The following is a 230686-nucleotide window of genomic DNA, read 5'->3' as shown; positions in this document are numbered from 1 at the left end:
GGCAACTCGCCCTGGAACAACTCACGTAGCAGGCTCACCTGCGGGCCTGAGCCAGCTCGGCGCGCATGGCGTCGATCACGGCCTTGTAGTCCGGCTGATTGAAGATCGCCGAGCCCGCGACAAAGGTGTCGGCGCCAGCGGCAGCGATTTCGCGGATGTTCTGCACGTTCACGCCACCATCGATTTCCAAACGGATTTCACGGCCGGATGCGTCGATCAGCGCACGGGCTTCTTTGAGCTTTTCCAGGGTGTGGGGAATAAACTTCTGCCCGCCAAACCCTGGGTTAACGCTCATCAGCAGGATCATATCGACCTTGTCCATCACGTGCTTCAGCGCTTCCAGCGATGTCGCCGGGTTGAACACCAGGCCGCACTTGGCGCCGCCATCCTTGATCAGCTGCAGGGAGCGGTCGATGTGCAGGGTGGCCTCAGGATGGAAGGTGATGTAACTGGCACCCGCCTCGAGGAAATCACCAATGATGCGATCCACCGGGCTGACCATCAGGTGCACGTCGATGGGCGCGGTGATGCCGTATTTGCGTAGCGCCGTACACACCATCGGGCCAATCGTCAGGTTCGGCACATAGTGGTTGTCCATCACATCGAAATGCACGATGTCAGCGCCGGCAGCGAGCACCTTATCCACTTCCTCACCCAGGCGAGCGAAGTCAGCGGAAAGAATCGACGGAGCAATGGCGAAGGGTTGCATAACGCACCTCTATGGGCTTGGGTCACGGTGGCGCGCATTGTACCAGCCCGGCCCAAGGCCTGGCGCGCGTGACGACACCTGACAAAGTCGTGCGGAAAAGGCTAGGCTGCTGAAACCCGATGCCCGCTGGAGAGCCCCATGTTTTCGCGCCCCGCCGCCCTTGCCCTGAGCCTGCTGCTCGCAACCAGCCCACTGCTGGCGGAAGAAGAAACGCCTGCAGCAGAAGCACCCGCGACCACCGATAGCTCAACCGCACCGGCAGAAGAAGTGCGCGTGCCCTTAGCCGAACGTAGCGAGGTGGAAGCCACGGCGCTGGAACAGCAGCTGGAACAAAAGGAACAGCAGCAACTGCAGGCGGGCGATGAACGTTTTCTTGCGCTCTGGCTGCCGGCCAACGTCGGAGAGCCCAGCGGGGTGGTGATTATCCTGCCGGGCGACGATGAAACGGCCGATTGGCCGCTAAGCGTCGGCCCCTTGCGCAGCAAGCTGCCCAACGCGGGCTGGCACAGCCTCAGCCTGACCCTGCCCGACCCCAACAGCGATGCGCCGCCACTGCGCAGCGCCGAGCCTGTGACTACAGCAACAGATGAAACGGCAACCGACACCACGCAGGCACCCCCTGAGGGTGCCGAGAACACCCCCACGACAGATGAAGCCGCCACACAAACCCGCAATAGCCAGCTCGACAGCGCCGAAACGGCGGCGAGCAAAGTGAAAACCATCGAAGAACAACAGAAAGCCCATGCCGAACGGGTGTTGGCACGCATCGAGTCGACCATTGGCTTTGCCGAGCAGCAGCAAGCCAAGACCATCGTGCTCCTCGGCCATGGCACCGGCGCTTACTGGGCCGCGCGCTACCTGGCCGAACGCAAACCCGCCACGATCCAGAATTTGTTGCTGGTAGCGGCACAATTGCCCGCTGGTTACACACCGCCACTCGATGAGCTAATTCCGCAACTACAGTTGGCCACCGGCGACTTCTACTACAAGGACCTGGTCGCCGATCGGCAGGCCGCGCTCAAACGCTCGCAAGCCAGCAAGCGGCAGAAGCACCCCACCTATATACAGATCGCCATGAAGGCCCTGCCGGGCAACCGCGAAGCCGAACAAGAGCAGCTCTACCGCCGCATTCGTGGCTGGCTGACGCTGAAGTTGCAGGCGAAATAAGCCTAACGAAAGCCGTGGCGCTGGCGAATCAGATCATAAGCCTGGTGCAGTTCACGGGTGCGTTCAGTCGCCTCGCGCATACGCTCCGGCGAGGCACCGCTGCCCGCCAGCTTGTCCGGATGATGGCGACTCAATAAACGCCGATAGGCCTGTTTGATCTGCGCAGGCTCGGCATCGGCATTTACATTCAACAGATTCAGGGCTCGCTGATAGGCGTTGCTGGCCGTCGAAACCAGTGGCCCTTGCTGCGGCGCATAGGTGTCACTCAACTTCGCCTGGGTAGCCGACGAAACCTGCAGCCACTTGCCCCAGAGCATGATCAGCTCACGCTCCGCCTGCCCGACCTGACCATCCACCCAAGCCATCCGCCAGCAGGCGCGCAGTAGCGTTTCACTGCGCTCACGCTGTCGGTGCAACGGCGCACGCAAACTGTCGCGCCCGGTCTTACCCCGAGCAAAAGCCGCTATCGCCTGACGCTGCCCCTCAACATCCAGCCCCAGGCGCTGCATTTCTGCCTGCGCCTGCTGGATATGCGCCGGCAGCACGCGGCCGCCGCTCTTGGCCAAACGGCCTAAGAGCACGAATAGCAGCCACTCATCACGCACCTCGGCGCGGCCACCCAGGCGTTCACGCAAGGCTGCCCAGGACTGCAGGCGCAAGCGCCGATCCAGCACCTGACCCAGCAGCCCGCCGAGCATGGCGCCCGGAATACTGGCCACCGCCAGCCCCGTAACAGCCCCCAGCAGGGTCGCCGGCCAGAGCATCTTAGCCGCGAGCCTCAAGCAAATACTCGACCTGAGCCAGGCGCTCATGGGTGCCGACATCCACCCAGCAACCTTCAAAGCGCTCACCCGTAACCTGCCCAGCCGCCATGGCCGCGCGCAATAACGGCGCAAGTGAGAACACGCCTGGCTGACAACCAGTGAACAGGACAGGCGATAACACCGCCATGCCGCTGTAGGTCAGACTGTCCTGCCCCGCTTGCGCATCCGTGACCTGCCCCTCCCGCAAACAGAAGTCGCCCTTGACGTGATGGCCAGGGTTTTCAATCAGCACCAAATGCGCCAGGCCGGATAACGAACGGCGCAGCTCGGCAAAGGGGTAGTCGGTGAAGATATCGCCATTGATCAACACAAAGGGCTGATCGCCCAGCAAAGGCAGGGCCTGGAAGATCCCGCCGCCGGTTTCCAATGGCTCACCTTCAGCGGAATAGGCAATGCTGACGCCGAAACGCGAGCCATCGCCCAGGTAATCCTCAATCTGCTGGCCTAGCCAGGCATGATTGATCACCAGTTCGGTAAACCCGGCCGCCGCCAACGCGCGCACGTGATATTCAATCAAGGGCACGCCGGCCGCACGCACCAAGGGTTTGGGGGTATGCAGGGTCAGCGGGCGCAGCCGCTCACCTTTGCCGGCGGCCAGAATCATCGCCTTCATACAGGCTCCTGCGGCAGGCTGCCGAGCAATTCAGCCAACTCGGCCAGTTCCGGCCGCCGCGCCAATACCGCTTCTATATAAGAGAAGAACCGTGGCACATCACCCAGGTATTTGGGTTTGCCGTCACGATGGCAAATGCGCGCGAAGATGCCGATCACCTTGAGGTGGCGTTGCACGCCCATCAAGTCGCTGGCACGCAAGAATTCCTCCAATACCGGCTGCACCGGCACACCCGCCTCACGCGCCTGCTGCCAATACTGCTCCAGCCAGCTGCGTACACGCGCCTCAGGCCAACTGAGGAAGGCGTCCTTGAATAGGCAGGTGACGTCATAGGTCACCGGACCATAAACCGCATCCTGAAAATCCAGCACGCCTGGGTTCGGCTCACTGAGCATCAAATTGCGCGGCATATAGTCACGGTGCACCAGCACCTTGGGCTGCGCCAGGGCGCTGTCGATCAACCGCTGACTGGCGCGCTGCCACAGGGCTTGTTGCTGCTCGCTGAACTCGATACCCAAGTGACGCCGCACATACCACTCAGGGAATAGCTGCAGCTCACGACGCAGCAGTGCGTCATCGTAGCTGGGCAATGGCGTGGTCATCGGCAGTTGCTGAAAAGCCAACAGCGCCTGTAGCGCATCGGCAAACAGCGCGTCGGCGTTGTCTTCGCTGATCACATCCAGATAGGTCTGCCGGCCTAAATCGTTGAGCAATAAAAAGCCTCGCTCAAGGTCGGCGGCAAGAATCTGCGGCACATTGAGCCGCGCTTCAGCGAGCAAATGCGCCACTTTGACGAAGGGCGCGCAGTCTTCCTGCGGCGGCGGTGCATCCATCACGATCAGAGTGCGGCCAGCCCCTTGCCAGCGAAAATAACGCCGAAAACTGGCATCACTGCTGGCAGAGGTATGCGTGGCGGCCGGTACAGCGCCCCAACCCTGCTCGGCAAACAGCCCAGGCAGCTGCTGATCCAGCCAGTTTTCGAGAAGTTTTAAGCGTACATCTTCATCAGGCATTACAAGGTCTCCGACGGCGCTAGCCGTTGCGCGGGTCATGCTTTATTATCCAGCATCTTTTCAAGCCCATCGAGAGGCGTGCGGCCTCAGGGCCAATGGCGCGCAGGAAGCCCGGAAAAAATAAGATGGCAGTAAAATACCCCGCGTTTCGTACAAAATTCCCTCTACTGGTCACTGGCAGCCTTCTGGCGCTACAACCTTTAGCCGTTCCTTTTGCTATCGCTGCTGAGCAGTACGATTGCCAGGTTTCCGCCACTGGCGGCTGGGCATGCGCCCCGAAGACCAGCAATGCTGCACTGCCAGCACGGCCAGTACAACGTGATTCGTTCGCCAGCAACAAAGCTGGTGAAAGCGCTACCGAATCACGCCAGGATAAAGCCGCGCAGGCGACCCTGGTGACTGAGAGCCGTGGCAAAGGCCTCGCCTCGCGCAGCGCCGACTACAGCCACCTGGACTGGGTGCCGAGAGAAAATCTCAGCGCCGCCCAGCTTGCTGAGGCTGGCCCCTACTGCGCAGGCGCTTATATAGAGCCGACGCGTCCGGGCATGGACGACAAGACGCCGATGAACGAGGCGCCGATGTTCGTATCGGCCAAAGCCTCGCGCTATGAGCAGGAAGAGCAAGTCGCCACCCTCGCCGGTGATGTAGTCCTGCGCCAAGCTGGCATGCAGGTCGAAGCGGATGAAGCCAACCTACGTCAGGCGGAAAACCGTGGCGAACTGATTGGCAATGTGCGCCTGCGTGATCAGGGCATGCTGGTGGTGGGTGACCGCGCCGAGCTGCAACTGGATAACGGTGAAGCCAAGGTCGAGAACGCCGAATATGTGCTGCACAAGAGCCATATTCGCGGTAATGCGCTCTACGCCAAGCGTGAAGAAAGCGCGATTATCCGCCTAAAAGACGGCACCTATACCAGCTGTGAACCGGGCAGCAACGCCTGGCACCTGAAGGGCAACAACATCACCCTGAACCCGGCCACCGGTTTCGGCACCGCGACCAACGTCACCTTGCGGGTGAAGAATATTCCGGTGTTCTACACACCTTATATCTACTTCCCGATTGATGATCGCCGCCAGTCCGGCTTCCTGCCGCCAAGCATCGGCAGCTCAAGCGATAACGGCCTGACCCTGCAAACGCCTTACTATTTCAACCTGGCGCCGAACTACGATGCCACGTTGTACCCGACCTATATGGCCGATCGCGGCTTGCTGATGGAAGGCGAATTCCGCTACCTGACCAAGAACAGCGAAGGCCAGTTCGGCGCGGCATATCTAGACGACAGCAATGATGACCGCAAGCTGATGTCCGAGTATGAAGATCAGCGCTGGATGTACAGCTGGCAACACAAGACCGGCTTGACCTCGCGCTTATTGGCTGAAGTGGACTACACGGATATCAGCGATCCGTATTATTTTCAGGACCTGAACACCGATCTGGGCGTCGGCTCCACCAGTTATGTCAATCAGCGCGGCACGTTAACCTACCGTGGCGACAGCTATACCGCACGCTTGAATGCACATGCATACGAGCTGGCGAACATCACCGATATCACCCCGTATAACCGCCTGCCACAGATCACCCTCGACGGTAAACTGCCGTTCCAGCCGGGCGGCCTGAACTTCGCCTACGGTACCGAACTAGTGCGCTTCGACCGCGACCTGCGCTCAGGCCTGTTCTCTGACGAAGATGGCAATACAAGCCCCTGGTACGACAACAACCTGCGTGGCATGGCCCGTGCCAATGGCACGCGTATGCATGTCGAGCCCTCGGTCAGCCTGCCGCTTAACTGGAGCTGGGGCTTTATCACGCCCAAGGTCAAGTACCTGCAAACCAACTACGACCTGGACCTGGATCAGCGCGGCCAAGACAGCCTGCTCGCAGAGCAGAGCTACAGCAGTAGCCAAAACCGTGGCGTAGGTATGTTCAGTCTGGACAGCGGTCTGTACTTCGACCGCGATACCCAGTGGTTCGGTAAGAACTACCGCCAGACGCTAGAGCCGCGCCTGTTCTACCTCTATGTACCCGAGGAAGACCAGACCGATATACCCGTGTTCGACACTGGCGAAAGCACCTTCAGCTACTCCTCGCTGTTCCGGGAGAACCGCTTCTCCGGCAAGGATCGTATCGGCGACGAAAACAAACTTTCGCTCGGGGTAACCAACCGCTGGATCGAACCGAATGGCTTTGAGCGTCAGCGCTTTAGCATCGGTCAGGCCTTCTATTTTGAAGACCGTCAGGTCACCATGCCTGACTCCTACAGAGGCCTACCGAATACGACCCGACTCAGGGATCGTAGCGACTACACCTCCAACGTCTCACCTTACGCGCTTGAATACCTCTATCGCTTTAATCGTGACTGGCGCTTCAGCTCGGACTTCAACTGGGACCCGGACACTCACCGCACCCGCTCGGGTAGCGCGATGTTCCACTACCAGCCAGAAGACAACCCGAACAAGGTGGTCAATGCGGGCTACCGCTACCGCAATGACACAATTCGTTACGACCAAGACAGCGGTGACTGGGTTGTGGGTGGTGGCGACTACGGCAAGCCCGGTAGTCAGAACTACATCAAGGACTACTACAAGGTCAGCCAGCATGACTTCTCGGTTATCTGGCCAATCGTGCCGCAGTGGAGTGTGATTTCGCGCTGGCAGTATGACTACGGCCGCGACCGCACTCTGGAAGCCTTTGGTGGCTTCGAGTACGACAGTTGCTGCTGGAAACTGCGCCTGATCAATCGTTACTGGATCGACTACGACGAAGTCAGCCTGAACCCATCGCTGAACGACCAGGCAGATCGCGGCATCTTCCTACAGATCGTACTCAAGGGTCTGGGCGGTGTAGTCGGTAATAAAGTTGAGACTTTCCTCGACCAAGGCATTCAAGGTTATCGTGAACGTGAAGATCAAGCTTTCTGATTGCGTGCGCCCCCTGCTGTTGGGCGCGCTGTTTCTGGGTACTGCGGCGCATGCCGAGGTACAACCACTCAACCGCGTTGTAGCGATTGTCGATAACGATGTGGTGATGCAAAGCCAGCTCGACTCACGCTTGCGTGAAGTGCAGCAAACCATCACCCAGCGCGGTGCAGCCCTGCCGCCTGAGCATGTGCTGAGCCAACAAGTGCTTGAGCGCCTGATCATCGAGAACATCCAGCTGCAGATTGCTGAACGTTCGGGCATTCGGATTACCGACGAAGAGCTGAACCAGGCCATCGGCACCATTGCCCAGCGCAACGGCATGAGCATCGAGCAGTTCCGCGACGCGCTGGCGAAAGACGGCCTGTCGTACACCGATGCGCGTGACCAAGTGCGCCGCGAAATGATCATCAGCCGCGTGCGCCAACGCCGCGTGGCGGAGCGCATTCAAGTCACCGATCAGGAAGTGCAGAACTTCCTGGCCTCGGACATGGGCAAGATGCAGCTGTCGGAAGAATTCCGCCTGGCCAACATCCTGATCCCAGTACCCGAAGGTGCTTCCCCTCAAGACATTCAGGCTGCTGACCGTCAGGCGCGCGATTTGTACCAGCAACTGCAGCAAGGTGCTGACTTCGCCCAGCTGGCTATAGCTCGCTCGGCCAGTGAAACCGCGCTGGAAGGCGGCGAAATGGGCTGGCGTAAAGCCGGACAACTGCCTCCGCCCTTCGACAGCATGCTTAGTGCGATGTCGGTTGGCCAGGTGACTGAACCAATGCGCACGCCCGGCGGCTTTATCATGCTCAAGCTGTTGGAAAAGCGCGGTGGTGACAGCCAGGTGCGTGACGAAGTGAATGTTCGTCACATCCTGATCAAGCCTAGCGAAATCCGCAGCGAAGACGAAACCAAGCGCCTGGTCGAACGCCTGTACCAGCGCATTCTGGCCGGCGAAGATTTCAGTGAGCTGGCGAAGAACTTCTCTGAAGACCCAGGCTCTGCGCTGAACGGCGGCACCCTGAGCTGGATCGACCCGAATGTACTGGTGCCAGAGTTCCGCGAAGTGATGAACAACACGCCAGCTGGCGAGCTGTCCAAACCCTTCAAGAGCCCTTACGGCTGGCATGTGCTGGAAGTCATGGGCCGCCGCGCCACTGACAGCAGCGCGCAGTACCGCGAGCAGCAGGCCATGACCGTGCTGCGTAACCGCAAGTACGATGAAGAACTGCAGTCCTGGCTGCGCCAGATCCGCGACGAAGCCTACGTCGAGAGCAAACTCTGACAGGTAACCCGCGCGACTGATCAAGCCCGGCTTTATGCACATGCAGAGCCGGGCTTTTTTTCGCCTGCAAACCGCTCGCCCCTTTACTAACCGCAGCCACCGCAACAGAGTTGGCGCATCGCTAACGAGAGCCCGCCGATGACCACGCCACGCCTTTTTGCACTCACCCCCGGAGAACCCGCCGGCATAGGCCCCGACCTGTGCCTGCTGCTGGCGCGTGAAGCCCAGCCGCACGCCCTGATTGCCATCGCCAGCCGCGACCTGCTGGCCGAGCGCGCCCGACTGCTGGGGCTAAACATTCAACTAATCAGCGTTACCCCTGACAGCTGGCCAAGCCAGGCAGCAGCGGCAGGCAGCCTGTATGTTTGGGACACGCCACTCGCCGCAGTCGTAACACCCGGCCAACTGAACACGAGCAACGCGCACTATGTGCTAGAAACCCTGACCCGCGCTGGCCAGGGCTGCCTCGACGGCAACTTTGCAGGGATGATTACCGCCCCCGTGCACAAGGGCGTGATCAACGAAGGCGGAATTGCCTTCTCCGGACACACCGAGTTTCTCGCCGAGCTGACGCATACCGAGCAAGTGGTGATGATGCTCGCCACCCACGGCCTGCGCGTCGCACTTGTCACTACGCACTTACCGCTTAAGGATGTAGCCGCCGCCATCACCCCTGAGCGGCTGAGCAGGGTTACACGTATTCTCGACCATGATCTGCGCACAAAATTCGGCATCGCCCAGCCGCGCATCCTGGTCTGTGGCCTCAACCCGCATGCCGGCGAAGGCGGCCACCTGGGCATGGAAGAAATAGAGGTAATCGAGCCAGCACTGCAGCAGTTGCGCCGCGAAGGCATCAACCTGATCGGCCCGCTGCCAGCCGACACCCTGTTCACCCCCAAGCACCTCGACCACTGCGATGCGGTGCTGGCCATGTACCACGACCAGGGCTTGCCGGTGCTCAAGTACAAGGGCTTTGGCGCAGCGGTGAACATCACCCTGGGCCTGCCAATCATCCGCACCTCGGTCGACCACGGCACCGCGCTGGACCTGGCCGGCAGCGGCAAAATCGACAGTGGCAGCCTACAGGTGGCCCTGCAAACCGCCTATGAAATGGCCGCCAGCCAGGTGAAAAGCCGCTGACTGCCACGCCCGGCACGGGGCGCACGCCGCCAATGCTGTTAAACTGCCGGGCTTTCTACCCGCGTTACATTCGCTTCAAGCCGATGCTTTGAAGACTGGAGCTGCTGCATGTCCGACTATCAACACCGCGCGCGCAAGCGCTTCGGCCAGAACTTCCTGCATGACGCCGGGGTGATCCACCGCATTCTGCGCGCCATCCACGCCCGCGAAGGCGAGCACATGCTGGAAATCGGCCCAGGCCAGGGTGCACTCACCGAAGGCCTACTGGACAGCGGCGCGCAGCTCGACGTGATTGAACTCGACCGTGACCTGATACCCATCCTGCAACACCAGTTCGGCGATAACCCGCGCTTTCGCCTGAACCAGGGCGATGCGCTCAAGTTCGATTTCAACCAGCTGCAGGCCGCGCCAAACAACCTGCGCGTGGTCGGCAACCTGCCGTACAACATCTCCACGCCGCTGATCTTCCACCTGCTGAGCAATGCCGCGCTGATTCGCGACATGCACTTTATGCTGCAGAAGGAAGTGGTCGAGCGGCTGGCCGCCGAGCCCGGCGGTGGCGATTGGGGTCGCCTGTCGATCATGGTGCAGTACCACTGCCGCGTGGAGCATCTGTTCAATGTTGGCCCCGGCGCGTTCAACCCGCCGCCCAAAGTCGACTCGGCCATCGTCCGCCTGGTACCGCACGAGGTGCTGCCGCATCCGGCCAAGGACCATCACCTGCTTGAGCGCGTGGTACGTGAAGCCTTCAATCAACGGCGCAAGACACTGCGCAATACCTTGAAGAACTTACTGCCCGCAGCGGCAATCGAAGCCGCCGGCGTCGATGGCAGCCTGCGCCCTGAACAACTGGACCTGGCGGCGTTTGTACGCCTGGCCGACAAACTGGCCGAACAACCCAACGTCGACTGACAGCGACTAGACTGGTTTTCCGCCTACCGAGCTAATTACGCATGAGCGATTCGCGCTACAACATCGACGTCAGCGTCGTCACCCGCTACCTGCCGGAGCAATCGCAGCCGGAGCAAAACCGCTTTGCCTTCGCCTACACCGTCACGGTGAGCAACAAGGGCGAACTGCCGGCCAAACTGCTCTCGCGGCATTGGGTGATCACCGACGGCGATGGCCGCGTGCAGGAAGTGCGCGGTGCCGGCGTGATCGGCCAACAACCGCTGATTGAAGCGGGCGCCAGCCACACCTACAGCAGCGGTACAGTGATGACCACCCGCGTCGGCATCATGCAGGGCAGCTATCAGATGCTTGCCGAAGACGGTAAACGCTTTGACGCCCTGATCGCGCCCTTCCGCCTGGCCGTTCCCGGATCACTGCACTGATGGCGGTGTACGCCGTCGGCGACCTACAAGGTTGCCTGAAGCCTCTGCAATGCCTGCTTGAGCACGTGGCCTTTGACCCTGCGCGGGACAAGCTGTGGCTGGTCGGTGATCTGGTCAATCGCGGCCCCGAGTCCCTGGCCACCTTGCGCTTTCTCTACAACATCCGCGATGCGCTGACCTGCGTGCTGGGCAATCACGACCTGCACCTGCTAGCAGTGGCGCACAATATCGAGCGGTTAAAAAAAGGCGATACCCTGCGCGAGATCATCGACGCGCCGGACGCTGCCGACCTGCTCGACTGGCTGCGCCGGCAAAAACTCCTGCATTACGATGAAGCCCGCACTACCGCCTTGGTGCATGCTGGCATCCCGCCGCAGTGGAGCATGGATAAAGCGCTCAAGCGCGCCGCCGAAGTGGAATCAGCCCTGCGTGACGACGCACGCATGCCGCTGTTTCTCGACGGCATGTATGGCAACGAGCCCGCCAAGTGGGACGGCGACCTGCACGGCGTAGCCCGTTTGCGGGTGATCACCAACTACTTCACCCGCATGCGCTTCTGCAAAGCCGACGGCACCCTCGACCTGAAAAGCAAGGAAGGCGTCGGCAGCGCGCCACCGGGCTATGCGCCCTGGTTCAGCTACAAGCAGCGCAAAACTCGCGGCCAGCGGATCATCTTCGGCCACTGGGCCGCCCTCGAAGGACAATCCACTGAGCCCGACGTGATAGCCCTGGATACCGGCTGCGTGTGGGGCGCGAGCATGACCCTGATGAATATCGATAGCGGCGAGAAATACAGCTGCGACTGTAAGGAGCAAGCATGAGCGAATTCAAACGCATCCCCCCCGAGCAGGCTCAGGCCCTCCGTCAGCAAGGGGCAGTGGTGGTCGATATCCGCGACTCGCAGAGCTTCGCCGCCGGCCATATCAGCGGCTCACAGCACCTCGACAACCACTCGCTGCACGCCTTTATCACTCAGGCCGATCTCGACGCGCCGCTGATTGTCGCCTGCTATCACGGCAACTCTAGCCAGAGTGCGGCGGCTTACCTGGTCGGCCAGGGTTTCAGTGATGTCTACAGCCTCGACGGTGGTTTCGAGCAGTGGCGCGCCACCTTCCCCGACGACACTGCACACGCACCCGAAGAATAAATTTTTCAAGGCCCAGGCCGCACCAGCAGCGGCCTGCCGGCCTCTCCCGACCAACGGCAATATCCTGTTATCGTTGCGCGCCCCTTGACCCCGCTGATTCCGAACTATCCTCTAGCTCAGGCCATCCAAAACAAGGTAGAGCCGGCCAAACGGTATCGGGCCATCGGTAAGAACCTGTTCAAGGTTTCGCGAGCTAGAGTCATGCAAGGCAAGAATAGGCGAGGAAGCGGAGTTTACTGATGTAAATGAGCATTCCGAGCCTGTTCTTAACGCAGCAGGGCCGACGCGCAGCAGACGTTGGACAAGTTCTAAGATTATTTGGTGTTCTGGGGGTTGTATCCCGTCTGCATCCGCACCGGGGCAGCCAAGCACCTGACCGACCCCGCACCGGCTCTGCGCATCGAGCGAGGTGAAGTCATGAGCATTTTCAGCCACTTCCAACAACGTTTCGAAGCGACTCGCCAGGAGGAACTCACCCTCCAGGAGTACCTCGAACTGTGCAAGCAAGATCGCAGCGCCTACGCCTCAGCGGCCGAGCGTTTGTTGCTGGCCATTGGCGAGCCGGAACTGCTCGACACCTCGACCGACCCACGGCTGTCGCGCATTTTCTCCAATAAGGTGATCCGCCGTTACCCGGCCTTTGCCGACTTCCATGGCATGGAAGAGTGCATCGACCAGATCGTCTCCTACTTCCGCCACGCGGCCCAGGGCCTGGAAGAGAAGAAACAAATCCTCTACCTACTCGGCCCGGTGGGCGGCGGTAAATCCTCGCTGGCAGAGAAGCTCAAGCACCTGATCGAGAAAGTACCGTTCTATGCGATCAAGGGCTCGCCGGTATTCGAGTCACCGCTGGGGCTGTTCAGCGATGCCGAGGACGGCGCCATCCTCGAAGAGGATTACGGTATCCCGCGGCGTTACCTGAACAGCATCATGTCGCCCTGGGCCACCAAACGCCTGCAGGAGTTTGGCGGTGATATCAGCCAGTTCCGCGTGGTCAAACTCTACCCCTCGATCCTCAACCAGATCGCCGTGGCCAAAACCGAGCCGGGCGATGAAAACAACCAGGACATCTCCGCTTTGGTCGGCAAGGTGGATATCCGCAAGCTCGAAGAATTCCCACAGAACGACGCCGATGCCTACAGCTACTCGGGCGCACTGTGCCGAGCCAACCAGGGCCTGATGGAATTCGTCGAAATGTTCAAGGCACCGATCAAGGTGCTGCACCCACTGCTCACCGCCACCCAGGAAGGCAACTACAACAGCACCGAAGGGCTCGGCGCGATTCCTTACAGCGGCATCCTGCTGGCCCACTCCAACGAATCGGAATGGCACAGCTTCCGCAACAACAAGAACAATGAGGCCTTCATCGACCGCATCTATATCGTCAAGGTGCCCTACTGCCTGCGCGTAACCGATGAGATCAAGATCTACGACAAGCTGCTGTTCAACAGCTCGCTGGCCAAAGCCCATTGCGCGCCGGACACGCTGAAAATGCTCGCGCAGTTCTCCACCCTCAGCCGCCTGAAAGAGCCGGAAAACTCCAACGTCTACTCGAAGATGCGCGTGTACGACGGCGAAAACCTCAAGGACACCGACCCCAAGGCCAAGTCGATTCAGGAGTACCGCGACACGGCTGGCGTGGATGAAGGCATGAACGGCCTGTCGACTCGTTTCGCCTTCAAGATCCTCTCCAAGGTGTTCAACTTCGACCCCCACGAGATCGCCGCCAACCCAGTGCACCTGCTCTATGTGCTGGAGCAGCAGATCGAGCAGGAGCAGTTCCCCGCCGAGGTGCGTGAGCGCTACCTGCGCTTTATCAAGGAATACCTGGCGCCGCGCTATATCGAGTTTATCGGCAAGGAAATCCAGACCGCCTACCTGGAGTCCTACAGCGAGTATGGGCAAAACATCTTCGACCGCTACGTGCTGTACGCCGATTTCTGGATTCAGGATCAGGAATACCGCGACCCGGAAACCGGCGAAATCCTTAACCGCGTGGCCCTCAACGAAGAGTTGGAAAAGATCGAGAAGCCGGCCGGCATCAGCAACCCGAAGGATTTTCGCAACGAGATCGTCAACTTCGTGCTGCGCGCCCGCGCCAACAACAATGGCAAGAACCCGACCTGGCTCAGCTACGAGAAACTGCGCGTAGTGATCGAGAAGAAAATGTTCTCCAACACCGAAGACCTGCTGCCGGTCATCAGCTTCAATGCCAAAGCGAGCAAGGAGGATCAACAGAAACACAACGACTTCGTCACTCGCATGGTCGAGCGCGGTTACACCGACAAGCAGGTGCGCCTGCTGTCCGAGTGGTATCTGCGGGTTCGTAAATCGCAATAAAGCGGCCTGACGCAACAGGCCACGCAGCAGCGCAGAGCGCGGGAAAGCGCTCTGCCAGCGTTTGCGCCTGATGCCTGCAGTGCACGGAGGGCAGTTATGAGCCATGTGATCGACCGCCGCCTGAACGGCAAGAACAAGAGCACGGTAAACCGTCAGCGCTTCCTGCGGCGTTACCGCGACCACATCAAGAAGGCTGTCGAAGAAGCGGTCAGCCGCCGCTCCATCACCGACATGGAACACGGCGAACAGATCAGCATCCCCGGCCGCGATATTGACGAGCCGGTGCTGCACCACGGTCGCGGTGGCCGCCAGACCACCGTGCACCCCGGTAACCGTGAATTCACCACCGGCGAGAAGATTGCCCGCCCGCAGGGTGGTGGCAGCGGCCAGGGAGCCGGCAAGGCGAGCAACTCCGGCGAAGGCATGGATGAGTTCGTCTTCCAGATCACCCAGGAAGAATTTCTCGACTTTATGTTCGAGGACCTTGAGCTACCCAATCTGATCAAACGCCACCTGACCGGCAGCGACACCTTCAAGAGCGTGCGCGCCGGCATCAGCAATGAGGGCAATCCGTCACGCATCAATATCGTCCGCACCCTGCGCTCGGCCCATGCCCGGCGCATTGCCCTGTCCGGCAGCAGCCGCAACAAACTCAAAAGCACTCAGGCCGAACTGGAACGCCTAAAGCTGGAACAGCCGGACAACCTCGGCGATATCCAGGCGCTTGAAGAAGAAGTCAGCAAGCTGCGTGCGCGGATCAAACGCATCCCCTTCCTCGATACCTTCGACCTCAAGTACAACCTGCTGGTCAAACAGCCCAACCCCAGCTCCAAGGCGGTGATGTTCTGCCTGATGGACGTTTCCGGCTCCATGACCCAGTCGACCAAGGACATCGCCAAGCGCTTCTTTATCCTGCTGTACCTGTTCCTTAAGCGGAACTACGACAAGATCGAGGTGGTATTTATCCGCCACCACACCAGCGCCCGCGAGGTGGACGAAGAGGAGTTCTTTTACTCGCGCGAAACCGGCGGCACCATCGTTTCCAGCGCGCTCAAGCTGATGCAGGAGATCATGACCGAGCGTTACCCGATCAACGAATGGAATATCTACGCCGCCCAGGCGTCGGATGGCGACAACTGGAACGACGACTCACCGATCTGCAGGGATATATTGATCAATCAGATCATGCCGTTCGTGCAGTACTTCACTTACGTCGAGATCACCCCACGCGAGCACCAGGCACTGTGGTTCGAGTACGAGCAGGTCAGCGAAGCCTTCGCCGACACCTTCGCTCAGCAGCAGCTGGTATCGGCTGGCGACATCTACCCGGTATTCCGCGACCTGTTCCAGCGGAGGCTAGCCACATGAGTACAAGCAAAGACAAGCGCCGCCAGCCGATCTCCACCGGCTCGGAATGGACCTTCGAACTGATCCGTCAGTACGACCGCGAAATCGGCCGCCTCGCCGAACGCTATGCCCTGGACACCTACCCCAACCAGATCGAGGTGATCACCGCCGAGCAGATGATGGACGCCTACGCCTCAGTCGGCATGCCGCTGGGCTACCACCACTGGTCCTACGGTAAGCATTTTCTCAGCACCGAGAAAGGCTACAAGCGCGGGCAGATGGGCCTGGCCTACGAAATCGTGATCAACTCCGATCCGTGCATCGCCTACCTGATGGAAGAAAACACCATCTGCATGCAGGCCCTGGTGATCGCCCACGCCTGCTACGGTCACAACAGCTTCTTCAAGGGCAACTACCTGTTCCGCACCTGGACCGACGCCAGCTCGATCATCGATTACCTGGTGTTCGCCAAGCAGTACATCATGCAGTGCGAAGAACGCCACGGCATCGACGCGGTGGAAGACCTGCTCGACTCCTGTCACGCCCTGATGAACTACGGCGTCGACCGCTACAAACGTCCCTACCCGATTTCCGCCGAGGAAGAACGGCGGCGCATGAAGGACCGCGAAGAACACCTGCAAAAGCAGATCAACGACCTCTGGCGCACCATCCCGAAAAACGCCAGCAAGGGCGGCGACAAGGACAATAAGCGCTTCCCCGCCGAGCCGCAGGAAAACATCCTGTATTTCCTGGAGAAACACGCGCCGCTGCTGGAGCCCTGGCAGCGCGAGATCATCCGCATCGTGCGCAAGATCGCCCAGTACTTCTACCCGCAGCGCCAGACCCAGGTGATGAACGAGGGCTGGGCCACCTTCTGGCACTACACCCTGATGAACGATCTGTACGACGAAGGCCTGGTCACCGAAGGCTTTATGATGGAGTTCCTGCAGTCGCACACCAGCGTGGTCTACCAGCCGCCGTTCGACAGCCCCTACTACAGCGGCATCAACCCCTATGCCCTGGGTTTTGCCATGTACCGCGACATCCGCCGTATTTGCGAAGCGCCCACCGAAGAAGATCGCCGCTGGTTCCCGGAGATTGCCGGCAGCGACTGGCTGAGCACCCTGAAATTCGCCATGACCAGCTTCAAGGATGAGAGCTTTATCCTGCAATACCTATCGCCCAAGGTCATCCGCGACCTCAAGCTGTTCAGCATTCTCGATGACGATCAGAAAGACGAGCTGTATGTACCGGCGATCCACGACGAACCCGGCTACCAGCAGATTCGTGAAACCCTGGCCGCGCAATACAACCTGGGCAACCGCGAGCCCAACGTACAGATCTGGAGTATCGACCGTCGCGGCGACCGCTCCCTGACCCTGCGCCACCAGCAGCATGACCGCAAACCACTGGGTAACTCGACCGAGGAAGTGCTGAAACACCTGCACCGCCTGTGGGGCTTCAATATCCACCTGGAGATGTACCAGGGCGACCAACTGATCGGCACCCAGCATGTGCCGCCCAAGCATGAAGCCGAACATGACAGCGACTACCCGCGCCTCGACCTGATGATCCCGCCCATTTGATCGATGCGTTCCCCTCACCCAGCAGACCAGCCTGTAGCTCGGATTGCATCCGGGCTACAGCGCTTACCAGACAGCCACGCCATCCAGCCGTTATGCTTTATGCAACGGAGGATTTGGCATGCAAATTTACAAAGTGGGCGGCGCAGTACGTGATCACCTCTTGGGCCGCGAGGTCAGCGAGATCGACTGGGTGGTGGTCGGCGCCAGCGCCGAGCAGATGCTCGAACTAGGTTATCGCCCGGTGGGGGCGGACTTCCCGGTGTTTCTGCACCCGCAGACCGGTGAGGAATACGCCCTGGCCCGCACCGAGCGCAAAAGCGGGCGCGGCTACGGCGGGTTTACCTTCTTTGCCAGCCCGGACGTCACCCTAGAAGAAGACCTGATCCGCCGCGACCTGACCGTCAACGCCATGGCCGAGGACGATCACGGCAAACTGATCGACCCCTATGGCGGCCAACGCGACCTCGACGCCAAGCTGCTACGCCACGTGTCACCCGCCTTCGCCGAAGACCCGCTACGCGTATTGCGCGTCGCCCGTTTCGCCGCCCGCTATGCACCTCTGGGTTTCAGTGTTGCGGCAGAAACCCTGGAGCTGATGCGTGAACTGAGCGAATCCGGCGAGCTAAGCGCACTGACGCCCGAACGCAGCTGGAAGGAAATCTCCCGCGCCCTGATGGAGCCGCGCCCGGATGTATTTATCCAGGTGCTGCGCGACTGCGGCGCACTGCGCGTGTTGCTGCCGGAGGTCGACGCACTGTTCGGCGTGCCGCAGCCCGCCGCCCACCACCCGGAAATCGACACCGGCGAGCATGTGCTCAGCGTGCTGCGCCAATGCGCCGAGCACCAACAACCGCTGACCGTGCGCTGGGCCTGCCTGCTGCACGATGTCGGTAAAGGCCTGACGCCCGAGGCCGAGTGGCCCCGGCATATAGCCCACGAACACACCGGGCTAAAGCTGATCCGTGCGATCAACCAGCGCTGCAAGGTACCCAAGGACTGCCAGGAATTGGCCCTACAGGTCGGCGAATTTCACACCCACGGTCATCGCGCCCTGGAGCTGAAAGCCTCAACCCTGCTCAAGCTGCTGCAAGGCTTCGACGTGTTCCGCCGCCCACAGCGCTTTGAAGAATTTATCGCCGCCTGTGAAATGGACGCCCGTGGCCGCCTCGGCCTGGAACAGCGCGCCTACCCGCAGGCCGACTACCTGCGCGCCGCCATGCACGCAGCTCGCGCAGTGGTCGTGCAACCGCTGCTCGCACGCGGCCTGCAAGGGGCCGAGCTAGGCACAGCTTTGCAGGAGGAACGCTTGCAAGCGTTGCAGCAATTTCGCCAGAGACATCCTGGAACGTAGCGCTTCACGCAGCACACTGATAGGCTGCAGGCCTTGCAGCACTAGGCCTCCAGCCATAAACCGCATAAATTTTGACGCCAAAATCTAAGCACATGAGTTTTACTTAAAAGAGCCTGCCGCGCACCGCGCCATCGCGCGATGCATTGACGCCGAACAGGCCACGCCGGAGACCTTCACCTTGTACTTGAATCGTCCAATGTTTATGCGCGCCAACCGAAAAACGCTCTGCTGCACCCTGCTGGCACTCTTACCGGCGTTGACTCAGGCCGAACCGAGCGACGCGAACAGCGCTACGCTGCGCGCCACTCAGGTTGCTCATGTGGTGCACGGTATCCTCAGCTATGCGCGCTGGCCGCAACCACCACACCCCTTGCGCCTCTGTGTAATTGCACCCACTGAGTACGCCGACTTGCTGTGGCAGAACCACGAGCTGGAGTCCCGCCAACCGGTACAGGCTAAACGCCTGCTGATTGACAGCCCTCTGCTGGAAACCGACTGCGAAGCCGTCTACCTCGGAGTGATCGAGGATAGCCAGCGGATTGCCCTGGTCGGCCGCCTGGTTGGCAAACCCATCCTGACCATTAGCGAAACCAGCCAGGCTTGCAGCGAAGGCAGCCTGTTCTGCCTGAACATCAGCGATGAGCATGTGGGGTTCAAGGTCAACCTCGACGCCGTCGCGCGCAGCGGCATCCGCATTCATCCCAACGTGCTGCAGCTGGGCAAGCGCGCAGGACCGCAACCATGAACCGCAGAAAGCCGGAAGTCGCCCAGCGGCGCCCAAGCCTGCGCCGCCTGCTGCATAACGCCCACCTGCGTGTCGCACTGCTGGCCATGGGTCTGACCAGCCTGTCGCTGACCCTGGTTAGCCTGCTGGCGCTCAGCACCTACGCAAGCCACAACCTGCAACTGATCGCCCGCTCTCTGGCCTACACCCTAGAAGCCGCCGTGGTGTTCAACGATAAGGCAGCAGTGCGCGACGCCCTGGAACAGATCAGCAAGACAGAAGAAATCGCCCAGGTGGCCGTCTTCAATAAAGATGGCCAGCTTCTCGCCAGCCTGGACGCACCCAATAACACCATACTCAATAGTGCCGAACAATCGTTCGCCCGCCTGCTGCTACCGGATGTGGTGATTCAGCCCATCACCTACCAAGGCCAGCAGATCGGCGCGCTGCACCTCAGCGGCCAAGGCACCACCTTGCTACGCTTCCTCCTCGGCGGCCTACTCGGACTGCTAGCCAGCCTGGCGCTTAGTGCACTGGGCGCGACCTATGGTTCCAAGCGCATACAGCGGGCGATCACCCAGCCGCTGCGCAACCTGTCGCAGGTGGCGCACAACATTTCCGTGGAGCGCACCTTCAACCAGCGCGTGCCGGCCACCCATATCGCCGACCTCAACGAGCTGGCCGAGGACTTCAACGCCCTGCTCGACCAACTGGAGGCCTGGCAGCACCAGCTGGAGCGCGAAAATGCCTCGCTGGCGCACCAGGCCAGCCACGACGCCCTTACCGGGCTGCCCAACCGCGCCTTCTTCGAATCGCGCCTGCTCGGCAGCATGCGCGAGGCTCGCGATAGCAAAACGCAGATGGCGGTGCTGTTTCTCGACAGCAACCGCTTCAAGGAAATCAACGATCAGCTCGGCCACGCCGCTGGTGATGCCGTGCTGATCACCATTGCCCAGCGCCTGCGCGCCCAATTGCGTGAAGGCGATACCGTTGCGCGCCTGGGTGGCGACGAGTTTGCCGTGCTGCTCAAACCCATCCACCACGAAGATGATGCGGTACTGATCGCCGACAAGATCATCGACAGCATGCATGCCCCCATCGCTCTGCCCGAAGGCGGCAGCATCACCACCTCCCTGAGCATCGGTATCGCCCTCTACCCGAAGCACGCCGATAACCCCGAGGCACTGGTGCACGAGGCCGACGTTGCCATGTACCACGCCAAGCGCAACCAGGGCGGGCGAACCGTAGCCAAAAGCCAGGACTCACTTACCAACTGAAAAGGAGCCTCAACGTGTGCAGATTTATGCGATTGATCTTTATCGGTGTGCTGGGCACGGCACTTCTCATCAGCGGCTGCCAAAGCACACCCAAAGGCCTCAGCGCCGAACAGGTGGCCCTGCTCAAAAGTCATGGTTTCCAGTGGACCGAAGACGGCTGGGAGCTGGGTCTCTCCGGCAAAGTGCTGTTCGACACCGACTCGGAAGTTGTCTCCAGCGCCAGCAACGCGCAACTGACGCAAATCACCCAAGCGCTGCTTGGCGTCGGCATCCAGCAGGTGCGCCTGGAAGGCCATACCGACAATGTTGGCCAGCCGGCTTACAACCAACAGCTGTCCCTGCGCCGCGCCCAGACGGTGGCAGCGGTGATGCAAGGTGCGGGAATGGATGCGCAATTGATTGCGACGTACGGCATGGGCCAGAGCAAGCCGATTGCCGACAACTACACCGCCGAAGGACGCAGTGAGAACCGCCGCGTGGCGATTATCGTCAGTACACCCTGATCAGGGCTTGGCCGGAAACTCGGCGCCCAGCGCCGGTGGCGTCAGCTGCTGCTCGCGCCAGCTGAACGCCACCGGCCACAGCTGCTGGTCAATCTGCGCCGCCTGCCAAAGCTCGGCAAAGCTGCGCTGCTCACCCGGATGCAGTGCATCGGGCACCAATAAGGCCAGCGGCCAGAGCACAAAAGCGTTCTTGAGGATTTCCGCACGCGGCAGGATCAGCCCGTCGAAGTTGCCGAGCAGATCACCGTACAGCAGCACGTCGATATCCAACGGTAGGCCTTTACGATCCGGTGCGTAGCGGCCGTTGTCGGCCTCGATAAATTTCAGTCGCCGATCCAGCTCATCCAACGGCAGCTCGCTGTAACCAGCCACCACCAGGTTGAAAAACGGCCCGCTTTTGATGCCCACGGCCTGGCTTTCAAACACCGGTGAGCAGCGCATGTCACTGAGCAGACTGGCAAGCGCATCGAGGCCGGCGCACAGGTGCGTTTCGCGGCCAATATTGCTGCCCAGACCGAGTAGAACCGGAGTTAGCGACATCCGCGCTCGATCTCCACACCTACACCACCGCTGGCTGCCGGCACTGCACCGGGCTTGGTCAGTTTTAGCCGCACCCAAGGGATCTGGAATTCATCCATCAACAGCTGCACCAGCCGCTCGGCAAAAGTTTCCACCAGGATAAACTGCGACTCGCTGGCAAACACCTGTATCCGCTGCGAGACCTTGGCGTAATCCAGCGCCTTGTCCAGCTCATCACCGGCGGCGGCGGGACGGTTATCCCAGCCCAGGTACAGGTCCAGACGCAAACACTGGCGAATGGTGCGTTCCCAGTCGTAGGCACCGATCACCGTATCGACTTCCAGACCCTCGATAAAAACTGTGTCCAAGCACGCTCTCCGTGGCACGACAAGGCTGCCGCACCTAGTTAGAATCAGGGCTCCCTTGCCCCGGAATGGATACCATGTTTTGGCTGTTGGCGACCCTCGCCTACCTGCTCGGCTCGCTGTCCTTCGCCATTGTGCTCAGCCGTTTAAGCGGCGGACCAGACCCGCGCGCCAGTGGCTCGGGCAACCCCGGCGCCACCAACATGTTCCGCGTCGCCGGCAAACGCCTGGCCATCCTCACGCTGATCGGCGACCTGCTTAAAGGCCTGCTGCCGGTACTGATCGCCAGCCTGCTCGATTTCAACCTGCAGCAGCAAGCCTGGGTCGGCCTGGCAGCCGTTGTCGGCCACCTGTATCCGCTGTATTTCAACTTCCAGGGTGGCAAAGGTGTCGCCACGGCTGCCGGCATGTTGCTGGGCCTGTATCCACCCGCCGCGCTGCTGGCCCTTACGGCCTGGGCCCTGACCTTCTACCTGACCCGCACCAGCTCGCTGGCCGCGCTGATTGCCACACCGCTGACCCTGCCCTTGCTGGCCTGGCAACAACCCGACGCGTTGCTGCCCGTCTGCGCGCTAACAGGGCTGATCGTCTGGCGCCATCGCGGCAATTTACGCGATCTGTTCGCCGGCCGTGAGCGGCATTTCTAAATCGACCGAGTGAAACCGGCTCATCCCGCTCGCGCCTACAGCGCCGGCAGTTGCTCCATCGGCCAACGCGCCTGCACCTTGATGCTCAAATCCTCATGCTGCCCCGCCAACAAGCGCTGGCAGCCGGCGTAAGCGATCATTGCGCCGTTATCGGTGCAGAACGCCGGGCGCGCGTAGAACACCTCGCCCTTCAGCTCAGCAAGCATCTTCTCCAGCGACTGGCGCAGCGCCTGATTGGCACTCACACCGCCGGCGATCACCAGATTGTTCAGCCCGGTTTGCTTGAGCGCGCGCTTGCACTTGATGGTGAGGGTGTCGACCACCGCCTGCTGGAACGCCAGAGCGATGTCGCAGCGAGTCTGCTCGGAGTTGTCGCCCGCAGCCTGGCACTGCTGCCAGGTATTCAGGGTAAAGGTTTTCAGGCCGCTGAAGCTGAACTCCAGCCCAGGGCGATCAGTCATCGGCCGTGGGAATTTGAAGCGCCCAGGCGTGCCGTTCAGCGCCAGGCGGGCAATTTCCGGCCCGCCTGGGTATTGCAGGCCCATCAGCTTGGCGGTCTTGTCGAACGCCTCGCCCGCAGCATCATCCAGGGACTCGCCGAGCAGCTGGTACTGGCCGATGCCATCAACCCTAACCAGTTGGGTATGCCCACCCGACACCAACAACGCGACGAACGGAAAGGCCGGCGGTTGTTCTTCCAGCATCGGTGCCAGCAAATGGCCTTCCATGTGGTGCACACCAAGCGCCGGAATGTCCCAGGCAAAGGCCAGCGCCTGGGCGCAGGACGCGCCTACCAGCAGAGCGCCGACCAGACCAGGGCCTGCGGTATAAGCAATTGCATCAATATCTGCGTTGCCCTTACCGGCCTCGGTGAGCACCTGGCGGATCAACGGCAACATGCGTTTGACGTGATCACGCGAGGCCAATTCCGGCACCACTCCGCCATACACGCGGTGCAGATCAATCTGGCTAAACAGCGCATCGGCCAGCAAGCCACGCTCGCTGTCGTAGAGCGCGACACCGGTTTCGTCGCAAGAGGTTTCCAATCCCAGAACCAGCATGGGCAGTGCCTTGTAGTAGTGGATGCAGCTTCAAAGGCGCGCATGATAATGGCCGCTGGCGCGAGCCGGCCAGCGCTTTTCGATCAGAGGCTTTGCATTCCTCTCGATGAGGCGGTAACATCCGCAACCCTTAAAAACCTACGTTCTCCAGCGCCATCTGCCAGGAGTAACGTTACCCCCGGTAATAAAGAAGGTAAGCCCTGGATGCCAGCCGTCAAAGTTAAAGAGAACGAACCCTTCGACGTAGCTCTGCGTCGTTTCAAGCGCTCCTGCGAAAAAGCCGGTGTTCTGGCTGAAGTTCGCAGCCGTGAATTTTACGAAAAGCCGACTTCCGAGCGTAAGCGTAAAGCAGCGGCCGCTGTTAAGCGTCACGCCAAGAAAGTGCAGCGCGAGCAGCGCCGCAGCGTTCGCCTGTACTAATCGCCGCAGCTTCGCCTGCACGGTTAGCTACAAGCAACGCCTGACGCCCGGCCTAGCCGGGTTTCGCTTTTAGACTCCGCGCCACCTCCGGGTGACGATCGGAGTCTTTTAGTTTTTGCCCGACCTGTTCTGCCCCAGCGCATGACAGTATTCTGAGCGCCTATGGCTGGCCTGATCCCACAGTCTTTTATCGACGACCTGCTCAACCGCACCGACATCGTCGGCGTGGTCGCCTCGCGCATCCAGCTTAAAAAGGCCGGCAAGAACTACACCGCCTGCTGCCCCTTCCATAAAGAAAAAACCCCTTCGTTCAGCGTCAGCCCGGACAAACAGTTCTATTACTGCTTTGGCTGCGGCGCCGGCGGCAACGCCCTGGGTTTTATCATGGACCACGACCAACTGGACTTCCCCCAGGCAATCGAGGACCTGGCCAAGCGCGCCGGCATGGAAGTGCCCCGCGAGGAAGGCGGACGCAACAACAAGCCGCGCCAACCCACCGATTCGCCGCTTTATCCGCTGCTGACCGCCGCCGCCGAGTTCTACAAACAGGCACTAAAAAGCCACCCGCAGCGCAAGGCCGCCATCGACTACCTGAAAGGCCGTGGCCTGTCCGGCGAGATCGCCCGCGACTTCGGCATGGGCTTCGCCCCGCCCGGCTGGGACAACCTGCACAAGCATCTGGCCAGCGACAGCCTGCAACAGAAGGCAATGATCGACGCCGGCCTGCTGGTGGAAAACGCCGAAACAGGCAAGCGCTACGACCGCTTCCGCGACCGCATCATGTTCCCCATCCGCGACAGCCGTGGCCGGGTGATTGCCTTCGGCGGCCGAGTACTGGGCGATGAGAAGCCGAAATACCTGAACTCCCCGGAAACCCCGGTGTTCCACAAAGGCCAGGAGCTCTACGGCCTGTTCGAGGCGCGCAAGCACAACCGCGACCTCGACGAGATCATGGTGGTTGAAGGCTATATGGACGTGATCGCCCTGGCCCAACAAGGCCTGCGCAACGCCGTGGCCACCCTCGGCACCGCCACCAGCGAAGAGCACCTCAAACGCCTGTTTCGCGTCGTGCCCAGCGTATTGTTCTGCTTCGACGGCGACGCCGCCGGGCGCAATGCCGCCTGGCGCGCCCTGGAAGCCACCCTGTCGAGCCTGCAGGATGGCCGCCGCGCGCGCTTTCTATTCCTGCCCGACGGCGAAGACCCGGACACCCTGGTACGCAGCGAAGGCACCGACGCCTTCCGCGCACGCATCAACCAGCACGCTCAGCCGCTGGCCGATTACTTCTTCCAGCAGCTCAGCGAAGAAGCCGACCCGCGCTCACTGGAAGGCAAGGCGCACCTGATGACCCTGGCCGCGCCGCTGATCGATAAGATCCCCGGCAATAACCTGCGCGCCCTGATGCGCCAGCGCCTGAGCGAAATCACCGGATTGTCCGGCGAAGCCCTGCAGCAGATGGCGCCAACCGCACGCAGCAGCCAATCGAGCCAGCACAGCGCACCGCCCAGCGACTACCCGGATCACCATGAGATTCCCGACAGCGCCTATTACGATGTTGAGCCGAGCCGTAACGAATACGAAAACCCAAGCCCCGCGCCACAATTCGAACGCAGCAACGGCAAGGGCAGCTGGAAGAAAGACGGCGGCAAATGGAATAAAAAGGGCCAGGGAGAGTTCGCCCCACGCGCACCGCGCACTGCGGTCAGCGTCGAATCGCCACACCTGAGCGCACTGCGCACCCTACTGCACCACCCGCAATTGGCGCAGAAGGTCGAAGATGTCAGCCACTTCGCCGCCGAAGATGATACCTACGCCCAACTGCTGGTCGCCTTGCTAGGCGCCCTGCAGAAAAGCCCCAACCTGCGCTCGCTGCAACTGATCGCACGTTGGCACGGCACCGAACAGGGCCGTCTATTACGCGCTCTGGCAGAAAAGGAATGGCTGATTTCAGCCGACAACCTTGAACAACAGTTTTTCGACACTATAACTAGTCTTGTAGCCCGCCAACGCGAGCGCAGCCTGGAACATTTGCTGCGCAAAGCCCGTCAAAGTGAGTTGAGCGCAGAGGAGAAAGATCAGCTGCGCAGCTTGCTGAGCCGTAATGTTTCACCGGTAATTCCGAGCCCAACTGGCGCTTAGGGGTGTTACTCGGGTATAATCCGCGGCTTGTTTTTTGCCCGCCAAGACCTTCAGTGGATAGGGTGTTATGTCCGGAAAAGCGCAACAGCAGTCTCGTATCAAAGAGTTGATCACCCTGGGTCGTGAGCAGAAGTATCTGACTTACGCAGAGGTCAACGACCACCTACCGGAAGATATTTCTGATCCGGAGCAGGTGGAAGACATCATCCGCATGATCAACGACATGGGGATCCCCGTACACGAGAGTGCTCCGGATGCGGACGCCCTTATGTTGGCCGACGCCGATACCGACGAGGCAGCCGCTGAGGAAGCGGCTGCAGCGTTGGCAGCGGTGGAGACAGATATCGGCCGCACGACGGACCCAGTGCGCATGTATATGCGTGAAATGGGCACCGTGGAATTGCTGACCCGCGAAGGCGAGATCGAAATCGCCAAACGCATCGAGGAAGGCATCCGTGAAGTCATGGGCGCTATCGCCCATTTCCCCGGCACTGTCGACAGCATTCTGGCCGAGTACACCCGTGTCACCACCGACGGTGGTCGCCTGGTTGAAGTGCTCAACGGCTATATCGATCCGGATGACGGCATCGTTCCCGCTGAAGCGGCTGCGCCTGTCCCAGTTAAAGACGGCGACGCTGCCGAAGAAACTGACGACGACGATGCCGACAGCAGCGATGACGAGGAAGAAGAAGGCGACGGCGGTCCGGACCCTGAAGAGGCCCTGCGCCGCTTCACCGCGATTGGTGACGCCCTTGCCCTCGCCAAGAAAGCGCTGAAAAAGCATGGCCGTGGCAGTAAGCAAGGCATTGCCGCGCTGAAAGAAATGGCCGAGCTGTTCATGCCGATCAAGCTGGTGCCCAAGCAGTACGACGCGCTGGTTGTACGTGTACGCAGCTCCCTGGAGCGCTTGCGCGCCCAGGAACGCGCCATCATGCAACTGTGCGTACGTGATGCAAGGATGCCGCGCGCCGACTTCCTGCGCCTGTTCCCAGGCAATGAAATCGACGCAGAATGGTCCACCGGCCTGGCCAAAGGCAAAGCCAAATACGCTGAAGCTATTGGCAACCTGCAAGGCGACATCCAGCGCTGCCAGCAAAAGCTGTCTGCCCTGGAAGCCGAGTGCGAGCTGACCCTGGCTGAAATCAAGGACATCAACCGTCGCATGTCGATCGGCGAGGCCAAGGCCCGTCGCGCGAAGAAAGAGATGGTTGAAGCGAACTTGCGCCTGGTGATCTCGATTGCCAAGAAGTACACCAACCGCGGCCTGCAGTTTCTCGACCTGATTCAGGAAGGCAACATCGGCCTGATGAAGGCGGTGGACAAGTTCGAATACCGTCGCGGCTACAAGTTCTCGACCTACGCCACCTGGTGGATTCGCCAGGCGATCACCCGCTCGATTGCCGACCAGGCGCGGACCATCCGTATCCCGGTGCACATGATCGAGACGATCAACAAGCTCAACCGTATTTCCCGGCAGATGTTGCAGGAAATGGGCCGCGAACCGACCCCGGAAGAGCTGGGCGAACGCATGGAAATGCCTGAGGACAAGATCCGCAAGGTATTGAAGATCGCCAAAGAGCCGATCTCCATGGAAACCCCGATCGGTGATGACGAAGACTCCCATCTGGGCGACTTCATCGAAGACTCGACCATGCAGTCGCCAATCGATGTCGCCACCGTTGAGAGCCTTAAAGAAGCGACTCGCGACGTACTCTCCGGCCTCACTGCCCGTGAAGCCAAGGTACTGCGTATGCGCTTCGGCATCGATATGAACACCGACCACACCCTTGAGGAAGTCGGTAAGCAGTTCGATGTAACCCGCGAGCGGATTCGTCAGATCGAAGCCAAGGCGCTGCGCAAGCTGCGCCATCCGACGAGAAGCGAGCACCTACGTTCCTTCCTCGACGAGTAACATCAAAACCCCCGGCCCTGCCGGGGGTTTTGCATTCTGGGCAACTACCAAGGCCAGCCAGGCGGTCTACACTTCCTCCTAATTGCCCAGCGAAAGAGCCAACCCATGCCGCGTGTTGCAGCCACCCTCCTGTTGTGTCTGGCGTGCTGGGCCGTGCCTGCCCTCAGCCTTGAGCTGACGCCCGCCGAGCAAACCTGGCTGGCAGAGCATCCGCAACTGAGCCTGGGCGTTGATCGCGACTGGCCACCCTACGAATTTATCGACAACGACGAGCAGTACCAGGGCCTCGCCGCCGACTATGTGCGCCTGATTGAGCAGCGCCTATCGATCACCCTGCGCCCGGCGCCCGCACAGAACTGGAGCGAAGTGCTGGCCGATGCCAAAACCGGCAAAGTGCACCTGCTACCCAGCCTGATGGCCACCCCCGAACGCGAGCAGTATCTGACCTTCACCCGCCCCTACCTCGACTTCCCGATTGTCATCCTGACCCAGGAACAAGGCCCGCAACCGCGCAAACTGAGTGAGCTGCAAGGGTTGAGAATCGCCGTGGTCGACAGCTACGCCACCCATGAGCTGCTGCGCGACAAGCATCCCGAACTGCGCCTCTGGCCGCGCCCCAGTGTGGCCGCTGCCTTGCAAGCGCTAGCCTCTGGGCAAGCCGACGTCATGGTCGGTGACCTCGCCTCCAGCGTCTGGCACCTACGTCAACTCAAGCTTGATGGCATCATCATCAGCGGTCAGACACCTTATCGCTACCAACTGGCCATGGCCGTGCCCAAGGATCAAGCTATCCTGGCCGGCATCATCGACAAGCTGCTCACTGAACTCACCGCGAAGGAAATCGCCGAAATCCAGCAACGCTGGGTCGGCGACCCGATAGACCAACGCCCGTTCTGGCGTCGCCTGCTGCTATTTGGCCTGCCTGGCCTGCTGGCGGCCTTGCTGATCATCTTCAGCATCCTGCGTATCAACCAACGCCTGCGCAATGAAATGCACAACCGCGCCCTGCTCGAAGGCGAACTGCGCAACAGCGAGCAGCACTACCGTGGCCTGGTGGAAAGCCTCAACGCCATCGCTTGGCAGATGGACCCTAGCAACTTTCACTACACCTATGTCGCGCCCCAGGCAGAAAGACTACTCGGCTACCCAGCCCAGGACTGGCTGCAACCCGGCTTTGTCGAACACATCCTGCACCCCGATGACGCGCGCAACGTCCTCGACTATTGCCGCAGCGAAACCCAGGCAGGCCGCGACCACAGTCTGGATTACCGCATGCTCGCCGCTGACGGCCGCGAAGTCTGGGTGCGCGACATCGTCACACTGTCACCACAAGGTGGCAGCCAGATGCTGCGCGGCCTGCTGATCGACATCACCGAAACCAAGCGCACCGAGCAAGCCCTGGCGCTGTCGGAACAGAAGTTCGCCTCGGTGTTCCACAACTGCCCAGACATTATCGCCCTGCTCAACCTGTACGACGGCCGCCTGCTGGCGGTCAATAACACCTTCGAGCAACAGTTCGGCATCAGCGCCGCCGAAGCCATCGGCCAAACCAGCTCAGAGCTGAACCTATGGATCGAACACGGTATTGGCCCGCGTATTCTGGAAATGCTGCGCAAGGGCAATGCCCACAATATCGAAGGCACCTTCCGCCGACGCGATGGCAGCCAGTTCACCGCACTGATTTCCGCCCAGAAGGTCACCCTAGATGACAGCACCACCCTGGTCGTAGCAGTACGCGATATCAGCGAACTGAAGGATACCCAGCAGCGTCTCAAACTTTCCGAAGACAAATTCGCCAAGGCCTTTCACGCCTCCCCCGACGGCTTGCTGATCACCCGCCTGAGCGACGGCCAACTGCTGGATGTCAACGAAGGCTTCAGCCGCATCACCGGCTACAGCATCAACGAAGCAACGGATAGCTCGACCCTGCAGTTGGGAATCTGGGCCAACGCGGACGACCGCACCCGCATGCTCGAGCAGGTACAACAGCACGGTTCGGTACGCGATTTTCGCGCACTTATCCGCACCCGCGACGGCTCACTGCGCACCTGCGAAATGGCGGTGCAACCGATCCCCATCGAAGGCGACACCTGCATACTAACTATCGCGCGCGACATCACCGAGCGCGAACAGATGCAGGAAAACCTGAAACAGGCCGCCACCGTCTTCGAAAGCACCGCCGAAGGCGTGATGATCACCGACTTGCAGCAGCGCATCACTGCAGTCAACCGTGCCTTCACCAGCATCACCGGCTACAGCGAAGCCGAAGCCCTCGGCCAGTCGCCGCGCCTACTCGCCTCTGGCAACCACGACAGCGCGTTCTTCGTCGCCATGTGGCACAACCTCAGCGCATCCGGGCACTGGCAAGGCGAGATCTGGAATAAACGCAAGAATGGCGAGCTCTACCCCGAGTGGCTGACCATCAGCGCCGTGCGTGATAGCGCTGAGCAAATCACCCACTTTGTTGCGGTGTTCGCCGATATCAGCTCGCTCAAGCACGCTCAAGCCAGACTTGACCATCAAGCTCATCACGACCCGCTTACCGGCTTGCCCAACCGCATGCTGTTCGAAGCCCGCCTGCGCGCCGCCCTCGAAGACGCGCACATCGACAAACGCATGGGCGCCGTACTGTTTATCGACCTGGACCGCTTCAAACACATCAACGACAGCCTCGGCCACCCGGTCGGCGACCAACTGCTCAAGAGCATTGCCGAACGGCTGAAAGCCCACCTGCGCGATATCGATACCGTAGCCCGCCTCGGCGGTGACGAATTCATCATCCTGCTACCCGGCCTGCAGCACGACAGCGATGCCGAACTGGTGGCGCACAAGCTGCTCGACTGCTTCAGCCTGCCCTTCCAGTTCGACGAGCAGGAGCTTTTTATCAGCGCCAGCATCGGCATCAGCCGCTACCCGGAGGACGGTGACGATGTCGCCACCCTGGTAAAAAATGCCGACGCCGCCATGTATCGCTCCAAAGCGCGCGGGCGCAACCGCGTGGAGTTGTACACCCGTGACCTGACTTTCCAAGCCACCGAACGCATGGCCCTGGAGCGCGAACTGCGCCGCGCCATCGAGCTGGAACAACTGCAGCTCTACTACCAGCCCAAACGCAGCCTGAGCAGCAACCGTCTGATCGGCGCCGAAGCGCTGGTACGTTGGCATCACCCGGTATTCGGTGAAATCCCGCCGGATCGCTTTATTCCTCTGGCCGAAGAGACCGGCCTGATCATCGCCCTAGGCGACTGGGTGCTGCGCCAGGCCTGCTGGCAAATGCAGCAATGGCAACAACAGCATGCGCCATTCGGCCCGCTGTCGGTCAACCTGACCGGCGTGCAACTGCGCCAGCCGCACCTGCTGGTACGCATCTCCAGCCTGCTGGAGGACAACCAACTGGCCCCGGAGCTACTGCAACTGGAAATAACCGAAAGCTTCATCATGAACCAGGCCGAAGAAGCCCTGAACCTGCTGCATCAGCTGAAAAACCTGGGCATCCAACTGGCCATCGACGACTTCGGCACCGGCTACTCCTCGCTCAGCTACCTCAAGCGCCTACCTGTCGACACCCTGAAAATCGACCAATCCTTCGTGCGCGGCCTGCCCAATGACAGCAACGATGTCGCCATTGTGCGCGCCATCATCGCCCTGGGCCGCAGCATGCAACTGACCGTGATCGCCGAAGGCGTAGAAACCAAAGCCCAAGAACTGTTCCTCGCCGCCGAAGGCTGCGAACAGATCCAGGGCTTCGTCATCAGCCGCGCCATCCATGCAGACGCCTTCGCACAAAACTTCCTCACCCCACGCCATTCGGTTGGCGCTGCCGAGAAGGCACCGGTATAATCCGCCCGCCTCTGAGGGCCCATAGCTCAGTTGGTTAGAGCAGAGGACTCATAATCCTTTGGTCCACGGTTCGAGTCCGTGTGGGCCCACCAACTCCAAAGCCGCGCACTGCGCGGCTTTTTCATGTTCGCGAGAAAAACAGCTAGACCAGCCCTATAGTCCAAAGGTGCAAATTCAGTACGGTGCCGGTACAGCGCTGAGGCGCAGCTATGGGCCTAGTCATGCCAGCTGGTTTGTGGCCTTGAAGCCACAAATGATAACTAACACGCGCATTTTGTAGCCTGTGAGCCACAGCTCAAGCTTGGCAGCACTTGTATAAATGTAGCCCAAGAGCTGCATTTTCAGGCATTACGTCAATTTTTGATGCCCGAGGGCTACAAATGACCTCTCTCTACGATGTTTCCGAAATGCTGAAACAGGCACGCGGTGACGCGAAGCTGAGCCAAGAAGCGCTGGCCAGCCGTGCGGGTGTCTCACGCACCACGGTGGCCCGCATGGAAACATTGGCCAAAGGCGATATGAGCGTCTCCGTACTTGTTCGGCTATTGGAAGCGGCAGGCTATGACCTGAAGCTGGTTAAGGCAGGTCACCAACGCACGGTTGAAGACATCCTCAACGAGCAGCGCTCAGGGAGCGCTTGAGCATGATCCTCGACGTTCACGTCAGCTCAAAGCTGGTGGCCAAGCTCTATCGGGAGCGCGATGAATATGTGCTGAAGTACCTGCCAGGAACAGCACCGGTAGACTTTGTCAGCCTGGTGCCGAAATGGCACCGCTTGAGATAAGCCATCTGCTCAGAGCGGAAAACACCAGCGAACGGTTCGCCGCACTGGTACGGCAATACGCTCGGGTAGCCGTGTCAGGGGTCGTGCCAAAGTTCATTGCCACCGACGCTGCGGATTCCACGCCATTCGGACACTCAGCCCACGCTGATCCGGACACCTGTTCCACGGTCATCCGGACAGGCAGTCGGAGCGCAGCGACGCAGGATATGCATTGTTAGTCTGAGGTGCCCGGCGTCGTCAATTTCTTCGCCCGCCTGCGCATCGACTCTCCCTTCAGGTTGATCCGGTAGGCGTTGTGCACCAGGCGGTCGAGGATGGCGTCGGCCAGGGTCGGATCGCCGATCAGTTCGTGCCAGTTGTCCACCGGCATCTGACTGGTCACGATGGTTGAGCGTTGGCCGTAGCGGTCGTCCAGCAGCTCCAGCATGTCGCGGCGCTGTTCGGTGGTGAACGGTGCCAGGCCCCAGTCATCGAGGATCAGCAGGTCGGTCTTGGCGTAGCTGCTCATCAGCTTGACGAAGCGGCCGTCGCCATGTGCCAGGCCCAGTTCTTCCAGCAGCCGTGGCAGGCGCAGATAGCGCACGCTGCAGCCGTCCCGGCAGGCCTGGTGGGCCAGGGCGCAGGCCAGCCAGGTTTTGCCGACGCCGGTGGGGCCGCCGATGATCAGGTTGAGGCCGTCGCGCAGCCACTGGCCGCTGCGCAGTTGCAGGATCAGCGCCTTGTCCAGCCCGCGCGGGGCGCGGTAGTCGATGTCTTCGAGGCAGGCGTTGTGCTTGAGCCGGGCCTGGCGTAGGCGGCTGCTCAGGCGCTTGTCGTCGCGCTCGGTCAGCTCGCGATCGACCAACAGGCCGAGGCGTTCTTCGAAGCTCAGGCTGTCGATGTCGGGTGTTTTCAGTTGCTCGGCGAGGGCTTTGAGCATGCCGTGCAGGCGCAGGGTTTGCAGCTTGTCCAGGGTCGGGTGAGGCAGCATGGTGGGATTCCTTTGTTCAGTGGTAGTAGCCGGGGCCGCGCAGGTTGGCGTGGTCGTCCGGTAGTAGGGGTAGGTTCTGTTGAGCCAGCGGCAGGTTTTCCAGGCCTTGGCGCAGAATCGATTCGAGGCTTTTGTAGCTACAGGCACCGAGGCTTAGGGCGCGCTGGCAGGCGGCTTCCAGCCGTTCTTCGCCGTGGTGCTTGCCCAGGCGCAGGATGCCCAGGCAAGCGCGGTAGCCATGCTGCGGATGCACGCGCCGTTCGAGGATGTGGCTGATTACGCCGGCGGTGTTCGGGCCGGTCTGCTCGGCCCAGCGGATAAGCCGTTGAGGCGTCCACTCGGCATGCTCGCGATGGCTCTTGGGCATGTGCTCGGTCTGCGTGCTGTGCCGGCCTTTGTGCAGGGAGCGTACGTGGCTGGCCACCCGCTGGTTGGCGTGGAAGCACTCCACGGTGCGGGCCGTCAGGCGCACCTCCAGCTGCTTCTTCACCAGCTGGTAGGGCACCGAGTAGTAATGCCCATCGACCTCGACGTGGTAGTCGATGTGCACCCGCGCCTTCTTCCACTCGGCATAGACGTAGGGCTGCTCCGGCAACGGGCGCAGAGCCGGGCGATCCAGGCTGGCGAAGGCCGACTGCCGGGAGCCCGGCAGCTTCTTGAACGGCCGTTGGTTGAGCCGCTCCAGCAGCACGGCGATGGCCGTGTTGAGCTCGTCCAGGGAGAAGAACTGGCGATGGCGCAAGGCGGCGAGGATCCAGCGCTCGACCACCTGCACGCCGACCTCGGCCTTGGCCTTGTCGCGGGGCTTACGCGCCCGCGCCGGCACCACCGCCACGCCATAGTGCTCGGCCAAGTCGCGGTAGCTGGGGTTGATGTCCGGTTCGTAGCGATGGGCCTTGCTCACCGCACTGCGCAGGTTGTCCGGCACCACGATCTCCGGCACCCCGCCGAGGAAGGCGAAGCAACGGGCATGGGAGCCCAGCCAGTCCGGCAACTGCTGCGACCAGGTGGCCTCGGCGAAGGTGTAGCTGGAGGCACCGAGTACCGCGACGAATACCTGCGCCTGGCGGATCTCGCCGCTGTGACGGTCGATCACCGGCATCGTCTGACCTGCGTAGTCGACGAACAGCTTTTCGCCGACGCGGTGCTCCTGGCGCATCACCACATCGACCTTGCCGGCCCAGGCCCGGTAGTGCTCGCAGAACCAGCTGTACTGGAAGCCCTGTGGCTGGCCCAGCCGATACTCCTGCCAGAGCAGTGCCAGGGTCACGCCTGGTCGGCGCAGCTCGGCATGCACCCAGGCCCAGTCGGGAGTTGGTCGTTGCTCAGAGGGGATCTCCGGCGGTGGCGGGAACAGGCGCCGCTCCAGCTCGGCGTCGGACAACTCAGTAGGGAGCGGCCAGGAGAGGCCGCAGGCCGTGAATCGGCAAAGGTAATCACCGGCACTGCTGTGACCTATGCCCAGACTGCGGGAGATCTTACGGACAGACAGCCCGCAATCGAACTTGAGGCGCAACACTTCACGGATTTTACGCATGGATAAACGCTCCACGACGACCTCTCTGCTTCGAAAAAGAGGCCAATGGTAGTGAATAAATCCTGCGTAGCTGCCTGCCAGAAAGTGTCCGGATGGCTGTGGAATCAGTGTCCGGATGCTCGTGGAATGGGTGTCCGGATCAGCGTGGAATCACTGTCCGGATGTGCGTGGAATGGGTGTCCGAGTCAGCGCGGAATCCGCACCGACGCCGCCGAACGGGTGTGGAATGCCACACGGGCCTATATCCCCGCTGATCGTCTGCAAGCGCAACGCGAGCACCTAGGCTGGCAGCTGCTGACCAACTACGTGGTGCGCAATGCCGACTGCCACTCGAAGAACATCGCGCTGTTTTACACCTCGCGTACTGACGTGGCCTTTACCCCGGTCTATGACCTGGTGACCACTCAGGCCTACCCGCGCTTCGCCAGCAACCCACCTGGCCTGTCCGTAGGCGGAAGACAAACCTGGACACCGGGCCGTTCGCTGGAAACCTTTTTCAAAGCCGTCCTAGGTATTCCACCGCGCCAGTATGCCGCCATGGTCGAACAGCTCTGCGAATCCGCCGTAGCGGTCGGCAGAGAAGTGATCGAAGCCGCGAAAAACGAGCCCGCCTGGCGCGATGTGGCCAAACAGATGGTGCATGCCTGGAACGATGGCATGGAGACATTGCGCAGCCCCAAAGCCGCCCCGCACTTTCGTGGTTTGGATACCGCCATCGAAGAAGCCGACTTCTCAGGGCCGCGCAAACCTGAACGCAGCCGTGAAGTAATTGGCCGCTCTGAGTTGTTGGCCAAGAAGCGCTGAAGTCCATAGGCAGGTAACCGTGACAACACCAGACAGTCACACCTGCGGCGCACTCGCATAGCCGTCTGGCCAGGCTACAAAACTGAGGATTATTGCTAATCAAGAAAAATTATAACCAACAAGCACCGCCTCATTTTTGCGACGTGAAGGTCTAAATTGGAGGTCACGGGCCGATAACCTCCTACTCTCTGAGAGGGATATATTGAAAGCACCTAGCGAGGAATATCCCCATGAGCAACGAGCTGCTGACACCCTATGACCCTGCCAAGTACCTGACCGATGATGAGGATATGGAGGTGTTTCTGGCCGAAGCAGAAGGAACCGGCGATACCGGCTATATCGCCCGCGCACGGGAAGTGGCTGAGCGAGCCAAGGCGATGAATCAAGCGAAATACCAAGCCAGCAGCGGCAACGTCTATGCCGACCTTAACTTTCCCGAGGCCGAGACCATGCAGGCCAAAGCACAGATAATGGCCTCGATCAGCCAGGTAATCGAGGCGCAGCGGATGCCACTCAATCAGGTGGCCCGAGTGCTCGACCTAGCCCTGAATGATCTGGACAAACTGCTGGCCGGCCACTTCCAGTCTTACTCTCTCGATGAGCTGGAGCGCATGCACAAGGAGATGCAGCAATGCTCAAAGATATGACAACCCGTGCTGGCGAGCAGCCAACCAGAGGCGTTTCCTCTCCTGGGTGGCCCAGAAAGCTCAGAAACGAAGCTGAGCAGCGCGACTATGGCTCAAACTCCGCGATGCCGATTGCGCCTTGCTCGGCAGCCTCACGGGCGGCAGCATCGACCGCATTAACAGCGCATCGTGCTTTCTGGATATAACTAAGCAACGTGCCGGCCATTGCTGCGCTGCATGTTGAGCTACAAACCGCTGAAGCAGCCTAACCAAAGTCAGCACCACCAAGAGCAAAGCTAAACACCATGCTAAAAGAGCCCTGCACTAAACCCAAACTGATCTTGATTGACCAAGACGGCGTGCTTGCCGACTTCGAGCGCGGTTTTTATGCCGCATGGCAGGCCGGCGGTTATCCCCACCCGGCGCTGCCACTGGAGCAGCGCCGCAGCTTCTATGTGCGTGACGACTACCCCACTGAACTGCGCGCTATTGTCGAGTCGATCTACACGGCACCGGGCTTCTACCGCGACCTGCCAACGATTACCGGCGCTGTTGATGCACTGACTGCGCTGCTGGAACAGGGGCACGATGTGCGTATCTGCACGTCGCCGCTAAACCAATACCGCAATTGTGTGCCCGAAAAATACGAGTGGGTAGAGCGTCATCTCGGGCCGGATTTCGTGACGCGCATGATTGTCACCAAGGACAAAACCATTGTGCACGGTGACGTACTGGTGGATGACAAGCCGAACGTGGAAGGGTCTTGCCCGGCAAGCTGGCAGCATGTGCTTTTTGATCAGCCGTATAACCGCCATATCGGCGGGGCGCGTATGACCTGGACTAACTGGCGTGATGTGCTATGTGAGCTGTAAATCAGGGTGACCTGATCAGGGCTTATCAATCTCCAGCGATAGCCTGAACTCAACACATAAATGCATGGCTCATCGGCGCTACAGCACCCCGCCTCGCCCAGCGCACTGATCTGCTCCAGGCTCAGGCTCAGACCACGAGTTAGCACCTGTTCGGTGTGCTCGCCCAGCAGCGCCTGGGCGTTGCGGTAGCTGACCGCCAACCGTCCCCAGTCCATGGACGGTGGACGTACTGCTCCCAGCATGTCACCTGCCGTTCATGCCCGGCCAAAATTGCATCGAAAGCTCACACCACATCGGCGATTTTGGTGGTGGCGAAACCCACTCAAAGGGAGCTCCTTCCCCCGCAAATTCGTTTCGTTTATTGCGATTTTCGTTTATTTCGAATATAAGATTATCTGTGAATGCCAAGCAGCAACCACGACGACAATTGAATACGCCCCTTTTGGAGACAGCCATGACCACCGCCGACCTCACTCGCGCCGTTCTTCCCGATGAGAAAGAAATCGCTGCGGCTGTGGAATCAAGCCGCCAGTTAGCTGCATTCCTCACTACCAAGCATGAGACACAGCGCATCGAGTTGATTGACGAAGCGCAACAGCGCGAAATCGTTGAGTTGCCTACGTTCGCCCTGCGCTTGCTCGGCGAAATCCTGAGCGAACTCGCTCTGGGCAATGCCGTCAGGGTCGTCCCTATTCATGCCGAGCTGACGACCCAGGAAGGTGCGGATATGCTCAACGTTTCGCGGCCTCACCTAGTGAAACTGTTGGATCAAGGTGCGCTGCCACACACCAAAACCGGCCGGCATCGCAGGATCAAGTTCGCTGACCTGATGGCTTACAAGGAACAGCGTGATCAAGCGAGCCGCGCAGCCATGGATGAACTCGCGGCACAAGCCCAGGAGCTAGGGATGGGGTACGAATGAGGCATTCACCGTTCACCGCTTTCTATGACGCGAATGTTCTCTACCCGGCACCGCTGCGCGACTTTTTGATGCACCTGGCACTGACTGGCGTATACAGAGCACGCTGGTCAGCCCAGGTTCATGACGAGTGGAAACGCAATCTTCTGATCAATCGTCCGGAGCTAACAGCCGAACAATTGGACAGAACGTCTCATTGATGGATAGGGCTGTGCCGGATGCCCTGGTGCTTGACTACGAAGTTCTAATTGAGGGGTTGAATCTCCCTGACGCGGATGATCGCCATGTGCTTGCAGCGGCAATTAAATGCAACGCCTCAGTCATCGTGACGTTCAACCTTAAGGACTTCCCCAAAGACGTCCTCGATACGTTCGATATTGAACCTGTGCACCCTGATGACTTTATTGCTGACCTATGGGACCTCGACAAAGCAGCTGTTCTCGAAGCGGCGCAGCGGCAGCGAGCATCGCTGAAAAACCCACCTCATAGTGCGCGGCAATACCTCGACAAGCTACTGCAACAAAAACTCCCCGAAACCGTAAAACTACTCTCCGCGTTTGAGTTCCTGATCTAACAGACTGCCGAGGTAAACAGCGCTTCACGAGACGCGGAAAAGCCATATCGGAAAGCAGCTAACCCTCAGCATAGGCCGAGAATTTCTACCGGCGCCGGGGTAGTCCAGTCATATAGTAGTCACACGCTGGGAGCCCGTGCGATCTGAAACAACCCGGCCCACCTCAGCTCAAAGCATGGGCATCATGCATCTGCGCTACGTTAGGGGACAGACCACGATGTACGGAAAATAATCGCGGCCTGCCCATCTCTGGTCACTCTGCGGCGACTTCAAATATGCATGCACTAGCCAAACGTCGGCATAAAAGGCCCGGCGCACTGTCTTATTGCTGCGACCACATGCGGTGCCTGCTCACCCAACTCAGTCGAACGAGCAAGCACCTGCTCCAATGCCTGCAACTGGTTACGGATCACTTCTTCTGGCCGCGCCACATCACACACCTGAGCGAAGTCCAGCAGTCCCTGTCGCGACGCAAAGAGCGATTTGTTGCCGACTAGATCCAGCGCCAATACGTCCTCGGGAATATAGGCCGTGGTGTTGACGATATCGTAGGCAGGTGCCAGACGCGCATCGCGCTGGACAGGGTCGGAATACAGCAGCCCGAAGTTCTTCAGATGGGCGTCGCCATTACCGACGATGCAGCTTAAGGTCACTATGGCAAATAGCTGCGCCAGTGAGCTCTGCACCTGCTCGGGCGAGCAGAACAAGCGGATAGCCTTGGCGATGGCCGAATAGCTCTTACTGTATTTTTGCTCCGCAGCCAGCCCCATCAATGCCGCCATGTCCTCGAAGCCGATGGGGTTGAGCTGCGTATCCCGGTCAAAGCGGCGCATAACGAACAGCTTGGCGTTGGCGGACAGATAGAACTCCGGCACCGCAATTCCCGCCTCCTTGGCCACGGACATGCAAAGGAATTCGTTGATCGCCAGCCCCGGAAACTCATCCCGACCACTCTTGATGATCAGGTCAGAGGTTTTCGAGGTGAAGCGCTGTGGCGCGGAGTCCTGATGCTCTGGCACCAGTACCTTTGGCTGCACGCCCGATATACCGGCACGCAGAATGTAACGATCCACCAGGCCAGCAAAAATATCTTCTGCACCGTCCCAGGCCAGGATTTCTTCCAGCTTTTCTCCGGGGAACTGCTGCCGGCGTAACAGTGCATCCACCTCAGGCGAGCTGACCGCCACCCGCCCTATAGGCGAACTGCTGCCAGACAGTGCCAGCAGCAACATCGGGTCAACGTGCGCCACCTTGGCCAGGCGGTTGCGCAACTGCTCCAGAACATAGCCTTCCGGCAGGTTCATCTGGAATATTGGGTGCAGCTCGCGGTGGCGGTATTCGTCCAGGCGCACCGGCATCAGCAAACTGATCGCGGCCTTCGCCTCGGCGTCCTCGTGGTAGCGGAACAGATAGTCTCCGGCGCTGGTAAGAACCTTCCCGCTGTCACCCTCTGGCGTTGCAACCTGCAGCACGGCCGTCATCAATCGAATACTCCATGGATTTCGTCCAGAGTGGGCATGGCTGCCGGCACCACATTGAGCTCAGCGTCGAGGGCAGCCAGCACGCGCGCATAGGCCATCATCCCCACCGAGAGGTCGCCCTTCTCGATGGCGATAACCTTTTGCCGGGTGATGCCAGCCAGGGCTGCTAGCTTGGCCTGGGTCAGCCCGCGATTGAGGCGGCGCTGCCGCAGCTGCTCGCCAAGGCGCAGCGTGATAAGGGAATAGTCCATGTTATGCATACGTTACTAAATAGATTAAATGTAACGTATACCTGACTTAGCAAAAAATCAACGCGGCGGCTGATACTCAAGGATGCTGATTGCGCCCTGCTCGGCAGCTTGACTGGCGGCACCGTCGACAGCGTCAACAGTGCCTCGTGCATTCTGGATATGACCAAGCAACGTGCCGATGACCTTGCGGGATTGGCCGAGCCCAGCCTGTGACTGAACGACAGTTATCCGAAAATAAATCCGTCCCCTTTTCGATCTTATAAGCTCGAAGAAACCTCGAAGCACAGCTGCCTAGGAGCCTGTCGGACTTTCTGACTCTTCCTTGCGCTGAAAGTATTCGCGACAATCAAGGCCCTGCAATCGAGAGCCCCGCTGATGAGCCGTTTTGTCCTTGCTGACCGAGACACTGCGTATTTACTACCGCCTTCGGTGAACGAGTGGTTGCCGGCGGATCACTTGGCGCGGTTCGTGGTCGAGGTCATCGAGCAACTCGATTTGAGCGAGCTGACTGGGCAGTATGCGGGGCGGGGTTCAGCTGCCCACCATCCGGCCGTGCTCCTGGGGCTGCTGATATACGGCTACGCCAATGGCGTGCACTCCAGCCGCAAGATCGAACGCGCGACCTATGACTCGGTAGCGTTCCGTTATCTGGCGGCCAACACCCACCCCGATCACGACACCTTGGCTACGTTCCGTCGACGTTTCCGGCAGCAGGTTGAATCGCTGTTCGTCCAGGTGCTGATGCTGGCGCGCGAGATGAAGCTGCTCAAGCTCGGTCATATCGCTCTCGACGGCACCAAGATCGAGGCCAACGCCAGTAAGCACAAGGCCTTGTCCTGGGCGCACGCCAACAAGATCGAGGCGCAGTTACGCCAGGAGGTCCAGCAGTTGCTGGCGCTGGCCGAGAACAGCGACTGCGCCGCCGTACCCGATGGCATGGATGTGCCGGCGGAGATTGCCCGGCGCGAAGATCGGCTCAGCGCGATAGCCCAGGCCAAAGCGAAGATCGAGCAACGTGCAGCTGAGCGACACGCCATTGAGCAACAGCAATTCGAGGCCAAGACGGCCAAGCGTGAGGCCCAGCGCAAGGCTGGAAAGAAACCACGCGGCAAGGATCCAGAACCGCCCGCAGCGGGCCCCAAAGACAGCGATCAAGTCAATCTGACCGATGAAGAGTCACGCATCATGCCCGTCTCCGGTGGCGGCTTCGAGCAGAGCTATAACGCTCAAGCCGGGGTCGACACCGAGACGATGCTGGTGGTCACACAGCATGTAACCCAGGCCTGCAACGACAAGCGCGAAGTGGTTCCCACGCTACAGCGCATAGCCACCTTGCCCGCCGAATTAGGCGAGGTGAAAAGCCTGATTGCGGACAGCGGCTTCTTCAGCCAGGCCAACGTGAGCGCCTGCCACGAAGCCAAGGTCGAACCGCTTCTGGCGCTCAAACGCGAGTCGCACCACACCCCGGTACTGGAGCGCTTTGCCACCGACTCGCCGCTACCACAGACGAGTAACCCAGTCGAACAGATGGCTCACCGACTGAGCACGCAAGAAGGTCGAGCGCTGTACAGGCTACGCAAACAGACGGTCGAACCGGTGTTTGGCATCATCAAGCGAGTGATGGGCTGGCGGCAGATGAGCATGCGCGGCCTGGCCAACGCCCAGGGCGAATGGAGCCTGGTGACCATGGCCTGGAACATCAAGCGTTTGCATGTGCTACGCGCGATGTAACGCGGCCGAAAAGTACGCCCACCCGCGTCCAGGCAGCTGCTCAGGTGCACGAACGGACCGCCTGGGTTCGCGATAGTCAACTCGGATGCTTAGAAAGAACGACCCCGAGCAATCAAAGACCTAAACCCGCGCTGTCATTCCTTTTCGGGTTAAGTCCGACAGGCTCCTAGTGAGCTTGATTAGACAGTGAGCCGAATAGGCGGCATTATCAGCTCATACAATGAGCCGAATAAGCTTGTTAATCGGCTCACCACTGAGTAGCCCTATGAATGACCCCTTCTGGATCTGGCAACAGCCTGACTGGCCGAACTTCAGCTGGCAAGCCGAGCAGCTTGCCCCGCTGCTGCGCGCCTGTACCCAGGCCCAGGGCCGCTTGCTTGGCATGCTCGGTGCTGTCGGTAGTGATACCGAGGCGCAGAGCAGCCTGGATGCCCTGCTACAGAACATAGTCACCTCATCAGCTATCGAGGGTGAGCAGCTGAATGTCGGCTCGGTACGCTCCTCCCTGGCAAGGCGTTTGGGAATCAGCGAAGAAGGCCGAGTCAGCGTGCGCTCCGAAGGCCTGGCGGAGTTGCTGCTCGATGCCACCCGCGCACACCAGCAACCTTTAAATCTGGAGCGCCTGTGCGGCTGGCACTGCTGGCTGTTCCCCAGCGACGAGAACCTGCTGGCACGCCCACTACGCATTGGCACACTGCGCGGCAAAGAGCCCATGCAGGTTGTTTCAGGCCGCGTCGACCGCCCCACCGTACACTTTGAAGCCCCGCCACGCGCCGGACTAGAAGAGCAACTGGCAGACTTCCTCACCTGGCTCGAAAGCAGCCGCAGCGATGCCAGTCTCGACCCATTGCTACGAGCCGGCATCGCCCATTTCTGGTTCGTCACCCTGCACCCCTTTGATGACGGCAACGGTCGTCTTACTCGCGCCATCACAGACTTGGCGCTGGCCCAGGGCGAGCGGCAGAGCATCCGCTTTTACGCCATGTCTGCGAGCATCCTCGATGACCGCGCAGGCTATTACCGCATCCTTGAAGCCAGCCAGAAAGGGACGCTAGATATCACCGCCTGGCTGCAGTGGTTTCTCGGAACCTTGCTCAACAGCCTGGAGAAGGCACTTGCCCGTATCGACCGCGTACTGACCAAGGCACGCTTCTGGCAGACGCACCGTAGCCACGCAATGTCTGCAGAACAAATCAAAGTGCTTAACCGCCTACTCGATGGCGGCGAACGCGGCTTTGAGGACGGCATTAGCGCCGCTCAATACCAGGCCGTAGCCAAGGTTTCCAAAGCCACCGCCACCCGTCATCTGGGCGATCTTCTCGAGAAGGGCTGCATCGTCCGCTTACCGGGAGGCGGTCGTAGCACCCGCTATCAAGTAAATAACGCGGGGAATGCTCCTGCGTGAATCTCACGACGACTGCAGGCATGCGCTTAACGGCCGTAATACTATCGTGCCATTACGCCAAATTTCGGTACTATCCGCTTAACTCAGGATTCCGAAGGTTGAGAAATGGACCTCACCCCTATCATCGCCCAGGTCTGGGGCACGCTCGGTTGGGTTATCCCGCTGATGCTGCTGATCGGGCTGCTCAAGTCGCCCTGGGCCAAGGGTCATATTGGCGAACTGCTGGTACGTCTGTTCGCTCACTTCCAGCTGGATAAGCAGACCTACCGCCGCCTGCACAACGTCACCCTCAACACGCCCGACGGCACCACGCAGATCGACCATGTGTTTCTCTCGCCCTACGGCATCTTCGTGCTGGAAACGAAGAACATGAGCGGCTGGATCTTTGGTAGCGAGAAGCAGGCGCAGTGGACGCAAAAATTCCCCAAGCACAGCTTCAAATTCCAGAACCCGCTGCGGCAGAACTACAAGCACCTCAAAGCCCTGGAAGCGACCCTTGGCGTTAATCCCGAGCACCTGCACTCGGTCATAACCTTTGTCGGCGGCAGCACCTTCAAAACCGAGGTACCGGCGAACGTGACCCAAGGCATCGGCTTTATCCGCTATATCAAGTCATTCCAGCAGCCGGTATTCAGCGAGGCTGAAGTCGACGCCATGCTGCACGCCCTGCAAACCGGCCGCCGCGCCCCAACGCTCGCCACCCACCGCGAGCACGTGCAAAACCTCAAACGCCGTAGTGATCCCACAGCTGAGCGGCAATGTCCGAAGTGTGGCAGTGCGCTGCTGATTCGCACCGTGAAGTCCGGGGCGAAAGCGGGGCAGCAATTCTGGGGATGCTCGGCTTTTCCAAAATGTCGAACCATGCAAAGCCTTTGAGCGCAGAAATCAGCAAGAAAGCTTGATCGGTCACATACAGCCTCATTACAGCTAAAAAAAAACGGAATATAGCAAATGAAAGCAAGCATTATTGAGCTAATCTCCGAGCATGAATCACCTATTCTGGAGTTTAAAAGACAGTGGTATTGGGATGATACTACCCAGGCTTCAGAAATGGCTGATCTGTGGGGCGAGCTGATAAAAGATATTATCTCGCTATCAAACGGATACCTAGGGCATACCGGGAAAACTCGCCACTTAGTGATCGGCTACTCGGAAGCAGAGAAGAAAATTTTTGATATTGAACTATCAAAAATCAAGCAGCTAAGCAATATTCAAGCTTTCAGAAAAGACTTAGTTCGCCGCCTAGAAAAATACACCACCCCGTCGCTAACTGATATAGACATTAATATCGTAAGCCACGATGGATGCTCCCTACTCATAATCGAAATCCCTGCCAGAGGATACATAACGGAGCTTAAGTCCGGATTAAAAACTAAAACCAGACACATTGATGAGGGCGGTGTATTAATAAGAAAAGGGCAAAAAACCGATGAAGTCAGAACCGCCACTCCTGCCGAGTACCAAAGCCTTAAAGAAGAATTTGAAGCGCTAAGACGCTCAGATTTCTTCATAAAAATCAGCCATCCAGAACCAGGGGCACTGCAAACCGAAAGAAGTATTGAAAAAAACGTCCAATTATTTATGGACAAGAACTCCAGTCTTTCTCTCGCAGAGAACTATCCAGTGAGGGTAAAGAACTGGAAAGACAGCATCATTTACGAAGTATACAAGCTCACAGATGGCTTTGATGGCGGGAAAGATTTTATCTATATTCACGACAGCTCAAACCAAGGGAAAACCTTTGGAGAGATAAAGAGCAAAGGTTATATATCTAAGCCCGAATCTTCAATCATACTGATTGACAAGCCAGCACTGAAGGATATAGAAAAGAGAAAAGATAATATATCCAAATTATTTGGCACGAAATTTGTCTATTTTGTAGACGAATTTGGACGCAGCTTTTTATATAAAGACTGCTTGCTTCCATATGAAAAATTCAATCTTCCTATTTATGTCAACGGCCTTTATGATCTAGAGGAAGAGCACGATCTCCCAGCACTTGAAAAACTTAAAGAATGGTATAGAACCGAGGATGAGCCTCTATTCATTGTAAGTGGGCATGGCGGGATAGGAAAAACCACACTCGCCAAGCAATTTCTTGATCAAATATATTCAGAAGAGCGAGACCAAGGAATCTTATTCATTGATTCGAAAGAAATCATTAATGAGCTTTCCAGGAATTCAAAGATCAGCGACGTATTTGATTTCTACCGCGCCCAGATGGACGTAGACGGTAACGAATCCTCTAGATTCAACAAAGACCTTCTTAAGCTGTCCATTGACAACGGAAGCCTAACCGTTGTTCTAGACGGCATTGATGAGGTAATTGCAAAGCTAGGAAGTCGATTTGATGTACAGGCATTTATAACTTCAATATTTCAAGAGTACTCTTCCGACCTGCGAAAAACCAAATTCCTAATCACATGTAGGGATCATTTCTGGAGCGAAGTAGGAAAGAAAATCCTTCTGCCAGAAATCATACTTAAAGCATTTAACAGCACTTTGGCACATGAGTTTTTCAACCAAAAGCTGGCTGGCGACAAGAAGCGCATCGCAAATGCAATGGCTATCGCCGAAGAGTTAGCAATCGAAACCACAACCAAACAAGGCGATGCAGAACTTGTTTATATCCCATTCCTCCTAGACATGATTGGATATTTAATCAACTCTAAGAGCGAAGATTTCACGCTAACAAAACAAATCACCAGCCGGTACTTGTCGTCTGAAAACCATACTGACTTTCTAATTGCGCAGGTATGCGACCGAGAGGTTATAAAGCTCGGCGGATTGAGCGTAGATCAGCAAATCGAATTGTTCATTAGAATTTCCATCAGCAAAGACAGCGGCATCGACCTCTATGATATAAAGCAAGAACTTCAAAAGATTGTCACCGACCCCGATAATGCATTAATCGAAAAAATCAAAGGCCATACGCTACTGGTATGCTCGGATAATAAAATACAGTTCAGATACGATGTTTTTGACGTCTACTTTTCCGCGCTACACCTCGTACATTTTTTCAAACAGAAAGACATAGCTGCACTTGATGAACAAACAGCTAGAGTAATCGTCGGATATTTGAAATATGACAGCAGCTTCACTGAGTCGGTATGCGAAAGAATAGAAATGCATGACGACCTTCTATTATTCTGTATAGAGGTAATAGAGTCCGCAGCAGCCTATGAGGATGGCAACACTTTAATCTCCTCAATTGTCTCCCTTTTACTCTGCCTACTACAGAATTCAGACAGCAGTCAGTCTAACACTGAAACCAGGACAGATCTGATAGAAAAGTTATTCCTGAAAGGAAACGAATTAGTGGGAGTAGCACTAATGGATATATTCGGAAGCTCTTCTGCAAAACCAACATTTGACTTTAGAAATCGAACACTTCGCGACTGCACTTTCGATAACTATGAGTACTTCTGGGATTGCCCAATGAATGAGAGCACCAGATTCGAAAGCTCCCAATTTAACGACATCAACCCCAGAACTGGGGTAACAATAAAAATACATAGCGGCCTCTTCTCGAACACATGCGACCTGACGCAAATTCAACACCTACTGACTGAAAAAGAAGAAGAAGAGTCACAAAACAAAGAAACAGTACTCGCAGAACTACTAAAAGTATTTAAACTATTTTACCAACGCGGAAACTTCTATCCGAGAAAGCAAGAGGAAGTAAGAAAAAACTTTCCGCCGTAAACCTTTTACCAGACTTATTAGAGAAAGGGGTTCTAAAAAACTACAAAGACCCCCAAAAACCAACCATGCGGCAATTTAAAGTTAGCGATGAATATAAGAGCGTGATCGATTATTTTGAGCAAGGCAGTCCATCTATTGAGCTCTTCCGCTTAGCAGAGGAGCTTTCTTGAGACTCATACGCTCCATAATTTCATGAGCCACTCTGATACCCAAGCGCGCGGGTGCCAAAAGGCACCCCTGCGCGCACATGGCAAAGTGGGGAATGCACACCCACCAAAGCATCTGGATGTAGCCAGCCCCCTCTAAAGCTCATTCGATGACTAATGAAATCCGATCTTTAAAGGTACAAATGACAGTACGCTAGCGGGACAGTACTCAGCTTTTACAGATTTCGCCAAATTACGCTTAACCCGCTCTACAACGCTACTTTCAGCTAAGTGCACCTGCGCTAAGCTACGCACGATTTCACTGGGTTTGCAGCGTTTCTAGGCAACTCATAATCCTTTGGTCCACGGTTCGAGTTCGTGTGGGCCCACCACTTTTAAAGCCGCGCACTGCGCGGCTTTCGTCTTTCTGGCGGTTGTTAAAGTCGCTTTTCAATCCGCATCAGCGTCTACATTTTGTCCACGCGGGTACCTACCTGGCAGTAGTCGTAGCGTCCGCCACCACGTTTGCTTCGCAACTAGCACGCCAGGCAGCTAGGCTGATCGGAACACGCGCCGCAACAGCACTGGATATGCGACGCGGAGCCCTTAGGGCTGACAAGGACGAGCGTGGAGAACCAGGGATGGCGAATCTTTATGCCGACAATCAGTGGGCTGCATTCAGGGAACAGGTAATCCAACTCGATGGTGGCGTTTGCGTTGAGTGTGGCCGTGGGCGGCAGGATGGCGTCGTGCTGCAAGTGCACCACAAGCACTACATCAGCGGGCGCAAGCCTTGGCAGTATGACCCCTGTGATTGTGAAACGCTCTGCCGGGGCTGCCATGCGCGCGAGCATGGGGAAATACGGCCCGACTCTGGGTGGGAATACAGTGGCGAGGATGACCTGGGCGACCTCGCCGGGAACTGCGAACTGTGCGGTACCGCGATCCGCCATGTGCACTACGTACTGCATAAGCATTGGGAGCAGATGGCTGTTGGCACTAACTGCTGCGATGCCCTGACCGGCACGCGGGAAGCGACAGAGGCCAGACGACGCCTAGGTCGGCTAAGACGATTCCTCGCCTCCGCCAAATGGAAGCGCAAAAGCGGGCGCCACACGATAAAACACCGAGGCTTTAAATTAGCCGTGGTTATCGAGCCGGCTGGTTGCACACTGGTTATTGATAATGTGCAGGGGAAAAAGCACTACGAAAGCGTTATGCAGGCGAAGGAATTCGTATTCGATTTTATTGATAGCGGGCAAGCGGCCGAATACGCCAAGCGGCGACGGCTGAAAAACTAACGCCACACCCTCGGGTGAACTGATCAGGGCCTATCAATCGCTAGCGCTAGCCTGGATTCAACACATACATGCGTGGCTCATCGGTTCTATAAACAACATATAAATAGCGTCTGTACGCAAACCAGCCTCTGCCTAAGCCCTCTTGTCCTCGTGCCCATTGGGCTTAGGGTCCAGCAGCATAGGCATGACACGCAGTACCAGAAGCGTCATAAAAGTACCGAGCACAGCAGTCGCCTCATGGCCAAGCCCCACGGCTATACCTACGGCCGCAGTGGCCCACAAGCTGGCGGCAGAGGTCAGGCCCTTCACACCGGCAATGTTCTCGCTTTTTAGAATGGTGCCTGCGCAAAGAAAGCCGATACCCGCCACTACGCCCTGAATCACTCGACTCATGGCATCGTGATCCGCACCATCCATTTCCAACAACATGACAACCAGGCAGGCGCCCAGACACACCAGCATGTGCGTGCGTACACCGGCGGCTTTGCCCTTTGCCTCGCGCTCATAGCCCAGCAACCCGCCTAGGAATATGGCCAGGCTCAAACGCAGGGTGGCGCGGGTAAGGTTCTCTACTTCGCCAAGGTCGGAAAATTCGGACAGCACAGTTGCCAGAATACGGTCGGTCAATTCCATCATGCTCTCCAGTTAGGCCTACTGACCTCTGAGTACGCCGCGACGGTGTAGGTTCAGAACAATCGGATAAGCATCTTGGCCTATATTCGCACTCATCCCTACCCCTTCAATTACCGCCAAAGCGCTTCATCAAGGGTTTAACGCTGATCCCATGAGCGAAAATAGAGAGGGTTATGACGATCAAGGTGAGGTGGATCAAGTCCAGGGAAGTTTCTTCCGGAAGCCCGTGTTGAATGGCGTACATCAGGTAGTAGAGCGAGCCAATACCGCGCACGCCAAACCAGCCCGTAAGGCTGCGCACGCGCCATGAGGTGCGGGAAAACGCCAGGCCGACATGCGGATTCCGCGCTGACTCGGACACCCATTCCACGCACATCCGGACAGTGATTCCACGCTGATCCGGACACCCATTCCACGAGCATCCGGACACTGATTCCACAGCCATCCGGACACTTTCTGGCAGGCAGCTACGCAGGATTTATTCACTACCATTGGCCTCTTTTTCGAAGCAGAGAGGTCGTCGTGGAGCGTTTATCCATGCGTAAAATCCGTGAGGTGTTGCGCCTCAAGTTCGATTGCGGGCTGTCTGTCCGTAAGATCTCCCGCAGTCTGGGCATAGGTCACAGCAGTGCCGGTGATTACCTTTGCCGATTCACGGCCTGCGGCCTCTCCTGACCGCTCCCTACTGAGTTGTCCGACGCCGAGCTGGAGCGGCGCCTGTTCCCGCCACCGCCGGAGATCCCCTCTGAGCAACGACCAACTCCCGACTGGGCCTGGGTGCATGCCGAGCTGCGCCGACCAGGCGTGACCCTGGCGCTGCTCTGGCAGGAGTATCGGCTGGGCCAGCCACAGGGCTTCCAGTACAGCTGGTTCTGCGAGCACTACCGGGCCTGGGCCGGCAAGGTCGATGTGGTGATGCGCCAGGAGCACCGCGTCGGCGAAAAGCTGTTCGTCGACTACGCAGGTCAGACGATGCCGGTGATCGACCGTCACAGCGGCGAGATCCGCCAGGCGCAGGTATTCGTCGCGGTACTCGGTGCCTCCAGCTACACCTTCGCCGAGGCCACCTGGTCGCAGTAGTTGCCGGACTGGCTGGGCTCCCATGCCCGTTGCTTCGCCTTCCTCGGCGGGGTGCCGGAGATCGTGGTGCCGGACAACCTGCGCAGTGCGGTGAGCAAGGCCCATCGCTACGAACCGGACATCAACCCCAGCTACCGCGACTTGGCCGAGCACTATGGCGTGGCGGTGGTGCCGGCGCGGGCGCGTAAGCCCCGCGACAAGGCCAAGGCCGAGGTCGGCGTGCAGGTGGTCGAGCGCTGGATCCTCGCCGCCTTGCGCCATCGCCAGTTCTTCTCCCTGGACGAACTCAACCGGGCCATCGCCGTGCTGCTGGAGCGACTCAACCAACGGCCGTTCAAGAAGCTACCGGGCTCCCGCCAGGCGGCTTTCGACAGCCTGGATCGCCCGGCCCTGCGGCCTTTACCGGAGCAGCCCTACGTCTATGCCGAGTGGAAGAAGGCGCGGGTGCACATCGACTACCACGTCGAGGTCGATGGGCATTACTACTCGGTGCCCTACCAGTTGGTGAAGAAGCAGCTGGAGGTGCGTCTGACGGCGCGCACCGTGGAGTGCTTCCACGCCAACCAGCGGGTGGCCAGCCACGTACGCTCCCTGCACAAAGGCCGGCACAGCACGCAGACCGAGCACATGCCCAAGAGCCATCGCGAGCATGCCGAGTGGACGCCGCAACGGCTGATCCGCTGGGCCGAGCAGACCGGCCCGAACACCGCCGGGGTGATCGGCCACATCCTCGAACGGCGCGTGCATCCACAGCATGGCTACCGGGCCTGCCTGGGCATCCTGCGCCTGGGTAAGCACCACGGCGAAGAGCGGCTGGAAGCCGCCTGCCAACGCGCCCTGAGCCTCGGTGCCTGTAGCTACAAGAGCCTCGAATCGATCCTGCGCCAAGGCCTGGAAAACCTGCCGCTGACTCAACAGAACCTGCCCCTGCTACCGGACGACCATGCCAACCTGCGCGGCCCCGGCTACTACCACTGAACCCAAGGAACCCCACCATGCTGCCCCATCCAACCCTAGATAAGCTCCAGACCCTGCGCCTGCACGGCATGCTCAAAGCCCTCGCCGAACAACTGAAAACGCCCGACATCGACAGCCTGAGCTTCGAAGAACGCCTCGGCCTGCTGGTCGACCGCGAGCTGACCGAGCGCGACGACAAGCGCCTGAGCAGCCGCCTGCGCCAGGCCCGGCTCAAGCACAACGCCTGCCTCGAAGACATCGACTACCGCGCCCCGCGCGGGCTGGACAAGGCGCTGATCCTCCAGCTGAGCAGCGGTCTGTGGCTACGCGACGGCCTCAACCTGATCATCAACGGCCCGACCGGCGTCGGTAAGACCTGGCTGGCCTGCGCCCTGGCCCACCAGGCCTGCCGGGACGGCTACAGCGTGCGCTACCTGCGCCTACCGCGGCTGCTGGAAGAACTGGGCCTGGCCCATGGCGACGGCCGCTTCGCCAAGCTGATGAGCGGCTACGCCAAGACCGACCTGCTGATCCTCGACGACTGGGGCCTGGCACCGTTCACCACCGAACAGCGCCGCGACATGCTGGAGCTGCTGGACGACCGCTACGGCCAACGCTCAACCATCGTGACCAGTCAGATGCCGGTGGACAACTGGCACGAACTGATCGGCGATCCGACCCTGGCCGACGCCATCCTCGACCGCCTGGTGCACAACGCCTACCGGATCAACCTGAAGGGAGAGTCGATGCGCAGGCGGGCGAAGAAATTGACGACGCCGGGCACCTCAGACTAACAATGCATATCCTGCGTCGCTGCGCTCCGACTGCCTGTCCGGATGACCGTGGAACAGGTGTCCGGATCAGCGTGGGCTGAGTGTCCGAATGGCGTGGAATCCGCAGCCGACAAGCACGCTGAGGGGCCGCGCCACCAGAAATAGGAACAGGGCCAGGCTCACTGCCCGCCAGCTCCAGGAATCTACAAACAGGGTGCCCCCGACCAGCAGAATAAGGACTAACTCCGACAGACGCTCCAGGTGTTCTTTAAACACTAGCGAGCCTTCACTGACGGTTGGCGGCTGGTCCGGTTGAGTCGCCACGCGGCCCTGCATGTCATCGGGCTGCAATTGATCGGGGGCTGCTCGCGCCGTGCCGCCGAGTTTGCGCTCGGTCTGGCGCAATGCCACGGCAGCAAAAAACACCGCCAAAAATCCCCAGGCAGAGCACAGCTCACTGACGCCATAAACCACAGCAATAAGGCCAAGGCCCAAGAAGTCATCCATCAGGTCATGCCCCCGACGCTGATTGCGCAACTTCCAACTCAGATGCGCCAGGGCGCTGCCAAATACGATGCCGATAACAATGCCCGCTGTCGTGGCCCACAGTACATCGACCATCAACCACTGCAGCCCCGAATCGCCCAGTTCATGAAGGCCGAGCAAGCCCAGGCCCAACATCACAAAGGGAAAGGAAGTGCCGTCATTCAGACCTGCTTCGCACGTCAGGTAGAACCTTAGTCTGTCGCGGTCTTCGGGGTGCCTGATCTGGACATCGGTGGCCAGCACCGGATCGGTAGGGGCGACAATCGCCCCGAGCAGTACCGCTGCCCCCAACGCAAGACCGAGTTGATAGTGGGCGAAAGCCGCAACAAGCCCGACCGTGACCGACATGGAAATAAATGCCAGCAGGATGGGCGTGCGCCAGCGCGGAAACGAAAACGGCACAGGCATTTTGACCCCGGCCGCAAACAGGGAAATCAGTACCGCGACCTCTGTCAGCGTTAGCAGAATTCCTGACTGCTGCAGGGGGTTGAAGTGAAAGGCGTTGAGCAGCGTAGGCCCGGCAATCAGCCCCACAGTCAAATAGACAATGGCCGAGGTAACCGGTAACCGTTTGATAATAGAGGGGGTCAGCCCCATGACCAGCAGCAGGCCACCGACCAGCAAATACCATTGATAGTTGGTCAAAATACGTATCCGCTAATGAATGTTGGAGGCAAATCTACCAGTGAACAGAAACCGCAAGGTGAAGGAAATCTAGCAGGCCGCTGAAAAATGTAGGCGAGGCAGCTGTGGCAAGGCGGAAACAGGCGAGGATGCGGCGTTTACTGGCTGAAAATGAGCATTACTCGTTTCACTCGCCCTCCGGGCCGCGCTGAAGCGCATTAGCCACAAGTGGCTTTCCGAGCCTTTTTTCAAGGCTATGTCTGAGTTAACTGTTGCGTGGCCCTATATCCCAGCGACTCACCCAAGCAAATCAACGGGTTGAGCTGCGTTTTGTAGCGTTCAAGCAGGCGCCGCCAGCCTAAATAATTCGTCAGGTATTTGGTGGCCACACCATGAAAAGGAATCATCCAGCTCTTGAGCCGACTATCGTAGGCGTTCACGTTCTGGATGTGGAAAGCGCCATCAACTCGGCGTTTCTGACTCGGGTTTATCGGTCGATGAGTAATGCCCTCTGCTTTGGCAAAGTGGGCATAGACACCTGCGCTGTCGGTGCAAAGAATCGCGTCCGCGTCTATCAGCGGGCGCAGTCGCTCCCCGACGTGGCGTGCATCAAGCTTTTCCAGCTTGAAGTCAGCCTGCTGGCCACTACGATCTCTCACCACCAACACTGGGATCTGCTCGGCAGACAACCCGCGCCGCTTGGCACTTCCACCGCGCTTACGAGGTGGGCGGGGCAGCTCTCTCTGGCCCTTGAAGGACTCCAGGAAGAAGGTCTCATCCGCCTCGACAATGCCCGATGCATGCCGGGCCTGGTGATCAGCAATTCGAGAGAGAAACCGGTGCCGCCACAGGAAAGCCGTGTTCTTGCTGACGCCACAATGGATTGCGGCCTTGCGTACGCTCAGGCTTTGGGTCAACGCCTCGGCATAGTCTTGCCACAGATGACGCTTTCTCAATCGCGCCATAGGAGTGCCCGTCAGAGCATTACTGGTTTTGCCACACGCTTTGCAGCGATACCGAGGCAGGTCGCCACTGGTGCCCCACGGGCGCAGTTCTTTGGACTGGCAATGTGGGCAGTGGCTGGGGGCTTTGATTACGTCCTGCGTAAGCACGCCGGTATGTGAAAGGCTGGTGCTCAACTGACGACGCTGCTCTGGCGTTAGGGTGGGCAGCTGGGCTACCCACCGTGAAAACTGAATCGCTTTCATGATCAATCCCTCGCATTCGGAGACATCACAACTCAGTTTAGACCATCGCAACAGTTAACTTAGACATAGCCTTTTTCAACGCTGTATCAGCAACGTAGGTAGTTTTTCAACGGCCTGCTCGCCCTCTCCCCGGAGGGGCGAGGGGATGATCGCGGCCAGCCGCTGCTTAAGTGAACAGCATCTGCACACTGCGCGGCCTTTGCCTTTCCCCCCTCACCCATTCTGCCGCTCCACAAGCGCAGTAAACGCCTGCAATGGCAGGGGCTTGCTAAACAGATAGCCCTGAAACTGCATACAGCCGTTGCTCAGCAAAAACTGCTGTTGCTCCGGGGTTTCTACGCCTTCGGCAATCACGTTCATGCCCATGCTTTGGGCCAGGGCGATAACGGTGCGCACGATGGTTTGGCTGCTGCTGTCGGTAAGCAGGTCGCAGACAAATGAGCGGTCGATTTTCAGGGTGTTGAGGGGCAGGCGTTTGAGGTGGCTAAGGGAGGAGAAGCCGGTGCCGAAGTCGTCCAGGGAGAAGCGCACACCGCGCTCGACCAGGGCGGTCATTTTGCGCAGCAGGTCGTCGATGTCTTGCACGATCAGGGTTTCGGTCAGCTCCAGGTCGAGGCGGCGGGCGTCGATGGCGTGTTCGTCGATCAGGCGCAGCATGTCGGCCACAAAGCTGTTCTGGCGAAACTGCTTCTGGCTGATATTCACCGCCAGGCCGATGTCGGCGTAGAGCGGGTCGCCTTTCCAGCAGCGCAGCTGGCGGATGGCTTGCTCCAGCACCCACTGGCCGATGGGGATGATCATGCCGGTGTTTTCTGCGTGGTCAATAAACTCGCCGGGGGCAATTAGCCCGCGTTGTGGGTGTTGCCAGCGGATCAGCACTTCGGCGCCGATCACTTTGCCGGCGCGGTTGAGTTGGGGCTGGTAGTGCAGCACAAACTGCTGCTCGCGCAGCGCCACTTCGAGGTCGCGGTCTAGCATTGAGCGCTCGGCGACGTCGCTTTGCAGAATATGCAGCAGCACAAACAGCATCAGCATGGCGGCAATGCCTTGCACCCAGGAGCCTACCACCCGCACCTCATCCGGCAGGTGGTAGGCGCTGGTGGGGCTCCAGGATGACGAGGCCAGCACAGCAAACAACCCCAGGCAGAGCATGGCCATGCCGTAGCGCAGCTCTATCCGCTCATCACGGAAGGCCATCAGCGCGGCGACGGCAATCGGCAGCAGGTACAGATGGGTCGCGCGCGGCGCGGCGGCGGTGTGCGGGTCCATCAATAAGGTGATGCCGACAATCACCAGGATGATCACGCCGAACAGCAGCAGGTTGGCCAGGCGCACCTGGTTGCGCAGCGTCAGGATAAATACACCAAGGCCGCAGAGGATCATCAGCAGGTCCATCAGGACAATGCCCCACTCGCCGCGCAGGCTGAAGAAGATGCCCCAGAGGCTGCCGACCAGCAGCAATACCAGGCTGGAGAGCATGCGCATACGGCGCTCGCGGCGCTGACCGATCAGAGCCAGATCAGCTGCGTACCAGAGCCGGATAACCTGTTTGATAAAGGCGCAAAGGACGGTCATGGAAAGTCCCTGTGTGACCTGTTGCTTCGCCAGGAAGGTCGCCCACGGGCATGCGGGCGCAGCGGTGGACCGAGTTGAGTGTAGACGCCGCAACAGACGCGCTAAGGCCGATTACCGCGCACGCAGCAGCGCTTAATCGCCGATACGTTCGGGCTCTGCACTGTGCCGCCCGACCAGGCGATTGCGGCCCAGCGCCTTACCGCGATACAGGCGCTGATCGGCGCAGCGGTATAGCTGCTCGGCGGTTTGGCCATCGACGGGCCATTCGGCCAGGCCAAAGGTTGCCGATAGCGCGATGTCCTGATCACCGTAACGCATCGGCTGGCTGCACAGCTGCGCGCGCAGGCCTTCGACCAGCGACTCGGCGCCCTGACCATCGGTGTTGCGCAGCAGCAAGCCGAACTCTTCACCGCCCAGGCGGCCGAGGGTGTCGGTGGCGCGCAGGCGCTGGTTGAGGCTGTTGCAAATATAGCGCAACGCCTGGTCGCCGGCATCGTGGCCGTAGTGGTCATTCACCGCCTTGAAATGGTCGACATCCAATACCACCAGCACCAGCTTTGCCTTGCTGCGCCGCGCCTCGCGGATGCTCTGCTCCAGGCTCTGCTGGAAACTGCCACGGCTGGCCACGCCGGTCAGCGCATCGGTGCGCGCCATATGCTGCAGCTGCTGGTAGGCCGCAGCGCGGCGGGCTTCGTAGAGGTAGACGAAGACCAGAATCATCGCCCCGCAGAACACGGCGTTGCCCAGGTCGATCAGACTTTCGGCATCCCGCTGGATCGGGTAGGTGTACAGGTACAGCAGGCAGGCACTAATCACAAAGGGCAGCGCCAGCAGGCTGCCGCGCTTGCGCCCAAGCAGTAGGTAGGACAGCACGGGAATGCTGTAAATCCAGACGAAGGCGGTTTTCGAGGCGTTGGGAATAACGATGATGTACAGCAGAAAGCTGAAGGTCGGCAGCAGGTAGAGGTAGATCCACGGCAGCAGGTTGCGCACCCTGGCAATGCGCCAGGCGCCCCACAGCAGCGCCCCAGTGGCGACCAGTTCGAAGCTGGCAAGCAGGTAGTTGCCGGCCATAAATTGCAGCGTGCAGAACACCGCGAGGGTCAGCCCGCTGCTAGCAAAAATCATGCGGACCAACGAGCGCTGGCCGACATCCTGCAAGTCGTCGACGGCGGCGCTGTTGTTACTGCCCGGTTTGGTTCGCGGTCGAAAAAACATAGCCCGGCGCTTCATAGATGGCAATTTGCTGGCTTACTGTGCCTCAACTGCTAGGGCCTTGACCAGACGGGCAGCGCACAGCCGCCGACCACAAGCGTGTTGAACCACGTGCCAGCGGGCTGATCATGAACGGCCTGGAGCTGATCGAAGTGGCACAGGGCGTGGGTATCCAGCGCAATATCCTCGAGCGCATGGACTTCGCCCCCATCGTGCGCCAACCGCAGCTGATGGATGCGCGACTGTTTCTGCCGGCATGCATCGGCCTGGGCGAACGGTTGAATGCCGACTAGACGTAGGTTGGCGCTGAGCGCAGCGAAGCCCAACAAAAGCAGACAGGGCTCGTTGGGCTTCGTCGCGTTGCTCCTCAACCTCAACCTACGGTTACGGGGTCGGCTGTAGGGTGGACCACGCTTCACCGGTCCACCATGCGCGACCAAGCCGAACGCCGCTGAAAGATAAAACGCCTGGCGGCCATATGCCGCCAGGCACTGGGCACTGGGCTGCCTAGCGTAACTGCGGCGGTTCAGGTGGCTGCTGCCAGTGCGCAGCCAGTTGGTCGATGGCGGCGATGGTGTGGATGATGTCCGCGTGGATGGTGGCGCAGCGCAGTTCTGCCTCAAGCGCATCAGGCTCAGCTTCAAGCTGTAGATGCGGGTCAAACAGCCCGGCGGTGAAGGGTTGTAACAGGTTCATGGCTCTCTCCTTGCCGCTCAATAACGGCGTGACGGGTAAGGAGGCAGTGCAATGAAGGGGCGAACGCCCTAAAGGTGGTTGTTATTGGCAGCTTCAGCATTGCCCGACTTGATGACCGAGGCATGACAGTGCTGCGCGGTTTTACAGTCTACCGCCTGCGGCGCAGGGTCAAGCCGCACCGCCAGACGGTCAACCCTGCGCGACGAGCAGCGGCGGCATCGGGCAATCGAGGATATCCGCCACCGCGCGCATCAGCTCGGCCTCGGCGGGGCTGATCTGGCCGTCGTGCTCGATGCAACGCGCCATGGCTTTGAGCAGCTGCGGCTTCTGCAACGGCCAGAGCAGGCTCAGGCGCCTCAGCGCAGGCTCCAACGCCGCTAAGCCACTGGCACTGGCTGGCAGCAACTGGCCGAGCGGGAACGGCAACTCGCTGCCGGCATGCTTGAACGCGAGCTGCGCGGCTGATTCATCCACCCCGCCGGCGCGGGCCAGCAACGACAGCACCACGCAGGTTTCAGCGGCCAGTTCCTGCAGCTGGTAGCGGCTGGTCTGCGCGCGCACGCCTCCGACATTGCGCTCAACAATCCGTAGCAGCGTCCATTCCAGCAGCGCAACCCGGCCATCGGCGCGAATCAGCAGTGCCAAATTGGCCTTTAGCGTGGCGAACTGATCGGCCGCCAGCTGCTTGAGGGCCGGAATGGCTAGATCCAAAAGAGACAAACGCATGCCGGGCGCCAGTTGCCGCAGCGGCTCGCGCAACTGTTCAAGCTGCGCGGCAACCTCGGCGGCGATACGCGGCTGCAGCAGCTGTAATTGCTGCGCCGCTTGCGCTTCGGCGGGGTCGAGCAGCAGACCGTAGAGCAACGCCTGGGCGCCACTGCAGCTGTGCGCCGCCTCGCTCAGGGCAAGATCCAGACACGCCAGGGTGCTGCGCGCGGCCAGCAGGTGCGCTGCCTGCGGATCACCAATGGCGCCAATCGCCTCACTCGCCGAAGCTGCGCTCAAGCCCGGAACAAAGGCGCTCAGGTCATACACATTCACAGCCGAATCGCTGGCGGCCGCCACCGGCGTTGCCGCGCTGATTTGCGCTACATGCGGGTAGCGGCCGTCCCAGCCGGGCGTGATGCGGCGAATGCGCTGATCCAGGGGCGGGTGAGTGGCCAGCATGCCTTCCAGCGCCTGGCTAATGCCGGCGGCAAAATACATATGACTGAACTCGGCGGCATGCCCGGCCTGCAGCTGCGAGCCATACAGGTTGCCGCCGATTTTCTTCAAGGCCCCGGCAATGCTCTCCGGGTTGCGGGTGTACTGCACCGCAGAGGCGTCGGCAAGAAACTCGCGCTGGCGGCTTACGGCGGCTTTGATCAGGTTGCCAAAAAAGGTCCCGGCATAGCCCAGCACCCACAGCGTGACGCCAATGGCGAGCACGACCGCTACCGAGTTGTTGCGACTGGAACGACTGCCGCGCCCGCTGCTACGCAGCAGAAATCCACCAATCAGACCGAGCAGCAAAATGCCGTGCAGCACCGACACCAGCCGCGTATTGAGGCGCATATCGCCGTGGAAGATATGGCTGAATTCGTGGGCAATCACACCCTGCAACTCATCGCGGCTGAGCTGGCAGATAGCCCCACGGGTAATCCCGATTACCGCATCCTGTGGCGTCAGACCGGCGGCAAAGGCGTTGATCCCGGCATCATCGAGCACATACACCGGCGGCACCGAAGTGCCCGAGGCCAGGGCCATTTCCTCCACCACATTGAGCAGCCGGCGCTCTTCGAGGTTCTGTGGCGATAGGTTAATCAAGCGGCCGCCCAACCGCTCAGCAATCGCCTGGCCACCACGGCTCAACTGCAGCTGCTTGTACAGACTGCCCAGCAGCACCACGCCAATCACCACCAGCGCCACGCAGCCCACCAGTGGCCAACTGGGCAATACGCTGTTTGGCGTATCACTGGCCAACCACAGCGAGGTGTGGCTCTGGCCAAAGAGCTGCCAGACCAGGCCCAGCACCAGGCTGGTCAGGGTGATCAGGCTAAGCACCGCCAGCGCCATCAGAATCAGCAGGCGCCCGCTGTTACGCCGGGCGCGATCCTGTTGCTCGAAGAAATTCATCGTGCCGGACCCTTAATTCAGAACGACACCTTCGGCGCTTCCTGAATCGCCGCGCTGTCGGCGAATTCCAGCAGGCTGGCGTCCTGGGCGTGGCCGAAACTGGCGGCCAGCAATACCGGCGGGAAGGCCTGTTTGTAGGTGTTGTAGGCCATCACCGCATCGTTAAAGGCCTGGCGGGCGAAGGCCACCTTGTTCTCGGTGCTGCTCAACTCTTCACTGAGCTGCTGCATATTCGCCGAGGCCTTGAGGTCCGGGTAAGCCTCAAGCGTAACGTTCAAGCGGCCCAGGGCGCTGTTCAACAGCCCTTCCGCGCCGCCCAGCTGCGCCATGCTCTGGGCATTGCCCGGCTGCGCCGCAGCGGCTTTGAGCCCAGTTACCGCGTTATTGCGCGCGGCAATCACCGCTTCCAGGGTTTCGCGCTCATGGGCCATGTAGCCCTTGGCGGTTTCCACCAGATTGGGGATCAGGTCATAACGGCGCTTGAGCTGCACCTCGATCTGCGCAAAGGCGTTCTGAAAACGGTTACGCAGGGTCACCAGCTGGTTGTAGATGCCAATCACGTAAAAGATCAGCGCGGCGACAACCGCCAGGAAAATCAGCGTGGAGATGGACATGGGGCAATCCTTATCGCATGCAAGAGAGAAGCAGATGGTAGCGGAAAAGTGCCGCAACGAATGCCCACCGGCGCACTCTGGCTGTATGGCTAGGTCAACACGCCGATTATTGCCGCCTACAGCGCCGCACCCTGCCAAGCGCGGACCATCAACGGCGAATGCCATACAAGATGGCGCTGTCCCTATTACGTGTTGCGAGGCGATAAACCTTAGGTTTGGGTCGGGCGGCGATCCGTTAAGGAGCGCAGCGACGAAGCCCAACGATTTGTGCCATATGCCAACGGCTGTTGGGCTTCGCTGCGCTTAGCGCCAACCTACCGATTGCATGCAACACGCAATGGCATACATAACCAAAAATTTGCCTTGAGCAATTTTTGACATTGCGCAGCGATGCGCCCGAAGGGTGGCTGCCATGGATGGCAGGCCATAAAAAAGAAAACCCCGCGATTGCGGGGCTTGCAGACTGAGTCCTGACATCCTTGATCTGCTTGCCATCCTGGCAGCTGTCCAGCGTATCCCTGTTGCTAAAGTGCGCTTCCTGCGCGACGTCCATGGGCAGCAGATTAGCCATCGCCTGGCATCCGTAACAGTGGCGATCCGCAGCACGCGGTGTAAGCCAAAGCCTACACAGCATCTTTTCGAGTAAAACCGAGCAAACGCTCGGCTTTATTTTGTGACGCAGGTCTTGTTAGACTCGATTTTGTCTTACAAAAACAACAGACCCCGTCAACGGCGGTCACTGGGGCCACATATGCGCTCATTGCTTTTCGTCATCGGCTGCCTGGCAGCCAGCATCAGCCTACCCACCCTGGCCAACGGGCAGAACCAGCTTTCTGACCCCAAAGCCGCCGTGCAACTGTTCTGGAGCCAGCTTTATGGCCAGGGCGGCAGCACGCTGTATTGCGCTAAAGCGTTCACCGAGGAAAGCGGCCAACTCAAAGCCAGCGCGATCTACAGCAGCAAACAGCTAAAAAGCGCGCTGCGCTGCATAACCAACCGCCAGTGCGCAATCATGAACCCGCGCTACGTATTTATGGCGGCCGACCTGCACAACCTCTATCCGGCACTGACCCGCGTCGAGCTGGTACGGCGCAATGCCCAGTTCGGCGAACTGGATGACAGCGTGCCAAGCAAACTCGCTGACATCGGTTGCGAGATGAAAACCAGCTTCCAACTGGTAGAGCCGCGCGATGAGGCCAAGGGCAACATTGCTCGGGCAATTTTCTATATGCATGTCGAATACAACCTGCCCATCGTCGGCCAGGTGCAGGTGTACAAAAAGTGGCATCAGATGGACCCGCCGGATGCCGAAGAGAAGGCGCGTAACGACAAGATTGCCAGCCTGCAGGGCACCCGTAACCGCTTTATCGACAACCCCGAACTGGTCGAGCAGCAGATCAATAACTGATCGGCTTGTGCGATGAACGCAGCTTGTATCGATCGCCCGGATGGATCAGCCGGGCGTAGCTGATCAGGTGCTCATCCGACCAGGTACGGCGAATCACACTCAGGCACGGCGCGGCCACTGCGATAGCCAGCCAGTCGGCCACCTGCTGATCCACCAGCACGGCCTCGACCACATGCTCGACATCGGAAATCGGGCAGCTGCTGACCAGCACCTCGTTGGGCGTCTGCCGAGAGAAATCACTGTTCAGGTAATGCGGCACCCAGCGCGGGTTGACGAAGCGGTCTTCCAGCTGAATCGGCACGCCATCCTCACGGTGCACCAGAATGCTGTGAAACACCTCGGCGCCCAGGCGTAAGCCCAACCGCAGCGCCACCTCATCATCTGCCGCCACCGCCTCACAGCGAATAATGTCGTTGCTATAGGCATGCCCACGGCCGCGCACTTCACTGGCGATATTCAGCACTTCATGCAGCGATGACTCGGCCTTGCGATCGGTGACAAATGTCCCCAGGCCGGCCTGGCGCAGCAGGTAGCCCTTCTGCACCAGGTCGCGAATGGCCTTGTTGGCGGTCATGCGACTCACCCCAAAATCCCGCGCCAGCTGTTCTTCTGCCGGAATCTGATGATTGACCGGGTAAGCGCCGCTGTGGATGCGCTCCAGCAGGAACGCTTCAATCGCCTTGTAGCGCGGGGTTGTACTGCTCACTGCGGCTCCTTGGGGTGGTCCCGATGCGCGGATAATAACGCGCCAACACGCTGCGACGTAGGGTGGGCAAGACATCGCTCGGCAACAACGGGCTTCGTAGGTTGGGTTGAGGAGCGTGCGACGAAGCCCAACGAGCGATGCCAGGCGCAACGGCCAAGCCAGGCCGGACGACATACGCTGTTGGGCTTCGCTGCGCTCAACGCCAACCTACGTCAGCGACGGCAATAAACCGTTGGGTAGCAGTGGGGTCAGCACGCGTTCAGCCAACAATGCGTTGGCCGCCTCGATGTCCGGGGAGAAGAAGCGATCCTCCACGTAGTACGGCACCTGGGCGCGCAGGGCCTGGCGCGCCTGCTCCAGAGCCGGCGAGCTTTTCAGCCCTTCACGGAAGTCCAGGCCCTGGCAGGCACCCAGCCATTCGATGGCCAGCACGCCACGGGTGTTGGCGGCCATTTCCCACAGGCGCTTGCCGGCGGCCGGGGCCATGGATACGTGGTCTTCCTGGTTCGCCGAGGTCGGCAGGCTGTCGACGCTGTGCGGGTGGGACAGCGCCTTATTCTCGCTGGCCAACGCGGCGGCAGTGACCTGGGCGATCATAAAGCCGGAGTTGACCCCGCCATTGGCCACCAGAAACGGCGGCAACTGCGACATATGTTTATCCATCATCAGCGAGGTGCGCCGCTCGCTCAGTGCGCCGATTTCGGCGATGGCCAGGGCGATATTGTCGGCGGCCATGGCCACGGGTTCGGCGTGGAAGTTACCGCCGGAAATCACATCACCCTCGGCGGCGAACACCAGGGGGTTATCCGATACCGCGTTGGCTTCCACCGCCAGCACCTCGGCGGCCTGGCGCAGCTGGGTCAGGCACGCGCCCATCACTTGCGGCTGGCAACGCAGCGAATACGGGTCCTGCACCTTGTCGCAGGCCTCATGGGAGCGACCGACTTCGCTGCTCTCACCGAGCAGGTGGCGATAGATAGCTGCCGCGTCGATCTGCCCACGCTGACCCCGGGCGGCATGGATGCGCGGATCAAACGGCGCACGCGAGCCCAGCGCGGCTTCCACAGTCAGGCCGCCGCAAACGGTAGCCGCAGCGAACAAATCTTCAGCTTCGAACAAGCCGCGCAAGGCATAGGCAGTGGACACCTGAGTGCCGTTGAGCAGCGCCAGGCCTTCCTTGGCGGCCAGGGTCATCGGCTGTAGACCGGCGATGGCCAATGCCTCGGTCGCCGGCAGCCATTCACCGCGATAACGCGCCTGGCTTTCACCCAGCAGCACCAGGGACATATGCGCCAACGGCGCCAGGTCGCCAGAAGCGCCGACCGAACCCTTGAGCGGGATATGCGGGTAGACCTCGGCATTGATCAAGGCGATCAGCGCCTCGATGACTTGCAGGCGGATGCCGGAGAATCCGCGCGCCAGGCTGTTGACCTTGAGCAGCATGATCAGGCGCACCATGGCGTCATCCAGCGGCGCACCGATGCCGGCGGCGTGGGACAGCACCAGCGAGCGCTGCAGTTTTTCCAGGTCTTCATTGGCGATGCGGGTCGAGGCCAGCAGGCCGAAACCGGTGTTGATGCCATAGGCGGTGCGGCCCTCGGCGACGATGCCATTGACGCAGGCGACACTGGCCTCGATGCCGGCGTGGGCGCTGGCATCCAGACGCAGCGTGAGCGGCGCCTGATAGGCGGCGCGCAGCTGGGCCAGGCTCAGTTGGCCGGGAGTCAGGGTAAACAGGCTCATGCGTTGGCTCCTTGGGTAGCGGCGATCATCGGCAAATCAAGACCCTGCTCGCGGGCACACTCTACGGCAATCTCATAACCAGCATCGGCGTGGCGCATCACCCCGGTGCCCGGGTCGTTGCGCAGTACGCGGCCGAGACGGGCGCGGGCTTCGGGCGTGCCGTCGGCGACGATCACCACCCCGGAATGCTGCGAGTAGCCCATACCGACGCCGCCTCCGTGGTGCAACGACACCCAGGTCGCACCGCCTGCGGTATTCAGCAGGGCGTTGAGCAGCGGCCAGTCGGACACCGCATCGGAGCCGTCCATCATCGACTCGGTTTCACGGTTGGGGCTGGCCACCGAACCGGAGTCGAGGTGGTCACGACCGATCACGATAGGCGCCTTCAGCTCGCCGCTGGCAACCATGTCATTGAAGGCCTGGGCCAGACGCGCGCGGTCCTTCAGGCCAACCCAGCAGATACGCGCCGGCAAGCCCTGGAAGCTGATGCGCTCGCGGGCCATGTCCAGCCAGTTGTGCAGGTGGGCGTCGTCCGGGATCAGTTCCTTGACCTTGGCGTCGGTTTTGTAGATGTCCTCGGGGTCGCCGGACAGCGCCACCCAGCGGAACGGGCCAATGCCCTGGCAGAACAGCGGACGGATATAGGCCGGGACGAAACCGGGGAAGTCGAAGGCGTTATCCACACCCTCCTGCAGGGCCATCTGGCGGATATTGTTGCCGTAGTCAAAGGTCGGTACGCCCATCTGCTGGAAGGCCAGCATGGCGCGCACATGCACGGCCATGGACTGCTTGGCGGCCTTGACCACCACGGCTTCCTCGGTCTTGCCGCGAGCCGCATACTCGTCCCAGTTCCAGCCAATTGGCAGGTAGCCGTGGCGCGGGTCGTGGGCGCTGGTCTGGTCGGTGACCATATCCGGGCGTACGCCGCGCTTGACCAGTTCCGGGAGGATCTCGGCGGCGTTGCCACACAGGGCGATGGACACCGCCTGGCCTGCGCGGCAGTACGTGTCGATGCGCGCCAGGGCATCGTCCAGATCCGTGGCCTGCTCGTCGACATAACGGGTCTTTAGACGGAAATCGATGCGGCTCTGCTGACACTCGATATTCAGCGAGCAGGCACCGGCCAGGGTGGCGGCCAGTGGCTGCGCGCCGCCCATACCGCCCAGGCCTGCAGTCAGTACCCACTTACCTTTGAGGTTACCGCCGTAATGCTGACGACCGGCCTCGACGAAGGTTTCATAGGTGCCCTGGACGATGCCCTGGCTGCCGATATAGATCCAGCTGCCAGCGGTCATCTGGCCGTACATGGCCAGACCCTTGGCATCCAGTTCGTTGAAGTGCTCCCAGGTGGCCCAGTGCGGCACCAGGTTGGAGTTGGCCAGCAGCACGCGCGGCGCGTCCTTGTGGGTTTCGAACACGCCCACCGGCTTGCCGGATTGAATCAGCAGGGTCTGGTTGTCTTCAAGGCGGGTCAGCACCTCGACGATCTTGTCATAGCATTCCCAGTTACGCGCGGCGCGGCCGATGCCGCCATACACCACCAGCTCCTTGGGGTTCTCGGCCACTTCCGGGTCGAGGTTGTTCATCAGCATGCGCAACGGCGCTTCGGTCAGCCAGCTCTTGGCGGTCAGCGTGGTGCCACGGGCAGCGCGGATTTCGGTGTCACGGAAGAGGCTCATGGGGGCTCCTGTTGTTGTTAGCTATAAGGTTCAGTTTCAGAGCGTCAGGGTGAGTAGATGGATCAGCCGCGCTGCCACCTTGGCGGTGCGGCTGTCGATGTCGTGTTCGGGGTTGAGTTCGGCCAAGTCGATCAGGCGCAGCTTGCCGCTGTCGCGCACGCTTTCCAGCAGCGGTTCGAGCAGCGCCAGCGGCACGCCGCGCGCGGCCGGGGCACTGACGCCGGGTGCTTCGCAGGCCGGCAGTACGTCGATGTCGATGGTCAGGTAGATCGCGTCGCAGCCGGCGATAAAGGCCGACAGTTCAGCACTGATGGCTGCCAGGCTGGCCTCGCGGATCTCACGGTCTTCGCGCACCAGTACGTTCAGCTCGGCGGCGCGCTGGAACAAGGCGCGGGTGTTGCTCGCCCGGCTGACGCCCAGGCAGGCATAGGCGAACGGCCAGCCACGGGTGGCGCACTGCTCGGCAATCTGTGCGAAGGGCGTGCCGGAGGAATGCACATGGGTCGGGTCGCGCAGGTCGAAATGCGCGTCGAAATTGATAATGCCGATACGCGGAGTACCGCCAGCCAGATGCTCGGCAATACCTTGCCAGCTGCCGAAGGCCACCTCATGGCCACCGCCCAACACAATCGGCAAATGCCCGGCATCCAGCAGCGCGCAAACGTTTGCGCCGAGGCGCGCCTGGGCGCTTTCCAGATCGCCGTCGGCGCACAGCACATCACCGGCGTCATAGGCCACGCCACTACGGTGCCAGGCCAGATTGGCCAGCGCCTTGCGCATGGCCCGAGGGCCATTTACCGCGCCCACGCGGCCATGGTTTCGGCGCACGCCTTCGTCGCTGGCGAAACCGAGCAGGGCCACGCCGGGCTGGCTGTCCGCGCTTAGCGCCTGAATGCGCTGATGCCAGCGCGGGCTGTCGGCTTCCGGGTCGACGCGGCCCTGCCAAATATCCATGGAGTTGCGATCAGCGTGCATGGCTGTTGGCCTCTTTGCGGTAGCTGATAACGCCGTTGAAGATGCGCTGGCGCAACCGACCGGGCTGCACCGCATAGGCCAGCTCGGCGGGTTGCTGCACATCCCACAGGCACAGGTCGGCGGGAGCACCAACTTCGACCCGCCCAAGATCCGGGCGGCCGAGGGCGCGGGCGGCATGGGCGGTCATACCGGCCAGGGCTTCACGCGGGGTCAGGCGGAACAAGGTGCAAGCCAGGTTGAGGGTCAAGGTCGGAAAGCAGATCGGCGAAGTGCCGGGGTTGGCATCGCTGGCCAAGGCCATCGGCACTTTATGCTGGCGCAGCAGCGCGATAGGCGGCAGCTGGGTCTCGCGCAGGGTATAAAAGGCCCCCGGCAGCAGGGTGGCCACGGTGCCAGCGGCGGCCATGTCCTGCACCCCGGCCTCATCAAGAAACTCGATATGGTCGGCCGAGAGGCCCTGATAACGAGCGGCCAGGGCACTGGCACCCTGGTTGGACAGCTGCTCAGCGTGCACCTTGATCGGCAGGCCGTGGCGTTGCGCAGCCTGGAACACCAACTCGCACTGCGCCGGACTAAAGGCGATGTTTTCGCAGAACACATCCACCGCATCGACCAGGCCTTCGGCCACGGCCGCCGGGATCATCTCGTTGCACACCAGGGCGATATAACCGTCGCTGTCGTCGGCAAATTCCGGCGGCAAGGCATGGGCGCCGAGCAGGGTGGTGGTGATGCGCAGCGGCAGCAATTCGCCCAGGCGGCGAGCGACGCGCAGCATCTTCAGCTCATCTTCGACAGTCAAGCCATAGCCGGATTTGATTTCCAGGGTGGTGACGCCGTCGTCCAGCAGCGCCTGCAGGCGTGGCAAGCTCTGCGCCAGCAACTCGTCCTCGCTGGCCGCGCGAGTGGCGCGTACGGTGCTGAGAATGCCGCCGCCAGCTTTGGCGATTTCGGCGTAGCTGACACCTTCGAGGCGCTGCTCGAATTCAGCGGCGCGGTTGCCGGCGTAGACCAGATGGCTGTGGCAATCCACCAAGCCGGGGGTCATTACCCCGCCGCGACCCACCTCAACAGCATCGGCCAGCGCAGGCGCATCGAAATCGGCCTCCGGGCACAACCCGGCGACGCGTCCGTCTTGCACCCACAACGCCATGGGCTGCGGGCATGTCTGCTCGCCATCAAACAGAACAAGATCACGCCATAGCTGGATGGAGACTGACTGGGTCATAGGAAGGGTTCCGCTCTATTTGTATATACAAATAAACCTAAAAACCCATAAATTCAACCTAGACCCATCAAATGACTATACAAATAAGACGAAAGCGCTCGGCGCTCCGCTCTGCTTAACCGCATATTCAGGGCGCCAAAACGCAAAACCCCGGCACAAGGCCGGGGTTTTGTTATTGCCAAACAGCGTTTAGAACTGCGCAGCATCCAGCAGGTACAGCGACTCGCTACCGGCCTTGACCGAAGCAGTCAGCGAGTGGATACGCGGCAGCAGGCGGGCGAAGAAGAAGCGCGCGGTGCCCAGCTTGCTGACGTAGAACTCGTCCTGATCCTGCTTGGCCAGCGCGGTGCGCGCCATCAGGGCCCACATATAGGCGTAGGCGGTGTAACCGAACACCTGCAGGTACTCGACCGAGGCGGCGCCGACTTCGTTCGGGTTGGCCTTGGCGCGTTCCAGCAAATCGGCGGTCATCACTTCCAGATTGGCGATGGCCTCTTTCAGCGGATTAACGAACTCGGAGAGCGAGGCGTCGGCGCTGTCGGTGAAGGTTTTGATCTCTTCGGCGAAGTGCTTGTAGAACGCACCGCCGCTGCCAACCACTTTACGGCCGACCAGATCGAGCGCCTGGATACCGTTAGTGCCTTCGTAGATCTGGGTGATGCGGCAGTCGCGAATCAGCTGCTCCTGGCCCCACTCACGGATAAAGCCGTGGCCGCCAAAGATCTGCTGGCCGTGTACGGTGGTTTCCAGCGCCATATCGGTGAGGAAGGCTTTGGCTACCGGGGTCAGCAGGGCAACCAGCTCTTCCGCGCGCTTGCGCACTGCGGCGTCTTCGCTGAACTTGGCGGTGTCGAGTTGCATAGCCACGTAACTGGAGAAGGCACGGCCGCCTTCGTTCAGCGCTTTCATGGTCAGCAGCATGCGGCGCACGTCCGGGTGCACGATGATCGGGTCGGCGGCCTTATCTTTGGCTACCGGGCCGGTCGGCGCGCGGCTCTGGATACGGTCGCGGGCGTACTCCACGGCGTTCTGGTAGCTGCGTTCCCCCAGGGACAGGCCCTGAATGCCAACGCCCAGGCGCTCGTAGTTCATCATGGTGAACATGGCGGCGAGGCCTTTGTTCGGCGCATCGACGATCCAGCCAGTGGCGCCGTCGAAGTTCATCACGCAGGTGGCCGAGGCCTTGATGCCCATCTTGTGTTCGATAGAGCCGCAGGACAGGCTGTTCTGCTCGCCCAGGGAACCGTCTGTATTGACCATAAACTTCGGCACCAGGAACAGCGAAATACCTTTCGGGCCCGCTGGGGCATCCGGCAGCTTGGCCAGTACCAGGTGGATGATGTTCTCGGTCAGGTCGTGCTCACCACCGGTGATAAAGATCTTGGTGCCAGAGATCTTGAAGCTACCGTCAGCCTGGGGCTCGGCCTTGGTGCGAATGATGCCCAGGTCAGTACCGGCATGGGGCTCGGTCAGGCACATGGAGCCGGCCCAAACGCCGGAATACATGTTCGGCAGGTATTTTTCTTTCAGCTCTTCGCTGGCGTGGGCGTTGATCGACAGGCAGGCGCCGGCGGTCAGCATCGGGTACAGGCCGAACGACAGGTTGGCCGAGTTGACCATTTCCTCGACCTGGGCCGAGATCGCCTTGGGCATACCCATGCCGCCGAACAGCGGATCGCCACCGACGCCCACCCAGCCGCCTTCGGCGTAGGTTTTATAGGCATCCGGGAAGCCCGCTGGGGTTTTCACCGAGCCGTTGCTCCAGCTGCAGCCTTCTTCATCGCCACTGCGATTGAGCGGCGCGATGGTGCCTGCGGTGACCTTGCCGGCCTCTTCAAGAATGGCCGCCGCGGTTTCTTCATCGACCACTTCAGCCAGGGCCGGCAACTGGGCCCACAGCTTGGAAACTTCAAACACTTCATTGAGCACGAAGCGCATATCGCGCAGGGGAGCTTTGTAGTCAGCCATGGGGAAAATCCTCGGTCGATCAGCAGATGTAAAGATGTGCAGGGAGTCTAACCGAACAACTTTTTAGACCCATAGCGTCGCGTACAGACCAGCAGGTCATCATCTATTCAACCTGTCACATACAGTAAAAAATCGCCAAATGACGGGCCTTTACAGGCACGCACCGCCGGCCAGGCCAACATGCTCAGGCGGTATCTGCGTCAGCTAAAAATCGGGGTATTCCTTTACACCAACATTAAGCATGCGAATGCTAAATACACGGCCATTAGCAGGCGGTCTTAACCCCGTGCAGCATCCAGCTTGACCGCCCCGCGCCGCTGACCATAACTGCGCACACAGTTACGCCCGGAGCCCTTGGCGTTATACAGCGCCTGGTCGGCGGCCTTGAGCACCTCTTCCGGGCTGCGTTGCTCCAGCCCGCGCTCGGCCACGCCCATGCTGACCGTCACCGACACCTGATTGGCCGCGCTACCGACCCGCCGCGCCCTGCCCTGCTTATCGTCCCGGGGGCGCTGCTGTTTATCACGCAGCTGGATGCGATAGGTCTCGATGGCCTGGCGTATCAGTTCCAGATGCGGCAGGCATTCCTCAAGCGTCTTGCCGGGGAACACCAGGGTGAATTCCTCGCCGCCATAGCGATAGGCCTTGCCTCCACCGCCGATCTTGCGCAGCTGAGCGGCGACCAGGCGCAGCACCTGATCACCAACATCGTGGCCGTGGGTGTCGTTGAATTTCTTGAAGTGATCAACGTCAGCCATGGCGATCACATAACTGCGGCCCAGACGCTGCAGCCGCTCATTCAAAGCGCGCCGCCCCGGCAGGCCGGTAAGCTCATCGCGAAAGGCCATCTGATAGGCCTCATGCGCCACCGCAGCGACCAGGATCAACATGATCTGGCTGCTCATCACATTCAGTGCATTGGGCAGGATAAAGGTGTTCGGCAGCATCCACAGCAGGCCGCACAACCCCAGCCACTGCGCTGCATGCAACGGCCGTGGCGCGCGCAGGTACTGCACCGCCAGCAGAATCAGGCCAAGGATAAACACCGGATAGGCCAGCTGCACCAACGCCAGCCACTCGACCTGCAGCGCCGGCCAGCGCACCCGCGATAGCCAGTGCAGCAACGCCTCGGGAAAGCGCTGCGCCAAGCCAACCGCCACCGCACCGACCGCGAGCAGCACGGCCGCGCGGGCGATCAAGTCCTGCAGCAGATGGGTACGCTCCTGCCAGGCGGCGTAAAGGCTGTAGAGCAGCGGCAATAACAGGCTGCACAGATGAAAGATCAGCGCCGCATCGCTGCGCACCTGCCCTGTAGCGCGAAAATGATCAACCTGGGTGTCGAGCAGGAAGTAACCGAGGTACAGCGTCAGCAGCAGAAACACTTCGCGCTGGCGACCATACACCAGGCAGAACGCGCCGCCGAGCAACAGCAGCAGAGTGGGCAGTACATTGAACAGCGAGGTGAAAAACTCGCTCAGCTGCGCCAGCTGCGACAACAGCAAGCCGCCGAACAGAAGCAGCAGCGAAGGCAGAAAATGACTGAAGCGCACAGCAGCAAGACGCGACAAGACGGGTTCCACGCAGCGATAAAAAGTAGATAACGCCGCGCAGTTTGCCTGCAACGAGAACATTTCGCACGGAACATGCCAGGCAAATCGACAATTTGCAGGGGACTTTTTATTCGCCTCAAAAAACTGTCTGGAACAGTTTTTAACGTCGCGTAGCGACGGCCCGAAGGGTGGCCGCCAGGGATGGCGGACATAAAAAAACCGCCACCCCAAGGGGCAGCGGTTTTTTTGACCTAAAGGGACTAAGGCTTAGTAGCCCAGAGCGAAGTGTTCTTCGTTCATGTCCATCAGGTTGTTGGCGCCAGACAGCATCGCCTCTACGTGCGTACGGGTACGCGGCAGAATACGGGCGAAGTAGAAGTTGGCGGTCTGCAGCTTGGCTTTGTAGAACGCCTCGTCTTCAGCACCGGCAGCAATCTTCTCGGCAGCCAGGCGAGCCATGTCGGCCCAGAAGTAAGCCAGGCAGGCATAACCGGAATACATCAGGTAGTCCACCGAAGCGGCACCGACTTCTTCACGGTCCTTCATCGCGGCCATGCCCACTTTCATGGTGATGTCGCCCCACTCTTTGTTCAGCTTGGCCAGCGGCTCAACGAGACCTTTGATGGCTTCGTTGGATTCGTTGGTCTGGCAGAACTTGTGCACGATCTTGGTGAAGTTCTTCAGCGCGCCGCCCTGGGTCATCAGAATCTTACGACCCAGCAGGTCGAGGGCCTGAATACCGGTGGTGCCTTCGTACATCATGGAGATACGGCAGTCACGAACGTTCTGCTCCATGCCCCACTCGGCGATAAAGCCATGGCCACCATAGATCTGCATGCCGTGGTTGGCCGCTTCGAAGCCGACTTCGGTCATGAACGCTTTGGCGATTGGGGTGAGGAAGGCCAGCAGTTCGTCTGCAGCTTTCTTCTCGGCTTCGTCCTGGCTGTACTTAACGATGTCGACCTGCTTGGCAGTGAAGTACACCATCGCACGGTTGCCTTCAGCGAAAGCTTTCATGGTCAGCAGCATGCGACGTACGTCCGGATGGACGATGATCGGGTCAGCAGCTTTATCCGGCGCTTTCGGGCCAGTCAAAGAACGCATCTGCAGACGCTCACGGGCGTACTTCAGGCCACCCTGGAAGCCGGCTTCAGCGTGAGCCAGACCTTGCAGAGCAGTACCCAGACGAGCCGTGTTCATAAAGGTGAACATGCAGTTCAGACCTTTGTTGGCTGGGCCGATCAGGTAACCGGTGGCGCCATCAAAGTTCATCACGCAGGTGGCGTTACCGTGGATACCCATCTTGTGCTCGATCGAGCCACAGGAAACGGCGTTACGCGAACCTGTGCTGCCGTCAGCACCGACCGAGAATTTCGGCACGATAAACAGCGAGATGCCTTTGGTGCCTTGCGGCGCGTCGGGCAGGCGTGCCAGTACGATATGGACGATGTTATCGGCCATGTCGTGTTCACCAGCCGAGATAAAGATCTTAGTGCCGGACACTTTGTAGGTGCCATCGGCCTGCGGCTCAGCTTTGGTGCGCAGCATGCCCAGGTCGGTACCGCAATGCGGCTCGGTCAGGCACATGGTGCCAGTCCACTCGCCGGATACCAGCTTGGTCAGGTAGGTGTGCTTCTGGTCGTCGGTGCCGTGCTCAGCAATGGTGTTCATCGCGCCGTGCGACAGGCCTGGGTACATGCCCCATGACCAGTTCGAGGTACCGACCATTTCGCTCAGCACCAGACCCAGCGACTCAGGCAGGCCTTGGCCGCCATGGTCAGCGTCGTGCGCCAGGCTCGGCCAGCCGCCTTCAACATACTGCTGATAGGCTTCTTTAAAACCTGTAGGGGTTTTCACGCCTTCTGGCGACCAGGTGCAACCTTCGGTGTCACCTACACGATTCAGTGGCGAAAGCACTTGCTCACAGAACTTGGCGCCTTCTTCAAGGATGGCGCTGACCATGTCCGGAGTAGCGTCCTGGCAGCCAGGCAGGCTCTGATAATGCGCTTCGTAGCCGAGCAGTTCGTCGCGTACGAAACGGATATCACGCAAGGGGGCCTTGTAATCAGGCATAGCGGTTAACCTCTGCGGTGGATTCTTAGTGTGTAGGTGACCGGATATTCGGTCAGTTTCGGGAGCAATCCCGGCGCTCGCCTGCCCCTTGGCAACCGAGCTAATCAAACAAGCGTTTGAAACATACGTTTATGCCTATTTAATGTCAAGCACCCCAAGCGCCGCTCAGGCCACCAGATCGATAACCGGGGCTGGCGCCTGCAAACCACTGAGCTGCTTGTACAGATCAAGACTAGGTGGTGGCGGCAGGTCCTGCTGAACGGGCGCGGTGGATTTCTCCTTTTCAGCCGCCTCCTCTTCCTCCGCCTTTTTTCGCTGCTCGGTACGCGCTTCACTGGCGGCCTGCGCCTCACTGCTCTGTTGCTGCGCCAACTGGGCGCGTGCCTCGGCCATTTGCGCCTGGGCTTGCGCTGCCACCTGACGGTCCTGCGCCGATGGCTCGGCGGGCGCCAGGGCTGCGCGGATCACCACCTCCATCTTGCGCAGGGTGGCTTCGGGGTCGCTCGGGATCGGGCTGGCGTCGATGCCCACCTCACCGCCTACCGCATAGCGTTTGCCATCCGGGCCGCGCTCGTAGGTGTAACTCGGCGCACCGGCATAGCGCCCACCGACAGCAGCATGCGCCTGCTCGTGGGTACGCACTTCCTGATCACGGCTGACCAGCTTGGCGATTTCCAGTTGCTCGAGGCGTTGCTGCTGCGGATTGGGTTCGCCTTCGCGACTTTTGGCTTTATCGGGATTGGCCGAGGCGTCGGCAGGTTTATCAGCTTCTTCACGCGAGGAAGCTGATTGCTCATCGGCCAGCGGCTGAGCAGCGGTTATCGGAGCCTGGGCAGCGCGGGTGATATCGGGGGACACGTCAGGGGAAACATTGGCCGCAAGAAGCCGAGCCGGCAGTAGAGTTGCTGCAGGCGCAGGATAAAACGTTGCGCCGCCAATCTGCATGCAATGACTCCTCGCCCCTGACTGCTAATACTCCGCAACAGGGCCGGATTACGCTCGGGGCAAGCGTATCAAGCTGTTGTATCGATCAGAGTACCGAGCACTTCATCGGCAGTTTTCACCACCTTGGCACCCGCTTCTGCCTCATTCTGACCTTGGCGCAGGGCAACCAGACTTTCCGCCAGATCGGGGCGAGCTTGCTCGGCTGAGCTTGGCGCAGGGTTGACCTGATTGGCCGGCGGCGCAGAAGCTGGCTGCGGTTGCGGACCCAGCGCGTTGCTGGCGATATCCGCCGCAGCCTGATCGACCCGACGCTGGCCGGACTGAATGGTGCTGATGCCCGAGTTGAAGGCACTTCCAGAAATTTCCATGCTCAAGCTCCCGCTATGGCAACCACTAACATTTCAATTGAAGCAGAAATTGCTCGAAAAACGTACAAGCAAAAGGCTATGGCACTTGGCCTGCTTATAGCGCGCGGTGTAATAAACCGAGATTGAGATAGCCAGAAACCGCAGCCGGCGTGGCTTCGGCCAGGCGCGGCACATAGCCCAGGCAAGGCGCAGGCAGGCGCTCGGCCAGAGTGGCCAAATTGTCTTCAAGGCGCGAGGTCTGCGGATCGACCAGATTGGCCACCCAGCCGGCCAGCGGCAGGCCGTCGCGCAGGATCGCCTCGGCCGTGAGCACAGCCTGATTGATGCAGCCTAGACGCACGCCGACCACCAGAATCACCGGCAACTGCAGGGCAATCGCAAGGTCCGACAACGTCGCTTGCCCGGCCAGTGGCACGCGCCAACCGCCCGCGCCTTCGACCAAGGTCAGGTCCGCCTGCTTGTTCAGAATGGCCTGCACCGGCCCCTGCAGCGCGGCAACATCCAGCAATACACCCACCTCGCGCGCGGCCAGATGCGGGGCAATCGCCGGCTCAAAGGCCAGTGGATTGACCTCCTCATAATGCAGCGCCAGGGTGCATTCGCCGAGCAGCGCGAGGGCGTCGTCGTTACGCAGGCCGTCCGCTGTGCGCGCACAGCCAGAAGCCACCGGTTTGGCCGCAGCAGTCGACAAGCCCGCCATTCGTGCGGCGTGCAGCAAACCCGCAGCAACGGTGGTTTTACCGATTTCTGTATCGGTTCCGGTAACGAAAAAAGCAGCGCTCATCTAGGACATATCCTTACGCAATACGCCGTAAACCACCTGATAGGTCGCCGGCAGACCTTGCGGTTGGCGAAACTGTTCATAGGCCTTGAGCAGCGCCAGCATGCGCGCACGCCCGGTCAGGCCGCCGGGCCGGCCAGGGTTGAGGTTGTGGGCGCCGAGAGCCTTCAACTCATGGGTCAGGCTGCGCACATCCGGGTAATAAAGCGTTTCAGGCGTGGTTTGCAGGCTGAGCAGCGCTAGCCCACTGTCGCCGCACAGGCGCTGGTAATCCTCAAAACGGCGGAAGCGGTTGACGTGGACAAAGCCATCCACCGCCTGCCAGCTATCGCGCAGCTCCTGCAGGGTGCCGACACATAGACTGCTAAAGGCCAGCACGCCGCCGGGCCTAAGCACGCGAGCGGCTTCGCTAAGCACGGCGGAAAAATCCGCACACCACTGCAACGCCAAGCTGGAAAAAACCAGGTCGCAGGACGCGCCTTGCAGCGGCAAGCGCTCGGCATCGCCGGCAATAAACTGCTGCGCACCGCCCAGTGGCCGAGCGTGGCGCAACATGCCTTCGGCGATATCCAGGGCCAATCCCTGGCTCGCCGGAAAACGCTCGCCCAGGGCGCGGCTGAAGTAGCCGGTGCCGCAACCTAGATCCAACCAGCGCTCAGGCGTAATGGCTGCGGGCAACTGACCTAGCAACTGCTGGCCGACATTGCGCTGCAGGGCTGCGACGCTGTCGTAGCTTTCAGCGGCGCGGGAAAACGACGCAGCCACCTGACGTTTATCCGGCAGGCCGCTTAACGGGTCAAAGGCAAGATCAGTCATCGCCGGCCTCATGCAGAAAGGCCTGAATCGCTGCGGCAATCTCATGGGGCCGTTCTAGGGCAAAGGCGTGGCTAGCGTTGTCGATCAAACCGATCTCGACATCCGGCAACAGCGCCAGCAAGGCCTGCGCGGCGCTCGCCGGAACCAGAGCATCGTGACCGGCGAACAGGTGCAATTGCGGGCCGACAAAGGCCTGCAGCGCCGCCCGCGTATCCAGGGTCGCAAGTAAGCCCAGCCCAGCCAGCAAAGCAGCGGTTTGCTGCTGCGGTGCAGCCGCCAACAACTGCCGCGACAGGCCACGGGCATCCACCGCCCCCTGGGAGCAGAGCAGAGCAAACCGCTTGAGGGTGGTGGCCGCATCGGCGACGCAGCCCTGACGGAAGGCATTAAACGTCTCGGCAGGCATAGCCGCTGGCCAGCTTGGCTCGGCGACAAAGCGCAGGTTGCTGGCCAATGTCAGCAGGCCACTGCAACGCTCACCACGGCGCGCCGCCAGTTCAGCGGCAAACATGCCGCCGAGGGACCAGCCGCCGAGCCAGGCGTCCTGTGGCAGGTTGGCGTCCAATTCATCCAGCCAGTCGGCCGGGTCGCTGGAGTTCAATAAAGGCAGCGGCTCGATTTCCACATGTAGGCGTGGATCGAGACCGCGCAAGGCCGCAGCCAGAGGCTCAAGCGGCTCAGTGCCAAGGCCCCAGCCGGGCAACAGAATCAGCCGATCACGCATGGGCAGCAGTCTCACCAGTGAGCAACGGCCAGCACTCGGCCAGGGCTTCCAGCAACAGCTCCAGCTGCTCCAGGCTATGGGCGGCGGACAGGGTCACGCGCAGACGGGCGCTACCAGCCGGCACAGTCGGCGGGCGAATGGCGGTGACCAGCAAGCCGCGTTCACGCAGCATCTGTGACAGCTGCATAGCGCGGCCGCTGTCGCCGATCAGGATCGGCTGAATCGGCGTGGCGCTGTCCATCAGCTCCAGGCCGATAGCCTGGGCACCTTCGCGGAAACGCTTGATCAGCGTATTTAAGTGCTCACGCCGCCAGTGCTCACTGCGCAGCAATTCCAGGCTTTTCAGGGTGGCGCAGGCCAGGGCCGGTGGCTGGCTCGTGGTGTAGATATAGGGCCGGGCGAACTGCACCAGGGTTTCGATCAGCTCTTCACTGCCAGCAACAAAGGCGCCGGCCGTACCAAAAGCCTTGCCTAGGGTGCCGACCAGCACCTGCACATCGTCGACGCCTAGACCGAAGTGCTCGACGATACCGCCGCCAGTTGCGCCCAGTGGGCCGAAGCCATGGGCATCATCGACCATCACCCAGGCATTGGCGCGGCGCGCTTCGGCGCACAGTGATGGCAAGTCGGCCAGGTCACCGTCCATGCTGAATACACCGTCGGTAACAATCAGGGTATTGCCCATGACCTTGCGCAAGCGGTTGGCCAGACTCACCGGGTCGTTATGCAGATAACGAGAAAACCGCGCGCCACTGAGCAGGCCAGCATCCAGCAAGGATGCATGGTTAAGGCGATCCTCCAGCACGCTATCGCCCTGCCCCACCAGCGCGGTGACTGCGCCGAGATTGGCCATATAGCCGGTGGAAAACAGCAGTGCCCGTGCCCGCCCGGTGAATTCGGCGAGTGCTTCTTCCAGCTCATGGTGCGGCGCGCTGTGGCCGATCACCAGGTGTGATGCGCCGCCACCCACGCCCCATTTCTCAGCACCGGCGCGCCAGGCTTCGATCACCTGCGGGTGATTGGCCAGGCCCAGGTAGTCATTGGAACAAAAGGCCAGCAGCTGATGACCATCAACAGTCACCAGCGGCCCCTGCGGTGATTCAAGTAGGGGCCGCTGGCGATAGAGATTGGCGGCACGGCGCTCGGCGAGGCGAGTGGATAGATCGAAAGGCATATGCATACCCTGTAGGAGCCAGCTTGCTGGCGATCAGCGGAAAACGAGATCGCCAGCAAGCTGGCTCCTACATAAACAGCGGTTTAGGCCGAAGCGGCGTTATAGAACAGCTTGGAATCGCGCTGTTCGACCAATGCCTGCTCAATGGCCGCCTGGTGCACTTCGTCGGCATGCTCCTGACGTTCTTCCGGCTTGATGCCGAGGCGGGCGAACAGCTGCATATCCTTGCCGGCTTGTGGGTTGGCGGTGGTCAGCAGTTTTTCGCCGTAGAAGATTGAGTTGGCACCGGCGAAGAACGCCAGGGCCTGCATCTGCTCATTCATTGCCTCGCGGCCGGCGGACAGGCGCACATGCGACTGCGGCATCATGATCCGCGCGACGGCGAGCATGCGGATAAAGTCGAAGGGATCGACGTCCTGCTCGTCGGCCAGGGGCGTGCCTTTGACCTTGACCAGCATATTGATCGGCACGCTCTCCGGGTGTTCCGGCAGGTTGGCCAGCTGAATCAACAGCCCAGCGCGGTCGTCCAGCGACTCGCCCATACCAAGGATGCCGCCGGAACAGATCTTCATCCCCGAATCACGCACATGGGCCAGGGTTTCCAGGCGCTCCCCGTAAGTGCGGGTGGTGATGATATTGCCGTAGAACTCCGGCGAGGTGTCCAGGTTGTGGTTGTAGTAGTCCAGGCCCGCGGCGGCCAGGGCCTGGGTCTGCTCCTTGTCCAGCTTGCCCAGGGTCATGCAGGTTTCCAGGCCCAGGGCCTTGACGCCCTCGACCATCTTCAGCACGTAAGGCATGTCCTTGGCCGACGGGTGTTTCCAGGCCGCGCCCATGCAGAAGCGGGTGGAGCCGATGGCCTTGGCTTCGGCGGCCGCTTCCAGCACTTTCTGCACTTCCATCAGCTTCTGCTTGTCCAGGCCGGTGTTGTAGTGGCCGGACTGTGGGCAGTATTTGCAGTCTTCCGGGCAGGCGCCGGTCTTGATCGACAGCAGGGTCGAGACTTGCACGCGATTCTGGTCGAAGTGCGCGCGGTGCAAGGTCTGCGCCTGGAATAGCAGGTCGTTGAACGGTTGCTCGAAGAGCGCCTTGACCTCAGTAAGAGTCCAGTCGTGACGCAGGTTGGCGGCGGTGGTTGCGCTCATCGGTAATTCCTTGTTATTGGCAGTTGCTAGCTAGAATCAGCAAGCACGACACGGATGTTCGGCATAGTTATGGAAGGCGTATGCGCTGTCAACCCAACTCACAAAACCTGGTTTACAACTGGTTAAAAAGCAAGCAAATCTGTTTGCTCTGCGATGAAGCCGCAGACGCCGCACTGGCCATCTGCACCAGCTGCGAAGCTGAGCTGCCCTGGCTCGGCGGGCATTGCCAGGTTTGCGCCCTGCCGCTGCCCAGCCACGGCCTGGTGTGCGGGGCCTGCCTGAAAAAGCCGCCGAGCTTTAGCAAGGTCGAAGTGCCCTGGCGCTACGCCTTCCCCATCGACAGCCTGATCACTCGGTTTAAGCATCAGGCCAAGTGGCCAATGGGACGTCTGCTCGGCGAGCTTTTGTCACAGCATCTGCAACATGCTTTTGATGAAGGGCTGCCGCGCCCCGATCTGCTGCTACCCGTGCCCTTGGCCGACAGACGCCAACGTCAGCGCGGCTTCAACCAAGCCGGCATGCTGAGCGAATGGTTAAGCACCTTGCTCCAGGTGCCACAGCAGGCGCATTGGCTGCTGCGGGTTATCGACACGCCAGCGCAGCAACAACTCGATGCAGCCACACGTAAACGCAACCTGCGCAAGGCCTTCGCCCTAGCACCAGGCAGTGCAGTGAGCGGCCTGCATGTGGCCCTGGTCGATGATGTGCTGACCACCGGTGCCACCGCCGAAAGCCTGGCGCGGCTATTAAAGAAGGCCGGCGCAGCGCGGGTTGATGTGTATTGCCTGGCACGCACGCCAAAACCAGGCGATTAGCCAGCCGTTGTAGCCCGAATAAGCCTTGGCGCAATCCGGGAGCGCTATCCCGGATTGCGCTGCGCTTATCCAGACTACGGACTGACACCCCGATTCGCGGTGATGGGTATCGCTGCGCTCAACCACATCCTACGGAACGCTGACACGCCCAAATCCCGCCCGCCGATGCATAAGCGCTACACTCTGCGGCCAATTGTTTCGGAGTCGCCCATGTCCCATCCATTTGCCGCACTCACACCCGATCTGGTGCTGGATGCTGTGGAGAGCATCGGCTACCTCAGCGATGCCCGCGTACTGGCGCTCAACAGCTATGAAAACCGCGTCTACCAGGTGGGCATCGAGGACGAAACGCCGCTGATCGCCAAGTTCTATCGCCCCGATCGCTGGACCGATGAGGCGATTCGCGAAGAGCACAGCTTCACCTTCGAACTGGCCGAGTGCGAAGTGCCGGTGGTGGCGCCACTGGTGCGCGATGGCGAAACCCTGTTCAGCTATTCCGGCTTTCGCTTCGCCCTGTTCCCGCGCCGTGGTGGCCGCGCACCGGAGCCCGGCAACCTCGAGCAACTGTACCGCCTCGGCCAGTTGCTCGGCCGCCTGCACGCGGTCGGCTCACTCAAGCCGTTCGCCCACCGCGAAGCCTTGCAGGTGAGCAACTTCGGCCATGCCTCACTGGCCACCCTGCTGGATGGCAATTTTATTCCGCGCAGCCTGCTGCCGGCCTACGAGTCGGTGGCCCGCGACCTGCTCAAGCGCCTGGATGTGCTGTTCGCCGCCAACCCGGTGCAGGCGATCCGACTACATGGTGATTGCCACCCCGGCAACCTGCTGTGCCGCGATGACACCTTCCATATGGTCGACCTCGACGACTGCCGCATGGGCCCAGCCGTGCAGGATTTGTGGATGATGCTCGCCGGCGAACGCCACGAGCGACTCGGCCAACTCTCCGAGCTGATGGATGGCTATCAGGAGTTTCACGACTTCAACCCGCGCGAACTGCCACTGATCGAAGGCCTGCGCGCTCTGCGCCTGATGCATTACAGCGCCTGGCTAGCGCGCCGCTGGGACGACCCGGCCTTCCCCATGAGCTTCCCCTGGTTTGGCAGCGAGCGTTACTGGGGCGATCAGATTCTGATCCTGCGTGAGCAGCTATCGGCGCTGGATGAAGAGCCGCTGCGACTGTTTTAAGGACCAATTCCGCAGGTCTTATGTTTCACATGTAGGAGCCAGCTTGCTGGCGATCAGCGGATTAAAAGCATCGCCAGCAAGCTGGCTCCTACAGAGCGACCACTACAGTTACCCAGCCCTATGTAACGTCTTTGTTACAGCCAGGTAGCCTAGAACGCCGAAGAAAATCCTGCCCATCCAGACAAGCCCGCGCCACGCCGACTAGAATCGCAAGCCTCCCGTTAGCCGTCTAAGCAAGGACCCAGCATGGCCACCGCCAACCCGCGTCGCGGGTATATTCTCGGCCTGACCGCCTACATCATCTGGGGCCTGTTCCCGCTCTATTTCAAAGCCATCCAGAGCGTGCCGGCGCTGGAGATCATCGTCCATCGCGCACTCTGGTCGGCGCTGTTTGGCGCACTACTGCTGATGGTGTGGAAGCACCCCGGCTGGCTGCGCGAACTGCTGGATAACCCCAAGCGCTTTGCCGTACTGACCCTAAGTGGCGTGCTGATCGCCAGTAACTGGCTGGTCTATGTGTGGGCGGTGAACAACGAGCGCATGCTCGAAGCCGCGTTGGGCTACTACATCAACCCGCTGGTCAATGTGCTGCTGGGCATGCTGCTGCTCGGCGAGCGCCTGCGTCGCCTGCAATGGCTGGCGGTCGGCCTGGCCGCCTTAGGCGTGGCGCAGCAGGTTTGGCAGGTTGGCAGCATTCCTTGGGTATCACTGGTGCTGGCACTGACCTTTGGTTTCTACGGGCTGATCCGCAAGCAGGCACCGGTAGCCGCGTTGCCCGGCCTGGTGGTGGAAACCTGGCTATTACTGCCACTGGCGCTTGGCTGGTTAATGCTGCACCCGGCAGCAATGAGCACTCAGACTGAATTCTGGAGCACGCCCGAAGCACTCTGGCTGATCGCCGCTGGGCCTATCACCCTGATCCCCTTGGTGTGCTTCAACGCCGCCGCGCGCCACCTGCCGTATACCACCCTGGGCTTTCTGCAATATATCGCTCCGACCTTGGTGCTGGTCCTGGCGGTAGCAGTGTTCGGTGAGCGTTTCGACCCAAGCAAACTGCTGGCCTTTATCTGCATCTGGGCCGGCTTGGCGATTTACAGCGTTGATGCCTGGCTAAGCCTGCGCAAACGCCAAGCGGCATAGCCTGCCGCTGCAAACCACCTGCTAGTCCTCGACCTGCAGCGTCAGCTCCACCATCAAATCATCGGCTAGGCTTTCCAGCAGCGTCTGCAACTGTTCGAGCAGCAGGCTCTGCGGCACGCCCAACACGGCCTGGGCCTGGAACAGCAGCTCGCCACTCATTGGCGCTGGCACCACTTCGGTGTTCAGGCTTTCCAGGTTGACGCCCTGGCTGCTGAGCAGGCGGGTGATATCGCGCACGATGCCCGGACGGTCATTGCCTACCAGTTCCAGGCGAATAGCCTGCCAAACGTCGCTCGGCTCGGTGCCGCCTGCGGCGATCTGCACTCGGATGCCCTGCGCTTGCAATTGCTCCAGTGCGGTGACCAGACCGGAGTGCGCATCCAACGGCACATCGACCCGCAGAATTCCGGCGAACTGCCCGGCCATGCGCGACATGCGGCTCTCCATCCAGTTACCGCCGTGCTCGCTGATGCACTGAGCGATGCGCTCGACCAGCCCCGGCTGATCCTGGGCAATAACCGTCAATACCAGATGATCCATACACAACTCCTTATACGCGTCTTATTTGAGCGCCAGCCAATAGGTAAAAAACACCTCATCACGCACATAACCCAGGCGTTCGTAGAGGGCTTGTCCTGGCAGATTGCTCTTTGCCGTCTCCAACTGCAAACCGCATGCACCAGTGGCTTCAGCATGGGCGCGAGCGGCGTTCATCAGCGCCTCGCCAACGCCCTGGCGGCGCGCCTGCTCGCAGACATACAGATCACTCAGCAACCAGGCCGGCTGCAGCGCCAGCGAGGAGAAAAAGGCATAGAGCTGGACGAAGCCTTGCGCCACACCTTGCTTATCGCGCGCCAGCAGAATGGTCGAATCACTGTTGCGCAGGCGCGCAGCGAGAAAGTCCCGTACCTGCGCCGACAGTTTGGCCACCTCATAGAAGCGCAGATACGCGCCAAACAGCTCGGCCAGCTCGTCCAGATCTGCCGCAGTGGCTGCCTGTATATGCATGGTGATCACACTCCATAAACCGGTGGAGCAGCAGTATAGGCAGGTGCGACCTGAACCAGCAGGCAGAGAGACACACTCAATAAACTGTGTACTGTTTTTTAACTTTTATGAAACAATATTCAAGCATTAAAACGACAATACGCTACACGCAGTGACTGCAAAGCACTTCTTGGTCGCAGAGCGACGCGCACCCACTGATTTTCCCCGGATCTTGATGTAGTATGCCGCGCCTCGGACTACAAGACGTATTTCCCAGGTCCGACGCGGCTATTGAGTAGAGCTGAGCAGAGTGAGGCAAGTGATGACTGAACGCGTTCAAGTAGGCAGCCTGCAGGTTGCCAAAGTGCTGTTCGACTTCGTGAATAACGAAGCCATCCCCGGGACCGGCATTGCTGCCGAGACGTTCTGGGCGGGTGCCGAAGCGGTCATCAATGACCTGGCCCCGAAAAACCGTGCGCTGCTCGCCAAACGCGATGCGATTCAGGCGCAGATCGACGGCTGGCACCAGGCCCGCGCAGGTCAGGCCCATGACGCCGCTGCCTACAAAGCCTTCCTCCAGGAAATCGGTTACCTGCTGCCAGAGCCGGCTGACTTCCAGGCCACCACGCAGAACGTCGACGAAGAAATCGCTCGTCTGGCCGGCCCGCAGCTGGTCGTACCGGTGATGAACGCGCGCTTCGCCCTCAACGCCTCCAACGCCCGCTGGGGCTCGCTGTACGATGCCCTGTACGGCACCGACGTGATCAGCGAAGAAGGCGGTGCCGAGAAAGGCCGTGGCTACAACAAGGTCCGTGGCGACAAGGTGATTGCCTTTGCCCGCGCCTTCCTCGACGAAGCCGCGCCGCTGGCTGCTGGCTCTCACATCGATTCCACCGGTTACCGCATCGAAGCCGGCAAGCTGGTTGTCAGCCTCAAGGGCGGCAGCAACAGCGGTTTGCAAGACGACGCGCAACTGGTCGGCTTCCAGGGCGCTAGCGACGCGCCTATCGCCGTACTGCTCAAGCACAACGGCCTGCATTTCGAAATTCAGATCGACGTCAACACCCCGGTCGGCCAGACCGACGCCGCCGGCGTTAAAGACGTGCTGATGGAAGCTGCGCTGACCACCATCATGGACTGCGAAGACTCCGTAGCCGCCGTCGATGCTGACGACAAAGTGGTGATCTACAAAAACTGGCTGGGCCTGATGAAGGGCGACCTCTGCGAGGAAGTCAGCAAGGGCGGCCAGACCTTTACCCGCACCATGAACCCGGATCGCGTCTACACCACCACCGACGGTAGCGAGCTGACCCTGCACGGTCGCAGCCTGCTGTTCGTGCGTAACGTCGGCCACCTGATGACCAACCCGGCAATCCTCGACGCCGCCGGCAACGAAATTCCGGAAGGCATCCAGGACGCCCTGTTCACCAGCCTGATCGCGGTGCACAACCTGAATGGCAACACCAGCCGCAAGAACACCCGCACCGGCTCGGTCTACATCGTTAAGCCGAAGATGCACGGCCCGGAAGAAGTCGCCTTCACCACCGAGATCTTCGGTCGCGTTGAAGACGTATTGGGCCTGGCGCGTAACACCCTGAAAGTCGGCATCATGGACGAAGAGCGCCGCACCACCGTCAACCTCAAGGCGTGCATCAAGGCCGCCAGCGAGCGCGTGGTGTTTATCAACACCGGCTTCCTCGACCGCACCGGTGACGAAATCCACACCTCCATGGAAGCTGGCGCCGTGGTGCGCAAAGCCGCCATGAAGTCCGAGAAGTGGATCAGCGCTTACGAGAACTGGAACGTCGACATCGGCCTGGCCACCGGCCTACAAGGTCGCGCGCAGATCGGCAAAGGCATGTGGGCCATGCCCGACCTAATGGCCGGCATGCTTGAGCAGAAAATCGCTCACCCACTGGCTGGCGCCAACACCGCCTGGGTGCCGTCGCCGACCGCCGCCGCACTGCACGCGTTGCACTACCACAAGGTTGACGTGTTCGCCCGTCAGGCCGAACTGGCTAAGCGCGAGCGCGCCTCCATCGACGATATCCTCAGCATCCCGCTGGCCAAAGACACCAACTGGTCGGCTGACGAGATCCAGAACGAACTGGACAACAACGCCCAGGGCATTCTCGGTTACGTGGTGCGCTGGATCGATCAGGGCGTCGGCTGCTCCAAGGTGCCGGATATCAATGACGTTGGCCTGATGGAAGACCGAGCCACCCTGCGCATTTCCAGCCAACTGCTGGCCAACTGGCTGCGTCATGGCATCGCCAGCGAAGAGCAGATCGTGGCCAGCCTCAAGCGCATGGCGCCAGTGGTTGACCGGCAGAACGCCAGCGATCCGCTGTACCGTCCGCTGGCACCGAACTTCGACAGCAACATCGCCTTCCAGGCTGCCCTGGAACTGGTTGTCGAAGGCGCCAAACAGCCCAACGGTTACACCGAGCCAGTCCTGCACCGCCGTCGTCGCGAATTCAAGGTGAAGAGCAAGGCTGCAAACGGCCTGTAACCCGCAGCCACGCGGTGTTGCAACCCTAAAATGCCCCGCCTAGTGCGGGGCATTGTCGTTTATGTGCGGCAGCCGCCGCCTAATGAACTAGTCTCTGATTGAGCACTGCAACATCCAGTTGATCCCCCCCCTCAACAATAAACCGCACAGTCACAGAACGCCTTGCAAATACTGGCTATAGCCAGTGCCCCTCTCGCTAGGCAGACAGCGCCACACCCTAGAAAAAACCTATCGTTTTATTTTTCGAGGAGTTGCCATCAATGAACAACAGCCCAAAAACCGGCTCACATTCGATTCAATTCCTTATGGCCATTCTGGCCGCCACTCTAGCCGCGCTGCTGTATGCCTTCTTCGCCATGAAACAGGCTTCGAATGATCTGCGAGACATAAGCGAGCAACGCTACAACTCTTATCTGCTGGCCGACGAGCTGCGACAAAGCTCGGACGACTTGACCCGCCTAGGCCGCACCTATGTGGTCAGCGCCGACCCGGAATATGAACGCCAGTACATGCAGGTGCTCGCTATACGCACCGGCAAGGCCCCGCGCCCACAGGCTTACCAGCGCATCTACTGGGACTTCGTAGCAGCCGGTAACGCCAAGCCCCGCCCGGACACTACGGCCATCGCACTTGATGATCTGATGAAACAAGCAGGCTTCAGCGAAGCCGAATTTGCCAAGCTGCAACAGGCTCAGGCCAACTCCAATAGCCTCGTGCAGCTTGAAGTCAAAGCAATGAATGCGGTCAAAGGCCTATTTGCCGATAGCCAAGGCGGCTACACCATTAAGGGTGAGCCGGACCTGGCCATGGCCCGCGAACTGGTGCACAGCAAGGACTATCACCGTTTCAAAGGCCAGATCATGCAACCGGTGGACGAGTTCTTTGTCCTGCTTGATCAGCGCACCGCCAACGCGATTACAGTCGCAGATGCAAACCTGACCCAAGCCCAGTATCTATTTCTCCTACTGATCTTCGCGCTATTCGCCGAAATCGCTCTGCTGATCTACCTCAATCACCGCAAGATGCTCGGCCAACTCGGTGCCGCACCAGCCGAAGTGGATCGGGTCGTCAATGAGCTGGCCAGTGGCAACCTGGCCGTACACATACCTCAGGCCAGCGCCGACAGTGTGATGGGCAACCTGCGCATGATGAATGACAAGCTCAGGAGCCTAATTGGCGCGGCCTTGAATACCAGCCAGCAACTGATGACTGCCATCAATGAGGTAGCCGAGATGGTCGATAACACCACCGGGCGTACTCACCAGCAAAATGAAATGACCGACCTAGTGGCTACGGCCGTACACGAGATGGGCCTTACCGTTCAAGAAATCGCCCGCAATGCTAACAGCGCGGCCCATGCCACCCGCGACGCCCTGCAAGAATCTCAACTGGCCAACCAGAATGTACGCAACTCCTGCAGCCATATCGAAAGCATGGCCAGCGATATCAGCCGTGCCGCCACTTCCGTCGGCCAGCTGGCCGAGCAGGTGGCCTCCATCGACCAGGTGCTGGCGGTGATTCGCGGTATTTCCGAACAAACCAACCTGCTTGCCCTGAATGCCGCCATCGAGGCGGCTCGCGCTGGCGAAATGGGCCGTGGCTTTGCCGTGGTTGCTGACGAAGTTCGTACCCTGGCCGGTCGTACCCAAGGCTCGACCGATGAAATCCAACAGATGATCGCGCGCCTCAAGAAAGGCGCCGAAGACGCCGTGGCCTCCATGCGCACCGGGCAAACCGCCACCGCCACAGGCGTCGAAGCCAGCCATCAGACCAGTCAGTCGCTGCAGACTATTGCGGCACGAATCGAGGAAATCAGCGACATGAACCAACAGGCCGCCACGGCAACAGAGGAGCAGTCGTCAGTGACCGAGGAGATCAATCGTAACGTGCAGGGTATTTCCGACCTGGCCTGCTCCACCAGCAGCGATATTCAGCGCTGCGTCGCAAGCTGCCATACCCTGCGCCAACTGTCAGAAGACCTGGCGCGGAAGATGGGCAGCTTCAGCCTCTGATCGGCGTCAGCAGATGAATGTGGGCGGCTAACCTGCCAGGACTAAGGCCCGCAGCAGGCCAGGCCGCGCAAAGGCGTATGCCGCCCGCCGCTGCTCTGCACAGTCACACCAGCAAAGGCGCCTGTACAGCCGGCGCATGTAACAGCGCCTTGTCAGCCAGCACCGACAAGCGCAAAGCGGTACCGGGAAACTCGATGGCGGCCAGCGCGCCGTGTTCGTGGTTATGCAGGATCAGCACCTGCTGATTCTGCAGGCAGTCGAGGATCGGCAGGGACACCTGGAAATTCTCCGACAGCCCCGCTTCACTGACATCTGGCATACGCTCGCGGCGCTCATAGCCGTCGGCGCGCTGCTCGTTGTACTTGGCCCAAACCAGCAGAACGGCACCGATCAGCAGCGCCACTACCAGGTAGATCAGCAAGGTATCCAGGGTCAGCAGGAACTCGCTGCCCAGCGACAAGCGCGGCCCCTGTTGGCCATTGGCGATCACCGCCGCCACGCCCTGCACCAGCAGATAGACCAGACCCAGCCAAGCCATCACGGTCAGCAGCGTGTCGATGCTGCGCGGCAGCCAATGTTGTTGCGTACGAATAAGCAGACTCATGAGGTACTCCGTTTAATGCCGCGATCCGGGCTGACCCAGCGCGCTCGTTGCTGACGACGCTTGAGCATGACCTTGGGAAAGCTGACCAGGGTGGTAAACAGGGTGAGCATCCAGAACGCCAACGGGTACCAGATGATCCAGAACAGCGCGCGCGCCAGCCCTTGTTCATAACGCCGTTCGATCAGCAGACTGAGGCTGAACTGCACCAGGCAGACGCAGGCCAGCACCAGGCCGGTAAAGGCCGGCGGCAGCATGCTGGTGACTTGTAGATTGGCGGGCAGCTCGACTATTTGGCCGAGCAACCAGAGCAGAATCGACAGGGCAAAGGTGAACGCCCAGATGGCCGACAGGCAGAACTCGATCAGCAGCGGCCACATGTAACGAAAGCGCCAGACCCAGATGCTGCCGACGTTTTTCAGCAGCACTTCGGCGCCACCCTGAGCCCAGCGCAGACGCTGCTTCCATAGACCGCGCAAGGTTTCCGGCATCAGAATCCAGCACAGCGCGCGTGGCTCATAGAAAATCGACCAATGATCGAGCTGCAGCTTCCAGCTGACGTCGATGTCCTCGGTGATCATGTCAGCGCTCCAGTAGCCGATGCGGTCCAGCGCGCTGCGGCGGAACGCAGCGATCACCCCGGACACGGTAAACACCCGGCCATAAACGCGCTGGGTACGCTTGATCAGGCCGATGATCGAGGAGAACTCGCCGACCTGAATGCGCCCGACCAGAGTCGAGCGCGTACGAATACGCGGGTTGCCGGTTACCGCGCCAACTCGGGGGTTGTCGATCAGCGGCGCCACCAGGTAGGCCGCAGCGTCCTGGTCGAGCAAGGCATCACCATCGATGCACACCAGGTATTCGCTGCGCGCCGCCAGCGCGCCCATGCGCAGGGCCACAGCCTTGCCCTGGTTCTGCGCCAGGTGCAGCACACGCAGGCGCGGCTCGCTGGCCGCCAGTTGGTCGAGCACTGCACCGGTGTTGTCGCTGGAACCGTCGTTGATGGCGATCACTTCAATCGCCGGGTAGCGCTGGGCCAGGGCCGCGCTGATGGTTTCCACCGCGTGCTCGCCCTCGTTGAAGCAGGGCACCAGAATCGACACCAGCGGTGTACCGACCAGTTCCGGCGGCATGATTTCGCCGGTATTGGACCAGGGCCAGTGGCGCTCCCAGTGCAGCCAGAAGTAGCAGCCGCCGGCGATCCACAGCGCCGACATAAATAATGGGTAGAAGAACACGAAGTCCAGTAGCACATCACCGGTCAGGATCAGCGCCACACCAACCGGCGCGCCGAGCACCAGCAGCAGAATCAGCAGGGCATAGATACGGTCAATCATGGCAAGGGATACCAGGCATTGGAGAGCGCCGGACGAATGCTCTGCACACGCGGCTGGTCATTGATGAAGTCGTCGGGGTAATAGCCGTAGTTGCGCACGCCATTCCATTGCAGGCGGCGCATCCACTGAGCAAGCAGTTGCGTATCAATCGGCCCAGCACTGCCGCTGCGCCAATCGCGCGCTTGCAGCTCGAACACCGTGCGCTGCAACGCCCCGGGGCGTTGGGCAATCTGCTGCACCAGGTTGTCCAGCCAGGCATTGGCCTGCGCTTGCCCCACGCCTTCCATAAAGGGCATGGCCATCGGCGCGGTCCAGTCGTAGCTGGCGAGGAAGTCGTCGAGGTTCTGCGCGAACCAGGTTTCGCTGTACGGGTTGATGATCGGCTGGGCATAGAGGTTGCGCGCGGTCTTCACCTGCGGACCACGGATGGCGCGCACCCTGGCCGTCAGTTCGGCGGTGAAATCGATCAGGTAGCGGCTCTTAAAGCGCGTCCAACGCTGCAGGGTGTCCTCATCGCCGCGCAGCTGAGCGATATCACCGGGCAGACCGGCGGCGCGGTAGGCCGCCAACGCCGCCGGGCTGGCATCTTCGAAGTCCGACAGCAGCGCATCGTCGTGGTACAGCACGCCGTAGAAGTTGGCATGTCGCGCCAGGTCTTCGTAGATCTCACCAATCTGCTGACGCACCTTGGGGTCGAACGGCGACAGGCGGCGATACTGCTCGGCATCCACCACCGGCGCGCCATCCGCCGACCAACGCTGCACCCGTGGCAGGCTGGCATCCAGGTCGAAGCTGAGCACCGGCATCCAGGCAAACACCTCGACCTTGGCGCGGGTACGCAGTTGCCAGGCAACGCGGTTGAACAGGTCGGCGCGCACCGGCAGGTGACGGTTGGGGAAGTACAGCGCCTTCACCAAGCCATTGCCCTCGGGATCAGCATAGGCCTGCAGAAACACCGTGGTGATGCGCAGGTCGGCAATGCGCTGCACCAGCTTGTCGAGGTTGGCATCCATCTGCTGCGGGTCGGCGTCGTAGACATAGTCGAGGTCGACGTGCGCTACACGCATCAACTCCGCTTCTTCCACTGAGCTAATAGCGGCGGCAAAGCGGCTAGTTTCCGGGTCACCATTGAGCAGAAAACGCGGCCCCTCTTGCAGACTGGCAAAAGCGCTCAGGCCATCCTCCAGGGTCAGCGCCAGCTCGTAGCCGTTGTCCCCGACGATCTTCAATGCAGTGCCGCTGGCCGCGCCATATGGCCAGACCCAAACGCGCGGCGCACGGCCGCTGGCGGCCTTGATCTTGGCACTGATGCGCGCCACATCCCGGCCGATGCGCGCGCTGTAGTCGGCTTCACTCTCGTAGCGTTTTTGCTGCGGGTCATACAGCCGGGTGACTGCCGCCGGCTGCGCGTTGCCCTGAGGGTTGGCCAGGGCGCCGTAGTGCAAGGCGTTGCTGTGCGCGGCAATTTCCACCAGGCCGCTGGCGGCGATTTCATGGACTTGCTGCCAGGTCACGAAACGCTCACGCGGCACCGGCAAGCCGCCGAAATCCACCGGGCGACCAGCTGGCGTGTCCATCCAGACACCCACCGGGGCCAGCACCGCTGGCCACTGATAAGCCTTGAGAATTGGCAACACGCGACTGTAGAAGCTGCTGTAGCCATCATCAAAGCTCAGCAGCACGGCCTTCTGCGGCAACGCCGGACCGCCCTGGCGCGCAGCCAGCAGTTGATCCACCGACACCGCTTGGTAGCCGTTGGCCTTGAGCCAGGCCAGTTGCTCGATCAGGTTAGCGGTGCGCACCGTCATATAGGCCTGGTTGGCATCGGCATCGTCAACATCGTGGTAAGCCAACGCCAGCACCTTGCCCTGCGGCCACGGGCTTTCGCCAGCAGCCTGCAGGCGCTGTTGCGGTGGGGTGAATGGCGGCGCCTGCACGGCGCACGCACTGAGTAACACAGCGACCAGCCCGAGCAGGCTGCAGCGGTAGAAAAAGCCCATGGGGGAAATCCTTAAAAGCGGTAATTGACGTCCAACTGTTGGCGCTGATGGAAAATTGACCCACCCTGCCGATTGAAATTTGACCCAGGGCGGATTGCTGATTTCTGCATCAGCAACTGTGGATAAGTCTATCAGCGCAGCTGCTCTTAATCCCCCCTCCGTCGATAGCCCAGTTCAGTTGTTTAAGACCTGCCACATGCAGTCATGCAGCAGGTCACCCTCTCGACATGCTCAGAACGGCTCGTCGTCCTCCGGCCGCTGGTCGCCCTTAGGTTTTCGTTCGCGTGCTTTGATCTTCGCCTGGGCCGCCAAGCTGCTGTGTTGCAAGCGGTAGGACTCGTTGCCCGTTTCGACGATGTGGCAGTGGTGGGTCAGCCGATCCAGCAGGGCTGTGGTCATCTTGGCGTCGCCGAACACACTCGACCATTCGGCGAAGCTCAGGTTGGTGGTGATCACCACGCTGGTGTGTTCGTACAGCTTGGACAGCAGGTGAAACAGCAGAGCACCACCGGCCTGGCTGAAGGGCAGATACCCTAGCTCGTCGAGGATGATCAGATCCATGCGCAGCAGTGCCTGGGCGATGCGCCCGGCCTTGCCGTCGTGCTTCTCGCGCTCCAGCAGATTGACTAGGTCAACCGTGGAGTAGAAGCGCACGCGCTTGCCGTGCAGGGTGATGCCGGACACGGCCAGCGCGGTGGCCAGGTGGGTCTTGCCGGTGCCCGGTCCGCCGATCAGCACCAGGTTCTGGGCGGTGTCGGTAAAGGCCAGGCTGGCCAGCTCTTTGATCAGGCGTGCGTCGGCGCTGGAGGAGCTGAAGTCGAAGCCGGCCAGATCGCGGTGCATCGGCAGCTTGGCCATGTTCATCTGGTGGCTCACCGAGCGCATGGCGCGATCTGTGTGCTCCTGTTGCAGCAGGTGTTCGAGCAACCATCTGGAGGACGCCGTTGCCGACTCGCCCTGGGCGATCAACTCCGCCCAGGCAGTGGCCATGCCGTGCAGGCGCAGTTCCTTGAGTTCAGCCATAAGATCACGCATGACCGATTTCCTCGGCATGGCTACGCAGGAGGTCGTAGCGCGCCGTGTTGGCGACGGGGGCTTCCTTGAGCGGCAAGTGGGTTTCGACGGTGGGCGGCGGTTCGCTCGATGTCAGCCGCGCCACGACATTGAGGATGTGTTCGGCGCTCAGGCTGCCGCTCTCAAGCACCAGCTCAACAGCCACCAGCACCGCATCGAGCCCGGCGACCGGTACGGCGGCCAGGACTTGCGCCATGATCCGGTCACCGCCGGCATGCCGCCCCAGGCCGTGCCTGAGCCGACGCAGCGGCGCTGGCAGATCGGCAAAGGGCGCGCCGTTGCGCAGCGCGCCGGGCTTGCGCTCAATCAGCGGGATGTAGTGCTGCCAGTCATAGCTGACCTGGTCGCGATCCAGTAAACGCGCATGGCTGGCAATCAACAGGTCATCGGCCACCACCTCAATCCGGGTCGGATACAGGCGGCTGCTGACCCACCGGCCGGCGCGCTCACAGGGCACCGAGTAGCGGTTGCGCCCCACGCTGACCAGGCAGGTACTGGAAACCCGCGCCGCACGCTCGACGTAACCGTCGAAGGCCGTGGGCATGGGCATCATTTCGGCCCGCTCCAACTCCAGCACCTCGGCCACACTGAGCCCGCCGTACTGCGGGTGCGCCAGCTCGCTCCAGAGTGCGCGGCAGCGCTGGCCGAGCCAGGCATTGAGTTCTTCGAAGGAGTGAAATTGGCCGTCCTGGGCGTCGAGCCAGATGCGTCGCCGGCTGTCTTGCACGTTCTTCTCGACGATGCCCTTTTCCCAGCCCGAGGCGACGTTGCAGAAGTCCGGGTCGAACAGGTAGTGCGCACACATCACCGCGAAACGCGCATTCACCGTGCGGCCTTTGCCCTTATTGACCTTGTCGACGGCCGTCTTCATGTTGTCGTAAATACCCCGGCGCGGCACGCCGCCCAAGGCGCTGAACGAGCGCGTATGCGCGTCGAACAACATCTCGTGGCCTTGGCTCGGATAAGCCACCAGCCAGAATGCACGGCTGGCGCAGAGCTTCAGGTGCGCCACCTGCATACGCCGGTAAATGCCGCCGATCAGCAAACCCTCTTCGCTCCAGTCGAACTGAAACGCCTCGCCCAGCGCAAAGGTCAGCGGCACAAAGGCGTGCAACGCCTTGCCCTGCTCCCCGCGCCAGGCACGGATAAACGCGGTGAGCTGGCTGTAGCCACCGTCGTACCCCTCGGCCTTGATTTGCGCCAACAGCGCCTTGGCACTGCGCCGCTGTTGCTTGGAACGCAGCGAGTCGGCCTTCAGCGCCTGCTCCAGCGTGGCGTGAAAAGCACTGAGCTTGTTGAATACCGCCCGGCGCTGGTACGCCGGCTGCTTCGCCTCGGGTGCTCTGACCCATTTGCGAATGGTGTTGCGCGCCAACCCGGTGCGCTTGGTTATCTCATGCAGCGACAGCTTGTCGCGAAAATACATCCGGCGAATTTTGCCCATCATTTCCATACTGATCACCCTGTGTTCTCCTGCTCAGAAATTGAGCAGAAGCAGTTGAACACCTGGGTCAGTTTTCAGTCGGCAGAACAGCCTCTACTGGGTCAGTTTTCGGTCAGCGGCAACAGTCCAACAGCACGCGCACTTCCTGCTCGCGCTCACCGTCGTAGGCGCGGCTCAGGGCCGAGACGGCCAGGCCGCCATCGAAGCGGTCATCGAAGCGCAGGCGCTGGCCGTAACTGATCAGGCCAACAGCATCCGTGCCGTAGCTGCGCTGGCTGTTGCTGCCGACGCCCAGTTCGGCCTGTTGGCTCCAGACCGTCTGATAGCGCCGGTACAGGGTGTGCGACAGCTTCACGCTGGGCAGCACGCTGAATTCGGCCTCGGGGTTGAAGTACGGCACCTCATCCGAGCCGCTGTTGCGGCTGGTACCAACTTCCAGGCCCAGGTCGGCCTGCCAGGTCGGCGCGGTGTAGAAACGCTGACTGCCATCGAGCAGCAGCGCGAAGCGGTTGTTGCCATCACTGAAATCTGCGGCATTGGCCGACAGCCGCCACACACGCCGCTCATCACCACGCCAGCGCAAGTAGCCACCAAGGCTGTCGGACGTGATGTCGGCATTCAACGCGCGCAGCGGTGTATCGCTGCCTAGGTGCTGAGCCGACCAGCCATATTGCCAGTGGTCGTCCACATCATGGCTGCCGCTGAGGCGCAGCCCCATCGGCTTGCCATGACCGAAGTCATGGCGTGATAGCTCGGCTTCCAGGGTGTGATTGCGCACCCGCCATTCGGCGCCAGTACGCAGCCAGCGGTGCTGACCGCGACCTTCCTCAAACTCACCAGTGGCATAACCGCCACCGACGAACAGCCGCCAGTCATCCTGCAATGGCGCGCTGTAAAGCGCGGTGTCGATGCCCAGGTCATTACCGCCGGACACACTGCTGCCCGAGCCCAGGCCGCGATAGCCGGACACCTGCAGCTCAGCCATGTGATGCACCTTGCGCAAGCGCTGCAAACGCTGCGCCTGCAGGCTTTCCGGGTAACGCTGGATCACGTCATCGGCGAGCAGGTCAAGCTGTCGCCACTCCTGCAGCGCCAGTGCGGCCAGACCCTGTTCGACTTCCAGGGCGGGGTTGCGCGGCGCGATGCTCTCCACCACCTTCAGCTCATCCTCGGCACGGCGTGGCCAGCCACGCGCCAGGTACAGGCCGGCGCGGGCAGTACGCAGCGCGCTATTGTTCGGCGCATTGTCGGCCAGTTGCGCATAGGCCTGCTGGGCGGCGGGGGTGTCATTTACTTGCAGGTAGGCAGTGGCCCGCAGCTCCTGGGCTTCTAACCAGCGTGCATTGGGCTCCGGCTCGGGGCTGCCGAGCAGGTACAGGCGTGGTGACTGACGGCTGGCCAGTTGCTCGGCCTGCTGCTGCGCGGCCTCCAACTGCTCGCTTTCAACCAGGGCGTAGAACAGGCTGCGCTGATCCTCCAGCCACTCTGGGTGCTTGTCGTCTTCCTCGGCCAGTACCTGGCGGTACAGCTCGGCGGCTTGCTCAGGCTGGCGCAGATAAAGAAAAGCCGACGCCACCCAGCGCAGCGCATAACCAGGCAGGTTGACCTGCTCGGCCTGCAGTTGCTGGTACTGCGCCAGTACCTCACTCATCCGTACCCGTGCGTGCAAAGCACCTAGACGGTCGATGCGCACGCGAGTGCTGTCCGCCTGGGCTTCTATCTGCCCGGCCCAGGCTTGCAGCAGGTGCTCGGCACCCGCCAGGGCACGGTCAGCGAGCTGGAAACGCTGACCTTCGCCGCGCGTGGCCATATCCGCCATGCGCACCTGTTCGGCGAGAATATCGCCTTGCAGTCGGCGCAGCTGCGCGGCATCCAACAAGCCCGGATAGCGCTGGCTCAGGGTCAGCGCCTGCTGTGGCAAGCCAGCGCGCTGCAGGCTCAGCAGGTACTCACGCGCCACGTCAGCGCGCCCTGGGGCCAGGTCATGGGCGCGGTCGATTTCATGCAACGCAGCAAAGCGCTGGCCGTCGCGCAGGTAGGCATAACCGAGTACCAGACGCCGCTCGGCATCCTGCGGAGCCTGTGCCACCAGCGCTTGCCCTTGAGCAATCGCCGCCGCCATCTGCCCAGCATCCGCCAGGGTCATCACCTGACCCAGCAACAGGCCCTGATGCTCGGCAAACCGAGCCAATCCCTGACGGTATACCGCCAACGCCGCTGGCCACTGCCGCAGGTTGCGATAGGCACGTGCCACGCCAGCCAGAGCATCGGCCGGCAGTTTCTGGGCCGCCGTATGCTGCTCATACAAGGCAACCACTTCTGCATCTTCACCGGCCCAACCGGCAATCAGCAGGTGATCCGTCAGGTAACGTGGCGATTGCCAGCTGGCCTGCTGCGCGCGCAAAAAACCCAGAGCCGGGCCGTAGTCACCCCCACGGGCGCGCTCAAGCAAGGCGTCATAAGCCGGCTGGCCCTGCACCCAGGCGCTGAACAATAAGGCGGAACACAACAGGCTGGTTTTCTCACGCATCAAGCGGCGAGTCGCGCGTACAACCACGCGGCTGGTCTTTACATCTGAGGTCACGGACAACGTCCCAGTATTTTTCGGTTTTGATGGCAGTAAGGTGCAGGCTTAACCCCACACAAAAGGCATTTTTTTGACAGCGGCGCGCATTCTGCCACACAAAAAGCATTTTTCTGACGCTTACCGACGAAGCGTTTGACCTTTACCCTACTAATTTCCTAAGTGACTGATCCGCATAGGGAAGTTTTTTTGACGGAATGTGCATAAGTGGCATCTAGACTTACGTCCAATGGCGCAAGCGGCAACGCCGACCGATTATGTTGATCTAGACAACTGTGAGGCCACCCATGAGCAGCGCAGACGCAATCGCCCAGGCAGGCAAGACGGCGGTGCTGCAGAACATCCATGGCACCATGGCCTTTCTGCAGAAATTCCCGCCGTTCAACCAGATGGAGTCCGCCCACCTGGCGTATCTGGTGGAGAACTGCCAGCTACGTTTCTATGGCGAAGGCGAAACCATCATCAAGCCGACCGACGGCCCGGTTGAGCACTTCTTTATCGTCAAACAGGGCCGCGTGCATGGCGAGCGCCCGCATTCGGCTCGGCGCGGCACGGAAACCACCTTCGAGATCACCACCGGCGAGTGCTTCCCGCTGGCCGCGCTGATCGGCGAACGCGCCACCCGCACCGAGCACCTGGCCGCCGAAGACACCTTCTGCCTGCTGCTGAACAAGCCAGCGTTTATCAAGCTGTTCTCGCTGTCCAACCCGCTGCGCGACTTTGCCCTGCGCGGGGTCAGCAGCCTGCTCGACCAGGTCAATCAGCAGGTACAGATGCGCGCGGTGGAAACCCTCGGCGCGCAGTACTCCCTCGACACCCGCCTTGGCCAGCTGGCCATGCGTAACCCGATCAGCTGCGGCCCAGACATGCCGCTGCGCGATGCGGTCAAGCTGATGCACGAGCAGCAGGTCGGCAGCATCGTCATCGTCGACCCAGCGCTGAAACCGCTGGGTATTTTCACCCTGCGTGACCTGCGCCGGGTGGTGGCCGATGGCGTCGATCTGACCCAGCCCATCGACCGCCTGATGACGCAAGCGCCCTTCCACCTGCCGCCGGATGCCAGCGCCTTCGATGCGGCGATGGCCATGACCGAGCGGCATATCGCCCACGTTTGCCTGGTCGAGCACGGCCGGCTGTGCGGGGTGATTTCCGAGCGGGATCTGTTCAGCTTGCAGCGCGTCGACCTGGTGCACCTGGCGCGCACCATTCGCCATGCCGGCCGGGTGGAAACCCTGGCGGCGCTGCGCAGCGATGTGCGCCAGTTGGTCGACAGCATGCTCGCCCACGGCGCCAGCGGAGCGCAGATCACCCAGCTGATCACCCTGCTCAACGACCACACCGTGTGCCGAGTGATCGAGCTGACTTTGGAAGATTTGGGCGACCCTGGCGTGCCATTTACCTGGCTGGTGTTCGGCAGCGAGGGTCGTAGCGAGCAGACCCTGTACACCGACCAGGACAACGGCATTCTCTTCGAAGCCAATGATGCCGCTGAGGCCGCCGCCATTCGCGGGCGCCTGCTGCCGCTAGCCCATGAGATCAACCTGCGCCTGGCGCAGTGCGACTTTACCCTGTGCAAGGGCAATATCATGGCCGGCAACCCCGAGCTGTGCCTGTCGCGCCAGGAATGGTCACGGCGCTTTAGCTGCTTTGTGCAGGAGGCCACCCCGGAGAATCTGCTGGCCTCGAGCATCTATTTCGACCTGCGCGCCGTGTGGGGTGAGACCGAGAGCTGCGAGCAACTGCGCCAGGGCCTGCTGCAGCAGGTGGCCGGCAATAGCCTGTTTCAGCGCATGATGGCGGAGAACGCCCTGCGCCAGCGGCCGCCGGTTGGCATGTTTCGCGATTTCGTGGTGGCCCGCAAAGGTGCCGAGAAGGACACCCTGGACCTCAAGGTGCAGGGCCTCACACCCTTTGTCGACGGCGCCCGCCTGCTCGCCCTGGCCCATGGCGTGGCGGCCTGCAACACCCTGGAGCGCCTGCGCGCGCTGATTCAGCAGGGCGTGATCGAAGCCCAGGATGGCGCGGCCTATGAAGAGGCCTATCACTACATTCAGCAGGCGCGGATGCAGCAGCATCAGCTGCAGGCGCGCGACGGCCTGCCCTACTCCAACCGCGTCGATCCCGATAACCTCAATCACCTCGACCGGCGCATTTTGCGTGAATCTTTCCGTCAGGCGCAGCGGCTACAAAGCAGCCTGGCTGTGAGGTACCAACTATGAGCAAGTTCACCTGGTTTAGCGGCCGTGGCCCGGCGCTGACCCAACAGCAACTGCAGCGGCGCGATAACCTGGCCGAGCCCTGCGCCTTCGATGAACGTCCGCTGCAGCAGCAGCGCTTTGTGATCCTCGACCTGGAAACCAGCGGCCTGAATATGCGCCGCGACCAGGTGCTGTCGATTGGCGCGGTGGTGATCGACAACGGCGCCATCGACCTCAGCCAGCAGTTCGAATGCACCTTGCAGCGTTTGGACCATCAGGCCAGCGCCAGCACCCTGATCCACGGCATCGCGCCCAGCGAAATCGCCAATGGCGAGGACCCGGCCGAGGCGCTGCTGAGTTTTATGGCGTTTGTCGGCGACAGCCCGTTGCTGGCCTTCCACGCCGAGTTCGACCAACGCATGCTCGCCCGCGCGCTCAAGCAGAGCCTGGGCTACCGCTTGCGCCATGCCTTCTTCGATGTCGCCGAAATCGCCCCATTGGTCTGCCCCAAAGCCAATCTGCCCCACGCCGGGCTGGACGACTGGACCACGCATTTCGGCCTGCAAGTACAGCAGCGTCACCACGCCAGCGCCGACGCCTTGGTCACCGCCGAGCTGGCCCTGATTCTATTTAGCAAGGCGCGCCAGCAGGGCCTCGACAACCTGCAGACGCTGCTGCAGCAGCTCAACAGCCGCCGCCGTCAGCGGGCGCATTCGATGTAACAGCAGCGCCCCGTAGGAGCGGGCCATGCCCGCGAATCGCACGCATGGCGTGCTCCTACAGGTCTCTCATCAACAAACCATATTCCAACTGCACATCCGCCGGTACCGGCAGATAGACGATATGGCCGTCGCCGGGGGCTACTGCCACGGTCTGACCCTGGCGGTTTTCCAGCTGCTCGAGGCTAAAACGCAGATTGCCTTGAGGCGTCATCAGCTCCAGGCCATCGCCGACGCCAAAGCGGTTTTTCACACGCACTTCGGCCAATTCGCCACGACGCTCACCGGTCAGCTCACCGACAAACTGCTGCTGTTCGGACACCGAGCTGCCGCGCTCATAGTTCTGATATTCATCGTGCACATGACGACGCAGAAAGCCCTCGGTGTAGCCGCGATGGGCCAGTGACTCCAGGGTATCCATCAAGCTTTTATCGAAGGGTTTGCCCGCCATCGCATCATCGATGGCCTTGCGATACACCTGGGCGGTGCGCGCCACGTAATAGTGGGATTTGGTGCGCCCTTCGATCTTCAGCGAATGCACGCCCATCTGCACCAAGCGCTCGACATGCTGCACCGCGCGCAGGTCCTTGGAGTTCATGATGTAGGTGCCGTGCTCGTCCTCATAAGCGGCCATCTGCTCGCCGGGGCGGCTGGCATCTTCCAGCAGAAACAGCTGCTCGGTGGGAGCGCCTACGCCCAGGGTCGGTTCGACAATCTGTACAACCTCGCCCAACTCGTTCTCGCCAGCCGCAGTGGCCTGGTACTGCCAGCGACAGGCATTGGTGCAGCTGCCCTGATTAGGGTCGCGCTTGTTGATATAGCCCGACAGCAGGCAGCGCCCGGAGTAGGCCATGCACAGAGCGCCATGAACGAACACTTCCAGCTCCATGCCCGGCACTTCGTTACGAATCTCGGCGATTTCCTCCAGCGACAGCTCGCGCGACAGAATCACTCGGCTCAAGCCCTGCTGCTGCCAGAACTTCACACTGGCCCAGTTCACCGCATTGGCCTGCACCGACAGATGAATCGGCATCTGTGGGAAATGCTCGCGAACCAGCATGATCAGACCCGGATCGGACATGATCAGCGCATCCGGACCCATCGCAATCACCGGTTCAAGATCCTTGAGAAAGGTCTTCAGCTTGGCGTTATGCGGGGCGATGTTGACCACCACGTAGAACTGCTTGCCCTGGGCCTGGGCCTCGGCAATGCCCAGAGCCAGGTTGGCGTGGTCAAACTCGTTGTTGCGCACCCGCAGGCTGTAGCGCGGCTGCCCGGCGTACACCGCATCCGCACCATAGGCGAAGGCGTAACGCATATTTTTCAGGGTGCCGGCCGGAGACAGCAGTTCGGGGTAACGAGGGGGCATGGCCATAAATCGCAAGCTCGGCAATCCAAGGGGGCGCGATTTTAGGCAAGCGCCCGAGCGAGCGCATTGATCTAGGTCTATTCCAGCGCCTGCGATTCCCAATGGAGACAGGCGTATAAAGCACAAGCAGTTACTGCAGCAAACCTGGCCGCAGTGCGGATCAGCTGTTGTCAGCAGCAATCAACACAGGCCCTACTGGCAGACCTGCCAGTAGAGTTCATCATCCTTGGCAATCCGCTTCATCTGATCCAGCAGCGGTTTTTTCTGCGCATCAAGCGGCAACAGTTCCGCCGTGGCGCAATTGAGCAGGTGGGGCTGATGACTGACGCGGTCGACGTGCTGTTTTTCAAAGCGATACAGGTTGAAGGCCACCACGTCGCTACCTGAGGCATCCTCACGCAGCAGGCTTTTGCTATCGAGCACGGTAAAGGCCGTGGTCATCGGCCAGTAAAACGTCCATGGCCGCCAGAACACCTCACCGGTTTCACTGGCCACCAGCACGGACTCAGCCGGCTGACGCTTCAGCTGGTGGTCGAACCAGGAGTACTCGTAGTAAATCTGGTAGCTGAGCATGCCCAGGCCGCCAAACGCGGGAATGATCCACTTCGGCAAGCGGTTGCCCGTCAGCTTGCGCAGCAGCATGGCAATACCAGCCGCCCCCAGCCCCGAAACCACGATGGCAAGTATTGTCCACAACATTGACTGACTCCCGAAAATAAAGGCTATGTACTCATTACCTGTTGCTCCGCGCTGTAGGCCTTTGTAGGCGCGGGCTTGCCCGCGAAAGCCGGCAACGCAAAAGCATCGCGGGCAAGCCCGCTCCTACAGGTTCGGCGCTCTTTCTTAAGATTTCCTGCAACAGCTAACGCAGACATAGCCAAATAAAACGGGCCTCCCAAGGAGGCCCGCTGGCAAAAGCCTGATCAAAAATGATCGGGGGTGATTATGCTCAGTGGCTCAACGCGCCACCAGCACCTTTGGGGGTACGCACGCTTTCCACCAAGTCCTGAATTGCCTGGGGTGGCGCAACGGTCGCAAGCGACACGGTGTAGGCGACCGCGAAGTTGATGACAGCACCGACGGTACCGATGGACAGCGGCGAGATGCCGAACAGCCAGTTATCCGGGGTGTTGGCGAAGGTCGCGGTGCCAGGGATGAAGAACCAGCCCAGGTACAGGAAAATGTAGACGACGGTGAACACCAGGCCGACCAGCATGCCGGCAATAGCGCCCTTGTCGTTTACCCGCTTGGAGAAGATGCCCATCATCAGCGCCGGGAACAGCGTGGCCGCAGCAATACCGAAGGCCAACGCCACCACCTGCGCGGCAAAACCTGGTGGATTGAGCCCCAGCCAGGTGGCCAGCAGGATCGCAACCGCCATGGAGATCCGCGCTGCGCGCATTTCCCCCTTCTCGCTGATCTTAGGATTGATCATGTTCTTGATCAGGTCATGACTCACCGCCGAGGAAATGGCCAGCAGCAAACCGGCAGCCGTCGACAAAGCCGCAGCAATGGCACCCGCTGCAATCAGGCCAATCACCCAGCCCGGCAGGTTGGCAATTTCCGGGTTAGCCAGTACCAGAATGTCGTTGTTCACAGTCAGCTCGTTGCCCTTCCAGCCGCGCGTTTCAGCAGTCGGGGTGAAGGCTGGAGCGGCATCGTTGTACAGCTGAATGCGACCATCAGCGTTCTTGTCTTCCCACTTGATTAGACCGGTAGTTTCCCAGGTCTTCACCCACTCCGGACGCTCTTCATAGGCCAGGGCTGGAGCTTCGGCACCCTGCGGATAGACAGTGGTCAGCAGGTTCAGACGCGCCATGGACGCCACCGCAGGCGCGGTGAGATAGAGCAGGGAGATAAACACCAGGGTCCAACCAGCCGACCAGCGCGCATCAGCGACTTTCGGCACGGTGAAGAAGCGAATGATTACGTGCGGCAGACCGGCCGTACCAATCATCAGCGACAGGGTGAACAACACCATGTTCAGCTTGTTGCTGACATCGGCGGTGTAGTCGGTAAAGCCCAGCCCCGCCACGACTTCATTGAGCTTCTGCAGCAGCGGCATACCTGACTCAGTGTGTTCGCTGAACATGCCGAACATCGGAATCGGATTGCCCGTCAGTTGCAGGGAGATAAACACCGCCGGGATGGTGTAGGCGATGATCAGCACCACGTACTGGGCAACCTGGGTGTAGGTAATGCCCTTCATCCCGCCGAACACCGCGTAGCAGAACACCACGCCGGCTGCGATCCAGATACCGGTGGAGTTGCTCACTTCGAGGAAGCGCGAGAACGCCACGCCAGCACCGGCCATCTGGCCGATCACGTAGGTGACGCAGATGATGATCAAGCAGACCACTGCAGCCAGGCGCGCACCGTTGCTGTAGAAGCGATCACCGATAAAGTCCGGCACAGTGAACTTGCCGAATTTGCGCAGATACGGCGCCAGCAGCATGGCCAGCAGCACATAGCCACCGGTCCACCCCATCAGGAAGGTTGAGTTGGCATAACCACCGGCAGCGATCAGACCGGCCATGGAAATAAAAGAAGCCGCCGACATCCAGTCGGCTGCTGTTGCCATGCCGTTGGTGACCGGGTGAACACCACCGCCGGCGACATAGAACTCTTTGGTCGAGCCGGCACGTGCCCAGATGGCGATGCCGAAGTAGAGCGCGAAGGAGGCGCCCACAAACAGCATATTGATTACAAACTGGCTCATGGATTATTCCTCGACACCGAATTGTTTATCGAGTTTGTTCATTTTCCAGGCGTAAAAGAAAATGATCACGACAAAGGTAATGATCGAACCTTGCTGGGCGAACCAGAAGCCAAGGTCAGTACCACCGACAGAGATACCTGCCAGCATCGGTCGAAGAAGTATGGCGAAGCCGTAAGACACCAGGGCCCAGACAATCAGGCTCCAGGTAATCAACCGAACATTCGCCTTCCAGTACGCTGCAGCGTTAGCTTGATCAGAAGTCATAAACTCCTCCGGTTATTGTTATTCTCATGCCCCCTCAAGCTAGCAGCAGGCCACTAGGGCCGACAGATAGACATTGGTATTAGCTGCCTGAAAACCCCCGGAATAAAATATTTATTTATATATAACAACTAGTTAGCTAGCAGCACGGCAAAAACGACGTCAGCGATTGGACGTTAGTCGAATGACATAACAGCTGCGCGACGGCCTTCAAACCCACCTTTATTCAGACCGCACAAGCGCATCGCCAACCCCTGCCGGCTTGCCAGTTGTACGCTTCACCTGCTGGCCCGCTGCAGAGGCAAACAACCGCGCAATCCGCCACGCCAGCAGATGCCCAGCGCGCGACTCTTCGCGCAAGCCGATATGCCCGCTCATTGCACATACCACAGGCGGAAGAAGCCAAACGCCAGCAGCAGGCCAAACTGGCCAAGCGCCGTGCACAAACTGAGGAAGGACTGCACTTCGCTGTTCTGCGCGGCATTGGCCAGGCCGGTCAGGCTCTCCCAGAAGGATTCTGGCAACAGCACCAGGCTCAGCTGCGCCAGAGGTTGACCGGTCAGTTGCAGGCCTTTGATCAGGTCAAATTGGCCGCAGAACATCAGGCCCAGCAACACCATAAAGGCCACCGCCAGCCCTAAAGCAGAACAGGCGGAGAACTGCATCAGTAAACGCATCATGCTCAACTCCCACACAGATAAAAAAGCGGCGCAGGCTGGCCTGCGCCGCGCGCTATTAACGGTCGCTGGCTGGGCTGGCCAGTGGCAGGCGGCCGACGCCGTACCAGTCGAGTTTGCGGGTCAGCACCATCACCCCGGCGAGCACGCCAAACACCAGCACCGAGCCCATCAGCAGGGCGTAGTCCTCAGCGCCGAGCAGGCCGAACAACATGCCGTAGAGCAGCGCCAGCAAAGCACCGAAACCCGCGCCGCGCAGGGCGCTGTGCAGCACGTAACTGACGTAGAAGCCGATCAACAGCACGCAGGCAGTCGCGGCAATGCCATAGGCCAGGGCAAAACTCAGGTGCTCGGACAGCGACAGCAACAACAGGTAAAACAGCGCCAGCGACATGCCCACCAGGGCGTATTGCACCGGGTGCACGGCCATGCGCTTGAGCACTTCAAAGAGGAAGAACACGGCGAAGGTCAGGCCGATAAACAGCAGGGCATACTTGATCGCCCGCTCGGTCTTCAGGTACTGGTCCACCGGGTCGACAAAGCTCACGCCGAAGTTGCGCGCGGTCATTGCATTGCAGCTGTCTTCACGCACGCAATCGGCCAGCGCTTCCTCCAGGTTGGTGGCGAAGAAGCTGGTTTGCCAATGTGCCTTGAAGCCCTTGTCCGACACCTCACGGCTGCTCGGCAGGTATTCGCCGACAAAGCTCGGATGCGGCCAGCCGGACGTCAGCTCGACCCGACTGTCACGGCCCACCGGGGTGATGCTCAGTTGCTCGGTGCCCTGCAGTTTGAGGTCGAAGGCGAACTCCAGAGTCTGCCCGCCCTGGCTATCCAGCGCCGGCAGCGGTGCATGCACACCCGCGCCGAAACGCTCCTCGGCGCTGCCGGGTGCAAAGCTCAGGTTCATGCCGTTAAAGCGCAGTTGCAGGTCATTGCTGATGCCACGAATATCGCTGATACCGACCGAGAGGAAGGGCCGATCAAACTGATACAGCCCCAACTCATCACCCAGCCCGAGGCGCGCCGGCAGCTTGAAGGCGCCGCTGATCTGGTTGTCGCTGCGGTACAGCAGCGCCTTGTAGATGCCGCGCGCACGCTCCTCGGTGGCGACGTGGCCATTGAGCACAAAGCGCTCCGGCAGAAAGTACAGACGGCCTCGGCTCTTCTGCTCTTCCATATAGCGCTCGCCGGTCTTGGCGTGGGTTTTCCACACGTGCCAGACCTTGGTGTAGGGCATCACCAGAATCGGCCCGGTGAGCTGCTGGCGGTAGCTGGAACTGCGCGCGATGTCTTGCAGCACCTCGGCGCGCTGATACTGCCGCTCGCTCACCAACCCGCCGATCATCGACAGCGGGACCAGCAATAACAAAATCAGCAAGGCAATAGCGCCCAGCTTGAAACCCAGAATGCGGCTCATGGTGCAACTCTCCGATACGGTTTAGGTAGGCAGAGTCTGGGCGGCGCAAGTGGTGGCTTTATGGAGGGCAGATGGAGACTGTGTGGAGATCAATCCACAGTAAGCACCCGTGATAGAGCACTCACAGCAGCACGACCGTTCGTCCATTCCACTGGAAGCCGGATTTTTCTGCACTAGAGTGCTAACTCACTTGTTGCTCACAAGGCGGCCGGTAAGCGGTGTCACCAAGATTTATCCAATCTGATAAGGGACAGTCATGAACGAACGTCAATGGATTTGCGCGGCCAGCGCATTATTAATGCTGGGCAGCGGTAACGTATTCGCCCACGGCTATATCAAACAACCTGAAGCGCGCGGCTATCTATGCAAGCTGGGGGAAAACAGCCAATGCGGGGCCGTGCAATGGGAACCGCAAAGTCTGGAAGGTTACTCCGGCTTCCCGCAAAGCGGCCCAGCCGATGGCCAGATCGCCAGCGCCGGGCTGGCGCAATTCTCTCCGCTCAATGAACAAACAGTCAGTCGCTGGGCCAAGCGCCCCATGCAGGCAGGCCCGGCGAATTTCACCTGGCGCTTTACCGCCAACCACGCCACGCGCAATTGGCGCTACTACATCACCCGCCCTGACTGGCTGGCCAATCAGCCGTTAAACCGTGCCGCGTTTGAGACGGTGCCGTTCTGCGTGGTCGACGGCGGCATGCAACAGCCGCCGCAAGAGGTCACCCACAACTGTGATGTGCCGCCGCGCGAGGGCTACCAGATAATCCTCGGGGTCTGGGAGGTGGGCGATACGCCGATGAGCTTCTACAACGTGATGGATGTGATGTTCGGCGATGTGACCACACCGCCGGACCCGTCAGCCTGGCAAGCCAAGGGCATGCTCTACCCCTCGGTTGATTTGCAGGTCGGCGACCAAGCGATGACTCGGGTCTTCGATGCCAGCGGCGAGCGCAGCGACTTGCAGACTCAGTTACAGGTTGAAACCAGCGAACAGGGCCAGCGCAACCAGTGGACCTACCTACTCGCCAGCCGTATCAACCAGCAACAAAGCCTGCTCAAGGCCGGCCAACGCGGCAGTGATGGCACGATCCAACCGGTCTACGGCCAGAACAGCCTGTTTGCCCGTGCCGACAGCGGCATCCAGCGCATTGAGGTGCAGATCGACAAGGCCAGTGCGCCGGACCACGACCTGCTGGTCGATGGCCTGCAGCCCAACTACCGCATTCAGAGCGGTCAGCTGCAGCTCGCGTTCAACGTCACCGCCGTGGGCGCGCTGCAGATCAGCAGCTACGTCTACGACCACAGCGGCAACACCAAGGGTTTTGCCGCAGCCGAGCTGACCAATAGCAGCCAGCCCCTGAGCATCAATGTCGACAGCCCCGCACCCGGCCATCATCAACTGGTGGTCAGCGCCAAGGTGATCGGCAGCGAGCAGGTGTTGCAGAAAACCTTCGACATGATGTTCGTCGCAGGCGACGACAACGCCAGCTATGACTTCACCTTCCCGGACAGCCTGCGCAGTTACACGGCCGGCACCCGGGTGCTGCAGCCTAAGACGGGACGACTGTATCAGTGTCGTCCATTTCCGCAGAGTGGCTATTGCACACAGTGGTCAGCCGCCTCGACCCAGTTCGAGCCCGGTATCGGTAGCCATTGGCAAGAGGCCTGGATAGCTGACTGAGAAAGCGCCGCGCCCGCCAAGCTGTTAGGCCGGCGCGGACACTCTCCCCCGAACATGCATACGACACAGGCGCACGAGTGCGCCTTGGCGTATGCCTTTGCGGAGCCACAGGTATGTCCCCGTACTAACGTCCAGGCGCAGCCCTACCACTGGTAATCCCGCGCTGCAGCAGCCTGGGGATAGGTGCCAAGCCTTAGCGAATCGCTCCCCTTTAAAACCGCTAAAGGGGCGGCATGATATCGACTTTGAAAAACACATAAGCAATTGATTTAATTAGACATTTTTAATTGAAAAGCGACGAATGACCTTGGTTTTTCGACACAGTCTCCTAGGGTTCTGACAGCTGCACTACGCGGCACTCAATTGGGAGATAACCATGCAAGGATTCCAACGCACCACCGCCTTACTGTTATTACTCAGCGCCGGCTGGGCGAACGCCCAGGCCGACGAAAAACCAAGCTTCACAGCCCAGGCGCAGATCCCTGTGGATGAGCAGCAATCACCGCGCTACATCATCAAATACAAGGAGCTGACACCTTCACCAATGAGTCAGGCCAACCAGCCGCAACCCCTAAGCGCCGGCCAGTTCGAAACCTTGGCCGCCCAGCGCCTGCTCAGCCAGGCCCAGGTACAGCCCTTGATGCACCTGGACAGCCAAGCCGCCAGCGTGGCGCACCTGAACCCTGCGCAACTCAAGCAGTTGCAGGCCAACCCGGCGGTCGACTATATCGAACTCGACCCGCGCCGCTACCTAATGGCCGAACAAGTCCCCTATGGCATCCCCATGGTGCAGGCCAACCTGTTACCCGATAACGCTATTTCCAATATGAAGGTGTGCATCGTCGACTCCGGTTACGACCTTGGCCATCAGGATTTACCGTCGGCCGGCATCACCGGTAATGACGGCTATGGCAGCGTCAACAGTGGCAACTGGTACGAGGATGGCAATGGCCACGGCACCCACGTCGCCGGCACCATCGCGGCCCTGGGTGGCAACGACCTTGGCGTGGTTGGCGTCAGCCCGTCGGGCAACCTCGGCCTGCATATCGTCAAGGTGTTCAACAACAGCGGTAGTTGGGCTTATGGCTCAGACCTGGTGATGGCCATCCAGCAGTGCCGCGCAGCCGGGTCAACGGTGATCAGCATGAGCCTGGGCGGTGGCGCCTCGTCGGTAACCGAGCGCAATGCCATGGATGCGGCCTACCAGAATGGCGTGCTGGTTGTCGCAGCTGCAGGCAACAGTGGTAACAGCACCCTCTCCTACCCCGCCTCCTACGACTCTGTCGTATCGGTCGCGGCAGTAGACAGCAGCGGTAATCGCGCGTCGTTCTCGCAGTACAACAACCAGGTCGAAGTCGCCGCTCCTGGGGTTGGCGTGCGCTCCACCCTGCCTGGCAACCGCTATGCGAACTACAACGGCACCTCGATGGCCACACCGCATGTGTCAGCGGTTTACGCCCTGGTGTGGAGTCAGCACCGGCAGTGCACCGCCGCGCAGATTCGCAAAGTGGTCAATAACACCGCAGAAGACCGTGGCACTGCTGGCCGCGATGCTTACTACGGCTACGGCATCGTCAAGGCCAAGCGGGCCAGCGACCTGATCGCCCAGCGCGGCTGCGATGCCAGCAGTGGCGGTAATGGCGAGGAGCAAACCTACCCTAACCTTTCCGGCGCGCGGGACGCTTGGGTACGTTACAACGTGGTGGTGCCAAGCGGCACCCAGCGCCTGACCGTACGAATCAGCGGCGGCACGGGCGATGCTGACCTGTACACACGCCTGGGCAGCCAACCCACCACCAGCCAATGGACCTGCCGGCCCTACCTCGACGGCAATCAGGAAACCTGCACCCAGGAAAACCCTGCTGCCGGTACCTGGCATATCGGCCTACGGGGCTATTCCAGCTTCTCTGGCGTAACCCTCTACTGGCGCTACGAGTAACCCACCCAGCCCCGAGACAGGCAACTGTCCGGGGCTGTTCGCCCATAACCACATCAAATACTGAGTAAGCGCGCGAAACCACGCAGAAAGGATCGCAAAACTGCACAAACCATTAAGGCGTAAATGGACAGTATTTTCAGAAATGCGTAGCGTGTGTGCGGATTCCACGCCATTCGGACACTCAGCCCACGCTGATCCGGACACCTGTTCCACGGTCATCCGGACAGGCAGTCGGAGCGCAGCGACGCAGGATATGCATTGTTAGTCTGAGGTGCCCGGCGTCGTCAATTTCTTCGCCCGCCTGCGCATCGACTCTCCCTTCAGGTTGATCCGGTAGGCGTTGTGCACCAGGCGGTCGAGGATGGCGTCGGCCAGGGTCGGATCGCCGATCAGTTCGTGCCAGTTGTCCACCGGCATCTGACTGGTCACGATGGTTGAGCGTTGGCCGTAGCGGTCGTCCAGCAGCTCCAGCATGTCGCGGCGCTGTTCGGTGGTGAACGGTGCCAGGCCCCAGTCGTCGAGGATCAGCAGGTCGGTCTTGGCGTAGCCGCTCATCAGCTTGGCGAAGCGGCCGTCGCCATGGGCCAGGCCCAGTTCTTCCAGCAGCCGCGGTAGGCGCAGGTAGCGCACGCTGTAGCCGTCCCGGCAGGCCTGGTGGGCCAGGGCGCAGGCCAGCCAGGTTTTGCCGACGCCGGTGGGGCCGCCGATGATCAGGTTGAGGCCGTCGCGCAGCCACTGGCCGCTGCGCAGTTGCAGGATCAGCGCCTTGTCCAGCCCGCGCGGGGCGCGGTAGTCGATGTCTTCGAGGCAGGCGTTGTGCTTGAGCCGGGCCTGGCGTAGGCGGTTGCTCAGGCGCTTGTCGTCGCGCTCGGTCAGCTCGCGATCGACCAACAGGCCGAGGCGTTCTTCGAAGCTCAGGCTGTCGATGTCGGGTGTTTTCAGTTGCTCGGCGAGGGCTTTGAGCATGCCGTGCAGGCGCAGGGTTTGCAGCTTGTCTAGGGTCGGGTGAGGCAGCATGGTGGGATTCCTTTGTTCAGTGGTAGTAGCCGGGGCCGCGCAGGTTGGCGTGGTCGTCCGGTAGTAGGGGTAGGTTCTGTTGAGCCAGCGGCAGGTTTTCCAGGCCTTGGCGCAGAATCGATTCGAGGCTTTTGTAGCTACAGGCACCGAGGCTTAGGGCGCGCTGGCAGGCGGCTTCCAGCCGTTCTTCGCCGTGGTGCTTGCCCAGGCGCAGGATGCCCAGGCAAGCGCGGTAGCCATGCTGCGGATGCACGCGCCGTTCGAGGATGTGGCCGATCACCCCGGCGGTGTTCGGGCCGGTCTGCTCGGCCCAGCGGATCAGCCGTTGCGGCGTCCACTCGGCATGCTCGCGATGGCTCTTGGGCATGTGCTCGGTCTGCGTGCTGTGCCGGCCTTTGTGCAGGGAGCGTACGTGGCTGGCCACCCGCTGGTTGGCGTGGAAGCACTCCACGGTGCGCGCCGTCAGACGCACCTCCAGCTGCTTCTTCACCAACTGGTAGGGCACCGAGTAGTAATGCCCATCGACCTCGACGTGGTAGTCGATGTGCACCCGCGCCTTCTTCCACTCGGCATAGACGTAGGGCTGCTCCGGTAAAGGCCGCAGGGCCGGGCGATCCAGGCTGTCGAAAGCCGCCTGGCGGGAGCCCGGTAGCTTCTTGAACGGCCGTTGGTTGAGTCGCTCCAGCAGCACGGCGATGGCCCGGTTGAGTTCGTCCAGGGAGAAGAACTGGCGATGGCGCAAGGCGGCGAGGATCCAGCGCTCGACCACCTGCACGCCGACCTCGGCCTTGGCCTTGTCGCGGGGCTTACGCGCCCGCGCCGGCACCACCGCCACGCCATAGTGCTCGGCCAAGTCGCGGTAGCTGGGGTTGATGTCCGGTTCGTAGCGATGGGCCTTGCTCACCGCACTGCGCAGGTTGTCCGGCACCACGATCTCCGGCACCCCGCCGAGGAAGGCGAAGCAACGGGCATGGGAGCCCAGCCAGTCCGGCAACTGCTGCGACCAGGTGGCCTCGGCGAAGGTGTAGCTGGAGGCACCGAGTACCGCGACGAATACCTGCGCCTGGCGGATCTCGCCGCTGTGACGGTCGATCACCGGCATCGTCTGACCTGCGTAGTCGACGAACAGCTTTTCGCCGACGCGGTGCTCCTGGCGCATCACCACATCGACCTTGCCGGCCCAGGCCCGGTAGTGCTCGCAGAACCAGCTGTACTGGAAGCCCTGTGGCTGGCCCAGCCGATACTCCTGCCAGAGCAGCGCCAGGGTCACGCCTGGTCGGCGCAGCTCGGCATGCACCCAGGCCCAGTCGGGAGTTGGTCGTTGCTCAGAGGGGATCTCCGGCGGTGGCGGGAACAGGCGCCGCTCCAGCTCGGCGTCGGACAACTCAGCAGGGAGCGGCCAGGAGAGGCCGCAGGCCGTGAATCGGCAAAGGTAATCACCGGCACTGCTGTGACCTATGCCCAGACTGCGGGAGATCTTACGGACAGACAGCCCGCAATCGAACTTGAGGCGCAACACTTCACGGATTTTACGCATGGATAAACGCTCCACGACGACCTCTCTGCTTCGAAAAAGAGGCCAATGGTAGTGAATAAATCCTGCGTAGCTGCCTGCCAGAAAGTGTCCGGATGGCTGTGGAATCAGTGTCCGGATGCTCGTGGAATGGGTGTCCGGATCAGCGTGGAATCACTGTCCGGATGTGCGTGGAATGGGTGTCCGAGTCAGCGCGGAATCCGCAGCGTGTGCTGATCGCCAATTTAAGGATGAACGGCCATGACCCCGCACAACCCCTACGCCACCCCGCAAGCCAGCGTCGCCGACGCAGAATCACTGGTGTCCGACGAACAGATCGCTGCACTCCCCATCTCGGACAAATGGAAGCAACGCTTTAGCGCAATTCACCATGCCGGCGGCATCAAGATGCCCAAGTTCAAGGAGCTGCCTGCGGCAGAACGGCGCAAGGCCTTCAGCTTCAACTTCCTGGCATTCTTCTTCGGGCCGATCTACTACGCCATCAAGGGCATGTGGAAAAAGGGCCTGGCGCTGTTTCTGCTCTGCGCCGCCGTGGTGATCACCCTCGGTATCGGCCTGGAGTATCTGGGCTACGGCAAGATCGCCAACGCCTTGGGCTATGGCGTTAGCGCGGTATTCGCGGCACGCGCCAATATTGATTACTACAAGAAGATGCTGCTTGACGATAACGGCTGGTGGTAGTCACCCAACCCAACTGCAACAGGAAAATACCCATGACTGAGCATGTCGCCGAAGTAATCTGGCAACGTGGCGAGCAGGACTTTCTCGGCAACCGCTATAGCCGCAAGCATTTGCTGCGTTTTGATGGCGGGCTGGAGGTTGCCGGCTCATCCTCGCCGCATGTAGTACCGCTGCCGATGTCGGATGAAACAGCCGTTGATCCCGAAGAGGCCTTTATCGCCTCCCTCGCCAGCTGCCACATGCTGTGGTTTCTCTCCATCGCCGCCAAACGCCGCTTCTGCGTCGATGACTACCGTGACAGTGCCAGCGGACTGATGCAGGAGAATGCTGCCGGCAAGCTGTTTATCGCTCAGATTATCTTGCGCCCAGCGGTCCGTTTCTCCGGTGAGCGCCTGCCCAGCCGCGAACAGATCGAACACATGCACCACCAGGCCCATGAAGAGTGCTTTATCGCCAACTCGGTAAAGTCCGAGGTGCGCTGCGAACCGCGTTTTACCGCGTAACGCCACAAAGGCCAGCCCCTAGGCGGCCATGCATGAATCCAATTACACACGGTCGTGCCGATGGGCAGCCCTTGTTTTATTTCCATGGCGTACCAAGCGCGGCAGTTGAAGCGGCGATGCTGCGCACCGCCAACACCGTGACCCGCTGCACCGAACAAGCGCATGACTCCTGCTTGCTGGAAAACGCTGAAGCCATGATGAAGGCGGTGCAGCTCAACACTTAAAAACGCAGATTGAAATTGCCAGTACCGAAGATGCCGACCAGGCCAATTACGATTAGATAAATTGCCACGATGTAGTTGAGCAAACGTGGCACCACCAGAATCAGAATGCCGGCGATTAGCGAAATCAGTGGAGTCAGAGCAAGGGTCATAATCGTTACCTTAGGGTTATTGAAGCGCCAGTATGCGCTCCACACCAAAGCCGCACCACTACCCACCTGCAGAGCCAAAACCCTTTTAAACAACCCGCGTATTCAGGATCATTCGCGAAGCAAGCTAAGCCGGCGGTTTGGCGATAAAAGCCTGCTTGTCATGCCGGTCAAAGCCTGCTGATTCGTAGAAACGCAGGGTTGCTGGGTCCTTGCTGCTGGTCATCAGCATCACCTTGTAGCAGCCCTGGCCCCAGGCAAACGCCAGGGCGTACGCCAGTAACGCCTGGCCATAGCCACGCCCGCGATGCTCGCTGTGGGCCACCACGTTTTCGATCAGGGCAAAGGGGCGGCAGCCGCGCGTCAGGTTGGCCACCAGGCTGATGCTGCAGCTGGCCACCAACTGTGCATCGCGGTACAGACCAAAACACTGGTGCGCAGGGTTGGCGATGATTGCCTGCCACACCGCATCAACTTGATCACGCGCGGGCAACGGTTGGTCGTCAGGGTGCAAATGCTCATACAGGGCGAGCAGCGCATCCAGCTCGCCAGCCCCGACACTGCGGATATCCATCAACCTATCCCTATTACACGCGCTGCTACTCGCCGCGAATGTACTGCTCCAGTTGTTGGATCAAGCTGGCCTGATCGGCGATGGTGTGTTTAACCAGGTCACCAATCGACAGCAAACCGATCAATTCGCCTTCAGCCAACACCGGCAAGTGACGCAAATGGCGGTCGGTCATCAGCTGCATGCAGTGCTGTGAGGTGTCGCGCAGGCCTATGGTCAGGACATCTGCCGTCATGATTTCGCTGATCGGCACGCTGAATGACGGGCGTTCCAGCAGCGCTACTTTGCGCGCGTAGTCACGCTCGCTGACGATGCCGGCCAAACGCCCCTTGTCATCCAACACCACCAGCGCCCCAATACCTTTCTCGGCCATCACCTTCATTGCATCCAGCACAGTAGCGCTGAGATTGACGCTGTATACGGCGGCCTGAGGCTTACTGCGGAGAATTTCGGCAACTGTTTTCATACAGCGGCTCCTGCTCTGTTTCTTATTGGCATTAGAGGATAGTGCTCAGGAAGGCCATTGCTGGCCAACCCGATAGCCCGATCAGAGCACCTGTGCGGGCTTAGTGCAACCATTGCGAGCCAAGCGCCCCGTTAACTTCAAGTGCCTATGTGCTTACTTATTTCGACCAATTTTGGCTCAACACCTCAGCCTGTTTAAGCACCAACTCGATAGCCTCATCGGCCTTATCCGGCGGGTACTTATAACGACGCAGGGTGATACGCACCAAGTTGCGCAGCTTGGCCCGCACGCTATCGCGCACCTGCCAATCCACCGTGGTGCTGCTGCGCAGTTTGCCGGTCAGTTCAGTGGCGATCTTCTTCAGCTCTTCATCGCCCAGCTCGCGCACCGCGCTTTCGTTATTGGCCAGGGCATCGTAAAAAGCCAATTCGTCGGGGTTCAGGCCCAGCGCTTCATGCCGCTTGAGGGCCTCCTGAAACTCTTTGGCCATGGCGATCAGCTCTTCAATCACCTGGGCGGTTTCGATGGCGCGGTTGCGGTACTTGCGCAGGCTTTCCAGCAGGCGGTCGCTGTACTTCTTCTCCTGCACCACGTTGTTGCGGGTGTGGGCGCGGATTTCATCGCGCAGCAGTTTTTCCAGCAGTTCCACCGCCAGGTTTTTGCTCTTCATGTTGCGCACATCGGCCATAAAGTCATCGTCGAGCAAACCGATATTGGGCTTGTCCAACCCGGCGAGGGCGAAGATATCCGCCACGCCATCGGCGATCACGGCGTTGTCGAGAATCTGCTTGAGGGCGGAATTCTTTTCTTCCTCGGTGAGCTTTTTATCGACCGTGGTGTATTTAGTGATCACCGCCTTCACCGCCGCATAAAAGGCGATTTCTTTACGGTATTCGTCCGCTTCATCCAGGGTGCCGCACAAGGCGAAGGCCTTGCTGATGGCCAGCACCAGATCAAGGAAGCGCTTTTTGCCGTCATCCAGCCCCAGCACATGGTTGGCCGCTGGCACCAGCAACAGCGTGGCTTGAGTGGCGTAGGCACTGATATCCAGTTTTGCGCCGTCCACCTCGCTGGCGAACAAGCCACGCACGATGTCGACTTTCTCCACCAGCACCGCGAAGGCCTCTTGCGCCAGGTTGGCCGGCTGGCCTTTGCCGTTGGCGTCGGTGTAGGTCTTGAGCGCACTTTTCAGCTCGTTAGCGATGCCGATGTAGTCCACCACCAGGCCACCCGGTTTGTTCTTAAACACCCGGTTAACCCGCGCAATGGCCTGCATCAGGTTGTGGCCCTTCATCGGTTTATCCACGTACATGGTGTGTACACAGGGGGCATCGAAACCGGTTAGCCACATGTCGCGCACAATCACCAAGCGCAGCGGATCATTGGCATCCTTGAAGCGTTTCTCCAGGGTCTTCTTCTGCAGCTTGTTGTAGATGTGCGGCTGCAGCAGCTCGCGGTCGGCGGCCGAGCCGGTCATCACCACCTTGATCGCGCCGCTGTTGAGGTCTGTGCTGTGCCACTCGGGGCGCAACGCGACGATGGCGTTGTAAAGGTGCACGCAGATTTCCCGGCTCATGCCGACGACCATGCCCTTGCCTTCCAGCGTGGCGCTGCGGGTCTCGAAGTGCTGCACCAGGTCGGCAGCCACCTGCTGGATACGCGGCGCGGCACCCACCAGTTTTTCCAGGGCGGCCCACTGGCTTTTGGTCTTTTCGCGGTAGGAGATGTCCTCCTCGTCCTCGATAACTTCCTCGACCTCATCGTTAAGCTGCTCGATCTCGGCCTGGTTGATGTCCAGTTTGGCCAGGCGGCTTTCGTAGTAGATCGGCACGGTGGCACCGTCATCCACGGCATCCTGAATGTCGTAGATGCTGATGTAGTCGCCAAACACCGCACGGGTGTCTTTGTCTTCGCTGGCAATCGGGGTGCCGGTAAAGCCGATAAAGGTCGCGGCTGGCATGGCGTCGTGCAGGTGCTTGGCGTAGCCGCTCACGTACTTGTGCCCGGTTACTGCGCCGCTGGCTTTGTCCTTCACGGCCACCAGGCGGGTTTGCAAGCCGTAGTGGCTGCGGTGCGCCTCATCGGAAATCACCACCACATTGCTGCGCTGGGTTAGCGCTGGGTGATGTTCCTCGCCTTCGAACAACGAGAACTTCTGCACCGTGGTGAAGATAATCCCGCCGGACTGGCGCGCCGCCAGCATCTCGCGCAGCTCATCGCGGCTAGTAGCCTGCTCCGGCAACTGCTTGAGCAGCATCTTGGCGCTGGTGAAGTTCTCGAACAGCTGCCCGTCGAGGTCGTTACGGTCGGTCACCACCACCAGTGTGGGGTTGTGCATTTGCGGCTGCTGCAACAGCTTGCCGGCATAGCAAACCATGGAGATGCTCTTGCCCGAGCCTTGGGTGTGCCACACCACCCCGGCTTTGCGCGGCTCGATGCGCTTGCCGTAGGTGGCCCGTTCCTCACGCAGCGTGCCGTCGAGCGTGGCGGCCACCAGGGTGACGCGCACCGCCTCACGCACCGCATGGAACTGGTGATAACCGGCAATTTTCTTGATCAGCCGCTCGCCGTCCTGCTCGAACAAGACAAAGTGGCGGATGTAATCAAGGAACAGCTCGCGCTGGAAAAAACCACGCACCACCGCCTCCAGCTCGTAAGACAACAGCGGCTTGTCGTGCTCATCGTGAATGGTACGCCACGGCAAAAAGCGCTCCTTGTTGGCAGTCAACGAACCAACCCGCGCGGTGATGCCATCGGAAATCACCAGCGCCTGGTTAAACACAAACAGCTCGGGGATTTCCTCTTTATAGGTCTGCAACTGGTTGCAGGCATCCCAGATATCGGCGCTTTCATCACCGGGGTTTTTCAGCTCGATCACCGCCATCGGCAGGCCGTTGATAAACACCAGTAAATCCGGGCGACGGTTGCCTTTACTGCCCAGCAAGGTGAATTGGTTAACCAGCAAAAACTGGTTGTTGTGCACCTGCTGAAAATCCACCAGTTGCACATGTTCATGCTGCATCTCGTCCGCCACGCGGTACTGCACCGGCACACCCTCCAGCAGCCAGCGCTGAAACTGCCGGTTGTTGTGGATCAGCACCGGGCTTTGCGCCTTGCCGAGCACCTCCACCACCTGCTCCTGCAATACTGCTGGCGGAATGCGTGGGTTGATGCGCACAAGCGCGGCCAGCAAACGGCCGGGCAATATCACCTGGCGGTAATCCTCACGCTCGGCGGCATGGCCTTCCGGGGCCAGATCCGGCCCATAGGCGATCTCATAACCCCCCTCGCGGAACCACGCCTGGCACAGCTGTTCCAGCCCGTCTTCGCTAATCAGCTTCACTGCATAACCTCCCAATGGCCACCCTTGGCCGGGCCAATACGGCGCAAGCGCCCGTGTTCGCGCAGCTTGGCAATTTGTTTCTCCACCGCCCGTGGGCTAATGCCCAAGCGCTCGGCCAGCACACGGGCCGGCAAGCGCGGCTCGCTGCGCAGCAGGGCGAGTATCTTCTCCGAACTTTCTTCCGAACCTTTCTCCGAACCTGCTGCCAGGGTTTCGCCCATGGCATCGAGCAAGGCCTGCAGCATAAATTCGATAAAAGGCGTGGCCTCGGCGCGCTGATCGGCCTCGCTCAAGGCTTGGTAATAATCTGCCTGGCGCGCATGCACCAGGGTTTCCACCGGCAGATAGGCCAACAGCGGCTGCCACTGGCTGAGAATCAACGTCTGCCACAAGCGCCCCATACGGCCATTGCCGTCATCAAAGGGGTGAATAAATTCAAACTCGTAATGGAATACGCAACTGGCAATCAGCGGATGCGCCTCGGTGGCGTGCAACCAGCTCAGCAGATCGCCGAGCAACTGCGCCACCCGGTTGGCCGGCGGTGCCATATGCACCAGCGCATCACCACGATAGATACCCACCCCGCCCTGGCGATACTGGCCGGGGCCGTCTACCAAGCCCAGCATCAGGGTTTTATGCGCCGACAGCAGGTCGGCAGTACGGTCGGGCTGCCAGTGGGGCAGTTGCTCATAGGCGGCAAAGGCATTGCGCACCTCCTGAATCTCCCGTGGCTGGCCCAGCACGCGCTTGCCATCCAGCACCGCCGTCATCTGCTGCAACGACAGGCTGTTGTGCTCAATGGCCAGGGAGGCATGGATGGTGCGGATACGGTTATCGCGGCGCAGATGGGGCGACGATGAAGCTGCGCCCGAAGCCGACCAACGCCCGAGCAGCTCGCAGATGGAGGCGACCTGCTGGAGGATGCGAGGGGTGAGCTGGTAGGGGGGCTGATAAGAGGACATTTGCAGCTAGCGCACAGAAAACAGTGGAGGCGGATATCTGCGACTCATTAGCTCTCCCCCATCCGGCTTGGATACAGTTCAGCGGCTTTTTCTAGAGAGGAGTCAACTGCTGCATCTAAAAAAGCTTCAGAAAAGGCAACTTTTATTAGACGACGCCTAATTTTATTCTTAAAGGTAGCACGGCGTGATTCATGAGCCTGCCAATCAATACCCGCATCATTTATGGCGAAGCCAATAACAAACTCAGCAATACTCCTTATATCCTCTGCAGACACTGACTGTTGAGCTTCATCACTTACAAGTAGAGCGGCAATTATTGAATCAATTCCATCCTGATAAGGGATATGCATATTTTTATACGATAGCTCGTCCTCCGGCGGCTCAACAACAAGCACCACCCCTTCTTGCACCCCAACAACTAAAGACTCCTCCCCCTCCCCCTCAGAAGACATAAACTGAAGCAACATTTCACGATAAGCGAAGGAGCTTTCATCAGCCATGAAAAGCAATTTGCTTGGCAGAATCTCAAGGTGTTTTTTTCCATCCATTTCAAATTTATAGCCACTATACTGACCATCAAGAAAGTCATTGAAATCAGGATAATCCTGATAGTAAATCCTGACCGCCAGAGAAGGATCACCATTAGCCTTGTGTTTATGGAAAACAAACCCGGCAACACTATCCACCAGCCTGGCTACCAGCTCGGCCTCCGGCATCTCAATCGGGCTTACATAATGACCATCTTTACCATGAGACGCCGCACCATACCTATTGCGAAGCTCCCCAACATTATGAACAACACTACTCGAAAGCTTCCCAATTAAAGCATTTACATCCTTATCTCTATTAAAGGATAAAGCGTCACGCACAGACTTAAAAAGCGGTTTTAGATCCTGCTCAAGATCGCAACCCACCACCCTATCCGAAAGAATGGTCTTAAACACGCTTTCTAAAAAGGCTTTAGATGTATCTAGAGTGAGCGCTGGGTCGCCAGTCACAACCGCCTGTTCAATGCGCTCCTTCTGCTCAATCAGATGAACTGCATCTTCTGACCCAGCAATAGCATATGTACTACTACTTAATAAAAAGGCAGAGCTACTCATCCGTCATCCCTCACACCTTCATCTGACCAGAAAATAGCTTCGGGAGCAGCGCAGTTCGCGCAACTGCTAAAGAACGAGACTCCTCCGCTAACAGCGCAATCTTCTCGTACAAAGGCGCGACAATCCGACAAAACTCACTGAGAACCTCGCCCCCTGGCACAAGAACCGGTATCGGTCGAAAAGTTTTCTTACTTATTTCAGCAAATGTAGTACCACTCGCCCGAAGTTTAATGTCATTTATTGAAAAGCTTGTCCATTGAAGAACATATTCAGGGGGCAAAATCTTTTCACATCGCATAGCAATGAAACCTTGATTAATCGCGACTGGCACCTTGGCAATAGCAAGATAGCCGACAGGAGCTCGCGAAGACATAAGCACGACATTTATGGGCAAGAGGCCAGAGCTGATTTTGTCTAGCCCAGCCTGGGTGACTCTCCTCTCCGTACCAAGTAACACCTTATCATTCAGGCCTGAGAGATCTTTTGGCGTCGCCCAGTTGAACTGCCCCCCCGCCCAAAATTTCTCTTCCTGTGTACTTGGGGTTCCACCGCCTAGAACCTCCACCTCTTCCCCGATAGTGCTCCATGCCCACCCCTTCGGGATAAAACCCAATTCCGACGCCATCAATTCTTCCGGAAAGATGACAGCGGTGGTGGCACTCATGCCTTCTGGCTGGCGGCCAGCGATTTTGGCGCGAACGGGATCAAAATCGATAAACCAGGACTTGAAGATAGCTTGGGCCATTTGTTCGAGGGATTGGTTTATTTGACGGTTGACTTCTACTTTTTTGTCTAAAGCTTTTAAATGCTTCGCTATTTCAACCTGTTCGTCTTCAGGGGGAATAGGTAGCAAAATCTTTCTGAGTTCGCTTTGCTTAATTCCCTTAACTGTTGAACCAGACGCACGCGATTCAAGTTGATCCTGCACATAGCTTGACTGCATTAAATAAAGAAGATAGTCATTATTCAATACCCCTTCTTTCCCTCGAAGGGTCACTATCCTTTGGGCCAAAGCAACATTGGAATCATCAAGCTGAGCAATCTCTCCGAGTGGAGCCTCAGTAGTCACCACAACGTCGCCCGCTCTCGGCAAGCCTCGAACCATCCAACTGCTATATTGGCTTTCAGCAATAAACTCTTCAGGCGTTTCGATTCGCCCGTTCTTTACGATTTTTGCCGTAATTAATGGAATTCCACAATCTGTCTTCTGAGGCGTTTTTCCTCGATAGTCAATAATGGCTTCCATAACTTCATCTAGCGGCTTTATTAACCAATGCACTGGATAATCAGCACTCATAACCCAACCCCGCCAGATTCTTCCTGATCTGCTCTTCCAGCTTGGCACTTTCCTCAAACTGGCTTTTAAGCTGGGCACTTAACCGCTGCATCTTCTCGGCAAAGGGCTCGCCATCCTCTTCGACCTCGGCAGCGCCAACATAACGACCCGGCGTTAGCACGAAGTCGTGTTTGGCAATTTCGTCCAGGGTCACGGACTTGCAGAAGGCCAACATATCTTCATAGCCCGCGCCGGTCTGCCAAGCCTGGTAGGTGCTGACGACCTTGTGGATATCCTCGCGGGTAAAGTCGCGCAGTACGCGATCCTTCATAAAGCCGAGGTTGCGCGCGTCAATAAACAGCACCTCGCCGCTGCGCTCGCGCAGGTTGAGGCCGGTGGCGGTTGTGCGCGGGTGTTTGTTTTTGCTTAAAAACCAGATGCAGGCGGGTATCTGGGTGTTGGTAAATAACTGCCCCGGCAGGGCGACCATGCATTCCACTTGGTCGGCCAGCAGCAGGTTTTTGCGGATTTCACCTTCGTTATTGGTGTTGGAACTCATGGAGCCGTTGGCCAGCAGCAGGCCCAGGCTGCCGTTGGGTGCCAGGTGGTGGAGCATGTGTTGCAACCAGGCGAAGTTGGCGTTGCCATCCGGTGGGATGCCATAGGCCCAGCGCGGGTCGTCGTCCTTCACCCCGCTCTTCCATTCCTTCATGTTGAACGGCGGGTTGGCCATCACGAAGTCGGCGCGTAGGTCGGGGTGCAGGTCTTCGCTGTAGGTGCTGGCCCAACGGCCACCAAAGTTAAAGTCGATGCCGCGCAGGGCCATGTTCATCGCGGCCAAGCGCCAGGTGGTGGGGTTGGACTCCTGGCCGTACACCGAGATGTTATTCAGCTTGCCCTGGTGCTCCTCAATAAAGCGTTCGCTCTGCACAAAGAAGCCGCCCGAGCCCATGGCCGGATCGTACACACGCCCCTTGAACGGTTGGAGCATTTCCACCATCAGGCTGACGATGGCTTTGGGCGTGTAGTACTGCCCGCCCTTTTTGCCTTCGGCGAGGGCGAATTGGCCGAGGAAGTATTCGTAGACGTGGCCGAGAATGTCCTTGGCGTGCAGGCTGGCGTGTTTGAAGGGGATGCTGCCGATCAGGTCGATCAAGCCGCTGAGCTTGTCGGCCTCGATGCTGAGCTGGGTGTAGGTTTTGTTGAGCACGCCTTTGAGGATGGCGTTTTCTTTTTCCACATGATCGAGGGCGGTGTCGATCAGCCAGCCGATGGTGCGCATCTCCACGGCCTGCTCGGTTTTGCCGCTCTTGAGCATAAAGTGGGTGCCGATGGGCAGCTTGGCGTTGCTTTGCAGGGTGTCCCAGCGGGCGATCTCGGGCACCCAGAAGACGTTTTTCTCGGTGTAGAAGTCGCGCACTTCCAGCTCTTCTTTAATCAGCGCTTCGTCGCCGCCTAGGTAGTACTCGTGGGCGGGGTCGCGAAACTGCGCCTCCAGCTCGGCGCGGCGCTCGGCAAAGGTGTCGCTGACGTACTTAAGGAAGATCAGGCCAAGCACGGCATGCTTGTACACGGCGGCGTCCAGGCTGGAGCGCAGCCTGTCGGCGGCGTTCCAGAGTTTTTTCTCCAGATCGTTGAGAAATTGCTGTTCTTCGCTACTGGTCATGCCATTCGTACCTTGTATGCAGAACTGCGCCGGATGAGGCGCAGCTGTAGAAAATGCTGCGCGGATTTTGCCAGAGCGGGCGCGCTTGGCGGGATTATTCGTTTTAACCGTGGTGAATCTATACGCGCCGAGGTGATGCGGATCGCCAGCAAGCTGGCTCCTACAGGGCAAGCCGCATCAGGCGCAGCTCGGCTCAACCTTCAACATTACCGATGTGCGACCTGGTAGCCCGGATGTAATCCGGGAACGGACTACCCAATGACACACGGCCCCGGATTGCATCCGGGCTACGGACTCTTCGCGGGCATGGCCCGCTCCTACGGATTTCAGCGGGTAGCTCGGATGTAATCCGGGAAGGGGCCGCCCGATGACACACGGCCCCAGATTGCATCCAGGCTACGGACTGCCATCCCGTAGGGTGGGTTAGGCGCGCCCTGCCGATAGCGATGCACCCGCGCTACCCGGTGCGCCGTAACCCACCACCTGCGCAACGCCGCGATAGTGGCTGGTGGGTTACGCGGTGCACCACCATGGCGGTGCCTGAGCGTTTGTCGCTTGGCACCGCTAACCCACCCTACGGTGATCCGACATTTCAACAGCGGGTAGCTCGAATGTAAGCCGGGAATGGACTACCCAATGACACACGGCCCCGGATTGCATCCGGGATACGGACTCTTCGCGGGCATGGCCCGCTCCTACGGTTTTCAGCCCCTCGGCAGCCGCAATATCACCTCGACACCGCCCGCGACATTGCCGATGTGCAGTGCGCCGCCGTGCAACTGCATCACCTCCTCAACAAAATTCAGACCCAAACCGGTGCTTTTGCGCCCGCTGCCGGGGCGTGGCAGGGAGTAGAAGCGCTCGCACAAGCGCGCCAGGGCGTAGTCGGGAATGGCCTCGCCCTGGTTGAACAGGCGCAGCTCGATCTGCCCGGCGCGGATCTCAGCGTTAAAGCGCAGTAGCCCACCGGGCGGGGTGAAGTCCAGGGCGTTGTCCAGCAGATTGGCCAGGGCCTGACGCAGCAAAAATGCCTCGCCGCGCGCGCTTAGTTCAGTGCCGATCTGGTTTTCAACCTGCAGGCCCGCCGCTTGAATACGCGCTATCTGTGCCTGCAACAGCGACTCCACCAATGCGTGCAGCGGCACCGCCACCTGTTCTTCCAGGCCCTGGCGTTGTTCGACCTGAGCCAGGTGCAGCAGGCGCTCAATCAGCTGCTGCATGCGCGCGCTTTCCTGCTCGATATTGGCGACAAAGCGCTGCCGTTGTGCTGCCGGCATCTCGCTGTCGAGCAGCTCCGCCGCGCCGCGAATCGCCGCCAGAGGGCTTTTCAGTTCATGGGTCAGGGTGTGCACATAGCGCTCGACATAGGCTTTGCCTTCCAGCTCGGTGCGCATGCGCTCGATGGCCTCGGCCAGTTGCGCCAGCTCGCCACCACGTACGCTGGGCAGTTCAGCGCGCTGCCCGGCGCTGACTGCCTGGGCATAGCGGGTTAGCTTGCGCAGCGCGGCGCTAAGCCACCAGGACAGCAGCGCGCCGATCAACAGGCCGAGCACGATCAACCCACCACCGAGCCAGGCCAGGCGCTGTTCGGAGCGTTCGATATAGGGCTGTAGGGTGCGATTAGGCTTGGCCACCGAGACCACGCCGATAATCTGCGTGCCGTCCATGATCGGCGCGGCGACGTACATCACCGAGGAATCGGGATCGTTCGGGTCTTCCTTGGTAGAACGCGCACCGTATTCACCGCGCAAGGTGCGCAGCACATCGTTCCAGCGCGAATAATCCTGCCCCACCGCTACGCCCGTGGAGTCGAGCAGGACGATGCCCTTGGCATCGGTGACATAGATGCGGTGGTTGACCTGGGTTTTTTCCACGCCCCAGATCTGCGCCTGGGGCTGGCGCTGGCCGTAGGCTTGCAGCAGCGCGGGCAGGCGGCTCTGTTGCAGGCGGCCGGCCTTGACCTCGTCACGCAGAATCTCGGCCAGCAGGTTGGCGGTGTCGACCAGGGTTTCTTCGGTGCTTTGGCGCACGCCGGGGCGGACTTCGTCCATCACCGTGCTCAGCACAAACCAGCCGGCCAGCCCAACAAAGAGGAAGTACACCAGAAAGATGCGAACGCCTAAGGGCATCAGGCGTGCCTCGGCGAGTAGCTGTAACCCAGGCCGCGATGGGTCTGGATCGGCTCCGCCGCAGCGGCCACCTGGCGCAGCTTGGCGCGCAGGCTTTTGATGTGGCTGTCGATGGTGCGCTCGTAGCCAACATCGGCGGCCACGCCAAGGCCGTCGAGTAATTGCTCACGGGAGAACACGCGCTCGGGTTGTGCCAGCAAACTGTTAAGCAGGCGAAATTCATGACGCGTAAGGCTGAGCAGTTGGCCGTGGTAGTGGATTTGCACCCGCTCGTTGTCCACCTGAAACGGGCCTTGAGCTGGGAGCACAGCGGCTGCTTCCCGTGGTGCCATGCGCTTGAGAATGGCCTTGACCCGCGCCGCCACTTCACGCGGGCTGAAGGGTTTGACCACGTAATCGTCAGCACCGATCTCAAGGCCCACCACGCGGTCGATTTCCTCGCTGCGGGCGGTGAGGAAAATCACCGGCACCTCGGAGAAGCGCCGCAGTCGCTTGCAGGCCTCAAAGCCACTGATATCCGGCAGGCCGACATCGAGGATCAGCAGATCCGCCGGGTTGCGCTGTTGTTCGGCCAGGGCCGGCTCGGCCAGGCTGAGCCAGGTGGTGGTAAAGCCTTCACTTTGCAGGGCAAAGATCAAGGTGTCGGCGATGGCGGCTTCGTCTTCGACAATCAGAATATGCGGCATGGGCGTCCTGCTCGTGGCAACTCGGCGAGGAGCCTGCGGCAGGCCGCTGCCAGCGTCAAGCATGGTCAGTCACCCAGCACGTAGCCGTTGTAGCCCGGATGTAATCCGGGAATGGCGACGGCAGATAAATCGCCCCGGATTACATTCGGGCTACGCACCAGATCGTAGGTTGGCGTTGAGCGCAGCAAAGCCCAACAGGTGGTGGCCGTATCGTTGGGCTTCGCCGCTGCGCGCCTCAACCCAACCTACAAATAGCAACGAGCCCTCAGTCGAGTTTGAAGCGCGCTGTGTTCTGCTCCAGCGCCTGACTGCCCTGGCGCAGCTGTTCGGCGGCATTACTCACCGCCTGGGCGCCTTCAAGCAGGGCACTGGCTGCGTGATCGACCTGCTGAATATTGCCGCTGACTTCATCGGCGGTGGCCGCCTGTTGCTCGGCGGCAGTGGCGATCTGCGCCAGACGGTCGGTCACCAACTGCACCGATTCGACAATGGCACTCAGGTCCTCCCCCATGGCCAGCACGCTGCCGACATCATCTTCAGCCTGGCGCACGGCGTCTTCCATCTGGGTCACCGACTGGCCGACCACGCGGTGCAAGTTGGCCACAGTCTCGGCGATTTCCGCCGTGGAGTTCTGCGTGCGCTGCGACAAACTACGCACCTCATCGGCGACCACGGCAAAACCTCGGCCTTGCTCGCCAGCGCGCGCGGCCTCAATGGCGGCATTGAGCGCCAGTAGGTTGGTTTGCTCGGCGATGCCCTTGATCACATCCACTACGCGGGTGATCTGCTCGGTCTGCGTGCGCAGTTGCTGCAAGGTGGTGGCGCTGTCGCCCAGGCTGCTGCTGAGCTGACGCATGCTATCGCTGGTACGCGCGCTGCGCTGGTTGCTCTGGTTAGCAATTTCTCGGGTTTGGCGGGCTTCCACTGCAGCCTGCTCGCAGCTCTGTGCCACGCTTTGTGCGGTGGCGGCCATTTGTGTGGCGGCGGCGGCAATCTGGCTCATCTGGTCCTGTTGCTGCTCCACCGACGCCAAAGCATTGCGCGCCTCGCCGTTAAGCATCTGCACGGTGCCGCCCAGCTGTAGGCTCTGCTGGTTGACGCCCTGCATGGAATCACGCAGCTGGCCAACCGCCGTATTCAGCGCCATGGCAATACTCGCCAGATCGTCCTGACCATGTACCTGCATGCGTACACGCAAGTCGCCATCGCGCAGGCCTTCGGCGGCCAGGATGATCCCGGCAGTGCTGCGCCGGATTGAGGCGTTGAGGCAGAACAACACATACAACGCCAGAAGAGTCAGCAGGCTGAACACGCCGATCACTTCGACCATCGCGGTCAGGGCCTTGTGCCGATACTCGCCAAGACTGATAGCAAACTGCTGATACAGCGCCGCCTGCAAGCCGAGCAGCTGGCCCTGCAGGACCTCGGTGCGTTGCACGAACTGCTCCGGCGTCAAGGCCATGGGGCTGGCCTCGAACATGTCGCGGTCGATGTCCGCGAGGAAGGTTTCGTAACCTTGCAGCGCCTTATCATAGGGCCCTTGCAGCTGGCGCATGGCACGCGGCGATTCGAGTTTGAGCGTGGCGTGGGCCTTGAGCAACTGGCTGCGCGACTCGTCCAAGCTGCTGCGCAGATCGCGGATCAGCACCCGGCTCTGTAGAGTGAAATGCTGTGATACCACCGCGCCATAACCCTGACTGGTAAAGCTGCCCAACTGCTCAAGCAGGCGCGGCAGGATGTAGGTCAGTTGCTCCATCATCAGGTAGGTGTCGAGCTGCGGATCGAGGATCAGGCCGCTGTCGGTGGCCGCCTGTTCGCGCAGGGCGAGCAGGCCCAACAGGTTCTTTTGGTAACGTTCGAGGGCATCGGGCAAGGCCAGCTTACCCAACACGTCAACACTCAACTCGGCCTGACCGGCGCTAAGGTTCTGTAAATGCTGACGAGCCTGATCACTGAACAGTTCGGATTTAAGTGGCTGCTGCAACGCTTGCACGGCTGGCTCAAGAGCGCTGGCGCGTTCACGCAGTATGGCCTCGGCGGCTTTCTCGGTGCCCTTCCAGCGCGACAGTAAAATGCCTTGTTCAATTAGCTCCCGCTGCACGCCAGCCATGACCTGCAGGGTACTGATGCCTTCAAGTTCCTTGTCGATAGCGTTAAGTCGCCCCTGATAATTGCTGCCGATCACCCACAGCGAAAAACCCAGCGGCAAAGCGAACAAGACGAACACCAGCTGAAACTTGCGCGCAAAGCTGAAACGTTCCAGCAGCCGTACACCCGGCTTGAGTACTCCTGTCATATACACCTCAACCTGTTGGGCGCACCAACTACAGGGGCGCGCCAAAGCAAAACCTCAAGCAAGAAGCACGCCCAGGCAGCGCACCTTTAACCCGCAATGTGTATTGAGCATAGATGAGTGACCAGGACACGCCCTGCTAACAGGTCGCAGAAGCGCGCGGAGGAGTTGCTGCTGCAGCGTCATTACTGGGCAATACCACTCCAGAGTTCGTCGACATGGCGAAAGCCCCACTCTTCGGCGGACTCGCGGCCGACGATCTTGTCGCGCCCGACCAGCTTATTCAGGTCGAGAATTTCCTGCGGGATCGGGGTTTTCGACTTGGCCGAGAAGAACACCTTGACCCTCGGTGTGAGCAAGGATTTGGCCTGTTGCTCCATGACCACGCCGATGCGCCCACTTTCCAGACGCACCAGCGAACCCACCGGGTAAATGCCCACAGTTTTAACAAAGGCCTGAAACACCACGGGGTCAAAATGGCCCTTCCATTCAGCCATCTTGCGGATCGACTCGGCGGGGTCCCAGCCGCGCTTGTAGGGGCGGTCTGAGGTGATTGCGTCATACACATCGCATACGGCCCCCATGCGCGCATACAGGCTGATCTGCTCACCGGCCAGACGATGCGGGTAGCCCGTACCGTCGACCTTTTCGTGGTGATGCAGGCACACATCCAGCACCAGCGCGCTGACCTGCTTGCTTTCAATCAGCATGCGCGAGCCGGCTTCGGGGTGATCGCGTACCGTGGCGAACTCTTTGTCAGTCAGCTTGCCCGGTTTGTTCAGCACCTCATTGGGAATCGCCATTTTGCCAATGTCATGCAGCAGCCCGGCCAACCCTGCTTCGCGTACCTGGCCCTCGCTCAAGCCCAGATTGCGCGCCAGAGCAATCATCAAAGCGCAGACCGCCACCGAGTGCATATAGGTGTACTCATCGGCATGCTTCAGCCGTGCCAGGCTGATCAGCGCATTGGGATGGCGCATGATCGACTCGGAAATTTCTTCGACCAACTCGCCGGCTTGCTCAAACTGCAACGCCTGGCCCATGCGCGCATCGCCAAACATGCTGACCACTGCGGCTTTGGAGCGGGCGCAGAGTTTGAACGCGCGCTGCACTTCATCTTCCATCGACACCGCCAGGTTGACTGGCGAGCGCTGTACCGCTGCCAACAGAGCAGCTTCGGCTTCGGCGGCAACTTCTTCAGGGCTGGCGCTGGCCGTGCCGACTACAACATCCAGGCCCTTGCTGACATCAATCCACAGCTCACCGATGCTGCTGGCCTTGATCCGCAGCAGGTCTTTCTCAGAATTGAGAAGAAACTTGGATTTCCAGAAAGGGTGGTCCATCCATGCGCCACAGAACTCGTGGATATACATACCGACGCGCACATCGGCTACTGCAATGCACTTCAACATGGACCCCACTCAAGAAAGGACGAACAACGACAATTCTTAGACAGCATAGATGATCAATTTGCCGGCAGTGTTATGGCATTGGCTGACCAACGGCAACAAGGCGTCCGTCGTAGCGGGGTGATATGGGTGGCGCAAACCACTTCGGCGATATTGATGCGGTCCCACATGATCGCCTGCATCAGTTGGCGGTTGTACTTCATCACCGGAGTCTGGCCGGTGTGAAAGCTGTGGGATTTGGCCCAGCCGAGGCCGAAGCGGATGCTCAGGCTGCCGATCTTCGCCGCCGCGTCCACCGCGCACCGGATTAACGTCACCGACGATTACCACCGCCGCGCCGAGCATCCGATGGGTATCGCTTCGCTCAACCCATCCTACGAACTGGAGCTTGTGTCTGTTGCTGGGCGGGCCGAGAACTTGGCAGTCGGTGAGCCACCCGTAGCCCGGATGCAATCCGGGGAAAATCTGTGCGGCGCAACGGCTCCCGGATTGCATCCGGGCTACGCACTATCAGGAGTGCGGGCATTTCGTAGGAGCGGGCCATGCCCGCGATAGGCCAGAAGCTTCGCGGGCATGGCCCGCTCCTACAGATTGACTAAGCGTGCAGCACCACGGTGCGGCTGGCGTTAAGGAACACGCGGCGCTCCAGGTGATAGCCGATGGCCTTGGCCAGGGTCTGGCATTCGATATCGCGGCCCTTGGCGATCAGGTCTTCGGGATAGTGGGCGTGATCCACCGGCTCCACGCCCTGGGCGATGATCGGCCCCTCGTCGAGGTCGTTATTGATGTAGTGGGCAGTGGCGCCGACCAGCTTGACGCCCTTCTCGTAGGCCTGGTGATAGGGCTTGGCACCCTTGAAACCGGGCAGCAGCGAGTGGTGAATATTGATCGCCCAACCATCCAGCTTGCGGCACAGCTCAGGCGAGAGCACCTGCATATAGCGGGCAAGCACCACCAATTCGGCACCCGCGTCCTCGATCACCTGCAACACCTTGCTCTCCTGCGCCAGCTTGTTCTGCGGGTCGAGGGGGAAGTGGTAATAGGGGATGTCGTGCCAGCGCGCCAGCGGCTCCAGGTCCGGATGGTTGGATACCACCGCCACCACGTCCATGGCCAGGTGACCGATGCGCTGGCGATAGAGCAGGTCGTTCAGGCAATGGTCGGCCTTGCTCACCATCAGCACCACCTTGGCACGGTAACCCGGCGGGGTCAGCTCGACCTGCATGCCAAAGGCACTCAGGCGATCATTCAGGCCGGCGCGAAAGGCCTGCTCATCGAAGTCATCCGGCTGGCGGAATTCGACGCGGATAAAGAAGCGTGCCGACAGACGATCATCGAAGGAGTGGTGTTCGGTGACGTAACAGCGCTGCTCGAACAGAAAGCGTGTCACCGCATCCACGGTGCCGAGCACGCTTGGGCAGTGGGCGGTAAGGATCCAGGTATCGGGGGTGCGGCTCATAATAGACTCCGAAACAAACTCAATTGCTTTGCCCCCTCTCCCCCGGGAGAGGGGCCGGGGGTGAGGGCGCCCGAGACAACGCGGTTCGCTTTTCCCCTCTCCCCAACCCTCGGCTTTGGCATCCTGCGTCGCCCTACCTCCTGCATCCATGCAGTCGTCTCCCGGAGGGAGAGGGAGCCGTTCGTGTGTCAGGCCTTGATCGCCAAGCCATACTCGGCGCTGGCGTCCTGCAGCCACAGCCAGAAGTAATCGGCGAAGCTGCGGCGGATCAGCAGTTCCCAGGTGTCTTCGGCGGTGTGGCGGATCACCAGTTGCGACTTGGCGAAGTGGGTGCCCACCGCCTTGCCCACCGGGAAGTTGCTCGGGTGCACGTCGTAGCTGGTGGACTTCATCAGCACTTCACGCACCTTCGGCCCGCTCAGTTCCAGCAGGGTCTGCCCGCCGCTGACGTTGACGATCGAGATATGCAGCCCCGCCAGCGCCTCGCGCAGCTTCTGCTCGACCGCGAACTCGCTGCCGCTCGGCACAATCAGCAGCCACTCATCCGGCGCCAGCCATTGCAGCGAAGTATCGCCAGCAGCCACCAGGGACAGCGCCGCTGGCAGCTCCAGGCTCAAAGCCTTGTGCACACCACCGGCAAACGCCGGGTCTTGGCCGTCGCCGCGTAAGGTCAGGTGCCCGAGCAGCCTCTTCTCGCGCAGGGTCACCCCGGCCTGTTTGGGACCTTTGCCGGCCAGTTGCTCAAGGTCGGCATGGTGCAGCGGCGACTCGGCGTGAGCGGCAGCCGGGCGTTGCTGATAGACATTGATCAAGTTAGACATTCTGGCGATCCCCTTTCGGGTCATAGAACACGGAGCTGACGATTTCGGCTTCGATCAGGCTGCCATCGGCCAGCGGCGCGAACACCCGCTCGCCCATGCGTTTGAGGCCACCCTTGACCACGCCCATGGCGAAGCTGTAACCGAGACTGGCGCTTATATAGCTGGAGGTGACGTGGCCGACCATCTGCATCGGAATGGACTGCTGCGGATCAAACACCAGTTGCGCGCCTTCCGGCAGCACCTTGTTCGGGTCGACGGGTTTGAGCCCGACCAGCTGCTTGCGGTCTTCGCGCAGGCTGTCTTCGCGGTTCATGCCGCGCCAGCCGATCCACGAGAAGGGCTTGGTCCGGCCGACACACCAGCCCATATTGAGATCGTCCGGGGTTACCGAGCCGTCGGTGTCCTGGCCGACGATGATGAAGCCCTTCTCGGCCCGCAGTACGTGCATGGTCTCAGTGCCGTAAGGCGTCAGGCCATGCTTCTTGCCGGCTTCGATGATTTTTTCCCACACACCCAGGGCGTAGTCGGCCTGCACGTTGACTTCGTAGCTCAGCTCGCCGGTAAAGGAGATGCGGAACACCCGCGCCGGCACGCCGCCAACCTGGCCTTCTTTCCAGGTCATAAACGGGAAGGCGTCCTTGTCCAGGTCGATATCAGTGACCTCGGCCAGCAGCTTGCGGCTGTTGGGGCCGGACAGGGTCATGGTCGCCCAGTGGTCGGTAACCGAGGTGAAGTACACCTTCAGCTCTGGCCACTCGGTCTGGTGATAGATCTCCAGCCACTCCATCACCCGCGCCGCGCCGCCGGTGGTGGTGGTCATCAGGAAGTGGTTATCGGCCAGGCACGCGGTCACGCCGTCGTCGAAGACCATGCCGTCTTCCTTGCACATCAGGCCGTAGCGCGCCTTGCCCACATCCAGCTTGGTCCAGGCGTTGGTGTACACGCGGTTAAGGAACTCGCGGGCATCCGGGCCTTGAATATCGATCTTGCCCAGCGTCGAAGCATCGAGAATGCCGACCGCGTTACGCACCGCCAGGCACTCGCGGGCCACGGCGGCGTGCAGGTCTTCACCGGCCTTGGGGAAGTACCACGGACGTTTCCACTGACCCACGTCTTCGAACTCGGCACCGTTTTGCAGGTGCCAGCTTTGCATCGCGGTGTAACGCTTGGGCTCGAACAATGCGCCACAGTGACGGCCGGCCACCGCGCCGAAGGTCACCGGGGTGTAGTTCGGGCGGAACATGGTGGTGCCCATCTGCGGGATGCTGATGCCCAGCGAACGGGCGGCAATCGCCAGACCGTTGATATTGCCCAGCTTGCCCTGGTCGGTGCCGAAACCCAGGGCGGTGTAACGCTTGACGTGCTCGACCGACTCGAAACCCTCACGGGTGGCCAGCTCGATACCGGCGGCAGTCACGTCATTCTGCAAATCAACAAACTGCTTGGGCGCGCGCGCCGTCGGCTTGTCGTGCGGCACCTGGAACAGCGCCAGGGACGGCTCTTCCATGCGCACGGCAACCTGCGGCAGGCTGGCGGCAACGGCTTTAAAACCTGCTTCGGCGGCGGCTGAAACACCGGCCTCAAACCCATCGGCCAGGGCATCACCCAGGCCGAACACACCATTTACCGCACCGGCGCACAGGCGCTTCTGGAAGCCGCCCTCCCCCGGCACAAAAGCCAGAATATCTTCACGCCAGGTCGGCTTGCCGCCCAGGTGCGAGGCCAGGTGCACCACCGGGCTGTAGCCACCGGAGCTGACGATCAAATCGCAGTCGAGCACTTCACCGGGGCTGGTGATCTTGTGGTGCTGCACATCAATGGCGCAGATGCGTGCAGCGGTAACGCGCTTGCTGCCGGTCGCTTCCACCACGGCGCTGCCGGTGAGGATGCGTACACCACGCGCACGCGCCTCTTCTACCCAGGTGCCGCGTGGGTTGCTGCGAGCATCGGCAACCGCCACCACCTGCAAGCCCGCATCCAGCCAGTCGAGCACCACGCGGTAGGCGTAATCATTGTTGGTCGACAGCACCAGCTGCTTGCCCGGCGCCACGCCATAACGGCGCACATAGGTGGACACCGCATCGGCGAGCATATTGCCCGGCACGTCGTTGTTGGCGTACACCAGCGGCCGCTCATGGGCACCGGTGGCCAGCACCACACGCTTGGCGCGTACGCGGTGCATACGTTGCCGTACGACTCTCTGCCCAAGCGGCCCAAGCGGCGCGATCTCACCGAGGTGATCGGTCAGGCGCTGGTGAATGGTGAGGAAGTTGTGGTCGTGGTAACCGTTAACCGTGGAGCGCGGCAACAGGGTGACTTCAGGCATGCCGGACAGCTCGGCAATCACCTGCGCGGCCCATTCAGCGGCGGGTTTGCCGTCGAGGGTTTCGCGGGTGCTGAGCAGGCTGCCGCCGAACTCTTCCTGCTCGTCGGCGAGAATCACCCGGGCACCACTGCGCGCAGCAGCCAACGCCGCCGCCAGGCCCGCCGGGCCGGCACCGACCACCAGCACGTCGCAGTGCTGGTTCATATAGTCGTAGCTGTCCGGGTCCACTTCGGTGGGCGAGCGGCCTAAACCTGCGGCCTTGCGAATGTACTTTTCGTACGTCAGCCAGAGGTTCTGCGGGTACATAAAGGTTTTGTAGTAGAAGCCCGGCGGCATCATCTTGCCGCCGACCTTGCCGAGAATGCCCATCATGTCGGTGTTGACGCTCGGCCAGCCGTTGGTGCTGCTGGCCACCAAACCGGGGTACAGCGCCTGCTGGGTGGCGCGCACGTTGGGGATCTGCGCCGCTTCGCTGCTGCCAATCTGCAGCACGGCGTTCGGCTCTTCGGCGCCAGCGGCAACAATGCCGCGCGGGCGCGAATACTTGAAGCTACGGCCGACAATATCCACACCATTGGCCAGCAAAGCGGCGGCCAGGGTGTCACCGGCAAAGCCTTCATAGCTCTGCCCGTTGAAGCTGAATGTCAGGGGCTGGCTGCGATCAACGCGGCCGCCGCTGGCAAGACGATTGACCTGGCTCATGCCGTTACTCCTTGGTCGATGGCCTTTTTCTCGGCGGCGCCAGCAGCAGTGACGCTGGGCTTCTCGCCGATTTTGTAGGTTTCGAGAATTTCGTAGGTCACCGTGTGACGGGTGGCGTTGAAGTATTGGCGGCAACCGGCCGAATGCACCCACAGCTCGTGGTGGATGCCGCGCGGGTTATCGCGGAAGAACAGGTACTCGCCCCACTCGGCATCGCTGCAGGCGGTTGGGTCCAGCGGGCGCGGAATATGCGCCTGGCCCTTGGCGTGAAATTCCTCTTCGGAGCGCAGTTCGCCGCAGTGAGGGCAGAAGATATGCAGCATGTTCGGTACCTCCAGAAAATCTTCAAACCCGCTCGGATAGCCACGCGGGACAAGCTTGTCTCCCCTCTCCCTCCGGGAGAGGGGCCGGGGGTGAGGGATGCAGGCACAACGCCTTTTACCCTTCCCTCACCCCAACCCTCTCCCAGAGGGAGCAAAATCAGTGCGCAACCGCAGCAGCGCCGTGCTCGTCGATCAATGCGCCGGTGTGGAAACGGTCCATGGAGAACGGTTTGGCCAGCGGGTGCATGTCGCCCTTGGCCAGGCTGGCGGCGAACACGTGGCCCGAACCCGGCGTGGCCTTGAAGCCACCGGTGCCCCAACCGCAGTTGAAGAACAGGTTCGGCACCGGTGTTTTGGAAATAATCGGGCAGGCGTCCGGCGAGGTGTCGACGATGCCGCCCCACTGACGGTTCATGCGCACCCGCGAGAGCACCGGGAACATCTCGACGATCGCCTGCAGGGTGTGTTCGATGGTGCCGTAGGAGCCGCGCTGGCCGTAGCCGTTGTAACCGTCGATGCCGGCACCGATGACCAGGTCGCCTTTGTCGGACTGGCTGATATAGCCATGCACGGCGTTGGACATGATCACGCTGTCGATAATCGGCTTGATCGGCTCGGACACCAGCGCCTGCAGCGGATGGGATTCCAGCGGCAGACGGAAGCCGGCGAGGCCCGCCATATGTCCGGAGTTACCGGCCGTGACCACGCCAACGCGTTTGCCGCCAATAAAGCCCTTGTTGGTTTCCACGCCGATGCACACGCCGTTTTCCTTGCGAAAACCGATCACTTCGGTCTGCTGCAGCAGGTCGACACCCAAAGCATCGGCGGCGCGGGCATAACCCCAGGCCACGGCATCGTGACGGGCTACGCCACCGCGACGCTGCACGGTAGAACCCAGCACTGGGTAGCGGGTGTTCTTGCTGCAATCGAGGTACGGAATCTCTTCGGCCACCTGCTTGGCATCCAGCAATTCGCCGTCCACGCCGTTAAGGCGGTTGGCGCTGACGCGGCGCTCGGAGTCGCGCATGTCCTGCAGGGTGTGGCACAGGTTGTAGACGCCGCGCTGGCTAAACATGACGTTATAGTTGAGATCCTGGGACAGGCCTTCCCACAGCTTCATCGCGTGCTCATACAGGTGCGCCGACTCATCCCACAGGTAGTTGGAGCGCACGATGGTGGTGTTGCGCGCCGTGTTGCCGCCGCCCAGCCAGCCCTTCTCGATCACCGCGACGTTCTTTACGCCGAACTCTTTGGCCAGGTAATAGGCCGTGGCCAGGCCATGGCCGCCACCGCCGACGATGATCACGTCGTACACCGGCTTGGGCGTGGGGTTGCGCCACATGCGCTGCCAGTTCTCGTGGTGGCTGAACGCGTGCTTGAACAGGCCGAAGCCGGAATAACGTTGCATCAGTGGGTACTCCTGATACGAAAAAGCCTAACCGTAGGAGCGGGCCATGCCCGCGAACCCCGTGGAATCGCGGGCATGGCCCGCTCCTACAGGATCATTGCGCTCAGCGGTAAACGGGGTAATCGGCGCACAGCCCTGCCGCCAAGGTCGCCACCTGCGCCTCGACATCGGCATCGCCGAGGTGGTCGAGGATGTTGCAGATCCACCCGGCCAGCTCGATGCTCTGCGCCTCCTTAAAACCGCGCGTGGTAATCGCTGGGGTGCCGATACGCAGGCCGGATGTCACGAACGGCGATTGCGGGTCATTCGGTACGGCGTTCTTGTTCACCGTGATGCCGGCGCGCCCCAGGGCCGCATCAGCGTCTTTACCAGTGATGCCCTGCTTGATCAGGCTGACCAGAAACAGGTGGTTGTCGGTGCCGCCGGAGACCACGTCATAACCACGCTCGATAAACACCTTGGCCATGGCCTGGGCGTTTTTGATCACCTGCGCTTGGTAGTCCTTGAAGCCCGGCTCCATGGCTTCCTTGAAGCACACCGCCTTGGCCGCAATCACATGCATCAACGGGCCGCCCTGGGCACCGGGAAAGACCGCCGAGTTGAGTTTCTTCTCGATGTCCGGGTTGCTCTTGGCCAGGATCAAACCGCCACGCGGGCCGCGCAGGGTCTTGTGGGTGGTGGTGACCACATCGGCAAAGGGCAGCGGGTTGGGGTACAGGCCAGCGGCGACCAGCCCGGCGACGTGGGCCATATCGACAAACAGCAGCGCCCCTACCTTGTCGGCAATGGCGCGGAAACGCGGGAAATCCAGGGTTTTCGAGTAGGCGGAAAAACCAGCAACGATCATCTTCGGCTGGCACTCCACAGCCAGGCGCTCGACTTCGTCGTAATCGATCAGCCCGGTGGCGGTGTCGATGCCGTACTGCACAGCGTTGTACAGCTTGCCGGAAGACGACACTTTGGCGCCGTGGGTCAGGTGGCCGCCGTGGGCCAGGCTCATGCCGAGAATGCAGTCTCCGGCCTGCAACAAGGCCAGGTATACCGCGCTGTTGGCCGACGAACCGGAATGCGGCTGAACGTTGGCGTAATCGGCGCCGAACAGCGCCTTCGCGCGATCAATGGCAAGCTGCTCGACCACATCGACATGCTCACAGCCGCCGTAATAACGCTTGCCCGGATAGCCCTCGGCGTATTTGTTGGTCAGCCCGCTGCCCTGGGCCTGCATCACGCGTTTGCTGGTGTAGTTTTCTGAGGCGATCAGCTCGATATGATGCTCTTGGCGCGCTTCTTCAGCGTCCATGGCGCGGAGCAATACATCGTCGTAACCCTGAATCTGGTCGTTCTTGCTGAACATCGCTGATCTCCTGCGGCAGTCACTGCGGCGCGTCTGGTCGGGCGGGGAACGAGCCCCAGTTGCTACCGATGGTATGACTCGCCCTGCCATCCCAGATGCCCAGGCACGCCACGGGGGATTGCGTTTGCGACATGCGCGCGTCGCAATTGCGTAGGCCGGTAGACGACTGCGCATTGCGGCTTCGCCTGCATGGCAGAGGATGTCGCCCCAGTATCTGCACGGCAGCGTGACCGCAGATACAGTAGAGGCATCCCAAAATGCTCAAGGTCTGCAGACAAGGAACAGCGCCATGCCCGATCTCTCGCAACAATTCGCCAGCGATAACTACTCCGGCATCTGCCCGGAAGCTTGGGCAGCCATGGCCGAAGCCAATCAAGGCCACCAGCGCGCCTATGGCGACGACGAATGGACGGCGCGCGCCGCCGACCACTTCCGCCGCCTGTTTGAAACCGACTGCGAGGTGTTTTTCGCCTTCAACGGCACCGCCGCCAACTCCCTGGCCCTGGCCTCGCTGTGCCAGAGCTACCACAGCGTGATCTGCTCGGAGACCGCCCACGTCGAAACCGACGAATGCGGCGCGCCAGAGTTCTTCTCCAACGGCTCCAAGCTGCTGCTGGCCAAAACCGAGAACGGCAAGCTGACCCCCGAAGCGATCCGCGACATCGCCCTCAAGCGCCAGGACATCCACTACCCCAAGCCACGGGTAGTCACCCTCACCCAGGCCACGGAAGTCGGCACGGCCTATAGCCCCGAGGAAGTCCGGGCAATCAGCGCGGTGTGCCGCGAACTAGGCCTGCACCTGCACATGGACGGCGCGCGCTTCTCCAACGCCTGCGCCTTTCTCGGCTGCAGCCCAGCAGAGCTGACCTGGAAGGCCGGCGTCGATGTGCTGTGTTTTGGTGGCACCAAGAATGGTATGGCAGTGGGCGAGGCGATCCTGTTCTTTAACAAGGATCTGGCGGTCGACTTTGACTACCGCTGCAAGCAGGCCGGCCAGCTGGCCTCGAAGATGCGCTACCTGTCAGCACCCTGGGTCGGCATCCTGCAGAACGATGTTTGGCTGAAATATGCCCTGCACGCCAACCACTGCGCGCAACTGCTGGCCAAGCTGGTCAGCGATATTCCGGGGGTCAGCCTGATGTTCCCGGTGCAGGCCAACGGCGTGTTCCTGCAGATGTCGGAACCGGCGCTGGAGACCCTGCGCGGCCAGGGCTGGCGCTTCTACACCTTTATCGGCGCCGGCGGCGCACGCTTTATGTGCTCCTGGGACACCGACGAAGCGCGGGTGCGCCAGTTGGCGGGGGATATTCGCCAGGCCATGGCGGCGAGCTGAGGCGATACCGGAGCAGGTAAACCGTAGGGTCGGGCTTGCTCACCTTTATGGGTTACAACCTGTAGGAGCGGGCCATGCCCGCGAACCTTGCAATCGCGGGCATCGCGGAGTGCCGCCCAGCCGCTTCTACACGAACGATCTGCGCGCGGGGTTGCACGGCCAAAAATACTCTAACGCGGCACAAGCGCCGGCAACAACGTGCGCGAAATCGCCTCACGCACATTCGGCAGCAGCGTCGCGCTGCCGCCCAGCAACTCCTCCACCAACCGCCGCAAGGCCACTGCGCGCTCCGGGCTCAAGCCGCTAACGGCATGCTCGCACGCTTGCTCGGCAGTTACGCCAGGTGGGATCGACAGCCCCAGCGCCACCAGGCGTTCACGTAGATCCTCATGATCAATCAGGTCGGCGTGCATCATGGTCAAATCCTCCAGTGGTGCTGACGTAGGATGGGTTGAGCGCAGCGATACCCATGCGGAATCCAATATCGCGATGGGTATCGCAAGCTCAACCCAGCCTACTTAGCGGTTTAATCGACGACTGCGTTCAGTGCAGCACACCTTCTTCGAGCAGTAACTTGAAGATAGCCTCAGCGCCCACTTGCGGCGAGACATCCTTAAGCACCTGCCCCCCGCCGCTGGATGCCTTGGCGGTGGCGGCCTTCATGCGTTCCGCGCCGGTCTTGGCCTTGATCACTTTAAGGCGTTTGGGTCGGGGTTTAGCCGGTTGCAATTGCGCGTTGGCAAATAGCGGATCAGCGACCAGCCCCACCTCTTCAGCCGTCAATAGTCCCCGGCGCGCGGGGCCGAAGGCGCTTTGCCGCGCAGTAGGTGCGGCATTATCCACACTGGCGACAAACGGCAGACGCACCTGCAAACGCCGGCGCTGACCGTGCGGCAAGGCTTGCAGCACCTGAGCCACGCCGTTATTGACGTGCTCCACCGCCGCCAGCCCAACCACCAGCGGCCAGCCGAGCTGTTCCGCCAGCAGGTAAGGCAGCATGCCGGAGCCTTCGCCGGTTTCCGCCTGACTACCGGTCAACACCAGCTGCGCGCTGGAGTCGGCCAGGTACTCGGCCAGCACCGGCAGCGCATCGCTGTGCGCCGGTTGTTCAAGAATATTGATCTGCTCAAGGCCCATGCCCAGATAAGCACGCAACGCCTCCTGTTGCGGGTCGCCGGCATGCAGCACCTGCAACCGCTCACCAGCCAGGCGCAGCCCCAGCTCGACTGCTCGGGCATCCTGTTCGGCGCGGCGCGGCCGGCCGGAGGTTGGATGGGCACCGACCGAGACCAGGGCGACGATATTCAATTCAGTCATGTATCCCCCGTAGCCCGGATGCAATCCGGGAATCGGTGTTGAAGGCCCCGGATTGCATCCGGGCTACGCTATGCGGCATCACGCGCGCTTTCCTGGCGATGGGCCGCGACCCGCTCGATCAACGCCTGCAAAATCGCGGCGGACTCGCCGATTACCGAGAGGTCGGCGCGTTTGATCATGTCGCAGGTCGGGTCGAGGTTGATCGCCACCACCTTGTCGCAGGCACCGATGCCTTGCAGATGCTGGATCGCTCCGCTGATACCCACCGCCACATAGACCCGCGCGGTGACCCAGATGCCCGATGCGCCAACCTGGCGCTCGCGGCCCATAAATCCATCGTCCACCGCCACCCGTGAAGCGCCCTCGGTGGCGCCCAGGGCCGCGGCGGCCTGGTGGAACAGCGCCCAGTCCTTTACGCCGTTACCACCGGAGAGAATAAATTCAGCCTCGGCCATGGGGATCTGCGCCGGGTCGACCGCCACGGCGCCCAAATCCTGAATCCGGGGCAAATGGCTGACCAGCGCTTCACTGAGCGCCAGCGGCCGCACTTCATGGCGGGTTTCGCTGACTGGCTCGGCGCACTCCACCGCCGCCAGAATCAGCCGTGGCGCTTGTTGCACCAGGTCTTCCCGTCCGGCACCGGCACGCCCACTGGCGATGCCATCGGCCACCTGCCAGACCCGCGTGGCCGGGCGTTCGCCCAGCTTGGCAGCCAAGCGCCGACCCAGCTCACCACCACCGCTGCGGCTGTCGGGCAGCAACCAGTGGCGCGGCGAAAATTGCCGTTCCAGCGCACCGAGGGCCAACACCCGCGCTTCCGGGGCATAGCCGTCGAAATCGTCGCCGGCGAAGTTCAGCAAGCGGTCGACGCCGTTGCAGTCGAAGGCGCTTTCCTTGTGTTCGCCAAATATCACCGCCACCACCGCGCCGTCGCTGCCAGCGAGTTTGTGCGCCAGGCCGAGCAGGTCCTTGTCGTGGCTGCTCAAGCGGCCGCCGACCATATCCGGCAGCACGGCGATATAGAACGCTGGTTGCTCGATAACCCGCAGCGGCAGCTGCACCACGGCGCTGGCCGCGCTGCGCTTCTGGCCGCCGGCCTGCTGCGTGCCGGAGCGGTCGATTCGTTTAACGCCGTTGGGGCCGATAAAGCCGACGGCGTGGGGGTTCTTGCGGATCAGCCCATTAGGTCCCATCCAGCTGGATTCGACCTTCTGCAGCGCGGCATGCAGCGGGTGCAAGCGGTTACGGGCGATCCATTCGGCGCGTGGATCACGGCGGATAATGTCGCTCATACACAGGACTCCGCGAGGCGTGGGCGAAACGTAGGTTGGGTTGAGACGCGCAGCGGCGAAGCCCAACGAGAGATTGTCGAGCGGCACGCTACGCGCGCCCTGTTGGGCTTCGCTGCGCTCAACACCAACCTACAACCGGCATTTACCTTCATCACTGCACCTCCGCCATTTCAGGCTTAGCCGGCGCAGGCTGCTTCGCCTCGACTACACCCTCGATCAAGACATCGGCCACCAGCTCGGCAATATCCTTGACCTCAGGGCGCGGCCCGACCACGCCTTCGAGCATCGCGGTGCACTGCGGGCAACCTACGGCCACCAGCTCGGCGGCGGTTTCCTTGATATCGACCATGCGCATATCGGGGATGCGCTGCTTGCCAGGAATATCGGTGATCGGCGCGCCGCCGCCACCGCCGCAGCAACGGGAACGGAAGCCCGAGCGCTGCATTTCCTTGACCTCGATGCCGATGGCATTCAGCACAGCGCGTGGGGCTTCGTACTCGCCGTTATAGCGGCCCAGGTAGCAGGGGTCGTGGTAGGTCACGCTGCCGCCTTTGTGTTGGCCAAGATTGAGTTTCTGCCCGCTGATCAGTTCATCCATATAGGTGCTGTGATGGAGTACCTGATAGTCGCCGCCCAGTTCGCCGTATTCGTTTTTCAGCACATGGAAGCTATGCGGGTCGCAGGTGACGATGCGTTTGAACTGGTACTTGGCCAGGGTGGCGATATTGCGTTTAGCCAGCAGCTGGAAGGTTGCTTCATCGCCCAAGCGGCGGGCCACGTCGCCGCTGTCGCGCTCTTCCAGGCCGAGCACGGCGAAGTCGACCTTGGCGGCCTTGAGCACTTTGACGAAGGCGCGCAGGGTGCGCTGGTTGCGCATATCGAAGGCACCGTCGCCGACCCAGAACAGCACATCGACCTGCTGTTTATCGCTCATCAGCGGCAGATTCAAATCCGCTGCCCAGTTCAGCCGTCCACCGGGGTTGAAGCCGCCGGGGTTGTCTGTGGCGATCAGGTTGTCCAGCACCTCGGCACCCTTGTTCGGCGTCGCACCTTTTTCCAGGGTAAGGTGGCGGCGCATGTCGACGATGGCATCGACGTGCTCGATCATCATCGGACACTCCTCGACGCAGGCACGGCAGGTGGTGCACGACCATAGCGTTTCGGCATCAACCAGGGCTTTGCCATTGAGGTTGACGATGGGCAAATGGGGGCCGCCGCTGTGTTCGCCGATGGGTTTGCCACCGCCGTCAAGGGATGGATAAGGCGAGCCGGCAAATTTGGCATCGGTGCCGCCGGCCAGGCCGACCACCATGTCCTGGATCAGCTTTTTCGGGTTCAGCGGCTGGCCAGCGGCGAAGGCCGGGCAGGCCGCCTCACACTTGCCGCACTGCACGCAGGCGTCGAAACCGAGCAGCTGGTTCCAGGTGAAGTCCGTAGGCTTTTCCACGCCCAGCGGGGCTTTCGGATCATCCAGATTCAGCGCCTTGAGGCCGGTCGAACGGCCGCCACCGAAGCGCTCACTGCGGCGGTGCCAGGCCAGGTGCAGGGCACCGGCGAAGGCGTGCTTCATCGGTCCGCCCCAGGTCATGCCGAAGAACAGCTCGGACACACCCCAAGCCACGCCAATGGCCAGCAACACGGCGAGAATCCAGCCGCCAAAGTCGGCGGGCAGGATGCCGGCAACAGGAAGCGTGGCGATAAAGAAGCTGCCGGCAAACATCAGCAGGCTTTTTGGCAGGCGCATCCACGGGCCTTTCGACAGCCGCGATGGCGGGTCGAGGCGGCGCTTGGCGACAAACAGCGCACCGACAAACATCAACGCGGTGGCCGCCAGCAACGCAAAGCCAAGAATGCGGCTGTGCAGGCCGAAGCCGTGCACCAGAATCGCCAGCACAGCTGCCAGGACAAAGCCGCCCGCCGTGGCCACGTGGGTGTTGGCGATATATTTGTCGCGCGCCACCACATGGTGCAGATCGACCCTATAGCGGCGCGGCATGGCCAGCAGCCCGCCCAGCCAGTCGACCTGGGCCGGGCGGCCACGGCGCCACATCAGAAAGCGCTTCGCCGCGCCAATGACCGCAAGGGCCAAGGCAGTGAAGAGCAGGAGGGGGAGGACAGTGTTCAACATCAGTTGGTCTCCTTAGAGGGACCGCATATTCAAGGCAGAACTGCAACGTAGGATGGGTTGAGCGCAGCGATACCCATGCTGTCTCGGTGACGCTGATGGGTATCGCCAGGCTCAACCCATCCTACGAATGTGATCGCGGCCAAGGCTGCTCCTACAAAAATCAGCCTTAAAAGTCCTTGCACAAGCGCAACGCGTCATAGATCGCCGCGTGGGTATTGCGCTGGGCCACGCAGTCGCCGATACGGAACAGCAGATAGCCGTCGCCCGCCTCGGTTAAACACGGCTGCGGCTGAATGGCGAACAGCGCTTCCACGTCGATCTGCCCCTTGTTGCGCGAGCCGTCCTTGAGGGCGTAGTACAGGCGCTCGTCAGGACGCACGCCGTTTTCCACCACCACTTGGTCGACCACCCGCTCCTCTTTCGCGCCGGTGTATTCGTTCTCCAGCACCGCCACCAGTTTGTCGCCTTCGCGGTAGACCTTTTCCAGCATCAGGTCGCCGGTCATGATCACTTCTTTCGGGTACAGGCTGCGGTAATAGGTGGGGAAGCTGGTGCCGCCGATGGCCACGCCCGGCTTGATGTCGTCGGTGACGATCTCCACCCTCGCGCCTTTCTCGGCGATAAAGTCGGCCACCGACATGCCGGTGAATTCGCAGATGGTGTCGTACACCAGCACGTTGTTACCGGGTGCGACCGTGCCGTCGAGGATGTCCCAGCTGCTCACCACCAGGCCTTCAGCCGCGCCCCAGTGTTCGTTCTGCTCGATAAACGGATGGCCGCCGTTGGCCAGCACCACGATATCCGGACGCAGGTCCATGATGGTCTCGGCATCCGCACCGGTACCCAGGCGCAGGTCGATATTCAGGCGCGCCAGCTCCAGCTGGAACCAGCGGGTGATGCCGGCCATCTGGTCACGTTGCGGGGCCTTGGCGGCCAGGCTGATCTGCCCACCGAGGGCATCCTTCTTTTCAAATAGCGTCACGCCGTGGCCACGCTCGGCGGCCACCCGTGCGGCTTCCATCCCGGCCGGGCCGCCACCGACGATCACCACCTTGCGCTTCGGCCCGCTGGTTTTCTCGATGATATGCGGCAGGCCCATATATTCGCGGCTGGTGGCGGCGTTCTGGATGCACAGCACATCCAAGCCCTGGTACTGACGGTCGATGCAATAGTTGGCGCCGACGCACTGCTTGATCTGGTCGACCTGGCCCATCTTGATCTTGGCGATCAGGTGCGGGTCGGCGATATGCGCGCGGGTCATGCCGACCATGTCGACATAGCCGCCTTCGAGGATGCGCGTGGCCTGGTTCGGGTCCTTGATGTTCTGCGCGTGCAGCACCGGGGCCTTGACCACTTCCTTGATGCCGGCGGCCAGGTGCAGAAACGGCTCCGGCGGGTAGCTCATGTTGGGGATGACGTTGGCCAGGGTGTTGTGGGTGTCGCAACCTGAGCCGACGACGCCGATAAAGTCGATCATGCCGGTGTCGTCGTAGTACTTGGCGATCTGCTTCATATCCTCGTGGGACAGGCCGTCCGGGTGGAATTCGTCACCGCAGATACGCATGCCCACGCAGAAGTCGTCGCCGACCTCGGCACGTACCGCCTTAAGCACTTCCAGGCCGAACTTCATCCGCCCCTCGAAGGTGCCGCCCCACTCGTCGGTGCGCTTGTTGACCCGTGGCGACCAGAACTGGTCGATCATATGTTGGTGCACGGCGGACAGCTCGACGCCGTCCAGCCCGCCTTCTTTGGCGCGGCGCGCGGCCTTGGCATAGTTGCCGATCACCCGCCAGATTTCCTCGACCTCGATGGTCTTGCAGGTGGCGCGGTGCACCGGCTCGCGAATGCCGGACGGCGACATCAAGGTTGGCCAGTGGAAGCCATCCCAGCGCGAGCGACGGCCCATGTGGGTAATCTGGATCATGATCTTCGCGCCGTGCTTGTGCATGGCGTCGGCGAGATTCTGGAAGTGCGGGATGATGCGGTCGGTGGACAGGTTGACCGAGCTCCACCACTGCTGCGGGCTGTCGATGGCCACCACCGAGGAGCCGCCGCAGATCGCCAGGCCGATGCCGCCCTTGGCCTTCTCTTCGTAATACTTGATATAGCGCTCGGTGGTCATGCCGCCGTCGGTGGCATAGACCTCGGCGTGCGCGGTGCTGAGCACGCGGTTGCGGATGGTCAGTTTGCCGATTTGAATCGGCTGAAACATTGCTTCAAAAGCCATTACGGCATCCTCACAAGATCGGCGAGTAGTCGTAGGAGCGGCCCATGGCCGCGATTCGCGGGCATGGCCCGCTCCTACAAATCAAAGAGGTTTGACAGTGAACAGGCCATCGTCGTGGCCTTCTTCGGAGCCGCCATAGACCTGCTCGGCCACGGCGCGCAGAGTGCTGCCCTGGGCCTGGAGAATCTGGTCCATGGCGCCGGCAAACCAGCCGGTGAACATGTAGTCGACCTTGCGCCCGCACTTGCCGTAGACGTAAACGAAGGCCGAGTGCTTGAGCTTCACCGACGCGGTGCCAGCGGCCAGATCAATGGACTCGATCTCGAACAGCCCCCAGCCGCGTTGCGACAGGCGCTTCATGTAATGCTCGAATACCGCCACGCCAGACAAGCCATGGCACTCGGCTTCCTTCTCGCACCAGTGCCAGGCGGATTTGTAGCCGGCCTTGTAGAGGATCTCGGCATAGGCCTCAGCGCCCAGTACTTCCTCGATACCCATGTGGTTGTTGACGAAGAAATGCCGCGGCACATAGAGCATCGGCAGCGCATCGGTGGTCCAGACGCCGGTTTCGTCGTCGACCTGGATGGGCATTTCGGGTGCGTGGGTGGCCATGTGTTCAGTGCTCCAGAATTCGGTGTGGTATTGCTTGATGGGTATCGCAGCGCTCAACCCCTCCTACGAAGGTGTTTGGCGCGTTTGGCGTAGGGTGGGTTAGCCGAAGGCGTAACCCACCAACCGGTCCGCAGGGCCGGCGAGGTATTGATTATTCGCCCCAGACGTCTGCGAGAACCCTCACCCAGTTATCGCCCATGATCTTGCGCACCACGCGCTCGGGGTGGCCGCGTTTGAGCAGGGTTTCGGTGAGGTTGGGGAATTCGCCGACGGTGCGGATGCCCAGCGGGTTGATGATCTTGCCGAAGCTGGTCAGGCGACGGGCGTAGCCCTTGTCGTGGGTCAGGTACTCGAAGAAGTCCTGGCCGTGGCCCTGGGTGAAGTCGGTGCCGATGCCGATGGCGTCTTCGCCGACGATATTCATCACGTACTCGATGGCTTCGGCGTAATCGTCGATGGTCGAGTCGATGCCCTTGGCCAGGAACGGCGCGAACATGGTCACGCCGACAAAGCCGCCGTGATCGGCGATAAATTTCAGCTCGGCATCGGACTTGTTACGCGGGTGCTCTTTCAATCCAGAAGGCAGACAGTGGGAATAGGTGACCGGCTTTTTCGATTCAAGGATCACCTCTTCCGAGGTCTTGCTGCCGACGTGGGAGAGGTCGCACATAATGCCGACGCGGTTCATCTCGGCAACGATCTCGCGACCAAAACCGGACAGCCCGCCGTCACGCTCGTAGCAACCGGTGCCGACCAGGTTCTGGGTGTTGTAGCACAGCTGCACGATGCCCACGCCGAGCTGCTTGAACACCTCGACATAGCCGATCTGGTCCTCGAACGCATGGGCGTTCTGGAAGCCAAAGAGGATGCCGGTCTTGCCCTGCGCCTTGGCCTTACGGATGTCGGCGGTAGTGCGCACCGGCATCACCAGGTCACTGTTCTCACGGATCAACTTCTGGCTGGCGACGATGTTGTTCACCGTGGCCTGAAAACCCTCCCACACCGACACCGTGCAGTTGGCCGCTGTCAGGCCGCCTTTGCGCATGTCCTCGAACAGTTCGCGGTTCCACTTGGCGATAATCAGCCCATCAATAACGATGCTGTCGGCGTGTAATTCGGCTGGGCTCATCAGGCAGTCCCCTCTTTAAAGTGAAAGTCGCGCAGCGACGCCTTCCTGATGCCCTTGTCCCTGCGGGAGAAGGTGGCGCGAAGCGCCGGATGAGGGAAGCGGGCATGCCCGTTAGCGGTGTCGCCAAACCCGTTGTTGGCGCTGTGGATTGAGCATATAGCCGGGGGGGCATTCGACCCGGTGCAAAAACGACCGGGGTATTGCCGAAAGCGTCAAAGCCGCGTCGCGGCCGGATAAGTGTCCGATTAGGCATGCATCCGGGCTACAGAACTCACCAACCTGCAACCAACCCCATAAAAAACTCCTGCCAGAAGGGGCTCCGGCAGAGGCCAAGGTGACCCTTGAGGTGGGTCTCAGTGTGTTGCTGAAGACATTGGCCTGCGCCGCGCGGCCAGCAGACCGTAAGTGGTCAGGCAGAACAGCAGCCATAGGCCAAACGTCATATACAGCTTTACTCCGCGCCAACCTGGCGCAAATACGGCGCTGGTGCCGCGCCGAGGTTGTTCAGCATGCGCTCGCTGTACCAGTCGACAAAATTGACCACGCCAAACTCGTAGGTCTTCGAATACGGGCCGGGCTGGTAGGCGGTGGAGTTGATGCCGCGTTGGTTTTCTTCGGCCAGGCGACGGTCCTGGTCGTTGGTCGCGTCCCACACCTGGCGCAGACGCGCCACGTCGTAATCCACGCCTTCCACGGCATCCTTGTGCACCAGCCATTTGGTGGTGACCATGGTTTCTTGGGCGCTGATTGGCCATACGGTGAAGACGATCATGTGATCGCCCATGCAGTGGTTCCACGAATGCGGCAGATGGAGGATACGCATCGAGCCCAGGTCCGGATCGGTGATGCGGCCCATCAGCTTTTTGCACCCCTGCTTGCCGTCCATGGTCATCGATACGGTGCCTTTGAGCAGCGGCATGCGCACGATGCGGTTGCGCAAACCGAAGCTGGCGTGGGCGTAGGGGATGTTGTCCTTGTCCCAACGGCCCGTGCACTCGGCCACCTGATCCTTGAACGCCTGGTTAGCGCGCGGGTCGGTGACGTCGTCCCACTCCAGCAGGGTATTGAGTAGCTCCGGGTGCGAACCGTTGCAGTGGTAGCACTCGCGGTTGTTCTCCAGCACCAGCTTCCAGTTGGCCTTTTCCATCAAGGTGGTCTGCACCGCCACCTTGGTGTTTTCCATGTCATAGGGCTCCATGTAATGAGCCAAGGTGCTGAGGAAGTCGTCGATGGCCGGCGGGTTCTCGGCCAGGGAAATAAAAATGTAGCCGCCCGCCACCTTGCAGTTGACCGGCTTGAGGTTGTAGTCCTTGAGGTCGAAATCCGCACCCATTTCAGTGCCGGCGAATAGCAAGCGACCATCCAGCTCGTAGGTCCACTGGTGATAGGGGCACACAAGCTTGGCCACCTTGCCCTTGTCGCTGGTGCACAGGCGCGAGCCGCGATGGCGGCAGACGTTGTGGAAGGCATGCACCACGCCATCGGCGCCGCGAATCACCATGATCGGGTTGTCGCCGAGCTGCAGGGTCAGGTAATTACCCTTGGCCGGTATTTCGCAGGTCATGCCGGCGATCAGCCATTCCTTGTGGAAGATCTCCTGCATGTCGATCTTGAACAGGCGGTCGTCGTTGTAGAACGGCTGCGGCAACGAGAAGGTGCGCTCGCGGCTGTGCAGCATTTCGGCGGTGGCCTTGCGTGCGGGCTCCAGTGGGTCGCCCAGGCTCAGGGTGGAAGTGACGTCCATCGGTAACTCCTCAATGGCTGTCGGCTATGGCGACGGCCGTAAAAGTGGCTAATCGGTATGAGTCGGCTGACCCTCACGCAGGCGGCGTTATTGCCCCGTTCTGCGCCTGCCGATGGCGTCTGGATGAAAGAGGAATGCGCTCGTGTCTTTTGCTTCGGCTGGCTGCGAGTGTGGCGCTGAGCGAGGGCCAAACCTTGTCTATGGGCGACATGGTCACATCCGTTTCCGACGCGGCAAACCAAGGGCTGCGCGGCAGGTCGCGATAAGCATGCAAATGTCGCTGGCAGGTAAATGAGCGTGCCGGCCAGTACGCACAATCGGCCCTATACAAGGCCGATGCCCGGCCGCGCGGAGACGTCCATGACGACGAACGACTTCCTCAACCCGGTTACCACCCAGACCTGGAGCAACGGTCGGCATATGGTGCGCTGCGTCAAAGTCATCCAGGAAACCTGGGACGTGCGCACCTTCTGCTTTATGGCCGATCAGCCGGTGCTGTACTTCTTCAAGCCGGGGCAGTTCGTCACCCTGGAGCTGGAGATCGACAGCCAGCCGGTGATGCGCTCCTACACCATTTCCAGCTCGCCCTCGGTGCCCTACAGCTTCTCCATCACCATCAAACGGGTGCCGGGCGGTAAGGTTTCCAACTGGCTGCACGACAACCTGCAAGAAGGCCAGGAGCTGCCGGTGCACGGCCCGGTCGGCTTATTCAATGCCATGGACTTTCCCGCCGACAAAGTGCTCTACCTCAGCGGCGGCGTCGGCATTACTCCGGTGATGTCGATGGCGCGCTGGTTCTACGACACCAATGCCAATATCGACATGGTCTTCGTGCATAGCGCGCGCTCGCCGAAGGACATCATCTACCACCGCGAGCTGGAACATATGGCCGCGCGGATCAACAACTTCAGCCTGCACGTGATTTGCGAGAAGCACGGCCTGGGTGAGGCCTGGGCTGGCTATCGCGGCTACCTCAACCAGAAAATGCTGGAGCTAATGGCCCCGGATTACCTGGAGCGGGAAATCTTCTGCTGCGGCCCGACGCCCTACATGAGTGCAGTCAAGCGTCTGCTGGAAAGCAACGGCTTTGATATGCAGCACTACCATGAGGAATCCTTTGGCGCGACGCCGGCGGATGTACGCGCCGAGGTCAAAGAACTGGCCGCCGAAGCCGCCGAGGCCGACCCAGTACCGGCCGCTGATCAACATCAGGTGGCGTTCACCAGCACCGGCAAGAGCATCCGCGTCGACCCCGGCGAAACCGTGCATGCCGCCGCCGCCAAGCTCGGCCTGCATATCCCCAAGGCCTGCGGCATGGGCATCTGCGGCACCTGCAAGGTGATGAAAACCGCCGGCGAAGTGACCATGGAACACAACGGCGGGATCACCGACGAAGATGTGGCCGAGGGCTATATCCTGTCGTGCTGCAGCGTGCCGCAGGGGGATGTGGCTATCGAGTATTGAGGCCGCTGCAAACACAACAGCGCGCAACAAAACGCCGCATTCACCTCAAGGCTGGTGCGGCGTTTTTGTTTGCGCAGAACATACTGCGATGGGCCTTTGTAGGAGCGGGCTTGCCCGCGATAAGGCTGATCGCGGGCAAGCCCGCTCCTACAGGGTATTCAGCGTGGTTTAAAGCCTGACACTGGCAAATGTAGACTCACCCTGCGCACGGATTAGTGCTGCCATGGCGGCGGATGGCGAGGGGCGCAGCAGGTCTTCTGGCATTGGCAGCAGCGCCACTATATGACCGCCCTGCTGGCCGGCGCGTTCGTCGCGTGGCGGGATGCCGAAGTATTCGCGGTAGCACTTGGAGAAATGCGGCGTGGAGACAAAACCGCAGACCGAGGCCACTTCGATGATCGACATGCTGGTCTGCTTGAGCAGCTGACGCGCGCGGATCAGGCGCAGCTTGAGGTAGTAACGTGATGGCGAGCAGTGCAGGTATTTCTGGAACAGGCGCTCCAGCTGACGGCGCGACACATCGACGTACAGCGCCAGCTGATCGAGGTCGATGGGCTCTTCCAGGTTAGCCTCCATCAGCGCGACGATTTCCTGCAGCTTCGGCTGGTTGGTGCCGAGCATATGCTTGAGCGGCACGCGCTGGTGATCCTGCTCGTTGCGGATGCGTTCGTAGATAAACATCTCGGAAATCGCCGCCGCCAGTTCGCGGCCATGCTCGCGGCCGATCACGTGCAACATCATGTCCATCGGCGCGGTGCCGCCGGAGCTGGTGTGGCGGTTGCGATCAATCGAGAACAAGCGGGTGCTGACGCCGGCGCGGGGGAAGGCTTCCTGCATCGAGGCCAGACATTCCCAATGCACGCTGCAATCGAAACCATCGAGCAGCCCGGCCTTGGCCAGCGCCCAACTACCGGTACACACCGCCCCCAGCTGCGCACCATGGCGCGCCTGGCCCTGCAGCCACTGCACATGCTCACGGGTAACGCTGTGCTGAATGTCCACGCCGCCACAAACAATCACCGCATCCAGGCGCGGCGCAGTGGCCAGGCTGGCGTCCGGGGTGATCTGCAGGCCATCACTGGCGCAGAGTGGCAGGCCGCTCTGGCTGAGGGTGTGCCAGCGGTACAACTCCTTGCCGGACAGCTGATTGGCCATACGCAGCGGCTCAACCGCCGACGCCAGGGAAATCAGGGTGAAGTTGTCGAGCAGGAGAAAGCCGATGGACTGCGGCGCACGGCTCTGGGGTTGTGCCCCTTGAGTGAACTGTGACATCAGGTAAACCCTCACGCGAAGCAAAGCACGGTAGTGAGCCCCTCTTTAGGGTGGCTCTTCTTATGGTTCTGGGACTGCACAACACCAGATCGACAGCCAGCACAACGCAAAGGCCGTGCCTAAATTGATTGGGCGTTCAATTAAAAATATCTGGACTAGCCCAGTGCTAGTGCCGCTAGGCGTTGGCAGGAGCGACAGAAGCATTCTGATTACGACCGCAAACGCCCGACTGACGTGCGCTTGAGCATTTCGGTAGCACTGCCCGAGAGGTGCTTTGTCACCCCGCTACGCAGGGTAAAAGCAGCGCGGTAACGGCCCCACGATCAGGCCCTATTCAGCAGCGTTGCGCTGCCCTTTTCCGCTGCACCGAACAGCAACGCACCACAATCGCGCACAGCGAACTCGGCGTGCGCTTTAACATTCAACGGCGCTAACAGCCAACCCGCCGCGCGAGGTTTCCTTGTACTTGTCATGCATATCGGCACCGGTGTCGCGCATGGTGCGGATCACCCGATCCAGCGAGATAAAGTGCTCGCCGTCGCCACGCAGGGCCATCATCAGGATTTCCCCGGCACACAGTCGCCCCACACCGACCCGCCCATGCCTAAAGCCGTCAGCCGGGTTCACGCCCGCTCCGTAGGTTGGGTTGAGCCTGCGAAGCCCAACATGGCCCGCGATTCACACGCAGCCAGAAAACATCACGGTCATGAACCGCTCCTACAAACAGCAGACACCGCGGTCCCCCGGATTTAATAGGCTACGGGTTCACACTTTTAAGCGCTGCAGCAGCCATTCACGACAACAGCGGTCTAATTGCGACTTCACGCATAGGCAGCGAAGGAAATCTGTCGGCATGATCGCGATGCCTATGGACCGGCCAGCCGCGCTCGCCCTGCCCGCCCCGTGGCCCGACCGCGCGCTTGCACAAGCGCCCCCCTGTCACCGGAGCTGGGAAAAGCTTGATGAAACTGAATATATGCGGCTGCCTGCTGGCCGCTGCTCTTAGCACACCCCTGCTGACCCAGGCTGCCGAGCCGGCCGAGTGCGGGCTGATTCGCTTTGCCGATGTCGGCTGGACCGATATCACCGTGACCACCGCCGTCACCCGCCAGGTGTTCAGCGAGCTGGGCTACCGCACGCAGGTCAAGCGCCTGTCCGTGCCAGAGACTTACAAGGCCATGCAAGATGGCAAGATCGACGTATTCCTCGGCAACTGGATGCCGAGCATGGAAAACGACATAAAGCCCTACACCGCCAACGGCTCGGTAAAGACCCTCGGCGCCAACCTCATCGGTGCCAAATACACCCTGGCCGTGAATCAGGCGGCGCATGACGGCGGCGTGAAGAATTTCGCCGATCTTGCGGGCTTCAGCAAAGAACTTGGCGGCAAGTTGTACGGCATAGAGCCGGGCAACGACGGCAACAAGCTGATCCAGCAGATGATCGACAAGAACGCCTTCGGCCTGGCCAGTTTCAGCCTGGTGGAGTCCAGCGAGAACGGCATGCTGGCCCAGGTCAAACGCGCTGAACACCTCAAGCAATGGGTGGTGTTTCTCGGCTGGGCGCCGCACCCGATGAACAACCAGCTGCAGATGCACTATCTGGATGGTGGCGATGAGTTCTTCGGCCCCAATTACGGCGGTGCCACGGTGTACACCAACGTGCGCGCCGGCCTGGAGGAACAGTGCCCGAATATCACCCAGCTGCTGAAGAACCTGCGCTTTAGCCTGGAGATGGAAAGCCACCTGATGGGCGCCATTCTTAACAAAAACACCAACCCACGGCGTGAGGCCAAAGCCTGGCTTAAAGCCAATCCGGAAATACATGCGTCCTGGCTGCAAGGCGTAACAAAATTGAACGGTCAATCAATAAAAACCGCCGAAAACCTCACCAGTGAAAATTAATTTGTCATTTTTTTCGAACAGAGCGCAGCCCCCTGCCCATCGCGCCTGTGGCTATTTCAAACGCTGCAAACCACGACCGGCGTGACTTGCAGCCTTGGCCGAGGGGCAAAAAAGTCTGTTATTGTTTTTAAACAGCCTGTCGCCGCGCAACACGTCAGCGTCGCAAACCGACAATTGCGACAGGCCGAAGGCTATATCGTTGAGTCAGCCGATTTCGTCGCTCTCGCCGCCTAAGGCGGCGAGAGACCGGGCGCCCATAGCCCCGGACCGAAGAATATAAACGGGCTGGCTCACAACGCGATGGGCGCCAGCCCAACAAGAAATTTCGGATGTACGCGCACCTCGGGTCGAGGTGTGTAAAACCCAGGGAATGGGACTCCGTAACACTGCCAGAGAGTTTGGAACGCGGTTTGCAGCACGGCATAGCAAGGTTAACTCGACAGTACGCCCCCATTACGTCCATTGCCCACATGGCAACTGGCGCGTTGCAGCGGTTGTGCCTGAGCGCCCTGAATGTGTTGCGCGGCAAGGCACGGCCCCGACCCCGGAGCCCAGTAAACCCATACAGGCAAGAACAGTCGGCAGCACCGTACCTACGCCAGCTGGCGTAAGCGCGGCTGCGCAGCACTGATCTGGATGTCTACTGAAGGGGAATCATCCCATGCATTCTGGAAAAATCGTCGTCGAAAACCTCTACAAGGTGTTCGGCGCAGAGCCACAAGAAGCCATCGACCTGCTCAAGCAGGGCTGGAGCAAGGAGCGGATTCTTGCGGAAAAAGGCGCGGTTATCGGCGTCAGCGACGTGTCCTTCAGCGTCGAGGAAGGTGAAATATTCGTGCTGATGGGCCTCTCCGGCTCCGGCAAATCCACCCTGATTCGCCTGATCAACCGCCTGGTTGAACCCAGCGCCGGCAACGTCTACATCGACGGTCAGAACGTCGCCAAGATGCCCAAGGCGGAACTGATCGACCTGCGCCGCCGCGACATGAGCATGGTCTTCCAGTCCTTCGCCCTGATGCCGTCGCGCAGCGTGCTGGACAACGCCGCCTTCGGCCTGGAAGTGGCCGGCAAGAGCAAAAAAGTGCGCGAAGAACGCGCCATGCAGGTGCTCACCCAAGTCGGCCTGGACACCTTTGCGCACAAGATGCCGCATGAACTGTCCGGCGGCATGCAACAGCGCGTCGGCCTGGCCCGCGCCCTGGCGGTTGACCCGTCAATGATCATCATGGACGAGGCGTTTTCCGCACTCGACCCGCTCAAGCGCCGCGAGATGCAGGACGTACTGCTAGAGCTGCAGAAGACCGACCGGCGCACCATCATCTTCGTCTCCCACGACATCGAAGAAGCCATGCGCATTGGCACCCGCATCGGCATCATGGAAGGCGGCAAGCTGGTGCAAATCGGCACCCCGCAAGAGCTGATCGACAACCCCGCCAACGATTACGTGCGCAACTTCTTCGATACCGTCGACACCAACCGCTACCTCACCGCTGGCCAGCTGATGGCCAACAGCGTGCCGATCTATGTGCACAACGGCAAAGCCCCGGACGCGCAGACGGTCTGCCAGGAGCTGCAAGCGCTGGACAAGCACTACGCGTTTATCGTCGACGAGCAGAACAACTTCCAAGGCTCCATCAGCCTGGAGAAGATCGCCCTGCTGGTCGAGGGCGGCACCAGTTGCGGGCTCGACGCGGACGTGCTCAAGCAGATCAACCCACTTGCCGAAGACACCCCCCTGGATCAGGTCATCGAACGCCTGGTGGACAACGAAGGGCCGATTCCGGTGATAGACAGCGACGGTCATTACAGCGGTGCCATCAGCAAAGGTCGCCTGCTGACGCGCCTGCAGGGAGAATCCCATGAGTGATAAACAACTCGACCTGGGTAGCTGGGTCAACGACGTGGTCCAGCACCTGCTGGACAACTACAGCGATGGCTTCGACAGCATCGGCGCGGTGGTCAACGGCTTCTCCGAAGGCATCGAATGGCTGCTGATGCTGCCGCCGGCCTGGCTGCTGATCGCCATCTTCGTCGCCCTGAGCCTGTGGCGCATCAGCTACAAGTTCGCCATTTTCACCGCCGTGGCCTTTGTGCTGATCGTACTTACCGGTTTCTGGGAACAGACGGTGGTGACCCTCGGCCTGACCTTCTCCGCCACGCTGATCAGCCTGCTACTGGGCATCCCCCTAGGTATCTGGGCCGCGCGCAGCGAGCGGGTAGCGACCACCATCCGGCCGATTCTCGACTTTATGCAAACCATGCCGGCGTTTGTTTACCTGATTCCCGCCGCCATGCTCTTCGGCCTCGGCCGCGTGCCGGGCATCATCGCCACGGTGATCTTCGCCATGCCACCGGCAGTGCGCCTGACCAACCTCGGCATCCGCCAGGTGAATAAAGAGATCATCGAAGCAGGCCAATCCTTCGGCTGCACCCAGCGTCAGCTACTGTTTAAGGTCCAGCTGCCCAACGCCATGCCGTCGATCATGGCCGGGGTCAATCAGACCATCATGATGGCTCTGTCGATGGTAATCATCGCCTCGATGGTCGGCGCTGGTGGCCTGGGTAACGACGTACTGGCGAGCATCCAGCGCCTGGACATCGGCCTGGGCTTCGAAAGCGGCATGGCCGTGGTGTTGCTGGCGATCATTCTCGACCGCATCACCGAAAGTTTCGGTACCCCGCAAACCGCCAAACGCAGCAGTCTGTTCAGCTGGTTCAGCGGCAAGCTTCAACGCCAGTAATCTAAATTTAACCATCACAGGGAATCGCAGATGAAGACGATTAAACAGCTCGCAGGCGCCAGCCTGCTCTCCGTAGCCATGCTGCAAAGCGCCTGGGCGCAAGAGCCGGAGAGTTGCAAGATGGTGCGCTTTGCCGAAATCGGCTGGGCCGACATTGCCGCCACCACCGGCGTCGCCATGACCCTCAGCGAAGGCCTGGGCTACCAGACCCGCAAAATCATGGCCTCCGTGCCCATCGCCTTTACCGGCGTGCAGAAAGGCCAGATCGACGTATTCCTCGGCTACTGGGCGCCCTCGATGGACGCCGTGATCGAGCCCTTCACCAAGGATGGCGGCGTCAAAGTGCTGCCCAAGGCCAACCTTGAAGGCGCCAAATACACCCTCGCCGTACCGACCTACGCCGCAGAAGCCGGGCTGAAAAGCTTTGCCGACATCGCCAAGTTCAAAGACCAGCTGGACGGCAAGATCTTCGGCATCGAACCGGGCAACGACGGCAACCTGTTGATCGACGGCATGATCAAAAGCAACCAGTTCGGCCTCGGCGAATTTAAGATTGTCGAGTCCAGCGAAGCCGGCATGCTGGTACAGCTGCAACGCGCCGTGAGAAAGAACGAGCCGGCGGTATTCCTCGGCTGGGCGCCACACCCGATGAACACCCAGTTCGACATCACCTACCTGGAAGGCGGCGATGAGGTCTTCGGCCCAGACTTCGGCGCCGCCAAGGTCTACACCGTAATACCGCCAGATTACGAAGCACGCTGCGCCAACGTCGGCAAACTGCTGAACAACCTGCAGTTCACCGTAGAAATCGAAAGCCAGCTGATGGAAAAAGTGCTGGAAAAACAGAACCCCACCACCGTCGCCAAAGAGTGGATCAAAGCCAACCCGGCGATCCTCGACCAGTGGCTGGCCGGCGTCACCACCTATGACGGCCAGGACGGCCTTGCAGCGGTAAAGAAATACCTCGGCATGTAAACCGCACCGCGCCGCCCCAGCAGCCTGCGGGCGGCGCGGTTAGCTAAAGCACCTTAATAAGCACCACACCGCGAGGCCACACGGCCATCGCCTGGTTTGCTGCACCCGCGATTTACCTCGCGGTACAGATCAGCTCCCCTGCCCCTTTGAGGAGACGACTGCATGGATGCAGGAGGTAGGGCGGCGCAGGATGCCAAAGCCGAGGGCTGGGGAAAGGGGCTGGAGGCAAACCCTCATAACCAAGTTACGTAGCCCGGATGAAATCCGGGAACAGACTCACCAACACTGCAAGACCCCGGACTCCATCCGGGCGACACAACCGCAACAGCAACCTGTTTACCCAGCAAGGTCCGCACGAAGAACGCGCCAGTAACCCGCAGAACTGCCACCCTTTCCGCCTGGCTGTCCGCCACCCACGGCGAATACTTTGAAAAACTCAAAGACAAGGTCGAAGTGCTCGGCACCAACTACGCCGGCGCAAAAATTGGCCTGATCGTGCCTGACTACGTACAAGCCAAAACCATCGCCGACCTGCAAACCTACGCCAAAGACTTCGACAGCAAAATCACCGGCATCGACGCCGGTGCCGGCGTTATGCGCCGCGCCGAAGAAGCCATCACCGACATCAAACTGATGCCAAGCTCCGGCCCAGGCATGGCCACCGCCCTGACCCGCGCTGAAAAAGACAAAAAAGCCATCGTCGTCACCGGCTGGATTCCGCATTGGATGTTCGCCAAATGGAACCTGCGCTTCCTCGAAGACCCGAAAAAAGTCTTCGGCGATGACGAACACGTCGACACCGTCGCCAACCCCAGCATCACCAGCAAAGCCCCAGAAGCCGCTGCCTTCCTGAAGAAACTCTCCTGGAGCGGTGAGGAAGTCGGCGCCGTGATGCTCGCCATCCGTGACGGCGCCAAACCGGAAGACGCCGCCAAAGATTGGATCGCGAAGAACCCCAAGCGCGTTGCTGAATGGCTTAAATAAGCTGCGGCTGCACCTCACTATCGAAGCGGGCTACGGCCCGCTTTTTTATGGGTGCGAAATGGTGGTGGAGAATTTTCTAGACAGGGGGAGATGGCGGTGGATAGGGTTGGGGGCATCGTGACAAGAGAACTGGCCCGACTGTCGCCTAACCTCCGCCAAATCCTACCGACTTGAGACATGCGGTGCTGGATATAGGCGGACTGCAGCAGATAAGCAAAGTTAGGCGACAGATAAACGCGACATTGGTATGTCGCATAATTAATAGTTAGGCACTTTGTCGAAAATCCTGTAATCCAAGTCAAGGAATGATTATGAAACCTGAAAATTTAAACCCTAAAGCAAGAGAAGCATTTGCCAAAACACTGATTGATGTTGGCGTATCGGTGTTTAAAGGAATAATTCTTTTACTCACCGTAATTCCTATAGCCGCAATTTTTAAAAGCGCCTTTGACGGAGTTTCCATCGAAGTATCTCTAATCAAAATAATTGGCTCGATGACTATTGGTACCTACATTACTCTTCTGGCGCTACTGATCATCGCATTTTTTATCGGCCATCTATTTCGCAAAGAGGGTTTACGTCATTTGCATGAAATCGAGAGTGATATTTAATAGCACCTATACAACTGGGCTGCAGCGCCTAACAAGGCGCTCAAATCGTTCGCTTCGCTCACTGGGACGGGCTAAAGCCCGCCCCTTAGCTTAATCGTTAGGCATGCTATGGAAATCTCATTAGCCTTAAGCAATCTAGTTGAATGGATCGAGACACATGCCACAACCGTCGACATATTGAAGTGGATAATTGTCGGCTTGCTTGCATGGGGGCTCGGCGCATTTCGCTTTATAAAAACAAAACTGAAAAGGCCAAAGCTGGAAGTTGAGTCTTTTACCAGTCGCTGTATCTGGCAAGAACTGGGAGTCGTAGACGGTAACGACCATAATGCCAGAGTTGTATTTATTATCGAGGCGGGGATCAACAATCCAACAACAGATCCAATTGTTGTTCGCGACTTCACTCTTAAGGTTAAAAGACTTAAAGGCTGGCCAGTCCGCAATCATCCACTGAATGCCGTCACACTTCCCTCGCGCGTACGACACAACATAGGAAATATCACAAAATTTCTGAAAAATTGGTTCTCAAATTTCGCAGAAGGTCCTGAAAGCCTAACTTTAGGCGCGCGGATTGAGTCACGAGAATACCAATCTGGTTTCTTACTTTTTGTTTCAGCCTCGTGGGGGTACATGCGGCCCTTCGTAAAGGCTGGCGCCATCCCAGTAAAGCTCAATGTCCGCCTAACGACCGGCGAGAGCCTGACTGCTCGCGCTAACATCGCAATCATGGAGGATCATGCTGCCTTTGAAGAAATGGTTCCGGGGGTACTTGATCATGTGCAACACAGAAGCACTTGGAACATTATTCGAGAGCAAGCCTAACAACTGGTTCAAATCGTTCGCTTCGCTCACTGGGACGGGCTAAAGCCCGCCCCTTAGCCAAACGTTAGGTACCTCGGAGGTCATCATGGAGAATCCAGAACTAGCGCGAATGCTGCTCATCATCGGTTCAAGCATCTATTTAGCCTTGGGTGCGGCCCATGTACTTGCCACCATCGTAGATGTTTTTCGCCCTACTTTTTTTGCCCCCACTGAGCGCAAGCTAATTGAGCCGCTAAAGCATGCTCCAGTTCAGTTGGCCGCATGGTTTGGACGCAAGGCAGATTTCTGGGGTGCCTGGCTCGGCTTCAATATCAGTCACGGCATCGGTGCGGCCTTCTTCGGGCTCTGTTTTCTTTTGGTGGGAGTGCATAGGTTCGACCTTTTTCAGTCCTATTGGGTAGCCCCTACACTCGCTATTTCCGTGGGTATCACGTATTTGGTCTTGGCGTTCAATTTTTGGTTCTTTATCCCGGCAACAGGTATCACCATAGGTTTGTTGTGCTTCATTGCCAGTTCGGTGCTTGCATGAGGCACCTAACAATTGGTTCAAACCGCTCGCTTCGTTCGCTGGGACGGGCTAAAGCCCGCCCCTTAGCTTAATCGTTACAAGCCCTTACCTTGCCCTCCCCCAGCTTCTGGCGTACGCTCAGAGGTACAAGTAAACGTACGCAGGTGCCTGCCATGTCACGAGTCCATGTAGATGAAGATATACGCCCCCTCTCTGAGTTCAGAGCGGGCGTAGCCACATTTGTAAAACAGATCCATGAAACCCGCCGCCCCATGGTGCTAACGCAGAGAGGGCGCGGCGTTGCCGTTCTGGTTGATGTACAGGTGTACGAGAGGATGCAAGAACGGCTGGAGGTACTTGAAGAGGTCTATAAAGCCGAGGAGCAAATTGCCAGCGGGGCAGGTATCCCCCATCAAGACGCAAAATCCCGGGTCCTGAGCAGGCTGTCCCGATGAAAATCGTCTGGTCTCCGCTTGCGTTGGAGCGCGTAGAAGATATCGCTCAATACATTGCCGAAGACAAGCCTGCTGCAGCAGTTAAGTCGGTCGATGAGCTATTTGCCACAGTAGAACGCTTGGCTGACTTTCCTGAAAGTGGGCGCATTGTTCCTGAAGTTGGCGCGCATCGCATCAGAGAGGTAATGTTTGGTGCATATCGCGTTATTTATAGCGTCAAAGATCAGGTTGATATTCTGACAGTACGGCGTAGCAATCAGCTATTACGAGAATCCGAGTCTGGTGGTGACGAAACATAACAATAGGTTCAAACCGCCAGCTTCGCTCACTGGGACGGGCTAAAGCCCGCCCCTTAACCAAACGCTAGACGTACCTATCAAAAGCCAGTGATAAGCAAATCAATAGCAGCAATTATTTCATTGCGTTGTTCTGAGAGGTCGGCAATTTGAGTACCGAGTTGCTTCTTAGCTATACCGGCCAATTGCGGAGTCACCATCACATACTGTTTGTCATCAATTTCAAACGTTGGTGTGAGGGTTCTGAGAGTTTTCCCTTTCATGGCAGTAGCCGTGTAGAGAGGCACTACAACCCGTGTGCCGAGTTCGGCAATCAGGTCGTTTTGCACGTCAAGCAGAAAGGGCACGGCAGCATTGGTAGCAGCATTGGTGTTCTTGTGTACGGCGAACTGAGGCATCAGAAGCTCCGTAGGTCGTCGCTGAACACGCCATGAGCTTCAACATGTTCGTTGTAGGCATTGATGGCTTTGCGATTCTCTGCCAGCCACTGCTCGCGCTGTTTTTTCTTCAGGGCCTCGGCCAGAGCCTGCTCCAATGTCGCGGAGAGGTTAATATCCAAATCCTTGGCTTTACTGAGCAAGTCACCGTTAACACTGAGGTTGGCGGCCCGTTTTGGGGCATGAGGGTTGTAGGCAGCGAGCATGGGCATTCCCTCCTGGGTAGTCATGCGCACATTGTATGCGCATTCAGGCTTGCGATCAAAGGCGCATCTAAAAACTGGTTCAAATCGCTCGCTGGGACGGGCTAAAGCCCTCCACTTAACCAAACGTTAGGTGCTGGAGCAAGAAAACAATGCTCTCAACAGAAAATGGAGATTTCTAAGTTGCTGTTTGAAAATGCATTTAAATATAAAAAATGGGCGAACGCCGAACTACTAAATTTCGGAGAGCGCCAGCTGCACTTACTCCCCGAAAGCGATGCCACATTTTTTATCAGAATCCTCAACCACACGACTGTGGTTGACAGCCTATTTATCAGCCGAATATCAAGAACACCAGAGCTTTATTCAGCTGATAATACGATAGAAACACCAACCTACTCAGAGTTAAAAGAAAGAATTGAGAGAAATGACTCATGGCTTGTTCATTTCTCCGCAACAGCCACTCCTGAAATTATGAGTAAGGCCATCGCTTTCAAATTCACTGACGGCGACTATGGCAATCTTTCAGTAGAAGAAATAATGATTCACCTATTAACCCACAGCAGTAACCACAGAGGCATGGCTTCGCGGACGCTGGCATCAAATGGCCTTGAGCGACCAAAAGATACATTTACTCGATATCTGCATGAGACAGAGCCTTTTAGAAAAGCGGAGGCCCGATGAGCCAGCATCTAACAACGGGTTAAAACCGTTCGCGTCGCTCTCTGGGTCGAGCTAAAGCCCGCCCCTTAACCAAACGTTATGTAGAAAAGGAGTTCGAGCATTGAGCAGTTGGAAACTTTCTAAATTTTATGATTACGATGGGCGGAAAGTTCGTTATGACCGGTTAGGTGAAGGCCCACCAATGGTCCTTGTTCATGGAACTCCTTGGTCATCATTCAATCTGCGGCTTCTGATACAGAAGCTGTCCAAAGAGTACACGGTCTACTTTTTTGACTTGCTGGGCTATGGCCAGTCTTGCACGGTAAAAGGCGACGTGTCGTTGGGTGTGCAGAATAAGGTGTTGGATAGCTTGCTTACCCATTGGGAGCTGGATAATCCGATTATTGTCGGTCATGACTTCGGAGGCGCTACCGCGCTCAGAGCCCACCTTCTCAATGAACGGTCGTTTAAGAAGATTATTCTGATTGACCCGGTCGCAATTTCTCCTTGGGGCTCGCCATTTTTCCGCCACGTAAACACGTATGAAGCCGCTTTTTCAGGGCTCCCAGACTATATTCACGAAGCTGTGGTCCAGTCCTACGTGCAAACAGCTGCTTTCAAGCAACTTGATGAGGCAACACTAAAGGGAATCGTTTCGCCGTGGACTGGCGAGCAAGGAAAGACAGCTTTCTATCGTCAGATGGCTCAAGCAGATTCTAAATATACCGACGAGGTCCAGTCGCTTTATCCTACGATTACTACCCCTACCTTGATCCTCTGGGGACGGGAGGATAGCTGGATACCGCTGGAGCGAGGAGAAGAACTCCGCAACCTGATTCCAGGATCGGCTCTTCGCGTGATCAATGATGCAGGCCACCTTGTCATTGAAGAAAAACCTGATGAAGTGGTCCAGGAAATTTTGAATTTTTGTTCAGACCTCAGAACTACATAACCAGTCGCGCTATGCGGATGGCTTTTTCTCCGCTTCACTCCAAAAAAGCCAACGGTGCGCTTCACCTTATAGCGCCAAACCAACATAGCAAGATTCGGGTCGGCAGGCTGCGAGTGGCCTCTTAAAATTTACTCTGTTCCCGGTAAAACCAACTTATTTAGAACAGAGTCAAAGAGGTCAATATATGAGCACACTCAAGAATAAAGTCGTTATTGTTACTGGTGCCAGTGCAGGTATTGGTCGCGAGACTGCGCGACTTTTTGCCAAAGAAGGAGCTTCTGTGGTGCTGGCGGCACGAAGAGAGCCAGAACTTGATGCCCTGGCTAACCTTATCAGTGAAGAAGGAGGGCAAGCGTTGGCGATAGCGGGCGACGTTGGTGAAGAGGCATTTGCCAAAACCTTGGTTGAGCAAACTTTAGCCAGGTATGGTCGCCTGGATGTCGCCTTCAATAATGCGGGTATATTGGGCGCCATGGGGCCGGTTCCCGAAATGTCTTTGGCGGACTGGAATCAGGTTATCGCGACAAATCTGTCCAGTGCCTTCTTGGCTGCAAAGTACCAACTGCCTGCCATGCTGTCAGGCGGTGGTGGATCGCTGATCTTCACTTCTACTTTTGTTGGCTATACAGCGGGTATGCCGGGAATGGCCGCATACGCGGCCAGTAAGGCAGGGTTGATTGGACTAACCCAGGTGCTCGCATCCGAATATGGTGTTCACAAGATCCGGGTAAATGCATTATTGCCGGGAGGAACGGATACAGCAGCGGCGCAGGAGTTTGCAAATACGCCGGAGGCGAAGGAGTTTGTATCGAGCCTGCACGCGCTTAAACGTATAGCGAAGCCAGAAGAGATAGCCCAATCTGCACTCTATCTAGCTTCCGATGCTTCCAGCTTTACTACGGGCTCTGCGATGCTCGTGGACGGTGGTGTATCCATAAACCGTGTCTGAGAGCTAACGTCATGTCAGACTATGAGCGCATTGAAAGCGCTATGAATTATCTGGTGAAAAGGGCAGCCGATCAACCGAGTTTAGCGGAGATCGCCAGCCATGTTCACCTGAGTCCTTATCACTTCCAGCGGCTTTTCTGCCGCTGGGCAGGTACAACACCGAAGCGCTTTTTGCAGGTCCTGACATTGGAACGAGGCAAGACGCTGCTGGATGAATCTCGTTCTTTGCTCGATGTCTCACATGAGCTTGGTCTCAGCGGCAGCTCCCGGCTGCATGATCATTTTGTTCAGCTTGAAGCAGTCACGCCGGGCGAGTACAGGAGCGGAGGAAAGCTGGTGAATATAGAGTATGGCGTACATTCTACGCCGCTGGGTCGTATGTTTGTGGCAGTAACCCAGCGCGGTGTTTGCAGGGCAGAGTTCATGGAACTTAACAGCTTGGAGGAATACTTGAATGACTTGCGAAACGCTTGGCCTTTGAGTTCAATCAAGGAAAACATTCTGTCTACACGTCATGCTATTGATGCGTTCTTTTCCAGTCATGAAGACTCCAGGCAAGGTCCTCTATCACTTCATGTGTCAGGGACGAACTTCCAAATCGCTGTGTGGCGTGCGCTGCTTAAAATACCTCCGGGTGCAGTGGCCAGCTATGCTCAGGTTGCGAAGTCGCTCGGCGCCCCTAAGGCGGCAAGAGCGGTTGGTAACGCCATTGGCGCGAACCCGATCGCGTTGCTGATCCCTTGCCGTCGGGTTATACAGCAAAGTGGCGCTCTGGGTGGTTACCGCTGGGGGCCGGCGAAGAAGCAAATGGCTCAAACATGGGAAAGGGCGCGCAGTGAACCGGTTGAGCTATAACAATGCCGTGCAATCAACGCTCGTACCTCGCGCAGTTGATGGCAGGCGTTAGAGGCACTGCTAATGACCATATCTATTCGCAAAGCACGCCAAGAAGACGCAGCAGAAATCAGCAGCGTAATAATCTCCGCAATTAAAAAAACCAACGCCAAAGACTATCCTAAATCTGTTATCGACAAGCTGCCGGAAAGCTTTTCCCCTGACCAAATAAAAGATCGTATGTCTACCCGTGAAATGTACGTTTCCATAAAAGATGGAAGAGTTGTGGGAACCGCAAGTTTGGATGCAAAGACCATACGATCTGTTTTTGTAATGCCAGAACTCCAAGGGCTTGGCATTGGCCTAGCTATAATGAAGCAATTAGAAGCGCGGGCCTCGGAGAAAAACATCACAACGCTAACCGTGCCATCTTCAATCACCGCTGAAGGCTTTTACAGGAAATTAGGTTACACCAAGGTGCGCGAAGACCATGAAGGGGCTGAGAAAATATTAATAATGAGCAAAACCATTCGGCCACTCTAACTACTGGTTAAAACCGTTCGCTTCGCTTGCTAGGACGGACTAAAACCCACTCACCAACCAAACATCAGGCCATATGAAAAAGAGTGCAGATGGGTCAAGAAACTACCGAATCATCACCGCAGTGTTCGGGCTATTCCTGATCGTGCTTGCGGTCGCAATTGTCGTCATGTCTGACCGCACCGCCGGCCCCCTACTCGCTGCGGCGGTCGTTAGCGTCTTGGGCATTGATGCTATTACCAGCGCAATGCGCAACAAGCCCTCGCTGCTGTCTCGTATCGGGCCACTACCGTAATGAGCATGGGTACACCCCCTACAAGCCAACGGAATGTTAGGGGCATACAATGCTCCTGCATCTGCTAACCACGCCGAGCTAAAAAATGAACCGCCGCAAGAAAATCAAACAGCTACTCGAAGCGCACGCCAAGAAAGCCAATGCCAAATTGGCACCCAAGAAAAAGTCCACCTATGTCAGCAAAGCTGACCGTTTAAAGCTTGCTGCCGAAGCCAGCCAAGATTCAAGCGCTACTTCCGAGCCTATGGGATCGGATTTAACTGCTCCGGTCAGAGACGCTCCACAACCATAAATTCAATCACCCGTGATGGACTACAAGGAAGAACGCCCACATGCCTGGCCAATACCCAACCCGAATCAAGCAACTGCCCTTATTCGATGGCCGCTTTGACGCCTACAAGCTTGAGGCAAAAGACAGCACCGTTCTGTTTGCCTCCTACCCTGCCGGCACCTCCATCCCGCCGCACACCCATGACACCGATAACCATGGCGTGATTACGCGCGGCGAATTGATCCTGAGCATGAATAATCAAACGATCAGGGTTGGCGTCGGCGAGTGGTATCACGTACCGGCCCATGTCGAGCACTCGGCATTATTTGAGGTCGAGACCGATGAGGTTGAATTCTGGTTTGTGTAAGCACAGAGCAAACCCTTGGATAAACCTGCCACCTTTTGTGTAGATCACCATGCAAGCAAAATTTCGCGCCGACGTACTGCATAACCACCATAACGCACAGATCATAGAGCGTTGGGATGCACTGAACCTTACGGATGGCTGGCTAGTCGCCGGCTGCCTATTCCAAACAGTGTGGAATGTACTTTCTGGGCAGCCGCCGGAGAGCAAAATCAAGGACTATGACGTCTTCTACTTCGACCCTACTGACCTGAGCGAAGCAGCTGAAAACGCCGTGCAGCGCCATGTAGAAACCGTGCTGGCAGACCTGAGCATAACCGTGGAAGTCGCCAACCAGGCGCGGGTTCATCTTTGGTATGAACAGCATTTTGGCCATCCCTATGCAGCGCTGAGCAGTGCCAGGGAGGGTATCGACCGCTTTCTGATACCCGGAACATGCGTTGGCATTAACCCCACAGAGGTCTATGCACCAAACGGCCTTGAGCTTTTGTATAAGGGCATCCTGACGCCAAACCCGCTGAAACCGCACAAAAATCTTTTTGCCCAGAAGGCCGCGTCGTATCAGCAGCGCTGGCCTTGGCTCAGCATCAGCCAAGATGAGTCGCCACACATCAAACAAGCAATCCGCTTAAAGTAACCCGCTCGCTTATCGGGCCGGGCAAGTACCGCCCGACAGTTCAATATCCGAAATAGAAAACTTGATTTAGACCCAACAGACCCCACATCTACTGAAACAAAGAGCTATGGACAGACACATGGAATATTTACTCGCAGTCATTCTCTTCGCTGTTTCATCCTCAGTAACACCTGGGCCAAACAACATTATGGTGATGACATCCGGCCTGAATTTCGGCATCAAGCAAAGCCTGCCGTTACTGACGGGGATATGCGTTGGCTTTACCATCATGCTGTTGCTTGTAGGGCTAGGGTTTGCCCAACTGTTTGACCTATTCCCCAGTTTGCACTTCATCATCAAGTGCGTTGGCACGCTGTATTTACTCTATCTAGCCTGGTTAATTGCCAAATCGACCGGAGCGGTTACTGCAGAGCATCAAGCCAAACCCCTGACCTTTATGAAAGGTGCCTTGTTTCAGTGGGTAAATGCGAAGGCGTGGGTAGTCGCTACAGGGGCAATTGCAGCCTTCACAACCATTGGCGCGAGTTTTTACACGCAGAACCTGACAATAGCTCTAACCTTTTTTATCGTGTCGTTCCCATGCGTTGGGGTTTGGCTGCTTTTCGGCTCAGTGCTTAAAACCTTGCTGAAGAGTGAGCAAAATCGAAAGTGGTTCAACTACAGCATGTCAGCATTGCTGGTTCTGTCTGTTGTGCCCGTTGTAATGGAAATATTCACTCAGCTCACTCGCCGTTGAACCAGTGAACGGCCTGAATAAGCCAGCGCAGACTAGTTGAGGCTCCCGCATGATCACCTGCCATATCCGCTATGTGCTCGACCCGCGCAAGCTCAAGGAATTCGAGCATTACGGCAAGCTATGGATTGCCCTGGTGGCGAAGTTTGGCGGCACCCATCACGGCTACTTTCTGCCCTCGGAAGGCGCCAACAATATCGGCCTGGCGATGTTCAGCTTCCCCAGCCTGGCGGAGTACGAGCAGTATCGGCTGAAATCCTTTGCCGATGCCGAGTGTCTGGCGGCGTTTAAATATGCGGAAGAGACCCAGTGCATCATCAGCTACGAGCGCACCTTCTTTCGCCCGGTATTCGATGCCTGACTGAGCCTTAATTGCCGAGTTAAGCGCCACTCCCTTGACCGACAGGTCATCCCTGGAACGTCATGTTTGATTGATCGTTCAACAATAACCGGCCTAGACTGCGCGCATTCCGGGGACGCCCCCATCGATGGAGAAGCAGATGCCCAAGGTCGGAATGCAACCGATCCGCCGCTCGCAATTGATCGCGGCCACCCTCGAAGCGGTTGATCAGGTCGGCATGGGTGATGCCAGCATCGCCTATATCGCGCGGATCGCTGGGGTCTCCAACGGCATCATCAGCCACTATTTCCGCGATAAGAACGGCCTGCTCGACGCCACCATGCGTCACCTGATGCAGGCGCTCAGCGATGCCGTGCGCGAACGTCGCGCCAGCCTGCCGCCGGACCAGCCGCGCGAACACCTGCGGGCGATGATTGAAGGCAACTTCGATGACAGCCAGGTCAACGGCCCGGCGATGAAAACCTGGCTGGCGTTCTGGGCCACTAGCATGCATCAGCCGGCGTTGCGGCGTTTGCAGCGGGTCAACGATCACCGTCTGTATTCCAACCTGTGCGGGCAATTCCGCCGGGTATTGCCACAGGAGCAGGCGCGCACCGCCGCCCGTGGTCTGGCGGCATTGGTCGATGGCTTGTGGCTGCGCGGCGCACTGTCCGGCGAGGGCTTCGACACCCGCCAGGCGATTGAGATCGCCTATGAGTACCTTGATCTGCAGTTGGCCAAGGCGCAATAGCCACCCAATTACATGGGCGAAGCGATAACACGTAGGTTGGGGCGGGGCGCTTAGCCAGAGGAGCAAAGCGACGAAGCCCAACGAGATATGCCAGTCCCTGTTGGGCTTCGCTGCGCTCAACACCAACCTACGCATGATGTCAGCCATTCACTCCTGCGCCCTGCAAAACCTTACGGCACGCATTGCCGCAAACAATCCCAATACCCCCGCTGTAACGCCCGGCGTGTCGTGTTTGATTGCCCATCGCCGCTTTTATTGATTGATCGTTCAATTAAGATAATTTAGCCTTGCGTCTATATTGCTTACACTGACGACCTGCGCCAGGCGGCTCGCGTCGCCCCACCGCACACGAGGAATACGCCATGCCCTGCTTCGACGAACAGCAACTCTACATTGGTGGCCGCTATGTAACGGCCACCAGCGGCGAGACCTTCGACAGCATCAACCCCGCCACTGGCGAAGTACTCGCTCGCGTGCAGCGCGCCAGCAAAGCGGACGTGGAACTGGCCGTGGTCAGCGCCACCGAAGGGCAGAAGGTGTGGGCGGCGATGACAGCCATGCAGCGCTCGCGCATCCTGCGCAAGGCGGTGGACATTCTGCGCGAGCGCAACGATGAGCTGGCTGAGCTGGAAACCCTCGACACCGGCAAGCCTTTGAGCGAAACCCGCTACGTCGATATCGTCACCGGCGCCGACGTGCTGGAGTACTACGCCGGCTTGATCCCGGCCATCGAGGGCGAGCAGATCCCGCTGCGCGAAACCAGCTTCGTTTACACCCGCCGCGAGCCGCTGGGCGTGGTCGCCGGCATCGGCGCGTGGAATTACCCGATCCAGATCGCCTTGTGGAAATCCGCCCCGGCCCTGGCCGCCGGCAACGCGATGATCTTTAAGCCGAGCGAAGTGACCTCGCTCAGCACGCTCAAGCTCGCCGAAATCTACAGCGCCGCCGGCCTGCCGGATGGCGTGTTTAACGTGCTTACCGGCAGTGGTAGCGAAGTCGGCCAGCTGCTCACTGAGCATCCCGGCATCGAGAAGATTTCCTTCACTGGCGGCACCGTAACCGGCAAAAAGGTTATGGCCAGCGCCTCCAGCTCGTCGCTCAAGGAAGTGACCATGGAGCTGGGCGGTAAGTCGCCGCTGATCATCTTCGAAGACGCCGACCTCGACCGCGCCGCCGATATTGCGGTGATGGCCAACTTCTACAGCTCCGGCCAGGTCTGCACCAACGGTACGCGGGTGTTTGTGCCGCGCATGCTGCAGGCGCGTTTTGAGGCCAAGTTAGTTGAGCGGGTCAAGCGCATCCGCCTGGGCAACCCGCAGGATGAGGCCACCAACTTCGGCCCGCTGGTCAGCGCAGCGCATATGGACAGCGTGCTCGGCTATATCGAAAAAGGCCGCAGCGAAGGCGCACGCCTGCTGATCGGCGGCAACCGAGTGACCGAGGGCGACTACGCCAAGGGCGCCTATGTCGCGCCGACCGTGTTCACTGACTGCAACGACGGCATGACCATCGTGCGTGAGGAAATCTTCGGCCCGGTGATGAGCATTCTGGTGTACGACAGCGAAGAGGAAGTGATCCGCCGCGCCAACGCCACCGAATACGGCCTGGCCGCCGGCGTGGTGACCCGCGACCTGAACCGCGCGCACCGGGTAATCCACAAGCTGGAAGCCGGTATCTGCTGGATCAACACCTGGGGCGAGTCGCCAGCGGAGATGCCGGTGGGCGGTTACAAGCAATCCGGCGTCGGCCGCGAAAACGGCCTGACCACCCTGATGCACTACACGCGGATCAAATCGGTTCAGGTTGAGCTGGGCGGCTACACCTCGGTGTTCTAACCACCAAACCCTTTGTAGGAGCGGGCCATGCCCGCGATAGCGCTTCGCGGGCATGGCCCGCTCCTACAGATCAGCACCCTGAAGATCCTATGTTCATTCTCAAGGCGCGCGACTTCGTAGGGCAATGAGATGGACTCCTCCCTCCTACGGCGTCTATGCGCCAGACTGAGGTTGTCACAACCAAACAGCCACGAAGGGAGGAGTCACCATGAAACTTAAGCGAATCGGCATCGATTTGGCAAAACAGGTTTTTCAAGTTCATGGCGTCGATAGCCACGAGCAGGTGAAGTGCCGTAAGCAGCTCAAGCGTTCACAGATGCTGGATTTTTTCCGCCAACAAGAGCCGTGCTTGGTGGCGATGGAGGCCTGTGGTAGTTCGCATTACTGGGCGCGCGAGCTGGGCAAGTTGGGGCATGAAGTGCGGTTGATTGCGCCGCAGTTCGTCAAACCCTACGTCAAGAGTGGTAAGAACGACGCCAACGACGCGGAGGCGATTTGCGAGGCTGCCAGCCGACCCACGATGCGTTATGTCGCGGTGAAGAGTGCCGAGCAGCAAGCTGGGCAGTCGGTGCACCGGATCAGAAGCCGGTTAATCAGGGCGCGTACAGCGTTGGTTAACGAGATACGTGGCCTGCTTGGCGAGTTCGGTTTGGTGGCGAGTCGCCAGGGAATAGCGGCCACCCGCGCGTTGCTGCAGCAGGCGCTGGACGAACACCAGACATTACCGGGCGAGCTGCACGAAATGCTCGAGTTATTGCGTGATGAGCTGCAGGGACAGGATGAGCGAGTCAAACAGTTGGACAGCATGCTTCACCGTCAGGTTAAGACGGATGAGCGTGTCCAGCGTTTGCTGCAGGTGGAGGGCGTTGGCCCGATCAGCGCGACTGCCGTGGTGTCTGCAGTGGGTGATGCACGGCAGTTCAGTTCGGGCAGACAGTTCGCGGCCTGGCTGGGATTAGTGCCGAGCCAGCATTCAAGTGGCGGCAAAGAGCGTCTGGGGCACATCAGCAAAAAGGGTGACTGTTACCTGCGCACGTTATTGGTCCATGGCGCTCGTGCGGTGCTGAAGACCTGTAAGGAAAAGACGGATCGACGCAGCACCTGGCTGCAGCAGTTGCAGTGTCGACGCAACACAAATATCGCCACGGTCGCCCTGGCGAACAAGAATGCCCGGATCATCTGGGCGATCCTCAGCAAGGGGAAGACTATCAACCTGCTGAGGCGTAAACCTGAAGTACCCAAGCTGGAATGAAGTGACACCGTAGAAGATCCACCACGATTGCACAGTGACATGCAGTGATGACGAACCGGTCGAGCCGGCATGTGTAAAACCTGCTTTACCCACAGGCCCTCTGTAAACCAAGGCCGCTAGGGCGATCAGGAACACATGAGCGGATATTCATCATGGCTCAAGGCACCCAACGCCTTATCAGAAGCCGGATATACGGAAGCAGTCGTACCTAGGTTCGTTGGATGTGTATTTCACTGGCAAAACGGGAGGAGTCCATATATGGATGACGCTTCACCCATCCACCAACTGCATTGGTGGATGAAAACTACGTCATCCACCCTACATAGAGCAGCCCCGTAGCCCGGATGCAATCCGGGAACAGTCACCGCGTTTGCCCCGGCGTGCTCCGGGCTACAGGAGCTTTTATGCCCCAAGAATTCGACTACATCATCATCGGCGCCGGTTCGGCCGGTAACGTGCTGGCCACCCGCCTGACTGAAGACGCTGACGTCAGCGTGCTGCTGCTGGAAGCCGGCGGGCCGGATTACCGCCTAGATTTCCGCACCCAGATGCCCGCCGCCCTGGCCTTTCCGTTGCAAGGCCGACGCTATAACTGGGCCTACCTGACCGAGCCCGAGCCGCATATGAACAACCGCCGCATGGAATGCGGGCGCGGCAAAGGCCTGGGCGGTTCGTCCCTGATCAACGGCATGTGCTACATCCGTGGCAACGCCATGGATTACGACGGCTGGGCCGCAGAAAAGGGCCTGGAAGACTGGAGTTATCTGGATTGCCTGCCGTATTTCCGCAAGGCGGAAACCCGTGACATCGGCGCCAACGCCTACCACGGCGGCGATGGCCCAGTGAGCGTGACCACGCCGAAAAACGGCAATAACCCGCTGTTCCACGCCATGGTCGAAGCCGGCGTGCAGGCGGGTTACCCGCGTACCGACGATCTCAACGGCTACCAGCAAGAAGGCTTCGGCCCGATGGACCGTACCGTTACGCCCAAGGGCCGCCGCGCCAGCACCGCGCGTGGTTACCTCGATCAGGCCCGCGAACGGCCGAACCTGACCATCGTTACCCACGCCCTGACCGACCGCATTCTGTTTAGCGGCAATCGCGCCAGTGGCGTGGCGTATCTGCAGGGTGACAACGACACCCCCATCACCGTCAACGCGCGCCGCGAAGTGCTGCTGTGTGGCGGCGCGATTGCCTCGCCGCAGATACTGCAACGCTCCGGCGTCGGCCCGGCGGCGCTGCTGCGTGAATTGGACATCCCCCTGGTGCATGACCTGCCCGGCGTCGGCCAGAACCTGCAGGACCATCTTGAGGTGTACCTGCAGTACGCCTGTAAACAGCCGGTATCGCTGTACCCGGCGCTGCAATGGTGGAACCAGCCGATGATTGGTGCCAACTGGCTGTTCCTCGGCAAGGGCATCGGTGCCAGCAACCAGTTCGAGGCCGGCGGTTTTATCCGCTCCAGCGCAGACTTTGCCTGGCCAAACATCCAATACCACTTCCTGCCGGTGGCGATTAACTACAACGGCAGCAACGCGGTGAAGGAGCACGGCTTCCAGGCGCACATGGGCTCCATGCGCTCGCCTAGCCGTGGGCGTATTCAGGTCAAATCCAAGGACCCGCGCCAGCACCCGAACATCCTGTTCAACTACATGGCTCACGAGCAGGACTGGCGCGAGTTCCGCGACGGCATCCGCATCACCCGCGAAATCATGGCGCAATCCGCCCTGGACCCGTATCGCGGACGCGAGATCAGCCCCGGCGCCGATCTGCAGACCGATGCCGAACTGGACGCCTTTATCCGCGAACATGCGGAAACCGCCTACCACCCGTCGTGTTCCTGCAAGATGGGCGAAGACGCCATGGCGGTGGTCGACGGCCAAGGCCGGGTGCACGGCGTGCAGGGCCTGCGCGTGGTGGATGCGTCGATCATGCCGCTGATTGTCACCGGCAACCTGAATGCGCCGACCATTATGATGGCCGAGAAAATCGCCGACAAAATCCGTGGCCGCGCCCCGCTGCCACGCAGCACAGCACCGTATTTCGTTGCAGGCAACGCGGCGGCTCGCGGCACGGCGCAGCGCTAGCCCTTAGATCCTGTGCATGTGCAAGGTCTACAGCCTCGTAGGGAGGACATGCCGAAGGCTTGTCCACCTTCCGAATATCAGTGGCGGACAAGGCTGCGCCATGTCCGCCCTACCAACGCGCACCCCCGAAGCCCGGATGCAATCCGGGAACTAATTTGCAGGTGCCAACGTGCCCCGGTTTTCATCCGGGCTACACAACGCTTCGCCCGTCTTTAACCGGTCAAAACCACACGCTGCTTGAAGCTGCGGGCGAAGGGCGTCGATAATGCGCAGTTTTCAACCAGCGCCTTTGTGCGCCGCCGCCCCCACGGCCGACCGAGCAGACCATGAAAGACAGCATTCGCCACCTGATCCAGCAAGCCCTGTCCCGCCTCACTGCCGACGGCGTGCTGCCGGAAGGCCTGAGCCCGGCCATTCAGGTGGAGAACACCAAGGACAAAACCCACGGTGACTTCGCCAGCAATATCGCCATGATGCTGGCCAAGCCGGCTGGCATGAAGCCGCGTGACCTGGCCGAGAAGCTGATCGCCGCGCTGCCAAGCGATGCCGCGATCAGCAAGGTCGAGATCGCCGGTCCGGGCTTCCTCAACTTCTATCAGAACACCCAGGTCCTGGCCGCGCGCCTGGATGGCCTGCTGGCCGACGCCAAACTCGGCGTACGCAAGGCCGGCCCGGCGCAGCGCGTGGTGGTCGACCTGTCCGCGCCCAACCTGGCCAAAGAGATGCACGTTGGCCATTTGCGCTCGACCATCATCGGTGACGGTGTGGCGCGGGTGCTGGAGTTCCTCGGCGACGAGGTGATCCGGCAGAACCACGTCGGCGACTGGGGCACCCAGTTCGGCATGCTGCTGGCTTATATGCAGGAAAACCCGGCCGCTGCCGAAAGCGAGCTGGCTGATCTGGAAGGCTTCTACCGCGCGGCGAAGAAGCGCTTCGACGAATCCCCTGAGTTCGCCGAACGCGCCCGCGAGCTGGTGGTGCAGCTGCAGGCCGGCGACGCCGAATGCCTGCGCCTGTGGCACCGCTTCAACGATATTTCCCTGAGCCACTGCCAGGCGCTGTATGACCGCCTTGGCGTGAAGCTCTCCATGGCCGACGTCAAGGGCGAGAGTGCCTACAACGACGACCTGGCCAACGTGGTCGCCGACCTCAAGGCCAAGGGCCTGCTCAGCGAAAGCGACGGCGCGCAGTGCGTGTTTATGGACGAGTTCAAGAACGCCGAAGGCAACCCGCTGCCGCTGATCGTGCAGAAGGCTGGCGGCGGTTACCTGTACGCCACCACCGACCTGGCCGCCACGCGCTACCGCGCCAACGTGCTGAAGGCCGACCGCGCGCTGTACTTCGTCGATCAGCGCCAGGCCCTGCACTTCCAGATGGTCTTCACCGCCGCGCGCCTGGCCGGCTTTGTCCCAGCCAGTATGCAGCTGGAGCACATGGGCTTTGGCACCATGAACGGCGCCGATGGCCGCCCGTTCAAAACCCGCGATGGCGGCACGGTGAAGCTGGTTGACCTGCTCGATGAAGCCGAAGAGCGCGCCTACACCCTGGTCAAGGGCAAGAACCCCGAGCTGGATGAAGCCGAACTGCGCCAGATCGCCCGCGCGGTGGGCATTGGCGCCGTGAAATACGCCGACCTCTCCAAGCACCGCACCAGCGACTACCGCTTCAACTTCGAGCTGATGCTGAGCTTCGAGGGTAACACCGCACCTTACCTGCTGTACGCTTACACCCGCGTGGCCAGCGTGTTCCGCAAGCTGGGCAAGGGCTTCGACGAAATCGAAGGCAACCTCGACCTGCAGGCCACTCAGGAAATCGAACTGGCCGGCAAGCTCGCGCAGCTCAATGAAGTGCTCGCCAGCGTCGCCGACAAGGGCGAGCCGCACCAGCTCTGCGCCTACCTGTATGACCTGGCCGGCTTGTTCTCCAGCTTCTACGAGAACTGCCCGATTCTGTCCACCGAGGACATCGCTGTGCGCAACAGCCGCTTGCGCCTGGCAGCGCTGACCGCGCGCACACTCAAGCAGGGCCTAGAACTGCTCGGCCTGGAAACCCTGGAGCGCATGTAAATGGCCGCGCGCAAGAAACCCGCCCCGAAACGCGGCGCTAGCCGTTACCAGGCACCGGCAAAAAAGCCGGTGCCGGGCTGGTTCTGGCTAATCTGCGGCCTGGTGATCGGCGGCTTTATGATGTTTCTGTTCAGCCTCGAACCAGGGCGCGATGAGATCAGGCGTACTAAAGTCGAACAGGCGCGCGCCACTCAGGCCAGCAAGGCGGCGGCCGCCAAGCCCGCCAGCAACGAGCCGACCAAGCCCAAGTACGACTTCTACACCCTGCTGCCGGAATCGGAAGTGATCCTGCCGCCGCAAAGCATCGAGCCGCCCGCTCCACCGGCACAGAAGCCGGTTACCCCGGAAGAAGCGGCGAAGATCGATGCCGCTCGCGCCGAAGCCGCACTCAACGGTGAGGTGCCGCCACCTGCGCCGCCGGTAATCGCCAAAGGCCCGGTCAGCTCGCAGTTCTTCCTCCAGGCCGGCTCATTCCGCCGCAAGGACGATGCCGACGGTCTGCGCGCGCAGATCATCCTGCTCGGGCAGAGCGTGCAGGTGGAATCCGGTACGGTGCGCGAGGAAACCTGGCACCGCGTGCTGGTCGGCCCCTTCGCCACCCGCGAACAGCTCGGCCAGGCGCAGAAATCCCTGGCTGCCAGCGGCTTTAGCAATCTGTTGTTACAGCAGCGCCAGGCGCAATAAACCGCGCGATTTCAGGCCCTGCGGCGCTCTCTAACGACTATTTGTCGGACAGCGTGCCCCTCAGGGCTTGAAGCGGGCCGCCACTGCCCCCACCTCATTCGGCATTGGGCACTTTCGCCCCGCTGCGTGGAGATTCTCCCCTTGACCACCATCGTTTCAGTGCGCCGCAACGGCAAAGTCGTCATGGGCGGCGACGGCCAGGTGTCCCTCGGCAATACCGTGATGAAAGGCAACGCGAAAAAAGTTCGCCGCCTGTACCACGGCCAGGTGCTGGCCGGCTTTGCCGGTGCCACAGCCGATGCCTTTACCCTGTTCGAACGTTTTGAAGGCCAGCTGGAGAAACACCAGGGCCACCTGGTGCGCGCCGCCGTCGAGCTGGCCAAAGACTGGCGCACCGACCGCTCCCTAAGCCGCCTGGAAGCCATGCTGGCAGTGGCCAACAAAGACGCCTCCTTGATCATCACCGGCAACGGCGACGTGGTTGAGCCCGAGCACGGCCTGATCGCCATGGGCTCCGGCGGCGGCTTCGCCCAGGCTGCGGCCATGGCCTTGCTGCAGAAAACCGACTTGAGCGCCCGTGAAATCACCGAAACCGCGCTGAACATTGCCGGTTCCATCTGTGTCTTCACTAACCAAACCCTGACTATCGAAGAAGAAGACTGCGCCGATCCGGCCGTTTAAAGCTGCTGCGCTCGCAACGCTTTAAACACCTGATTAGCGGTCTTTTCTGGAGTACCCCCGCATGTCCATGACGCCCCGCGAGATCGTTCACGAACTCAACCGCCATATCATCGGTCAGGACGACGCCAAGCGCGCCGTGGCCATCGCCCTGCGCAACCGCTGGCGGCGCATGCAGCTGCCGCTTGAGCTGCGCGCCGAAGTAACGCCCAAGAACATCCTGATGATCGGTCCCACCGGCGTCGGCAAAACCGAAATCGCCCGTCGCCTGGCCAAACTGGCCGGCGCGCCGTTTATCAAGGTGGAAGCGACCAAGTTCACCGAAGTCGGTTACGTCGGCCGCGATGTCGAGTCGATCATCCGTGACCTCGCCGATGCGGCGATCAAGATGCTGCGCGAGCAGGAGATGATCAAGGTCCGCCACCGCGCCGAAGACGCTGCCGAAGAGCGCATCCTCGATGCCCTACTGCCGCCGGCCCGCACCGGTTTCAGCGAAGAAGCCGCGCCGGGTAGTGATTCCAACACCCGCCAACTGTTCCGCAAGCGCCTACGCGAAGGCCAGCTGGACGATAAGGAGATCGAGATCGAAGTGGCCGACGCTCCGGCAGGCATCGAAATCATGACTCCGCCGGGCATGGAGGAGATGACCAACCAGCTGCAAAGCCTGTTTGCCAATATGGGCAAGGGCAAGAAAAAGAGCCGCAAGCTTAAGGTCAAGGAAGCCCTGAAGATGGTGCGCGACGAAGAAGCCGCGCGCCTGGTCAACGAGGAAGAGCTCAAGGCCCAGGCCCTGGAAGCCGTGGAACAGAACGGCATCGTGTTTATCGACGAGATCGACAAGGTGGCCAAGCGCGGCAACACCGGCGGCGCCGATGTGTCCCGCGAAGGCGTGCAGCGCGACCTGCTTCCGCTGATCGAAGGCTGCACGGTCAACACCAAGCTGGGCATGGTCAAGACCGACCACATCCTGTTTATCGCCTCCGGCGCGTTCCACCTGAGCAAGCCGAGCGATCTGGTACCGGAGCTGCAAGGCCGCCTGCCGATTCGCGTGGAGCTGAAGGCTCTGACCCCGCAGGACTTCGAGCGCATCCTCACCGAGCCGCACGCCTCGCTGACCGAGCAATACGCCGCGCTGCTGAACACCGAAGGCCTGGGCATCCAGTTCGTCGCCGACGGCATCAAGCGCATCGCCGAAATTGCCTATCAGGTCAACGAGAAGACCGAGAACATCGGCGCGCGACGCCTGCACACCCTGCTCGAACGCCTGCTGGAGGAAGTTTCCTTCAGCGCTGGCGATCTGGCCGGCCAGCAGAACGGCACACCGATCGTGATCGACGCCGCCTACGTCAACAGCCACCTTGGAGAGCTGGCGCAGGATGAAGATTTGTCGCGCTATATTCTGTAACGCGCTACACGTAGCCCGGATGCAATCCGGGGGCATCGCACAGAAGCCCCGGATTGCATCCGGGCTACAGAGCTACATTTCCTGCGGAACCCGCCCATGCGCATCCCCACCGCGATCAAACTGCACAAAGCCTCGAAAACCCTGGAGCTGCACTACGGGGCCGACGAGCACTACACCTTGCCAGCCGAGTTCCTGCGCGTGCATTCGCCCTCGGCGGAGGTCCAGGGCCACGGCAAACCCATCCTGCAAACCGGTAAGCTGCATGTCGGCCTGAGCAAGATCGAGCCCGCCGGCAATTACGCGCTGAAACTGACCTTCGATGATGGCCACGACAGCGGCCTGTTTACCTGGGATTATCTGGAGCAGCTAGCCATGCGTCAGGCCGAGCTGTGGAGCGATTACCTCGCCACTCTCGCCGCCGCAGGCAAGTCCCGCGACCCTAGCGAAAGCGTGATCAAGCTGATGCTTTGAAACGCTGACGCGGCATGCCTTCAGGAACTGGCTGAGGGACTGCAGCTATTTCCTCCCCCCCTCCAAGCGGCAATCGACCGCAGCGCAACAGCCCGTCTAGCCCGTTGATCCTGACCGGTTAGAGCGCATTTTCTAATCCTTCTCTGCATACTCATCGCGCATGCGGCCTGGATCGCGGCCGGCTTGCACAAATTCTCAAACTCGGGTAACCAAGTAGTTGGAAGTTTTCTCGCGCCAGGCAGCCCCTGCGACGAGGAATATTGCGGAGTGATCCGCCCTTGGTAATCCGGGCAATACCTGGTTCATGGAACCTGTTCAAAGTCTCGCGAGCTAGAGTCATGCAAGGCAAGAGCAGGCGAGGAAGCGGAGTGTACTTTTGTACATGAGCATTCCGAGCCGGCTCTTAACGCAGCAGGACCGACGCGCAGCAGACTTGGAGCGGGTTCTAGCCCTGTGTCGCCGTGCACAGCCTTACGCCGGTATTTCGTCTCAGGACAATGGAGCGTTGTAGATGACAAATAAGAATAATGATGACCTGAAACACCAGGCCTCCGAGAACACGTTGGGCCTTAACCCGGTAATCGGCATCCGTGGTAAAGATCTGCTTAGCTCAGCCCGCGTCGTGCTCAAGCAAGCCCTCAAGCAACCCCTGCACAGCGCCAAACACCTTGCCCACTTCAGCATGGAGCTGAAGAACGTGTTGCTCGGCCAGTCCGACCTCACTCCCGCCGAAGGCGACCGGCGCTTTGCCGACCCAGCCTGGAGCCAGAATCCGCTATACCGCCGCTACCTGCAGACCTACCTGGCTTGGCGCAAAGAGCTGCATGACTGGGTCGAGCACAGCAACCTGTCCGAGCAGGATGCCAGCCGTGGCCACTTCGTGATCAACCTGATGACCGAAGCCATGGCCCCCAGCAACAGCATGGCCAACCCAGCTGCAGTCAAACGCTTCTTTGAGACCGGCGGCAAGAGCCTACTCGACGGCCTGTCGCACCTGGCTCAGGACATCGTCAACAACGGCGGCATGCCCAGCCAGGTCAACATGAAGGCCTTCGAGGTTGGCAAAAGCCTGGCCACCACCGATGGTGCGGTGATTTTTCGTAACGACCTGCTGGAACTGATCCAGTACAAACCGATCACCGAGCAGGTGCTAGAGCGCCCGCTGCTGGTGGTGCCGCCGCAGATCAATAAGTTCTACATTTTTGACCTGTCGCCGGAAAAGAGCGTGGCGCGCTTTCTGTTGCGCAATGGCGTGCAAACCTTCGTGGTGAGCTGGCGCAACCCGACCAAAGCGCACCGCGAGTGGGGCCTGTCGACCTATATCGAAGCGCTGAAAGAAGCCATCGACGTGGTCACCGCCGTCACCGGCAGCAAGGACATCAACATGCTCGGGGCCTGTTCCGGCGGCCTCACCACCACCTCGCTGCTGGGCCATTACGCCGCGCGGGGCGAGAAGAAGGTGCATGCCCTGACCCTGCTGGTCAGCGTGCTGGACAACCGCCTGGAAACCGATGTGGCGCTGTTCGCCGACGAAAAAAGCCTGGAGATGGCCAAGCGCCGCTCCTATCAGGCAGGCGTGTTGGAAGGTAGCGACATGGCCAAGGTGTTCGCCTGGATGCGCCCCAACGACCTGATCTGGAACTACTGGGTCAACAACTACCTGTTGGGCAACGAGCCGCCGGTGTTCGATATCCTCTACTGGAACAACGACACCACGCGCCTGCCGGCTGCCCTGCATGGCGAGTTTATCGACATGTTTACCTCCAACCCGCTGATCCGCGCGGGAGCGCTGGAAGTCTGCGGCACGCCGGTCGACCTCAAGCAGGTCACCAGCGACCTCTACTGCGTGGCCGGCACCACTGACCACATCACGCCGTGGGAGTCGTGCTACAAGTCGGCCAACCTGTTCGGCGGCAATATCGAGTTCGTGCTGTCCAACAGCGGGCATATCCAGAGCATTCTCAACCCGCCGGGTAACCCGAAAGCACGCTACATGACCAATACCCAGATGCACGCAGACCCAAAAACCTGGCAAGCCAGCTCGACCAAGCACGCCGACTCCTGGTGGCTGCACTGGCAAATCTGGCTCAGCGAGCGCTCTGGCGAGCATAAAAAAGCACCGACCCAACTGGGCAACAAAAAATACCCGGCCGGCGAAGCAGCCCCCGGCACCTACGTTCACGAACGTTGATTACCTGCGCACTGCGCAACACTGCCCGCGGCACTGGACGTGTCGCTCGCCCACCCACTCATTTGCGCGGGTGAGGCGAACCAGGCTTTGCCCTGGCGTTTCTGGAAAAGACCCGGAGGGTCTGATCCAGCGTTTTAATTGATAGGGCTTTTGCGCATGTCGCTACCTTTTGTATTCCGTACCATTGAACTGGACGGCCAGACCATCCGCACTGCGGTTCGCCCCGGTGACGGCAAGATGACCCCGCTGCTGATCTTCAACGGCATCGGGGCCAACCTGGAGCTGGTCATGCCCTTTGTACGCGCCCTCGACCCTGGCCTGGAGGTCATCGCCTTCGACGTGCCCGGCGTCGGCGGCTCTTCCACGCCCAGCACGCCATATCGCTTTCCTGGCCTGGCCAAGCTGGCGGCGCGCATGCTCGATTACCTCGACTACGGTCAGGTCAATGCGATTGGCGTGTCCTGGGGCGGCGCCCTGGCGCAGCAGTTCGCCCACGATTACCCGGAGCGCTGTAAGAAGCTGATCCTCGCGGCCACCTCGGCCGGTGCGGTGATGGTGCCCGGTAAACCCAAGGTGCTCTGGTGCATGGCCAGCCCGCGACGCTATGTGCAGCCGTCCTACGGCGTGCAGATTGCTCCAGAGATTTACGGCGGCGCTTTCCGCCGCGACCCGAAACTGGCCCTGGCGCATGCCAGTAAAGTGCGCTCGGGCGGCAAGATGGGCTACTACTGGCAACTGTTCGCCGGCCTCGGCTGGACCAGCATCCATTGGCTGCACAAGATCCGCCAACCGACACTGGTGATGGCTGGCGACGACGACCCGCTGATCCCGCTAATCAATATGCGTCTGCTGGCCTGGCGCATCCCCAACTCCGAGCTGCACGTAATCGACGATGGTCACCTGTTCCTGGTAACCCGCGCCGAGGCCGTGGCACCGATCATCATGAAATTCCTTGAGGAAGAACGTCAGCGCGCGATCATGCACCCGCAGCCCGCGCCCGCCCGGACTCTCGGCTAAGCGCACTCTAGTTGGGCAGGCGCCTCAACCGCACGCACTGCAGCGGTGCTGAGAGCACAGTGCTTGACCCACTTTCAGGCACGTTGTATTACCTTGGACTTGGCGCGCGGCAGTCTGGAACATACATGCGCGCGCATTGGTATAAGCCTTGCTGCTTATCTATCAACCTTGAAGTCTCATGGTTTGACGACGGAGTGTTGCCCAATGCGAGACCAACCAGCCAAGCGCGCCTTGCCTGTACGTAGCAGCGTTATGAATGCCCAGAATGCAGTGGTCGGCCTGCGTAGCCGTGACCTACTGTCCACCCTGCGTGGCCTGGCCCTGCAAGGCATCAAACAACCCATTCACAGCGCCAAGCATGTCGCAGCCCTCGGCGGCCAACTGGGTCGTGTGCTGATGGGCGACAAGCCGTTCAAGGTCAACCCGCAAGACCCACGCTTCGCCGACCCCACCTGGCGCGACAACCCGATCTACAGCCGTAGTCTGCAAGCCTACCTGGCCTGCCAGAAACAGCTGAACAGCTGGATTGATGAAAGCAACCTGAACGTCGACGACCGCGCACGCGCACGCTTTGTCGCCACCTTGCTAGGTGATGCTCTGGCACCGTCCAACACCCTGCTCAACCCGCAGGTGATCAAGGAGCTATTCAACACTGGCGGCAGCAGCCTGTTCAAGGGCGTAACCCACCTGTTCGATGACTTAGTCAACAACGACGGCATGCCCAGCCAGGTCAGCAAGCACGCCTTTGAGGTTGGCCGCAACCTTGCCGCCACCAACGGTGCGGTGGTGTTTCGCAGCGAGATGCTGGAACTTATCCAATACAAGCCGATGAGCGAAAAGCAGTACGCCAAACCGCTGCTGATCGTCCCGCCGCAAATCAACAAGTTCTATATCTTCGACCTCTCCAGCGAGAAGAGCTTCGTTCAGTACGCACTGAAAAATGGTCTGCAGACCTTCGTCATCAGCTGGCGCAACCCCGACCCACGGCATCGCGAGTGGGGCTTGTCGAGCTACGTGGAAGCGCTGGAGACCGCCATCGATGCCTGCCGTGAAATCACCGGCAGCAAGGACGTCAACCTGCTCGGCGCATGCGCCGGCGGCCTGACCATCGCCGCACTGCAGGGCCATCTGCAGGCCAAACGCCAGCTGCGCAAAGTGGCCAGCGCCACCTACATGGTCAGCCTACTCGACAGCCAGATCGACAGCCCGGCCATGTTGTTTGCCGACGAGCTGACCTTGGAGGCCGCCAAACGCCGCTCCTATCAGCAAGGCGTGCTGGATGGCCGCGACATGGCGCGGGTGTTTGCCTGGATGCGCCCGAATGACCTGATCTGGAATTACTGGGTCAACAACTACCTGCTCGGCAAGCAGCCGCCGGCCTTCGACATTCTTTACTGGAACAACGACAACACCCGTCTGCCGGCTGCCCTGCATGGCGACCTGATCGACTTCTTCAAGCACAACCCGCTGACCCACCCGCGCGGCCTGGAAGTCTGCGGCACCCCAGTCGACCTGCGGAAGGTCACGGTGGACAGCTTCAGCGTCGGCGGGATCAACGATCACATCACCCCCTGGGATGCGGTGTACCGTTCGACCCTGCTACTGGGCGGTAATCGGCGTTTTATCCTGTCCAATAGCGGGCATATCCAGAGCATTCTCAACCCGCCAGGCAACCCCAAATCCAACTACCTGGAAAACCCTAAACTCACCGGCGACCCACGCGCCTGGTACCACGACGCCGAACATGTGCAAGGCAGCTGGTGGCCGGTGTGGCTGAGCTGGATGCAGGAGCGCTCAGGCGAGCAGAAGGACACCCTGATGGCCCTGGGCAACCAGAACTACCCGGCCATGGAAGCTGCGCCCGGCACCTATGTGCATGTGCGCTAAAACGCCAAGCCACCTATGATCAGACTGGCCGCAAGCCTTTGCGGCCAGGTATCGTCAGCCTTCCCGCGGCCAAAATAAGAAGACCGGATGAAAACCCGCGACAGAATTCTTGAATGTGCCCTCCTGCTGTTCAACCAGAAGGGCGAGCCAAACGTTTCCACCCTGGAAATCGCCAACGAACTGGGCATCAGCCCAGGCAACCTCTACTACCACTTTCACGGCAAAGAGCCGCTGATCCTCGGTCTATTCGAGCGCTTTCAAGCCGAACTGGCACCATTGCTCTCACCGCCCGAAGACGTGCAGCTGGATGTGGAAGACTACTGGCTGTTCCTGCATTTGATCGTCGAGCGCCTGGCGCACTACCGCTTCCTGTTCCAGGACCTATCCAACCTGACCAGCCGCCTGCCAAAACTGGAACGCGGCATGCGTCATTGGCTCAATAGCCTGAAACGCACACTGGCCGAACTACTGGCGCGCCTGCAGCTCAGCGGCCAACTGCACAGCGACACTCAGTCGCTGGGCCAACTGGTCGAGCAGATCACCCTGACCCTGCTATTTTCGCTGGACTACCAACGCATCATCGGCCGCGAAAGCGAGAGCCGCCTGGTGGTGTATCAGGTGATGATGCTGGTGGCCCCGCACCTGATTGAAGAGTCACGCTACGCCGCCGAACACCTGGCGCAGCGCTACCTGGAAGACTGACCCCCACGCAGAAACGCAAACGCCCGGCACTAGGCCGGGCGTTTGCGTTGACTGCTGCGCGTCTTACGACTGGGCGGCAGGTGTCACAGGTGCAACAGGCGCGGCTGCCGGAGCAGGTGCAGCAGTGGCCACCGGAGCAGCCGGTTTAGCGGCTGCTGGTTTGGCTGCTGCTTTGACTGCCGGTTTAGCGGCTGGCTTAACTGCTGCTTTGGCAACCGGCTTGGCGGCTGGTTTAGCAGCTGGCTTCACTGCAGCCTTGGCTACCGATTTAGCAGCAGGCTTGGCCGCTGGCTTAGCTGCAGCTTTGGTAACCGGCTTGGCTGCGGGTTTGGCAGCAACCTTCTTGGCCGCAGGCTTTACCGACTTAACCGAAACACCGGTCAGTTGCTCGATCTGCTTGGTCAGGCTTTCAACTTTGGCGTTGAGCGCTTTCACTTCATTGCGGCTCGGTACACCGAGGCGCGAAATGGCATTGTTCAGACGCTTGTCGAAGGCTTCTTCCAGCTCGCCCCACTTGCCCAGCGCCTTGTCCTTGACCTCGTCGACACGCGATTTGGCGGTGTCAACTTTCGAACCCACAGTGGACTTCACGGCATCCACTTGCTTGTCGACTTCGGTCTTGGCCAGCTTCTCGGCTTTTTCGCCGTCCTTGACCAGCGTGTCGAACAGCTTGTTGCCGTCCTTGCTGACCTTGGAGTAGGCACCCAAACCAGCCAGCCAGATCTGACGCGAGTATTTTTCTACTTCGCCGATCCAGGAAGTGGTTTGCTTTTCGGTTTTCTTTTTGACAGCCATCCTGCTCTCCTTATTTGGTACGCGCGACGTGCTCGAGCAACGCGCTCAGCTCATCCAGCTTAGCAGACAGTACTTCAACATCCTGCTTGGACGGGATACCAATGCGGTTCAGGGCGCTGGCTACACGGTTGTCGAAAGCCTTCTCGATCTTATCGAGTTGCACTTCAAACTTGCCTTTCACGCTGCTGACGTTGCTGGTGACAGTGCTCTTAACGCTGTCGATCTGGCTATTGGCGGCTTCAACTTGTTCGTCGACCAGTTTTTTGCCTTGTTTTTCAACACTTTCGCCACTCTTCACGAGCTCTTTGAAGTATTCGGAACCTTCCTGACCCGCTTTGGCGTAAGCGCCCAGACCGGCCAAGTAAATTTTGCGGGCATAGAGTTTTGCGTCGTTCAGCACGCTGCTGGTTTCTTCAACGACAGCTTTCTTTTTAACGGCAACTTTCGACATGGTGCACCTCACTCTAAGTGTTTCGAGGAAACGCCCACGGAATGCAGGCTTAGGAGCACGGTATCGATGAAAATTAGAAACCGCATACTAAGCGTAGAAAAAATTGCCAGGAGCAATTTTTAACGTCGCGTAGCGACGGCCCGCAGGGTGGTCGCCAGGGATGGCAGACCATCAAAAACTGCCGGGAGCAGTTTTTAACGTTGCGCAGCAACGGCCCGAAGGGTGGCCGCCATGGATGGCTGGCCATAAATAAATTGCCAAGGTGTCGTCAGGCGACACCTTACGCCTGCAGATTCTTATCCAGCACCTCTTCGATCTCGCGTTTGATGCTGCCGCTCATCGCCGACAACAACAGCCCTAGGCTGAGCTGCACGCGCACGCTGTGCTCATGCACTTCTATACGCCCATCCGCGCCGCTGCGTTTGAACTCCAGATTGTCGCCATTCCAGCGGTAGCGCACGTCATATTCGCGGGCCAGACGCTCGGCCAGTTGCTCGGCTTTCTCGCGGGCGACTTCGCGGCCCAGGGAGTGGGGACGTTCTACGGTGATCTTGGCCATGGCATTTCTCCTCGCCCGTTAACTGCGACCTTAAGTCGCGAGACTATAGCAAGCTGTGCGCATGCACCGCCTTCGGGCTTTTACTTGCGCGCACGGCTTGAAGCCTAGGGCGGCTTTTAGGTTTAGAATGGCCGCCACTTTAGATGCAGCCTCTGTGTTTTAGGAAAGGCCACCATGAACGATCCGCGCAAGAGCAGCGACAGCGAACCCACCACGCACTTTGGTTTCCAGAGCGTGCCGGAAAGCCAGAAGGCGGAGAAAGTCGCCGAAGTGTTCCACTCGGTGGCGGCCAAGTACGACCTGATGAACGACGTGCTGTCCGGCGGCATGCACCGCCTGTGGAAGCGCTTCACCATCGAGCTATCGGGCGTGCGTAGCGGCAACCGGGTGCTGGATATCGCCGGCGGCACGGGCGACCTGACCCGTAAGTTCTCTAGCCTGGTCGGCCCGACCGGCGAAGTGGTGCTGGCTGATATCAATGAATCGATGCTGCGCGTCGGCCGTGACCGTCTGCTCGACAAGGGCGTGGCCGGCAACGTCAAGTTCGTCCAAGCGGATGCGGAGAAACTGCCGTTCCCGGACAACCACTTCGACGTGGTGACCATCGCCTTCGGCCTGCGCAACGTGACGCATAAAGAAGACGCCATCCGTTCGATGCTGCGCGTACTCAAGCCCGGCGGCCGCTTGCTGATTCTGGAGTTCTCCAAACCGTCCAGCCCGCTGCTGTCGAAGTTCTACGACGCCTACTCGTTCAAATTTATGCCGCTGGCCGGCAAATTGATCACCAACGACGCCGAAAGCTACCGCTACCTGGCCGAGTCGATCCGTATGCACCCGGATCAGGACACCCTCAAGGCAATGATGGTGGAAGCCGGCTTCGAGCGCGTGACCTTCCACAATATGACCGGCGGCATCGTCGCCCTGCACCGTGGCATCAAGCCCTGATGCTCCTCACCGGGCTGCTGGCCGGCGTCGAACTCGGCCTTAACCGTGTATTGGCCATGGACAGCACTGCCCTGCCGCGTCTCGCACGCTTGAGCGGCCGGGTGATTGCCGTGGAGTGCGCCGCGCCGAATCTGCAGCTGTTTATCCTGCCCAGCGCCAGCGGCCTGCAACTGGCCGCGCAGTGGGCCAGTGAAGCGGATTGTCGCCTGCGAGCACCCGCTGCTAGCCTGTTGCGCCTGGCCACCAGCAAGGACAAAACCAGCATCCTGCACAGCCCGGACGTTAGCCTGGATGGCGACAGCGCCGCCCTGCTGGAGCTGGCCGGCATCCTTCAGGATCTTGAGCTGGACTGGGAGTACGAGCTGTCGCGCTGGCTCGGCCCGGTCGGCAGCCAGTTGCTCGGCGGCCATTTGCGCAGCCGTGCCGGCTGGACAATGCAGACGATAGATAGCCTGCGCCTGAACCTGGCTGATTACCTCAGCGAAGAATCCCGCAGCCTGGTCGGCCAGCGCGAGGCCAGTGCGCGCTTCGCCGAACTGGACCACCTCAAGCTGTCCCTCGACCGACTCGACGCGCGCATCGAGCGCCTCGCCCAACGCCATAAGCCCATCGCATGAAGCTGCTTGCCGTTCGTCGTCTGTTGCGTATCCAGCGCGTAGTCATCCGCTACCAGCTGGACGACCTATTATTTGCCTTGCCACTGCCCTTCTGGGCACGCGTGCTGCGCTATGTATTGCCCTGGCGCTGGCTGCCACGTCGCGCCTTGCTGCTGTCGCGCGGCGCGCGCTTGCGTCTGGCGCTGGAAGAACTGGGGCCGATCTTTATCAAGTTCGGCCAACTGCTTTCCACCCGCCGTGACCTGCTGCCACCCGATATCGCCGATGAGCTGGCCAAGCTGCAAGACCAGGTTCCGCCTTTCGATCCCGCGCAATCACAGGCCCTGATCGAGTCCCAGCTGGGGGCCAAGGTCAGCGAGGTGTTTGCCCGTTTCGATGCGCAACCCCTGGCCTCGGCGTCCGTCGCCCAGGTGCATGCCGCGCAGTTGAAAAGCGGCGAAGAAGTGGTGGTCAAGGTTATTCGCCCAGGCCTCAGGCCGGTGATCAAACAGGACATCGCCTGGTTGTTCCTGCTGGCCAAACTGGCCGAGCGCGCCTCCGCTGACGCGCGCCGCCTGCGCCCCATGGAAGTAGTCAGCGATTACGAAAAGACCATCTACGACGAACTCGACCTGCTGCGCGAGGCAGCCAACGCCAGCCAGCTGCGGCGCAACTTCGAAGGCTCACCGCTGCTCTATGTACCGCAGGTGTACTGGGACTATTGCCGGTCGAAAGTGCTGGTAATGGAGCGTATCTACGGCATTCAAGTCACCGACCTCGCGACCCTGGCCGACCAGCGCACCGACATGAAACTGCTGGCCGAACGCGGTGTGGAAATCTTCTTCACTCAGGTGTTCCGCGACAGCTTCTTCCACGCCGACATGCACCCCGGCAATATCTTCGTCAGCACCCGCACGCCGTGGAACCCGCAGTACATTGCCATCGACTGCGGCATCATCGGCAGCCTTACCGCCGAAGATCAGGACTACCTGGCGCGCAACCTGATCGCCTTCTTCAAGCGCGACTACCGCCGCGTGGCGCAGCTGCATATCGACTCGGGCTGGGTGCCGGCGGAAACCAAGATCAATGATTTCGAGGCGGCAATCCGTACCGTGTGCGAGCCGATCTTCGAAAAACCACTGAAGGACATCTCTTTCGGCCAGGTACTGCTGCGCCTGTTCCAGACCGCGCGGCGCTTCAATATGGAGGTGCAGCCGCAGCTGGTACTGCTGCAGAAAACCCTGCTGAATATCGAAGGCCTGGGCCGCCAGCTGTACCCGGATCTGGACCTGTGGAGCACCGCCCAGCCGTTCCTCGAACGCTGGATGCGTGAACGCATCAGCCCGTTGCAGCTGCTGCGCAACCTGCAACTGCAGGCCGAGCAGGTGCCGCACTTGTCGCAAATCGCCCGTGAAACCCTGGAACGCCTTAACCAGCAACCAACCAGTCGCCAGGAACAGCCTGTCACGCGCCGCCAATGGCCGGCCCGCTTGCTCGGCGCAGCGCTAATCGCTGGCGCGGCGACACAGGGCCTGGCATTGAGCCTGATGGTTTGGCCGAGCTGGCTGATGCTCGTCGGCGGCCTCTATCTGGTGCTGCGCCGATAGCCACACCGGGTGCGCACTGGCACACTAGCTTTCTGAATCAAACAGCCCGAGATGGGCGGATAGGGTAATGACTGACTGGCTCGACGAAATCAACTGGAACGCGGACGGCCTGGTGCCGGCCATCGCTCAGGACCACAAAACCGGCCGCGTGCTGATGATGGCCTGGATGAACCGCGAAGCCCTGGCCCTGACCGCCAGCGAGCAGCGCGCCATCTACTGGTCGCGCTCGCGTGGCAAGCTGTGGCGCAAGGGCGAAGAATCCGGCCATGTGCAGAAGCTGCACGAGCTGCGCCTGGATTGCGACGCCGACGTGGTCATCCTGATGGTCGAGCAACTGGGCGGCATCGCCTGCCACACCGGCCGCGAAAGCTGCTTCTATCGGGTATTCGAGAACGGCACCTGGCAGACCGTCGATGCGGTGCTCAAAGACCCACACGCCATCTACAACTCGGAACACAAACATGAGTGACACAGGCATGACCGACACTCTGAGCCGCCTGGCCGATGTGCTGGAGTCGCGCAAAGGCGCGGCCGCCGACAGCTCCTATGTCGCCAGCCTGTACCACAAGGGTCTGAACAAGATTCTGGAAAAGGTTGGTGAGGAATCGGTGGAAACCATCCTCGCCGCCAAGGATGCCGCCGTCAGCGGCGACTGCAGCGATGTGATTTATGAAACCGCCGACCTGTGGTTCCACAGCCTGGTCATGCTCGCCGCCCTCGGCCAGCATCCCCAGGCGGTAATGGACGAACTGGACCGGCGTTTCGGCCTGTCCGGGCACGCGGAAAAGGCCGCGCGCTCGGAAAACTGATCAACCTCTTATTACGGAGTACGCATTATGGGATTCGGTGGAATTAGCATCTGGCAACTCCTGATCGTCCTGTTGATCGTGGTTATGCTGTTCGGCACCAAGCGCCTCAAGGGCCTGGGCTCCGATTTGGGCGATGCCATCAAGGGCTTCAAAAAGTCCATGGGCACCGAGGAAGACAAGCCGGCAGTAGACGAGCCCAAGGGTCAGACCATCGACGCCCAGGCGCGCAAGGTCGAAGAACCAGCGAAAAAAGACTAACCCATGTTCGATATCGGCTTTACCGAGCTGCTGCTGATCGCGGTGGTCGCCCTGGTAGTCTTGGGCCCTGATCGTCTGCCTGGCGCAGTGCGCACAGCCGGTCTGTGGATCGGCCGGATCAAGCGCAGCTTCAGTGCGATTAAGGCTGAGGTGGAGCGCGAGATCGGTGCGGACGAAATTCGCCGCCAACTGCATAACGAACAGATCCTCGAGCTTGAGCGGGAAATGAACGCAATGAAGCAAAGCCTCAACGCGCCGCTCAGCAGCATCACTGAGCCGAGCCCTGTCGCTACACCCGCAGCAGAGCCAACCGCCGCTCCCGATAGCACCTCCCAGAATAAAAGCCCGCAGCCATGAGCCCACGACTGGACAGCGATCAGGAAATGCCCCTGGTCTCGCACCTGACCGAACTGCGCACGCGCCTGCTGCGCATTGTCGCGGCGGTATTTGTAATGTTTGCCGGGCTGTTCTACTTCTCCCAGGACATCTACGCACTGGTCGCCGCGCCCCTGCGCGCCTACCTGCCGGAAGGTGCAACGATGATCGCCACCGGCGTGGCCTCGCCGTTTCTCACGCCGTTCAAACTGACCCTGATGGTGTCGCTGTTTCTGGCCATCCCGATCATCCTGCATCAGATCTGGGGCTTTATCGCGCCAGGGCTGTACAAGCATGAGAAGCGCATCGCCATACCGCTGCTGGTTTCCAGCATTCTGCTGTTCTACGCCGGCATGGCCTTCGCCTACTTCGTGGTGTTCCCGATCATGTTCGGCTTCTTCGCCAGCGTGACCCCGGAAGGCGTGGAAATGATGACCGACATCGGTCAGTACCTGGATTTCGTGCTTACGCTGTTCTTTGCTTTCGGCGTGGCGTTCGAGATCCCGATTGCCACCTTCCTGCTGATCTGGATCGGCGTGGTCGATGTCGCCACCCTGCGTAAAAGCCGACCCTATGTGATAGTCGGCTGCTTTGCCGTCGGCATGGTCCTGACCCCGCCGGACGTGTTCTCCCAGACCCTGCTGGCCGTGCCCATGTGGCTGCTGTTCGAAGCCGGCCTGCTCTGCGGCAGCCTGGTCAAACGCCGCGCCGAACAGGACGCGGCGGCCGAAGAAGGCGAAAACGACAGCCCCTCCAACGACCAACCACCCGCCGCGCAACCGTGAACCTGCTGCTGCTGGAAGACGGTGATTTTATCGCCGCCGACCGCGTGCTGCTCAGCGGCCGCCGCCTTAAACATCTGCATGAAGTGCACCGCGCCGAAGCCGGCGACCGCCTGCGCGTCGGCCGCCTGAATGGTCTGATGGGCAGCGGCCAGCTGCTGCGTCTGGATGCCGAACAGGCTGAGCTTTGCGTGCAACTCGACCAAGCGCCGCCGGAAAAACTGCCGCTGACCCTGCTGCTGGCCCTACCGCGACCAAAGATGCTCAAGCGCGTGCTGCAAACCGTCAGCAGCATGGGCGTACCTCGGCTGATTCTGCTGAACAGCTATCGGGTGGAAAAAAGCTTCTGGCAGACGCCTTTCCTCGAACCGGCGGCGATTCGCGAACAGTTGATCCTCGGCCTGGAACAGGCCCGCGATACCGTGCTGCCCGAGGTGATTATCGAGAAGCGCTTTAAGCCCTTTGTTGAAGATCAGTTGCCCGGCATCGCAGCCGACACCCTGGGCCTGGTCGGCCATCCGGGTGACTACGCGGCCTGCCCACGCGCAGTCGAGCAGGCAGTGACGCTGGCCATCGGCCCGGAAGGTGGCTGGATACCCTACGAAGTAGAAAAGCTACAGGAAGCCGGCCTGCAACCGGTGCAACTGGGCGCACGGATTCTGCGGGTGGAAACAGCGGTTACCGCCTTGCTCGCGCGACTGTTTTAACCACATATGCATGAGCCGTAGGATGGAAAGCCTTTACTCCATTCACCACACACAACGGCCGATGGATAAACAGCGCTTCATCCACCCTACTCGTTGCAACCGGCTCACCACAGTCAGCTGAAAGGTTCAAGGAACACCCGAAGAGCAGCACCGAAGAAGGCATTAAGCGCAACGGGGGCGGCAGCGAGATGCAACTTCGGCCAGAATCAGCTGGGCTTTTTCGTCGCAGCGCTGCGCCGCTGAAATGCCTTAGAGCAGGCTGACGAACAGTCGTGTCACCTGCTCGGTCAATTCATCTGCTCCCAGGGCCTCGCTCAGTTGCTGCTCCTGCAGCAGATGAGCAAGACCATGCACCAGGCTCCATGCCGCCAAAGTCGCGACCGGCTGAGCGCGTTGTGGCGCGGCCACCTGCACGGCCGCGGCCAAGCGCGCGTGCAAGGCCGCCGAGGCCTGCTGCAACTCGGGATAACGGCGCTTGTCCAGGGTGGCACCAAACATCAACGCAAAATGCCCCGGCTGCGCCAGGGCGAAACGCACATAGCACTGCCCCAGCTCGGCCAGCCCGCCAGACTGCCGGCCCATCTCTTGTCCCAACTGTACGAACCCCTGGATTGCCAGAGACGCCAGCAGGCTGTCGCGGTCGGCAAAATGGCGGTAGGGCGCGTTATGCGAGACACCCGCTCGACGTGCGACTTCGCGCAGGCTAATGGATGCCAGCCCACCTTCAGCCAACAGTTCGGTCGCGGCGAGCAGTAGCGCACCGCGCAACTCTCCATGGTGATAGGGCTGTTCCTGCTTGCGTGTTGACACTGACAACATCTCCTTATATGTTGACGACGACCACATTATGCCGCGAGCTCGATTAGCCTTACCAGTCGGCACATTAGGAGGACTCATGCTATTCATTGCCTTGTTGCTCAGCCTGACTCTAATGGCCGCATTGGCCCACCGTTGCGGCGTCACTAGCGTGGCTGACTGGCCCCAGCGCATGCGCCTGGCCATGGTCGTGGCGCTGCTGATGGCGGGCACCGACCACCTGCTGACGCCCGAGCGTTACCTGGCCATGATGCCGGGCTACCTGCCCTATCCTTTGCAACTGGCGCTCTTCACTGGCCTGTGCGAACTGGCAGGTGCGATCGGCCTGCTGCTGCCACGCTTCAGACGCTATGCCGCCATTGCCCTGGCGATTTATTTCGTCTGCGTTTTCCCGGCCAATATCAAGAACGCCGTAGATGGATTGCAGGTTGAAGGCCTGCCTGCGGCGACCTGGTACTACTGGCTGCGCCTGCCCTTTCAGCCGCTGATCATTCTCTGGGCGCTGTACGCCGGCGAGTTGATTGGCCAAGCCAAAACCGATACTGCGACGCACGGCCCGCAACCCGCCAAGATGCCAGAAGCTCAAGCTCACGCCGCACAGGCAGATCAACGTCGGCTCAGCTCTCCAGCAAAAAAGTCACCGGCCCGTCATTGATCAGGTGCACCTGCATGTCGGCCCCGAATTGCCCGGTGGCGACCTGAGGGTGCCGGGCGCGGGCCTGCGCCACCAGCAAGTCGAACAATTCAGCGCCAAGTGCCGGCGGCGCGGCGCGGGTGAAACTGGGGCGCAAACCGCTCTTGGTGTCGGCGGCCAGGGTGAATTGCGACACCAGCAGCAGGCCGCCGCCGATGTCACTCAGCGACAGGTTCATCTTGCCCGCCGCGTCGCTGAACACCCGGTAATTAAGCAGCTTGTGCAGGATTTTCTCGACGCTGGCCGGGGTGTCCTGCGGCTCAACGCCAACCAGCGCCAGCAGGCCCTGATCAATGGAGCCGACCACCTCACCCGCCACTTCTACCCGCGCACCGCGCACGCGTTGAATCAGTGTTTTCATGCTTCGTCCGGGGCCAGGTTGAGCAGGCGATGGGCCAGTTCGTCTGCGGCCCGAACCAGGGCATCGACGATCCCGATTTCGGCCGCCGAATGACCGGCATCGCGGATGATCTGCAGCTCGCTGTTGGGCCAGGCCTGGTGTAGCGCCCAGGCGTTGTCCAGTGGGCAGATCACGTCATAGCGGCCATGTACGATCACCCCCGGCAGGTGGGCGATCTTCGGCATATCGCGTAGCAGTTGATCGGTTTCGAGGAAGGCGTTGTTGACGAAGTAATGACACTCGATGCGAGCAATCGATAGCGCGCGATGGCTGTCGCTGAAACGATCGACCACCTGCGGGTTGGGCCGCAGGGTGGCGGTGCGGCCTTCCCAGGTCGACCAGGCTTTGGCCGCATGCATCTGGGCGATCTGATCGGGACCGGTCAGGCGCTTGTAGAAGGCCTGCATCAGATCGCCGCGCTCATCCACCGGGATCGGCGCCAGGTAGTCTTCCCAGTAATCCGGAAACAGGCGGCTCGCGCCCTCCTGATAGAACCAGTGAAACTCCTGCGGCCGGCAAAGGAAGATGCCGCGCAGGATCAGCCCATGCACGCGCTGTGGGTGGGTCTGGGCGTACGCCAAGGCCAGGCTCGAACCCCAGGAGCCGCCGAATAGCACCCACTTGTCGATGCCGAGGTGCTCGCGGATCTGCTCCATATCGGCGATCAGCGCCTGGGTGGTGTTGTTTTCCAAACTGGCGTGGGGCGTAGAACGACCGCAACCACGCTGATCGAAGGTGACGATGCGGTACAGGTTGGGGTCGAAATAGCGCCGACTGGCAGCATCACACCCGGCCCCTGGGCCACCATGGATAAACACCACGGGCAATCCATCCGGCGAACCGCTTTCGTCGACATACAGCACATGCGGCGTTTGCACCGCAAGCTCATGGCGGGCGTAGGGTTTAATCTCCGGATACAAGGTCTGCATGGCATGCTCCTGAATTAATGCGTAACTTGACGGCTGGCGAAGGTGATTCGCCGGTCGCGGCCGTCTAAAGCCCTGCCGGGCATCATAACCATGAAAAAGGAGTTCAGCATGCCAACAAGGATATTTGCCTTAGCTTTCGTAATGATTTGCACCCTGCTCGCCGGCTGCGGCGTTAAGGATGATCCGCAGGCAGCGTTGGAAGCAGCCGTGCAACAGCTACAGGACAATCTGGAAGCGAAGAAAAACAGCGCGGTACTCGACCAACTACACCCACAGTTCAAAGCCCAGGACGAGTTTGACCGTGAGTGGGCGCAACGCACCATGTTGCTGCTGTTTATGCGCCACAAGAACGTCGAAGTGCTGGCCCTGAGCAAAGCCAGCTACGTCCATGAAACCTATCGCGAGAAAGGCTTCACCGAAGCCCAGGTTGCCTTGGTCGGCGCCGAAAGCCTGATCCCCGACAGTGCCCGTCACTTCACCGTGGAGATGGAGTGGTGGCTGGAGGGTGATGAATGGAAGCTGGCGCGGTTGAACTGGCAATAACCACCCGCAGACAGGCTGCGGGTAGCTAAAAATCACTCACCCCAGCGCAGCCCAAGGTTGTAGCCTGCATTTCGCCTTGAATCATCCCGGAGGTTTGTTGCCGTTTCGTTCGCGGCCGCGCCGAAACGGCAAAAGACCCTAGCGCTCTAGCGCCATCTCGGCAGCCGTGCGTCGCCAGATCAGCTCACGGGTGTCATAACCACGGCTGCGCGCCTCTTCAAGTAGCGTCGCAAGGTGTTTTGCGCTGGCGTTCTGATCACGGGTCAGCAACCAGAGGTACTTGCGGTTAGGGTGGCCGACCAGTGCAGTTTGGTAGTCGTCATCCAGATAAAGCACCCAGTACTCGCCCTTGGTCAGCCCTGGCAGCAGGCGGCTGGCCCAGTTGTCAAAACGCACCCAGAGTTTATTGGTCTCGCCCGGCACCTGCGCTACGGCCTGGCCCTGCACCTGCTGCAACTCACCATCGAGGGTTCGGCAGCGGTTGGTCACACCAATCGTGCCGCCTTCCTGCAACTCATAGAGCGCCTCGGATTGCGCGCAGTTGCGCTGGAAGAACATTGGCAAACGCGCCTGCTCGTACCAGGTGCCCTGATAACGCTGCAGATCGACACGTTCAACCGTCTTCGGCGGCACCACACCCGTACCGGAGTTGGCGCAGCCCGCCAGCACAACCGCTGCGGCCAACGCCGCCAGCAAGCGCATTACTTCAGCCCCTTGCCGGAAAACATCATGACCTTGTCGCCAGCGTACTGAACGCTGATAAAGCGCTGCTCATCGCCCCAGGTGCAGCTGGACATGCCCAGCGCGCCGGCGCACTCACCGGGTTTGCCGAGCAGGTTCTCGACCTCATCCTTGCTCATGCCCGCCTTAAGCTGGGTGTAATTGTCCTGATTGATCTTGTTGCAGGCAGCCAGCAGCAGGCAAGTGGCGAGTAGTGCGACGACACGCAGAGACATGGGAAAACTCCTGAGGAAAGAACCAAGACCAGCTTGGCATAGCAATACCGAGCTTGCCTGCTTGGATGCTAGAAGCGCGAGCCTGGTTCCAGCAGAAAGGCAGATTCCTCAGCGCTAGAAGTGCGCCCGAGAATCTGATTGCGATGGGGAAAACGGCCAAAGCGCGCGATCACACGCTGGTGGCGTTCGGCATAATCGAGATAACCGGCAAACAGCTCGCGCTCAGCGGTTGTAGCCTGCTCATGCAATACCTGAAACAGCTGCACGGCCTGATTCTGCAACGCCGGATCCTCGGCATGCTCCAGCACCAGATAGGCGAACACCCGCTGGATTGGGCGCAGTTGCTGATCCCAACCCTCGTTCAGCCCGTGCAGGGCCAACGAACGAGCCAGCGGATCGCCGGCAAAGGCTTTTGGCGTATCACGAAAGATCATCCGTGGCAGCTGATCGAGCAGCAGCAAGATTGCCAGCCAGCCTTCAGGTTCGCGCTGCCAGTCTTGCAACTGACCGGCCAGGGCCTGCTCGACCCACGCGCCAAACTGCTCGCGTGCCTGATCATCCTGACGGTCCTGCTTGCCGAACCAGAGCTTGCCGCGACTGGCGGCCACCTCGGCAGCCGTCACGCCAGGGCCGAACCACCAGTCGAACAACGGCTGCCAAGGCGCGCTCATCACTTACTCGCGGTGGTAGGCGCTGATGCGCAGTACTTCTTCCTTGGAACCGAGGAAGACCGCGACGCGCTGGTGCAGGGACGTAGGCTGGATATCAAGGATGCGCTGAGTACCATCAGTGGCCACACCGCCGGCCTGCTCGATGATCATCGACATCGGATTGGCTTCGTACATCAGACGCAGTTTGCCTGGCTTTTCTGGCTCACGGCTGTCGCGTGGGTACATAAACACACCGCCACGGGTGAGGATGCGATGCACGTCGGCAACCATCGAAGCGATCCAGCGCATGTTGTAGTTCTTGCCCAACGGGCCGTCCTCGCCCGCCAGCAATTCGCTGACATAGCGCTGTACCGGCGCCTCCCAGTGGCGCTGGTTAGACATGTTGATGGCGAATTCTTTGGTCGACTCCGGCACTTTGATGTTGTCGTGGGTCAGCACGAAGCTGCCCAGCTCGCGGTCCAGGGTGAAGCCTTTGACGCCGTCACCGAGGGTCAGCAGCAACATGGTTTGCGGGCCGTAGATCGCATACCCGGCAGCCACCTGCTCGGTACCCGGCTGGAGGAAAGCCTCTTCACCCAGATCGCCCTCAGCACCATTGCGGTCCGGGCAACGCAGCACCGAGAAGATGGTGCCGACCGAAACGTTGACATCGATGTTGCTAGAGCCGTCCAACGGGTCAAATACCAGCAGGTAGGCACCTTTGGGGTACTTGCCGGGAATCTGGTAAGCGTTATCCATTTCTTCGGACGCCATGCCGGCCAGGTGACCGCCCCACTCGTTGGCTTCCAGAAGAATTTCGTTGGAAATCACGTCGAGCTTCTTCTGCACCTCGCCCTGTACGTTCTCGGTGCCCATGCTGCCCAACACGCCGCCCAGTGCGCCCTTGGATACCTGATGGCTGATTTCCTTACAGGCCCGTGCGACCACTTCGATAAGGAAACGCAGATCGGCCGGGGTGTGGTTGCAGCGGGTCTGCTCGATCAGGTAGCGGCTGAGGGTAACGCGGGACATGGACGGCTCCGGAGGGAATGAAATCGCGCGCAGTTTACCCCTTTAAAGGCGGCAACGCTCATGCTGCCGCCCATTGGTATCTACCAATCCAAGGTTAAGGCCAGGCTAACGCCCTGCTGCTTGTCATCGGAGCCTTTACGCAGACTGTATGCACCACGCAATGCTAGGTCCTTAGCCAATTGCTGGCTAAAACCCAGGCTCACTCGGTCGAGTCGATCATCCGGCTGATAGCCCTGCAGGGTGAAATCGAGACTCGGCAGGCTATTGAGCGCGATGTTGACCTTGGCCGCATCGTCCTCGAACTCTTTTTCGCGAGCGATTTCGGCGAACAGCTGCGTGCCTGCACTGAGCATCCAGCGCCCCTGGAAACCGAAACCAAGCCGCTTAGAGGTGCGCTCCTGGTCCGCAAAGGTAAGCGCAGTAGAACGCGCACCTGACTCGGAATAACCGTCTACTTCGACCCGCGCGTAATCTGCGCTGAGGAAAGGACTCAGGTGCCAATTGTCACCTGGCTGAGCAATGTCATAACCCGCTCGCCCACTCAATGCCCACAACTGGCCATCGCTATCGCCTTTCTCGCTGGCCTGGGTGATGCCAAGGTCGAATTTGCGCTTCAGATCCTGGTAATCCAGATAACCCGCACTGGCTGAAACATCCGCCCACCAACGATTGTGCTGATACTGGGCAAAAGCTGTAGCCAAATAACTGCGCATGTCGTAGTCGGAATCAGCCCTACCGGCCTGCAGTTCCTGCTCATACAAACCCAGGGAAACGCCCACACGCCAGGCCTCGTCGAGCCGATAGCTGGTGCCCAGGTTGAGGCTGTAGCCATTACCGTCGGCGCTCGCTGACGCAGCCTGAGAGTCAAAATCCAGGCGCTGGCCAGTTGCGGAAACAAATGTCCGCCACTCACCTCTCGGCTGCCATGCCTCCCAATCGGCTAACAACTGCGTGCGCAGTTGATCCTGATGCGAGCGCAGGGTGCCATGAGCCATTTCAGGCAACAGGCTTAGCTCCCAGGGTGCAGCGAGAAGAGAATAGGAATAGTCAGCGAATATCTGCTGCACAGCAGTCGTTGGGTGCACGCTGTCATTGAACATCAGCTTGCTTGGATCTGGCGTCGTGCTGTTTATGCCCCACGTCGCATTGACGCTGGCGCACCCGCTAAAACAGGTCCCGATCAAATTCTGGCTCGCGTCAAAACCAAAAATGGTCGCATTCGCCAGCACTTCATTGAAAAGCAATGGCACATTCAGGGGAATAATCTGCGCATTGACGCTCTCAAGCCGACGTACCAGCTCGGCGTTGAAGTCCCGCCCGATCTGCGAAATAGCGGGGGCTAAACCCGTGCCCGAGATTGCCGGCGTGCTACCAACATCTGGCAACAGGGAAACCATAATGTAGCGCGCACCCGCCGCCTGCAGCGCCTCAACACTGGAGGCCAGGCGCCCGGCAGCAACCTGCGCGCCATCAGTAAAGATGGTGCCTTGAAGGAAGTCATTGCCGCCGCCGTTCACATAAAACAGCGTATTGGGGTCAATACTCAAACCACGATTGGCTAAATCCACCAGGAACCCATCGCGAGTGCGACTTCCCGCAACCGAACCGCCTACGGCAGTGATGGAGTCAAAGATCTGATCCGTGCGATAACCGCCAACGGCCCAGTTGGAGCCATCTGGCCGTCCATCAGCAGCAAACACTGCAGAGGTTGAAGGCGTTTGCAGCCCGAGCCCAAGTTGCTCGCCCAACAACATTGGCGACGTTGATCCGAAAATCTCACCACTGCCACTTTGAAAGGTTGGCCCAACCCGGTTGGTAAAGCGTTGAGTAGCCCCAGCCGGACCGCCAGGATCAGCAAACTGCCCCGCATCACTCAGGCTGTCGCCAAAAACAACCAGACCAGAGTACGGCGCGGCAAATACAAGAGAGGGGGATAGTGTCAGCAGGCACGCGGCTGCTAAAGGTGTTAACAATTGCTTCATGGGCCACCTGGGAATTTATTTTTATTGGAGTTCACAGGCCCAGAATGTAGTGAGGTTTGTGAGGCAATGCACGCGCAAAGCTAAAAATCACCCTTTTGGGTGAGGGTGCCTCAACAAGACAGCGCAAGCGCGCACACCCTATTACGCCCCGCATGCTTGGCCTGGTAGAGCGCAGCATCGGCCACCTGCAGCAACTCATCGAGCGCAGGGCCCTGCTCGGGCCACAGCGCCAGGCCAGCGGAGAGGGTGACGTAGCGCGCGCCACCACGGGTTGGTAAGGGGTGCGCAGCCAGCTCGCGGCAGATGGTTTCCAAACGCGCACGAGCCTCACTGGCATCGGCGCGTGGCAGGATCAGCAGGAACTCCTCACCACCAATACGGAATACCGCATCCGAGCTGCGCAGGTTCTCCAACAGGTGCTGAGCCACGCCCTTGAGCACGTCGTCGCCTTCCAGATGACCATATTCGTCATTGAGCAGCTTGAAATGATCCAGGTCGATCAACGCCAGAGAAATGGGCGTGCCCTCGCGCTGCGCCACGGCCAGTTCGCGGGTAAAGAACTCGTCCAGATAACGCCGGTTGTACAGCCCGGTCAGCGGGTCACACAGCGCCTGTTCCTGCAGTTGTTCGTGCAGAGTGGTGATGGTGCGCAAGCGCTCTTCACTGATGGCCAGGGCTTCGGCCAGTTTTAACTCACTGAGGTGACGCTGGGTGACATCACGCAGGTAGAGCATCTGCCCCATTACCAGGGTCCCTCGATGGGTCACCCGCTCGATGGCGCGGATACGCACTTCAAAATAACGCGCCGAATTGGCCAGGGTCAGCAGTTGTTCCTGCTCGCTGTGGTTGCGGCTGAGCAACTGCTGCAAATCGGCGCCTAGTATCGGCCAGTCCACCAACTGTCGGCCCTGCCAGCCACTGCGCAGGCCAGCCAATTTCAGCGCGGCCGGGTTGGCTTCGATCACCCGTAATTGCGCATCGACCACCAGTACCGGATCAAGCAAGGCATCCAGTAGTAGGTGGCGGGCGACTGGTAGCAGATCGAACAACCGCACACCGACAATCAGCCAGGCAAACGCCACCAGGGTAAAGGCGAAACTAAAGGGCGTAGGGTCGAAGCCAAATAGCATCCAGCCGAACACCACGTAGCTGATATTGGCGACCCAGGGCACCGCCGTAACGAAGACAAAGGCCAGGTAGTGGCGCCGATGCACGCCATAACTGACGATGGCCGCGCGCAACACCACGCCCATGCAGAACGCCATAAACAGATAGACGTAAGCGGCGGCAGCGTAGAACAGCGGCCCATGCTGATAACGGATCGGCGCGCCCAGCTCATCACTCAATGGCACCGTACCCGCGCCGTAGAACAGGCCATGCCAGGGGTTGCTCAGGGCCATCAGCCAGATCAGCACCGGCACCACAGCCAAACCCAGGGTGCTGCGCAGTGGCAGCGGTTGCCGCACGCTGTTGACGTATTGCCAGAGGAAAATCGCCCAGAAGGTGGGCACCATCAGAATTCCCGGCCAGGCCATAGTCGCCCAGAACACTTTGCACTGCGCACCCTGCGCGGCCATTTCCAGGCTCGCGGCGGTCATCCACCAGAGGCTCGCCAGGTGCAGCACGATAAAACTCTCGCGCCCAGGGAAATAGCGCTGGCGCGTCACCCAGTGGGCCAACAACAGCACGCCGATGCAGACCGCAGAGGTCAGAATGACCGGGGCACTGAGCGCCCAGCCGGAGTCACCGCAGGCATTCATCGGGAGGGTACTGCCAAGAAAAACGGTTGCGCATGCTTGCCGACCAAACGTGGCACACGCACAAGAACCACCCAAAAACGGGGCGCAGTAAAAATACGCAAGGGCCTTCCTGACCTCAAACGCCAATCAATTGAAGGTGCCAACCATACTGCAAAAATCGTCAGACGGCGGCGCTTAATTGCCATGAAAACGCTATCAATCGCGCTTATTCCGCGCTCGGCCGGCGCAACAAGCTGACCGCCATCAGCGCCAGTAAGCCCACGCCAAGCAGCAATACCAGCCACAACCCCCAGCGTTTCCAGTCGCTCTCACTAGCCGCTGCCTGCTCCTGCTGCGCAAGATTCTCAGCCTGCAACTGTGCTTCGGCTGTACCCAATTGCTGCAGGCGCTGCGGCTGAAAGCCAGGAATCAAGGTGGTCAACGGCAAGGCCGCCGACTGAGCCCCCGCCCGGCCAAGCGCCAGCCGATAGGGCGGGCTGCCACGCTGGAGAAACACCAACTGGGTGGCGCGCACCGCGACTTTGATCTGCGGTGGTTCAACGCCCAGGCCGCCGCCCCGCTCATCCACCTGCAGACGCAGCTGCTGCACCGCCCAGCCCGGCAACGACAGTTCATCCTGACGGATTTCCACGCCATTCTCCGGCAGCCGATAGAGCAAGCCCTGCGCCAGCGATTGCCAAGCGCCCTTGGCTTCGCTGCGGCCAGTGATGCGAATCGGCGCCAGGCTGTTGGCCTGACTGAGCTCGACATGCACACGCTCCAGCGGCAAGGCCAACGGCAATTGCCATTGATACTGGCCATCCGGGCTGCGCGTCGCCGCCAGCGGCTGCGACCACACCAGCGGCGCCGGCATGCTGCCACTGCGCTGGCTGCGCAAGCTGGCTGCGGTCAGTTGCGGCGCCTGTTGTGGGCTCTGCCAGAGCAAGCGCAGGTAGCGCGCTTTGCTGCCCGGCAGCTCGACTTGGCGCTGTTCGACACGCTCGCCATCAAAGGATAAGCGCGCCAACTGCCCACTGCCCCAGGAGCGCCAGGCTTGCAGGTCATCACTGGCTTCAATACTAAAGCGCTGAAAACCCTCCTGGCCGCCGCCCCAGTCCAGCTGCAAGCGAACCAGCGGCTCTTGCAGTGCGCTGGCATCCAGCAGCCAGCCACGCAGCAGCGCCGGTTTGGCAGCTGCATCTGGCTCATCAAGCAGCTCGATCAAGGTACCGCTGGTACTGCGTTGCACCCGCAGGCTCGGCGTGGCGCTGCTGTCACCCTGCTCGGCATACAGCGGAAACCACTTCACCGCCTGTTCCTGCTGGCTATCGCGCGATTCACCCTGCCCCGCCACCAGGGCGTAGGCCAGGGCCTGGCCTTCGGCGTTAAACACCCGCAGGTCGCGCAAATCGCCATAGCGCGCGGCGAAATGCAGCGCCATCGGCACATCCAGGCGATACCAAGGGCCCTCACCACTAAGGCTTAGCGGCAGTTGCATGGCATAGTCGCCTGGCTGCTCCTGCGCCAGGGCTGAGACGCTGCACAGCAGACTGATAACCGCAGCGCTGCCCACTTTGTGAATTAAACGACTGATCATGCGTGCTCCTGCGGCTGTTGCGCATCCGCCTTGCGTGGCGGCAGCGGGGCGAAATAGCCCACCACCAACAGCAATACACCTACGCCAATAAACGACACGATACGCTCCAGGCCACCGCGATTACCCAGTTCCACAAAAAACAGCTTGGCCACCACCAGCGCGATCAGTGCCGCGCCGAGCAGCCACAGCTCGCGCCGCCCACGCCGGTTGCCGAGCACCATCAGCGGCAGGGCGATCAGCGTCCAGATAATCGACAGGCCGGCCTGTACCAGCATCGAATCGAGCAGCGCATCCAACTGATAAGGCACACCGCCCCAATGATGGGCCGTGCGCATCACCATCGCGGTCAGCAGGGCAAACAGCGAAGCACCCGCCACGGCCTGAGTCAGCCACTGACTGCGCACGGCGTCCACGCCCAGCTCGGCCAACCCCATGCGCGCCCAGGCGAACACCGCGCCCAAGGCAAACAGCAGGCACAGCTCCAGCGGATTGAGCAGCGGCAGATAGGCTAGCGGTTCGGCATCCCCGGCACTGGCCACGTTGGCCAGCCAGAACCAGCCGAGCATCAGCAGCGCCAGCGGCGCTGCTGCCAGCAGACGGTATTCACGCAGATAGGCCGCCAGCGGCCAAGGCCAGCGACGCGACCGAGCCATCTGCCAGGGGGCCACCAGCCACAAATAGGCACTTGGCAGCAGCGCCCAACCGAGCCAGCGCCAGGCGTTGTAATGCTCCGATAGCGCCAGCAGCAGGTAGCGTAACTCCAGCGCCAGCACGCCCAACAGCAACCAGCAGCCAAGTACATGGGCCGCGCTCAGCGCCCCGGCTGGCAACTGTGCAGCCAAGCGCCGCAATGCCCAGAAGTGCACGGCAAACAGCAGCGCCCAGGCCAACCAGCCGAACTGCGCCGCAGGGTGATAGTGCAGGTGCCAGGCGTGCAGCAGCACCACGCCAGCCAGCGGTGTCAGCAGGCAACACAGCAGCGCCAGCTCGGCCCAGCGTGTACGCGGCGCGAGAAATGCAGCCAAAGCCACACTGGCCGCCAGTACCGCGAGCAAGGCGCTGCTCTGCCATTCCGCAGCGACAAAGCGCAGCACTTCGCTGCTTAGCGCCAGCGCCCACCAGGCCGCGCCCCACACCAGCAGCAACTGCGCCAAACCAAGCAGGCTGTAATTACCGAGAGCACTGGGCGCCTCGCGGCGCGCCAGCTGTTGCAAACGCCAGGCGCCAATCAAAGCGGACACGCCGAGGACCAGCGGCGCCCAGAAATCCATATGGGCCAGCGGCCGCAGGCCCTCGGCCGACAGCTGACCAAACAGCAGCGGGCTGACCGCAAGAAACACCAGCCCCGCCAACACTTGCAGCAATAGGCCGAAGACAAAACTGGCGCGCTGTTGCAAGTGCAGGCTAAGCCAGATAATCAGCAGGCCGCTGCCGCCCCATACCGCGCTGGCCGTCGCCCAGGGCAGCACAAACAGCACCGCCAGGTTGATGAACACCAGTCCCACCAACAGCACCACCGACAGGCCGCGCAGCAGGCGGCGATCCGCACCGACCTGCGGGTCCCGCGCCGCCAGCAGCATACCGGCGATCAGGCCAAAGCCAATCAAGGACGAGGTGAGCAAGCCCTGCCAACCGGCAGAGAAACCGCCCATACCGGTGGCCGCATTGCCGGCCATATCCAGCATAAACACCAGGCCACCGAGCAACTGCACGGCAAAGGCGCTGAACAGGAAACTGCGCGCCTGCAGGCGCAGACCCAGCCACAGGGTTAACAGGCCAGCCAGGGCCCAGCTGATCGCCGTGCCTTGGGCGGCAAACAGCAGGGGGGCAATCAAATAGAGAAAGGCCAGCCCGGCACAGGCCAGCACCGGCAGCCCGCGCACTTCCCAACTGCTGGCGTGTTGCGTGTTCTGCCGTAGCTGCCAGTAGCTGAACAGCAAGGCCACGCCGAGCATCAACGCGCCCAGCGGCGCGCCGTCCAACAGGGTCAACTCAGCGCCGCGCAAACCAATGACGAACGCCAGTGCCGCACCGACCTGCAGCAGCAGAGCAAACGCCCGCGCCAGGCTGCGTTGCTGACGCAGGCCGAGCCAGAAGATACCCGCGCCTTCCACCGCCCAGGCGGCCGAAGTCCAACGCGCATCCAGGCCCAAGGGAATCGCCAAACTGCCAAACACCACGCCCAAGGCCAAGCAGGTTTCAACCAGCAACACGGCGCGATCACCGGTGCGGCCGACCAGCAGCCGCGCCAGCACGAGGTAGAACAGCCCCAACGCCAAGGCGCTAAAGGCCGCAGCAAATTCGATGTGCTGCACCAACGCGAACTGCAAACCAAAGCCCACCAGCGGCGGGCCGAACAGTACGGTGGCATCGATATAGTCGCCCTTGCGCGCCGCCCAGCGCAGCAGCGCATCACGATCCTCGGGTGCATCCAGGGCCTCACGCAGCTTGCGCCGGGCAAACAGCAGACCGATGGCCACATACATCAGGAAGAACAGAATCAGAAACGGCTCGGTGCTCCACAGCAATTCCGGCGTGTAGGAGCGAATGCCCCAGGCGAAGCCGATGCCGAAGGTGCCGACAAAACCGATCAGATTGAGCAGACGCCAGGCCTTGAACCAGGCGATGGCAAAGATCCCGGCATTGAGCAGTGCGAAATAGCTGAACAGCGCGACATGGTTGCCGCTGCCGGTGGACGTCAGAATCGGCGCAGCAAAACCGCCCAGGGCCGCCGCAGCGGCGAGGCCCAGAGCATCCTGCTTGATCGCTAGAATCGCCGAAAACAGCGTGACCAGCACCAGCAGGCCCAGCGCCATGCCAGGGGCCAATAAAGGATGCAGGCGCATCGCCGCGAACACTGTCAGGTACAGCACCGCCACCCCAGTACCCTGCAGCATCAACGCATAGTTCGGGTTGCGTAAACGCAGCCACCAGCCTAGAGCCAACAGCGCCACGGCGCTGGCGGCGACGCTGGCGTAGCGCAACTCCACCGGCACCACCACGCCTTCGGTGGCATAACGCAGCAGAAAGGCCAGGCCGAGAAACAACAGCACCACGCCGACGCGCAGCACCGTATTGCCACCCAGCAGCCAGTTCTGGGCGAGATCAATGGCTCGCTCAATCGGCGACGGCTGACGCGGCTCAGCAGGCTCCCAAGGTGTAACAGCCGGCGGCTTAATCGCCTCGGCGGCGGACTCGAGCGCCGCCTGCATAGGCGCGGCAGGCTCAGGGGCAGACTCAGGCAGGACAAAATCCAGGGTCCAATCCAGCTCAGGCTCGGCTGCCTGGGCACTGACAGCGGGCTCAGGCGCAGGCTCGACAACAGGGCTGAGCGGCTGCGCCACGGGCGGCACCTCAGGGACTGGCGTGACGCCCTGCTCCAGTTTCAGCAAGCGCTCATACAGCGCCGCCGTACCCTTTTCGAAGCGCTGAGAAAAAGCCTTGAGCTGCGCCGTTAACGCGGCATTCTCACGCTCCAGCCCATGCAGCTTGAACGCCTGACCAAGACCCAAACCAATCAGCCCGCCCAACAGCGAAGCCGTCAGCGTCTCATCCGCTAAAGCGCCGAGCACCAACCCCACCAGCATGAAAATCCATTGCATGCAGCGTGTTCCTATTCAGCTAAACCCGAACATCCCGTTGCCCGGCACCCGATGCAAACTGCGCAGCAGTATAGGAGCCCGACCGGTACATACCCAGAGAGACGAATGCCGTATGCATCACAGCACAGTGAGAAATTGGCCCCCGCCATAGCCGCACATTTTATGACCAGCCGGCAGATAGTCATTCACAAACGCCGCAAGGCCGCTATCATCGCGCGCCGCACAACTGATGCATGCCTGCAATGAAAAACAACCTGATTGCCGCCGCCGAACTCGACCGCCTGGAAACCTGGGCCAAATACACCGCTGATATGTGCCACAGCTGCATGTCCAGCTGCTGCACGCTGCCGGTTGAAGCGCGGCTAAATGACCTGATCCGCATCGGCGTGGTCGATGAGTTCGAACGCAGCGAGCCGCTGAAAAACATTGCCAAGCGCCTGCAGAAAGACGGCATCGTCGAACGTTTTCATCAAAAGTCGGGCATCTTCACCCTGACCCGCATGAGCAACAACGACTGCTACTACCTGGACCGCAAAACCCGTCTGTGCACCATCTACGACAAGCGCCCGGATACCTGCCGTAATCACCCGAAGATCGGCCCACGCCCAGGCTACTGCGCGTACAAGCCAAAGAGCTAAATGCAGCAAGCGCGGCGGCGCTGACCTATCCTAGGCAGCACTCTCCGCGATCCAGGCACAAGAGCATGAACCCGTGGCAAAACATCAGCTTATGGATGGCACAACTGGATGAGCCACTGAGCCCCAGAGCCGCTCTGCAATCTGATATTCACGCCGATGTGGCGATCATCGGCGCTGGCTACACCGGCCTGTGGACCGCCTACTACCTCAAGCGCCAGGCACCGCAGCTGCGTATCGTCATCCTCGAAGGCGAGATTACAGGCTTCGGGGCCTCCGGGCGCAATGGCGGCTGGTTGATGGGCAATTTGCTGGGCCAAGACCGCCTGTTAGCCGAGCAGCCCAGCGCCGCACGGAAAGCGGCCTATCAATTGCTGCACGGCATTCCCGATGAAGTCGCCAGCGTGCTGCAGCGCGAGCAGATCGCCTGCGATTACCGCAAAGCCGGCGTGCTGTATTGCGCCGCGCGCTACCCCGAGCAGCTGGCCAGCCTGCGCCAGCACCTAGCTGAGCTGCGGGCCCTGGGCCTGGATGAAACCGACTACCGCTGGCTAACGCCCTTCGACCTCGGCAAACAGCTGCAACTGGCCAACAGCTTCGGCGCCATCTACACCCCGCACTGCGCCACCATTCAGCCTGCCAAACTGGTGCGCGGCCTGGCCCGCTGCGTGGCGGCCATGGGCGTCGAGCTGTATGAACAAAGTCGGGTGACCGACTGGCAAACCGGCCTGGTGCGCACCGCCAGTGGCAGCGTGCGCGCCGACTGGATTATCCCAGCCGTGGAAGGCTATGCCGCCAGCCTGCCGCCCCTGGGCAAACATCAGTTACCAGTACAGAGCCTGCTGGTGGCCACCGAGCCGCTGCCCAAAGAAGTCTGGGCCGATATTGGCCTGGAGCGCGGCCAGGCCTTTAGCGAGAACAGCCGCCAGGTCACCTACGGCCAGCGCAGCGCCGATGACCGCCTGGTGTTCGGCGCCCGTGGCGGCTATCGATTTGGCGGCAAGCTGCGCCACGACTTCAACCTCAGCGAGAACGAGCGCGACCTGCGCCGCTACCTGTTTGGCGAACTGTTCCCGCAGCTCAAGCAGGTACGCATCACCCACGCCTGGGGCGGCAACCTGGGCATGGCGCGGCGCTTTCGCCCGCACATGCTGGTGGACCGACGCAACGGCATCGCCCTGTCCGGCGGCTACGGCGGCGAAGGCGTCGGTGCCAGCAACCTCGGCGGACGCACCCTGGCCGATCTGATTCTGAACCAGGAAAGCGAACTGACCCGCCAGCCCTGGGTGCTCGGCGACCAGCCGCTCAGCCGCCTGCCGCGCTGGGAGCCAGAACCCCTGCGCTGGCTCGGCTACAACGCAATCGTCCAGAGCTTCGCGCACGAAGACCGTGTTCTGGCCAACCCACACAGCGCGCCCTGGCGGCGCAAGCTCGCCAGCAGCCTGGCCGGCACCCTGGAAAAATTTATGCGTTAACGGAGAGTTTTATGAGCATCAAACACTTCAAGCACACCGCCCAACTGCCCCTGACGGACGTCAGCCCGGTTACCCGTGCCGCTCCGCGCATCCATGTAGACCAAGCCACAGAAACCGTGCGCATCTACAAACTGGGCTGACTACCTCGCCCGCCCCCTCACGCCGTACGAGCAAAGTAGCGGCGTCAGCATCAACTACGTGATGCCCAGGGAGGCACACGGATCTAGTTCGACATGCCCCTATAGATAAACAGCGTGCGCGCACACATCTGGAGCAAGGTCAAAAGCGGGATCTAACCAAACGGCAATGTCTTGAGCCAATAAAGGCTATGCCTACGTCAGCAGTTGCAGGAAATCTTAAGAAAGAGTGCCGAACCTGTAGAAACGGGCCTTGCCATGCGCCTTACAGCTCAGAGGCAGCCTGCTATCTCTCACGCTGAGCCAGCTTACCCGCATTAGCCTTCGGCTTGATCAGACTGAAATCAATCAGGCTTTTCGGCTGCTCAGGATTGCCAATAAGCAACGGTAGCGGCCGAAACTCATTGCTCACCAGGCTTTTATGCGCTTCGTATCTATCAAAGCGCAGGCCAGCCAGATCTGCCCAAGTGTGAATGAAGTGCGAGGAGCTGTAGGGCCGTGACAGTGCTGCCGTGAAATCACGAGGCTGCTGCGCTTGCCATTGGGGCGAGTTCCACAGGATAAACGGCACGGTATACATCGGGCTGGTCGGGGCAGCTTCATTGCGCCCCAACACATCAGCCTTGGGCGCATCGAACACCGCCTCGCCATGATCAGCCAAGTACAGCAGAAAACCATTCGACTGCTGTCCTGCCAGGCGTTTGATCAAGCTGGCCACCACATGGTCGTTGTACAGCACAGCGTTGTCGTAGCTGTTGTAGGTCGGCAACTGATCATCGCTGACAGTCGCCGGCACTCCGGCTCGGTCGGTAAAACGCTCGAACTCCGGCGGGTAGCGGTACTGATAACTCATATGTGTGCCGAGCAGGTGGACCACAACAAATTTGCGCGGCGCGGGGTCTGCCAGCACCTTGGCAAAGGGCTCCAGCACATCACCGTCATACTGGCGAGCATTCTGCTCACGGTTATTGTTCAAATAAACCTGCTCATCGGCCTGCTTGGAGAAGGTCGTCAGCATGGTGTTGCGCTTGGTCATGGTCTGCTGATTGGTGATCCAGTAGGACTTGTACCCCGCCTGCTCCATCAGATTGACCAGCGAAGGGGTGGTCAGGTACAGATCCGGGCTCTCCTGGTCGGCAAAGGTCAGCACCTGCTGCAACGCTTCGATGGTGTAAGGGCGCGGCGTCACCACCGAATCGAACACCTGCAACTGATCGCGCAGCTGATCCAGCTCCGGCGTAGTTTGCCGTGGATAACCATATAGGCTCATGCGTTGGCGATTGGTCGACTCACCAATCACCAACACCAGGGTGGCGGGCAGCCCTGCACGAGCATCCTGCAGGTTGCTCAGCGGTGGGATGCTGGCGTTTTCCGCCAACATTGCCTGCATGCTGGACAGTTGCTCGCGGTAATTCTTATAGCCAACCAACAGCTGCCACGGTGTGGCTGCCTCGATGCGCTCAGCAAAATTATCCAGACCGTCCTGCCAGCTGTCGTGCTTGCTGAACTGACGAATCGCCGGATAACCCAGTGACACAAATAGCGCCAGAGCGGCTGCAAGATAAGCCCCGGAACGCGACAGATAGACTGGCCGCACCTTGCGCCACAGCAACCAACCACCGACGCCATACGCCAGGAAAGCAGGCACCATCCACCAGGCGAAATACTGCACCAGGTACTCATGGCTCTCCGACACGTTCGATTCGAACATGATGAAGATGACGCTCTGAGAAAACTCCTGACCGTAAATCAGAAAATAGCCAAAGCTACCCAACGAACAAAGCCAAAGCAGAGAGCCAGTACCTGCAGCCAGCTGCCGGGCTCGTGCCGGCCAGAGCAGCAAGGGAATCAGCCACAACGCACTGGCCAACAGCGCCTGGCGAAAGCCGGCAAAGCCTGCCGTACCGGTCAGTTGAATTAATAACTGGGTAACACCAGAGAAGTACCAGAAAAACAGAAAAGCCCAACCCAGGCCCGCCCAGTCAACTCGCCGACCCGACGCCCTCGTCATCACTGCAGACATAACAACCTCATAACGCATTTATAGCCATTCTGTTACGCCAGACAGCCGGAAAAAAACCGTCAAACCATGCGCCAAAGCGTGTCGCACGTCCAGTGGATAATCAGCCAACAAAAAGCCCCCACAGGCTCGCGCCGGCGGGGGCTTTTTAGTTAGCTAGAACTGGATCAGTTCTTGGCTTTCTTGGCAGCGCGGGTGCGCTCGCCTTCGTCGAGGATCTTCTTACGCAGACGGATCGATTTGGGCGTAACTTCGCACAGCTCGTCGTCCTGGATGAATTCCAGCGCCTGTTCCAGGGTGAATTTCACCGGCGGAACCAGAGCGATGGTTTCGTCCTTGCCGGAAGCACGCATGTTGTCGAGCTTCTTGCCTTTGGTTGGGTTTACGCCCATGTCGTTGTCGCGGCTGTTCAGGCCGACGATCTGACCGTTGTAGATTTCCTGGCCGTGCTCGACGAACAGCTTGCCGCGCGCCTGCAGGGTTTCCAGGGAGTAGGTCAGTGCCTTGCCGGTTTCTACCGATACCAGTACACCGTTCTGACGGCCGGACATGTCACCGGACTTCATGGTGTCGTAGCGATCGAAGATCGAGGTCAGGATGCCAGCACCGTTGGTCAGGGTCAGGAACTGGTTACGGAAACCGATCAGACCGCGAGCCGGGATGTTGTATTCCAGACGCACACGGCCTTTGCCATCCGGCACCATGTTGGTCAGGTCGCCCTTACGCAGGCCCATCTCTTCCATGACCTTGCCCTGGGACTCTTCCGGGGTGTCGATGGTGACGTTTTCGAAGGGTTCCTGCTTCACGCCGTCAACCTGACGGATGATCACTTCTGGACGACCCACGCCCATTTCGAAGCCTTCGCGACGCATGGTTTCGATCAGTACCGAGAGGTGCAGTTCGCCACGGCCGGAGACCTTGAAACGGTCAGCGCTGTCGCCTTCCTCAACACGCAGGGCCACGTTGTACAGCAGCTCTTTGTCCAGACGCTCTTTGATGTTGCGGCTGGTGACGAACTTGCCTTCTTTACCGCAGAACGGCGAATCGTTGACCTGGAAGGTCATGGATACGGTCGGCTCGTCGACGGTCAGCGGCTTCATCGCCTCGACATGGTTGATGTCGCACAGGGTGTCGGAGATGAACAGCGAGTCCATACCGCTGACGCAGACGATGTCACCGGCGGTGGCTTCTTCAACGTCAATGCGGTGCAGGCCATGGTGACCCATCAGCTTGAGGATACGGCCGTTACGCTTCTTGCCGTCGGCGTCGATGGCGATCACCGGGGTGTTCGGCTTGACGCGACCACGGGCGATACGGCCAACGCCGATAATGCCGAGGAAGCTGTTGTAGTCCAGTGCCGAGATTTGCATCTGGAACGGACCGTCGATGTCCACCTTGGGCGACGGTACGTTGTCGACGATGGACTGGTACAGCGGGGTCATGTCTTCAGCCATGTCGGTGTGGTCCAGACCGGCAATGCCGTTCAGGGCCGAGGCGTAGACGACCTGGAAGTCCAGCTGCTCTTCGGTGGCGCCGAGGTTGTCGAACAGGTCGAAGATTTGGTCCAGAACCCAGTCTGGACGCGCGCCTGGGCGGTCGACCTTGTTGATCACCACGATTGGACGCAGGCCGGCTTCGAAAGCCTTTTTGGTCACGAAGCGGGTTTGCGGCATCGGGCCGTCTTGGGCGTCAACCAGCAGCAGCACGGAGTCAACCATCGACATCACGCGCTCAACTTCACCGCCGAAGTCGGCGTGGCCGGGGGTGTCGACGATGTTGATGTGGTAGCCGTTCCAGTTGATCGCGGTGTTCTTCGCGAGAATGGTAATGCCGCGCTCTTTTTCCTGGTCGTTGCTGTCCATCACGCGCTCGTCGTTGAGCTCGTTGCGCTCAAGGGTGCCGGACTGACGCAGGAGTTTGTCTACCAGGGTGGTCTTACCATGGTCAACGTGGGCAATGATGGCGATGTTGCGTAGATTTTCGATCACGTGTGTATCTCGATCAGAGGATTCGGTGTGCCGCTTAGTCTAGGCGGCGAGTATTAACTAATTGCGTTTTCTGCCAGGCGGCGTGAGCGTGTTAATCACGCCGCCTGTAGGTCGGGAGGGCGATGGCGGATACTGCCGCCATTCAACCCTGGCGTTTTATGCCGGACGATAAACGCGCACATTGGCATGCCCCTCACTCAGCAAGTGGTGGGCGTGCAAACGACTCATCACACCTTTATCGCAATACAACAGGTACTGGCGCGCCTCATCCAGAGCCTTGAACGAACTGTTCAGGGCATAGAACGGCAGCGCCATAACCTCGACGCCAGGCAGGGCGAGTGGCTCGTCCTCGGCGGCATCGGGGTGACGAATATCGATGATCACATGGCTGGCCAGGGCTTCGCTGACTTCCTCGATCTGCACATCCTTGCCCAGCTCGTCGATCACTTTGTCGATCGGCAGCAAGGTCGCACGCTCCAAGGCGCGCTCGAAGATTGCCATATCCAGCTGCTGCTCTTCGTACTCGATGCGCAGCTTCTTCGCCCGGGTGGTCGGGTTGACCGAAATCACCCCGCAATATTCCGGCATATGCTTGGCGAACTCGGCGGTGCCGATGCGCGTGGCGGTGTCGATGATGTCCTGCTTGTGGCTGGCCAGTAGCGGACGCAGCACCAACATGTCGGTGGCCGAGTCGATCACCGCAAGGTTCGGCAAGGTCTGGCTGGAGACCTGGCTAATCGCCTCACCGGTGACCAGCGCATCAATCTGCAAGCGCTCAGCCATACGCGTGGAGGCGCGCAGCATCATGCGCTTGAGGATCACGCCCATATGGCTGTTATCGACCTTGCCGAGAATCTCGCCCAGCACTTCCTCAAACGGCACGCTGATAAACAGGACGCGCTGTGAGCTGCCGAACTTCTGCCACAGATAATGCGCCACTTCCATCACGCCCAACTCGTGGGCACGGCCGCCTAGATTAAAGAAGCAGAAGTGGGTAACCAGGCCCCGGCGCATCATTTGGTAGGCGGCGACGGTGGAGTCGAAACCGCCGCTCATCAGTACCATGGTCTGCTCCAGCGAGCCGAGCGGGTAGCCGCCCAGGCCTTCGTGCTGGTGATGAATAACGAACAGGCGCTGATCGCGAATCTCCATGCGCACAACAACGTCAGGGTCTTTCAGCGAAATGCCGGCCGCGCCGCACTGCTGACGCAGCTGACTGCCGACATAGCGCTCGATGTCCATGGAGCTGAATGCATGCTTGCCGGCGCGCTTGCAGCGTACGGCGAAGATCTTGCCCGGCAGCTGATCGGCGAAGTGCAGCTTGCACTTTTCCAGCACATCGTCGAAATCACCCAGCGGGTATTCATCAACTTGCAGGAAATGGGTGATGCCCGGCGTGCAGCTTAGGCGCGCAATCATTGCCTGCAGGGTTTTCGGTTCACTGATCTGGGTTTGGACTTCCAGGTTGTCCCACACACCGCTGACCTGCAGCTGGGGATCAAACTCACGCAAAACCGAACGAATGTTCTTCGCCAGCTGCCGGATAAAGTGCTTACGCACTGGCCGACTTTTAATGGTGATTTCCGGGAAGACTTTAACGATCAGTTTCATGAAAACAGGGGGTGCCGAGGCCGCGAAAAAACAGGGGCGCGGATTATAGCGGAAATTGCTCACGCTTTGATCAAAAATCCTCACGCCGTTAAAACGCGCACCACTAAAGCGCACCAAGCAAAAATAGCGCCTCATTACAGTGCACAAAGTTATCAAGCAGCTTCACCAAGCGCCCGCCAGCCCTGAGTTTCAGGCCACACACCCATTCCTGTGCACTGGCATGCAATTTGCTCCCTTGTGAGGCAGGTTGCCCTGGAGGACTATGCCGCCGGGCTGCACCGTACTATTGAGGGCTCACCATTCCGAGCCTTGGCCATCTGGAGGACAGCATGTCGAAGTCGATTCAACTGATTAAAGAACACGACGTGAAGTGGGTTGACCTGCGCTTCACTGACACCAAGGGCAAACAGCACCACGTGACCATGCCGGCACGCGATGCGCTGGACGACGAATTCTTCGAAGTCGGCAAAATGTTCGACGGCTCCTCCATCCACGGCTGGAAAGGCATCGAAGCCTCCGACATGATCCTGCTGCCGGTTGACGAAACCGCCGTACTGGACCCGTTCACCGAAGAGCCAACCCTGATCATCGTTTGCGACATCATCGAGCCAAGCACCATGCAAGGCTACGATCGTGACCCGCGCTCGATCGCCAAGCGCGCTGAAGAATTCCTCAAGTCCACTGGCATCGGCGACACCGTATTCGTCGGCCCAGAGCCTGAGTTCTTTATCTTCGACGAAGTGAAGTTCAAGTCCGACATCTCCGGCTCGATGTTCAAGATCTTCTCCGAGCAGGCGTCCTGGAACACCGACGCTGACATCGAAGGCGGCAACAAGGGCCATCGCCCAGCCGTCAAAGGTGGCTACTTCCCAGTTCCGCCGTGCGACCACGACCACGAAATCCGTACTGCCATGTGTAATGCCATGGAAGAGATGGGCCTGGTCATCGAAGTTCACCACCACGAAGTGGCGACTGCCGGTCAGAACGAAATCGGCGTGAAGTTCAACACCCTGGTTGCCAAGGCTGACGAAGTTCAGACCCTCAAGTACTGCGTACACAACGTGGCTGATGCCTACGGCAAAACCGCGACCTTTATGCCCAAGCCGCTGTATGGCGACAACGGCTCGGGTATGCACGTACACATGTCCATCAGCAAAGATGGCAAGAACACCTTCGCTGGCGAAGGCTATGCCGGCCTGTCCGACACCGCCCTGTACTTCATCGGCGGCATCATCAAGCACGGTAAGGCCCTGAACGGCTTCACCAACCCGTCGACCAACTCCTACAAGCGTCTGGTCCCAGGTTTCGAAGCGCCGGTCATGCTGGCCTACTCGGCCCGTAACCGCTCGGCCTCGATCCGTATTCCGTACGTGTCCAGCCCAAAAGCCCGCCGTATCGAAGCACGCTTCCCGGACCCGGCTGCCAACCCATACCTGGCCTTCGCAGCGCTGTTGATGGCTGGTATCGACGGTATCCAGAACAAGATCCACCCTGGCGATGCAGCGGACAAGAACCTGTACGACCTGCCACCAGAAGAAGGCAAGCTGATCCCGCAAGTGTGCGGCAGCCTGAAAGAAGCCCTGGAAGAGCTGGATAAAGGCCGTGCGTTCCTGACCAAAGGCGGCGTGTTCTCCGACGATTTCATCGACGCTTACCTTGAGCTCAAAAACGAAGAAGAAATCAAAGTACGCACCTTCGTACACCCGCTGGAATACGACCTGTACTACAGCGTTTAATCTCGCACGCGTTACAAGAGGCCACCTTCGGGTGGCCTTTTTTGTGGAGCGTTTTTCTGATTTACTGCCGCGAATTTCGACCTGGCGCGCCCCGGCGAGCGCAGTCGTTAAACTTTCTGAAACAAGGCAGATCTCAACTTATGCCCAACGCCCACACCATAGCTCGACCCCTTCTTTTTTCGGCATGCCTCTTCAGCATTGCCGCGTGCACCTCGAACCTCAGCGCACCCCCACCTCCCGTAGCGCTTGCCCCGTTGCTCGGCAGCATCAGCGAGCGCCTGACCATCGCGGACCAGGTTGCATTGACCAAGTGGGACAGTGGCAAACCGATTCAGGACAGCCTGCGCGAACAGCAAGTCATTGCTGCTGCCGCCAGGCTTGCGCCCGACTACAAGCTGGATGCCGGCGACGTCAGTCAGTTTCTGGCAGCCCAAATCGAAGCGAACAAGCTGGTCCAATATGCACTGATTGCTAATTGGCACGCCGCCGGCAAAGCACCTGACAGTGCAAGGCCGGATCTGGCTACACAGATCCGACCAAAACTGGATCAACTGCAAGTCAAACTGCTTAAAGACTATGCGGCTTTTGCACCTTATCGACATAGCCCGAACTGCCCGGAATGGCTAGACCAACAACGCGCACGGCTGGCCAAAGACACCATTCATGACTTAGCTCTGGTACGGGCAACCGGGGAATTGTGTATCCCCACGAAATGAGTACCGCGCTTTCAGACCGATTTGTGTTCTATGCTGACGTCCTGTAACGCGATTACCTTATCTGCTCCGGAGTTTTCATGCGTCGAAGCCTTATCTGCCTACTACTGTTGGTCGCCTTGCCTGCTGTTGCGCAGATCTACAAATACACAGACGCCAATGGCAACACGGTATTCACCGACCAGCCGCCGGAAGGCCAGGCGACGCAGAATGTCGACCTGCCAAAAACCAATAGCGTGTCGATGCCAGTACCCAGCCCGCCCACTGAAACCACCGCCGAACCAGCCAACAACGCCGCGCCTTACAGCATGCTGCAGCTGACCGGCATCCCTGACGATGAGGCCATGCGCGCCAACAACGGTACCTTCAGCGTTGGCGTGGACATCCAGCCGCGCCTGGCCAGCAACCATCGCCTGCGCCTACTGTTCGACGGTAAGCCTCACGGCCAACCGAGCAACGTACCGCGCCTACAAGTGAGCAATGCCGACCGTGGCGAGCACAGCCTGGCTGTGGAAGTCCTCAGTGGCGAACAATCAATTCAGCAAAGCGCCACCACCACCTTTACCGTGCAACGGGTCAATACCAACAGCCCGGCCCTGCGCCCGCCCCCACCAAAACCCAAGCCAGCCCCCTGACTATGCGCAATCTGCTGTTATGCGGCCTGATGCTGCTCGCTCTACCTGCCTTCGCGCAGGTCTACACCTATATAGATGCCGAAGGGAATCGCGTTTTTACCGACAAACCCCGCTCGGGCGATGCCGAGCGCGTCGAGTTGGCGCCGAGCAATTCAATGCCGACCATGCAGACGCACACCGCGCCAGTGATTGAGACGCCGCCTGAGCCCAGCCAGCGTTACAGCCTGCTGCGCATTCTGGTACCGCAGCCCGACGCGACCATCCGTGACAGCGCTGGCAACCTGATTGTCAGCATCAACAGCGAACCGAAACTCCTCCCCCAGCACAGCTATCGCCTACTGCTGGATGGCGCACAAGTGGGCGAAGTGGGCAGCAGCCCGGTGTTTCCACTGGAGAATATCGACCGAGGTACCCACCAACTGGCGGTGGAAATCATCAACCAGCAGGGCCGCATCATCGAGCGCACGCCGACTCAGCCATTCCATATGCTGCGTATCTCATTGGCGCAGAAGCGTATGGTCAACCCGTGCAAGAAAGCCGATTACGGTGTGCGCCCGGAATGTCCGCTCAAGGACAAGCCGCCAGAAAAGAAAGACATTCCCTTCGTTCCGTTTATTTAATTCCGGCAGGCGCACCAAAGCAGTGCGCTTATTGCCCGGCATTTCTATACTCTCCCTGTTTTGGGTCGCCGCGCGCGACCCGGCTGCGCTGAAAAGCAGCTAATTCCGGGCACCCCACGGCCAAACACGCTTCTTTTCGGGGCTTTGGTTTGCTTCTTGCATTTTCCCGCTGCATTGCTGGAACCCAAGGGTCTGCTGACATCCCATATGATCATCAACGACGCACTGCACCGCCTGCTGCTGGACAACCTGACCACTGCCACCCTGCTGCTCAATGACGACCTGCGTCTTGAGTACATGAACCCGGCAGCGGAGATGCTCCTGGCCGTCAGCGGTCAGCGCAGCCATGGGCAATTCATCAGCGAGCTATTTACCGAGTCCAGCGAGGCGCTGAGCGCCTTGCGCCAGTCGGTTCAGCACGCTCATCCATTTAACAAGCGCGAAGCAATTGTCACCTCGGTCAGCGGTCAGACCCTGACCGTCGACTACGCGGTGACCCCGGTACTCAGCAAAGGCGAAACCCTGCTACTGCTGGAAGTGCATCCGCGCGACCGTCTGCTGCGCATCACCAAGGAAGAGGCGCAGCTGTCCAAGCAGGAGACCACCAAACTGCTGGTGCGCGGCCTGGCCCACGAGATCAAGAATCCGCTCGGTGGCATCCGCGGCGCCGCACAACTGCTGGCTCGCGAGCTGCCCGAAGAAAGCCTCAAGGATTACACCAACGTCATCATTGAAGAGGCCGACCGCCTGCGTAACCTGGTCGACCGTATGCTTGGTTCGAACAAGCTGCCGTCCCTGGCGCTGACCAACGTGCACGAAGTGCTAGAGCGTGTAGGCAGCCTGGTGGAGGCGGAAAGCCAGGGCAGCATCACTTTGGTGCGCGACTACGACCCCAGCATCCCGGACGTACTCATCGACCGCGAGCAGATGATCCAGGCCGTGCTGAATATCGTGCGTAATGCCATGCAGGCGCTGTCCGGGCAGAGCGACCTGCGCCTGGGCCGCATCACCCTGCGCACCCGCACCCTGCGCCAGTTCACCATCGGCCATTGTCGCCATCGTCTGGTGACCAAGATCGAAATCATCGACAACGGCCCCGGCATTGCGCCCGAGCTGCAGGAAACCATCTTCTACCCCATGGTCAGCGGGCGTGCCGACGGCACCGGCCTGGGCCTGGCCATTACCCAGAACATCATTAGTCAGCACCAAGGCCTGATCGAGTGCGAAAGCCATCCTGGCCATACCGTGTTCTCGATCTTCCTGCCGCTGGAACAAGGAGTAACTCCGTCATGAGTCGCAGTGAAACCGTCTGGATTGTCGATGACGACCGCTCCATCCGCTGGGTCCTGGAAAAGGCCCTGCAACAGGAAGGCATGACCACCCAGAGCTTCGACAGCGCCGACGGCGTGCTCAGCCGCCTGACTCGCCAGCAACCCGATGTGATCATTTCCGATATCCGTATGCCCGGTGCCAGCGGCCTGGAACTGCTGGCGCGCATCCGCGAGCTGTACCCGCGCCTGCCGGTGATCATCATGACCGCCCACTCCGACTTGGACAGCGCCGTGGCGTCCTACCAGGGCGGCGCGTTCGAGTACCTGCCCAAGCCGTTCGATGTCGATGAAGCCGTATCGCTGGTCAAGCGCGCCAATCTGCACGCTCAGGAACAACAGAGCCTGGCCGTGCCGGTCGAGCAGCCGCGCACACCGGAAATCATCGGCGAAGCGCCGGCCATGCAGGAGGTGTTCCGCGCCATCGGTCGCCTGTCGCATTCCAATATCACCGTGCTGATCAACGGTGAGTCCGGCACCGGCAAGGAGCTGGTGGCCCACGCCCTGCACCGCCACAGCCCGCGCGCGGCCTCACCGTTTATCGCGCTGAATATGGCGGCAATTCCGAAAGACCTGATGGAATCCGAGCTGTTTGGCCACGAAAAAGGTGCCTTTACCGGCGCTGCCAACCAGCGTCGCGGGCGTTTCGAGCAGGCCGACGGCGGCACGCTGTTTCTCGATGAAATCGGCGACATGCCGGCCGACACCCAGACCCGCCTGCTGCGCGTACTGGCCGATGGCGAGTTCTACCGGGTCGGCGGGCACACGCCAGTCAAAGTGGACGTGCGCATCATCGCTGCCACCCACCAGAATCTGGAAAGCCTGGTGCAGGCCGGCAAGTTCCGTGAAGACCTGTTTCACCGCCTTAACGTGATCCGCATCCATATCCCGCGCCTGTCGGATCGCCGTGAAGACATCCCCACCCTGGCCCGGCACTTCCTCGCCCGCGCCGCGCTGGAGCTGGCAGTCGAGCCCAAGCTGCTGAAAAGCGAAACCGAAGATTACCTGCAGCAGCTGCCCTGGCCGGGCAACGTGCGCCAGCTGGAAAACACCTGTCGCTGGATCACCGTCATGGCCTCGGGCCGTGAGGTGCATGTCGACGACCTGCCGCCGGAGCTGCTTAGCCAGCCGCAGGAAAGCGCACCGGTGAGCAACTGGGAGCAAGGGCTACGCCAGTGGGCCGATCAAGCCCTGGGGCGCGGTCAATCCAACCTGCTGGACACCGCCGTGCCGGCCTTCGAGCGGATCATGATTGAAACCGCCCTCAAGCACACCGCCGGCCGCCGCCGCGACGCCGCTGTGCTGCTGGGTTGGGGTCGTAACACCCTGACCCGCAAGATCAAGGAACTGGGCATGAACGTCGAAAGCGCCGATGACGAGGACAACGACGACTAAACCGCCGGCGCTGTACTGAATGTAAAACGGGCCAAGCACAGGGCCCGTTTTTATTTATGCAGGCAAACAACTGAAAATGCGCCAGAGCAATGCACCGGCACCGCACCAGTGCACAGCGGCGGTTCATATCCCAGCGCCCGCAGCGGCATAGAGAAACCCTGAAACCCTGCATTTACAAGGTCTGCAGCCAACGTAATAAAACTGGCACACAGCCTGCATAGACTCAGGTAATCCCAGTTTTGGGGACCTTGGTACAGGCAGGCCGGGGATTCCCCTCTTTTATTGCTTCACCAGGCTGACCACCAGCCGCCAACGCCCGTCCACCTCCTCAGCGCGCCACTCACCGCGCAATGGACGGGCTGCCACCACCCTCAGTAGTAAATCCCTTCGCTCGCGCTGCAACCGCCAATTGGCCAAGCGTCCCTGCACCTGCAGTTGACCCTGCTGCTGGCGACCGAAACTCTGCAGCCGCAGGATAAATACGCCGCCGGCATGCTCTTCACGCGGCACCGGCTCGACGTTGAACCACAGCTCAAGGCCTTGTTCGGTCACCTCCACGCGGTCAAGCCAGAGCGGGTCTGGCTGCAGCAGACGACCAATCATCAAACCAATCAAAAAACCAAACATCGCCAATGAAGCAATCACCCGCACCCACGGACGGGGGCGCGGGTCTGTAGAATGCTGCTCGTCTTCAAGCTCGGAGCCGCGCATGTTTCACGTCATCCTTTTTCAACCGGAAATACCGCCTAATACCGGCAACATTATCAGGCTCTGCGCCAACAGCGGCTGCCACCTGCACCTGATCGAGCCGCTGGGCTTCGAGCTGGATGACAAACGCCTACGCCGCGCCGGACTGGATTACCACGAATACGCCACCCTACAGCGTCACGCAGACCTGCCCAGCTGCCTGGCGAGCATCGGCCAGCCGCGCGTGTTTGCCTTTACCACCAAGGGCTCACAGGCGTTCCACCAGGTCAGCTACCAGCCGGGCGACGCCTTCCTGTTCGGCCCGGAAAGTCGTGGCCTGCCGCAGGAGATTCGCGACAGCCTGCCGCCCGAGCAACGCCTGCGCCTGCCGATGCGCGAAGGTTGTCGCAGCCTGAACCTGTCCAATACCGTCGCCGTGGCGGTCTATGAAGCCTGGCGCCAGCAGGGTTTTGCTGACGCGTAGTAGCGCCATTACGGCTAAACAGTGCCCATAAAAGGCTATGTATCCATTGCATGTTGCATGCAATCGGTAGGTTGGCGCTGAGCGCAGCGAAGCCCAACAGCCGTTGACATATGGCATAGATCGTTGGGCTTCGTCGCTGCGCTCCTTAACCCAACCTACGATTTATCGCCTCGCAACACGCAATGAGTACATATCTATAAAAAAACGCCCCGGAGGACGTTTTTGCTCCAGCCGCAAACCTTAGTGTGCGGTGGCCACTTCGCCAGCCTGCTGCATGCGCTGCAGTTCCTGGGCGTAGAGGGCGTCGAAGTTCACCGGAGCGAGCATCAGCGCCGGGAACGAGCCGCGCACCACCAGGCTGTCCAGGGTTTCGCGGGCGTAAGGGAAGAGGATATTCGGGCAGAACGCGCCCAGAGTGTGGCTCATGGAAGCGGCGTCCAGACCTTTGATCAGGAAGATACCGGCCTGCTGCACTTCAGCGATAAAGGCGGTTTCTTCGCCCGTTTTCACGGTGACGGATAGGGTCAGCACCACTTCGTGGAAGTCGCCTTCCAGGGCCTTCTGACGGGTATTGAGGTCCATCGCGACGCTCGGCGCCCACTCCTGACGGAAAATTTCCGGGCTCTTCGGCGCCTCGAAAGACAGGTCACGTACATAGATACGCTGCAGGGAGAATTGCGGGTTTTGTTCGCCCTGAGCGGCGCCGTTGCTAGCTTGTTCTGTCATGGCAAAGCCTTCTTGTTTAGGTACGGATAAACAGGGAATTAAGCCTTGAGCAGCGCGTCGAGCTTGCCGGCGCGCTCCAGGGCGTAAAGGTCATCGCAACCACCCACATGGGTGTCACCGATCCAGATCTGCGGCACCGAAGTCTGCCGCGCCTTGCGGGTCATTTCCGCCCGCACATCCGGCTTGCCATCAACCTTGATCTCGTTAAAGGCAACGCCTTTGTGCGTCAGCAGTTGCTTGGCGCGGATGCAGTACGGGCACCAATCGCTGGAATAGATGACGACAGGCTGCATCTCACTTCACCAGCGGCAGGTTGTCACCACGCCAGCTGGCGACACCGCCAGACAGCTTGGCCGCAGTGAAGCCCGCCTTTTTCAGGTCGCGGCAAACGCCACCGCTGTGCTGGCCCATGGCATCGACCACGATAATGGTCTTGGCCTTGTGCTTGTCCAGCTCGACCATGCGTGCGGCGAACTTTTCAAAAGGGATATTCAATGCACCGACGATATGCCCGGCGGAAAAATCCTTTTGCCCACGAATATCCAGCACCACGCCTTGCTCGCTGTTAACCAGCGCAGTCAGCTCGCGGCTGCTCAGGCTCTGCCCGCCCTTGCGCGCCTCGGTGAAGATCAGCAGCGCGAGCAGGGTGGCGAACATTCCGCTCAGGACATAGTGGGTCGTGGCAAATTCAATCAAGTTGGCAAGCATTGGGCGGTTCCGGGGCGGTAAAATGTCGGCCAGTATACACAGCCGCACAGGTCGGCCAAACCCCGCCCGGCGGTGACGTTTGCCGCACTTGGCCGTAAAATGCCTGTCCTTGTTAACGTGAAAGTCGCGTAGCGACGACCTCCCTATGAACTTCTCCCTCCGGGAGAAGGTGGCGCGAAGCGCCGGATGAGGGACAGGCATGCCGCGAAGGCTTTAGTCATTATTAGGGGTGCCTCCACGGCATGCCCGTTTCCCGCCCATCGACCCAGAGCGAACCAGCTTTATGAGCGCCACGCCCAAACCCCTGGTACTGATCATCCTCGATGGCTTCGGCCACAGTGACAGCCCCGAGTCCAACGCCATCATGGCGGCCAACACGCCGGTCATTGATCATCTGCGCGCCACCCAGCCTCACGGCCTGATCTCCGGTTCGGGCATGGATGTAGGTCTGCCAGACGGCCAAATGGGCAACTCCGAAGTCGGTCATATGAACCTCGGCGCCGGCCGTGTGGTGTATCAGGACTTCACCCGGGTGACCAAAGCGATTCGCGATGGCGATTTCTTTACTAATCCGGCCATCACCAGCGCTGTGGACAAGGCGATCAGCGCCGGCAAGGCCGTGCATATCCTCGGCCTGCTCTCCGATGGCGGCGTACACAGCCATCAAGACCATCTGGCGGCCATGGCCGAGCTGGCCGCCCAGCGCGGTGCCGAACGTATCTACCTGCATGCCTTCCTCGATGGCCGCGACACTCCGCCCAAGAGCGCCCAGCCCTCCATTGAGCTGCTTGACGCCACCTTCGCCAAGCTCGGCAAAGGCCGCATCGCCAGCCTCAGCGGCCGTTACTTCGCCATGGACCGCGACAACCGCTGGGACCGCGTCGAGCAGGCCTACGAGCTGCTGGCCGACGGCAACGGCCAGTTCAACGCCGCCACTGCCGTGGAGGGCCTGAATGCGGCCTACGCACGCGGCGAAAGTGATGAATTCGTCAAAGCCACCACCATTGGCGAACCCGTGCGGATGGAAGATGGCGACGCCGTGGTGTTTATGAACTTCCGCGCCGATCGCGCCCGCGAGCTGACGCGCGCCTTTGTCGAGCCTGGCTTCAAGGAATTCGAGCGCAAGCGCGTGCCGCAACTGGCCGGCTTCGTCATGCTCACCCAGTACGCCGCATGCATCCCGACGCCCAGCGCCTACAAGCCGGAGGCCCTGACCAATGTGCTCGGCGAATACCTGGCGAACAACGGCAAGACCCAACTGCGTATCGCCGAAACCGAGAAGTACGCCCACGTCACCTTCTTCTTCTCCGGCGGCCGTGAAGAGCCGTTTGCTGGCGAAGAACGCATCCTGATCCCATCACCGAACGTCGCCACCTACGACCTGCAGCCGCAGATGAGCGCCCCGCAAGTCACCGACAAGATCGTCGACGCCATCGAAAACCAGCGCTATGACGTAATCATCGTCAACTACGCCAACGGCGACATGGTCGGCCATACCGGCGTGTTTTCCGCCGCCGTGGCCGCCGTGGAGTGCCTGGACGGCTGCGTCGGTCGCATCGTCGCGGCGCTGGACAAAGTCGGCGGCGAAGCGCTGATCACCGCCGACCACGGCAACGTCGAGCAGATGGCCGATGAAAGCACCGGCCAGGCGCACACCGCACACACCTGCGAGCCGGTGCCGTTCATTTATGTCGGCAAGCGCCCAGCGACTATTCGTCCAGGTGGCGTGCTGGCCGATGTGGCGCCAACCCTGCTGACCCTGATGGGCCTGCCGGTACCGGCAGAAATGACCGGCACCAGCATCGTCGAGCTGAACTAAGCCGCTGCCCGCAAGCCAGGTGCAACGCCTGGCCTGCGGGCAAACTGCCGGCTGCTTCACGCTGCAGGAACAGCTCCGCGCACAGCACTGATGACATGCAGCTTGCCGCTGTTTTTTTAGGCATACTAGGCGCGTCCTTGCCCCAGGTGCTGCCAGCCCCATGTTTCGTGCCCTCGCCCTTATTTTTCTGACTGTTCTGCTGACGCCTGCCCTCGCCGACGAGAAGAGCAATGCGCAGAAGCAACTGGACGCCGCCCGCGCCGATGTCGCCGAGCTCAAGCAACTGCTGGATAAGCTGCAGCAGGAGAAATCCGGCGTGCAGAAAGACCTGAAGAAAACCGAAAGCGAAATGGGCCAGCTGGAGAAGCAGGTCAAAGGCCTGCAACAAGACCTGAAAAAGAGCGAAGAGGAAATCCAGCGCCTCGATAAAGAGAAAAAAAAACTTGAAGGCGCGCGCCTTGAACAGCAGCGCCTGATCGGCATCCAGGCCCGCGCCGCCTATCAGAGCGGTCGCCAGGAATATGTCAAGCTGCTGCTCAACCAGCAGAATCCGGAAAAATTCTCGCGCACCCTGACCTACTACGACTACCTCAGCGAAGCGCGCATGGAACAACTGGCCACCTTCAATGAAACCCTGCGCCAACTGGCCAATGTCGAGCTGGATATCACCAACCAGCAAAGCCAGCTGCTGGAGCAAAAAAGCGCGCTGGACGGCCGCCGCGAAAAACTCGCCAGCGTGCGCAAAGAACGTCAACTGGCCCTGGCCAAGCTGAACAAGGAATTCTCCGCCCGCGACCAGAAGCTCAAGGCCCGCCAGCAGGAACAAGCCAACCTGGCGCGCGTGCTGAAAACCATCGAGGAAACCCTCGCTCGCCAGGCCCGCGAAGCTGAAGCGGCGCGCCAGCAAGCCCTGCTCGCCGAACGCGAACAGTCGCGTAGCAGCACTAACTCCGCACCGACGGGTCCATTGGTGAGTTCCGGCACCAGTTTTGGCGGTCCATTCGCCAAGGCCCGTGGCAAGCTGCCCTGGCCGGTGAATGGTCGCCTGGTGGCCCGTTACGGCACACCACGCGGCGGCGACGCACGCACCAAATGGGATGGCGTACTGATCGGCGCCTCCGCTGGCAGCCAGGTACACGCCGTGCACGGCGGCCGCGTGGTATTTGCCGACTGGTTGCGCGGCGCTGGGCTTCTGGTCATTCTCGACCATGGCAATGGTTACCTGAGCCTCTATGGGCACAACCAGAGCCTGCTCAAGGATGCCGGTGACGTGGTCAAGGCCGGCGAAGCCATCTCCACTGTTGGCAACAGCGGTGGCCAGGAAACCCCAGCACTGTATTTTGCAATTCGCCAGCAGGGCCGCCCAATCGACCCCGCCCAATGGTGCCGCGCACAAGGATAGCGGGCCGTTTAAAAACGTGTGAGCT

At 60.2% G+C, this 230686-nt stretch carries 208 protein-coding genes, 1 tRNA gene and 5 pseudogenes; 110 read left to right on the top strand and 104 right to left on the bottom strand.

Annotation, left to right across the window (positions count from 1 at the left end; all coding sequences use genetic code 11):
• Positions 1-34 precede the first annotated feature (34 nt).
• Complete coding sequence (rpe, locus tag AC0T4W_RS02210) at positions 35-709, bottom strand: ribulose-phosphate 3-epimerase (protein ID WP_476315586.1); 675 nt, start codon at positions 707-709, stop codon at positions 35-37.
• A 138-nt stretch (positions 710-847) separates the two neighbouring features.
• Between rpe and AC0T4W_RS02205 the strand changes: the two genes are divergently transcribed.
• A complete protein-coding gene (locus AC0T4W_RS02205; protein ID WP_476315583.1) occupies positions 848-1876 on the top strand; it encodes an alpha/beta hydrolase family protein in 1029 nt (342 codons plus the stop codon).
• Positions 1877-1878: 2 nt separating this feature from the next.
• On the opposite strand, the gene AC0T4W_RS02200 is transcribed toward AC0T4W_RS02205, so the two are convergent.
• From AC0T4W_RS02200 to AC0T4W_RS02190, 3 genes are read right to left on the bottom strand one after another with little or no spacing between them, the layout of a single operon-like run.
• A complete protein-coding gene (locus tag AC0T4W_RS02200; RefSeq protein WP_476315580.1) occupies positions 1879-2640 on the bottom strand; it encodes a DnaJ domain-containing protein in 762 nt (253 codons plus the stop codon).
• Between the two features lies 1 nt (position 2641).
• Positions 2642-3313, bottom strand: a complete 672-nt coding sequence (gene murU / locus AC0T4W_RS02195; RefSeq protein ID WP_476315577.1) for an N-acetylmuramate alpha-1-phosphate uridylyltransferase MurU — start codon at positions 3311-3313, stop codon at positions 2642-2644.
• A complete protein-coding gene (locus tag AC0T4W_RS02190; protein ID WP_476315574.1) occupies positions 3310-4326 on the bottom strand; it encodes an aminoglycoside phosphotransferase family protein in 1017 nt (338 codons plus the stop codon). The genes murU and AC0T4W_RS02190 overlap by 4 nt, the downstream gene beginning before the upstream one ends.
• Positions 4327-4451: 125 nt before the next feature.
• Here AC0T4W_RS02190 and AC0T4W_RS02185 point away from each other — a divergent pair, with 125 nt between their 5' ends.
• The 14 genes from AC0T4W_RS02185 (at position 4452) to yfiB (ending at position 21266) form a co-directional block, all read left to right on the top strand.
• Positions 4452-7244: an LPS-assembly protein LptD gene (locus AC0T4W_RS02185; RefSeq protein WP_476315571.1), complete on the top strand. Its 2793-nt coding sequence runs from the start codon at positions 4452-4454 to the stop codon at positions 7242-7244.
• On the top strand, positions 7225-8517 hold the full coding sequence (locus AC0T4W_RS02180; RefSeq protein ID WP_476315568.1) for a peptidylprolyl isomerase: 1293 nt from the start codon (positions 7225-7227) through the stop codon (positions 8515-8517). The genes AC0T4W_RS02185 and AC0T4W_RS02180 overlap by 20 nt, the downstream gene beginning before the upstream one ends.
• Positions 8518-8655: 138 nt before the next feature.
• Positions 8656-9657 carry a 4-hydroxythreonine-4-phosphate dehydrogenase PdxA gene (gene pdxA, locus AC0T4W_RS02175; protein ID WP_476315565.1) on the top strand — a complete coding sequence of 334 codons (1002 nt, stop codon included), beginning with the start codon at positions 8656-8658 and terminating at the stop codon, positions 9655-9657.
• A gap of 108 nt (positions 9658-9765) precedes the next feature.
• Positions 9766-10569 carry a 16S rRNA (adenine(1518)-N(6)/adenine(1519)-N(6))-dimethyltransferase RsmA gene (gene rsmA / locus AC0T4W_RS02170; protein ID WP_476315562.1) on the top strand — a complete coding sequence of 268 codons (804 nt, stop codon included), beginning with the start codon at positions 9766-9768 and terminating at the stop codon, positions 10567-10569.
• Positions 10570-10610: 41 nt separating this feature from the next.
• Complete coding sequence (gene apaG / locus AC0T4W_RS02165) at positions 10611-10991, top strand: Co2+/Mg2+ efflux protein ApaG (RefSeq protein WP_476315559.1); 381 nt, start codon at positions 10611-10613, stop codon at positions 10989-10991.
• Positions 10991-11812 (top strand): symmetrical bis(5'-nucleosyl)-tetraphosphatase, encoded by an 822-nt coding sequence (locus tag AC0T4W_RS02160; RefSeq protein WP_476315557.1) that lies wholly within the window; start codon positions 10991-10993, stop codon positions 11810-11812. The genes apaG and AC0T4W_RS02160 overlap by 1 nt, the downstream gene beginning before the upstream one ends.
• The gene (glpE, locus tag AC0T4W_RS02155; protein ID WP_476315554.1) at positions 11809-12138 is read left to right on the top strand and encodes a thiosulfate sulfurtransferase GlpE; all 330 of its coding nucleotides are present in this window, start codon (positions 11809-11811) and stop codon (positions 12136-12138) included. Before AC0T4W_RS02160 ends, glpE begins: the two co-directional genes overlap by 4 nt.
• 417 nt (positions 12139-12555) lie before the next feature.
• The gene (locus AC0T4W_RS02150) at positions 12556-14478 is read left to right on the top strand and encodes a PrkA family serine protein kinase (protein WP_476316059.1); all 1923 of its coding nucleotides are present in this window, start codon (positions 12556-12558) and stop codon (positions 14476-14478) included.
• 96 nt (positions 14479-14574) lie between these two features.
• Positions 14575-15846 carry a YeaH/YhbH family protein gene (locus AC0T4W_RS02145; RefSeq protein ID WP_476315551.1) on the top strand — a complete coding sequence of 424 codons (1272 nt, stop codon included), beginning with the start codon at positions 14575-14577 and terminating at the stop codon, positions 15844-15846.
• Complete coding sequence (locus AC0T4W_RS02140; RefSeq protein WP_476315548.1) at positions 15843-17411, top strand: SpoVR family protein; 1569 nt, start codon at positions 15843-15845, stop codon at positions 17409-17411. Before AC0T4W_RS02145 ends, AC0T4W_RS02140 begins: the two co-directional genes overlap by 4 nt.
• Before the next feature lie 118 nt (positions 17412-17529).
• Complete coding sequence (locus tag AC0T4W_RS02135; protein ID WP_476315545.1) at positions 17530-18762, top strand: multifunctional CCA addition/repair protein; 1233 nt, start codon at positions 17530-17532, stop codon at positions 18760-18762.
• 178 nt (positions 18763-18940) lie between these two features.
• A complete protein-coding gene (gene yfiR, locus AC0T4W_RS02130; protein WP_476315542.1) occupies positions 18941-19507 on the top strand; it encodes a regulatory sequestration protein YfiR in 567 nt (188 codons plus the stop codon).
• Positions 19504-20763, top strand: a complete 1260-nt coding sequence (gene dgcN, locus AC0T4W_RS02125; RefSeq protein ID WP_476315539.1) for a diguanylate cyclase DgcN/YfiN — start codon at positions 19504-19506, stop codon at positions 20761-20763. The genes yfiR and dgcN overlap by 4 nt, the downstream gene beginning before the upstream one ends.
• A 26-nt stretch (positions 20764-20789) precedes the next feature.
• Positions 20790-21266: an outer membrane lipoprotein YfiB gene (gene yfiB, locus AC0T4W_RS02120; protein WP_476316056.1), complete on the top strand. Its 477-nt coding sequence runs from the start codon at positions 20790-20792 to the stop codon at positions 21264-21266.
• On the opposite strand, the gene folK is transcribed toward yfiB, so the two are convergent.
• Together folK and folB are read right to left on the bottom strand one after the other, a co-directional pair.
• Positions 21267-21806, bottom strand: a complete 540-nt coding sequence (folK, locus tag AC0T4W_RS02115) for a 2-amino-4-hydroxy-6-hydroxymethyldihydropteridine diphosphokinase (protein WP_476315536.1) — start codon at positions 21804-21806, stop codon at positions 21267-21269.
• On the bottom strand, positions 21797-22153 hold the full coding sequence (gene folB / locus AC0T4W_RS02110; protein WP_476315533.1) for a dihydroneopterin aldolase: 357 nt from the start codon (positions 22151-22153) through the stop codon (positions 21797-21799). The genes folK and folB overlap by 10 nt, the downstream gene beginning before the upstream one ends.
• Positions 22154-22227: 74 nt before the next feature.
• On the opposite strand from folB, the gene plsY reads away from it, so the two are divergent.
• Complete coding sequence (plsY, locus tag AC0T4W_RS02105; protein WP_476315530.1) at positions 22228-22797, top strand: glycerol-3-phosphate 1-O-acyltransferase PlsY; 570 nt, start codon at positions 22228-22230, stop codon at positions 22795-22797.
• Positions 22798-22832: 35 nt separating this feature from the next.
• Here the strand turns inward: plsY and tsaD are convergent, their stop codons facing one another.
• Complete coding sequence (tsaD, locus tag AC0T4W_RS02100; RefSeq protein ID WP_476315527.1) at positions 22833-23858, bottom strand: tRNA (adenosine(37)-N6)-threonylcarbamoyltransferase complex transferase subunit TsaD; 1026 nt, start codon at positions 23856-23858, stop codon at positions 22833-22835.
• Between the two features lie 204 nt (positions 23859-24062).
• Between tsaD and rpsU the strand changes: the two genes are divergently transcribed.
• The 7 genes from rpsU to AC0T4W_RS02065 all read left to right on the top strand — a co-directional run bounded on the left by rpsU (position 24063) and on the right by AC0T4W_RS02065 (position 32953).
• On the top strand, positions 24063-24278 hold the full coding sequence (gene rpsU, locus AC0T4W_RS02095; protein WP_003296736.1) for a 30S ribosomal protein S21: 216 nt from the start codon (positions 24063-24065) through the stop codon (positions 24276-24278).
• A gap of 162 nt (positions 24279-24440) precedes the next feature.
• Positions 24441-26417: a DNA primase gene (dnaG, locus tag AC0T4W_RS02090; RefSeq protein ID WP_476315523.1), complete on the top strand. Its 1977-nt coding sequence runs from the start codon at positions 24441-24443 to the stop codon at positions 26415-26417.
• 67 nt (positions 26418-26484) lie between these two features.
• Complete coding sequence (gene rpoD / locus AC0T4W_RS02085; protein WP_476315520.1) at positions 26485-28329, top strand: RNA polymerase sigma factor RpoD; 1845 nt, start codon at positions 26485-26487, stop codon at positions 28327-28329.
• Between the two features lie 105 nt (positions 28330-28434).
• Positions 28435-32169, top strand: coding sequence for a bifunctional diguanylate cyclase/phosphodiesterase (locus AC0T4W_RS02080; protein ID WP_476315517.1), 3735 nt, complete (start codon positions 28435-28437; stop codon positions 32167-32169).
• A 15-nt stretch (positions 32170-32184) separates the two neighbouring features.
• Positions 32185-32261: transfer RNA gene (locus AC0T4W_RS02075), tRNA-Ile, on the top strand.
• Positions 32262-32549: 288 nt separating this feature from the next.
• Positions 32550-32810, top strand: a complete 261-nt coding sequence (locus AC0T4W_RS02070; protein ID WP_476315514.1) for a helix-turn-helix transcriptional regulator — start codon at positions 32550-32552, stop codon at positions 32808-32810.
• 2 nt (positions 32811-32812) lie between these two features.
• On the top strand, positions 32813-32953 hold the full coding sequence (locus tag AC0T4W_RS02065; RefSeq protein WP_476315511.1) for a hypothetical protein: 141 nt from the start codon (positions 32813-32815) through the stop codon (positions 32951-32953).
• A 214-nt stretch (positions 32954-33167) separates the two neighbouring features.
• On the opposite strand, the gene istB (AC0T4W_RS02060) is transcribed toward AC0T4W_RS02065, so the two are convergent.
• Both istB (AC0T4W_RS02060) and istA (AC0T4W_RS02055) read right to left on the bottom strand, forming a co-directional pair.
• Positions 33168-33923, bottom strand: a complete 756-nt coding sequence (istB, locus tag AC0T4W_RS02060; RefSeq protein WP_476315508.1) for an IS21-like element helper ATPase IstB — start codon at positions 33921-33923, stop codon at positions 33168-33170.
• 16 nt (positions 33924-33939) lie between these two features.
• A complete protein-coding gene (gene istA, locus AC0T4W_RS02055; RefSeq protein ID WP_476315505.1) occupies positions 33940-35460 on the bottom strand; it encodes an IS21 family transposase in 1521 nt (506 codons plus the stop codon).
• Positions 35461-35586: 126 nt separating this feature from the next.
• On the opposite strand from istA (AC0T4W_RS02055), the gene AC0T4W_RS02050 reads away from it, so the two are divergent.
• The 6 genes and pseudogenes from AC0T4W_RS02050 to AC0T4W_RS02025 all read left to right on the top strand — a co-directional run bounded on the left by AC0T4W_RS02050 (position 35587) and on the right by AC0T4W_RS02025 (position 39255).
• Complete coding sequence (locus AC0T4W_RS02050; RefSeq protein WP_476315502.1) at positions 35587-36264, top strand: HipA domain-containing protein; 678 nt, start codon at positions 35587-35589, stop codon at positions 36262-36264.
• Between the two features lie 230 nt (positions 36265-36494).
• A complete protein-coding gene (locus AC0T4W_RS02045; protein WP_476315499.1) occupies positions 36495-36911 on the top strand; it encodes an XRE family transcriptional regulator in 417 nt (138 codons plus the stop codon).
• Between the two features lie 88 nt (positions 36912-36999).
• Positions 37000-37134, top strand: a pseudogene (locus AC0T4W_RS02040) (lysozyme inhibitor LprI family protein); the annotation flags it as partial.
• A 61-nt stretch (positions 37135-37195) separates the two neighbouring features.
• Positions 37196-37762 carry a 5' nucleotidase, NT5C type gene (locus AC0T4W_RS02035; protein WP_476315496.1) on the top strand — a complete coding sequence of 189 codons (567 nt, stop codon included), beginning with the start codon at positions 37196-37198 and terminating at the stop codon, positions 37760-37762.
• A gap of 454 nt (positions 37763-38216) precedes the next feature.
• Positions 38217-38684: a helix-turn-helix domain-containing protein gene (locus AC0T4W_RS02030; RefSeq protein ID WP_476315493.1), complete on the top strand. Its 468-nt coding sequence runs from the start codon at positions 38217-38219 to the stop codon at positions 38682-38684.
• A pseudogene (locus AC0T4W_RS02025) lies at positions 38681-39255 on the top strand (PIN domain-containing protein). Before AC0T4W_RS02030 ends, AC0T4W_RS02025 begins: the two are co-directional and overlap by 4 nt.
• 284 nt (positions 39256-39539) lie before the next feature.
• Here AC0T4W_RS02025 and AC0T4W_RS02020 read toward each other — a convergent pair.
• Both AC0T4W_RS02020 and AC0T4W_RS02015 read right to left on the bottom strand, forming a co-directional pair.
• The gene (locus AC0T4W_RS02020) at positions 39540-40736 is read right to left on the bottom strand and encodes a type II toxin-antitoxin system HipA family toxin (RefSeq protein ID WP_476315490.1); all 1197 of its coding nucleotides are present in this window, start codon (positions 40734-40736) and stop codon (positions 39540-39542) included.
• A complete protein-coding gene (locus tag AC0T4W_RS02015; RefSeq protein WP_476315488.1) occupies positions 40736-40987 on the bottom strand; it encodes a helix-turn-helix transcriptional regulator in 252 nt (83 codons plus the stop codon). The genes AC0T4W_RS02020 and AC0T4W_RS02015 overlap by 1 nt, the downstream gene beginning before the upstream one ends.
• Positions 40988-41056: 69 nt before the next feature.
• Here AC0T4W_RS02015 and AC0T4W_RS02010 point away from each other — a divergent pair, with 69 nt between their 5' ends.
• The 6 genes from AC0T4W_RS02010 (at position 41057) to AC0T4W_RS01985 (ending at position 49275) form a co-directional block, all read left to right on the top strand.
• On the top strand, positions 41057-41200 hold the full coding sequence (locus AC0T4W_RS02010) for a lysozyme inhibitor LprI family protein (protein ID WP_476316053.1): 144 nt from the start codon (positions 41057-41059) through the stop codon (positions 41198-41200).
• A 162-nt stretch (positions 41201-41362) separates the two neighbouring features.
• A complete protein-coding gene (locus tag AC0T4W_RS02005; RefSeq protein ID WP_476315485.1) occupies positions 41363-42718 on the top strand; it encodes an IS1182 family transposase in 1356 nt (451 codons plus the stop codon).
• A gap of 265 nt (positions 42719-42983) precedes the next feature.
• Positions 42984-44123 carry a Fic family protein gene (locus tag AC0T4W_RS02000; RefSeq protein ID WP_476315482.1) on the top strand — a complete coding sequence of 380 codons (1140 nt, stop codon included), beginning with the start codon at positions 42984-42986 and terminating at the stop codon, positions 44121-44123.
• 105 nt (positions 44124-44228) lie between these two features.
• The gene (locus AC0T4W_RS01995) at positions 44229-44999 is read left to right on the top strand and encodes a nuclease-related domain-containing protein (RefSeq protein ID WP_476315479.1); all 771 of its coding nucleotides are present in this window, start codon (positions 44229-44231) and stop codon (positions 44997-44999) included.
• A gap of 75 nt (positions 45000-45074) precedes the next feature.
• Positions 45075-47828, top strand: coding sequence for a P-loop domain-containing protein (locus AC0T4W_RS01990; protein ID WP_476315476.1), 2754 nt, complete (start codon positions 45075-45077; stop codon positions 47826-47828).
• 787 nt (positions 47829-48615) lie between these two features.
• The gene (locus AC0T4W_RS01985; protein WP_476315473.1) at positions 48616-49275 is read left to right on the top strand and encodes an HNH endonuclease; all 660 of its coding nucleotides are present in this window, start codon (positions 48616-48618) and stop codon (positions 49273-49275) included.
• Between the two features lie 132 nt (positions 49276-49407).
• On the opposite strand, the gene AC0T4W_RS01980 is transcribed toward AC0T4W_RS01985, so the two are convergent.
• Both AC0T4W_RS01980 and AC0T4W_RS01975 read right to left on the bottom strand, forming a co-directional pair.
• A complete protein-coding gene (locus AC0T4W_RS01980) occupies positions 49408-49908 on the bottom strand; it encodes an MgtC/SapB family protein (protein ID WP_476315471.1) in 501 nt (166 codons plus the stop codon).
• Between the two features lie 106 nt (positions 49909-50014).
• Positions 50015-50278, bottom strand: coding sequence for a hypothetical protein (locus tag AC0T4W_RS01975; protein WP_476315468.1), 264 nt, complete (start codon positions 50276-50278; stop codon positions 50015-50017).
• A 167-nt stretch (positions 50279-50445) separates the two neighbouring features.
• On the opposite strand from AC0T4W_RS01975, the pseudogene istA (AC0T4W_RS01970) reads away from it, so the two are divergent.
• Positions 50446-51966, top strand: a pseudogene (gene istA, locus AC0T4W_RS01970) (IS21 family transposase).
• A gap of 17 nt (positions 51967-51983) precedes the next feature.
• Positions 51984-52739 (top strand): IS21-like element helper ATPase IstB, encoded by a 756-nt coding sequence (gene istB / locus AC0T4W_RS01965; protein ID WP_476315466.1) that lies wholly within the window; start codon positions 51984-51986, stop codon positions 52737-52739.
• A 66-nt stretch (positions 52740-52805) separates the two neighbouring features.
• Here istB (AC0T4W_RS01965) and AC0T4W_RS01960 read toward each other — a convergent pair whose 3' ends face one another.
• The 4 genes from AC0T4W_RS01960 to AC0T4W_RS01945 form a co-directional block, all read right to left on the bottom strand.
• A complete protein-coding gene (locus tag AC0T4W_RS01960) occupies positions 52806-53909 on the bottom strand; it encodes a cation:proton antiporter (RefSeq protein ID WP_476315463.1) in 1104 nt (367 codons plus the stop codon).
• A 233-nt stretch (positions 53910-54142) separates the two neighbouring features.
• A complete protein-coding gene (locus tag AC0T4W_RS01955; RefSeq protein ID WP_476315460.1) occupies positions 54143-55096 on the bottom strand; it encodes an IS1595 family transposase in 954 nt (317 codons plus the stop codon).
• Positions 55097-55309: 213 nt separating this feature from the next.
• Positions 55310-56671, bottom strand: a complete 1362-nt coding sequence (locus AC0T4W_RS01950; protein WP_476315457.1) for a putative bifunctional diguanylate cyclase/phosphodiesterase — start codon at positions 56669-56671, stop codon at positions 55310-55312.
• 132 nt (positions 56672-56803) lie between these two features.
• Positions 56804-57889, bottom strand: a complete 1086-nt coding sequence (locus tag AC0T4W_RS01945) for a GGDEF domain-containing protein (protein ID WP_476315454.1) — start codon at positions 57887-57889, stop codon at positions 56804-56806.
• 125 nt (positions 57890-58014) lie between these two features.
• On the opposite strand from AC0T4W_RS01945, the gene AC0T4W_RS01940 reads away from it, so the two are divergent.
• Complete coding sequence (locus AC0T4W_RS01940) at positions 58015-58179, top strand: hypothetical protein (protein WP_476315451.1); 165 nt, start codon at positions 58015-58017, stop codon at positions 58177-58179.
• 214 nt (positions 58180-58393) lie between these two features.
• Here AC0T4W_RS01940 and AC0T4W_RS01935 read toward each other — a convergent pair whose 3' ends face one another.
• From AC0T4W_RS01935 to AC0T4W_RS01920, 4 genes are all read right to left on the bottom strand, one after another.
• A complete protein-coding gene (locus AC0T4W_RS01935; RefSeq protein ID WP_476315448.1) occupies positions 58394-58582 on the bottom strand; it encodes a hypothetical protein in 189 nt (62 codons plus the stop codon).
• 189 nt (positions 58583-58771) lie between these two features.
• Entirely contained in the window at positions 58772-60697 is a 1926-nt protein-coding gene (locus AC0T4W_RS01930; RefSeq protein ID WP_476315445.1) for a M48 family metallopeptidase, read from the bottom strand.
• 17 nt (positions 60698-60714) lie between these two features.
• Positions 60715-61311, bottom strand: a complete 597-nt coding sequence (locus tag AC0T4W_RS01925) for a LemA family protein (protein WP_160014708.1) — start codon at positions 61309-61311, stop codon at positions 60715-60717.
• Between the two features lie 235 nt (positions 61312-61546).
• Positions 61547-61882, bottom strand: a complete 336-nt coding sequence (locus tag AC0T4W_RS01920) for a hypothetical protein (protein ID WP_476315443.1) — start codon at positions 61880-61882, stop codon at positions 61547-61549.
• 180 nt (positions 61883-62062) lie between these two features.
• Here AC0T4W_RS01920 and AC0T4W_RS01915 point away from each other — a divergent pair, with 180 nt between their 5' ends.
• Positions 62063-62719 carry an endonuclease I family protein gene (locus tag AC0T4W_RS01915; protein WP_476315440.1) on the top strand — a complete coding sequence of 219 codons (657 nt, stop codon included), beginning with the start codon at positions 62063-62065 and terminating at the stop codon, positions 62717-62719.
• Here AC0T4W_RS01915 and hutC read toward each other — a convergent pair.
• From hutC to bioB, 15 genes are all read right to left on the bottom strand, one after another.
• Positions 62709-63425, bottom strand: a complete 717-nt coding sequence (hutC, locus tag AC0T4W_RS01910) for a histidine utilization repressor (RefSeq protein ID WP_476315437.1) — start codon at positions 63423-63425, stop codon at positions 62709-62711. The two genes, AC0T4W_RS01915 and hutC, sit on opposite strands and share 11 nt — an antisense overlap.
• A gap of 207 nt (positions 63426-63632) precedes the next feature.
• Complete coding sequence (gene hutH / locus AC0T4W_RS01905; RefSeq protein ID WP_476315434.1) at positions 63633-65168, bottom strand: histidine ammonia-lyase; 1536 nt, start codon at positions 65166-65168, stop codon at positions 63633-63635.
• On the bottom strand, positions 65165-66847 hold the full coding sequence (gene hutU, locus AC0T4W_RS01900) for a urocanate hydratase (protein ID WP_476315432.1): 1683 nt from the start codon (positions 66845-66847) through the stop codon (positions 65165-65167). Before hutU ends, hutH begins: the two co-directional genes overlap by 4 nt.
• Before the next feature lie 36 nt (positions 66848-66883).
• Positions 66884-67822 (bottom strand): formimidoylglutamase, encoded by a 939-nt coding sequence (gene hutG, locus AC0T4W_RS01895; protein ID WP_476315429.1) that lies wholly within the window; start codon positions 67820-67822, stop codon positions 66884-66886.
• Positions 67812-69047 carry an imidazolonepropionase gene (gene hutI, locus AC0T4W_RS01890; RefSeq protein WP_476315426.1) on the bottom strand — a complete coding sequence of 412 codons (1236 nt, stop codon included), beginning with the start codon at positions 69045-69047 and terminating at the stop codon, positions 67812-67814. Before hutI ends, hutG begins: the two co-directional genes overlap by 11 nt.
• A 189-nt stretch (positions 69048-69236) precedes the next feature.
• The gene (locus AC0T4W_RS01885) at positions 69237-71015 is read right to left on the bottom strand and encodes an acyl-CoA dehydrogenase C-terminal domain-containing protein (protein ID WP_476315423.1); all 1779 of its coding nucleotides are present in this window, start codon (positions 71013-71015) and stop codon (positions 69237-69239) included.
• Between the two features lie 278 nt (positions 71016-71293).
• A complete protein-coding gene (locus tag AC0T4W_RS01880) occupies positions 71294-72583 on the bottom strand; it encodes a GGDEF domain-containing protein (protein WP_476315419.1) in 1290 nt (429 codons plus the stop codon).
• 249 nt (positions 72584-72832) lie between these two features.
• Positions 72833-74638: a phenylacyl-CoA dehydrogenase gene (locus AC0T4W_RS01875; protein WP_476315417.1), complete on the bottom strand. Its 1806-nt coding sequence runs from the start codon at positions 74636-74638 to the stop codon at positions 72833-72835.
• Between the two features lie 165 nt (positions 74639-74803).
• Positions 74804-75496: a putative metalloprotease CJM1_0395 family protein gene (locus AC0T4W_RS01870; RefSeq protein WP_476315414.1), complete on the bottom strand. Its 693-nt coding sequence runs from the start codon at positions 75494-75496 to the stop codon at positions 74804-74806.
• A 155-nt stretch (positions 75497-75651) separates the two neighbouring features.
• Positions 75652-75951 carry a hypothetical protein gene (locus AC0T4W_RS01865; protein ID WP_476315411.1) on the bottom strand — a complete coding sequence of 100 codons (300 nt, stop codon included), beginning with the start codon at positions 75949-75951 and terminating at the stop codon, positions 75652-75654.
• Between the two features lie 94 nt (positions 75952-76045).
• Positions 76046-76735, bottom strand: a complete 690-nt coding sequence (gene bioD / locus AC0T4W_RS01860; RefSeq protein WP_476315408.1) for a dethiobiotin synthase — start codon at positions 76733-76735, stop codon at positions 76046-76048.
• Complete coding sequence (gene bioC, locus AC0T4W_RS01855) at positions 76736-77548, bottom strand: malonyl-ACP O-methyltransferase BioC (protein ID WP_476315406.1); 813 nt, start codon at positions 77546-77548, stop codon at positions 76736-76738. It abuts the gene before it with no gap.
• A complete protein-coding gene (locus AC0T4W_RS01850) occupies positions 77541-78272 on the bottom strand; it encodes an alpha/beta fold hydrolase (RefSeq protein ID WP_476315403.1) in 732 nt (243 codons plus the stop codon). Before AC0T4W_RS01850 ends, bioC begins: the two co-directional genes overlap by 8 nt.
• Positions 78265-79446, bottom strand: a complete 1182-nt coding sequence (gene bioF, locus AC0T4W_RS01845) for an 8-amino-7-oxononanoate synthase (protein ID WP_476315400.1) — start codon at positions 79444-79446, stop codon at positions 78265-78267. Before bioF ends, AC0T4W_RS01850 begins: the two co-directional genes overlap by 8 nt.
• Positions 79447-79529: 83 nt before the next feature.
• Positions 79530-80588, bottom strand: coding sequence for a biotin synthase BioB (bioB, locus tag AC0T4W_RS01840; RefSeq protein ID WP_476315397.1), 1059 nt, complete (start codon positions 80586-80588; stop codon positions 79530-79532).
• Positions 80589-80668: 80 nt separating this feature from the next.
• On the opposite strand from bioB, the gene AC0T4W_RS01835 reads away from it, so the two are divergent.
• The 3 genes from AC0T4W_RS01835 (at position 80669) to rarD (ending at position 83728) form a co-directional block, all read left to right on the top strand.
• Positions 80669-81403 (top strand): double zinc ribbon domain-containing protein, encoded by a 735-nt coding sequence (locus AC0T4W_RS01835; RefSeq protein WP_476315394.1) that lies wholly within the window; start codon positions 80669-80671, stop codon positions 81401-81403.
• Between the two features lie 210 nt (positions 81404-81613).
• Positions 81614-82588, top strand: a complete 975-nt coding sequence (locus AC0T4W_RS01830) for a serine/threonine protein kinase (protein ID WP_476315392.1) — start codon at positions 81614-81616, stop codon at positions 82586-82588.
• 246 nt (positions 82589-82834) lie between these two features.
• On the top strand, positions 82835-83728 hold the full coding sequence (gene rarD / locus AC0T4W_RS01825; RefSeq protein ID WP_476315389.1) for an EamA family transporter RarD: 894 nt from the start codon (positions 82835-82837) through the stop codon (positions 83726-83728).
• A 21-nt stretch (positions 83729-83749) separates the two neighbouring features.
• On the opposite strand, the gene AC0T4W_RS01820 is transcribed toward rarD, so the two are convergent.
• Together AC0T4W_RS01820 and AC0T4W_RS01815 are read right to left on the bottom strand one after the other, a co-directional pair.
• Positions 83750-84268, bottom strand: a complete 519-nt coding sequence (locus tag AC0T4W_RS01820) for a glycine cleavage system transcriptional repressor (protein WP_476315386.1) — start codon at positions 84266-84268, stop codon at positions 83750-83752.
• 21 nt (positions 84269-84289) lie between these two features.
• On the bottom strand, positions 84290-84736 hold the full coding sequence (locus tag AC0T4W_RS01815; protein WP_476315384.1) for an N-acetyltransferase family protein: 447 nt from the start codon (positions 84734-84736) through the stop codon (positions 84290-84292).
• Positions 84737-85037: 301 nt separating this feature from the next.
• On the opposite strand from AC0T4W_RS01815, the gene AC0T4W_RS01810 reads away from it, so the two are divergent.
• Both AC0T4W_RS01810 and AC0T4W_RS01805 read left to right on the top strand, forming a co-directional pair.
• The gene (locus tag AC0T4W_RS01810) at positions 85038-87227 is read left to right on the top strand and encodes a malate synthase G (protein ID WP_476315381.1); all 2190 of its coding nucleotides are present in this window, start codon (positions 85038-85040) and stop codon (positions 87225-87227) included.
• A 260-nt stretch (positions 87228-87487) separates the two neighbouring features.
• The gene (locus AC0T4W_RS01805; RefSeq protein ID WP_476315378.1) at positions 87488-89239 is read left to right on the top strand and encodes a methyl-accepting chemotaxis protein; all 1752 of its coding nucleotides are present in this window, start codon (positions 87488-87490) and stop codon (positions 89237-89239) included.
• Between the two features lie 103 nt (positions 89240-89342).
• On the opposite strand, the gene pgaD is transcribed toward AC0T4W_RS01805, so the two are convergent.
• The 6 genes from pgaD to pgaA all read right to left on the bottom strand — a co-directional run bounded on the left by pgaD (position 89343) and on the right by pgaA (position 98228).
• On the bottom strand, positions 89343-89843 hold the full coding sequence (gene pgaD, locus AC0T4W_RS01800) for a poly-beta-1,6-N-acetyl-D-glucosamine biosynthesis protein PgaD (protein WP_476315375.1): 501 nt from the start codon (positions 89841-89843) through the stop codon (positions 89343-89345).
• Positions 89840-91180, bottom strand: a complete 1341-nt coding sequence (gene pgaC, locus AC0T4W_RS01795; RefSeq protein ID WP_476315372.1) for a poly-beta-1,6-N-acetyl-D-glucosamine synthase — start codon at positions 91178-91180, stop codon at positions 89840-89842. Before pgaC ends, pgaD begins: the two co-directional genes overlap by 4 nt.
• Complete coding sequence (gene pgaB / locus AC0T4W_RS01790; protein WP_476315369.1) at positions 91177-93180, bottom strand: poly-beta-1,6-N-acetyl-D-glucosamine N-deacetylase PgaB; 2004 nt, start codon at positions 93178-93180, stop codon at positions 91177-91179. The genes pgaC and pgaB overlap by 4 nt, the downstream gene beginning before the upstream one ends.
• Positions 93181-93411: 231 nt before the next feature.
• Positions 93412-94215: an IS21-like element ISPst3 family helper ATPase IstB gene (istB, locus tag AC0T4W_RS01785; RefSeq protein WP_476314408.1), complete on the bottom strand. Its 804-nt coding sequence runs from the start codon at positions 94213-94215 to the stop codon at positions 93412-93414.
• Positions 94208-95707 (bottom strand): IS21 family transposase, encoded by a 1500-nt coding sequence (gene istA / locus AC0T4W_RS01780; RefSeq protein ID WP_476315011.1) that lies wholly within the window; start codon positions 95705-95707, stop codon positions 94208-94210. The genes istB (AC0T4W_RS01785) and istA (AC0T4W_RS01780) overlap by 8 nt, the downstream gene beginning before the upstream one ends.
• A gap of 103 nt (positions 95708-95810) precedes the next feature.
• The gene (pgaA, locus tag AC0T4W_RS01775; protein ID WP_476316051.1) at positions 95811-98228 is read right to left on the bottom strand and encodes a poly-beta-1,6 N-acetyl-D-glucosamine export porin PgaA; all 2418 of its coding nucleotides are present in this window, start codon (positions 98226-98228) and stop codon (positions 95811-95813) included.
• 341 nt (positions 98229-98569) lie between these two features.
• Between pgaA and AC0T4W_RS01770 the strand changes: the two genes are divergently transcribed.
• Positions 98570-100501, top strand: coding sequence for a putative nucleotidyltransferase substrate binding domain-containing protein (locus AC0T4W_RS01770; RefSeq protein WP_476315366.1), 1932 nt, complete (start codon positions 98570-98572; stop codon positions 100499-100501).
• Positions 100498-101202: a 3'-5' exonuclease gene (locus tag AC0T4W_RS01765; protein ID WP_476315363.1), complete on the top strand. Its 705-nt coding sequence runs from the start codon at positions 100498-100500 to the stop codon at positions 101200-101202. Before AC0T4W_RS01770 ends, AC0T4W_RS01765 begins: the two co-directional genes overlap by 4 nt.
• 55 nt (positions 101203-101257) lie before the next feature.
• Here the strand turns inward: AC0T4W_RS01765 and trhP are convergent, their stop codons facing one another.
• From trhP to creD, 6 genes are all read right to left on the bottom strand, one after another.
• A complete protein-coding gene (gene trhP, locus AC0T4W_RS01760) occupies positions 101258-102568 on the bottom strand; it encodes a prephenate-dependent tRNA uridine(34) hydroxylase TrhP (protein ID WP_476316048.1) in 1311 nt (436 codons plus the stop codon).
• A 192-nt stretch (positions 102569-102760) separates the two neighbouring features.
• Positions 102761-103267, bottom strand: coding sequence for a hypothetical protein (locus AC0T4W_RS01755; protein ID WP_476315361.1), 507 nt, complete (start codon positions 103265-103267; stop codon positions 102761-102763).
• A gap of 250 nt (positions 103268-103517) precedes the next feature.
• A complete protein-coding gene (locus tag AC0T4W_RS01750; RefSeq protein ID WP_476315358.1) occupies positions 103518-105287 on the bottom strand; it encodes a sodium:solute symporter family protein in 1770 nt (589 codons plus the stop codon).
• A gap of 3 nt (positions 105288-105290) precedes the next feature.
• The gene (locus AC0T4W_RS01745; protein WP_339462584.1) at positions 105291-105551 is read right to left on the bottom strand and encodes a DUF4212 domain-containing protein; all 261 of its coding nucleotides are present in this window, start codon (positions 105549-105551) and stop codon (positions 105291-105293) included.
• A 371-nt stretch (positions 105552-105922) separates the two neighbouring features.
• Entirely contained in the window at positions 105923-106228 is a 306-nt protein-coding gene (locus tag AC0T4W_RS01740) for a hypothetical protein (RefSeq protein ID WP_476315354.1), read from the bottom strand.
• A gap of 55 nt (positions 106229-106283) precedes the next feature.
• A complete protein-coding gene (gene creD, locus AC0T4W_RS01735; protein WP_476315351.1) occupies positions 106284-107642 on the bottom strand; it encodes a cell envelope integrity protein CreD in 1359 nt (452 codons plus the stop codon).
• A gap of 256 nt (positions 107643-107898) precedes the next feature.
• On the opposite strand from creD, the gene gbpA reads away from it, so the two are divergent.
• Both gbpA and AC0T4W_RS01725 read left to right on the top strand, forming a co-directional pair.
• Positions 107899-109320 carry an N-acetylglucosamine-binding protein GbpA gene (gene gbpA, locus AC0T4W_RS01730; protein ID WP_476315348.1) on the top strand — a complete coding sequence of 474 codons (1422 nt, stop codon included), beginning with the start codon at positions 107899-107901 and terminating at the stop codon, positions 109318-109320.
• Positions 109321-109696: 376 nt separating this feature from the next.
• Entirely contained in the window at positions 109697-111259 is a 1563-nt protein-coding gene (locus AC0T4W_RS01725) for a S8 family serine peptidase (RefSeq protein ID WP_476315345.1), read from the top strand.
• 261 nt (positions 111260-111520) lie between these two features.
• Here the strand turns inward: AC0T4W_RS01725 and istB (AC0T4W_RS01720) are convergent, their stop codons facing one another.
• Both istB (AC0T4W_RS01720) and istA (AC0T4W_RS01715) read right to left on the bottom strand, forming a co-directional pair.
• Positions 111521-112276, bottom strand: coding sequence for an IS21-like element helper ATPase IstB (gene istB, locus AC0T4W_RS01720; RefSeq protein ID WP_476315342.1), 756 nt, complete (start codon positions 112274-112276; stop codon positions 111521-111523).
• Between the two features lie 16 nt (positions 112277-112292).
• The gene (gene istA, locus AC0T4W_RS01715; RefSeq protein ID WP_476315339.1) at positions 112293-113813 is read right to left on the bottom strand and encodes an IS21 family transposase; all 1521 of its coding nucleotides are present in this window, start codon (positions 113811-113813) and stop codon (positions 112293-112295) included.
• A gap of 237 nt (positions 113814-114050) precedes the next feature.
• Between istA (AC0T4W_RS01715) and AC0T4W_RS01710 the strand changes: the two genes are divergently transcribed.
• The 3 genes from AC0T4W_RS01710 to AC0T4W_RS01700 are packed head-to-tail and all read left to right on the top strand — an operon-like array spanning position 114051 to position 115218.
• The gene (locus AC0T4W_RS01710) at positions 114051-114491 is read left to right on the top strand and encodes a DUF2628 domain-containing protein (RefSeq protein ID WP_476315336.1); all 441 of its coding nucleotides are present in this window, start codon (positions 114051-114053) and stop codon (positions 114489-114491) included.
• A gap of 32 nt (positions 114492-114523) precedes the next feature.
• Complete coding sequence (locus AC0T4W_RS01705; RefSeq protein WP_476315333.1) at positions 114524-114994, top strand: OsmC family protein; 471 nt, start codon at positions 114524-114526, stop codon at positions 114992-114994.
• Between the two features lie 32 nt (positions 114995-115026).
• Complete coding sequence (locus AC0T4W_RS01700; protein ID WP_476315330.1) at positions 115027-115218, top strand: hypothetical protein; 192 nt, start codon at positions 115027-115029, stop codon at positions 115216-115218.
• Here the strand turns inward: AC0T4W_RS01700 and AC0T4W_RS01695 are convergent.
• The 19 genes and pseudogenes from AC0T4W_RS01695 to glyA all read right to left on the bottom strand — a co-directional run bounded on the left by AC0T4W_RS01695 (position 115215) and on the right by glyA (position 139661).
• Complete coding sequence (locus AC0T4W_RS01695; RefSeq protein ID WP_079203638.1) at positions 115215-115367, bottom strand: DUF3096 domain-containing protein; 153 nt, start codon at positions 115365-115367, stop codon at positions 115215-115217. The two genes, AC0T4W_RS01700 and AC0T4W_RS01695, sit on opposite strands and share 4 nt — an antisense overlap.
• 124 nt (positions 115368-115491) lie before the next feature.
• Positions 115492-115938 carry a GNAT family N-acetyltransferase gene (locus tag AC0T4W_RS01690; protein WP_476315326.1) on the bottom strand — a complete coding sequence of 149 codons (447 nt, stop codon included), beginning with the start codon at positions 115936-115938 and terminating at the stop codon, positions 115492-115494.
• 25 nt (positions 115939-115963) lie between these two features.
• Entirely contained in the window at positions 115964-116401 is a 438-nt protein-coding gene (locus AC0T4W_RS01685; protein WP_476315323.1) for a CBS domain-containing protein, read from the bottom strand.
• A gap of 157 nt (positions 116402-116558) precedes the next feature.
• Entirely contained in the window at positions 116559-119735 is a 3177-nt protein-coding gene (locus AC0T4W_RS01680) for a type I restriction endonuclease subunit R (protein ID WP_476316045.1), read from the bottom strand.
• 5 nt (positions 119736-119740) lie between these two features.
• Entirely contained in the window at positions 119741-120706 is a 966-nt protein-coding gene (locus AC0T4W_RS01675; RefSeq protein WP_476315320.1) for a Fic family protein, read from the bottom strand.
• 47 nt (positions 120707-120753) lie between these two features.
• Positions 120754-121809 carry an abortive infection family protein gene (locus tag AC0T4W_RS01670; protein WP_476315317.1) on the bottom strand — a complete coding sequence of 352 codons (1056 nt, stop codon included), beginning with the start codon at positions 121807-121809 and terminating at the stop codon, positions 120754-120756.
• 10 nt (positions 121810-121819) lie between these two features.
• Positions 121820-123106: a restriction endonuclease subunit S gene (locus AC0T4W_RS01665; RefSeq protein WP_476315314.1), complete on the bottom strand. Its 1287-nt coding sequence runs from the start codon at positions 123104-123106 to the stop codon at positions 121820-121822.
• A complete protein-coding gene (locus tag AC0T4W_RS01660; RefSeq protein ID WP_476315311.1) occupies positions 123096-124751 on the bottom strand; it encodes a class I SAM-dependent DNA methyltransferase in 1656 nt (551 codons plus the stop codon). Before AC0T4W_RS01660 ends, AC0T4W_RS01665 begins: the two co-directional genes overlap by 11 nt.
• A gap of 704 nt (positions 124752-125455) precedes the next feature.
• Complete coding sequence (creC, locus tag AC0T4W_RS01655) at positions 125456-126880, bottom strand: two-component system sensor histidine kinase CreC (protein ID WP_476315308.1); 1425 nt, start codon at positions 126878-126880, stop codon at positions 125456-125458.
• Positions 126880-127566, bottom strand: a complete 687-nt coding sequence (creB, locus tag AC0T4W_RS01650; protein ID WP_476315305.1) for a two-component system response regulator CreB — start codon at positions 127564-127566, stop codon at positions 126880-126882. The genes creC and creB overlap by 1 nt, the downstream gene beginning before the upstream one ends.
• Positions 127567-127831: 265 nt before the next feature.
• On the bottom strand, positions 127832-129862 hold the full coding sequence (locus AC0T4W_RS01645) for a methyl-accepting chemotaxis protein (protein WP_476315302.1): 2031 nt from the start codon (positions 129860-129862) through the stop codon (positions 127832-127834).
• Between the two features lie 182 nt (positions 129863-130044).
• Positions 130045-131271 carry an HD-GYP domain-containing protein gene (locus tag AC0T4W_RS01640; protein WP_476315299.1) on the bottom strand — a complete coding sequence of 409 codons (1227 nt, stop codon included), beginning with the start codon at positions 131269-131271 and terminating at the stop codon, positions 130045-130047.
• A gap of 116 nt (positions 131272-131387) precedes the next feature.
• A pseudogene (locus tag AC0T4W_RS01635) lies at positions 131388-131567 on the bottom strand (formaldehyde dehydrogenase, glutathione-independent); the annotation flags it as partial.
• 296 nt (positions 131568-131863) lie between these two features.
• A complete protein-coding gene (gene purU / locus AC0T4W_RS01630) occupies positions 131864-132727 on the bottom strand; it encodes a formyltetrahydrofolate deformylase (RefSeq protein WP_476315295.1) in 864 nt (287 codons plus the stop codon).
• 188 nt (positions 132728-132915) lie between these two features.
• A complete protein-coding gene (locus AC0T4W_RS01625) occupies positions 132916-133548 on the bottom strand; it encodes a sarcosine oxidase subunit gamma (RefSeq protein WP_476315292.1) in 633 nt (210 codons plus the stop codon).
• Positions 133541-136576: a sarcosine oxidase subunit alpha gene (locus AC0T4W_RS01620; protein ID WP_476315289.1), complete on the bottom strand. Its 3036-nt coding sequence runs from the start codon at positions 136574-136576 to the stop codon at positions 133541-133543. Before AC0T4W_RS01620 ends, AC0T4W_RS01625 begins: the two co-directional genes overlap by 8 nt.
• Positions 136573-136899: a sarcosine oxidase subunit delta gene (locus AC0T4W_RS01615; RefSeq protein ID WP_476315287.1), complete on the bottom strand. Its 327-nt coding sequence runs from the start codon at positions 136897-136899 to the stop codon at positions 136573-136575. The genes AC0T4W_RS01620 and AC0T4W_RS01615 overlap by 4 nt, the downstream gene beginning before the upstream one ends.
• Before the next feature lie 157 nt (positions 136900-137056).
• Positions 137057-138307 (bottom strand): sarcosine oxidase subunit beta family protein, encoded by a 1251-nt coding sequence (locus tag AC0T4W_RS01610; RefSeq protein ID WP_476315284.1) that lies wholly within the window; start codon positions 138305-138307, stop codon positions 137057-137059.
• A gap of 103 nt (positions 138308-138410) precedes the next feature.
• A complete protein-coding gene (gene glyA, locus AC0T4W_RS01605) occupies positions 138411-139661 on the bottom strand; it encodes a serine hydroxymethyltransferase (RefSeq protein ID WP_476315281.1) in 1251 nt (416 codons plus the stop codon).
• Positions 139662-139950: 289 nt separating this feature from the next.
• Here glyA and AC0T4W_RS01600 point away from each other — a divergent pair, with 289 nt between their 5' ends.
• Positions 139951-140994, top strand: a complete 1044-nt coding sequence (locus AC0T4W_RS01600) for a threonine aldolase family protein (RefSeq protein WP_476315278.1) — start codon at positions 139951-139953, stop codon at positions 140992-140994.
• A gap of 170 nt (positions 140995-141164) precedes the next feature.
• Here the strand turns inward: AC0T4W_RS01600 and AC0T4W_RS01595 are convergent, their stop codons facing one another.
• The 8 genes from AC0T4W_RS01595 to gbcA form a co-directional block, all read right to left on the bottom strand.
• The gene (locus AC0T4W_RS01595) at positions 141165-141410 is read right to left on the bottom strand and encodes a hypothetical protein (protein WP_476315275.1); all 246 of its coding nucleotides are present in this window, start codon (positions 141408-141410) and stop codon (positions 141165-141167) included.
• A 127-nt stretch (positions 141411-141537) separates the two neighbouring features.
• Entirely contained in the window at positions 141538-142311 is a 774-nt protein-coding gene (gene etfB, locus AC0T4W_RS01590; RefSeq protein WP_476315272.1) for an electron transfer flavoprotein subunit beta, read from the bottom strand.
• A gap of 68 nt (positions 142312-142379) precedes the next feature.
• Complete coding sequence (gene etfA / locus AC0T4W_RS01585; RefSeq protein ID WP_476315269.1) at positions 142380-143603, bottom strand: electron transfer flavoprotein subunit alpha; 1224 nt, start codon at positions 143601-143603, stop codon at positions 142380-142382.
• A gap of 151 nt (positions 143604-143754) precedes the next feature.
• A complete protein-coding gene (gene dgcB, locus AC0T4W_RS01580; protein ID WP_476315266.1) occupies positions 143755-145731 on the bottom strand; it encodes a dimethylglycine demethylation protein DgcB in 1977 nt (658 codons plus the stop codon).
• A gap of 166 nt (positions 145732-145897) precedes the next feature.
• On the bottom strand, positions 145898-147958 hold the full coding sequence (gene dgcA / locus AC0T4W_RS01575; protein ID WP_476315263.1) for a dimethylglycine demethylation protein DgcA: 2061 nt from the start codon (positions 147956-147958) through the stop codon (positions 145898-145900).
• 81 nt (positions 147959-148039) lie between these two features.
• Positions 148040-148570, bottom strand: a complete 531-nt coding sequence (locus AC0T4W_RS01570) for a DUF5943 domain-containing protein (protein WP_476315260.1) — start codon at positions 148568-148570, stop codon at positions 148040-148042.
• A gap of 151 nt (positions 148571-148721) precedes the next feature.
• Positions 148722-149699, bottom strand: a complete 978-nt coding sequence (locus tag AC0T4W_RS01565; protein ID WP_476315257.1) for a dipeptidase — start codon at positions 149697-149699, stop codon at positions 148722-148724.
• A gap of 451 nt (positions 149700-150150) precedes the next feature.
• Complete coding sequence (gene gbcA, locus AC0T4W_RS01560) at positions 150151-151443, bottom strand: glycine-betaine demethylase subunit GbcA (protein WP_476315254.1); 1293 nt, start codon at positions 151441-151443, stop codon at positions 150151-150153.
• Between the two features lie 360 nt (positions 151444-151803).
• On the opposite strand from gbcA, the gene gbcB reads away from it, so the two are divergent.
• On the top strand, positions 151804-152907 hold the full coding sequence (gene gbcB / locus AC0T4W_RS01555) for a glycine-betaine demethylase subunit GbcB (protein ID WP_476315251.1): 1104 nt from the start codon (positions 151804-151806) through the stop codon (positions 152905-152907).
• Positions 152908-153075: 168 nt separating this feature from the next.
• Here the strand turns inward: gbcB and gbdR are convergent, their stop codons facing one another.
• Positions 153076-154179: a choline metabolism transcriptional regulator GbdR gene (gene gbdR / locus AC0T4W_RS01550; protein ID WP_476315248.1), complete on the bottom strand. Its 1104-nt coding sequence runs from the start codon at positions 154177-154179 to the stop codon at positions 153076-153078.
• A 414-nt stretch (positions 154180-154593) separates the two neighbouring features.
• A complete protein-coding gene (locus AC0T4W_RS01545; protein WP_476315245.1) occupies positions 154594-154806 on the bottom strand; it encodes an L-serine ammonia-lyase, iron-sulfur-dependent, subunit alpha in 213 nt (70 codons plus the stop codon).
• A 335-nt stretch (positions 154807-155141) separates the two neighbouring features.
• Between AC0T4W_RS01545 and choX the strand changes: the two genes are divergently transcribed.
• The 10 genes and pseudogenes from choX (at position 155142) to AC0T4W_RS01495 (ending at position 163478) form a co-directional block, all read left to right on the top strand.
• Positions 155142-156083, top strand: a complete 942-nt coding sequence (gene choX / locus AC0T4W_RS01540) for a choline ABC transporter substrate-binding protein (RefSeq protein WP_476315242.1) — start codon at positions 155142-155144, stop codon at positions 156081-156083.
• 661 nt (positions 156084-156744) lie between these two features.
• A complete protein-coding gene (locus AC0T4W_RS01535) occupies positions 156745-157950 on the top strand; it encodes a quaternary amine ABC transporter ATP-binding protein (RefSeq protein WP_476315239.1) in 1206 nt (401 codons plus the stop codon).
• Positions 157943-158824 carry an ABC transporter permease gene (locus AC0T4W_RS01530; protein WP_476315236.1) on the top strand — a complete coding sequence of 294 codons (882 nt, stop codon included), beginning with the start codon at positions 157943-157945 and terminating at the stop codon, positions 158822-158824. The genes AC0T4W_RS01535 and AC0T4W_RS01530 overlap by 8 nt, the downstream gene beginning before the upstream one ends.
• Before the next feature lie 30 nt (positions 158825-158854).
• Positions 158855-159799: a choline ABC transporter substrate-binding protein gene (locus AC0T4W_RS01525; RefSeq protein ID WP_476315233.1), complete on the top strand. Its 945-nt coding sequence runs from the start codon at positions 158855-158857 to the stop codon at positions 159797-159799.
• A 384-nt stretch (positions 159800-160183) separates the two neighbouring features.
• Positions 160184-160783 (top strand): annotated as a pseudogene (locus AC0T4W_RS01520) (glycine betaine ABC transporter substrate-binding protein); the annotation flags it as partial.
• Between the two features lie 311 nt (positions 160784-161094).
• Positions 161095-161394, top strand: a complete 300-nt coding sequence (locus AC0T4W_RS01515; protein WP_476315230.1) for a hypothetical protein — start codon at positions 161095-161097, stop codon at positions 161392-161394.
• 108 nt (positions 161395-161502) lie between these two features.
• Positions 161503-162216 carry a hypothetical protein gene (locus AC0T4W_RS01510; RefSeq protein ID WP_476315227.1) on the top strand — a complete coding sequence of 238 codons (714 nt, stop codon included), beginning with the start codon at positions 161503-161505 and terminating at the stop codon, positions 162214-162216.
• A gap of 85 nt (positions 162217-162301) precedes the next feature.
• Complete coding sequence (locus AC0T4W_RS01505) at positions 162302-162745, top strand: LIC_13387 family protein (protein ID WP_476315224.1); 444 nt, start codon at positions 162302-162304, stop codon at positions 162743-162745.
• A gap of 152 nt (positions 162746-162897) precedes the next feature.
• A complete protein-coding gene (locus AC0T4W_RS01500; RefSeq protein ID WP_476315221.1) occupies positions 162898-163179 on the top strand; it encodes a type II toxin-antitoxin system Phd/YefM family antitoxin in 282 nt (93 codons plus the stop codon).
• A complete protein-coding gene (locus tag AC0T4W_RS01495) occupies positions 163176-163478 on the top strand; it encodes a type II toxin-antitoxin system RelE/ParE family toxin (protein WP_476315218.1) in 303 nt (100 codons plus the stop codon). Before AC0T4W_RS01500 ends, AC0T4W_RS01495 begins: the two co-directional genes overlap by 4 nt.
• Before the next feature lie 77 nt (positions 163479-163555).
• On the opposite strand, the gene AC0T4W_RS01490 is transcribed toward AC0T4W_RS01495, so the two are convergent.
• Both AC0T4W_RS01490 and AC0T4W_RS01485 read right to left on the bottom strand, forming a co-directional pair.
• Positions 163556-163873 (bottom strand): CcdB family protein, encoded by a 318-nt coding sequence (locus AC0T4W_RS01490; RefSeq protein WP_476315215.1) that lies wholly within the window; start codon positions 163871-163873, stop codon positions 163556-163558.
• The gene (locus AC0T4W_RS01485) at positions 163873-164118 is read right to left on the bottom strand and encodes a type II toxin-antitoxin system CcdA family antitoxin (protein WP_476315212.1); all 246 of its coding nucleotides are present in this window, start codon (positions 164116-164118) and stop codon (positions 163873-163875) included. The genes AC0T4W_RS01490 and AC0T4W_RS01485 overlap by 1 nt, the downstream gene beginning before the upstream one ends.
• Positions 164119-164298: 180 nt before the next feature.
• Here AC0T4W_RS01485 and AC0T4W_RS01480 point away from each other — a divergent pair, with 180 nt between their 5' ends.
• The 24 genes from AC0T4W_RS01480 (at position 164299) to AC0T4W_RS01365 (ending at position 187718) form a co-directional block, all read left to right on the top strand.
• The gene (locus AC0T4W_RS01480) at positions 164299-164799 is read left to right on the top strand and encodes a DinB family protein (protein WP_476315210.1); all 501 of its coding nucleotides are present in this window, start codon (positions 164299-164301) and stop codon (positions 164797-164799) included.
• Positions 164800-164899: 100 nt separating this feature from the next.
• On the top strand, positions 164900-165730 hold the full coding sequence (locus tag AC0T4W_RS01475; RefSeq protein ID WP_476315207.1) for an alpha/beta fold hydrolase: 831 nt from the start codon (positions 164900-164902) through the stop codon (positions 165728-165730).
• Between the two features lie 184 nt (positions 165731-165914).
• A complete protein-coding gene (locus tag AC0T4W_RS01470; protein WP_476315204.1) occupies positions 165915-166679 on the top strand; it encodes an SDR family oxidoreductase in 765 nt (254 codons plus the stop codon).
• 11 nt (positions 166680-166690) lie between these two features.
• Positions 166691-167533: a bifunctional transcriptional activator/DNA repair enzyme AdaA gene (locus tag AC0T4W_RS01465; RefSeq protein ID WP_476315201.1), complete on the top strand. Its 843-nt coding sequence runs from the start codon at positions 166691-166693 to the stop codon at positions 167531-167533.
• Between the two features lie 63 nt (positions 167534-167596).
• Entirely contained in the window at positions 167597-168055 is a 459-nt protein-coding gene (locus AC0T4W_RS01460; protein WP_476315198.1) for a GNAT family N-acetyltransferase, read from the top strand.
• A 73-nt stretch (positions 168056-168128) separates the two neighbouring features.
• A complete protein-coding gene (locus AC0T4W_RS01455) occupies positions 168129-168347 on the top strand; it encodes a hypothetical protein (RefSeq protein WP_476315195.1) in 219 nt (72 codons plus the stop codon).
• A gap of 85 nt (positions 168348-168432) precedes the next feature.
• Positions 168433-168639, top strand: a complete 207-nt coding sequence (locus AC0T4W_RS01450) for a DUF2986 domain-containing protein (protein WP_476315192.1) — start codon at positions 168433-168435, stop codon at positions 168637-168639.
• Between the two features lie 40 nt (positions 168640-168679).
• Entirely contained in the window at positions 168680-168985 is a 306-nt protein-coding gene (locus tag AC0T4W_RS01445; RefSeq protein WP_476315189.1) for a cupin domain-containing protein, read from the top strand.
• A gap of 49 nt (positions 168986-169034) precedes the next feature.
• Entirely contained in the window at positions 169035-169619 is a 585-nt protein-coding gene (locus tag AC0T4W_RS01440; RefSeq protein ID WP_476315186.1) for a nucleotidyltransferase family protein, read from the top strand.
• A gap of 118 nt (positions 169620-169737) precedes the next feature.
• Positions 169738-170355, top strand: a complete 618-nt coding sequence (locus tag AC0T4W_RS01435) for a LysE family translocator (protein ID WP_476315183.1) — start codon at positions 169738-169740, stop codon at positions 170353-170355.
• Positions 170356-170404: 49 nt separating this feature from the next.
• Positions 170405-170713, top strand: a complete 309-nt coding sequence (locus tag AC0T4W_RS01430; protein ID WP_282874240.1) for an NIPSNAP family protein — start codon at positions 170405-170407, stop codon at positions 170711-170713.
• A 139-nt stretch (positions 170714-170852) separates the two neighbouring features.
• The gene (gene betI / locus AC0T4W_RS01425) at positions 170853-171443 is read left to right on the top strand and encodes a transcriptional regulator BetI (protein WP_476315178.1); all 591 of its coding nucleotides are present in this window, start codon (positions 170853-170855) and stop codon (positions 171441-171443) included.
• A 362-nt stretch (positions 171444-171805) separates the two neighbouring features.
• A complete protein-coding gene (gene betB / locus AC0T4W_RS01420) occupies positions 171806-173278 on the top strand; it encodes a betaine-aldehyde dehydrogenase (protein WP_476315176.1) in 1473 nt (490 codons plus the stop codon).
• 208 nt (positions 173279-173486) lie between these two features.
• Positions 173487-174530 (top strand): IS110 family RNA-guided transposase, encoded by a 1044-nt coding sequence (locus AC0T4W_RS01415; RefSeq protein ID WP_476315173.1) that lies wholly within the window; start codon positions 173487-173489, stop codon positions 174528-174530.
• A 404-nt stretch (positions 174531-174934) separates the two neighbouring features.
• Positions 174935-176617 (top strand): choline dehydrogenase, encoded by a 1683-nt coding sequence (betA, locus tag AC0T4W_RS01410; RefSeq protein WP_476315170.1) that lies wholly within the window; start codon positions 174935-174937, stop codon positions 176615-176617.
• 326 nt (positions 176618-176943) lie between these two features.
• A complete protein-coding gene (gene argS / locus AC0T4W_RS01405; RefSeq protein WP_476315167.1) occupies positions 176944-178683 on the top strand; it encodes an arginine--tRNA ligase in 1740 nt (579 codons plus the stop codon).
• Positions 178684-179367: an SPOR domain-containing protein gene (locus AC0T4W_RS01400; RefSeq protein WP_476315164.1), complete on the top strand. Its 684-nt coding sequence runs from the start codon at positions 178684-178686 to the stop codon at positions 179365-179367.
• 141 nt (positions 179368-179508) lie between these two features.
• Positions 179509-180048 (top strand): ATP-dependent protease subunit HslV, encoded by a 540-nt coding sequence (gene hslV, locus AC0T4W_RS01395; RefSeq protein WP_167146634.1) that lies wholly within the window; start codon positions 179509-179511, stop codon positions 180046-180048.
• Positions 180049-180109: 61 nt separating this feature from the next.
• Positions 180110-181450: an HslU--HslV peptidase ATPase subunit gene (gene hslU, locus AC0T4W_RS01390; protein ID WP_476315160.1), complete on the top strand. Its 1341-nt coding sequence runs from the start codon at positions 180110-180112 to the stop codon at positions 181448-181450.
• 96 nt (positions 181451-181546) lie between these two features.
• Positions 181547-181921: a gamma-butyrobetaine hydroxylase family protein gene (locus AC0T4W_RS01385; protein ID WP_476315158.1), complete on the top strand. Its 375-nt coding sequence runs from the start codon at positions 181547-181549 to the stop codon at positions 181919-181921.
• A 511-nt stretch (positions 181922-182432) separates the two neighbouring features.
• Complete coding sequence (gene phaC / locus AC0T4W_RS01380; protein ID WP_476315155.1) at positions 182433-184112, top strand: class II poly(R)-hydroxyalkanoic acid synthase; 1680 nt, start codon at positions 182433-182435, stop codon at positions 184110-184112.
• A gap of 156 nt (positions 184113-184268) precedes the next feature.
• Positions 184269-185129: a poly(3-hydroxyalkanoate) depolymerase gene (phaZ, locus tag AC0T4W_RS01375; protein ID WP_476315152.1), complete on the top strand. Its 861-nt coding sequence runs from the start codon at positions 184269-184271 to the stop codon at positions 185127-185129.
• Positions 185130-185333: 204 nt separating this feature from the next.
• Positions 185334-187016, top strand: a complete 1683-nt coding sequence (gene phaC, locus AC0T4W_RS01370; RefSeq protein ID WP_476315149.1) for a class II poly(R)-hydroxyalkanoic acid synthase — start codon at positions 185334-185336, stop codon at positions 187014-187016.
• Positions 187017-187103: 87 nt separating this feature from the next.
• A complete protein-coding gene (locus tag AC0T4W_RS01365; protein ID WP_476315146.1) occupies positions 187104-187718 on the top strand; it encodes a TetR/AcrR family transcriptional regulator in 615 nt (204 codons plus the stop codon).
• A gap of 63 nt (positions 187719-187781) precedes the next feature.
• On the opposite strand, the gene AC0T4W_RS01360 is transcribed toward AC0T4W_RS01365, so the two are convergent.
• The 3 genes from AC0T4W_RS01360 to AC0T4W_RS01350 all read right to left on the bottom strand — a co-directional run bounded on the left by AC0T4W_RS01360 (position 187782) and on the right by AC0T4W_RS01350 (position 189523).
• Positions 187782-188513, bottom strand: coding sequence for a phasin family protein (locus AC0T4W_RS01360; RefSeq protein ID WP_476315143.1), 732 nt, complete (start codon positions 188511-188513; stop codon positions 187782-187784).
• Positions 188514-188523: 10 nt separating this feature from the next.
• Positions 188524-188964 (bottom strand): phasin family protein, encoded by a 441-nt coding sequence (locus AC0T4W_RS01355; protein WP_476315140.1) that lies wholly within the window; start codon positions 188962-188964, stop codon positions 188524-188526.
• Between the two features lie 280 nt (positions 188965-189244).
• A complete protein-coding gene (locus tag AC0T4W_RS01350; protein ID WP_339525415.1) occupies positions 189245-189523 on the bottom strand; it encodes a polyhydroxyalkanoic acid system family protein in 279 nt (92 codons plus the stop codon).
• Positions 189524-189697: 174 nt separating this feature from the next.
• On the opposite strand from AC0T4W_RS01350, the gene ubiE reads away from it, so the two are divergent.
• From ubiE to AC0T4W_RS01305, 9 genes are all read left to right on the top strand, one after another.
• The gene (ubiE, locus tag AC0T4W_RS01345) at positions 189698-190468 is read left to right on the top strand and encodes a bifunctional demethylmenaquinone methyltransferase/2-methoxy-6-polyprenyl-1,4-benzoquinol methylase UbiE (protein ID WP_476315136.1); all 771 of its coding nucleotides are present in this window, start codon (positions 189698-189700) and stop codon (positions 190466-190468) included.
• Positions 190468-191085: a ubiquinone biosynthesis accessory factor UbiJ gene (locus AC0T4W_RS01340; RefSeq protein WP_476315133.1), complete on the top strand. Its 618-nt coding sequence runs from the start codon at positions 190468-190470 to the stop codon at positions 191083-191085. The genes ubiE and AC0T4W_RS01340 overlap by 1 nt, the downstream gene beginning before the upstream one ends.
• Entirely contained in the window at positions 191082-192671 is a 1590-nt protein-coding gene (ubiB, locus tag AC0T4W_RS01335; protein ID WP_476315130.1) for a ubiquinone biosynthesis regulatory protein kinase UbiB, read from the top strand. Before AC0T4W_RS01340 ends, ubiB begins: the two co-directional genes overlap by 4 nt.
• 67 nt (positions 192672-192738) lie before the next feature.
• Positions 192739-193140 carry a phosphoribosyl-AMP cyclohydrolase gene (gene hisI, locus AC0T4W_RS01330; protein WP_476315127.1) on the top strand — a complete coding sequence of 134 codons (402 nt, stop codon included), beginning with the start codon at positions 192739-192741 and terminating at the stop codon, positions 193138-193140.
• Between the two features lie 7 nt (positions 193141-193147).
• The gene (locus tag AC0T4W_RS01325) at positions 193148-193480 is read left to right on the top strand and encodes a phosphoribosyl-ATP diphosphatase (protein ID WP_476316042.1); all 333 of its coding nucleotides are present in this window, start codon (positions 193148-193150) and stop codon (positions 193478-193480) included.
• A 27-nt stretch (positions 193481-193507) separates the two neighbouring features.
• Positions 193508-193738 carry a twin-arginine translocase TatA/TatE family subunit gene (gene tatA / locus AC0T4W_RS01320; RefSeq protein ID WP_476315125.1) on the top strand — a complete coding sequence of 77 codons (231 nt, stop codon included), beginning with the start codon at positions 193508-193510 and terminating at the stop codon, positions 193736-193738.
• A 3-nt stretch (positions 193739-193741) separates the two neighbouring features.
• The gene (gene tatB / locus AC0T4W_RS01315) at positions 193742-194095 is read left to right on the top strand and encodes a Sec-independent protein translocase protein TatB (RefSeq protein ID WP_476315122.1); all 354 of its coding nucleotides are present in this window, start codon (positions 193742-193744) and stop codon (positions 194093-194095) included.
• Positions 194092-194898, top strand: a complete 807-nt coding sequence (tatC, locus tag AC0T4W_RS01310; RefSeq protein WP_476315120.1) for a twin-arginine translocase subunit TatC — start codon at positions 194092-194094, stop codon at positions 194896-194898. Before tatB ends, tatC begins: the two co-directional genes overlap by 4 nt.
• Positions 194895-195602: a 16S rRNA (uracil(1498)-N(3))-methyltransferase gene (locus AC0T4W_RS01305; protein ID WP_476315117.1), complete on the top strand. Its 708-nt coding sequence runs from the start codon at positions 194895-194897 to the stop codon at positions 195600-195602. The genes tatC and AC0T4W_RS01305 overlap by 4 nt, the downstream gene beginning before the upstream one ends.
• A gap of 249 nt (positions 195603-195851) precedes the next feature.
• On the opposite strand, the gene AC0T4W_RS01300 is transcribed toward AC0T4W_RS01305, so the two are convergent.
• A complete protein-coding gene (locus AC0T4W_RS01300; RefSeq protein WP_476315114.1) occupies positions 195852-196412 on the bottom strand; it encodes a TetR/AcrR family transcriptional regulator in 561 nt (186 codons plus the stop codon).
• Positions 196413-196497: 85 nt separating this feature from the next.
• Between AC0T4W_RS01300 and AC0T4W_RS01295 the strand changes: the two genes are divergently transcribed.
• On the top strand, positions 196498-197073 hold the full coding sequence (locus AC0T4W_RS01295; RefSeq protein ID WP_476315111.1) for a DoxX family protein: 576 nt from the start codon (positions 196498-196500) through the stop codon (positions 197071-197073).
• On the opposite strand, the gene dtd is transcribed toward AC0T4W_RS01295, so the two are convergent.
• Together dtd and pip are read right to left on the bottom strand one after the other, a co-directional pair.
• Positions 197036-197473 (bottom strand): D-aminoacyl-tRNA deacylase, encoded by a 438-nt coding sequence (gene dtd, locus AC0T4W_RS01290; protein WP_476315108.1) that lies wholly within the window; start codon positions 197471-197473, stop codon positions 197036-197038. The two genes, AC0T4W_RS01295 and dtd, sit on opposite strands and share 38 nt — an antisense overlap.
• Positions 197470-198441, bottom strand: a complete 972-nt coding sequence (pip, locus tag AC0T4W_RS01285; RefSeq protein WP_476315105.1) for a prolyl aminopeptidase — start codon at positions 198439-198441, stop codon at positions 197470-197472. Before pip ends, dtd begins: the two co-directional genes overlap by 4 nt.
• Before the next feature lie 108 nt (positions 198442-198549).
• Here pip and AC0T4W_RS01280 point away from each other — a divergent pair, with 108 nt between their 5' ends.
• Complete coding sequence (locus AC0T4W_RS01280; RefSeq protein ID WP_476315102.1) at positions 198550-198984, top strand: hypothetical protein; 435 nt, start codon at positions 198550-198552, stop codon at positions 198982-198984.
• A gap of 138 nt (positions 198985-199122) precedes the next feature.
• On the opposite strand, the gene AC0T4W_RS01275 is transcribed toward AC0T4W_RS01280, so the two are convergent.
• The 8 genes from AC0T4W_RS01275 to AC0T4W_RS01240 form a co-directional block, all read right to left on the bottom strand.
• Entirely contained in the window at positions 199123-199686 is a 564-nt protein-coding gene (locus AC0T4W_RS01275) for a lipocalin family protein (protein ID WP_476315099.1), read from the bottom strand.
• Positions 199686-199940, bottom strand: a complete 255-nt coding sequence (bamE, locus tag AC0T4W_RS01270) for an outer membrane protein assembly factor BamE domain-containing protein (protein WP_476315096.1) — start codon at positions 199938-199940, stop codon at positions 199686-199688. Before bamE ends, AC0T4W_RS01275 begins: the two co-directional genes overlap by 1 nt.
• Positions 199941-200008: 68 nt before the next feature.
• Positions 200009-200611 (bottom strand): DUF924 family protein, encoded by a 603-nt coding sequence (locus tag AC0T4W_RS01265; protein ID WP_476315093.1) that lies wholly within the window; start codon positions 200609-200611, stop codon positions 200009-200011.
• Between the two features lie 3 nt (positions 200612-200614).
• On the bottom strand, positions 200615-201622 hold the full coding sequence (locus tag AC0T4W_RS01260; protein WP_476315090.1) for a class 1 fructose-bisphosphatase: 1008 nt from the start codon (positions 201620-201622) through the stop codon (positions 200615-200617).
• Positions 201623-201702: 80 nt separating this feature from the next.
• Positions 201703-203604 (bottom strand): esterase EstP, encoded by a 1902-nt coding sequence (gene estP / locus AC0T4W_RS01255; RefSeq protein WP_476315087.1) that lies wholly within the window; start codon positions 203602-203604, stop codon positions 201703-201705.
• A gap of 110 nt (positions 203605-203714) precedes the next feature.
• A complete protein-coding gene (locus tag AC0T4W_RS01250; protein ID WP_476315084.1) occupies positions 203715-205364 on the bottom strand; it encodes a histidine kinase N-terminal 7TM domain-containing diguanylate cyclase in 1650 nt (549 codons plus the stop codon).
• Positions 205365-205569: 205 nt separating this feature from the next.
• Positions 205570-206940, bottom strand: a complete 1371-nt coding sequence (locus AC0T4W_RS01245) for a DUF3999 domain-containing protein (RefSeq protein WP_476315081.1) — start codon at positions 206938-206940, stop codon at positions 205570-205572.
• Positions 206937-210542 carry a DUF2339 domain-containing protein gene (locus tag AC0T4W_RS01240; RefSeq protein WP_476315078.1) on the bottom strand — a complete coding sequence of 1202 codons (3606 nt, stop codon included), beginning with the start codon at positions 210540-210542 and terminating at the stop codon, positions 206937-206939. The genes AC0T4W_RS01245 and AC0T4W_RS01240 overlap by 4 nt, the downstream gene beginning before the upstream one ends.
• A gap of 242 nt (positions 210543-210784) precedes the next feature.
• On the opposite strand from AC0T4W_RS01240, the gene AC0T4W_RS01235 reads away from it, so the two are divergent.
• From AC0T4W_RS01235 to AC0T4W_RS01225, 3 genes are all read left to right on the top strand, one after another.
• On the top strand, positions 210785-211180 hold the full coding sequence (locus tag AC0T4W_RS01235) for a YkgJ family cysteine cluster protein (RefSeq protein ID WP_296216741.1): 396 nt from the start codon (positions 210785-210787) through the stop codon (positions 211178-211180).
• Between the two features lie 65 nt (positions 211181-211245).
• Positions 211246-212652, top strand: a complete 1407-nt coding sequence (locus AC0T4W_RS01230) for an NAD(P)/FAD-dependent oxidoreductase (protein ID WP_476315075.1) — start codon at positions 211246-211248, stop codon at positions 212650-212652.
• Between the two features lie 11 nt (positions 212653-212663).
• Positions 212664-212792, top strand: a complete 129-nt coding sequence (locus tag AC0T4W_RS01225; RefSeq protein ID WP_476315072.1) for a hypothetical protein — start codon at positions 212664-212666, stop codon at positions 212790-212792.
• A 283-nt stretch (positions 212793-213075) separates the two neighbouring features.
• Here the strand turns inward: AC0T4W_RS01225 and cptA are convergent, their stop codons facing one another.
• The 3 genes from cptA to thiI form a co-directional block, all read right to left on the bottom strand.
• Positions 213076-214812, bottom strand: coding sequence for a phosphoethanolamine transferase CptA (gene cptA / locus AC0T4W_RS01220; protein WP_476315069.1), 1737 nt, complete (start codon positions 214810-214812; stop codon positions 213076-213078).
• Between the two features lie 164 nt (positions 214813-214976).
• On the bottom strand, positions 214977-216797 hold the full coding sequence (gene typA / locus AC0T4W_RS01215) for a translational GTPase TypA (protein WP_476315066.1): 1821 nt from the start codon (positions 216795-216797) through the stop codon (positions 214977-214979).
• A 156-nt stretch (positions 216798-216953) separates the two neighbouring features.
• A complete protein-coding gene (gene thiI, locus AC0T4W_RS01210) occupies positions 216954-218408 on the bottom strand; it encodes a tRNA uracil 4-sulfurtransferase ThiI (RefSeq protein ID WP_476315063.1) in 1455 nt (484 codons plus the stop codon).
• 329 nt (positions 218409-218737) lie between these two features.
• On the opposite strand from thiI, the gene glnA reads away from it, so the two are divergent.
• From glnA to ntrC, 6 genes are all read left to right on the top strand, one after another.
• Positions 218738-220144 (top strand): glutamate--ammonia ligase, encoded by a 1407-nt coding sequence (gene glnA / locus AC0T4W_RS01205; protein ID WP_476315060.1) that lies wholly within the window; start codon positions 218738-218740, stop codon positions 220142-220144.
• A gap of 140 nt (positions 220145-220284) precedes the next feature.
• A complete protein-coding gene (locus AC0T4W_RS01200) occupies positions 220285-220860 on the top strand; it encodes a chorismate mutase (protein WP_476315057.1) in 576 nt (191 codons plus the stop codon).
• Between the two features lie 77 nt (positions 220861-220937).
• On the top strand, positions 220938-221492 hold the full coding sequence (locus tag AC0T4W_RS01195) for a DUF4124 domain-containing protein (RefSeq protein WP_476315054.1): 555 nt from the start codon (positions 220938-220940) through the stop codon (positions 221490-221492).
• A 2-nt stretch (positions 221493-221494) separates the two neighbouring features.
• A complete protein-coding gene (locus AC0T4W_RS01190) occupies positions 221495-222112 on the top strand; it encodes a DUF4124 domain-containing protein (RefSeq protein WP_476315051.1) in 618 nt (205 codons plus the stop codon).
• 207 nt (positions 222113-222319) lie between these two features.
• A complete protein-coding gene (glnL, locus tag AC0T4W_RS01185) occupies positions 222320-223405 on the top strand; it encodes a nitrogen regulation protein NR(II) (RefSeq protein WP_476315048.1) in 1086 nt (361 codons plus the stop codon).
• Entirely contained in the window at positions 223402-224835 is a 1434-nt protein-coding gene (ntrC, locus tag AC0T4W_RS01180) for a nitrogen regulation protein NR(I) (RefSeq protein ID WP_476315045.1), read from the top strand. Before glnL ends, ntrC begins: the two co-directional genes overlap by 4 nt.
• Before the next feature lie 279 nt (positions 224836-225114).
• On the opposite strand, the gene AC0T4W_RS01175 is transcribed toward ntrC, so the two are convergent.
• On the bottom strand, positions 225115-225546 hold the full coding sequence (locus tag AC0T4W_RS01175; RefSeq protein WP_476315042.1) for a hypothetical protein: 432 nt from the start codon (positions 225544-225546) through the stop codon (positions 225115-225117).
• Here AC0T4W_RS01175 and trmL point away from each other — a divergent pair.
• A complete protein-coding gene (trmL, locus tag AC0T4W_RS01170) occupies positions 225545-226006 on the top strand; it encodes a tRNA (uridine(34)/cytosine(34)/5-carboxymethylaminomethyluridine(34)-2'-O)-methyltransferase TrmL (RefSeq protein ID WP_476315039.1) in 462 nt (153 codons plus the stop codon). The two genes, AC0T4W_RS01175 and trmL, sit on opposite strands and share 2 nt — an antisense overlap.
• A 240-nt stretch (positions 226007-226246) precedes the next feature.
• On the opposite strand, the gene secB is transcribed toward trmL, so the two are convergent.
• From secB to AC0T4W_RS01155, 3 genes are read right to left on the bottom strand one after another with little or no spacing between them, the layout of a single operon-like run.
• Complete coding sequence (secB, locus tag AC0T4W_RS01165; protein ID WP_476315036.1) at positions 226247-226732, bottom strand: protein-export chaperone SecB; 486 nt, start codon at positions 226730-226732, stop codon at positions 226247-226249.
• Positions 226733-226770: 38 nt separating this feature from the next.
• Positions 226771-227025 (bottom strand): glutaredoxin 3, encoded by a 255-nt coding sequence (gene grxC, locus AC0T4W_RS01160; RefSeq protein ID WP_090254765.1) that lies wholly within the window; start codon positions 227023-227025, stop codon positions 226771-226773.
• A 1-nt stretch (position 227026) separates the two neighbouring features.
• On the bottom strand, positions 227027-227440 hold the full coding sequence (locus AC0T4W_RS01155; RefSeq protein ID WP_476315032.1) for a rhodanese-like domain-containing protein: 414 nt from the start codon (positions 227438-227440) through the stop codon (positions 227027-227029).
• Positions 227441-227723: 283 nt separating this feature from the next.
• On the opposite strand from AC0T4W_RS01155, the gene gpmI reads away from it, so the two are divergent.
• Together gpmI and AC0T4W_RS01145 are read left to right on the top strand one after the other, a co-directional pair.
• Complete coding sequence (gene gpmI / locus AC0T4W_RS01150; RefSeq protein WP_476315029.1) at positions 227724-229259, top strand: 2,3-bisphosphoglycerate-independent phosphoglycerate mutase; 1536 nt, start codon at positions 227724-227726, stop codon at positions 229257-229259.
• Between the two features lie 160 nt (positions 229260-229419).
• A complete protein-coding gene (locus AC0T4W_RS01145) occupies positions 229420-230661 on the top strand; it encodes a murein hydrolase activator EnvC family protein (RefSeq protein WP_476315026.1) in 1242 nt (413 codons plus the stop codon).
• The last annotated feature ends 25 nt before the right edge of the window (positions 230662-230686 follow it).

The sequence above is a fragment of the Pseudomonas sp. C7.1 genome (genome assembly GCF_056312395.1).
The sequence above is the reverse complement of the archived record's forward strand: the minus strand, read 5'-3'. Positions and strand labels throughout refer to the sequence as shown.

Bases quoted from the DNA above. Each gene is read 5' to 3' on its own strand.
- folK (WP_476315536.1), bottom strand. From the start codon at position 21,806: ATGTCGCTAACTCCGGTTCTACTCGGTCTGGGCAGCAATATTGGCCGC.
- AC0T4W_RS01465 (WP_476315201.1), top strand. From the start codon at position 166,691: ATGTCAGACTATGAGCGCATTGAAAGCGCTATGAATTATCTGGTGAAA.
- gbcB (WP_476315251.1), top strand. From the start codon at position 151,804: ATGACGACGAACGACTTCCTCAACCCGGTTACCACCCAGACCTGGAGC.
- AC0T4W_RS02015 (WP_476315488.1), bottom strand. From the start codon at position 40,987: ATGGACTATTCCCTTATCACGCTGCGCCTTGGCGAGCAGCTGCGGCAG.
- AC0T4W_RS01765 (WP_476315363.1), top strand. From the start codon at position 100,498: ATGAGCAAGTTCACCTGGTTTAGCGGCCGTGGCCCGGCGCTGACCCAA.
- AC0T4W_RS01460 (WP_476315198.1), top strand. From the start codon at position 167,597: ATGACCATATCTATTCGCAAAGCACGCCAAGAAGACGCAGCAGAAATC.
- AC0T4W_RS01990 (WP_476315476.1), top strand. From the start codon at position 45,075: ATGAAAGCAAGCATTATTGAGCTAATCTCCGAGCATGAATCACCTATT.
- AC0T4W_RS01865 (WP_476315411.1), bottom strand. From the start codon at position 75,951: ATGGAAATTTCTGGAAGTGCCTTCAACTCGGGCATCAGCACCATTCAG.
- AC0T4W_RS02035 (WP_476315496.1), top strand. From the start codon at position 37,196: ATGCTAAAAGAGCCCTGCACTAAACCCAAACTGATCTTGATTGACCAA.
- AC0T4W_RS01830 (WP_476315392.1), top strand. From the start codon at position 81,614: ATGTCCCATCCATTTGCCGCACTCACACCCGATCTGGTGCTGGATGCT.
- AC0T4W_RS01875 (WP_476315417.1), bottom strand. From the start codon at position 74,638: ATGCCTGATTACAAGGCCCCCTTGCGTGATATCCGTTTCGTACGCGAC.
- AC0T4W_RS01725 (WP_476315345.1), top strand. From the start codon at position 109,697: ATGCAAGGATTCCAACGCACCACCGCCTTACTGTTATTACTCAGCGCC.
- creB (WP_476315305.1), bottom strand. From the start codon at position 127,566: ATGCCGCATATTCTGATTGTCGAAGACGAAGCCGCCATCGCCGACACC.
- AC0T4W_RS02045 (WP_476315499.1), top strand. From the start codon at position 36,495: ATGAGCAACGAGCTGCTGACACCCTATGACCCTGCCAAGTACCTGACC.
- AC0T4W_RS01885 (WP_476315423.1), bottom strand. From the start codon at position 71,015: ATGGCTGACTACAAAGCTCCCCTGCGCGATATGCGCTTCGTGCTCAAT.
- istB (WP_476315508.1), bottom strand. From the start codon at position 33,923: ATGCTGCCTCACCCGACCCTGGACAAGCTGCAAACCCTGCGCCTGCAC.
- AC0T4W_RS01600 (WP_476315278.1), top strand. From the start codon at position 139,951: ATGCCCGATCTCTCGCAACAATTCGCCAGCGATAACTACTCCGGCATC.
- AC0T4W_RS02005 (WP_476315485.1), top strand. From the start codon at position 41,363: ATGAGCCGTTTTGTCCTTGCTGACCGAGACACTGCGTATTTACTACCG.
- purU (WP_476315295.1), bottom strand. From the start codon at position 132,727: ATGAGCCGCACCCCCGATACCTGGATCCTTACCGCCCACTGCCCAAGC.
- hutG (WP_476315429.1), bottom strand. From the start codon at position 67,822: ATGCACGCTGATCGCAACTCCATGGATATTTGGCAGGGCCGCGTCGAC.
- AC0T4W_RS01400 (WP_476315164.1), top strand. From the start codon at position 178,684: ATGGCCGCGCGCAAGAAACCCGCCCCGAAACGCGGCGCTAGCCGTTAC.
- AC0T4W_RS02200 (WP_476315580.1), bottom strand. From the start codon at position 2,640: ATGCTCTGGCCGGCGACCCTGCTGGGGGCTGTTACGGGGCTGGCGGTG.
- AC0T4W_RS01640 (WP_476315299.1), bottom strand. From the start codon at position 131,271: ATGTTGAAGTGCATTGCAGTAGCCGATGTGCGCGTCGGTATGTATATC.
- tatB (WP_476315122.1), top strand. From the start codon at position 193,742: ATGTTCGATATCGGCTTTACCGAGCTGCTGCTGATCGCGGTGGTCGCC.
- AC0T4W_RS01930 (WP_476315445.1), bottom strand. From the start codon at position 60,697: ATGAATTTCTTCGAGCAACAGGATCGCGCCCGGCGTAACAGCGGGCGC.
- pip (WP_476315105.1), bottom strand. From the start codon at position 198,441: ATGCAGACCTTGTATCCGGAGATTAAACCCTACGCCCGCCATGAGCTT.
- istB (WP_476315466.1), top strand. From the start codon at position 51,984: ATGCTGCCCCATCCAACCCTAGATAAGCTCCAGACCCTGCGCCTGCAC.
- hisI (WP_476315127.1), top strand. From the start codon at position 192,739: ATGACTGACTGGCTCGACGAAATCAACTGGAACGCGGACGGCCTGGTG.
- AC0T4W_RS01595 (WP_476315275.1), bottom strand. From the start codon at position 141,410: ATGATGCACGCCGACCTGATTGATCATGAGGATCTACGTGAACGCCTG.
- AC0T4W_RS01770 (WP_476315366.1), top strand. From the start codon at position 98,570: ATGAGCAGCGCAGACGCAATCGCCCAGGCAGGCAAGACGGCGGTGCTG.
- istA (WP_476315505.1), bottom strand. From the start codon at position 35,460: ATGCGTAAAATCCGTGAAGTGTTGCGCCTCAAGTTCGATTGCGGGCTG.
- AC0T4W_RS01995 (WP_476315479.1), top strand. From the start codon at position 44,229: ATGGACCTCACCCCTATCATCGCCCAGGTCTGGGGCACGCTCGGTTGG.
- bioC (WP_476315406.1), bottom strand. From the start codon at position 77,548: ATGACTGATCTTGCCTTTGACCCGTTAAGCGGCCTGCCGGATAAACGT.
- AC0T4W_RS01985 (WP_476315473.1), top strand. From the start codon at position 48,616: ATGGCGAATCTTTATGCCGACAATCAGTGGGCTGCATTCAGGGAACAG.
- AC0T4W_RS01620 (WP_476315289.1), bottom strand. From the start codon at position 136,576: ATGAGCCAGGTCAATCGTCTTGCCAGCGGCGGCCGCGTTGATCGCAGC.
- AC0T4W_RS01430 (WP_282874240.1), top strand. From the start codon at position 170,405: ATGATCACCTGCCATATCCGCTATGTGCTCGACCCGCGCAAGCTCAAG.
- istB (WP_476314408.1), bottom strand. From the start codon at position 94,215: ATGCGTGATCTTATGGCTGAACTCAAGGAACTGCGCCTGCACGGCATG.
- AC0T4W_RS01525 (WP_476315233.1), top strand. From the start codon at position 158,855: ATGAAGACGATTAAACAGCTCGCAGGCGCCAGCCTGCTCTCCGTAGCC.
- AC0T4W_RS02185 (WP_476315571.1), top strand. From the start codon at position 4,452: ATGGCAGTAAAATACCCCGCGTTTCGTACAAAATTCCCTCTACTGGTC.
- AC0T4W_RS01945 (WP_476315454.1), bottom strand. From the start codon at position 57,889: ATGTTTTTTCGACCGCGAACCAAACCGGGCAGTAACAACAGCGCCGCC.
- phaC (WP_476315149.1), top strand. From the start codon at position 185,334: ATGCGAGACCAACCAGCCAAGCGCGCCTTGCCTGTACGTAGCAGCGTT.
- AC0T4W_RS01750 (WP_476315358.1), bottom strand. From the start codon at position 105,287: ATGAGCCAGTTTGTAATCAATATGCTGTTTGTGGGCGCCTCCTTCGCG.
- rarD (WP_476315389.1), top strand. From the start codon at position 82,835: ATGGCCACCGCCAACCCGCGTCGCGGGTATATTCTCGGCCTGACCGCC.
- AC0T4W_RS01565 (WP_476315257.1), bottom strand. From the start codon at position 149,699: ATGAGCCCAGCCGAATTACACGCCGACAGCATCGTTATTGATGGGCTG.
- AC0T4W_RS01355 (WP_476315140.1), bottom strand. From the start codon at position 188,964: ATGTCGAAAGTTGCCGTTAAAAAGAAAGCTGTCGTTGAAGAAACCAGC.
- AC0T4W_RS01940 (WP_476315451.1), top strand. From the start codon at position 58,015: ATGAACGGCCTGGAGCTGATCGAAGTGGCACAGGGCGTGGGTATCCAG.
- choX (WP_476315242.1), top strand. From the start codon at position 155,142: ATGAAACTGAATATATGCGGCTGCCTGCTGGCCGCTGCTCTTAGCACA.
- AC0T4W_RS01440 (WP_476315186.1), top strand. From the start codon at position 169,035: ATGCAAGCAAAATTTCGCGCCGACGTACTGCATAACCACCATAACGCA.
- AC0T4W_RS01685 (WP_476315323.1), bottom strand. From the start codon at position 116,401: ATGAAAACAGTTGCCGAAATTCTCCGCAGTAAGCCTCAGGCCGCCGTA.
- gpmI (WP_476315029.1), top strand. From the start codon at position 227,724: ATGAGCGCCACGCCCAAACCCCTGGTACTGATCATCCTCGATGGCTTC.
- AC0T4W_RS01675 (WP_476315320.1), bottom strand. From the start codon at position 120,706: ATGTCCTCTTATCAGCCCCCCTACCAGCTCACCCCTCGCATCCTCCAG.
- AC0T4W_RS01485 (WP_476315212.1), bottom strand. From the start codon at position 164,118: ATGCTCGCTGCCTACAACCCTCATGCCCCAAAACGGGCCGCCAACCTC.
- pgaC (WP_476315372.1), bottom strand. From the start codon at position 91,180: ATGATTGACCGTATCTATGCCCTGCTGATTCTGCTGCTGGTGCTCGGC.
- betA (WP_476315170.1), top strand. From the start codon at position 174,935: ATGCCCCAAGAATTCGACTACATCATCATCGGCGCCGGTTCGGCCGGT.
- AC0T4W_RS01325 (WP_476316042.1), top strand. From the start codon at position 193,148: ATGACCGACACTCTGAGCCGCCTGGCCGATGTGCTGGAGTCGCGCAAA.
- AC0T4W_RS02145 (WP_476315551.1), top strand. From the start codon at position 14,575: ATGAGCCATGTGATCGACCGCCGCCTGAACGGCAAGAACAAGAGCACG.
- AC0T4W_RS01810 (WP_476315381.1), top strand. From the start codon at position 85,038: ATGACTGAACGCGTTCAAGTAGGCAGCCTGCAGGTTGCCAAAGTGCTG.
- pdxA (WP_476315565.1), top strand. From the start codon at position 8,656: ATGACCACGCCACGCCTTTTTGCACTCACCCCCGGAGAACCCGCCGGC.
- AC0T4W_RS01235 (WP_296216741.1), top strand. From the start codon at position 210,785: ATGAAAAACAACCTGATTGCCGCCGCCGAACTCGACCGCCTGGAAACC.
- dtd (WP_476315108.1), bottom strand. From the start codon at position 197,473: ATGAAAACACTGATTCAACGCGTGCGCGGTGCGCGGGTAGAAGTGGCG.
- dnaG (WP_476315523.1), top strand. From the start codon at position 24,441: ATGGCTGGCCTGATCCCACAGTCTTTTATCGACGACCTGCTCAACCGC.
- AC0T4W_RS01340 (WP_476315133.1), top strand. From the start codon at position 190,468: ATGCTCCTCACCGGGCTGCTGGCCGGCGTCGAACTCGGCCTTAACCGT.
- gbdR (WP_476315248.1), bottom strand. From the start codon at position 154,179: ATGTCACAGTTCACTCAAGGGGCACAACCCCAGAGCCGTGCGCCGCAG.
- AC0T4W_RS01705 (WP_476315333.1), top strand. From the start codon at position 114,524: ATGACTGAGCATGTCGCCGAAGTAATCTGGCAACGTGGCGAGCAGGAC.
- AC0T4W_RS02150 (WP_476316059.1), top strand. From the start codon at position 12,556: ATGAGCATTTTCAGCCACTTCCAACAACGTTTCGAAGCGACTCGCCAG.
- AC0T4W_RS01265 (WP_476315093.1), bottom strand. From the start codon at position 200,611: ATGAGCGCGCCTTGGCAGCCGTTGTTCGACTGGTGGTTCGGCCCTGGC.
- AC0T4W_RS01530 (WP_476315236.1), top strand. From the start codon at position 157,943: ATGAGTGATAAACAACTCGACCTGGGTAGCTGGGTCAACGACGTGGTC.
- dgcB (WP_476315266.1), bottom strand. From the start codon at position 145,731: ATGTTGAACACTGTCCTCCCCCTCCTGCTCTTCACTGCCTTGGCCCTT.
- ubiE (WP_476315136.1), top strand. From the start codon at position 189,698: ATGAACGATCCGCGCAAGAGCAGCGACAGCGAACCCACCACGCACTTT.
- tatC (WP_476315120.1), top strand. From the start codon at position 194,092: ATGAGCCCACGACTGGACAGCGATCAGGAAATGCCCCTGGTCTCGCAC.
- estP (WP_476315087.1), bottom strand. From the start codon at position 203,604: ATGAAGCAATTGTTAACACCTTTAGCAGCCGCGTGCCTGCTGACACTA.
- AC0T4W_RS01915 (WP_476315440.1), top strand. From the start codon at position 62,063: ATGCGCTCATTGCTTTTCGTCATCGGCTGCCTGGCAGCCAGCATCAGC.
- AC0T4W_RS01805 (WP_476315378.1), top strand. From the start codon at position 87,488: ATGAACAACAGCCCAAAAACCGGCTCACATTCGATTCAATTCCTTATG.
- AC0T4W_RS02135 (WP_476315545.1), top strand. From the start codon at position 17,530: ATGCAAATTTACAAAGTGGGCGGCGCAGTACGTGATCACCTCTTGGGC.
- AC0T4W_RS02050 (WP_476315502.1), top strand. From the start codon at position 35,587: ATGGGTGTCCGGATCAGCGTGGAATCACTGTCCGGATGTGCGTGGAAT.
- AC0T4W_RS01145 (WP_476315026.1), top strand. From the start codon at position 229,420: ATGTTTCGTGCCCTCGCCCTTATTTTTCTGACTGTTCTGCTGACGCCT.
- yfiB (WP_476316056.1), top strand. From the start codon at position 20,790: ATGCGATTGATCTTTATCGGTGTGCTGGGCACGGCACTTCTCATCAGC.
- AC0T4W_RS02160 (WP_476315557.1), top strand. From the start codon at position 10,991: ATGGCGGTGTACGCCGTCGGCGACCTACAAGGTTGCCTGAAGCCTCTG.
- creD (WP_476315351.1), bottom strand. From the start codon at position 107,642: ATGAGCCGCATTCTGGGTTTCAAGCTGGGCGCTATTGCCTTGCTGATT.
- AC0T4W_RS01955 (WP_476315460.1), bottom strand. From the start codon at position 55,096: ATGAAAGCGATTCAGTTTTCACGGTGGGTAGCCCAGCTGCCCACCCTA.
- AC0T4W_RS01835 (WP_476315394.1), top strand. From the start codon at position 80,669: ATGCGCTGTCAACCCAACTCACAAAACCTGGTTTACAACTGGTTAAAA.
- AC0T4W_RS01470 (WP_476315204.1), top strand. From the start codon at position 165,915: ATGAGCACACTCAAGAATAAAGTCGTTATTGTTACTGGTGCCAGTGCA.
- hutI (WP_476315426.1), bottom strand. From the start codon at position 69,047: ATGACCCAGTCAGTCTCCATCCAGCTATGGCGTGATCTTGTTCTGTTT.
- AC0T4W_RS01250 (WP_476315084.1), bottom strand. From the start codon at position 205,364: ATGAATGCCTGCGGTGACTCCGGCTGGGCGCTCAGTGCCCCGGTCATT.
- AC0T4W_RS01505 (WP_476315224.1), top strand. From the start codon at position 162,302: ATGGAGAATCCAGAACTAGCGCGAATGCTGCTCATCATCGGTTCAAGC.
- hslU (WP_476315160.1), top strand. From the start codon at position 180,110: ATGTCCATGACGCCCCGCGAGATCGTTCACGAACTCAACCGCCATATC.
- AC0T4W_RS01820 (WP_476315386.1), bottom strand. From the start codon at position 84,268: ATGGATCATCTGGTATTGACGGTTATTGCCCAGGATCAGCCGGGGCTG.
- AC0T4W_RS02205 (WP_476315583.1), top strand. From the start codon at position 848: ATGTTTTCGCGCCCCGCCGCCCTTGCCCTGAGCCTGCTGCTCGCAACC.
- AC0T4W_RS01950 (WP_476315457.1), bottom strand. From the start codon at position 56,671: ATGACCGTCCTTTGCGCCTTTATCAAACAGGTTATCCGGCTCTGGTAC.
- AC0T4W_RS01495 (WP_476315218.1), top strand. From the start codon at position 163,176: ATGAAAATCGTCTGGTCTCCGCTTGCGTTGGAGCGCGTAGAAGATATC.
- bamE (WP_476315096.1), bottom strand. From the start codon at position 199,940: ATGTCTCTGCGTGTCGTCGCACTACTCGCCACTTGCCTGCTGCTGGCT.
- secB (WP_476315036.1), bottom strand. From the start codon at position 226,732: ATGACAGAACAAGCTAGCAACGGCGCCGCTCAGGGCGAACAAAACCCG.
- glpE (WP_476315554.1), top strand. From the start codon at position 11,809: ATGAGCGAATTCAAACGCATCCCCCCCGAGCAGGCTCAGGCCCTCCGT.
- AC0T4W_RS02080 (WP_476315517.1), top strand. From the start codon at position 28,435: ATGCCGCGTGTTGCAGCCACCCTCCTGTTGTGTCTGGCGTGCTGGGCC.
- AC0T4W_RS01745 (WP_339462584.1), bottom strand. From the start codon at position 105,551: ATGACTTCTGATCAAGCTAACGCTGCAGCGTACTGGAAGGCGAATGTT.
- AC0T4W_RS02065 (WP_476315511.1), top strand. From the start codon at position 32,813: ATGATCCTCGACGTTCACGTCAGCTCAAAGCTGGTGGCCAAGCTCTAT.
- rsmA (WP_476315562.1), top strand. From the start codon at position 9,766: ATGTCCGACTATCAACACCGCGCGCGCAAGCGCTTCGGCCAGAACTTC.
- AC0T4W_RS01500 (WP_476315221.1), top strand. From the start codon at position 162,898: ATGTCACGAGTCCATGTAGATGAAGATATACGCCCCCTCTCTGAGTTC.
- AC0T4W_RS01490 (WP_476315215.1), bottom strand. From the start codon at position 163,873: ATGCCTCAGTTCGCCGTACACAAGAACACCAATGCTGCTACCAATGCT.
- AC0T4W_RS01535 (WP_476315239.1), top strand. From the start codon at position 156,745: ATGCATTCTGGAAAAATCGTCGTCGAAAACCTCTACAAGGTGTTCGGC.
- AC0T4W_RS01710 (WP_476315336.1), top strand. From the start codon at position 114,051: ATGACCCCGCACAACCCCTACGCCACCCCGCAAGCCAGCGTCGCCGAC.
- AC0T4W_RS01190 (WP_476315051.1), top strand. From the start codon at position 221,495: ATGCGCAATCTGCTGTTATGCGGCCTGATGCTGCTCGCTCTACCTGCC.
- AC0T4W_RS01925 (WP_160014708.1), bottom strand. From the start codon at position 61,311: ATGTCCATCTCCACGCTGATTTTCCTGGCGGTTGTCGCCGCGCTGATC.
- AC0T4W_RS01450 (WP_476315192.1), top strand. From the start codon at position 168,433: ATGAACCGCCGCAAGAAAATCAAACAGCTACTCGAAGCGCACGCCAAG.
- plsY (WP_476315530.1), top strand. From the start codon at position 22,228: ATGTTTTGGCTGTTGGCGACCCTCGCCTACCTGCTCGGCTCGCTGTCC.
- AC0T4W_RS01670 (WP_476315317.1), bottom strand. From the start codon at position 121,809: ATGAGTAGCTCTGCCTTTTTATTAAGTAGTAGTACATATGCTATTGCT.
- dgcA (WP_476315263.1), bottom strand. From the start codon at position 147,958: ATGGCTTTTGAAGCAATGTTTCAGCCGATTCAAATCGGCAAACTGACC.
- AC0T4W_RS01455 (WP_476315195.1), top strand. From the start codon at position 168,129: ATGAAAAAGAGTGCAGATGGGTCAAGAAACTACCGAATCATCACCGCA.
- bioD (WP_476315408.1), bottom strand. From the start codon at position 76,735: ATGAGCGCTGCTTTTTTCGTTACCGGAACCGATACAGAAATCGGTAAA.
- hutH (WP_476315434.1), bottom strand. From the start codon at position 65,168: ATGAGCCTGTTTACCCTGACTCCCGGCCAACTGAGCCTGGCCCAGCTG.
- AC0T4W_RS01815 (WP_476315384.1), bottom strand. From the start codon at position 84,736: ATGCATATACAGGCAGCCACTGCGGCAGATCTGGACGAGCTGGCCGAG.
- AC0T4W_RS01690 (WP_476315326.1), bottom strand. From the start codon at position 115,938: ATGGATATCCGCAGTGTCGGGGCTGGCGAGCTGGATGCGCTGCTCGCC.
- dgcN (WP_476315539.1), top strand. From the start codon at position 19,504: ATGAACCGCAGAAAGCCGGAAGTCGCCCAGCGGCGCCCAAGCCTGCGC.
- etfA (WP_476315269.1), bottom strand. From the start codon at position 143,603: ATGAGCGACATTATCCGCCGTGATCCACGCGCCGAATGGATCGCCCGT.
- rpsU (WP_003296736.1), top strand. From the start codon at position 24,063: ATGCCAGCCGTCAAAGTTAAAGAGAACGAACCCTTCGACGTAGCTCTG.
- gbcA (WP_476315254.1), bottom strand. From the start codon at position 151,443: ATGGACGTCACTTCCACCCTGAGCCTGGGCGACCCACTGGAGCCCGCA.
- AC0T4W_RS01850 (WP_476315403.1), bottom strand. From the start codon at position 78,272: ATGCGTGATCGGCTGATTCTGTTGCCCGGCTGGGGCCTTGGCACTGAG.
- AC0T4W_RS01260 (WP_476315090.1), bottom strand. From the start codon at position 201,622: ATGTCCCGCGTTACCCTCAGCCGCTACCTGATCGAGCAGACCCGCTGC.
- phaZ (WP_476315152.1), top strand. From the start codon at position 184,269: ATGTCGCTACCTTTTGTATTCCGTACCATTGAACTGGACGGCCAGACC.
- thiI (WP_476315063.1), bottom strand. From the start codon at position 218,408: ATGAAACTGATCGTTAAAGTCTTCCCGGAAATCACCATTAAAAGTCGG.
- AC0T4W_RS01350 (WP_339525415.1), bottom strand. From the start codon at position 189,523: ATGGCCAAGATCACCGTAGAACGTCCCCACTCCCTGGGCCGCGAAGTC.
- AC0T4W_RS01175 (WP_476315042.1), bottom strand. From the start codon at position 225,546: ATGCGCGGCTCCGAGCTTGAAGACGAGCAGCATTCTACAGACCCGCGC.
- AC0T4W_RS02030 (WP_476315493.1), top strand. From the start codon at position 38,217: ATGACCACCGCCGACCTCACTCGCGCCGTTCTTCCCGATGAGAAAGAA.
- tatA (WP_476315125.1), top strand. From the start codon at position 193,508: ATGGGATTCGGTGGAATTAGCATCTGGCAACTCCTGATCGTCCTGTTG.
- AC0T4W_RS01195 (WP_476315054.1), top strand. From the start codon at position 220,938: ATGCGTCGAAGCCTTATCTGCCTACTACTGTTGGTCGCCTTGCCTGCT.
- AC0T4W_RS01740 (WP_476315354.1), bottom strand. From the start codon at position 106,228: ATGATGCGTTTACTGATGCAGTTCTCCGCCTGTTCTGCTTTAGGGCTG.
- AC0T4W_RS01385 (WP_476315158.1), top strand. From the start codon at position 181,547: ATGCGCATCCCCACCGCGATCAAACTGCACAAAGCCTCGAAAACCCTG.
- AC0T4W_RS01415 (WP_476315173.1), top strand. From the start codon at position 173,487: ATGAAACTTAAGCGAATCGGCATCGATTTGGCAAAACAGGTTTTTCAA.
- etfB (WP_476315272.1), bottom strand. From the start codon at position 142,311: ATGACTGAATTGAATATCGTCGCCCTGGTCTCGGTCGGTGCCCATCCA.
- AC0T4W_RS01935 (WP_476315448.1), bottom strand. From the start codon at position 58,582: ATGAACCTGTTACAACCCTTCACCGCCGGGCTGTTTGACCCGCATCTA.
- AC0T4W_RS01245 (WP_476315081.1), bottom strand. From the start codon at position 206,940: ATGATCAGTCGTTTAATTCACAAAGTGGGCAGCGCTGCGGTTATCAGT.
- AC0T4W_RS01755 (WP_476315361.1), bottom strand. From the start codon at position 103,267: ATGTTGTGGACAATACTTGCCATCGTGGTTTCGGGGCTGGGGGCGGCT.
- trmL (WP_476315039.1), top strand. From the start codon at position 225,545: ATGTTTCACGTCATCCTTTTTCAACCGGAAATACCGCCTAATACCGGC.
- AC0T4W_RS02020 (WP_476315490.1), bottom strand. From the start codon at position 40,736: ATGACGGCCGTGCTGCAGGTTGCAACGCCAGAGGGTGACAGCGGGAAG.
- glnL (WP_476315048.1), top strand. From the start codon at position 222,320: ATGATCATCAACGACGCACTGCACCGCCTGCTGCTGGACAACCTGACC.
- istA (WP_476315011.1), bottom strand. From the start codon at position 95,707: ATGGAAATGATGGGCAAAATTCGCCGGATGTATTTTCGCGACAAGCTG.
- rpoD (WP_476315520.1), top strand. From the start codon at position 26,485: ATGTCCGGAAAAGCGCAACAGCAGTCTCGTATCAAAGAGTTGATCACC.
- betB (WP_476315176.1), top strand. From the start codon at position 171,806: ATGCCCTGCTTCGACGAACAGCAACTCTACATTGGTGGCCGCTATGTA.
- AC0T4W_RS01200 (WP_476315057.1), top strand. From the start codon at position 220,285: ATGCCCAACGCCCACACCATAGCTCGACCCCTTCTTTTTTCGGCATGC.
- apaG (WP_476315559.1), top strand. From the start codon at position 10,611: ATGAGCGATTCGCGCTACAACATCGACGTCAGCGTCGTCACCCGCTAC.
- AC0T4W_RS01225 (WP_476315072.1), top strand. From the start codon at position 212,664: ATGAGCATCAAACACTTCAAGCACACCGCCCAACTGCCCCTGACGGAC.
- AC0T4W_RS01625 (WP_476315292.1), bottom strand. From the start codon at position 133,548: ATGTCTAACTTGATCAATGTCTATCAGCAACGCCCGGCTGCCGCTCAC.
- AC0T4W_RS01240 (WP_476315078.1), bottom strand. From the start codon at position 210,542: ATGCAATGGATTTTCATGCTGGTGGGGTTGGTGCTCGGCGCTTTAGCG.
- AC0T4W_RS01295 (WP_476315111.1), top strand. From the start codon at position 196,498: ATGCTATTCATTGCCTTGTTGCTCAGCCTGACTCTAATGGCCGCATTG.
- AC0T4W_RS01570 (WP_476315260.1), bottom strand. From the start codon at position 148,570: ATGGCCACCCACGCACCCGAAATGCCCATCCAGGTCGACGACGAAACC.
- bioF (WP_476315400.1), bottom strand. From the start codon at position 79,446: ATGCCTTTCGATCTATCCACTCGCCTCGCCGAGCGCCGTGCCGCCAAT.
- AC0T4W_RS02190 (WP_476315574.1), bottom strand. From the start codon at position 4,326: ATGCCTGATGAAGATGTACGCTTAAAACTTCTCGAAAACTGGCTGGAT.
- hutU (WP_476315432.1), bottom strand. From the start codon at position 66,847: ATGAGCCTCTTCCGTGACACCGAAATCCGCGCTGCCCGTGGCACCACG.
- betI (WP_476315178.1), top strand. From the start codon at position 170,853: ATGCCCAAGGTCGGAATGCAACCGATCCGCCGCTCGCAATTGATCGCG.
- pgaB (WP_476315369.1), bottom strand. From the start codon at position 93,180: ATGGGCTTTTTCTACCGCTGCAGCCTGCTCGGGCTGGTCGCTGTGTTA.
- creC (WP_476315308.1), bottom strand. From the start codon at position 126,880: ATGCCCTTAGGCGTTCGCATCTTTCTGGTGTACTTCCTCTTTGTTGGG.
- cptA (WP_476315069.1), bottom strand. From the start codon at position 214,812: ATGTCTGCAGTGATGACGAGGGCGTCGGGTCGGCGAGTTGACTGGGCG.
- glyA (WP_476315281.1), bottom strand. From the start codon at position 139,661: ATGTTCAGCAAGAACGACCAGATTCAGGGTTACGACGATGTATTGCTC.
- AC0T4W_RS01280 (WP_476315102.1), top strand. From the start codon at position 198,550: ATGCCAACAAGGATATTTGCCTTAGCTTTCGTAATGATTTGCACCCTG.
- AC0T4W_RS01660 (WP_476315311.1), bottom strand. From the start codon at position 124,751: ATGACCAGTAGCGAAGAACAGCAATTTCTCAACGATCTGGAGAAAAAA.
- rpe (WP_476315586.1), bottom strand. From the start codon at position 709: ATGCAACCCTTCGCCATTGCTCCGTCGATTCTTTCCGCTGACTTCGCT.
- bioB (WP_476315397.1), bottom strand. From the start codon at position 80,588: ATGAGCGCAACCACCGCCGCCAACCTGCGTCACGACTGGACTCTTACT.
- tsaD (WP_476315527.1), bottom strand. From the start codon at position 23,858: ATGCTGGTTCTGGGATTGGAAACCTCTTGCGACGAAACCGGTGTCGCG.
- AC0T4W_RS01275 (WP_476315099.1), bottom strand. From the start codon at position 199,686: ATGCGCTTGCTGGCGGCGTTGGCCGCAGCGGTTGTGCTGGCGGGCTGC.
- grxC (WP_090254765.1), bottom strand. From the start codon at position 227,025: ATGCAGCCTGTCGTCATCTATTCCAGCGATTGGTGCCCGTACTGCATC.
- trhP (WP_476316048.1), bottom strand. From the start codon at position 102,568: ATGCCCCCTCGTTACCCCGAACTGCTGTCTCCGGCCGGCACCCTGAAA.
- AC0T4W_RS01615 (WP_476315287.1), bottom strand. From the start codon at position 136,899: ATGCTGCATATCTTCTGCCCTCACTGCGGCGAACTGCGCTCCGAAGAG.
- AC0T4W_RS02140 (WP_476315548.1), top strand. From the start codon at position 15,843: ATGAGTACAAGCAAAGACAAGCGCCGCCAGCCGATCTCCACCGGCTCG.
- gbpA (WP_476315348.1), top strand. From the start codon at position 107,899: ATGAACGAACGTCAATGGATTTGCGCGGCCAGCGCATTATTAATGCTG.
- AC0T4W_RS01515 (WP_476315230.1), top strand. From the start codon at position 161,095: ATGAAACCTGAAAATTTAAACCCTAAAGCAAGAGAAGCATTTGCCAAA.
- istB (WP_476315342.1), bottom strand. From the start codon at position 112,276: ATGCTGCCTCACCCGACCCTAGACAAGCTGCAAACCCTGCGCCTGCAC.
- pgaD (WP_476315375.1), bottom strand. From the start codon at position 89,843: ATGAGTCTGCTTATTCGTACGCAACAACATTGGCTGCCGCGCAGCATC.
- AC0T4W_RS01700 (WP_476315330.1), top strand. From the start codon at position 115,027: ATGAATCCAATTACACACGGTCGTGCCGATGGGCAGCCCTTGTTTTAT.
- AC0T4W_RS01665 (WP_476315314.1), bottom strand. From the start codon at position 123,106: ATGAGTGCTGATTATCCAGTGCATTGGTTAATAAAGCCGCTAGATGAA.
- AC0T4W_RS01365 (WP_476315146.1), top strand. From the start codon at position 187,104: ATGAAAACCCGCGACAGAATTCTTGAATGTGCCCTCCTGCTGTTCAAC.
- AC0T4W_RS01445 (WP_476315189.1), top strand. From the start codon at position 168,680: ATGCCTGGCCAATACCCAACCCGAATCAAGCAACTGCCCTTATTCGAT.
- murU (WP_476315577.1), bottom strand. From the start codon at position 3,313: ATGAAGGCGATGATTCTGGCCGCCGGCAAAGGTGAGCGGCTGCGCCCG.
- argS (WP_476315167.1), top strand. From the start codon at position 176,944: ATGAAAGACAGCATTCGCCACCTGATCCAGCAAGCCCTGTCCCGCCTC.
- AC0T4W_RS01510 (WP_476315227.1), top strand. From the start codon at position 161,503: ATGGAAATCTCATTAGCCTTAAGCAATCTAGTTGAATGGATCGAGACA.
- ubiB (WP_476315130.1), top strand. From the start codon at position 191,082: ATGAAGCTGCTTGCCGTTCGTCGTCTGTTGCGTATCCAGCGCGTAGTC.
- phaC (WP_476315155.1), top strand. From the start codon at position 182,433: ATGACAAATAAGAATAATGATGACCTGAAACACCAGGCCTCCGAGAAC.
- glnA (WP_476315060.1), top strand. From the start codon at position 218,738: ATGTCGAAGTCGATTCAACTGATTAAAGAACACGACGTGAAGTGGGTT.
- AC0T4W_RS02070 (WP_476315514.1), top strand. From the start codon at position 32,550: ATGACCTCTCTCTACGATGTTTCCGAAATGCTGAAACAGGCACGCGGT.
- AC0T4W_RS02000 (WP_476315482.1), top strand. From the start codon at position 42,984: ATGAATGACCCCTTCTGGATCTGGCAACAGCCTGACTGGCCGAACTTC.
- AC0T4W_RS01360 (WP_476315143.1), bottom strand. From the start codon at position 188,513: ATGGCTGTCAAAAAGAAAACCGAAAAGCAAACCACTTCCTGGATCGGC.
- AC0T4W_RS01645 (WP_476315302.1), bottom strand. From the start codon at position 129,862: ATGACAGGAGTACTCAAGCCGGGTGTACGGCTGCTGGAACGTTTCAGC.
- AC0T4W_RS01695 (WP_079203638.1), bottom strand. From the start codon at position 115,367: ATGACCCTTGCTCTGACTCCACTGATTTCGCTAATCGCCGGCATTCTG.
- AC0T4W_RS01610 (WP_476315284.1), bottom strand. From the start codon at position 138,307: ATGCAACGTTATTCCGGCTTCGGCCTGTTCAAGCACGCGTTCAGCCAC.
- AC0T4W_RS01155 (WP_476315032.1), bottom strand. From the start codon at position 227,440: ATGCTTGCCAACTTGATTGAATTTGCCACGACCCACTATGTCCTGAGC.
- pgaA (WP_476316051.1), bottom strand. From the start codon at position 98,228: ATGCGTGAGAAAACCAGCCTGTTGTGTTCCGCCTTATTGTTCAGCGCC.
- AC0T4W_RS01980 (WP_476315471.1), bottom strand. From the start codon at position 49,908: ATGGAATTGACCGACCGTATTCTGGCAACTGTGCTGTCCGAATTTTCC.
- AC0T4W_RS01230 (WP_476315075.1), top strand. From the start codon at position 211,246: ATGAACCCGTGGCAAAACATCAGCTTATGGATGGCACAACTGGATGAG.
- AC0T4W_RS01920 (WP_476315443.1), bottom strand. From the start codon at position 61,882: ATGGCTAATCTGCTGCCCATGGACGTCGCGCAGGAAGCGCACTTTAGC.
- AC0T4W_RS01435 (WP_476315183.1), top strand. From the start codon at position 169,738: ATGGAATATTTACTCGCAGTCATTCTCTTCGCTGTTTCATCCTCAGTA.
- ntrC (WP_476315045.1), top strand. From the start codon at position 223,402: ATGAGTCGCAGTGAAACCGTCTGGATTGTCGATGACGACCGCTCCATC.
- istA (WP_476315339.1), bottom strand. From the start codon at position 113,813: ATGCGTAAAATCCGTGAAGTGTTGCGCCTCAAGTTCGATTGCGGGCTG.